This is a genomic window from Lacrimispora algidixylanolytica (genome assembly GCF_003609635.1).
GTDB classification, from domain to species: domain Bacteria; phylum Bacillota; class Clostridia; order Lachnospirales; family Lachnospiraceae; genus Lacrimispora; species Lacrimispora algidixylanolytica.
This window is the reverse complement of sequence record NZ_MCIA01000008.1, coordinates 1-172,079: the sequence shown is the minus strand read 5'-3', so window position 1 is coordinate 172,079 and position 172,079 is coordinate 1. Positions and strand designations below refer to the sequence as shown.

The window sequence follows — 172,079 nt, the reverse complement described above, 5'->3', positions numbered from 1 at the left end:
TTGGCCCCATGGTCAAGCGGTTAAGACATCGCCCTTTCACGGCGGTAACACGAGTTCGAATCTCGTTGGGGTCATTGAAATGCCGATGTGGCTCAATTGGCAGAGCAGCTGATTTGTAATCAGCAGGTTATCGGTTCGAGTCCGATCATCGGCTTTTGTTTAACTAAATATATATATCAGATTATTATGTTTAGGACCTTTAGCTCAGTTGGTTAGAGCAACCGGCTCATAACCGGTCGGTCCCGGGTTCGAGTCCCCGAAGGTCCACTAACACTGAACTAAGTATTTGATAATCTGGCCTGGTGGCTCAGTTGGTTAGAGCGCCGCCCTGTCACGGCGGAGGTCGTGGGTTCGAGTCCCATCCGGGTCGTTCTGTATGCAGATACAGAGTTTGTAATTCAGCGGGTAGACGTATTGTTTACTAAATTGTTTATGGGATCTTAGCTCAGCTGGGAGAGCATCTGCCTTACAAGCAGAGGGTCATAGGTTCGAGCCCTATAGGTCCCATTTCCATGAGAAATCATGAGAATGCCGGCGTGGCGGAACTGGCAGACGCACAGGACTTAAAATCCTGCGGGCTTAATCGCCCGTACCGGTTCGATTCCGGTCGCCGGCATTTGCCTAATAAGGCAACTAAGTGAATATGTGTGTGTAGCTCAGCTGGATAGAGCACTTGGCTACGGACCAAGGGGTCGGGAGTTCGAATCTTCTCACGCACGTACAAGCACCTTTGGTTACAAGGGTCAACAAAAGAGAGACGTTCTTTAAAGAATGTCTCTCTTTTGCATTGGTTCTTAGTGATTCCTGAATTGTAAAGGCATATAAGGATAACAATAAAGATAATCACGTTATTTTTTTTATGGTTATAATGAGGCCTATGAATGGCTTAAAGGATATAGAATTAAGTAATATATGTCTAAGTGAAATGTAATTGATACTTTATAAGACTAGATATGCAAGTTAAAGTATTCATAACAACGGGTTAGCATTTTAGACAAGTTATAGCAGTGGACAATGCGTACTTGTAAAGAATTGCGGGAGTTGATAACATATTCTGGATATATTTAATGAAATCATTAATTCACATAGAAGGCATCCTGTACAGGGTGTTTTTTTTGTGTTATACTTGCCGTAATTTGACAAAGGACTTATTCCTTTAATTTGAACCATAGAATCTGCGCTTATAGAAATAGAGAAGATTTTAAGATTCCAACGATTGCTAGTCTCTTCTGTTGTACCTAAACTGATTAAAAAGTGAATTAAGTCCATTAATAATTGAATTTAAAACGAATGATAAGGGAGAACCGTTATGATTAACAATTGTGCGGAACTAATTGAGAAAAAATATCTGGATAGGGCCGGAAACCTTGGCGTTGCACTATTATGTGATGGGGTGAAAAAGAGTGGTTTAGATATTCCTAACTGTGGTTGTATGGATGCTGGGATTATGCCAGTGGATCGGGGGATGACTATGGTTGGTACCGCCTTGACGGTGGAGACTAGGGAGGGTGATAACTTTCCAATTCATTTGGCTAGCTACAGTACTCCTTCTGAGGGATATATTATGGTGATTGATGGCAAAGGATATTCTCATAAGGCATATTTCGGCGATCTTATTATGGGGGCATGCCAGGCGGTGGGCTTTCAGGGAATGGTGATAGATGGATACACTAGAGATAGAGATGGAAATATTGAGCTTGGCTTTCCTGTGTACAGCAGGGGATTTATGCCAAATGGGCCTATTAAAAAGGAAGAGGGAAATGTAAATACAGAAATTACCTGCGGCGGTATCAGAGTTTGTCCGGGTGATCTGGTGGTAGGTGACTCTGATGGAGTGTGTGTGATTCCATGCGCTTATATTGAACAAATACTTGATATGGCTGAAGAAAAGATGGCTTATGAGTTGGAGAGAAGACGTACGATTGATGCTTATAAAAAGGCGAAACAAAATGGTACGGAACTACCACAGTTAGCACCTCAGTGGGTTCTTGATATGATTGGTAAGAATATAGTTTGATCTGTAAGAATTTTGATTCATAGGAATCAAGCTTTACAAATAAATAAAACAGGTGTATAGTAGCAATTGCAAGAGGATGCGCTGGTAGCTCAGCTGGATAGAGCGTCTGGCTACGGACCAGAAGGCCGCGAGTTCAAATCTTGTCCGGCGCATGGAAAAGAACAGTTTGATTAATTATGAAAACTGTTCTTTTTTTGTGGGTATTTTTATTCATTGATTTCAATTCTATTACGTAAACTTATACTAAGAGTAGGTTAATATGAAAAAATACTTGATAAATCAAGTAAAAACAATATTTTTTAATCAGATGATGCACTTGCGATAAAAACTACTTGATTTTTTTGTTAATTTTATTATACTAAAAATAAGAGTAAGTTAATTTAAATTCAGACGCGACGAGGTAGCTGCAGACAATTGGTCCAGTGCCTCTTTTTTTATATCAGATGGTCTTACATCCATAGTGGAGGGATTTTATGGGGATGCAAATTGAAATAATAAAACGGTTAGAGCCACTCCCGGGAAAAATAAGCTTTTATTTTGAGAATCTTGATACAGGGGAATCAATTGGTTATAGAGAGCATGAGACTATGATGGCGGCTAGTGTGATCAAGTTGTTTGTTATGGTTTCTGTTTTTGAAGGAGTGGAACGAAACTCATTTCCTTTGGATAAGATGTTTGAAATAAAGAGAGAGGAATGTGTGCCATCCTGTGGAGCACTTACCTATCTTCATGAACAAATTCAGGTGACGCTTATGGATTTAGTGACATTGATGATTATCTTTAGTGATAATACGGCTACTAATGTTTTGATTGATTTTATAGGGTTTGATGTAATTAACCGTACAATCGTTGAGTTAGGATTTGAAAGAACAGTACTTAATCGGAAAATGTTTGATTTAGTGAGTTCTAAGTTGGGAATACAGAATTATATTACGGCGGGCGAGATAGGTAAGTTGCTGAAAATGATGTTTGAAGGTACTTTAGTCAGCAGGCGTGCCAGTGATACCATGTTATCCATTATGAAAAATCAGCAGCTTGCAGGTAAGATACCGTTTTACTTAAAAGCGGTTTCCGAAAGACTAGAAATTGCCCATAAGACAGGGGAAGATATAGGCATTAGCCATGATGTGGGTATTATTTATGGAAAAGTTCCTTTTATCGTATGTTTCTGCGGTAATGAGACGGATACTCCCCGTTTAGAAAGACTAATGGCTGATATTTCTTTGGAGCTTTATCAGGTGCTTAATAAATAGGTAAGAGTATTAAAATATGAATCAAGTAATGATAAAAATATGATAAATAAAGGATAAAAGGATGACATGTAAAGGATAAAAGGATGATATGTAAAGGATAAAAAATGATAAGTAAAGGATAAAAACATGATGTGTAAAGGATAAAAACATGATGTGTAAAGGATAAAAAGATGATAAGTAAATAGTAAAAATGTGATAAGTAAATGGTAAAAATGTGATAAGTAAATGGTAAAAATGTGATAAGTAAATGGTAAAAATGTGATAAGTAAAGGATAAAAATATGATAAGAAAATAATAAAAAAACGCCCAATTACTTTAAGAATACTCGAAAATATGCTTAGTATGTTGGAGAATATAATAGTAAATAGCCAAGTGATTTTGCTGGTAGATAGAAAAAAGGATTGGTTAGATATTGAAAATCAACCTGAAATACAGAGGATTACCTGGTTGATGAATCTGTTTCAGGGTGAATATATATTAGAAGACAAGGAGGTTAAGGAATGAAGAAAAAGGGAATGTTGGCAGCCGCCTTAGGTACCGTTCTTGCAGTTTCCATAGTATTTAGTGGATGCAGCTCAAAGCAGACAGTGAAAGAGGGGGCAGGAAAGGAAGAAAGCGGGTCTAAAGGGGGAGCGAGCAAAGATGGAGCGGTGTATACAAAATTATATGGGGCGGAAGCATCGACTTTGAATTATCTTGTCTCGTCCTCGGAAGGCGACTACAAGATTGGGGCAAATTGTATTGATACTCTTGTGGAATATGACAGCAAGGGGCAGATTAAACCAGGGCTTGCTACACAATGGAGCTTTGACGATGCTTCCCTTACCTGGACCTTTAAGCTTCGGGAAGCCAAGTGGGTGGACCATACGGGAGCTGAGGTGGGAGAGGTCACAGCGCAGGATTTTGTGGATGCCATGAAGTATCAATTGTCTCCGGAAAATGAGAGTGCAAACGTGCAGAACCTGTTCGGTATTATCGCTAGTGCAGAGAATTATTACAATGGTCAAGTCTACAAAGGGGGACCAGATAAGGAAGGAAACGTGTGGGAGACAGTGGATTTCTCTACGGTTGGGGTTAAGGCAGTGGATTCCCATACACTTACCTATACTCTTGATAAGGAGGTTCCTTACTTCCTATCTTCTCTTGCTTACATTGTTTATATGCCCGCCTATGGGCCACAGCTTGAATCATTGGGGAAGGAATTTGGCACTGGGGCAGATAAAATGTATTACAATGGCGCTTATTATTTGGAGGAATATTCACCTCAGGAAAAACATGTGTTGAAAAAGAATCCATTAAATTATGATGCGGATTCTGTTTACATAGACGAGATTCAGGAGATTTATAATGCAGAATATAATACCATCGGGCCGGAAATGGTAAAGCGTGGAGAGATTGATTACGCAGAGATTTCAGCCGATATTCTTGATGATTGGTTAAAGGGTGAGGATACAAAGAATCTGGTCAGCAGGGAAAGGCCTAAAACCAGTTATTCCTATTTTTATTGCTTTAATTTTAATCCCCAGTTTGATGCTCAGTATGAGCCAGACAATTGGAGAAAGGCAGTGAATAATGAAAACTTTAGAAAGACATTGTTTTACGGTCTGAATAAAGCAAAGGAAGTAGCGGTAATTGAGCCTTCAAATCCAGATGATTTTGTGATTCGTTCTATTACTCCTCCTGACTTTACCTTTAATGCGGAAGGTGTGGATTATACCACGGTTGGAAGTATGAAGACTCTTGAACCGACGTTTGATGAGGCGAAGGCAAGAGGGTATAAGGATCTGGCAATGAAAGAGCTTTCGGCTTTGGGAGTAACGTTCCCAGTTAAAGTTTTAATGCCTTATAATCCCTCTGAAATTAACTGGGATAAAGAGTGCCAGGTAGTGAAGCAACAGATGGAAGTTCTTCTTGGAACTGATTTTATTGATGTTGTGGTGGAGGCTGGCCCTGCAGATGGATTTTTAACAGAAGTGCGAAGAGGCGGGAAGTTTGCTCTCATGAAATGCAACTGGGGAGCTGATTATGCAGATCCGGAAACCTGGACAGATCCATTTTACCAGTCAAAAGGAGATGGGGGCTATGATCTTGGATACAAATATGGGAATATCGCAAAGACCATAGAAGAAGGGACCCCTTCTGCAGAGGCTGCGAAGGAGTATTTTGATCTTGTAGATGTGGCAAAGGGAATGAAGGTAGATATCAATGCCAGGTATGAGGCATTTGCCAAAGCAGAAGCAAGTCTTATCAACCATGCATTTGTCCTGCCTTATAGTATCTCAGTTAGCAAATATGTGGCAACGAAACTGAATGTGTTTGACGGGCAGTATGCACCTTTTGGGGTGTCAAATTTAAGGTATAAAGGTCAGCACCTGTTGGATCAATACGTTTCTATGGAGGAATATAAGTCAAACAAACAGAAAAATCTGAAATAAAGGGAAAATTCATACGCCGGATCAAAGCATGGTTTGATCCGGCGGAAAAATACCGTCTAAGATAGAGGTAGAATTACTTACGTCTTTTTTAGAGAGTATTTTTATTTTGGAGGACAAAGGAGACTGAAAACTGATGGTAAAATATTTAGCAAAACGAATTGCACGTTCCTTTCTTACCCTAGCGGTAATACTAACGGTGGTGTTCTGCCTGCTTCGTTTTATGCCGATTGAGGGATATTTTCAGAACTTTGATAAGATGACACCTCAACAGATTCAAGTAGGGCTTAAGGAGATGGGGCTGACAGATCCTCTCCCGGCACAGATTCTTCGCTTTTTTAATGATCTGCTTCATGGTGATCTTGGAGTGTCAAGGATTTACCGGACTAATGTATCAGTTTCTCGGATTTTGGCGGATAAGGTACCTGTCTCCATTAAGTTGGGATTGTGGTCGATGGTTCTCTCTCTTGTGATAGGACTTCCATTGGGGGCCGTGATGGCGAGATATCAGTACCGGTGGCCTGACCGGCTTGGAACATTATTTATTGTATGTATTCAGGCGGTACCGGCTGCGGTTTATTATCTCTACCTTCAGCTTTATGGAAGCAGTCTTTTAGATGTTGGCTTGTTGTTTAAGATGGAGGATCCTAAGTACTGGTTACTTCCGGTATTTTCCATGTCTCTTGGAAATGTTGCATTTTATGGTATGTGGTTGAGGCGTTATATGGTGGATGAAAGCAACAGAGATTATGTGAAGCTTGCAAAGGCAAAGGGGTTGTCTGAGGGTGAGATAATGTTTAAACATATTTTCCGAAATGCTTTTGTTCCTTTGGTTCAGTACATACCTACGGCATTTTTAAATACGGTAATCGGGTCCATTTACATAGAATCCTTATATAGCATTCCTGGAATGGGGGGATTGCTTGTGATGGTAATTAAAAAACATGACAATGCGATGGTTCAGGGTATTGTGCTTTTATATGCTTGCGTTGGAGTTTTAGGGCTATTATTTGGGGATATACTCATGGTCATGCTGGATCCTAGAATCAGCCTTGGAAGGAAAGAGGGTGATAGATGATGAAGCAATTTTCTTATCGCCATGCAAAGGAATCCCAGCTTATGGATCACATGAAAGAATCAGATCTGTTCACGTTTGCTGAATTTAAGGAAGAGGAAGCTGAGAGAACTGGATACAGCAATTATTCCTATTGGAAGAGTACGATTCAGGCTTTTTTTAAGAACCGGGGAGCAGTGGTTCTTTTGGTATTTTTGATCCTTTTGCTTATCTTTACTTTTATTCAGCCTTATTTGCCAGGGCAGTATGATCCCAACAAGATATTAAATGATGCCAATGGGATGCATTACCGTAATGTGCCGCCTGGGAAGGTGTTTCTCTTGGGTACCAATTCCATTGGTCAAGATCTCTGGGCCAGAATTTGGGCAGGTACCAGGACTTCCCTTCTTATCGGGATTTTGGTGACGATTGCAGAAGCGATTATTGGAATCTCAGTAGGTGTGATCTGGGGATATGTTAGAAAGGTGGATTTTATCCTTACAGAAATTTATAATATTATTGATAACATACCAAATACCATTATACTCATCTTGATTTCCTATATCTTAAAGCCCAGCGTTCAAACCCTTGTCTTTGCTATGTGCCTGACGGGGTGGATTCAGATGGCGAGGTTTATAAGAAATCAGATCCTGATTATAAGAGACAGGGATTATAACGTTGCCAGTCGCTGTTTGGGGACGCCAACGGGGCGGATTATCGTTAAGAACCTGCTGCCCTATTTGGTATCCGTAATTATGCTTCGCATGGCCCTCACCATTCCTGCTGCCATTGGAAATGAGGTATTTATCACATACATTGGTTTGGGGCTTCCTGTAGATATTCCAAGCCTTGGTAATCTTATTAATGAAGGTCGGGTGTTGATTACCAGTGCGGCACTTCGTTATCAGCTTATTTATCCGACGATCATTCTTTCCTTTGTCACTATTTCGTTTTACATCATCGGCAATGCTTTTTCTGATGCGGCTGATCCGAAAAATCACGTATAAGGAGGTATGAGATGGAGCGTGAAATGATTTTAGAGGTTGTTGACCTGGATATTTGCTTTCAGTTAAGGGGAAAGGTGCTTCATGCGATTCGAGATGTTTCCATGGAGTTATATCAGGGGGAGATCCTCGCGATTGTAGGGGAATCGGGGAGCGGGAAATCTGTATTTACCAAGTCCTTTATGGGACTCCTTGATAAAAATGGGTATGTGGCAGGAGGAAGTATTGTTTACTTCGGCGGGGAAGAGGAAAGAGAAGTGAATCTAACCGCCATTAGCAGGGAACGTGACTGGAGGAGGATCAGAGGGCATGAGATCGCTATGATTATGCAGGACCCTATGACTAGTTTAAATCCTCTTAAGACCATTGGTAGCCAGATTATGGAGGCGGTTCTTCTTCATCAGAAGGTAGGGCGTATGGAGGCCATTAAAAGGACTCTTAAGCATTTGGAAGATGTGGGGATCCAGGAGCCGGAAAAAAGGTTTGAACAGTATCCTCATGAATTCTCCGGAGGGATGCGACAGAGAGTGGTCATTGCTATTGCCATTGCTTGTAATCCTAAAATTCTTGTCTGTGATGAGCCTACTACTGCACTTGATGTGACAATTCAGGCCCAGATCCTTGATCTGTTAAAGGAGCTGCGCCATAAATACAATCTTTCCGTGATTTTAATTACTCATGATCTAGGAGTGGTTGCAAATATGGCCGACCGGGTGGCGGTCATGTATGCAGGGGATATTGTGGAAATCGGTACCAGTGAGGAGATTTTTTATGATCCAAAGCATCCTTATACCTGGGCTCTTTTGTCTTCTCTGCCTCAAGCAGGACAAAAGGGAAGTGATCTTTTTTCCATTCCTGGAACGCCTCCCAGCCTTTATGTGGATATAAAGGGAGATGCATTTGCAAATAGAAATCCCCAAGCATTAAAAATTGACTTTGTAAAACGGCCTCCTTATTTTCAAGTATCGCCCACTCATAAGGCAAAAACCTGGTTGTTGGATAAACGGGCGCCAAAGGTAACTTTGCCTCCCATTGTTGAGAAAATCAGAAAGGGAGGTCTGTTCTGATGAAACGAGAAGTATTATTGGATGTAAAGGGTTTAAATGTGACCTTTGGGGAGCACCGGAAACAATATAATGCAGTTAAAAATGTGAATTTTAAGATTTATAAGGGAGAGACCTTTGGGCTAGTGGGGGAATCTGGTTCTGGGAAGACCACCATAGGTCGGGCAATCATGCGAATCGTAAAAAGTTCAGACGGTGACATTCTTTATAAAGGAGAAAAGATTAACGGGACCATTTCTCAGGAATTGGACCAGAGGGTGATGAGGGAGATTCAGATGATTTTCCAGGATCCCTTAGCTTCCCTAAATGAAAGGGCTAAGGTTGATTATATTGTCAGCGAGGGGCTTTTGAACCTGGAGCATGGAATTGGTGAAAGGGAACGGAAAAAACAGGTGGAACAGGCGTTGATGGATGTAGGACTTTTACCAGAATTTGCTTCTCGCTTTCCCCATGAATTTTCAGGGGGTCAGAGACAGAGGATCGGTATTGCCAGAGCATTAATTATGAAACCGGATTTTATTGTTGCAGATGAACCTATTTCAGCTTTGGATGTCTCCATAAGGGCCCAAATTTTAAACCTTCTTCGGGATATGCAAAAGAAACGGCAGATCACCTATCTTTTTATTGCCCATGATTTATCTGTCATGCGGTTTATTGCCGACCGGATTGCAGTGATTCGTAAAGGAGAGATTGTTGAGATGGCTGAAACCGAGGATTTGGTGGCTCATGCCATGCATCCTTATACAAGGGCGCTTTTATCGGCCATTCCCATGCCGGATCCAAGAAGGGAAAAGGAGAAAAAGCTTTTTATCTACGACCCGGCGATTCATGACTATTCAGAGGATAAACCAACCTGGCAGGAAGTCCGTCCTGGTCATTTTGTGCTTGCAAACCAGAGGGAGGCAGGGGAATATAAGAGAATGTACGAGGGATAGCAAAAAGAAACTCTTAGGAGGTTAATCATGAAGCAATATGGATTGGCTTTGATGCCAGTGGTTACCATATGGGATAAGCCGGAGGAATCAAAGAAGAACAAGGTAAAAGAAACGGTATCGGCTATTGGAGATGAGCTTCTTTACGGAATGGGGGTAAGGATTACTGGGGAACCAGTGGAGGGATTTTATCCGGTTGTCACCTTTTATAATTACCCGGGTTTTGTAAGACAGGAGGATTTATTGCTCCTTACTTTGGAACAAATGAAGGCCTATGAAGATAGTGAGCTTATGGTGGTAAATGGGAGGTATGTAGACATCCTTTCTTTACCCAGGGTTCAGGGAGTACGGCTGATCAGCCTTCCAAAAGGGACTCTTATTAAGGTATTGGAACCGGAAACAGAAAAAGATGGTTGGACTATGGTAGAGCTTCTTACTGGAGAGAGCGGATACATAAGAAGTCAGTATTTAAGGGAGAAAGAGTTTTCTCAGTCTTTTCTGTGGACGGAGATCCTGCCTCAGATAGATATTGTGGATGAGTTGGCATTTCGGCAAGGTGTTATGGAAACTGCTTTGGAATATATGGGAACCCAGTACCGATGGGGAGGAAGATCTACCAATGGGATTGATTGCTCTGGACTCACCTCAGAAAGCTATCTATTAAATGGAATCTTAATTTACCGAGATGCTAAGATTGAAGAGGGGTTTCCGGTTCATCAAATTCCAACGGAAAGCATGCTCCCCGGGGATTTGATGTATTTTCCGGGACATATTGCCATGTATCTTGGAGATGGTGCTTATATTCAATCCACGGCAAAGATAGGAAACAGTGGCGTGGTAATCAACAGCTTAGATCCTGCTTCTCCGTATTACAGAGCGGATTTGGCGGAAAGCTGGTATGCGTCAGGAAGCATATTCTAGCGAGGGGATAAAGACGGAGGATACTATGGATAGAAGACTTACATTGGAGAAACGGATTGAAGCGGAGATTAAAAGCTACGATGGAATCATGGGAATTTATTTGGATGATCTTCATGGAACAACCATAGAGATTAAGGCAGAGGAAACCTTTGAAACGGCCAGTGCCATTAAGACACTTATTTTGGCATGTCTGTTTGAGGAAGTAGAAAAGGGAACTGTTAGCCTTGAAGATATGATTGAGTATAAGAAAGAGCACTCAGTGGACGGAAGTGGCGTTCTTTTGGCATTAGAGCCAGGGGCCAGATTGCGGGTTAAGGATGCGGCAACCTTTATGATAATTGTTAGTGATAATATTGCCACCAATATGCTGATTGATTATCTGGGTCTTGCCACCATCAACCGCTGTATCAAGGGTCTTGGCTGTATGGATACGGTACTTCATAACCCCATTCATTTTGATCAGTATGACAGGCTGGGAACCAGTACCCCCAGAGATTATGCCAGTATATTTATTCGATTGACGAAGGGGGAACTGATCAGTCCTAAGGCGGACCAAATGATGCTTGAGATACTGAAAAAGCAACACTACAATAGCATGATAACTAAGGATTTTCCTCCCTATTTTATGGATAGTGATAATACGGAAGATATCCTTTTCACCGTTGCCTCTAAAAGCGGAAGCATGGATGGGTGCAGAAATGATGGAGGCATTGTATTCACCCCTTATGGGCCTTATGTGATTGTTATGTTTCATAAGGAGTTTTCCGATGCCATGTATTATCCGGCCCACCCTGCCACGTTGTTTGGGGCGAGAGTAAGCCGGATGATCTTAGATCAATACTTGGCCCTGGAGGGTAGATTTTATCCTGCCCTAAAGGGATAGAAGTTCATTTAGGTCTGAGATGGTGTGAGTGGCTTTCGCAGCGGTGATGGCTCCTTTTGGATCGTAAAAGCAAGAGTCTATCCCCGAATTAATAGCACCCTGAATGTCTGAGGTCAGACTGTCTCCAACCATTACGGTCTTTCCCAGGTCAAAGTCTTTGATGTGATCAAAACAGTAATCAAAGAAATTTCTATCTGGCTTTTCAAACCCTATTTTTTCGGATACAAACATCTCTTCAAAATAATCGTAAAGGCCAGCAGTCTTTAATCGCTTGACTTGGGTTTCGTATACTCCGTTTGAGGCGGAGTATATTTTTTTGTTAGCTTCTTTTAAGTTGATCAGGGTTTCCTTTGCGTTCGGCATCATATCAGCTCCATCGCTTAAGTAGCTTTGATATCTTCGTTCTGCCTCTTCTGCATCATAAGAAAGATTTAAGGAACCGAAAAACTCGATAAAACGTCCTGTCCGGACGGTATCTTTATCTACCTTTCCCTGCTCAAGAAGGGCCCAGAAATTCTTGTTGATCTTTTTATATTGAGTGAATAACTCCTCCTCATAAGAGATCTCGTAGGAGTTAAGAAGAGTACGAAAACTCTTTATTTCAGTGGCATCAAAGTCAAGTAATGTATTGTCAATGTCAAGTAAGTATATCTGGTACATAGGGTCATTCCTCCAGGCTGAAAATTTTAGTATAGTAATTATAGCATACTCCTAACAAAGGAGACAATAAAAGTATGCTGATAACGGTTCCTTCCCTGACTTCCAGGGGAGATTTCATAAGGAAGGTAAGGAGCAATGCAACAGCTAAAAATATCACGTCACAGCTCATGCGGATTTTGCTGAAATTCATATGGTATTTTTCGCTGATGGTAAGACATAGGCTTTCCAGCGGAAATTTAATAATTCCAATTGCCAGCACCCCTCCCAGGCTGATAGAAGCAAAAATCAGTCCCGTAAAATAGAGTATGATTCTTTGGTAGTAATGGTTAGGGGTCCAGAAAGATAATGTTTGATACAGAAAGAAATTAATGATGTAGCCGTTTAGTATGGTAGCCAGAATTTGAATAGCATCAGACTGATTTAACTTCGTTCGCCTTAAAAGCAGATAAAAAAGAAAGAACAGTGAATTGATCACATTTAAGATGGTTCCCACTTTCATTTCAATGCCATAGGAGAGTGTGACCGCAAGAGCGTTAAGTACGCTTTGACCGATGGATGCTTTTAATTGTAGTGATACTCCAAAACCGAATAAAATAAAGAAAAAAATGGATATGATTGCTCGTGTGCTATTTTTTTTGTACATTGTTTTCACCTCGGGTTTATGATACCATATGACTGTAAGCTTGAATATGAGAAATATCACATTGAGGATAAAAATATGATTGAAGATGGCAACAACGGATTTCCGGAGCGGTTAGGGGCCCTGGGAGTGGAACGGCGATTTTTAAAAGGAGACCATATCTTTCGTGTTGGTGAGGCCATTGGAAATTGTTATCTTATTCTAAAGGGTACGGTGAAAATTTATATCGATCACGAAAATGGAAGAAGGTCTATTCTTGATTTTGCCAGCGGCGGGAGTTGGCTGGGAGAATTGTCTCTGTTTTGTGAGGAGGATTATATTAAAGAAAATCAGGCGGTAGAAGAGACCGTCTGCCTGGAGTTTAACCTGCGGGAATTGAGAAGAATTTGCAAAGAGGAGGCTGAGGTTTCCTTTTATTTTGCTTCCTATATATCTAAAAAATTGATGGCAAGAAGTGGTCGCATGAGTGAGTATCTAAACTATTCATTAGAAAAGAGACTGGCAGCGTTTATCCTAGAGCATCAGCAGGGCGGCAAATACAATTTGTCCCATACAGATGTATCGGAGTATTTAAATGTCAGCTACCGCCATGTGCTGTATGTCATGAAGAAGTTTTGTAATGAGGGGCTGATCGCCAAAGAAAAAGGATATAGTATCGTGAATGAGAAACGGTTAAAAGAGATCTCTGATAGCGGCGTTTCATGACGCTTCTCCTGATATAATAGGGATAAAATTAGTAATTGCTTAGGCAGTTCTGATTTTATCCCTATTTTTTATATCATTAATCCATCGTATGGCAATCGCCTATGAGCAATTTACGGACGAGTTGCTTTCTATTGTTCTGAAAAATGAATGTTTCCGGAAGAACTTCTTTTCTTGATCTGAGTCTGTATGTGAATGGTATAAAAAGGAGATTCTGGGGCTTCAATTCTGGATAGTAGCTGATTTGCTGCAATCTCCCCCATTTCCTTATTGGGAATATGGACAGTGGTCAAATGTGGTTCTATAATTTTTGATTCTGGTGAATCATCAAATCCCACAATAAGAATATCTTCCGGTACCGAAAGACCCAGACGTTTAATTGCCCTAATGGCATTGATTGCCTGATAGTCATTGGAGCAGATAAAAGCCTGAGGAAGCTGTTGTAAATCTTTCATTCGTATGCTGAGCCAATTGCTGTCGCTGTAGGGAGCGGAATCCTTATCTAGAATACAAAATTCTTCGCCGTAGGAAAGATCATAATCGATCAAAGCGTTTCTATATCCCAGCCAACGTTCGTGAAAAGAAAGACAATGATTTTTATCTCCTAAAAACCCTATTTTTTTATAGTTGTTATCAATCAATGTTTTGGTTATAGAATAAACACTATTGTAGCTTTCCATTAATAAAATATCCGCCTTCAGAGGGGATTTTGGATTCATGACACAGGTATCAACAAAAAGTGTGGGGAGCCCTAAATTGCATATGAGCTGGTTATAACTTTCGGAAAACATTTCCATGCAGATTAAACCGCTTGTTGTATTTGGACTAAAGTTAATTGGAAAATTCATGGCTGCGATATCATCTTCCCGTACCATGTACATAGCCAGTCGATAACCTGATTTACTGATTACGGCTTCAAAGGTTGATAATAGATGAAAACCAAAATGGGAAGGGCTGGGCATATTGCAGGTTAATAGTGCAATCTCTTTCGATATTGGTATTTGGTCGTTAAGTGGCTTGGAATCCATATAAGCATATTGCCTATAACCAAGTTCTATCGCTTTATTTAAAATTCTATCTTTTGTTTCGTCAGAAATGGAACCGGTTCCGTTAAAAGCTTTTGAAACAGTATTTCTGGATAACCCTAATTGATCTGCAATATCTTGCGCAGTAACTCTGGATTTCATAAGAGGCCTCCTATTATTAATTATTATAGCGGATTTACATATAACCATTTAGCGATAACAGAAAGTAGTCATGTTTACATTTATAATACATTATTTACATAATAGTGTCAAATGTAAACTTTAAAAATGAAAAAACTTGAGATTTATATTGAATCGCCCTTTTTAAGTGTCAAATGTAAAAAAATAAGACAAAAACATTGTGCATTTGAAATAAATAAAACAAAACAATATTGACAAATTACAAGTAGGGTGGTAATATGTGAACATAAAAGCTACTTTGATTCGAAAAAATATAGTATTTATGCACAAGTTGTACTATGGAAAAATAATCGTGTGTGCAAATGTAAAATGGGAGGGTTAAAATGAAAGGTACTGCAAGTGAAGTTATAAATAAAAATAATTCCTACAGCAGGAAAAACAAATGGAAATATATTCAAAAAAATTGGCAGCTATATATAATCTTCATGCTTCCGGCATTTTTGCTGACTGTAATATTTAAATATCTTCCTATGGGGGGAGTTCTGCTTGCTTTCAAGGATTACAGTGCAATGAAGGGAATTATCGGAAGCGACTGGGTGGGGTTTAAATACTTTCAAAGATTTTTATCTTCTCCCGATTTTATGAGCTATTTACTAAACACATTGAAGGTCAGTTTGTATGGTCTGGCATGGGGGTTTCCTGTCCCTATTATTCTGGCATTATTACTTAACAGAATCAAGCGAACAGGAATGAAAAAAAAGATACAACTTATTGTATATGCTCCAAACTTTATTTCGGTCATCGTTCTATGCGGTATGGTACGTATCTTTCTATCACCGATAGGGCCACTTAATAACCTGTTAGGAACATCGTACAACTTCATGACAATGCCAAGCGCTTTTCGAATCATATACATAACCAGCGGAATATGGCAGGGGGCAGGCTGGGCGTCCATTATGTATACAGCAGCTTTGGCCAATGCAAGTAAGGAACTTACGGAGGCAGCAGTTATTGACGGTGCTAATGTATTCCAACAGATTAGAAATGTAGACCTGCCAGCGATTAAATCAATTATTGCGATTCAGTTTATATTACAGGCAGGTAATGCTATGAGCGTTGGGTTTGAAAAGGCATTTGCGTTGCAGACAGATATGAATATTGGGGCATCAGAAATTCTGGCAACCTATGTCTATAAGTTAGGACTTTTAAATGGAGATTACGGCTTCTCTACGGCAGTCGGATTGTTCAATTCAGTAATTAATATTATTCTATTGATCTTTGTAAACAAAGTGGTGGCTAAATTAAATGACGGACAGGGACTATAGAGGGGAGGAGGAGTTATGAAGATAAGAAAATTTAATAAGTTAGCCTTTTCAGATAGAACATTACTGGGAATTGGCTATATTTTACTGGCAATTTTTGTGGGGATCATTGTTGTCCCGTTGCTCTATGTGGTGGTGGCATCCTTTATGGATCCGACGGTATTGCAGAATGAAGGGATTCGTTTTGACTTTAGTACTTGGACACTGACTGCATATAAAAGAGTTATGACGAACAAAATGATTTGGGTTGGTTTTATCAATTCGACTATTTATTCGTTGGCTTATACCATTATTTCAGTACTTGTCACGATCATGGCTGCTTATCCCATGTCAAAAAAAGACTTTGTGGGAAAAGGGTTCTTTAATAGTATATTTATCATTACGATGTTTTTTGGCGGTGGCTTGATTCCTACATATTTAGTGATTGGTAACCTGCAATTAATTAATACACCATTGGCAGTCATTTTACCGGGGGCTTTCAGTGTCTGGAACATGATTCTGGCAAGAACTTATTATCAGTCCATTCCGGAAGAATTACGAGAAGCCTCCAGTGTGGATGGCGCTTCGGAGCTAGTCCATTTCATTAAAGTGCTGTTACCGGTTTGCAAACCGATTGTTGCGGTTCTGGCACTATATCAGTTTGTTGGAATGTGGAACAGTTATTTTGATGCAATGATTTACTTAAATGATTCTGGACTACAGCCATTACAATTGGTGCTTCGTTCGATTTTGATTCAGAATACGCCAGAAACAGGCATGATAGCAGACATTCAGAGCACAGCTGAGTTGGCTAAATTAGCCGAATTATTAAAATATTCAACAATTGTGGTATCCAGTTTGCCGCTTTTGATCATGTACCCTTTCTTCCAAAAATATTTTGACAGCGGAATTATGATTGGGTCAGTAAAAGGTTGAGATTAAATTTATATACAACAAAAAAGGAGAGAAAGCATGAAAAAGAGAATGAAAAAATCATTGTCAGTCTTATTAGCATCATTTATGGTGTTGTCTGCAGTAGCTTGCGGGAGTAAGGGTGACGGAGCAGCAGAAGCGGTGGGAAAGGGCTCAGATGGAAACCCGGTAGACATCACATTCCCGCTGAAAGAAACAGCTACATTATCGTTCATAACCAATGCATCAGCAAATTCTACGCAGAATCCGAATGATAGAGTTATTTTCCAAAGACTGGAAGAGAAAACCAATGTACATATTGACTGGACCTGTTTTGTAGAAGATCAGTTCAGTGACAAGAAAAATTTAGCATTGGCGCAGGCTAAGAGTCTTCCGGACGGACTATTTAATGCGGGCATGAGCGACTATGATTTACTTCGCTATGCAAAACAAAATGTAATTATTCCAGTGGAAGAGTTAATTGACAACAATATGCCAAATTTAAAAGCTATCCTCAATGAGAATCCGGAGTATCGTTCCATGATAACAGCAACTGATGGGCATGTCTATGCATTCCCTTGGATTGAGCAGTTGGGTTCTGATAAAGAAGCGATACAGACAATAGGAGATATGCCATTTATTAATAAGACTTGGTTAGATGAACTTGGATTAAAAGTTCCTACTACCACGGCTGAATTGGAAGAAGTTTTGATTGCCTTCAAGGAAAAGGATCCGGCAGGAAATGGTAATACCATTCCGATGTCCTTTATTATTAATGGTGGAAATGAAGATGTAAGCTTTTTAATGGGAGCTTTTGGAAAAGGATTTGGTGATGTTCCCGATCATATTGCAGTAACAAATGATAAAAAAGTACTTTACACAGCGACTCAGGATGGATATAAAGATGCAATTAACTGGTTGCATGAATTGCAAACAAAGGGAGTGATTGATCCGGAGGTATTTACACAAGACTGGTCCACTTTTGTAGCGAAAGGAAAAGCAGGACGATACGGATTGTTTTTTTCATGGGATAGCGCTAATATCGCGGCAAATGTGGATGATTATATTCCGTTGCCAGCATTGGCAGGTCCTACAGGTACGGTAAGTGTTCCAAGGCAAAGTAGCAGTGCAACAAGTGGTTTTGACAGGGGAAGAAGTGTGCTGACAAGTAACTGCAAAAATCCGGCTTTGGCAGCGGCATGGATTGATCAGATGTATGAACCATTACAATCCATACAGAACAATTGGGGTACTTACGGAGAAAAAGATAAGTTTAATATCTTTGAAATGACAGACAGCGGTATGCTGCAGCATATGGATCTTGGAAGTGAATCACCGGTTGAAGTGAGGCAGGCACAAAATGTTGCGGGACCTTTGGCAATTCTGAACAGTTACTATGGAACTTATGTAACTTCCCCGGCTGATGCACAATACAGATTAGACTGGATTAAAGATATTTATACCAAAGATATGATTGAAAAATATGTATATCCGAATGTATTCATGAGTCAGGAAGATACAGATACGGTTACACAATATACAACAGATCTTGATAAATATGTAAATCAAAAAAAAGCAGAGTGGATTTTAAACGGCGGTGTTAACGAAGAATGGGATGCGTATTTAGAAAAGCTGGAAGGCTATGGTATATCAAAGTATCTTCAATTGAAACAAACATATTTAGATAAATATTTAGCTGAGTAAATAGAGTAAGGTGTTGTTGATTTCAATAACAACACCTTTTTAAAAGGAGAGGGAAATTATGGTATGAGAAAACTGTTTCTTTGTATAATTGTGGTGTGTCTAACCGTATGGTGGTGTGGGGGAAATTTAGATATAAATACAGAAAAAGAGAAGCAAATAACAGTGGACAAAAGAATGGTAAATTTGAGTGGAATATCGAAAGTAGAAAATAAGGAAAAAGAGTATAAGTTGTTTGTGAAATCTAATAATGCGTGGGTGGGTGATATCATGCCGTTGAATGACGGTGAAAAACTCCAGTTGTATTACCTGTATGATACCGATAATAACGGAGTTGGATATCATCCTATCCATAAGTTTTCTACAAGGAATTTATATGGATATGAGGATGACGGAGTGGTTATTCCGTTTGGAAGTGATTTGAAAGATTTAGATCTGGCGGTGGGTACAGGAAGCTTTATTTTAGCAGATGGAGTATACCATTGTTTCTATACCGGACATAACGACATAAACCCTTCTGTGAATAAAGATAAAGAATGTATCATGCATGCAGTAAGTAAAGATAATGTGACCTGGGAAAAGATACAGGAAGATACCTTTTGGGCTCCTGGGGGCTATAGCGGTAATGATTTTAGGGATCCTTTCGTGTTTTTCAATGATGAAAAACAGTGTTATCAAATGTTAGTGTCTGCAAGAAAAGAAGGAGAAGAAGGAGGGAGTATCCTTTCTTACACTTCGAAAGATTTATCGACATGGTCATTGGAAGGGACATTCTATGAGCAGAAAGAATTGTATTTCCTTGAATGTCCGGATCTTTTTAAAATGGGAAAGTACTATTATCTGTTTTATAGCTGGAATAACGTTTCCTATTATCAAATGAGTGAAAGTATGGAGGGACCATGGATAAAACCTGAATATCCGGTTCTGGACGGAAATGCATATTATGCTGCAAAAACAGTGGAGTATGAGGGAAAACGGTATCTGTTTGGTTTTATTGACCGGAAAAAGTATCAAGATGATTTGGAAGACTACAGTTGGGCCGGAAACTTATGTGCCTATGAGTTGGAACAAAACGAAGACGGTACGCTAAAGGCTAAGATACCTCACCAATTTGAGGAAGAGTACTTTAATAAAGAAGTAGAGCTTCCATACGAAGCGTTTTATGGTAAGGCTTGGAATGAAAATAATTCCCTTATTCTGAAAGGAAAAACGGATCAAATAGCAGGAGTAAGTTTTGGGGATTTACCATCAACGATGCTATTGAGGTGTAAGGTTGCTTTTGAAGATGCTTCTGAAAAAGGTGGGGGATTTTATTTTGGCAATACAGGAAACTTTAAAGAGGCGTATGCCATATTATTAGATACACAATTAGGGAAAATTCACTATGATAAAAAATCTGTAGCGGATGAGGTTAGCGCGGGACCAATTACATACTCGGATTTTAAATTTCAATCCGGAAAAAAATATGATTTAAAAGTAGTGGTGGAAAATGAAATTATTGTAATTTATCTCGATAATACTAAGGTATTAAGCAATCGTATTTATCGTGCAGTTGATAATGGGTGGGGTATTTTTGGAATGAGTGATGTTAGATTTTCAGATATTCAAATGTTTTATGCTAATTAAAAAATCACCCGGTATGTCTGAAAGGTTGAAAGAAATATGAAGAAAAAGGAATTGCAAGAAAGACCGTATGATGTTATTGCCTTGGGAGAATTGTTAATTGATTTTACCGTATATGGAAAAAGTAAGCAAGGAAATTCTCTTTTTGAAGCCAATCCAGGAGGGGCACCCTGTAATGTACTGGCAATACTCACAAAACTTGGAAGAAAAACCGCATTTATTGGAAAAGTTGGAAATGATGCCTTCGGGCACATGCTAAAAGAGAGGGTTTCAAGTCTGGGAATTGATACACAGGCTCTTGTGATGGATGAGGAAATCCCTACTACATTAGCGTTTGTCCAAAACAAGCAAAATGGAGAAAGAGACTTTTCCTTCTACCGAAAACCTGGAGCAGATATGATGCTTAGAGAAAATGAGATTGAGGAAGAGATCTTTGCAAAGACGAAGATATTTCATTTTGGTACGTTATCGATGACGGCTGAAGGGGTAAGAAAATCCACTCAAAAAGCAATAGAAACAGCGTCAGAGAGTGGTTGTATCCTTACTTTTGATCCCAACTTAAGATTGCCTTTATGGGCTGATGAAAAAATGGCGAAAGAGGCCATTCACTATGGGCTGTCAAAATGTGATGTCTTAAAAATATCCGATAACGAGATCCAGTTTTTATTTGATACAAGTGACATTGAGGAAGGGATTAAAAGGATTCAAACGCAATATCCAGGTATTAGGCTGATTCTGGCTACAATGGGCATGGAAGGAAGCTATGCATATTATAAGAAACAGTGTATCTTTCAAAAAGCTTTTATTCAAAGTAATACCATTGATTGCACGGGAGCGGGTGACACCTTTAACGGAATTGCAATTCACTATATCTTGGAATATGGCTTAGATCATTTTAATGAAGTAAAATTACAGGAATTATTATGCCATGCAGGTGCAGGTGCGGCTATTATTACAACGAGACCGGGGGCTTTGTGTGTGATGCCGGATAAAGACGAAATAGATGAACTCTTGGAAAAATACAAAAATAATACTGATAAATATTACGAGGAGGAAAGAGATCGTGGAAGTAAATAAAGAAAAGTTAGAAAAGGCCAGAGAATATGAACAGATAATGGGTAGGGAGATTCCACAGGAGCAAAGACCTTCTTTTCATGTAAGTGCTCCGGTTGGCTGGATTAATGACCCCAATGGATTTTCTGTTTATAAGGGGGAGTATCATCTGTTTTATCAATACAATCCCTATGAGACAAGAAACGGACTAATGCACTGGGGACACAGTAAATCCAAAGATTTGATAAAATGGGAGCAATTACAGACGGCATTAGCTCCTGATAGGGAATATGATGCCCAAGGCTGTTTCTCAGGCAGTGCTTTGGAATATGAAGAAAAGCATGTGCTCATGTACACGGGAGTGCAGGAAAAAAAGAGAGAAGACGGTTCTTCCGCTATTTTTCAGACACAGTGTATCGCGGTTGGCGATGGAAAAGATTATGAAAAACTGGAAAACAATCCGGTCATTACGCATGAACAACTTCCAAAAGGCAGCAGTTTAACTGATTTTAGAGATCCGAAGATATGGAAGGAACAAGATAGCTTTTATGCAGCGGTTGGAAGCAGGAGTGCAGATGGTAGCGGACAAATAGTATTGTTTCGGTCTGAGAATCTGACAGATTGGAACTATATTACCGTCCTGGACAGCTGTAAAAATGAGTATGGTAAAATGTGGGAATGCCCAGATTTTTTTGCCTTAGATGGAAAACAGGTACTTTTGATTTCGCCTCAAGATATGATTGCTAAGGGATTGGAGTTTCATAATGGAAATGGAACTGCATACTTCATTGGTAATTATGAGAAAGACAGACATTCATTTACAAGAGAATCTGTTGGTACCATAGATTACGGCCTTGACTTTTATGCACCTCAGACATTGGAAACAAAGGATGGAAGAAGGATCATGATTGGGTGGATGCAATCATGGGAAAATCATTTGGTACCCGATGATTTTTTGTGGTCAGGAATGATGACGATTCCAAGAGAATTAAATATCAGGGGTGGGAAACTAATTCAAAATCCGGTTAGGGAGCTAGCGCAGTATTATAAACAAACAGTAACTTTTCATGATTTAAAAATTCATGGTGATATGACCTTGGAGAAAGTGTCAGGGCGCTGTATCGACCTGACAGTGGAAATTAACGCAGGAAATTTCAAGGTGTTCTCAATAGCTTTTGCAAAAAATAAAGAATTTCAGACCATGATAGAGTATGATGCAGAGGAAAACAAAGTAAGTATAAATAGAGAATACTCAGGTATAAGGAAAGATATGATACATAAAAGAAGCATGTATGTTGCAGATAGAAAACATAAAATAAAGGTTAGGCTTCTTTTGGATAAATTTTCAGTGGAATTATTTGTAAATGACGGGGAGCAAGCTATGTCTGCTCTTATTTATACACCGTTGGATGCAAAAGGCATCTCATTCTATACAGAAGGAGAAGCTGACATTAATATAGTAAAATACGACATTGGTTAATAGATGCATAGATATAGACGTAATAGCAGTTCTGAATCAAGTTAAAGCCACTACTATGCGTTATAAAAAAGCATTATCGTAGTGGTTGTTTGTTATAGTTCGATAAACAAATAGTTCCAAAGGCAAACCCATTGAAAGGCGTGGGCGCAAAGCTGAGGATCTAAGGCGCTTATGCGCTATGATAGTCTGTTTACCAAAAACCGTACAGGGGGCTGTTGCACTAAGTAATTAGTGCGCAGCTCCTTTTTCATATGAAAAAATGCTTCTATAAACAAAGAAATGCAGGTGTTCAGTCATTTGACGGGAGGAAAAATTATGTTATAATAAGATGTTTGAAGTGCATTCATTTTTTATAAATGAAAATAGAAGGTTCTCTATTATATTTTGGATAGATGGATCAAACATATAGATTAAGGTTGTGATAGCAGGTATGGAATCAGATAGCATTACGTTTCGAGATGGAAGCATTTGTAATTATAAAATCATCACGTCCAAACGTCGTACCATGGCAGTTCAGGTGACGAAGGAGGGAGAAGTGATCGTAAGGCTTCCCTACCAAGTCTCTGCGGCAGCAGGACATCGTCTGATTGTGGAGAATAAGGACTGGCTTTACAAGCAATTGTGGAAAATACATAAAAAGCAGGAAGAAAGACAGGAATTTCAGTGGATAGATGGAGCGTCTGTCCTGCTTTTTGGGAACAATGTGGTTTTTAATGTTTCCGTAGAACCATATAAGAAAAGTTATATCGTTCGGGAGACGGCAGCAGGAATTTTAGTAACGGGTCCTTCTCACGAAGGCAAGGAATTGGAATATCAGCTAAAAGTCAAGGAAGTTATGAAGCTTTGGTACCGGAAAAAGGTAAAAGGATACTTAGAAAAAAAGACCGCACAGTGGGCGATGCTTATGAAGGTCACTTTTGAGCGGATTTCCATAAGGGATCAAGCAACTCGGTGGGGGAGCTGCAGCGGAAAGGGAAATATAAACTTTAACTGGCGACTTGTACTTCTTCCAGAGGCCCTTGCGGACTATGTGGTGGTTCATGAGCTGGCTCATCGGCTCCATATGAACCATTCCAGGCAGTTCTGGAGCGTAGTGGCCCAGGTACTTCCAGATTACATGGAAAGACGGAAAGAGTTAAAATACTGGGGAGAAAAGCTAGACGGGATTTACTAAGTTCTAGCGTAAGCGACGAAAAAGAGAAAGAAAAGCCGGTTTTATTTGGCTGACAGGGAGAATTAAAAACATGGCAGCAGAAAAATGGATGCTACAAACAAAACGGGCAGATTTTGAGGAGTTGGCAAAGTATCATGGGATTTCTCCGGTTACGGCGAGAATCATACGAAACCGGGATGTGGTTGGAATGGAATCCATGGATAAATATCTAAACGGCGGATTAAAGGATCTGTACAGTCCCTATTTTTTAAAAGACATGAAACTTACAGTTACGATATTAATGGAAAAGATCCGCGAGAAAAAGAGAATTAGAATCGTAGGAGATTACGATATTGATGGAGTCTGTTCTACTTATCTTTTATACCGTGCACTCAACGAGATTGGAGCTTATGCAGATTATGAGATTCCGGACCGGATTAAAGATGGATACGGGATTAATGAATCTATTATCCGCCAGGCGGCTAAAGACGGGATTGATACCATCTTAACCTGTGACAATGGAATTGCAGCGACAACTCAGATAGCCCTTGCAAAGGAACTGGGTTTAACGGTGCTTATTACGGATCATCATGATATCAGGAAGGAAGATGGAGTGGAAGTCCTTCCTCCAGCAGATGCCATCATCAATCCCAAGCAGATGGACTGTTCCTACCCATACCCTGAGATCTGCGGCGGACTGGTGGCTTATAAGCTGGTACAGGCTCTTTATGAAGCTTATTCCATACCACAGGAGAAATGGCTGGAGATGATAGAGTTCGCAGCCATAGCTACGGTTGGAGATGTGATGAAGCTTCAAGATGAGAACCGCATCATCGTAAAGGTAGGCTTAAAGAGAATGGGGCAGACAAAAAGTCTTGGTCTTAAAAAGCTGATTGAAAAGAATAATCTGGATCCGGATGCGATTACAGGCTATCAAATTGGCTTTGTCATCGGACCTTGTTTAAATGCAGGAGGGCGTCTTCATACGGCAAAACTTGCCCTATCTCTGCTCCTAAGTGAAAGTGAAGAAGAAGCGGACCGTATGGCCCAGGAATTAAAGGATCTAAACGATCAGAGAAAGACCATGACAAAACAGGGAACGGAAAAAGCCATAGAGCAGGTAGAATCTTTACACCAAAATGACAAAGTGCTGGTGGTATATCTGCCTGACTGTCATGAGTCGTTAGCAGGTATTATAGCAGGAAGACTGCGTGAGCAATACCAAAAGCCCTCCTTTGTTTTAACCGATGGAGAGGAAGGGGTAAAGGGATCTGGTCGCTCCATCGAAGCGTATCATATGTTTGATGCATTGGTAGAAGTAAAGGATCTTTTAGTAAAATTTGGAGGGCACCCAATGGCAGCGGGACTTTCCCTTGAAAGAGAGAACGTAGAACCGCTTCGCAACCGTTTAAATGAACTTGCAAAGCTTGGGGAAGATGATTTCGTTCGTAAAATATGGATTGATGTCCCCATGCCTCTTGATTACATAGATGAACCTTTAATAGAAGAGCTGGATCTTTTAGAACCTTTTGGACAAGGAAATGAAAAGCCCTTGTTTGCCCAAAAGGGATTGTCTATTCGAAGTGTCAGAGTTCTTGGAAAGAACAGAAACGTGGTAAAGTTTTCTCTTGCCTCTGGTCAGGGAATGCCAATGGACGCGCTGCTTTTTGCCAATGGAGATTCTTTTCTTGAGGAACTTTTGGACAGTCGTAAGTTGGATGTGATTTATTATCCCACGGTGAATGAGTACAATGGAAATAAATCGTTGCAGATCGTTATAAAAAATTACAAGATTTTGAAGGAATCATAGAAAGTCTTGACATAATAGGGAAGTAGCTATATAATCGACCAAAATACAAAAGTGGCACTTTTTAAAGGAATGTGAGGGAATGGATATGGTAAATGAAGTAATGAAGTTTATTACCGGCTATGATAGAGAAGTTGGTGAAGCCATTGAGAAGGAATGCGCACGTCAGAGAAGAAATTTAGAGCTGATCGCATCGGAGAATATTGTTTCAGAACCAGTTATGATGGCAATGGGCTCCGTTCTTACCAATAAATATGCCGAGGGTTACCCTGGAAAACGCTATTATGGCGGTTGCGAAGAAGTGGATGTCGTTGAGACTATTGCCATAGAGCGCGCCAAAGAGCTGTTTGGGTGTGACTATGCCAATGTTCAGCCTCACTCTGGTGCACAAGCTAATATGGCAGTATTCCTTGCCATGCTTCAGCATGGAGATACGGTTCTTGGTATGAACTTAAACCATGGTGGACATTTAACTCACGGAAGCCCTGTGAACTTCTCCGGTCTCTATTTTAATATTGTTCCTTATGGCGTTGATGATAATGGATTTCTAGATTATGATGAGATGGAGCGTCTTGCCATTGAGAATAAACCAAAATTAATCGTAGCTGGCGCAAGTGCTTATGCAAGAGTCATTGATTTTAAAAGATTTCGTGAGGTAGCAGATAAGGTTGGTGCTTATTTAATGGTTGATATGGCTCATATTGCTGGTCTTGTAGCAGCAGGTCTTCACCCAAGTCCAATTCCTTATGCAGATGTAGTGACCACTACGACTCATAAGACACTTCGTGGACCAAGAGGCGGACTGATTTTAGCCAATCAGGAAGCTGCAGATAAATTTAATTTTAACAAGGCCATATTCCCAGGAATTCAGGGTGGACCACTGGAGCACGTGATTGCAGGTAAGGCAGTTTGCTTTGGAGAAGCTTTAAAACCTGAGTTTACCACGTACCAGGAGCAGGTAGTAAAGAATGCAAAAGCGCTGGCAGCCGCTCTTATGAAACAAGGTTTTCACATTCTTACCGAAGGAACAGACAACCATCTTATGCTGATCGACTTAAGAGGCATGGAAGTGACCGGTAAAGAGCTTCAGAATCGCTGTGATGAGGTTTACCTCACCTTAAATAAAAACTCCATACCAAACGATCCCAAAAGTCCATTTGTTACATCTGGTGTAAGAATCGGAACTCCAGCGGTTACTTCAAGAGGTCTTAAGGAAGAGGACATGGAAAAGATTGCAGAATGCATCTGGCTGGTTGCTACGGATTTTGAGAATCAAGCAGATTATATCAGAGGCGAAGTAACAAAGATCTGTGACAAGTATCCTCTTTACGAATCATAAATTAGAAATATTATTAGCTGCAGGGAAATCTCCTGCAGCTTTTTATGTAATAGGAAATCGAGTACTAATGCATAAAAAGCTCTACCGAGCTGGCTTCACATGGCACGCATAAGAAAAATCGCCACTCTTGTGGCAGAGAGTCTGCTCTAGAGTACGGCAAGTCATAACTTTTTCATAAAAAACTGCGCAGTGACTTCTGCGCAGTTTTTGGGAGGAAATTAAATCTGGATTTTATGCCTGGTTTTTGAAAGATTCACAATCGGTGCATTCTTTCTTGGTTGGATTCTGTTCGTGAGTACCTACCTGGATTTTTTCCAGAGTACAGTAATCCTCACTTTTTGCGTGATAGGTGCAGTTGTCGATGGTACATGCGATACATTCGTTTTTTCCGCCTACTAACATAGATAAACCCTCCTTCATTGACTGTTACTTCTATTATTGTAGACCGAAAGACGAAATTTATTATGCCAAATTTTTCTTTATAAATAAGCTTTTTTTAAGCGCTCATATTCCTGATTTGTAAGTGTGAGCACGGTTCCGTGCTTAAAACCGTAGGGAAAGAAAAAAGATTCATCACTTCTAATAAAACGTCCAGTATGTATATCATCAGAAACAAATGGAATGTATCCCTGTTTTTCCTTAACGGTTCCATAAAAATCCAAAAGCAGGCACCAGCGTCCGTCTTCCATACGAAATGCAGTAGGGGCTTCGTACTGGCCCTGTTCCAGCTTTTTCATCTCCTCGGAAAACGCTTTAATGGGAGTAAAGGGACCTGTCACAGAATCTGATTGCAGCAACATAATAGTTTCCGGGTTTGCTTCGCTTTTAACAAAAAGATAATAACGGCCATTTTCCTGATACATGGCAGAATCGATGATTCCGATTTCATCCCTCTCGAAAAGAACAAAAGGTGGGGTAAAATGCTCAAAGTCTCTAGTTCTTGTGCCATATATTTTCTTAGGTCCGTAATGATTGGAAGAATGGGAGGAGGACCAATGAATGATATATTCTCCAGTTTTCTCATCCCTTATGATATCAGGTGCCCAAACGCAACCAAAGGATTCATCAACAAATGAAATTGCCTGAGGTTTAGACCAGTGGATTAGATCGGCTGACTGCCAGAGTATGAGTGATTTACTTCCGTTTTTGCCGACCTCGTCCCAACTTCCTTTATACTTTGTTTTGAAATTTCTGGCAAGACTTAAATCCGTGGCCAGAATGCAGTAAGTCCCATCTTCTTTTCGTAAGATGGTAAAGTCCCTGACACCTTGCTCACCAATGGCGCTAGTGAGAATTGGCGCTCCTCCATTTGTCTCTTCCCAGTGAAAGCCGTCTTGGCTTAACCCAAAGTAAACCTGTTCTCCGTCTGGGGTTTCTTTTTCCTTAAAATGAACAAACAAATATGCCTGATACATAAGGGGATCCATCCTTTTCCTTTTATTTCTATCTTATCACTTGTAAAATGGCCATGCAAGTGGTTGGATTTAGAAAGGAACAGATAATTAACGCAAAAAAAACAGCAGCCCCGGAGAGTGCCGAGGGCTGCTGTTAGTGAATTACTTTAATTTGTCGTAACCGGATTCTTTGATCGTTCCGTCACTGTTGGTCTTGTAGTACTTGCCATCGCCATCCTGAACGTTTGACTTATTCTTAGCAAGCTTTCCGCTTGTACCAACTAAGTACTCTTTGCTGTTGAATTCAATGACTTTGTACTTATCATCTTTATCAGCCTTTAACATACGGCCCTGGATGTAGATACTGTCATCGTTGATGCCGTTGTAGCCAGCACCCTTGTTGCTTCCGGATTTACGGAAGTTGTAAGTGTACTTCTCGCCATCGATATCAATGGTAGTCTTACCAGTAGTCATAGCACCTTCTTTTGGAGAGGTACCGAAGTAGTAAACTTCGCCTTCATCGCCTACTGCTGGGAAATCTGCTTCTGTTTCGATCTCATCATAAGAAGTGATCTTTTTGCTAGAATCAAAGGTAAGCTTGTAAAGTCCGTCAAGCATTTCTCCCTTTTCATTGAATGCATATCTTAAGCCATTGATGGTCTTGATCTGGCTAGCTACTAAATCACCACTAGTGTTTGAGTAGAACCAGTACTCATCGCCATTATCATGTGCTTCTGCGTCAATCGTTTCACTAGGAACTGTTTTGAACCAGCCCTTAGCAAGCCATGACTGCTCTGGAAGGTTGTAATACTGATTTGCATTGGTTGCAGTTGCAGAAGTTGCCTTCTCATACCACTCAGATTCTGCAGCACCGAATTCATTGAAACGGTATTTACGTCCGTTGATGGTCTTAGAAGTATCTTTCATCTTCTTACCATTTGCTCCGAAGTAGAACCAGTATTTTCCGTCAAAGTTCTCTTTTGAGTTGTCATTATCATCAACATCGATAGATTTCCATGCATTGCTTGTCTTTGCGCCGTCGTTATTAGCTCCTAAGAAATAGGTTCCTTCTTTCCAAGCGTCATCGCCGGTAACACGTGCTGCATCTTCGTTTACCCAGCCAAAAAGCATTCTGCCGTCATTATCGAATGCGTAGTCACGAACTTCGCCATTAGCGATCTTTACAGACTTAAAGTTTGTCTTACCGGAATTGGTTGCTTTATAAGCTTTACCGTTGCTTCCAAAGTAATACCAGTATGAGCTCTGTCCATCTTCGTCATCATCATCATCATCGGAAGGAAGTTCACGCCACTCGTTGGTTACCATTGCACCATTAGAGTTTACATAGTAGTAGTTGCCATCAGACTCTACGAGCTGATTGTCAACCATCTGGCCGTCATCATCAAGGTAGAACCAGCTATCTCCTGATTTCTTCCAGCTATCAGATGCACGGTCTCCATCATTGTTGTAAAAAACCCAAGAATTGTTTTCCTCGACCCAACCCTGTGCTGCGAAAGATGTCATTGAGGCACCTATGGTAAAAAGCGCAGCCGCGCAGGGTACAATCCATTTCAGTTTCTGTTTTTTCATATTCAATCTCCTTTCAAACTCCTATTGTTCTCCAGCGTCGTTCGCTGATAGTGTGACTTTAAACCATGGAGTAGGTCCAAGGTCAAGCCAAGTAAAAAAGGCGTAAGAATGCGTAAGAAATGCGCAAAAAATTAATAATTTTGTAACATTTCCGTATTATGGTAATGGAGAAAATTAAGAGTTATGAAGAAATGCCCATTTTATCGTAAAATCTAGGGTCATAGAGGCTTTCTTGAGAGAAAGAGATTGGAAAATAAAAGAAAAAAAGACAGGTAATTCTGCCTTTCTTAGTATTTATATTACCACAAAATTAACTTTTTTTCAAGACTTGTAATTTACCCGGAGTAGGCGTAAACTTTGAATTTATAAGTAGGAGAGGAGATTTTTATGGGTGAGGAGCAATGGTTTCAGGTAAGTAATAGTAGTAGTCAAGTAGCTGTTTTGAAGGCAGCTAATGAGTATACGGCTAAATTCGGGCTGGTTTTAAGTGATGAGGAGACATCTTTGTTATTAAATGAAAGAAGAGATGTCCTAAAAAAAGAGCAGAGAGTTGAATTTGGAGAGGGGATTCTACCTAAATTAATAATTGCTTTTTGTGATTCCCCTTATATTCACCAAGACAATTACGTAGAGACTCTGGGAAGACTGCAGGAAATATTTTATTTCTATAAAAATGAATCCCTAGATGAATATACAGATGATGAGTTGGTGGATGCCATGAAGGAGTTATTTGACGGGCCATGCCAGGGGTCTTTGGATTATCTGGAGGATACAGGTCTTCAAAGGCTTGCAAAAAGAGCTAGGTATGGCCTATGTATGGATGAGGATGAGGAAGAGGAGGAGGAAGATGAATTTTAAAACGGAGGATTTATTGCCCCTGGTGGGGGAACTAGCAGCAAAATATACCTCCAAGGAAAGCACCTCCATTACCTATGAAAAGGCCAGACAGCTTATGGAAGCAGTCTTATATTGTATTCGTGAGTATGAGGATCAGGATCTGGAGGGAGGGGGACTAATAACCAGAGGGGATCTCACAGATGCAAAAAATGCATACAATATGGGATATGAGATGGTGGTTCAAAAGACAAAGGACACCAAAATACAGTACAATGAAATGATGGAAGAATTTCATTCCTATGGAAACCGTTGTTATTATGAAACCTTTGTAAAAGGAATACCAGGATTTTTTCTTTACTATGACTTTCGTTTTCAGCCCCAGAACCATATCCTCACCCTGGATTATCCAGTTCTTTTTCCAATGGGAAACTTGTGCGGAATCAATGCCATACAGATTTATGTAGATTGCGTATATTTAGAACAACTGTTTTTACGGAAGCTTCCAGAGGAATATATCAGGCATGTGCTAACTGCTTATTCTGGGGACTGTGATGAGCTTATCATCAATGTGGCGGCAATAACAGTAAGAAATATATTAGGGGGCTGGATTGCAGGAAAAGAAATCAATACCAGAGGATATACTAAGAAAGAGCAGGAACGAGTAAAAGAGTATGTGTATAGGAATAGCAGAGAGGTTATAGAAGTGGCATTAAAAGAAGGAATTTTTAAGCTTATGGATGTTCTATTTGCTGGGAATGAAGAGTTGGGAAATTATCTTATGTCTGATATGCATGATTTTAGCTTTGAGCTTAAGAATGCAGTGGAGAACGGCTGTTTAGAATCTGTTCTGGCTATTACATGAAAGACGGGGAGAGATGAACCTCTCTGCATTTGTGCTATTTTATTAGAAGTTAAATTCTTCTTCCCAGGAAAAGTCTCCGAAGGGTCCATGCTATTTTGCTAATGATAACACCAATCAGGTGCTCTGGGATGTTCAACACGGTCAAAACTTGGGTATATGACTTCTCTCTTACAAGGAAACATTATTAATAGAAGAAATCACAAAAAACTTGTTCTTTCCTCCAGTCACCAAAAACAAATAATTCAGGAAAGAAACAATATTAAAAACGGTAGATAAAACATGGGATATTCCCAGTTCTACCTACCGTTTTCTATTGTTACATATAATTTACTGCCCTTTTGAAAGATTTTTCTGAGCGGTAGCAAGCATTAGCTTAATACGGTTTAACTGGTTTACTTCACTAGCACCAGGGTCATAGTCAACGGCTATGATATTAGAATCTGGATACTCTTTACGAAGCTCCTTGATGACACCTTTTCCCACAATGTGGTTTGGAAGGCAGCCAAATGGCTGGGTACATACAATGTTGTTGGTTCCAGTGTGAATCAGTTCTAGCATCTCGCCGGTAAGGAACCAGCCTTCCCCTGTCTGGTTGCCAATGGAAACAAATTCCTTGGCCATATCTGCAAGGTTACCGATATGAGAAGGAGCTGTGAAATGGCTGCTCTTTTCCAGTTCTTTTTTCGCAGTTCTGCGGAAGAACTCCAACAGGGAGATTCCCATATTAGATAAGATTGCCGTTGTCTTTTTGCCGCCCAGTTTCTCGGCCTTAAAGTTATTGTTATAGAAGCAGTATAAAAGGAAATCCATTAAATCAGGCATAACTGCCTCGGCACCTTCTGCCTCCAAAAGATCTACAATGTTGTTGTTTGCAAGAGGAGAAAACTTGACTAGAATCTCTCCTACGACGCCGACCTTAGGTTTTGTGATTGCATCACGTTCCAGAGAATCAAAGTCTCTGATGATTCCCCTAATGTTACGGGAGAATGTTATCATGTCTGCAGATTTCTTAGACAGAGCCTGGATACAACGCTGTTTCCACCGATCATGAAGGGCATTGGCAGAGCCGGGCACCTTCTCATAAGGTCTGGTTGCATATACCACTCTCATAAATACGTCGCCGTAAACAACTGCCTGCATGGCTTTTGTCAGCATAGGCAGTGAAATCTGAAAGCCTGGATTCGTTTCCATGTTATTGGCATTAACCGAGATAACAGGGATCTGACCCATATCAGAACGTTCTAAGGCTCTTCTTATAAAACCAATATAGTTGGAAGCACGACATCCGCCTCCGGTCTGGCTCATGAAAATTGCAGTCCGGTTTAGATCGTATCTTCCAGATAGAAGTGCATCCATAATTTGGCCAACTACAATAAGAGAAGGATAGCAGGCATCGTTGTTTACATATTTCAGCCCAGTATCAACTGCGGTTCGGTTATGGTTTTGAAGTACTTCGATCTTGTAACCAAAGGCACGGATAGCAGGCTCAATCAGGTCAAAGTGGATCGGTGACATCTGAGGGCAGAGTATGGTGTAATCCTGCTTCATCTCTTTGGTAAAGGTCACTCGGTTATAGGCACTTGATACCACATTTTGTTCATAATGCCCCTTATCACGTACTTTTAAGGCTGCGATTAAGGATCGGATACGGATTCTAGCAGCACCTAAGTTGTTCACTTCATCGATCTTTAAAGTCGTATAAATCTTTCCAGATCCGGTAAGGATATCATTAACCTGGTCTGCCGTTACGGCATCTAAGCCGCATCCAAAGGAGGTAAGCTGAATTAAATCCAGATTCCGCTCTCTTTTTACTAGACTGGCAGCCTGATAGAGTCTGGTGTGGTACATCCATTGATCTGTTACAATCATGGGGCGTTCAATTTCTGCCAGATGGGAAACAGAATCTTCCGTTAAAACTGCAAAACCATAGGAGGTAATGAGTTCTGGTATTCCATGATTGATCTCTGGATCCACGTGGTAGGGACGACCTGCCAAAACGATTCCGTGGCGGTCATTTTCCTTCAACCACAAAATGGTTTCTTCTCCCATTCGTTCCATATCTGCACGAGAAGCCATGAGTTCATCCCAAGCGGCATGTGCAGCGTCCTTGATTTCGGATACTGGGATATTAAACTCGTTTTTCATTACTTCAACCAGACGTGATGTTAATATCTCTTCGTTGGTAAAAGCCATAAATGGATTTAAAAATCTTATATTTTCCGTATGAATTGCTTCTACGTTATTCTTTATATTTTCCGCATAGGAAGTGACAATCGGACAGTTAAAATGGTTTCCTGCATCGGGAGATTCGTTTCTCTCATATGGGATACAGGGGTAGAAAATAGTTTTAATTCCTTCTCGAATCAACCATTCTACATGACCGTGTGCAAGCTTTGCCGGATAACATTCGGACTCACTTGGTATGGATTCAATCCCCATCTCATAAATACTTTTGGTGGATTGAGGGGAGATTACGGTGCGGAATTTTAATTCCCGGAAGAAAACTGCCCAGTAGGGGTAATTCTCATACAGGTTTAAAACTCGGGGGATGCCGATGGTTCCGCGCTCCGCCTGGTCCTCAGTCAGAGGATCATAATCAAACATACGCTGGTTCTTGTATTCAAAAAGGTTTGGAACATCAGTATTTGTTTTTTCTTTTCCAAGTCCTCGTTCGCATCGGTTACCAGAGATAAACTTACGTGCTCCGTCAAAACGGTTTACCGTAAGAACACAGTTGTTGGTGCACTTTCTGCATCTGGCCATGGAAGTCTCATAATGAAGATTCAGGATATCGTCAAGGCTTAACATCGTAGTTTTCCCGGATTCCTCATAACGCTCTCTTGCAATCAGAGCCGCACCAAAGGCACCCATGATTCCTGCTATATCAGGACGTACAGGCTGGCAGCCAGAAATCTTTTCAAAGCTGCGGAGAACGGCATTGTTATAAAAGGTACCGCCCTGAACCACCACATGCTGCCCTAAGTCAGACGGAGAGGTGATTTTAATTACTTTAAATAATGCATTCTTAATAACGGAATAGGCAAGGCCGGCAGAAATGTCGGAAACCTCAGCCCCTTCCTTCTGGGCCTGCTTTACATTGGAGTTCATAAATACGGTACATCTGGTTCCAAGATCCGTAGGATTCTTTGCAAATAGAGCTTCCGTAGCAAAATCTTGTACCTTGTAATTTAAGGAACTGGCGAAGGTCTCAATAAAGGAACCGCACCCGGCGGAACAAGCTTCGTTTAACTGAACGCTGTCTACGGTGTTATTCTTGATACGGATACACTTCATATCCTGACCGCCGATGTCCAAAATACAGTCCACCTCTGGCTCAAAAAAGGCTGCCGCATAATAGTGGGCAATGGTTTCAACTTCCCCTTCGTCAAGAAGGAAAGCTGCTTTAAGCAGAGCTTCACCATATCCAGTGGAACAGGACCATACGATCTCGCTGTTACTGGTAAGTTGCTCTTTAATCTCTTTGATTGCCTTAACGGCGGTAGCAAGCGGACTTCCGTTGTTGCTGCTGTAAAAGCTGTATAAAAGGGTACCGTCTTCGCCTACCACTGCCACTTTGGTGGTAGTAGATCCAGCGTCAATTCCTAAAAAGCACTTTCCGTGATAAGAGGAGAGTTCCCCTTTTTTAACGGAGTTGTTGCTGTGCCTAGCCATGAAGGAATCATAATCTTCCTGGCTGTCAAATAGAGGTGCCATACGCTTAACTTCGAATTCCATGCGAATTCCATTAGACAGTCTTTGAATCATTTCCTCTAGAGAAACTGAGGAATCAGAACTTTCATTGGCATTCATGGCCGCACCGATGGCTGCAAAAAGATGAGAATGTTCCGGTGCAATGATTTCATCATCGGATAAATTCAAGGTGCGAATAAATGCTTTCTTTAGTTCTGGTAGGAAATGCAAAGGGCCTCCAAGGAATGCAACGTGACCTCTAATTGGCTTTCCGCAAGCCAGCCCACTGATGGTCTGGTTTACAACAGCCTGGAAAATAGAAGCCGCAAGATCTTCCCTGGTAGCCCCTTCATTAATAAGTGGTTGAATATCCGTCTTTGCAAATACGCCACACCGGGCTGCAATGGGATAAATAGCTTTATAATTGGCTGCGTATTCATTCAGTCCAGAAGCATCAGTCTGTAAAAGAGATGCCATCTGGTCGATAAAGGACCCGGTTCCACCTGCGCAGATACCGTTCATACGCTGGTCAATGCCACCGGTAAAGTAAATAATTTTTGCATCTTCTCCACCAAGTTCGATTGCCACGTCTGTATGTGGGGCATAATCCTGAAGAGAGGTAGCGACTGCTACGACCTCCTGAACAAAGGTGACCTTTAAATGTTTCGATAAAGTCAAACCGCCGGAACCTGTAATGCCCGGTCGTAAGTCCATTGGACCAAGTTTATCAAAGGCCTTCTTAAGCAAACCAGACAGTGCTTCCTGAATGTTTGCAAGATGACGTTCATAATCAGAGAATATAAGTTCATTCTTCTCGTTTAATATCGCTATTTTTACAGTTGTGGAACCGATATCAATTCCTAATGTGTTGTATGTAATCATATGTGCGGGGGTATCCCCTGCCTCCTTTTGTGTAAAAGTAAGTTGCTGGCTCACCGAACATCAGTTTAACATAAAATAAGAAATAATACAATTGTCATAACATGCTAAATTAATGTTAAAACTAGCAAAATTTGTTTAAGATCACAAAAAACGGTTTCATTTCGTTTGACAAAAATCAATCGGGATTCTATAATGTATAAGTCAAAGTCTGCCATAGGATTCATAATATTTTTTCAATGGAAGGGGGAAACGCTATGATACAGATATATAAGACTGAGGACGGATTGATTCAACAAAAGGATGTACTTTCTCCAGGATCCTGGATAGCGCTTACTAACCCCACCGCGACCGAGATTTTGGAAATCGCTAATACCTACAAGATCGACCCGGACGATTTAAGAGCCCCACTTGATGAGGAAGAGCGTTCCCGAATTCAGACAGAGGATCATTATACCTTGATTCTTGTGGATGTACCTGCCATTGAGGAACGAAACGACAAAGACTGGTATGTGACGATACCTATGGGTATCATCACTACGGATGATGCGATTATTACGGTGTGTCTGGAAGATACTACGGTTCTAAATGCGTTTATGGATGGCCGGGTCAGGGATTTCCATACGTATATGAAAACACGTTTTATTTTGCAGATTCTTTATAAGAACGCATCGCTTTATCTGCAATATTTAAGAATCATCGATAAAAAGAGCGGAGTGATAGAAGAAAAGCTTCACAAGTCCACCAAGAACCGGGAGCTGATTGAGCTTTTGGAACTGGAAAAGAGTCTTGTGTACTTTACAACATCACTAAGATCTAATGAGATGGTGCTTGAGAAACTCATGCGCAATGAAAAAATCAAAAAGTATCCGGAAGACACGGAGCTTTTGGAGGATGTCATTGTCGAGAACAAGCAGGCCATCGAGATGGCTAATATCTACAGCGGCATTTTAAGTGGCACCATGGATGCATTTGCCTCTGTAATTTCCAATAACTTAAATATTGTAATGAAGTTTCTGGCTACCATTACTATTGTTATGTCCATACCCACCATGGTGGCAAGCTTTTATGGAATGAATGTAAATGCAAATGGAATGCCATTTGCAAGCAATCCCCACGGATTTATCATAGTATTAGGATTTACCTTGGTTTTGACACTGATTGTAGCGTGGATTTTTTCAAAAAAAGATCTCTTTTAGTTTTCAAGTAAAGGAAGAAGGCATGAAATTTTTCTACAATATGGAACGCAAATTTAAAAAATTTGCTATTTCCAATCTTATGTACTATATTATTGGGATGTATGGTGTTGGGCTTCTTATGGAGCTTATGGCACCGGGTTTTTACTGGCAGTATCTCTCTCTTGATGCATCAAAGATTTTAAGCGGGCAGGTATGGAGAGTCGTTACATTTATGATATACCCCCCTGGAAGTACTAATATTTTCTTTAGTCTGATCAGTATGTATCTCTATTATATGCTTGGTCAGAACTTGGAAAGAATCTGGGGCGCATTTCGTTTTAACGTTTATTTCTTTATGGGAGTCATCGGACATGTGGCAGCAGCCCTTGTTGTATATATTTTTATGGGAAAGACGGTTTACCTGACAACAGAATTTTTAAACTATTCCCTGTTTTTTGCTTTTGCTGCAACATTTCCGGATCTGGAATTCCTTTTGTTTTTTGTGATTCCGATGAAAGCCAAATGGCTTGCTATCTTTAACGGGTTATATTTCCTTTATGGATTTATCACCGGTAACATGGCTACCAGAGTCACAATATTTATGTCTTTATTTAACTTTATCCTCTTTTTCATTTTAACCCGGAATACAAGCCGGTTTAATCCGAAGGAGATCAAAAGAAAACATAATTTTCAAAAACAGATGAAAATTATGCCTCAGGGGGGGACACACCACAAGTGTGCCGTTTGCGAACGGACCGAAAAAGATTCTCCTAACCTGGAATTCCGTTATTGTTCAAAATGTGAGGGCAGTTTTGAATACTGTTCCGAGCATTTGTATACACACAAACACGTTACGTCGGATCACCCCACGATCGACAATACGACCCACTAGTTACGGAGGATAATAATGAAGAGAACTAAGATTATTTGCACAATGGGACCTAATACGAATGACCGCGAATTGATGAAAGCACTGGCTTTACATGGAATGGATGTTGCCAGATTTAACTTTTCTCATGGTGACTATGAAGAGCAGAAGGCACGCCTTGATATGCTAAAGGGAGTTCGTGAAGAATTGGATCTGCCAATCGCAGCACTTCTTGATACAAAAGGACCGGAGATCCGCACCGGTGTTTTAGAAGATGGCAAGAAGGTTACATTAAAGGAAGGTGATACCTATACTTTAACAACTGCAGATATTGTCGGTGATGCTACCAGAGGTCATATTACTTACGATGGCCTTGCAAAAGACGTTACTACTGGAAACCGCATACTTATAGATGATGGTCTGATTGAAATGGAAGTTCTGGAAGTTAAGGGCAAAGAAATCATTTGCAACATCATAAATGGTGGAGAGCTGGGAGAAAGAAAGGGTGTTAACGTACCTAACGTTAAAATCAAACTTCCAGCACTGACAGAGAAAGATAAGCAGGATATCCAGTTTGGTATTGAACAGGGATTTGATTTTATTGCGGCTTCTTTTGTACGTACGGCTGGTGCAATCAAAGAGATTAAAGAAATCCTTGCATCTAACGGCTCTAATATGGCTGTTATTGCTAAGATTGAGAATGCAGAAGGAATTGAGAACCTGGATGAGATCATTGAAGCAAGTGATGGCATCATGGTTGCCCGTGGAGATATGGGTGTTGAGATTCCTGCTCAGGAAGTACCATTTGTTCAGAAGAAAATCATTGATAAGTGTAATGTAGCTTGTAAGCCGGTTATTACTGCTACCCAGATGTTAGATTCTATGATCCGCAATCCTCGTCCAACTAGGGCTGAGGTGACTGACGTAGCAAACGCAGTTTATGATGGAACCGATGCAGTTATGCTATCCGGTGAAACTGCAATGGGCAAATATCCAATTGAGGCTCTTACCATGATGGCTTCTATCGTAGAAGAGACAGAGAAACATCTCGATTACAATGCATTCCGTCAGCGTAGAGTATCTGCTGCCAATGAACACAACGTATCCAATGCTGTTTGTTATTCTTCTGTAGCAACTGCTAGTGATTTAGAGGCAAAGGCTATCGTAGCACCAAGTATCAGCGGTTTTACCGCAAAACTGTTATCCAAATGGAGACCAGAATGCCAGATCATCGGTTTGTCCCCAAGCTCTTCTGCACTTCGTCAGATGCAGCTTTACTGGGGTGTTTTGCCACTTCACGCAAAGCGTGCGGAATCCACTGACGTTTTAATTTACTCTTCCATGGAACTTTTAAAGGAAAAAGGAATTGTAGAGGTGAACGACACTGTGGTAGTTACTGCAGGAGTTGTAAATCCAATTAGAAAGCATGAAGCAGCGGCTCATACCAATATCATGCGTGTAGTAAATGTAAACTAATTAATAATTTTTTTTGAATAAATATACAAAAAAAAGTGTGGACAAAAGAGTCTATCCCCGGTACAATGTAGCTTACTAGCAGGCATGCCGGAGACGGGCTCTTTCTGCATAGTTTAACTTAAGAGAGGAGAGGAAAGCTTTGGAAAAAACACCATTTGTTACCAAGGAAGTATTATTAGAAATTGTGAAAGAATATCCAACACCCTTTCATATTTATGATGAAAAGGGAATCAGGGAGAATGCAGAAAAATTGAAACAGGCATTTTCCTGGAATAAAGGTTACCGGGAGTATTTTGCAGTCAAGGCTACGCCGAATCCCTTTATCCTTAACATTTTAAAGGATTATGGTTGCGGAGCTGACTGTTCATCCATGACAGAACTTATGATGTCTGATGCCATTGGTTATTCCGGCTCTGATATCATGTTTTCATCCAATGACACTCCTGCAGAGGAATTTCAATTAGCAGATCAGTTGGGTGGAATTATAAATCTTGATGATATTACCCACATTGAATTTCTGGAAAAAGCCACTGGCCATATTCCTGAGACCATAAGCTGTCGCTATAATCCAGGTGGAATATTTAAAATCAGCAATGATATTATGGATAATCCAGGAGATTCCAAATATGGAATGACCACAGAGCAGCTTTTTGAAGCATTTAAGATATTAAAGAGCAAGGGCGCTAAGAAATTTGGTATCCATGCATTTCTTGCCAGCAATACAGTGACCAATGAATACTATCCTCTGCTCGCAAAGGTATTGTTTGAACTTGCAGTGAAGTTAAAAGAGGAGACGGGTGCTGAAATTACCTTTATCAATCTGTCTGGCGGAATCGGAATTCCATATCGTCCAGGACAGGAGTCCAATGATATCATGGCCATTGGAGAAGGTGTAAGAAAAGTCTATGAAGAGATTTTAGTACCAAATGATATGGGAGATGTAGCGATCTATACCGAGCTTGGACGTTTTATGTTAGGGCCTTACGGCGGATTGGTGACAGAAGCCATTCATGAAAAACACACCCACAAAGAATATATTGGAGTGGATGCCTGTGCAGTCAACCTGATGCGTCCTGCCATGTATGGAGCTTATCATCACATTACGGTTATGGGAAAAGAACAGGAAGCATGCAGTCATAAGTACGATGTGGTTGGATCTCTTTGTGAGAACAACGACAAATTTGCAATCGACCGTATGATGCCGGAAATATCCAAAGGAGATCTGCTGTTCATCCATGATACGGGTGCTCACGGGTATGCCATGGGTTATAATTACAACGGAAAGTTAAGATCTGCAGAGTTGCTTTTAAAAGAGAATGGGGAAGTTGAATTAATCCGCAGAGCTGAGACTCCAAAAGATTACTTTGCTACCTTTGATTTCTGTGATATTTTAAAAAATACAAAGTACGATATATAATTTCACCTTTTTAATTCAATATTTGAACAGAAAAAACCCTGTGCCGTAAGACACAGGGTTTTTTCTTAGGATTTTCGGATTTCAAAAAGGGTAAAAGGATATTTCTATACATTGTGCATTTCTTATGTCATTAGTATAACACACCCCCTCGGTAAAAGTTTGTATATTGTTTGAATAGATTATGAAGATTTTCTTAATATCATTTTCATAAGATGAGGCAGAAAAGAAAATTTTACCCCCGAAATGAAACCATGCAAGTCACTGCGGAATATCCTAATAAAAAAGGAATCAGGTAGTGGACTGTGAATCATGTAAGAGATGCAATACACTGTGACATGGCTTACCGCATGGGTCTAACTGGGCGGGGAGTAGGAGTTGCAGTGCTTGATACGGGAATTTATCTTCATGAGGACTTCGAACATAGAGTAGTGGATTTCGTGGATATTGTTCACCGCAGACGGGATGCTTATGACGACAATGGTCATGGAACGCATATAGCTGGAATTATTGGAGGGAGCGGCAGTGCTTCCGATGGAAAATATATGGGAATCGCACCAGAGTGTCACATCATTATGCTTAAGGTTTTGGATAAAAAGGGGAACGGTTATGCTTCTGATGTGCTGGCAGGGTTAAAATGGGTCCGCGATAACCGAGAACGATATGGAATTCGTATCGTAAATATTTCCGTAGGTTCCTTTTCGAGAAAAGGTATGACGGAAAATTCAGTTCTTGTACGTGGAGTCAATGCGGCCTGGGATGACGGGCTGGTGGTTTGTGTGGCAGCAGGAAATATGGGGCCGGGAACTAATACGATTACAACTCCCGGAATTAGCCGTAAGGTCATTACAGTCGGTTGTTCTGACGACTATAAAGAAGTAAATGTAATGGGAAATCGCATGATTGATTATTCAGGTAGAGGGCCTACGGGCGCCTGCATCTGCAAGCCGGAAATTATCGCTCCCGGCGCTGGAATTATGAGCTGCTCCAATGAAGAGGGACAGTACCAAAGTAAGAGCGGTACGTCCATGTCGACGCCGTTAGTTTCAGGTGCGATCGCGCTGCTCTTGCAAAAATATCCTTATATGAACAATCGGGATGTGAAATTGATGCTTCGTGAAAGAGCCGTGGATTTAGGACTCCCAATTAACCAGCAGGGCTGGGGACTTCTTGATGTAGAGCGTCTTTTGCTTTAAATTTTTCCCATTAGGTTTTTGCAATCCGGGTCTGTTTCGGCATGCAGACCCGGATGATATAAATCTTGCAGTCAGGACATGCCTGTGATATAGTATACCTTACATTCAAAAGGTATCTTGCCTTTTATGAAACGTTTCTCTGGCAGTTCGCCAGGATTTCCATTATATGTAAAAATCATAGCCGGACAGGTAGGGAGTGTGATGCTTATTGAACGTAATTGCATAAATTTCTGGTTGACATTTGTAGTGAATTATACTATTATTATGAATAGAAGAAGAACATTTGTTCGTGTTGGAGGATAAGATGAATAAAGATGATAAAATGAAAGCGCTAGATGCCGCACTTACACAGATAGAGAAAGCCTATGGAAAAGGTTCTATTATGAAGCTTGGTGACAGCGGAACCAATATGAATGTAGAGACCATTCCTACAGGTTCCCTTAGTCTTGATATTGCTTTAGGGTTAGGCGGAATTCCAAGAGGTAGAGTGATAGAGATTTTTGGACCAGAATCAAGTGGTAAGACTACAGTCGCACTTCACATGATTGCAGAAGTTCAAAAGCGTGGTGGAATCGCAGGATTTATTGATGCGGAACACGCCCTTGACCCTGTTTATGCGAAGAAAATTGGAGTCGATATCGACAACCTATACATATCTCAGCCAGACAACGGAGAACAAGCGTTGGAGATTACAGAGACCATGGTTCGTTCCGGAGCGGTAGACATCGTGGTTGTGGATTCCGTTGCAGCGCTGGTCCCAAAAGCAGAGATCGAGGGAGAAATGGGAGATTCCCACATTGGCCTTCAGGCGAGACTGATGTCTCAGGCTCTTAGAAAGTTGACTGCAGTCATCAGCAAATCCAATTGTATTGTTCTTTTCATCAATCAGCTTCGTGAGAAGGTTGGAGTCATGTTTGGTAGTCCTGAGACCACCACAGGCGGACGTGCCCTTAAGTTTTATGCTTCTGTTCGTTTGGATATCCGTAAGATTGAGACTCTGAAACAGGGTGGCGATGTAGTTGGTAACCGAGCTAGAATTAAAGTAGTTAAGAATAAGATCGCACCTCCATTTAAGGAAGCAGAGTTTGATATCATGTTTGGAAGAGGTATTTCCAGAGAAGGTGATATTTTGGATCTCGCCGTGAAAGAGAACATCGTAGAAAAGAGCGGAGCCTGGTTTGCTTATAACAACGCAAAGATTGGTCAGGGCCGTGAGAATTCAAAGATCTATCTTCAGGACAATCCGGAGATCTGCCTGGAAATTGAAAATAAGGTACGTGCTAATTACGGTCTGATCACAGAAGGCGGAGCGGCAGCGGCCCCTGGAGCAGATGTAGTAAGCGCAAAGGAAAGCAAACGGATTAAAGCGGAAGATAGTAAAAATGCTTCCTCAAAGGAATAGAGCTTTATACGCCTGATAGGCGGTAATAGAATAACAGAGAGAATAAGGGGCATTATGATTGTAATGGAGATTGTGCCCGTCGATAAGCGCAGGAGTAAAGTCATTCTAGATGAAGACTTTACTCTTGTTCTTTATAGAGGGGAAATAAAAAGATTTGGTATCGAAGAAGGAGAGGAACTTTCGGAGGATACGTATCAGGAGATTCTTAAGGATGTTTTGCTAAAGAGAGCCAGAGAGCGGGTTCTATATCTTTTAAAAGCTTCGGATAAGACGGAGCAGGAATTGGTGAGAAAGCTAAAGGAGGGGGGATACCCTCAGGAAGCCATCGATTATGCTATTTTATTTGTGAAGGAGCATCGCTTTATAAACGATGAAAATTACGGAAAAAGGTATGTAGAATACAATTCCACAAGAAAAAGTGAAAGACAGATCCAGTACGAGCTCCAGAAAAAAGGCTTAGATAAAGAGATGATACGGGATATTTTATTGGAACAACCTGTGGACGAAGAAGCACAGATACAGGCATATATCAGAAAGAAGCGAATTGTGCCGGAAGAATTGGACCAAAAAGGGCGTGCAAAAGTCATATCATCCCTGGCCAGAAAAGGATTTTCCTATGAAGCGGTAACCCGTGCTTTGGGATGTATTTATTCCGATAATTGACAATAAGGAAAATGTGTATAAGTATACCGGAAACGAGGGTTAAATACTTGACATAATGTATAAAACAGTTTAAAATTGAAGTGTTGTATTGTTGTACAATGAAAATCTAATAAGGAGGTGCTCCTGTGTCAGTATCAGTATTCACAACTGTATTGGTTGTAATTTTGGCATCAATAGTAGTAGCTTTTATTGCCTGGTCTGCTGCGATCTCATATCGAAAAAATACCTATGAAAGCAAGATGGGTTCAGCAGAAGAAAAATCTCGGGAAATAATAGATGAAGCATTAAAGACCGCTGAGACAAAGAAGCGTGAAGCTCTCCTTGAGGCAAAAGAAGAGTCATTAAAGACTAAGAATGAACTGGAAAAAGAAACCAGGGAACGAAGAGCTGAGCTTCAACGTTATGAAAGACGAGTATTAAGCAAGGAAGAAAACTTGGACAAGAAGTCTGAGACTATGGAAAAACGAGAAGCAGGTCTTGCTGCTCGAGAGGACGGGTTAAATAAAAGAAATGCCGAAGTTGAATCACTGTATGAAAAAGGCATTCAGGAACTGGAAAAAATTTCCGGACTTACCTCCGAACAGGCAAAAGAGTATCTTTTAAAATCTGTTGAAGATGATGTAAAACATGACACTGCGAAATTAATTAAGGAACTTGATAACAAAGCAAAAGAAGAAGCCGATAAAAAGGCAAAGGAATACGTGGTTACAGCCATTCAAAGATGTGCTGCGGATCATGTAGCAGAAACGACAGTTTCTGTTGTACAGCTTCCTAACGATGAGATGAAAGGCAGGATCATTGGTAGAGAAGGCCGTAACATTCGTACGTTAGAGACCCTTACAGGCGTAGAACTCATTATTGATGATACCCCTGAGGCAGTTGTATTGTCCGGATTTGATCCGGTTCGTAGAGAAGTGGCAAGAATTGCATTGGAACGCCTCATTGTGGATGGAAGAATTCACCCAGCCAGAATTGAGGAGATGGTAGAAAAGGCACAGAAAGAAGTAGAAACCAATATGCGTGAAGAAGGAGAGACCGCCGCTCTTGAAGTGGGAATTCATGGTCTTCATCCGGAACTCATCAGACTGCTTGGCAAGCTGAAATACAGGACAAGCTATGGACAAAATGCATTAAAGCATTCCATGGAAGTTGCCCAGTTATCCGGTTTATTAGCCGGAGAGATCGGTTTGGATATTCGTATGGCCAAGCGTGCTGGTTTATTACATGACATCGGTAAAGCCGTTGACCATGAGATGGAAGGATCCCATATTCAGTTAGGCGTAGAGCTTTGTAGAAAGTATAAAGAACCTGCGATCGTACTGAACACGGTGGAATCTCATCATGGTGACGTTGAACCACAGAGCCTTATTGCCTGTATTTGCCAGGCAGCAGACACAATTTCTGCGGCAAGACCTGGAGCCAGAAGAGAGACTCTGGAGACATATACAAACAGATTAAAACAGTTAGAAGATATTACCAATTCCTTTAAGGGAGTGGACAAGTCCTTCGCCATTCAGGCAGGACGTGAAGTTCGGATTATGGTAGTTCCCGATCAGATCAACGATGACGATATGGTATTATTGGCTCGTGATATTTCTAAGAAGATTGAAGAATCCTTGGAATATCCGGGACAGATTAAAGTCAATGTGATCAGAGAGTCCAGAGTAACAGATTACGCAAAATAAAAATGGTGCCCTAAAACCGTATAATATTCTATGTGCGGTTTTAGGGCATTTTTAATGTCGGAGGGCAAATGCTTGAAACAAAGATTGAAAACATTGCTGTGCTGTCTTTTGATCAGCCAGTTATTTCTTATAACGGTATACGCAAAACCGGACTGGCCCTCAGATACTGACATCCAGGCAGAATCCGGTATTGTGATTGATGCAGATTCGGGAGCAGTGATATTTGGGAAAAATATGCATGGACAATATCCACCTGCTAGTATTACGAAGATATTGACCGCACTAATCGTGCTGGAGCGGGCCAAACCTGATGATATGGTTACCTTTTCCAAAGATTCTGTATTAAACGTGGAAGCGGGAAGCGGGAACAAGTTAAATGTAACGGATGGAGATAAACTTTCTGTGGAGGATTGCCTTTATTCTCTTATCCTTCACTCATGCAATCAGGCAGCCAATGCCCTCGCGGAGCATGTGGCAGGAAGCAGAGAAGATTTTGTGAAGCTGATGAATCAAAAGCTGGAGGAGCTTGGATGCACAGAGAGCCATTTTGAGAATCCTTCTGGACTGAATGGAGATACTCAGTATGTATCTGCCTATGATATGGCACTGATCGCCAAAGCTGCATACAACAATAAGAAGCTTGTGGAGATCGGTTCTGCTTTAAGCCATAAGATTCCTCCTACCGTCAATAACCCAGAAGGACTTACCATATATAATGAACACCGTCTGCTGAAAACAAGTGAATCCTCAAGTGAGTTTTATTTTCCAGCGGCGGTAGCAGGGAAAACCGGTTACTTAATTAAGGCAGGCAATACACTGGTAACTTATGCAGAACAGGATGGAAGAAGGCTTATTTCTGTTATCTTAAAGGGAAGCCCAAGGCAGTATTTTGTGGACGGAAAAAATCTGTTGCAGTTTGGGTACGACCGTTTTGAGAATTTCAAAATAGATGGAAATGAGACCTCCTATATTCAAGGGGAAGAGCCGGTTGTAGTTGGAGAGAAGAATTTTCAGCCATCAGAGTTGGAACTAGAGCAAGGTCAGATCATCACCCTTCCAAAAGATGCTAAGTTTTCTGATGCAAGCAAGACTCTCGTAACGGAGCTACCGAAAGGCAGTCCAAAGGGAGCCGTAGCGCTGATTCGATATACTTATAATGATAGAAACGTGGGTCAGGCTTACTTAATAGCCCAAAACGGCACTCCGGAATCCGACCAGGCAGCTGGTGAAGGTACGAAAGAGGCAGTTACTACCGAAGGAAGCAAGGAACTACCCGCTTCTGGTGTCAAGATGTCAGGCGGTAAGGGCGTGGGGATTTTAGTAGCCGTGATTGCTGCCATTTTGTTAGTAGCTGGAGCTGGTATTGGATTTGTTGTATTTAAAAGAAAAAAGGAATTTAGGGAAAGCGAGATTCGCAGAGAAGAGCGGAGACGTCGTTTGAGAGAAGATGGCGATGGAGAAGCCTTTGAACGTATGTTAAAGGATCGCCGTAATACAAAAGGTAAAAAGTAAACAATAAGATAACGAACAATGAAAAAGACCAGCTGGGGTAGCTGGTCTTTTTTCGGAGAAGGTATTTCGTTTCTTATGGGGTGTAGCAAAAACTATATAATGTATTGGGGGGGGTTACAAATATAATATAACCGAAATGTGAGAAAAAGTGTCAACAAAAATTCATAAATAATAAAAAATAAATTGTGTAATATGTCTATGACTTTGTGAATTTGCCTAGTAAACCCGAACTATATGATCTGTATTTGCTGTATTTGTGATTATTTAATGGATTATACCCGAAAGATTCTGGCATATGTTATATTGATAAAAAATTAACTAATTAAACTTCCCTAAAGTAGCGTTCTGCTGTTTTATTCTCCCTTAGTGATTTTAACCTTTCCCGTGGTAAGACATGCAGGATGCACATGACGCTTAAGAGGAAGATGTCACTAAAGTGACAGCGCGTCAGCGCCAGAGTCTGACAAGTCAGACTCTCTCTTGTAATATAGATAATAAAGGAATCGTTAAGTTTCTTGTAAAAAGTGCTAAATATGATAGAATAATGAAAAACAACTTGTGCAATGGTGCGTACAAGTTATAAATTGGTAGTAAGAGGATATCTTATCCATCTTATGGAAAGAGCAGGAGGTATAACGTATGAGATCTTTTGTGCATATCTCAGAACGATTACCGTAAAGCATTTGGCGAATAATAAATAGAAGCAATTACAGAAAGGTTGGAGGAACAAAATGGCATACAGCAAAGTTAAGATGGTAGTTGATAAGGAATTTCGTATTGCGGAGATTGATGAAAGAATTTACGGGTCATTTATTGAGCATCTTGGCCGTGCCGTTTATGACGGTATTTATTCCCCAGAGCATGAGACCGCCGATGAGCACGGCTTTCGTGGAGACGTAAAGGATTTGATCAGGGAGCTGAATGTTCCGATTATCCGGTATCCAGGCGGTAATTTCGTATCAAGCTTTAACTGGGAAGACAGTGTGGGACCATTAAATGAGCGCCCAAGACGTCTGGAACTTGCATGGAAGAGCATTGAGGAAAATAAAGTGGGCCTGAATGAATTCACCAAATGGACCAGAGATGTAGGCTCTGATGTTATGATGGCGGTGAACCTGGGAACCAGAGGGATTGCAGATGCCTGCAATATCTTAGAATATTGCAACCACAAAGGCAACACCAAATACAGTGATTTAAGAATCAGTCATGGATACAAAGAGCCTCATAATATTAAGACTTGGTGTCTAGGCAATGAAATGGACGGCCCATGGCAGCTTGGACATAAAACCATGGAAGAGTATGGACGTCTGGCTGAGGAAACGGCAAGGGCTATGAAACTTATCGACCCTACCATTGAACTGGTATCTTGCGGAAGTTCTAGTTTAACCATGCCTACATTCCCTGATTGGGAGGCTGTGACGCTTCAGCATACATACGATCACGTGGATTACGTTTCTATGCACCAGTACTATGGAAATCAAAAGGGCGATACCGAAGATTTCCTTGCATGTTCTGATGATATGGATGAGTTTATCCGTACGGTAATCGCTACTTGTGATTATGTTAAAGCGAAAAAGAGAAGCAAAAAAGAAATTAAGATCAGCTTTGATGAATGGAACGTTTGGTATCATTCCAATGCGGCTGATAACGATATTACAGAAAATCACCCTTGGCAGATCGCTCCACCTATGCTAGAGGATATCTATACCTTTGAAGATGCTCTGTTAGTAGGTCTTATGTTAATTACCATGTTAAAACATGCGGATCGTGTGAAGATGGCTTGTCTGGCTCAACTTGTCAATGTCATCGCACCAATTATGACGGAAGCTGGCGGCGGAGCTGCATGGAAGCAGACCATATTCTATCCATTTATGCACGCTTCCAAATACGGCAGAGGAACTGCACTTCTTCCTGTTATCAGCACCCCTAAGTTTGATACCGCTACCCATGCGAATGTAACAGCTGTTGAGGCAGTTCCTGTCTACAATGAGGAAAAGGGAGAGGTTACTATTTTTGCAGTCAATCGAAGCATTAAGGAAGATGCTGAGATGACCATTGATATGAGAAGCTTTGAAGGTTATCAGGTTCTTGAGCATACGGTTTTAGAATGTGATGATCTTCAGGCAGTGAATGGGCCATTCAACCAGAAGGTGGCTCCAAAGGAGACCAGCCAGTCTGTAATTGATGGTGGAATTGTAACCAGTAAACTAAACAAAGCTTCCTGGAACGTAATCCGTCTTGGAAAGTAAATAATAAGGGGGTAATCTTATGGTAAGTAAAGAATATAAATTCTGGTTTGCAACCGGTTCCCAGGACCTCTATGGGGAAGAGTGTCTGAGCAATGTAGCAAGGCATTCAGCCATTATAACGGAGCGGCTCAATGCCTGTGGGCTTTTACCATTTCAAGTGGTACTAAAACCGGTTCTTATTGACAATGCATCCATACGGTCTTTGTTTCATCAGGCAAATGACGATGAGACCTGCGCTGGAGTCATCACTTGGATGCACACCTTTTCTCCCGCAAAATCCTGGATTTTAGGATTGCAGGAATATAGAAAGCCGCTGCTTCATTTACATACCCAGTTCAATCAGGAGATTCCTTATGACTCCATTGACATGGATTTCATGAACGAAAATCAATCTGCCCATGGTGATCGGGAATTTGGTCATATGGTAACAAGAATGGGAATGGCAAGAAAGGTGATTGCAGGATTTTGGGATGATGAAAGTGTTCAGAATCGAATCGGAGACTGGATGCGTACGGCTGTAGGAGTCATGGAAAGCAGCCATGTCCGTGTGGTCCGTTTTGCAGATAACATGAGAAATGTAGCCGTAACCGAAGGAGATAAGGTAGAAGCCCAGTTAAAGTTTGGTTGGGAGATTGATGCTTATCCTGTTAATGAGATTACAGATTATGTAAAAGATGTAAAAGAGGGTGAGATATCTTCTCTGGTAGAGGAATACTACAGCCGATATGAAATCGTAACAGAAGGAAGAGATCCAGAGGAATTTAAGGCACACGTAGCAGCTCAGGCAAGGATTGAGCTGGGATTTGAGCAGTTCTTAAAGGAAAAGGATTATCAGGCCATTGTCACTCATTTTGGAGATCTTGGTACCTTACAGCAGCTTCCTGGTCTTGCCATTCAGCGTTTGATGGAGAAGGGGTATGGCTTTGGTGGGGAAGGAGATTGGAAGACGGCTGCCATGGTTCGCCTAATGAAGATCATGACCTCTGGGATACCAAATGCAAAGGGAACTTCTTTTATGGAGGATTATACTTATAATCTAGTTCCAGGAAAGGAAGGCATTCTTCAGGCCCACATGTTAGAGGTATGCCCAAGCATTGCAGAGGGGAAGGTTTCAATCAGGGTTAATCCATTGTCTATGGGTAATAGAGAAGATCCTGCACGCCTTGTATTTACGGCGAAAGAGGGGAAAGGCATTGCGACTTCTCTCATTGATCTAGGGAACCGGTTCCGTCTCATTATCAATACTGTAAACTGTAAGAAGATAGAAAAGCCTATGCCAAAGCTTCCAGTAGCCACTGCGTTTTGGACTCCAGAGCCAAATCTCATCACTGGGGCTGAAAGCTGGATTCTGGCTGGAGGTGCGCATCATACGGCATTTTCCTATGATTTAACAGCAGAGCAGATGGGTGACTGGGCGGAAGCCATGGGAATTGAAGCAATCTATATTGATGAGAAGACCACCATACGTGATTTGAAGAACGAATTGAAGTGGAATTCGGTTGTGTACCGCTAAGAACATAATGGGGTCCGCCTCCTAATGGAGCGGGCCCATTTTAAAAGGAGGGGTCCAAATGATAGGAAAAGAAATCGCAGCAGTAATCAGGGAAGGTAAGACAGCCCTTGGAATTGAACTTGGTTCTACAAGAATTAAGGCAGTACTCGTGGATGAAGACCACAACCCAATTGCCTCTGGCAGTCATGATTGGGAAAACAAGTATGAGAATGGGATCTGGACATATTCCATCCCCGATATCTGGAAAGGTGTCCAGGACAGCTATCAGAAAATGGCAGAGGAAGTGAAGGAAACTTATGGAGAAACACTGACCACCATTGGAGCCATCTGTTTTTCTGCCATGATGCATGGATATATGGCTTTTGACAAGGAAGGGGAGATCCTGGTTCCTTTCCGGACGTGGAGAAATACCATGACAGAAGAGGCATCTAATGTGCTAACCGACTTATTTTCCTATCATATTCCCCAGAGATGGAGCATCGCCCATCTGTATCAGGCCATCTTAAACAAAGAGGAGCACGTCTCTTCCATTGATTACCTCATCACCCTGGAGGGGTATGTCCACTGGAAGCTTACAGGAAAGAGAGTTCTTGGAATTGGAGACTGTGCAGGCATGTTTCCTATTGACAGCAGCACAAAGGACTATTATGAGAACATGGTGGATCAGTTTGATTCCCTGATTGATACAGAACATCTTCCCTGGAAGTTAAAAGATATTATGCCTAAGGTATTAACTGCTGGAGAAGAGGCTGGTTCATTGACCTTAGAGGGCGCCGCCCTTCTTGATGTCAGTGGGAATTTAAAGGCTGGGATTCCTCTATGTCCGCCAGAAGGAGATGCAGGAACCGGTATGACAGCAACCAACAGCGTAGCAAGAAGAACTGGTAATGTTTCTGCTGGTACCAGTGTATTTGCCATGGTAGTTCTTGAAAAGGAGCTGTCTAAAGTGTATGAGGAAATCGATATGGTCACCACTCCAGCAGGCGATTCTGTGGCAATGGTCCATTGTAACAACTGTACTTCTGATTTAAATGCCTGGGTATCTCTGTTTGAAGAGTTTGCCGATGCCATGGGAATGAAGACGGATAAGAACACCTTGTTTTCTACCCTTTATCAAAAGGCTTTGGAGGGAGATAAAGATGGAGGCAATTTATTGTCTTACGGTTACCTCTCTGGGGAACATATCACCCATTTTGAAGAAGGAAGACCTTTGTTTGTCCGCACACCGGAGAGTCGTTTTAACCTAGCCAACTTTATGAGGGTTCATCTCTATACTGCTTTAGGAGCCTTAAAGGTAGGGATGGAAATTCTTTATAAAGAAGATGTAAAGCTTGATGTGTTATTAGGCCATGGAGGACTCTTTAAGACGAAAGGGGTAGGTCAAAGCATTATGGCGGCAGCTATGAATGTTCCTGTTTCTGTTATGGAAACTGCAGGAGAAGGCGGCGCCTGGGGAGCTGCACTTTTGGCCTCCTATCTAATTCGAAAAGAAGAAGGGGAATCCTTAGACCATTACCTGGCTCAAAAGGTATTTCATGGAGAAGCTGGTACTGTGGTAAAGCCGGATCCAGAAGATGAGGCGGGATTTACCGTATATATGGAGCGATATAAAAAGGGACTTTCCATAGAACGGGCTGCACTGGATTATTTTAAATAATACTACATTTGGAAAGGCGGAGAGAACATGCTGGAAGAATTGAAACGCTCGGTATACGAAGCAAATATGGAGTTGCCAAGAAAAGGACTTATTACATATACCTGGGGAAATGTCAGTGGAATTGACCGGGAGAAGGGACTTTTTGTCATCAAACCAAGTGGTGTGGATTATGACATCCTAAAGCCAGAAGATATGGTAGTCATGGATCTGCTTGGAAATAAGGTGGAAGGAGACTTAAACCCTTCCTCCGATACGGCCACTCATCTGGAACTTTATAAGGTTTTTTTAACGGTAGGAGGAATCGTCCATACCCATTCCCCAATGGCGACCTCCTGGGCACAGGCAGGCAGAGGGATTCCTTGCTATGGGACCACTCATGCCGATTATTTCTACGGAGAGATTCCATGTGCCAGAAATCTGACAGAGGAAGAGATTGAAGAGGGGTATGAAAAGAACACCGGACTAGTGATTATAGAAACCCTTCAGGGAAGAAATCCCATGCACGTTCCTGGGATCCTTTGTAAAAACCACGGCCCCTTTACTTGGGGAACCGATGCGGACAATGCAGTTCATAATGCGGTGGTATTAGAAGAGATTGCAAAAATGAATCTCATGACCGAATTGTTGAACCCTTCCATAATACCTGCACCTCAGTGCATGCAGGATAAGCATTTTATGCGCAAACATGGCCCCAATGCGTATTACGGGCAAAAAAAATCGTAAGGAGTTTTCTATGGCAGAGGACAGCGGAAAGACAAAATATTATGTATTGATGGAAGAATTAAAGCAGGATATCGTATCCGGGAAAAGAAAACCAGGAGATCGTCTGCCGTCTGAAAATGAATTATCCGCCTCCTGTCACGTAAGCCGCCACACGGTCAGAAAAGCACTCTCTATTCTGGAACAGGAAGGATTTATCGAAGCGGTACATGGGCGGGGAACCTTTGTCTCCAGAAAAGCTGGAGGGAAGAGGGGGTCTGGCAATATAGCAGTCATTACTACCTATTTATCGGACTATATTTTCCCCAGGTTGATTCAGGGCATCGACAGCGTGCTTACGGCTGGCGGATATAGCATCATTCTTAAGAATACTGGAAACAGCAGGCTAAAGGAGAGCAAAAGCCTGGAAGAAATACTGGAAAAGGATATTGACGGCCTCATCATTGAGCCCAGCAAAAGTGAGATCATGTGCGGGCACAAGGGGCTTTATGACAAGCTTGATTTCTATAAGATTCCTTATGTATTCATTCAGGGATATTATTCTCAGATGAAGAAGAAACCGCATATTCTCATGGATGACTGTATGGGAGGATATCTGGTGACCAAATATTTAAGAGAATTGGGGCATAAGCATATTCTTGGTATCTTCAAAGCTGATGACATTCAGGGAATCGACAGGCATAAAGGGTATGTAAAGGCCCTGCAGGAATCTGGATTATCTTATGATCCTGACATGGTGATCTGGTTTCATACGGAAGACCGTACGGTCAAACCTTCGGAGATCTTAAAATATCTGCTGGAAGAGGGAAAAGAGATTGACGGGATTGTCTGCTATAACGATCAGATTGCTCTGGAGATTATAAAGACCCTTGAAAAAAATGGGCTCTCAGTACCTGGTGACATATCAGTTACGGGATACGACAACTCTTTTATTGCGGAAAATGGAATGGTAAAGCTGACCACCATCGCTCACCCCCAGGAACGACTGGGGGCTATGGCGGCGGAGCTTTTATTGGAGAAAATTGACGGCATACCAGATGAGGAAAGCCGGGTAGAACGGATACTAAAGCCAGAGCTTGTAATTCGTGAATCTTGTAGGGACCGAAGAGAATAAGGTCAATGGGTGCGCAGTTTTCCCATGTAAAGAACACAGCCTAAGATCAGTGTTCCGGATAAAAGAAATAACATCTGCATCCCTCCCATTGGAAAGCCAAATACATGGATGGAGGGGAGAACTTTTAAGAGGAAAGCGCCTAGTAAGGTTGCAAGGAATCCGCTAAGTCCGGCATAAGAAGAATTGGCACTGACATATGGCACTCGCTTATCGGTAGGGGCATAGTGATATTGCAGATGAAAGACGGAGATGGCAATTCCGCCCCAGGCAATGCCTGAGAGTGCCTGCATTGGAGGCTGGAGGATATAGCAGGTCTCCGGTGTCATAAACAACCAACCAGCGTGAATCAGCCCTAAGAGCCCCATAGAGGTCCTTGTAACAAATAACCATGAGGTAGCATCTGCAAGTTTCCCCCAAAGCCATGAGGCAATAATTCGTAGCGTGGAAGAAATAAGCCCCAGGAAGGTAATATAAGTATAGTCAAGCTTTAATCCTGTTACCATGTAAACGCTGAAAAAGGGGCCTGCCACCTGCAAAGCCACATTCCAGAACATGTAGGAGAACATGACTTTTCTGTATTCTTTATCCAGTAGAGGAGAAAGAATGGAATCCTTAAGCTTCTGGACATGGGGGACACTCTCGGGTTCCTTGATTGAGGAAAGGCACCAAAAATCCATGCATGCCAGGATAAACACGACACAACCGACCACTAAAAATCCCTGCTGTTCCATATCTGCATTTCGAAACCAGTCCATGACCCGGCCCATAATCAGGCTGATGGCAGTGGACATGCCAAAGGCAAAAGAATCTTTCTTTCCAAGATATTTACCTCGAATGGATGACGGGACCAGTTGAAGAATCCAGTTTCCAATTCCGGTACCAATAAATGCACCGAAAAAATGAGCGGTACCATAGATCACAATAAGAGCGAGCAAGCGAAAAGCCGGATTCTCTATAATGAGTGGAACAAAAAACACGGATGCAAGTAAAAGCCGGTGAATCAAGGAAAAGGCTGTGAGAATGGCCTTTTTTCTGCGCATACTTTCTAACAGGACGGCGGAGAACATCTGCAGCAGGCATAACAAAAGAGGCAGCGAACCGATAATTCCATTGATAGAGTCTGTAGCTCCTAATGAGTTTGCATATCCGGAGAGAAATGCACCAGTAGTCAAGGTGACGATGCCGTTGGCACAACAGCCTTCTGCAATAAAAAATCTTCTGCTTCTTAAATAGTCTGAATCTGTCATAGGTGCATCCTGAGATTGGTTGTGGAAAATCTCTTCTTTAAGTTGAAACATGAAGTTCATGATATTTAGACGGCAAATCTGCCGCAATCCCCTTTTCATTTTGTGAATTTTCTGCTATTCTTGGGTAAAAAGAAGAAGTAGTAATGTATAACTACCGTCTTTTTGCCTTTCTTAATATTGCCAGTAGAATGGAAAGGATACAAGAGGAAAAAGAAGCGAAAAACTGGAGAATTCCGACTCAGGGGTGACAGGGGGAAGTTATGGAACATTTTTTACAGCTAAAAGCGGTACTTCCGGTTAAGGCGCTTAATGCAGGATACTTGGTGACGGGTGGCAAGGGGTGCCACGCGGACCGGGTCATGGATTCTTTTGAAATTATTTATGTAAATTCAGGGGTTTTGGGGATAGCAGAAGAAGAAATAACTTATAATGTGGAGGAAGGGGAGGCTCTTATCTTGTTTCCGGGAAGGCATCATTGGGGAACTAGGGAGTTTGATGAGGATCTTACCTTTTATTGGCTTCATTTTCATCTGGAAGAGGAAGCGGTTAGAACGGGACAAGACGTGATGTCTTTGCCTCAGTTAATACGGGTCAGAAAGCCGGAGCAGTTTGAAGACTTGTTCCGTCGGTTCATCAAACGACAGAATGTATGCCAGGATGATAAAAGGATATTAAATCTGGTGCTTTTAGAGCTTCTTTGTGAGCTCAGCGATTCCCTTTCTCCTATGGAAGTCAATGGGCAGAAGGTTCTTCTTGCAAACCAGGCAGGACAGTATATTAGGAATCATTTAGAAAAGCCTCTATCTTCCTCCATACTAGCAGAAAAGCTGGATTGCAGCCCGGACTATCTGGGGCGGGTCTACAACGCCGTGTATGGAAAGACACTTACGGAAGGGATTCATGAAGCAAGACTGAATAAAGTTTGCCGAATGCTGGTGGAGTCTAGTTTGACAGGAAATGAGATTGCTTATCAGTGTGGATATCAGGATGTGGATTATTTCCGCAGAATATTTAAAAAGTACATGGGTATTACACCAAAGGAATACCGCCAGACCTATAGCCTGGTGGGAAAGAAATAAGAAAGCGGCAGATGAGGAAACTCATCTTGCCGCTTTTCTATATTCTGCCGGACAAAGGCCGGTTTGTTTTTTGAAGATACGGCTGAAATAGAGGGGATTTTCATACCCAATGATGGTGCCGACTTCCCCTACGGTATAATCTGTGCTTTCTAAGAGCTCTTTTGCTTTATTAATACGTATGGAGGTAATGTATTTGCCTGGGGGCATACCGGCATATTGTTTAAAGCTTCTGATAAACCAGCAGGTGCTCATGTGAAGCTTTTTGGCATATTCCTCCACTTGTATGTCTTTGGTGAAATTCTCGTGAAAATAGTGGATTGCCTGCTCCATTTCCTCTTTGATCTCTGTTTTTTTGTAACCCCCTTCTTCCTTTAACCGTTTGAGAGTAAGAAAAAGCTGTTTTATATACAGGGAGGATAATTCTTCGGAACAAGGCCTTGGAAGCTGGAGTTCTTTGATGATGGATAGGAAGAGGTCCTGATATTTGGCAGAGATTCCTGTGTATAGAATCGGGTCTTTTAAGAAACCTGCTTCCCTGATTAGGCCGGCTGCCTCCTTGCCAGTGAAATGGAGCCAGTATACTTCGGGTTTGTCTTCTAGATAATAAGCATATTGCTGGAAATCATGGGGGCGGTAGATGACCATGTTTCCGGCTGAAGCCTCTTGGATTTCAGTGTTTATGTGAAAAATAGCTTTTCCGGATGCAATATATAATATCTGATAGTCCGGGCGACCAAGCGGACGCGTGGTGGACATGACGGGGAGAGTGAGGAGACGATATACTCCACAGCAATTGGCCCTTAGGGAAATGTTGTAATTTTCCAGTTGGTCGTCGGTTAGATCCATATAGCCGGTGTTTGCGTACATATCCAGGAACTCCTTTTGAATTTTTACTATATTGTATCATTTTGTGTATGTTTTGTCGAACAGAATAAGCCTCGTTAATTATGGGGTATCTATTTTTTTATTTCTCAAAATCAGTTATTACTATTAACTTTTAATACAAAAATACGTCCTCATATGAGGACGTATCGACAATGATATAAATATTTGAGGATTATTCTTTTCTGACAAGCATGAAAAGAAAAATCCGTTTGAAGCCGTTCGGAATTGGTATCGCCGTTCGGTTTTAATTATATTATTTTATGTATACTATTTAATTAAGATTTGCGATAGCGTAGTCTGCTTCCTCTTGCGAGAATTTTTCACCATACTCAGAAGTGAGCTGGTCATGAATGGCAGTAGGTGACATACTCATAGATCCCTGATAGGTTTTAGCCTTTTTTAATGCATTGTCGTTCCAATCAGCTTCGATGTGATCAATGGCGTATTGTGCCTCTTCCGGTGTAAATTTTTCGCCATTTTCTGATACCAATTGATCGTATATTCCCTTTTTTGACATGGACATTGTTTGGCTGTAGGTTTCTGCTTTATTCAGAGCATTTTTATTATAATCAATTTCAGAATGATCAACTGCGTACTGAGCAGCTTCAATAGAAAATTTTTCACCGTATTCTGATATCAATTGATTATAAATTCCACCCTTAGACATATGCATTACATCACCGTAGGTTTTAGCTTTTTTCAACGCTGATTTGTATTCTGAAGGTATAGAAGTATTCTCTGAGCTAACTTCTAAAGAGGTCGGCTCAGTATTCCCATTTGCATTGTCTGTTGCAATGGTCTTTATTGCAGCTTCTGTTTGAGGGCTAGTCTTATGGCCAGAGCCCTTTCCCATCGCTGAACTGATTATGCCGATAGCAATAAATGCCAATACGGCGATTAAGCATCCTTTACCTTTCTGGCTTTTTCGACAATTAGGACAGACCTTTGCGTCAAATGGAATTTCTGTCTTGCAGTGTTTGCAAATCTTTGTTGTTGGTTTTTCTTTCCCCATACTCATATTCCTCATTTCATTTGTACTTTATTAAAAAGCCATTGGCTATTTTAATCATTCATCAAAAAAAGCATCATCATAATCCTTCATTTCTTTGGTGACGTTTAGATCAGTGCGTTCATGAGAGGCACGTGGGATAAGATGTGGCTTTTTCAATAAGGTCTGTTCTTTTTCTGAAGGGTGTGGCTCAGTTTTCAACTTTATTATCCGTTTCTCTTGCTTTGCTATTTCTTGTACACGGGTGGTCTCTCTATCTAATAGATAAGATACTGTTTCCTGTCCGAAAGAGTCCAGAGAGCGGTATTTTTTAATATGCTCTATCTCAGATGGATTTATAGTAAAGTCGGTACCAAGTATATTTAGTCCAAAGGTCTCTACGGGTGTTATTTGTGTAAGGTCTTCCTCATCCCAACTCATAAGATAAGGGACTGTTGTACTTAAAGCGTTTGCAAATTCTACTACCTTACTCTGGACAATATCATTCGTACCATTTTCTATTTTGGCGATAGTGGATTTGTTTTTGTATCCAAGTGCTATTGCCAATTCTTCCTGTGTCATGCCTATAGCTTCTCTTTTTTCTTTTATCCTCTTTCCAATATTCGCCATCATAGTTCCTCGATTCCTATATGATAGATTAAATATAACACATAGTTTATTTAAAATCAATAATTCCAGTGGAAATCAAAATAAAGTTGACTTTAAATCACCCAAGTGATATATTGTGATTAGATGATTTAAAATCACCAATTAAACAGATTAAGTTCATAGGGCGGAAACCACCACCAATAAAAACGGTAGCTAGACAGTGTAACAAAAAGAAGGAGGAATGAATCATGAGTGAACAAGTAAAAAAGTCATACGCCTTGTATGACAGAGGTTATTACATGGGAGAATATAGCGCTCAAGAAGCGTCAGCACTATTAAAGATTCCCAGCGCGACAATCTCATCATATGGGAATTCGGGGGCTAAGATACTTGGCAGATTTACGGTTGAGGTTGTTGAACCTTCTGCCGGGCGAGATTTACTAGCTGAGGAGTGGGATAAGGTAAGAATCGAAATTTTGACGACAGGGAGGTGTAAACATGGAGCAGGCAGCGGTAGAACAATTAGTAAAAACAGCAGCTTTGGAAGCAGTTCAGCTATTTGAAAAGTCCCAGAAAAAGAGTAATAAGACAAAGGCTCATCATAATGCAAAGAAGTTAATAGAGAATTATAACCGGATACGTGAGAGCATCAGGGGGGACGTATCTGAAATAACCGGTATGAATCATAATGGGTTAGAAGAATCTCTAGAGGAGGATATTTACTTAAATAGTGTTTTGAGAAATAAGCTCCGAAGCAGTGTTACAATTGCGCATATTGATAAGTGTCTAAGACTTTTGGAAGAGGAACAGTCCAGAAAAAATGCGCCAGAAAAGTATAAAGCTTTCAAGTTATTTTATCTCGACGGCGTGACTCAAGAGGAGATTGCAGAAATGTTATGTAGTACAGATAGAACTGTACGACGATGGGTTTCAGAAGTAACTGATATCTTAAGTGTTTATTTGTTTGGAACGGATGCAATTATTTTGGATTAGGTATTGCCAGACCTCATCCAAATCGTGTCCTGTTAAAGTCACTATAGCAGATTTATAATTTTATTATTCCAACTAAGATAAATTTGGAAAACAAACAGAGGAGGAAGTAAGTATGTGAAGAAGGCGGCAGTAGAGCAGTATGAATTTGTAAAAAGTCAGGAGTTTAATAAACGGATAGAGGAGAATATTAAATGACATTTACAATTGAAAAATTAATAGGCTCCATAATAGGAGTTTTAAAAGAACAATATCCGGATATTCAGGTATACAGTAATTTAAGTCATCAGTCACCAGAGATTCCGTGCTTCTTTCTATCACTTATGCCAGTTGAGACGGAAAATCGGATAGGACGTCGTCTTATGAGAAAAATCAGTATTGATGTGGTTTTTATGGGGGAAAGAGGCAATCAGGATGAATCTAGTCAGCTAACGTCTATTGCAGATAGGCTGGATCTATCACTGGAATACATTCCTTATGAAACTGGTAAGCTACGGACTTATAACCGGGAATGGAAGATTGATAATGAAGAGCTACATTATCAGTTTACGGTGAAAGTAACCATGTCTTATCCGGACGACACACCATTGATCGAATCTTTGGAGACTTATAAAGGGGGTGTAAATCAGTATGGCAACAAATAAAAAGATGGCAGTTAAGTACAAAACAGCTTCTCTTATTCATAGCAAGGGATTTGAAAAATACCAGCAGGATTTTGCCAGGGTATTGCTACCAGAAGAGGAGTATACCGTTGAAGAAGCAAAAGAAATTTTAGATAAATATTTTGAAAAGAAGAAGGAGGGTAAATAGATGGCCGGAGGAAATTGGACTAGTCAAAATAAAAAACAGCCTGGTGTTTACATAAATGTAAAATCAAGCATGGAGCAGGCAGCTAGTGTGGGAGATAGAGGTATCGTTGCAATATGTGAACCGTTGTCATGGGGACCAGAGGATGAAATTATGACCATTCATACAGGCGACGATTTCACACCATTTATTGGATATGATCTCATGAATAAAAAGGCGTTATTTTTAAGGGAGATCTTGAAAGGAACAGATCATACAAAAGGGCCTGTTAAGGTTTTACTGTATCGACCCAGCACTACCGGCGCGACAAAGGCATACGCTGCTCTTGAACCGCTTACCGTTACAGCAAAATACAACGGAACAAGGGGAAATGATATATCGATTTCTGTTATTGCTGATCCGGACGATGAGGGAAGCTTCACAGTACAGACCGTTGTTGATGGGATGATTAAACACACTCAGACCGGAAAGGTTGTTGCAGATCTAAAGGGAAATGATTGGGTTGTATTTTCAGGAACGGGAAAATTAGTAGCTAGTGCAGGAATCCCTCTTACAGGAGGTTCCGATGGTATTGTAAGCAGCGCTGCTCATTCCGCCTTTCTTAAAGCATTAGAACCACATAGTTTTAACATTGTGATATATGATGGCTCTGATAGAATCGTACAGGCTGCCTATGTGGCTTTCATCAAACGAATGAGAGATAATCTGGGAAAAAAATGTCAAGCTGTTATGGCTGGCGCCGAGAGCAATTCAGATGCAGTTATCTCAGTTAAAAATGGTGTAGTGCTGTCTGATGAGACTACACTTACTCCTGAGCAGACAACTTGGTGGGTTGGAGGCTCTGAGGCGGGTGCAAAATATAGTGAATCTCTGGTATATGCACAGTATCCAGACGCTGTAAATGTATCACCTCGCCTAAATGCATCAGAAATTGATGATGCTTTAAGCAAAGGTCAAATTGTATTTTTTGAAGAGTTTGGCAGCGTAAAAATCGTTTCCGACAATAATACATTGACTACCTATACACCAGATAAGGGTGAGGCGTTTTCTCTGAATCAGGTTATCCGTACTTTGGACACTGTAGCAAGCGATATTTATGTAAATTTTTCCAAGAATTATATTGGTAAAATTCAGAATAATGCTCCAGGTAGAGATTTGCTTAAGGCTTGGATTGTAGGATATTTAAATGAAATCCAGGCAAATGGTGGAATTCAGAATTTTGTTGCAGATGATGTGGTTGTGGAAGCAGGAGAGGCAATTAATTCCGTTGTAATTACGCTTGCAATTCAACCGGTGGCTGCTGTTGAAAAAATCTATATCACAGCAACCCTAACAGATTAATAAGGAGGTAGAGTATGTCATTTTTATTAGAGCGTGATGCCTTAAATGGTAAAGCTGGTAGAGCTTTTGCAGTAATAGATGGTCGTAATGTAGAGATGTTTGGCCTGAAGAAATTCCAGGCTGATGCAGAATTTCAGGAATCTGATTTTAAGGTGGTAGGAACTAATCTTGTCCAGAAAAAAACTTCTGGAGTTTCCTTAACAGGATCAGCCACCGTTTATTACGGAACGCCGGAATTTCTAAATATGTTAAAGACTTATTTGAAATCAGGAAAGTTGCCCTATTTCACATTTCAAATCACCAATGAAGACGAGGGGAGTACCATTGGATCCCAGACGGTAGCTTTATATAACGTAAAACTGCAGAAGCTTCCAATTGCCATCTTGGATGCGGATACAGAATTTTTAACTATGGATATTACATTCAGTTTCACAAATGTTGAGATCCTTAACGCATTTACAGCCCCCACACAGTTGGGAGAATAGGAGAAATTATGAGTGCATTAAAAGCATTTTTGCAGCCAGTGATGGCAGGTGTGACCAAAGAGGTTATTGTATCCAATCGTTTTAAAGATGAGGAAGGGAAAGCGGTGCCTTTTGTAATTAAAGCAATCACTCAGAAAGATAATGAGAAGCTGGCACGTATGAGCAGAAAAAACGTAAGTGTCAATGGTTCCCCTGTAGAGAAGCTTGACAACCTCCTGTATACAAAGAGACTGGTTCTTGCATGTGTTCAGGAACCTGATTTTAGCAATCAGGAAATGTGTAAATATTACGGGACAGAGGATCCTCTTGATGTGCCTTCTCAGATGCTGAGTATCGGAGAGTATAACCGTCTGTCAGAAGCAATTCTGGAATTAAACGGGATGAAGGATGCGGAAGATAAGCTGGAAGAAGCAAAAAACTCTTAAACGGGGGAGACATGGACGTGCAGCTGGCATACTACATGTTAGTCAATCACGGTCGCTTCCCCGGGGAGGTCGCAGATCTTCCAGAAAAAGAGAAGATACTAATGTATCAGATGGCAGTCAAAGAAATCAAGAGCCGGCCCCAAAAGTAAGGAGGAACTATGGGAGAGATAAAAGAAACCTTAGTATTAAGTGACCAATTTAGCGAGTCTTTTTCCAAGTTCCTTGAGCTTGGGAATGCCGCAGTTAATGAGATGAAGCGCATTGATCATGCAGTCGTAAAAACAGAGATGACCATGCGCCGATCCATTGGAGGAGCAACTGGTGCAGTTATTGCAAATATGAGGCAAATTGGAGAAACTTCCAACAAGTTTCTTGATCTGGGTAACTCTGCGGTAAAGCAAATGAAGCGGATTGATCAAACCATGACCAAAACAGAAATGACCATGCGCAAATCGATTGGAGGAGCAACTGGTGCGGTTATTGGAAATATGAGAGAAATTGGACAAGCTTCCAACAAAATCTCATCTACTGGATTTGATCGTATGGAAGCACAGTTGATTAAAATTGCAAATAATTCCTCAAAAGCAGCAACCGCCCAGGACAAACATAATAACAAGGTGAAAGAAACCAGTAATTCAGCAGTAGGCCTCCTATCAACCTTAAAAAAAGTGGTGTCTGTAGCTTCTAACTTTAAGATGGGAAAGGAACTATTTAGCTTATCGGATCAAATGACACGGTCCACCGCCCGATTAAGTGTTATGAATCAAGGGTTTAAGCCCCCTTCAATGGATGCAGGGGGTCAAGGTAATGATAATACAAATAGCAGTTTACAGGAAACAGAGCAGCTACAGGAGAAAATCTACCGGTCTGCACAAAGGTCTAGAACCAGTTATCTTGATACGGCTGATGTTGTAGCCAAGCTGGGCCAAAGTGCGGGAAATGCTTTTTCAGGAAGTGACGAAGTGGTTGCTGTTGCTGAAAACTTAAGTAAACAGTTTAAAATAGCGGGTGCCAGCCAGGAGGAAATTGGTTCAGCAACCGAACAGCTTGGCCAGGCTTTGGCATCAGGTGCTTTAAGTGGAGAAGAATTAAACACTGTTTTTAAAGGTGCGCCTAATGCGATACAGGCGATTGCAGATTATCTTGGTAAGCCCGTAGACGAAATCAGTGGACTGGCGGATAAAGGTGTTATTACAGCTGACGTTATAAAAAATGCCTTGTTAAATGCTACAGATCAAATTAATGAACAGTTTAAAAATATGCCAATGACCTGGTCTGACTCCTGGAATTTGATTAAGAATGCGGGAATTCATTCTTTAGACGGTGTCTTGGATAAAATGAGTGAGTTCCTAAACAGTGATACTGGTCAGACGGTGATAGAGGGAATTATAGGAGCCGTTGAAATTCTTGGTGATGTTGCTTCTGGTGCTGTAGATGTATTAATTGCCGGAGCCAGTGCGATAGTAGAAAATTGGGACTATATATATCCTATATTAATGGGGGTAGGCTTAGCATTTGCTTTAGCAGGAACATTCGGATTAGTATCTGGCTTATTAGCTGCAGCCGGCTGGCTTACGGCAGCGATGCCATTTATCCTCATAGGACTGCTGATAGGAGCAGCAATGATAGGTATTATGCAAGCTGGTCTTACGTTTGAGCAGATAGGAGAGAAAGTAGGTAATGTGTTCGGATTCATTTATGCGGTTGGTTATAATATGTTTGCAGACCTGTGGAATTTGATTGCAATCTTTGCAGAATTTTTTGCCAATGTAATGAATGATCCAGCTTCTGCTATTGCTCATCTCTTGTTTGGGTTATTTGATAATATATTAAGTCAGATAGAAACCGTGGCAAATGCGATTGATGCTATATTTAAAACAAATATGTCTGATGCAGTATCTGGTTTTAGGAAAGATTTAAGCGCATGGGTAGATGATGAATTTGGGGAACAAGCGGTAACCATTGAACGAATGACTAAGCTAGATACCGGTGAAAGCGTTAAAAAGGGCGGTGAGATAGGTGGATCTCTTGGGTATAAAATGGATAATATGAATTTTAGCCTTGGTAGTCTTACAGATAAACTGACCTCAGGAAGTGGTATAGGCGGAGGTGTCGGTGGGGGCGCAGCAGTAGGTGATATTGGAAGTGTTGGAAAAGTTGGTAAGGTAGATAAAATTGAGCAGGACGTCAATATATCTGATGAAAATATTAAACTCCTTAGAGATCTGTCAGAGCGTCAATACGTAGCCTTAGTAAACCTTACAGTTCCTCAAACCAATGCAACGGTAAATCAAAACAATTACGGCGGAGGCGGCTCTGATCTTGACTCTATGGTTAATGTATTAAACAATGTGCTCGGTATCCAGCATGCATCAAGCAGCAATGTTGTTACAGGATAGGAGGTATCATGCGAAATAAGTATAAATTTTTTGCAGATATCGGTGGTGATACAATTGAATTTCCAGTTAACCCGAAAGAATATACAATATCTTACCCATCTGATCATAAAACCTATGATATTTTAGACGTTGGGGAAATTGTTGTTCCCAGGCTGCCCTCCTTAATGGAGGTGTCCTGGGAATCTTATTTCCCAGGGGATAGTGATGATCCACTGATGTGCGGGCATGACTGGATGGAACCAGGTGATCTGGTGGAGGCAATCCTTGATGCCCGGGATAACAAGGAAGTATGTGATATTGTAATCAGCCGATATGATGCAAGGGGAAGCCGCATGTACGATACAAATATCAGTGCGGTAATTGACAGTTTTGAAACAACAGAAAAAGGCGGAGAAGCTGGAGATATCTATTATAAAATTAAGTTTAAAGAATATCGGAACTATGCGCCAATCAGGATCATACTTCCTCCGGCGGAACTACCGGCAGATGGAACCACTCAATCAGAAGATCAAGAACGTGCTACATCTGCTGTCCCTGAACTTAGAGTAGGCGCTTCCGTCATTGCAAATGGTACCTATTTTAGCAGCAGTTATGGAGATAAGCCAACTGGAACCGCCAACAATTTGGCGACTACCGTTTCAAGAATCGTTCCGGATGCTTCCAGGGCCTATCCCATATTAATAGGCGGCAATCGTGGCTGGGTGAAAGCAGATCAATTGCAGGTGACAGGATGAGCTACAAACTATTAATTTATAATGAAGAATCTTATTCCTTGTACGATTATGCTCCCATCACACAGAAAGTTACTTATACCACAAATAGAGGCGGAAGTGCAGGTAAGCTTACATTTACATTTCTTCAGGATAAACCAATTAATCTGACAGAGGGTGCAAAAGTACTATTTTACGTTGATGGAAAAGAAATATTTCTGGGTTTTGTTTTTATTATAGAACAGAATCGTTCCGGTGAGGTTTCCGTAACTGCATATGACCAGCTTCGGTACCTAAAAGCCAAATCCAGTTATAGCTTTAATAATATAAAGCTGGGAGAGATAATAAGTCAGATTGCAGGCGATATGCAGCTTCAAGTAGGGGAAATAGAAGATACCGGGCAAGTGATACCCTATCTGACAAAGGAAAATACAGAGTGTTTGGATATTATTGAGTATGGTCTCATGGTAACCCAGAACAGCACTGGTAAGACATTTGTTTTCTTTGATGATTTTGGAAAGCTGACTTTAAAAGAGGCTAACAATATGATGTCAGACATATTGATTGGCAATGGCAGTATCATTACGGATTATACCTATAAATCTGATATAGACTCAGATACTTATAATCAGGTAAAGCTGGTCCGGTCCAATAAAGAAACTGGTCTGGGAGATACCTATATATTTAATGACCATACCACAATCAAAAAATGGGGCCTCCTGCAGAAGTATGACAAAGTAGATGATAATCTTAACGAAGCACAAATTAATGAGCAGGGAAATATTATGATGGCGTATTATGACCGGGTGCTAAAAACAATATCCGTTAGTGGTTTAGGGGGAGTGCCAGGGCTGAAAGCAGGAGCCATGGCAAAGTTTAAAATAAAGGAAATCCCAGAGCTAGCCAATGGTTATTATTTGCTCCTGGATAAAGTGAGTCATTCTTTTTCAGATGGAGAGCATACCATGAGCGTCGATGCAAAAATCATCAATAAGGAGGGGCAATGGAACTCATAGAAAGACTTAAGTATATTATTAACGATACCGTAAGAGCCATGGATCTTTTGGATACTGGTTATGCGACTGTAGTTTCAGTGGTTCCTTTAACCTTAAAGGTCCAAGCAACTCAGTTAATTGTAACAGAGCCTGTTGCTGTCCTGACTGATCATGTAAAGTACCGGGACATTTCTATTCAAGGGGAAAAGGTAGTCATAAATCCAGGTGTTAAGCCAGGAGATAAGGTTCTGGTATTAAAAGCAAATGCGGGTCAGAATTATATTGTGATGTCGAAAGTGTAGGTGATACGATGGCAACATTACCAAATTCCGCAAATACAGTTATTTATGAAAAAGAGAACAGGGAATACCCTACGGAAACTTATTTGGTGGACAAAAGTACCGGTACGATTAAAAAAGTAGGCGGTGGACTGGAAGCCATGAAACAGGCAATAGAAATTATACTGGAAACAGAACGATACCAGAACCAGATCTATACATCAAATTTTGGCAGGGAATTAAAAAAGCTAATTGGAAAACCTCCTGAATATGTAACGAGTATGTTAAAAAGACGGATTCAAGAGGCATTTTCTTCTGATAAGCGAATCCTTTCGGTGAATGACTTCTTATTTGATGCCTCAGATCTAGGAACACTTAGATGCACTTTTAAGGTTAAGACTGTATATGGAACAATCCCCGGGGAGGTGGAGATTTGATTGATTTTAGTAAGAAGACTTATGCGAATATACTATCGGAACAGTTAAAGCGAGTTCCTGATACGATAGATAAAAGAGAAGGGTCAATGATCCAGACTGCCCTAGGGCCAGAAAGCTGGTATCTGGAAGGTTTGTATCTGGATTTGGATCGGGTGCAAAAGAATGCCTATGCGGAAACGGCTGGAGGAAATTGGCTTGATATGCTGGTGGCGGAACGAGGCATTGAAAGGAAATTGGCTACAAGGGCAGTGAAAAAAGGTAACTTTAATATTCAAGTGCCAATAGGCTCCCGATTTTCAGCAATTACTGGAAGCGGATATTTGACCTATCGGGTAATCGAATTTATTGATCATGTGGAAGCAGATTACAGTTATAAAATGGAGTGTGAATTAGCAGGTGAGATAGGCAACAATTATTCAGGCCAATTGGTTGCGATTGATTATGTGACAGGTCTTTCATCTGCGCAGCTTACTGAACTTCTTTCAGGTGGTACAGAGAAAGAAACAGATTCTTCCCTGCGAGAACGCTACCTTGCCACGTTTGACGTTCCAACGTTTGGGGGAAATATTGCTTCTTACCGGAATTCTATTCTTGCGATAGAGGGGGTAGGAGCGGTTCAGATATATCCGGCTTGGAATGGGGGCGGGAGTGTGTTGTGCAGTATTCTTAATGGAAATTATAAGCCGGCTGACGGTACTCTTATTAACCGGGTGCAAACTGCAATCTGTCCCAAAGAAGGTGAAGAATCAGAACCATCACCCAATGGATATGGACTTGCTCCCATCGGAGCCGCCGTCACAATTGACACTGGCGAAGAATTGAAGCTTGATATTTCTCTCTCTGTACAATTTTTATCCAGTATTCAGAATGGAGAAATCGTCTATAAAAACCAGATTCAGGAGAAAATAGAAGATTACTTGGAATCGGTTCGGAAATCCTGGGGAACCATTCTGAAAAGCCAGAAAATAGAATATGCAGTTGTCGTATATGCATCCAGAATTATTTACGCGATTCTTACCATTCCTGAAATTGTCAATGTTACTGATGTAATTATAAATGGACACGCATCAGATGTTGTATGTGTAGAAACTTCTGTCATGCAGCAGGTGCCGGTTTTAGGGGTGGTGACTATAAATGGCGGTTGACTTAAAGATGATGCTTCCAGAGTGGTTTAAGGATATTTTGGAATTTAATCAGCTTTTGGAGACGGAAGAAATAGATCTGGAAGCAGTGGAAGAAAGCCTTAAATCTATTAGAGATAACTGTTATATTCAGACCGCTGATGAAACTACGATTCTTCTTTTGGAGAAACGTTTTGGTATCCCATATCAGGGAGAGACATTAGATTTTAGAAGAAGCAGGGTTTTACAAAGATATAATACGGTAGTTCCTTTTACAATCGGCTTTCTTAAAAATCGTCTGTCCGATCTTTATGGAGCAAATGGCTATATTCTATCAGTTAATACCAAAACTTGCCTACTGACCATTAAGGTTACATCTGATCGGTACGGTGCTTTAAATCTCCTATATGATCTTTTATGGGATGTGATACCGGCCCATATTCAGATTATAGCAAGTCAGGAAGTGGAAAAGGATGTAAAAGGTAGCTATTACATAGGAACCACGGTAAGCAGTACAAAGATAACCACAATATAAGGAGATAAAATGGGACAGTATAGCAAAGCAATTATAACGGTAGCAGGCCAAAGTCTGATTGCCAGAGCGATTGCAGGAGAGGTTCAATTAAACATAACAAAAGCAAAGACCTCAGATTATAAATATCCTGACGACACAGATTATAAGGTTCTGACTGATATGGAGGGGATTAAGCAGGTTTTAGATTCTCCTGAAACAAAAGTCTTAAGTAATGATTTGATACAGACAAGGGTGCTTTTTAGTAATGAAGAGATAAAAGCTACATACTACATACAAAATATTGGGTTATATGCAATGGACGGAATCAAAGAAGTTCTTTTCTGCATTGTGACTGCAGCCATACCGGATGAGATGCCTCAATATAATGGGGTGGCGGCTACTTCATATATTTATAATATTCAGAATGTTGTTCAAGATGCAGAAACAATAAATATTACAGTAAGTACGGCAGGAAATGCCACCATTCAGGACGTTATGGAAAGGGTGGATGCTACTGGCGGGGATATTTCTGAAACCGTCATAGAAACCCTAGAACCCATTGATACAAAATACCCGGTACCGAGTGCTGGTGAGTCAACAAAGGTTTTCTTGGGGAAGGTTACGAAGTACATAGAGGATACAAAGCCACTTGATGCAGATATTATTATTTATGTTTCCTCAGCGGGCAGTGATACTTCTGGGACAGGTGAACATAGTGCTCCATTTAAAACAATTACTTATGCGCTTAGCAAGGTTCCTAAAGTTCTTAACGGTAATTTAGTAACAATAAATTTAGCAGACGGTGTGTATGATGAACAAGTTTTTGTTTACGGGTTTACATCGGGAGCACTTAAAATTCAATCTACCACACCTGATAGCATTAATGCAAATTGTGTCATACAATCAATACTTGTTCAGTACTGTTATGCATTTGTTGATATTCGTGGAGTGGTTATGAGTGAACCGGAAACCGCAAATGCTATCGGCATCGAAGCTTCAAGCAATGTGTCAGTATCATTTGTACGTAGCGTCAGCGTTAACAGCAGCCGGTCTTGCATAGTGTGTTCAAAGAGTGCTGTTGCTGTATTTACTTGTGAATTATCAAATCACAAGTATGCAATATACGCCAATGATAGCAAAGTTAGATCAAGGAATAACACGGGCACTGGTAATAGTGTAGCACTTGCAAGTACAGGAGGGGCAGTATTTACTCAAGAGGGAATACAACCTATTGGTAACGTACCTCATGACGTTTATGAAGGGAGTATAATAGTATCTCCATACGGTGCAAGAATTGGAACACTTTCATCAGACATAACACTGTACGTTGCAACAACAGGATCTGACACTACAGGAGATGGGGCAAGTGAAAACCCGTTTAAAACTATTCAGTATACAATTAACATCTTGCCAAAGGATTTGGGTGGGCACACTGTAACCATTAATATTGCAGATGGTTCCTACAGCGAAAGAATAGTGATTAGTGGATTTTATGCTGGTCGTATTAAATTAACAGGTTCTAAGCCATGTGAGGTATCATCTGTATGTAATATACCGGATATTACAATAATTGACAACTCTACACTCGTTGATATACGTGGAATTAATTTTACCACAACTACAGCTAACGGAATATTTGCAGTAGTGAGTAGCCTCGTAATAGTAGCTTACTGTCGGTGTGCATTAACCGCCTCAACTTGGTCAGGCTTTACATTTGATCAGACTAGGTTTGAGATAACAGATTGTCTAGTAGCGAATAAAGGTATAGCGCTCATGGCTCATGGTGCTGATGGTAATTCAAGGTTCTGGAATGCTTTATCTATTAATAACTCAGTTGGAATTCATGCTGAATATGGAGCAATTATTAGAAAAGAGGGCACTCAACCTCAAGCGACTATTTTAGAACGTTGTTATAGCGCAGGCTCTATCATTAATGTAAATGGCACACAGATATCTGATATAATATCTTCTGGATTATCTTGTACTTGGGGCAATGTTTATGGTGGATACATTAGGCATGGTAACTTGAATGGAACTGCAATGGTCACCGTAGAGTTGTCCGTAGCAATTACATCACCACTCACTGCTGGAACTGTTTATTATATCACAGGATTCCCAGGAGGGATTCGTGATATACCATGTAATATGAATGTACCACGGTATGTTGACAGTCTATATATGAGGTATGATGGTGTTATATATTTCAGACCAAATACAACAGTTGGAGCGAATCAGACTATTGTATTTGGGTGTACATATCTAACAAATTCATAAAAAGGAGTAAATTACATAAAAAATGAATCAATTAAGGTGGGAAATACTACCTATAACATAGCAAACGGCAGTTGCAGCCTAAACGATTTAAGCGGGTATACTGCCAAAGTTGCAATCATCATCGGATCAAATGATTTACAGGTCATGCACAAAAACCTTACTGAAAACTCCACCGTCATTAAATATGATGCCGATGGTGTGGAGCAATGGTCACAAAATAATTTAATCTATACCAGAAAAATGTCCTTAAATTCTTTCTTCCCCATTGGTATTGAGCAGGTGGAAGAAACGGTTGAAGAGGGCAAATCCAAGTACACAAACAAGGAGATCATGGGCTAGGTTGTTATCGTAGAGTACAAGGCTCCCAGTCTTCAGGAAGAGGTAAAGTCACAAAGGGAACAGATCATTGAATTAAATGCGCAGGTTGCTTATTTGCAGATGATATCGTGCGTAGAAATGGAGGTAGGTCATGAGTAAGAATTATGATAAGGTTAAAAGCTTCTATGCTGCGAAGTTATGGTCCTTAACCGCAGTAGATAAATGGATCACAGCAGATAAGTTTCAGGAAATAACCGGGGAAAAGTATGTAAAAAAGTAGGGTAAAATGATATGGATAAAACTTTAGAATCGGTTGCTTTAGGGGTATTCTTAAAAATATAACCTTGTGCGGTCTACCTGTAAAACGTTTGTGGGAAACGGTGAAAATTTCTCACACAGTACAAGGACGAGTTGCCGGACAATACTTAATCTGTTGCGACTACGCAACTCACGGGCCTGGGATTATCCTGGGGCTTTTTAATTAAGGGTAGTGGACCTGTAAAACTCGCAAAGCATCCGGAAAATGAAAAAACCAACTATTAGCTACGCATCTAATTATACGCTAATAGTTGGTTCCTCATTATAATATTAAAACATATTTCATTTACAGTGCCCAAACAAACATTATTTATCTTTTTTCTTCATCGAATCAATCAAGTCATTTGCCTTCTCAGCAATATTTTCCTTAATATCCTCACCGATATGAGCCGTTTTTTCCTTAGCCTCTTCCACTTTCTCTCTGGCATCGCCGGTAAGTTTTTGCAATTTACCATCCAGCTCCATCTGTTCAGACTCTACAGATTTTCCAATAGTTTCTTTCACACTACCTACCGCTTTATCTATTTTACTTTTAATTGAATTATTCATTCGTAACGCCTCCTTAGTTAAGTGAATCTATCCTCAAGTTTACAAATCTTCAAATAAATATGTTTAAAACAAAATGACTTTATATCTACATATTTTGTCATTTTGTTTTTTCAAAGTGGATCAATAGAACATTGTTTTTTATTTGCGAACTTTATTAACAATCCACAATAAAATCAATGAACCTATAAAGGCAACCAAAAGACTCCAAAGATTAAATCCCGTAATGCCAGTCCCACCTAGTAAATTCATTACGAATCCGCCGATAAGACCACCAATAACACCTACACATATATTTGCGAATGCACCCATCTTTCCATCATTTCCAGTAACCATACTTGCAAGCCAACCGGCTAAAGCACCTATAATAATCCAACCAATAATTCCCATAATTCACCTCATTCTTCCAGTAATTAACTAAATTATAACACGTAAAACCATATAATGTCAATAAATTTAATAAAAATAGTAAAATAATCTGTATTATATAATACAAATTAAATTCTAAATTGATAAGTAACATTAATTGTATTATTCCCCCGACCTCTTAAAAAATACTCTGAATTTCTAGTCAAGAATAATTTAAAAAGCAGGTAATCCAGCATTTCAGCGCCAACTTAATGCCTGGAACAGATTATATTATTTTTAGACTGCGTTTAAGTAGTAATATCTGGTGAAAGTATAAGTCCCCAAAACCTAAGTTTTAAGCCAAAGACTTCGATTTTATAAAAATATCTAAGAGCGGTAGTATCATTTCGAGCATATCTTGCCTATTCGTAGGACATCTTAATTTATGAACCATTCACAACTAGTCTTTACGTCCCATATACTATTCTATAATTATAAAAAATGAGGTGCTTAATATGAGTTGTTCTTGGGGTAGTAGAAATAATTGCGGATGCAATTCAAATAATAATTGTAATAACAATTGTAACAGCAATGATAATAGATGCAATAATGATCCTTGTGCAGAGGAAAAAAGAAGATGTTATTGTGAAGGTTTTCGCGATGGCTGTAACAGTGCTAATAGCCATCGGCATCATGACGATAATTGTGGCTGTTAGTTAGAAAATTAGGCGGGTATCCGGTTTTCCGGGCCCGCCTTTTTACATATAGTAGATCATATCATTATCTGACTGCATTTAAGCAATGACAGTTAGAAATATAAGAGATTTTAAAATTACAATTCCAAGCAAAAGGCTAAGTGATTTTGGGTATAAATTATCATAACTGTATCGTTTTGTGCATGTTTTGTCTAATTGGTGATATGGATTTTCAACTGATTCATTTTATAATTAAAGTTAGAAAGATGAGGAGGTAGAAACCATGATCGTACCCAAACACTATGAAAATCTGCATCTGCTACATGAAAATACCATGCCAAACAGAGCTTACTATATCCCGGCTTCCAAGGCGAGTTTTGATTTAACAGAGCAAAGAACGAATTCTGACCGGTTCCAACTTTTAAACGGAACCTGGAAATTTAAATACTTTGACAGTATTTACGATGTAAAAGAAGACTTTTTCCTAGAAGATTATAATACAGAAAGTTTTGGAGAGATCCCAGTTCCTGGCTGTTTCCAAAATTATGGCTATGATAAGCAACAGTATACAAACACCAGATACCCATTTCCCATGGACCCTCCCTTTGTTCCAGCAGAAAATCCATGCGGGGCTTACGTTCACCACTTTATGTATGAAAGAGATGAGAACGCTCCAAAGGCATTTTTAAACTTTGAAGGAGTGGATTCCTGTTTCTATGTATGGTTAAATGGCAGTTATGTAGGATACAGCCAGGTTTCCCATGGGACCAGTGAATTTGATGTGACAGGGTTAATTAGAGATGGAGACAATACCATTTCTGTTCTTGTTTTAAAATGGTGTGACGGAAGCTACCTTGAAGATCAGGATAAATTCCGCATGACAGGAATTTTTAGAGATGTATATTTATTAAAGCGTCCAGAGGAAGGGATTTTTGATTATTTCTTAAAGACAACCTACAAAAAAGGCAAAGCCTTTGTTCATGGGGAAGTAACATTTACGGGAAATGAGGTTCCAGTAAAAATCACGGTTCTTGATGGCAGCGGCAATGTAACTTCTGGAATGGAAGGCTATCTGCCAGGTGGCAAAATAGATATGACCATTGAAAACCCAACCCTTTGGAATGCAGAAACCCCCTATCTTTACACCGTAATCTTAGAAACCCAGAATGAAGTAATCGTTGACCGGCTAGGAATCAGAGAAATATCCATTCAAAATGGTGTTATCTATCTAAATGGACAAAAGATTAAATTTCATGGAGTAAATCGCCATGACAGCGACCCAGAGACAGGTTTTGTCATTAGCATTTCCCAGATGAAAAAGGATATGAAACTGATGAAGGAGCATAATGTCAATGCCATCCGCACCAGCCATTATCCCAACGCCCCACAATTTTATCAGCTTTGTGATGAATACGGGTTTTATGTTATTGATGAGGCGGACAATGAAAGCCATGGCACTGCCTATGTATATATGAAAAACCGTGCAACTGAAGTGTGGAGAGACCGCTGGAACCGTGCCATTGCAGACAATCCAGAGTTCACGGAAGCAACCGTGGACCGCGCCAAACTATTAGTGGAGCGAGATAAAAATCGAGCTTCTGTTGTCATCTGGTCTATGGGAAATGAATGCGCCTATGGCTGCACCTTTGAGGCTGCCCTGAAATGGACCAAGGAATTTGATCCAACTAGACTCACCCAATATGAGGGAGCCCGTTACCGGGTCCTTAGCAAAGAATATGATTTTTCCAATCTGGATTTGTACAGCCGCATGTATCCAAGTTTGGAAGAAATTCATGAATACACAGAAAGAAATACAGGGAAACCATTTATTCTGTGTGAATACAGCCATGCCATGGGCAATGGACCGGGAGATCTAGAAGATTATTTTAAGGTATTTCAACAGCATGATGAAGTGTGTGGTGGATTTGTATGGGAATGGTGTGACCATGCCATTTACCAGGGTAAAAATACAGATGGAAAGCCGATGTATCTCTATGGAGGCGACCATGGGGAATATCCCCATGACGGCAATTTCTGTATGGATGGCTTGGTATATCCCGATCGTAGGCCACACACAGGGCTTAAGGAGTTTAAGAATGTATACCGCCCCTTAAGGCTAGTATCCTTTGACCAGAAAACAAAGGAAATGATACTTCACAATTATATGGATTTCTTAACGTCGGAGGATTATGTCTGCCTTTCCTACGAAGTGACATGTGATGGAGTGATAATAGATACTGGAGTTCTTTTAGAGGGGGCAGTGGAGAATATTCTTCCTCACGAAGAAGGAAAGGCGGTCATTCCCGTTTCGGTACCAGAAACAGGCGTTTGTTATTTGAAACTAAACTACCTGCTAAAGAATAAATCTCCATTCTTAGAGGCTGGAAGCGTACTGGGCTTTGATGAAATCCTTCTGGAAAATAAAGATGGAAGAAACCAGACGGCAGCAGGGATTTTAAGCAATCAGATGACAGAAAAAGTTTCAACAGAAGTCTTTGAGATTCATGAAGATGACCGTTACCTGACAGTAAGAACAGCAGATTTTTCCTATACCTACAATAAGTTTACTGGCTGTTTTAAACATATGTTCTTTGAAAATGGAAGTCTGCTAGATCACCCTATGGAAATAAATATCTGGAGAGCACCTACAGATAATGACAGCGACATCAAGAAAGCATGGCTGGAGGCACATTATCATAAGGCAATATCAAGAGCTTATGAAACCATGGTAGAGGTGAATGAAGACCGGGTGGAAATTAAAACAGTTATGTCCGTTACCGCAGCCCCGGTTCAGAGAATGTTAAACATCAATGCATTGTGGACCATCTGGCAAAATGGTGCAGTGGATGCAAAGCTGGAGGTAAAAAAGGACGGAGAATTCCCTGAACTTCCTAGATTCGGACTTCGACTTTTCCTCCCAAATGAGATGGATCAGGTGACTTACTTTGGTATGGGTCCATTTGAGAATTATTCTGATAAAAAGAGAGCCAGCTATCACGGACTGTTTCAGGTCCATGTAAAAGAGATGCACGAGGATTATTTGCGGCCACAGGAAAATGGAAGCAGAGGGGATTGTGATTTTGTTACTGTAGAAGGAAGCAGGAATCGGCTGTCAGTGGCATCTCAAAAGTCGTTTTCCTTTAATGCCTCCATTTATACACAGGAAGAATTGACACAAAAGGCGCATAACTTTGAACTGGTTCCCGCAGGCAGTACGGTTCTTTGCCTGGATTATCGTCAGAACGGCATTGGTTCCGAAAGCTGCGGACCGGATTTAAGAAAAGAGTATATGTTTGAGGAAGAAGAATTCACATTTGAAGTAAGACTGCTTCCAGGAAGAAATTAATATCTAACAATAACAACTAATAAAAATAGCAATGAATCTTTTATAAACTAGATTCATTGCTATTTTTTTATCCTTTTAGATAACTTAGGCCAAATATTTTGTTAAAAGTAAAAAGGTATTTAGAATACCATCTTTATGACTTCTTTCGTATCCATGGGTTGCATAAACTCCTGGTCCAATCAGACCGTGTCTCACTTCATGGCCGGCTGTCAATGCAGAATCAACATCAGAAGCATAATGTGGATAAATGTCAACGGCATAGTCAATATGACCATGTTCAGCGGCTTCAATCAATCCGCTAACTACATCGTAATGATATGGACCTACACTGTCCTTGGCACAGATAGACACCTGATACTCCGTGCAGGTTAATCCGTCACCGACACAACCTAAATCTACGGATATTACTTCTGTGACATCTGTTGGTATGGAGCCAGATCCACCATGTCCAACTTCTTCAAATACGGTGAAATACTGATATACTTTTCGAGGAAGTTTAATATTTTCTTCTTTTACGTACTTGGCAAAACCAAGTAAGATCCCCACACTAACTTTGTCATCTAAAAATCTGCTTTTTAAATAGCCGCTTTCTGTTAATACCGTACGTGGATCAAAACAGACAATGTCACCAACACGTATATGAAGGGAAAGAACGTCTTCTTTGGAATTTACTTTTTCATCAATTACCACTTCCATTGTATCAAATTCCCGCGCGGTGGATCTGTAATTTTTATTTACGTGTACGGAAGCGTTTTTCATTTGCATAGTTCCGCTGTAGATCTTGCCAGAACGAGTGTATATCTTGCAGTTTTCACTCTCTGTATTATTTGGCTCAAGTCCTCCAAGAGGAGTTAATATAAGTCGTCCTGTTTCTGTAATCTGAGACACCATTCCACCTAACGTATCAACATGAGCTTCTAAACATAAAGCATCATTGGAATTTTCATCGCTACCTATTTCACAAAGGATTCCACCTTTTATGGTTTGTTTTGGAGAATATCCGAGGCTTCTATATTCTTCCATAACATATTCTGTTACATTTTTTGTGAATCCGGTTGGGCTATCTATGGAAAGGATTTTTTGTGTCTGATCTAATATATAATCTAAGTAAGCTAATTGATTCAATTTTATTCTCTCCTTTTTCTCAATGAAACAACTATAACATAGTTTTAGATTCTTATAAATAATTTGATGAAAAATGATGGTGTTACGATGTTTCCTGATACTTCAGAATTTAGTTCTTCAACCATTTTCAAGAGAATTTCAATTTGTTTTTTAGTTTACGGTAAATTACAACATAGTAGAAATGGTTTGAGAAAAGAAGGATATCTTGATATGACATTATGAAGTGTCCCCAATAAAATAGATAAATAAATGGCTCTATACTGAGTGTTAGAAGTATGCTTTTTAAGCACCCCCCAACATTTTGTATAGAGCCTAAAAAATCTAACTTAAAAAGGTCAATTCAGAAATAGCCATTCTTGATATCCTTTTATGTAATGTTACTAAATAGGAGCCCAAGCGCTATATCGTTTTATAAATCAAGTCTGAAAATCAGAACAGAAAATCAGGACTCTTTATACCCATGCCAGATAGGACCATTTCCTTTCCCGAGTTCCAGTCCTGCCATTAAGGCGCCGTTGATATATTCCTTGGCAGATAGAATACTTTCTTCCAAGCTATTTCTCTTTGCAAGACCACAGGCAATGGCGGATGATAATGTGCAGCCAGTTCCGTGGTTATTTTGCGTTTGGATCCGATCTCCATAGAACCATTGTATAGATCCATTGTGACATAAGACATCACTGGCATGAGAATCGCTGTGACCTCCTTTTAATAGAAAGGAAGTCTTATATTTGTCCCATAGTTTGGTTACTGCCTCTTCCATATCTTTATTGGAGAGCAAAGGGGTTTTTGTGGATAAGAGTGCCTGTGCCTCTGGTATATTGGGGGTAACCAGGGTGGCTAGAGGGAAAAGCATCTCCGTTAAATTTTTAATCCCCACTTTTTCAAATAGTGTGCCTCCGCTGGTGGAGATCATAACAGGATCTAAAACAACTGGAATCGAAGGAAATTTAGAAAGTCGACTTGCAATCACTTCAATGGAGGAAGGAGAGCCTGCCATACCGATTTTGATCGCCTGTGGAGGAATGTCAGACAGCACAGCATCAAGCTGATTGGTAAGCATAGGAATGCTTACATCTTCCACCAGATAGACCCTTGTAGTATTTTGGGCCGTCAGTGCAGTGATGACACTGGAGCCATAAAGTGAAAAGGCAGCAATGGTTTTTAAATCAGCCTGAATTCCAGCACCTCCGCTGGGGTCAGAACCTGCAATGGTTAACACAGAGGGTAGGGAGAAACTCATAAGGTCACCACCTTCCTTACTTCATCTTTTAAGGAGCGAACTGCCCTTGGGATATCCATTTCTCCAAAGATACCAGAAACTACGGAAATACCGGCAATACCAGTTCCCAGTAGTTTGGTTACATTACTAAGCGTAATACCTCCTATAGCAGTAACCGGAATAGGAACACAAGCGCAGATCGCCGATAGCTGTTCCATGGTAATTGGAAGGGCATCTGCTTTTGTGGGGCTTGGAAATACGGCTCCTGATCCAATGTAGTTGGCTCCGTCTTGAAAGGCTTTCTTTGCCTGTTCTGGATTTTTAGCCGTCACTCCTAATATTCGGTCTGGCCCAATCAGTTTGCGAACTTCATAGGCAGTTAGATCATCCTGTCCTACATGAATGCCGTCAGCTTCACATTGAAGTGCAATATCCACATCGTCGTTAATAATTAAGGGAATGCCGTAACGCTTAGTCAGCATTCGTACAGCTTTTGCCTCTTTTAGGAATTCCTCTTTCTCCATATTCTTTTCCCGAAGCTGTAACAGTGTAATTCCGGAACGAAGTGCTTCTTCAATTTGTTCCAGTAAATGTTTCTCACCAGTATAGGACTGATCTGTTACGGCGTAAAGAAGAAGCATATCTTTATGGAAGTTCAATTTTAAGTCCTCCTTTTTGCTCGAATTGGGAAGAGAGGTTGATTTCGTCCATGAAAAAACGGTGAAAGCTTCCAGTCCCTCCTTTGCACTCCTTTGTTTTAATGGCAGCCCGCTCTCCGCATAAGCCATAGAGAGCAGTGGCAATGGTAACAGACTCAAAGATAGGATCAGAAGCGGCTGCATAAGCGGCCAGAACTCCGTCTAACATACAGCCGCTGCCAGTGATTCCTAACATCTCTTGGCAGCCATTTTTCACTAGATAAATGCGTTCCTTGTCAGCAATAATGTCCGTTGCTCCCGTCATAACAACCACAGCCTTCGTAATACTGCTTAGGAGTACAGCAGCTTCCATAAAGGCAGAGATATTATCCTCTGTCATCCGATCCTCATCTGAGGCGTCCACGCCCCGTGGGAGATGGAAAAGCTTTTCCGTGTTGGCTTTTGATAATTCACTGTATAGGGTGTTAATTTCAGATGTATTTCCCCGGATTATGGTCATGTTCACCTTTTTTAAAACTTCCAGAATTAGTTCTGTTCGAAATGGAGTACTTCCAATTCCCACTGGATCAAGGATAACGGGAATGCCAAGACGGTTTGCTTCCATTCCGGCTTTGGTCATTACTTCCAGAGTCGTTTGTTTTGGTGTACCAATATTTAATAAAAGACAGTCAGATAACCTAGTCATCTCTTTGACTTCCGCAGGGTGGTCTGCCATAATGGGTGATCCTCCGCAGGCAAGAATTACATTGGCTAAATCGGTTGCAGTAACATAATTTGTGATGCAGTGGATTAAGGGCTTCTTTTCCCGGACAAGTCGGGGCAGGGATTTCGCTTTTTCTAAGTTTATTTCCATATCCTTTTCCTTTCTATTCATTCATAAGCCGGTGAAGATAAGAAACTAGGCCAAGACGACGGAGAACCTCAAATAAAGCCGCTGCCATAAGGGTGCCACAGACCGTACTTAAGAGAAATGGAACCACAAAAAAGAAAACTGCAACATCTTTCCCCATAAAAAATACTGCCAACGGATAGGAGAGGAGTGCTCCAAGGATACCGGTTCCCGTTATCTCTCCAAGGCAGGAAAGGAGCAGCTTTCCCGTCTTTTGAAAAAGATAAGCAGAGAGAAAGGCACCTATCATACTGCCTGGAAATGCCAGCAGGCTACCCGTACCCATTAGGTTACGAATGAATGACGTACAAAAGGCCGTTAAGACTCCATAAACTGGGCCCAGGAATATACCAGCTAATACATTTACCAGATGTTGTATGGGAAAACATCTAGATGCTCCAATGGGGATGGAAAAGCCGGATAAAGATACGGTAAGGGCAACTAGCATACCGCTAAGTGCCAATTTTTTTATTCTAGATTTTTGAGTGATGTACGCGCTTTTATGTAGAGTTGCCTGTGTGTCATGATTCATGAAAATACCTCCATTTTCAATTGTATATAAAATTCATCATTCATCAAAAATAGTGATCTTTTCTCCGTCCATAATCCGGTTCATATTTTTCATGGCACAGAAATTACCACACATGGAGCAGGTATCCTCTTTTTCTGGTTTAGAACTTTCCCGGTAGCGTCTTGCTTTTTCTGGATCAATGGAAAGGCGGAACATGGTCTCCCAGTCCAGACGTTTCCTGGCATCGCTCATCTGATGATCCCATTCTTTGGCGCCCTTGATTCCTTTGGCAATGTCAGCGGCATGGGCGGCGATCCGGGCAGAAATAATCCCTTCTTTCACATCTTCTGCATTGGGCAGTCTCAGATGTTCTGCTGGAGTGACATAGCATAAAAAGGCAGCACCGGCAGCAGCGGCAATGGCTCCTCCAATGGCAGAAGTAATATGATCATAACCAGGTGCAATGTCAGTTACAAGGGGACCAAGGACATAAAAAGGCGCTCCCTTACAGATTGTCTCTTGAATCTTCATATTGGCAGCGATCTGATCCAAGGGCATATGTCCTGGTCCTTCGATGATGACCTGAACATTTTTCTCCCAGGCTCTTCGTGTCAGTTCTCCAAGTGTGACCAGCTCCTCAATTTGAGAAATGTCAGAAGCGTCCTCAATGCACCCGGGACGACAGGCATCCCCAAGACTTAAAGTGACGTCATACTCCTCACAGATTTCTAAAATACGGTCATAATGTTCATAGAAAGGATTCTCTTCACCGGTCATTTCCATCCAGGCAAAGATGATGGAGCCACCTCTGGATACGATGTTGGTTAGTCGCTTGGAATCTTTAAACCGGTGTGCGGTCTGCTTGTTAATGCCTACATGTATGGTCATGAAATCAACCCCATCTTTTGCGTGCATCTCCACAATGTCAATCCACTCTTTTGCGGTAATGTCACCAAGGGCTTTATGATAATAAACAACGGCGTCATAGATGGGAACGGTACCTATGATAGCAGGACATTCCGTGGTTAATTTTCTCCGAAATTTTCTGGTGTCACCAAAGGAACTTAAGTCCATAATGGATTCTGCTCCCATAGAAACGGCATCCTGAACCTTTTCAAGCTCCAGGTCTAAATCATTTAAATCTCTGGATGTTCCAAGATTTACGTTAATCTTAGTTTTTAGCATAGATCCGATTCCGTTTGGATTTAAGCAGGTGTGAAGTTTGTTCGCCGGTATGGCTACTTTTCCTTCTGCCACCAGGGTTATAAGCTTGTCTGGTTCCCACTGCTCTTTTTCTGCAATTGTCAGTAATTCTTTCGTCTGAATCCCTTTTCTTGCGGCATCCATCTGTGTCGTGTAACTCATTTGTAATCCTCCTTTTTATTGACGGAGGGAAGTTCGAGAACTTGTGCAAATAAAAAGAGCCCATACCAACAGGCACAGGCTCAGAGAATAAATTCGTCTCGTATAAATCCCTACGTTGGCATTATCCAAATCAGGTTATAAAGGTCGAAGTTTGATGACTTCCTCTCAGCCCGCTTACGAGCTCCCTCTTGTGGCATTAGTGTATCACCGGGTCAAATCATTGTCAAGATGTAATTAGGGATCAGGATATGGCAGCTTTCATCTCTCTAACATAGGAGCAGATGGGTTCCACGCAGTCAGTTCCATATTTGGCAGCAAGCTTTACAATGGCACTGCCTACGATCACACCATCTGCATATTGGCTCATTTCCTTTGCCTGCTCCGGTGTGGAAATTCCAAATCCAATGGCGCAAGGAATGTCCTTTGTTTCTTTTACCAGGGAGATCATATTTCCAATGTTGGTGTTGATTTTAGTTCTAACTCCAGTTACTCCCATAGAGGAAACGCAGTAAACAAAACCTTCCGCCTCCGCTGCAATGGTTTTGATTCTTTCCTTGGAAGTAGGCGCAATCAGAGAGATGAGATCAATGCCGTACTTACTGCAATAGGGTTTTAATTCTTCTTTTTCTTCATAGGGCAAATCAGGTACAATGAGGGCATCCACTCCGCACTCTGCCGCATTTTTTATGAACCGTTCACTGCCATAAACGAATACTGGGTTTAAGTAAGTCATGAAAGCCAGAGGGACGCCTGTTTTCATGCGGATTCTTTTCACAGATTCAAAGATTTTATCTGTGGTGGTTCCGGCTGAGAGTGCACGCATATCTGCCTCTTGAATTACGATGCCTTCTGCCACTGGGTCGGAAAATGGAATTCCTATTTCAATCAAATCCGCGCCAGCTTCTGCCATGGCGGGAATCAATATTTCTGTTATAGAAAGGTCCGGATCTCCTGCCGTGATAAATGGGATAAATGCTTTTCCTTTTGAAAATACTTCTGCGATTCTACTCATAGATTTGTACCCCCTTATAACGGGCTATAGCAGCAACATCTTTATCGCCACGCCCAGATAAATTAATGACTATAACTTCATCCTTTCCCATGGAAGGCGCAATTTTCCTAGCGTGAGCAATTGCGTGAGAGCTTTCAATGGCAGGAATAATCCCTTCTATCCGGGATAAATATTCAAATGCTTCTACCGCCTCCAAATCCGTTACAGCCACATATTGTGCACGTCCGGAATCATGGAGGTTAGCGTGCTCCGGTCCAATACCAGGATAATCAAGACCTGCGGAAATGGAGTAAACGGGAGCAATCTGTCCGTATTCATCCTGGCAGAAGTAGGATTTCATGCCGTGAAAGATACCAAGCGTACCTTTTGAAATGGTAGCCGCATGTTGATCGGTATCAATGCCGTGTCCAGCCGCTTCACAGCCAATCATCTTGACTGAAGGTTCTTCTAAAAATTCATAGAAAAGTCCCATGGCATTGCTGCCACCGCCCACACAGGCGATTAAAAGGTCTGGGAGCTTGCCTTCTGCTTTTAGGATCTGAGAGCGAACTTCCTTGCCAATGATGCTTTGAAAGTCCCTGACAATGGTAGGAAAAGGGTGAGGGCCCATGACAGAACCAAGGACATAGTGAGTATCCTCTACTCGGTTGGTCCACTCCCTCATGGTTTCGTTGACGGCATCTTTTAAGGTTTTCGTTCCGCTTGTTACCGGGTGGACTTTAGCCCCTAAAAGCTCCATTCGAAATACATTCAAAGCCTGGCGCTCTGTGTCCTCTTCTCCCATGTATATCTCACATTCTAATCCCATAAGGGCTGCTGCGGTAGCGGTTGCCACTCCATGCTGACCTGCGCCAGTTTCTGCAATCACCCTTGTCTTTCCCATCTTTTTGGCAAGAAGAACCTGCCCTAAGGCATTGTTGATTTTGTGGGAGCCGGTGTGATTTAGGTCTTCCCGTTTTAAGTATATTTTTGCTCCACCAAGGTCCTTTGTCATTTTCTCCGCATAATATAGCAGAGAGGGACGTCCGGTATAAGTTTCGTGAAGGGTCTGTAGCTCTTTGAGAAATTCTTCGTCATGACTGTATTTTTCATAAGCTTCTAAAAGTTCTTCTACTGCATTCATCAGCGTTTCTGGGACAAATTGTCCGCCGTGCTGTCCAAATCTTCCTTTTGACATTTTCATTCACTCCTTAATATTTGTATGATTTCTTTTAGTTTCTCCGGGTCTTTTCTGCCCTCTGACTCAAGACTGCTGCTTAGATCAAGACAAAAAGCATCCGTAGCTGCTGCTTTTAAAATGTTCTCAGCTCCAATTCCACCTGCCAGGAACCAGGGCTTTTTTATGACGGGAATGGAAGACCAGTCAAAGCTTTTTCCGCTTCCTCCGTATACATCTTTTGAATAGGTATCAAAGAGCACATAATCCGAAGGAAAACTTTCTGCTTTCCACATATCGTCTTCAGACCGGACTCTTATGGCTTTTATAATGGGCACCGGACTCTCCATTTGTTCTTTTAAAGAAGTGGCATAGTCCCGATCCTCATCTCCATGAAGCTGTACCATTCCAATGGTCCCGTCCTTTATGAGAGCTAAGATATCCTTTATGGGACTATTTACAAAAACACCGACAGACGGGATTCCCGGCAGTAAAACTTCTCTTAGCTGCCTTGCTTTATAGGGGGTGAGCTGTCTTTTTCCAGGGGCAAATACAAAGCCTGCATAATCTGGTTTCCAGAGATTGACCGCTTCTATGTCCTCGGCCCTGGTGAGACCGCATATTTTAATCCGTTTATTCCTTTCATTCACCTGCAAGCCTCCTTAAAATGGTGGATCAGCGCCTGCTTGTTGAACGCGCGCATTAGGCTTTCCCCTAAGAGGATTCCATTGACACCTGCCTGGGCCAGAGTTCGAACTTGTGATTGGGTACTGATTCCGCTTTCCGCTACAAAAAGTACTTCCTCAGGCACCATAGCTCTCAATCTTAAAGAGGTTTCAAAGTCTACCTGAAATGTATTTAAGTTCCGATTGTTCACACCAATGATTCTGGCACCAGCTGATAATGCGGAATGGACCTCTTCTTCATTATGAGTCTCCACCAGTGAACTTAATTGAAGGCTGTCACAGATTTTTATATATTCCTTTAACTCATCCGTGGAGAGGAGAGCGCAGATGAGAAGAACGGCTGAGGCACCAATCACCTTTGCTTCATAGATCTGGTAAGGGTCAACGGTAAAATCTTTTCTTAAAAGGGGAAGGGATACGGTCTTTTGTATGTCGCTTAAGTACGCATTGCTCCCCATAAAATATTCCGGTTCCGTAAGAACTGAGATGGCATCAGCCCCTGCAATTTCATACTCCCTGGCAATCTCAAGGTAGGGGAAATTAGGTGCAATCAGACCCTTAGAGGGGGAAGCACGTTTCACCTCGCAGATAAAGGAGATACCGGGAGCTTTCAGCTTTTTTTCCAGTGGAAAAATTTTGGTTTCTTCCTGAGAGGCCAAACATGCTGCCTCTGCCTGTTTTTTGATTTCCTCAAGGGAAATGATCTCTTTTGCTGCCTCCGCTCTTTTTTTAGAGGCAGCAGCCAAAGTATCTAATATCATACCAACACCTCCGTAGTGGCACTTACAAACTGATTTAGCTTCTCCAGTGCCTTTCCAGAATTAATCAGGTCCTCCGCTATTTTGATGCACTGGGAAATAGTACAGTCATCAATGCCAAGATACAGGCTTAAAGCTGAATTTAAGACGACGATATCACGCTTAGGACCTTTTATGGCTCCGCTTAATAAATCCCTGGTGATCTGGGCATTCTCCTCAGGGGTTCCACCCAGGAGGTCAGACAATGAGGAACGGCTTAAGCCAAACTCTTCTGGAGTGATATCGTAAGGAATCAGTTCCCCAAACCGGATTTCGCAAACATGGGTAATACCCGTGACCGTGGCTTCATCAAGGCCATCATCGCCACATACCACAAGCCCGCGCTTGACTCCAAGGTTACTTAAGACTTTTGCCAGCGGCTCTACCAGCTTCCGGTCATAGACTCCTAAAAGCTGCATGGTGGCTCCTGCCGGGTTGGAGAGAGGGCCAAGGATATTAAAGATGGTACGGACACCAAGCTCTTTTCTCACCGGGCCGGCGTATTTCATGGAAGAGTGATAAGCCTGAGCAAAGAGAAAGCACATGCCGGTACTTTTAAGAATCTCTCCTGACTGCTCCGCCGTAAGGTTTAAATGAACGCCCAGACATTCTAACACGTCTGCGGCACCACTTTTGCTAGATACGCTGCGGTTTCCATGCTTTGCCACTGGAACACCGCCTGCGGCCACTACAAAGGCGCTGGTGGTGGATATATTAAAGGTTCCCACTTCGTCTCCTCCGGTGCCTACGATATCAATAACTGGAAAATCAGGTTCCAGACGGAGCGCCTTTTCCCTCATAACGGTGGCACAGGCTGTGATCTCGTCAATGGTTTCTCCTTTCATCCGAAGTCCTGTGAGAAATGCTGCCATTTGTGCTGGCGTGGTCTCTCCGCTCATGATTTCGTTCATAACTTCCCTTGCGGCTTCAAAGCTTAAATCCTGCCCTTCGATTACATCGTGGATTGCCTGTTGGATCATTTCGTTTGCCTCCTTTTAATCATGAATGGTTATGGATAGGAAATTTTTAAGTATAGATTCTCCGTTTGGAGTCAGTATGGATTCTGGGTGGAACTGCAAGCCGTAAACCGCGTAGTTTTTATGTTTCACCGCCATAATTTCTCCCATATCGTCGGTGCCAATGGTTTTAAGGCAAGAAGGAAGGGTTTCCTTTCTGGCAATGAGAGAGTGGTATCTGGCAGCAGGAATCTTATTCTCTAAACCCTGAAACAAAGGGTCAGAGGAATCGATTGAGAGGATGCTCTGCTTTCCATGCATCAGTTTTTTCGCTCGGGTAATCTCTGCACCAAAGACTTCACAAATTCCCTGATGTCCAAGACATACTCCAAGAATGGGAACTGTCTCAGCCAGGCTCCTTACTACGTCTTCACAAACACCCGCATCTTTTGGGTAACCAGGGCCGGGTGAGAGAACGATGTGGCTTGGTGATAAATCCTTTATTTCTGCTACTGTCAATTCGTCGTTTCGGATTACCTTGATATCCGGATTTAATCCACCAATCATTTGAACCAGGTTGTAGGTAAAGCTATCGTAATTATCAATAAATAGTATCATAGATCATTTACCTCCCCGGCTCTCATGAGAGCGCTTATAACCGCTTTTGCTTTGTGCTCCGATTCTTCGTATTCCAGCGTTGGTATGCTGTCGGCAACGATTCCGCCTCCTGCCTGGACGGAGACAATCCCGTTTTTCCTCACCGCCATTCGTATGGCAATGCAAGTATCCATGTTTCCGGTGAAATCCACATATCCCAAAGCACCGCCGTAGATTCCTCTAGGTTCTGTCTCCAGTTCCTCAATGATCTGGCAGGCCCTAATCTTTGGAGCACCGGAGAGCGTGCCCGCAGGAAGGACGGATTCAATGGCAGAAAAGGCGTCGCAGTCCTTTTTAATATTTGATTCCACCTGGGAGCAGATATGCATAATGCGGGAGTAGCGGTGGATCATCTGATATCCGGTCACTTCCACGGAGGAAAACTCTGAGATTTTCCCAAGGTCATTCCTTCCAAGGTCTACTAACATGTTGTGCTCAGCCAATTCTTTTTCATCGGCAAGAAGTTCTTTTTCCAGTGTCAGATCCTCGGCAGGATCCTTTCCTCTTGGTCTGGAACCTGCCACCGGGAAGGTAGTAAGCCTTTGATCCTTTAACCGAACCAGGGTTTCTGGTGAGGTACTCATGATTTCCATGTCCCCGGTGCTTAGATAAACCATATAAGGAGACGGATTGGTGGTTCTTAAAATCCGGTATGCATTTAACAGACTATCCGGGTATTGGCTTTCAAACCTTCTAGATAAAACGGCCTGGAAGATGTCGCCGTTTACAATATATTCCTTTGCCTGATCTACCATATGGCAGTAATCTTCTTTGGTCACATTGCAGTGAAAGGAAGGAGTATTTAAAACCGTGGATTTTTCTAAGGGTGCCATATCCCCAATCATTTGGGCAATGCTCTCTAACTTTGTACACGCCTTTCCGTAATTTTCCATTACCTGATCTGTTTTCATATTGACCACAATGCTGATTTTCTGAGTCAGATGATCATAGGCAATGACCGTGTCAAAAAGCATTAAGTCAAAATCATTGCAGTCCCCTTTTTTTATGGAGAGAACCGGCTCCGCATACCCAATCATACTGTAAGAGAAGTATCCCACAAATCCACCGGTAAAAGGTGGAAGACCAGGAATCTTAGGGGATTTGTATTCTTTCAAAATCTCCCTTAAGACATCATAAGGCTGTTTGGTCTTTATAACCTTGTCGTGGATAGTAGCCTCTTCCTGCCGGTAGGAATGGATAGAAACCTCCTCATTTTTACAGGAAACGCTCATGACGGGATCATATCCCAGAAAGGAGTATCGGCCCCAGGTCTCACCGCCCTCAATGCTTTCCAGCAGATAATATCGGCTGCTTAAGGCTGCGATTTTACGCAGCAGGGTAATTGGAGTAACGATGTCTGCAAATATTTCCCTGCAGACCGGGATTACGGGATAGGAGGCAGCCAGTGCCCCGATTTCCTTGCAGTCCGGTGTAAGATTCATAATGATTAACTCCTTTCTGTTTTTATGAGGTTGAAAATAAAATAAAAAAAGCTCCCGTCCCTCCTTCCATACGAATATGGAAAAGAGGGACGGAAGCTATAATTACGGTTCCGTGGTACCACCCTGATTGAAGAAGTTAGACTTCTCCCACTTTAAACACACGAACATGTGTCTCCCCTTGATAACGGATAGGAAACCCGTTGGCATCTACTCCCAGAATCTGGTTTCAAGCCACCCTCGCAGGTCCATTCAGATCAAACATCAACGCTTCCTCTCACCAACCGGAAGCTCTCTGTGCATGATGAAAAAATCTTACTTACTCCTGCTCATCAGTTTATCACTTTGCTTTGCTACAGTATATGAGATGAAATGTAAAATGTCAACACTTATTTTTTAAATTATCTGGGACATTGACATTTGGAAAAAGGATGAGTAGAATGGTGCTAATTGAATGCAAAATTGAAACAAAAAAGAGGAGGAATATCCTATGGCTAAAATCGGGATCATTGGAATCGGAAATATGGGCTATGCCATACTAAAAGGCTTGCTGGCCGTATATTCAAAAGAAGAAATTATCTTTACTGATGTGAACCTGGATCGGTGCAAAGAGATAACAAAGGATCTGGGAGTTGCCCATACAGAAACTAACATGCAGCTCTCTGGTCAGGCGAAATATATCGTACTGGCTGTTAAACCTCAGTACTTTAATCCTGTTCTTGCAGATATCCGTCACAGCGTCACGGAAAAAAATGTCATCATATCCATTGCTCCGGGAATTACCACGACCCAGTTAAAAGAAAAGCTTGGAGATGAAAAAAGAGTGGTCCGTGCCATGCCAAACACTCCCGCACTCTTAGGAGAAGGAATGACAGGCGTCTGCTATGAGGAAAAGGCATTTGACGAGGAAGAGAAAAAATCCATTGAAGATATCTTTGGCTCCCTGGGTAGAATGAGAATTGTGGAAGAGCGACTAATGAATGCTGTGGTATGTGTCAGCGGAAGTTCTCCCGCTTATGTGTATATGTTTATTGAAGCCTTAGCTGATAGTGCGGTAAAGTACGGACTGCCAAGAGATGCTGCCTATGAGATGGCTGCCCAGGCAGTCCTTGGAAGCGCAAAGATGGTTTTAGAAACAGGGGAGCATCCGGGAGCATTAAAGGACAAAGTCTGCTCTCCAGGAGGGACTACCATTGCTGCGGTATCTGCTTTAGAAGAGTCAGGATTTCGCAGTGCTGTTATAAAAGCAGCTGATGCCTGCTATAAAAAATGTACCGAAATTTAAGTGAGAAATCGGAGGAATCTAAATGAAACAGCCACCAGTTGTGCGTTTGGACAGAACTTTTAAATATCAGGGGAGTATCCTAACGATGTATCAGGATACCATTCTTGCAAACGGCCATGAAGCACATTGGGATTTCATTCACCACATTGGAGCTGCTGCCGTGGTTCCAGTCACCCGGGAAGGCAAAATCTTAATGGTACGCCAGTACAGAAACGCCTTAGATCGCTATACACTAGAGGTTCCCGCTGGAGCCCTGGATGCTCCTGATGAACCAAAGATCGACTGTGCCCATAGGGAACTGGAAGAGGAGACCGGATTTAAGACAGAGAAAGAGAAACTTGAATATCTAATCAGCGTCAACACCACCGTGGCATTTTGTGACGAGGCCATTGACATCTTTGTTGCAAGAGACTTAGTCCCATCCAAGCAAAATCTGGATGAAGAAGAGTGTATCGATGTGGAGGAGTGGACCGTAAAAGATCTAGAGGAAAAGATCTTTCAAGGCGAGATTACAGATGGAAAGACCATAGCTGCTATTTTAGCCTATGCAAGAAAATACGATATAAAATAAGAACTGAATAAATAACCCTCTGCAGGCATAAATTGTGACAAGACCTGTAGGGGGATTTTTTATGGCTAGTTTACTCGATACGTTAAGAATCCGTTTTGGCAGAAGAACGGAACATAATTATATGAAGGTTTATCGTAGCACAAGGGCATGGGATATCTACCTGATCTGCTTTTTCATTGGACTGACTGCTGGAACGGTTATGGCTAATTTTTGGTACTCATCCTTTTCAGATGAAGCAGTATATTATCTAGGCCTCCTAAACCGGAATGTTGATCTGGGAAAAGGGGAACGCATGCAGCTTTTCGGACAGGTTCTAAGTCAGAGGCTCATGGAGGTGTGGATCATCTGGCTTATTGGCATGACCGCTTACGCGTTGCCATTGTTTTGTGTCTTTATGTCTATGGCAGGATTTTCCATGGGATTTGTGCTTGCTGTTATAACCGTTCAAAAAGGACTTATGGGACTTCCCGTTTTCGTTATGACAGTGATGCCACAATGCCTATTCTACCTTCCAGTTTTTGGGATTTTATTGCTACTTGGGATACAAAAGGAACGGAGATTTCGAATTCCTGCATTTATCTTACTCCTGCTCCTGACTGCCGCCGGAAGCGGTCTGGAAGCATGGATAAACCCATTTTTCCTAAAGTCTGTCCTTTAAATGGCAAAAATAAATGAGAAAATAACACTGGTAATATTACCATATCTTGCGAACTAATACATTAGATGACCAATATCTTGTATGTATTATGTAAATTTACTTTGCAGCGAGGGTGATGTGGGAAAAATGTGTTTGATTTTATCGAAAATAGTCTATATAATAAGAGACAGAAGCCTTATTTTAAGGCATTTTTTAAACCGAACGGTTAGGGGATATAGAAATGGTAGTTGAGATTAATCACTTTATTATTTATTTAAGAGAGATAAAAAAAACATCAAAGAACACAGAGGTTTCATACCAGAGGGATTTGATGCAGTTGGCTTCCTTTTTGGGACAGCAGGGAATTGTAGAGGTCGGGAAGGTCACAAAGACTAGCCTAAACTCTTATATTCTGTACCTGGAAAAAGCGGGGAGGGCGACCACTACCATTTCTAGAACACTGGCATCCATGAAGGCATTCTTTCATTATGAATGCACTCAGGGCAATATCGGCAAAGATCCGGCAGAACTGATTAAGGCGCCAAAGGTAGAAAAGAAGGAACCAATCATATTGACTGTGGACGAAGTAAATTGCCTTTTAAGTCAGCCTGATGGGGAGACTCCAAAGGAATTTAGAGACAGGGCTATGCTGGAGCTTCTTTATGCCACAGGCATCCGAGTATCCGAATTAATTAATTTGAAAAAATCCGATGTGAATCTTACAGTAGGTTATATTACCTGTAAGGACGAGCATAAGGAGCGCATGATTCCTTTTGGTAAGGTGTCAAAACTGGCCCTTTCTGCTTATATGGAACGGGGAAGAGAACATCTTTTAAAGGAACAGGACTGTGAATGTCTCTTTACCAATTGTAACGGAAGACCGATGAGCCGTCAGGGATTTTGGAAGATTGTTAAGTTTTACGGAGATAAGGCAGGGATTAAAGCTGATATCACGCCTCATTCTTTAAGACATTCCTTTGCAGCCCATCTTTTGCGCAATGGAGCGGACATTCATGTAGTACAAGCTATGCTTGGACATTCCGATATGGCTACTACTCAGATGTATATGAATTATGCTCAAAAGGAAGCCGTTCGTCGTGTTTATACAGGAGTACATCCCAGAGGTTAAGGCTTTATGGAACAATGACATGCCTTCCGCCATATATTGCGGGAGGCATTCCTTTTTGTGAAAATTACAAAATGGTAAAAACAATATTTGCCTGAAAACAAGGTTTGCGCTATAATAGGTAAGGTTGTGCTGTAACACTTATGAAAACAATAACAATATGAGGTATAGGAAATGAAAAAATTAGAAGATTATGTCACAAGTATACCAAATTTCCCAGAAGAGGGAATTGTATTCCGTGACGTGACTACCATACTGGAAGATCCAGATGGGCTCTGTCTGGCTGTTGATGGCGTTCGCAAGATGCTTGAAGGAGTGGAATACGATTCAGTTATCGGACCAGAGTCAAGAGGCTTTATCTTTGGAGTTCCAGTTGCTTATGCAGAGCGAAAAGGCTTTATTCCAGTACGTAAAAAAGGAAAACTTCCAAGAGAAGTTCTTTCCATGGATTATGAGTTAGAATACGGCACTGCAACCATTGAACTTCACAAAGAATCCATTAAGCCAGGCCAGAAGATTGTTATCATTGATGATCTTATCGCGACTGGCGGAACCATCGAAGCGATTATAAAGCTGGTGGAACAGTTGGGCGGAGAAGTAGTAAAGATCTGCTTTATCATGGAACTTGCTGGATTACAGGGAAGAGAAAAGCTGAAAGGCTATGATGTAGAATCTCTGATTATCTATGAAGGTAAATAAATAAAAAGACCAGGGGATTCCCAAGTGCAGAGTGTGAAAACACCTGATTTGGGAATCCCCTGGTCGCTTTTTATATCGATATATTTTTATCAAAATTTATTTTTTTCGATACATTTTATGGGAGTCTTGATTTTATGATTTTTACTATGCTATGATAGGAACTAAAACATATGATGACCATATTGCAGCAGTCTCATTCACACAGTTAGAGAAAGGAAAATTACAATGGCCGTACATGTTATTGATGAAGCAAATAGATGTTTAAACTGCAAAAAGCCTTTGTGCCGTCAGGGCTGTCCCATTAATACTCCAATTCCTCAGATGATTCAGGCTTTTAAGGGGGGAGATCTCAATGCGGCAGGAGAGATGTTGTTTGAAAACAATTCTCTGTCTCTTGTTTGTTCTTTGGTTTGCAACCATGAAAAGCAGTGCGAGGGTCACTGCATTCTTGGAAAAAAAGGACAATCAGTCCACATAAGCAGCATTGAAAATTATATATCCGATACTATTTTTGATAAATTAAAAATTGAATGCAAGCCGAAAAACGGGAAAAAGGTTGCTGTCATCGGCGCCGGTCCGGCTGGAATTACCATTTCCATCCTTTTGACGAAGGAAGGTTATAGCGTTACCATTTTCGATGCAAAGGATAAGGTCGGAGGAGTTCTTCAGTACGGAATTCCAGAGTTTAGACTTCCAAAATCCATTCTGGAACGTTACAAAAAGAAGCTTGTAGGAATCGGAGTTAAGATTCGTCCAAACACTGCCATTGGAACTGCCTTAGAGATTAAGGATTTAGTAAGAGATGGCTATCAAAGTATCTTTATTGGAACCGGAGTATGGAGACCTAAAACTCTTGGCGTTAAAGGAGAATCTCTTGGTAATGTACACTATGCCATTGATTATCTGGCAAATCCAGATGCTTATGATCTGGGAGAAAGCGTAGCGGTTATTGGTATGGGTAACTCAGCCATGGATGTGGCCAGAACCGTAATTCGTCACGGGGCAAGAAAGGTAACTCTTTACGCAAGAGGTCTACACAGCAATGCAAGTGATCATGAAACTGCTTATGCAAAGATTGACGGTGCCAACTTCCAGTATGGAAAACAGATTTATGAGATCACAGACGATGGCCCGGTATTTGAAACGGTACTCTATGATGAGGAAGGCAAGCAGATTGGCATGGAGGAAGAACGGGAGCAGGTTTATGCGGATTCCACCATCATCTCCATTAGCCAGGGACCAAAAAGCAAGCTCATAAGCACCACAGAAGGCTTAAAGGCCAGTGAAAACGGTCTTCTTGTGACCGATGAAGAGGGACGTACTACAATTCCAGGTGTTTTTGCTTCTGGTGATGTAGTTATGGGGGCTAGAACGGTAGTTGAGGCTGTGGCATATTCAAAGAGAGTAGCTCAGGCTATGGATGAATATATGAAATCAAAAGATGAGCAGTAGACATGAATTATAATAGTTTGATTAATCTTCAAGGAATGTTATTCCTTCTCGTGGCAGCAGGCATAATCCTTCGAAAAAAAGGGATTCTTCACGAGGAGGCGAAGGCAGTCTTAACGGATCTTGTGATTTATTTTATCCTGCCTTGTAATATTATTAGCTCTTTTTTGATTGAGTTTAATAGAAAAGTATTCATGGAGTTTGCCATCATACTTGTGATCGCTTCCTTGATTCAGGTTGTATGCCTGATTCTTGCAAATACTCTCTACAAAAAAGAACCAGATAGCAGGAAAAAAGTACTGCAATACGGCACGGTCTGTTCCAATGCCGGATTTATGGGTAATCCCATTGCCGAAGGTGTTTATGGAGCGCAGGGACTCATGTTTGCCTCCATATTCCTTATCCCACAAAGAATCGTCATGTGGTCGGCGGGAGTCTCATATTTTACGGAAAGTCCGGATCGGAAGACGGTTGTAAAAAAGGTTTTGACGCACCCTTGTATTATAGCAGTTTATATTGGTGTGTTTTTCCTGGTCACTCAGTTAAAGATGCCGGAGTTTTTAGAAAACACCATTAGAGGGGTGGGAGGTTGTACCACCACAGTATCCATGGTGTTAATCGGTACCATATTGGCTGAAGTGAAGCTTAAGAGTATGCTGGACTGGGGAATTGTGAAATATACGGTAATCCGGTTATTCCTGATTCCCTTTATGGTATTTATCGCCTGCCGCATCTTTTCTGTGGACCCAATGCTATCAGGAGTGTCTATTCTTTTAGCTGGAATGCCAGCAGGAAGTACAACCGCCATACTGGCTGCAAAATATAACGGAGATTATATTTTTGCCACCAAGTGTGTGGTAGTGACAACACTGTTATCCTTGGTCACCATACCTTTGTGGTGTATATTTCTTTAAATGGCAGGCGGCTAAAACCGTCTGCCATTTTGAATCATCAATAAAACTAATTGTTGCATGCCCAGGAATATGATAGAATATTTGCATTGAAGAAAGGAGGGATCGTTATGAAACGACTGGAAACTGATCTCCATCTGCATTTGGACGGCTCCTTATCAACTGATGTGGTAAGGCTGCTTGCAGCTGAAATCGGCTATGATTTTGAAGGAAAGAGTGTAAAGGAAAGTATCTCCGTAGGAGACGATTGCAAAAGCTTGGTGGAATATTTAAAGTGCTTTGATCTTCCGGCACAGCTTTTACAGACAGAAGATGCACTGGAGTTGGCATCAAAGGACCTTGTAATACGCCTGGCGGAGCAAGGACTGATCTATACAGAGATAAGGTTTGCGCCCCAGCTTCACATGAGAAAAGGACTTACGAAGGAAAAGGTGGTTCAGTCTGTTATTCGTGGAGTGGAGAAGGGAACAAAGGAAGCACCATCTATTCAGGCAGGTATTCTGCTTTGTTCTATGGTGAATGGTTCTGATAAGGAAAATGAGGAAACCTTTGATCTTGCAGGTGGCTATTTAAATAAGGGAGTGGCAGGAGTTGATATTGCAGGACCGGAAGGAATGGTGCCTATGGCACATTTTGAACCTCTCTTTAAAAAGGCTTATCAAATGGACATCCCCTTTACCATTCATGCAGGAGAATGCGGAGATTGCGAGAATATAATCAAAGCGGTGGCCTACGGTGCCAAACGAATTGGACACGGTTGTGCTGCGATACAATCTGAAACATGTATGGACCTTTTAAAAAGGGAAAAGATTATATTAGAGATGTGTGTGATCAGCAATCTTCAGACGAAGGCAGTCCCTTCCATTAAAGAACACCCTCTTAAGGCATTTTATGACAGAGGAATCCGTGTGACCTATAATACGGATAACACGACTGTTTCTGACACAAGCCTTTTAAAGGAAGCAGAAATAATAAAAGAGCATATGGGATTTACAGAGTCGGATTTAAGGCAGATGAACCGGTATGCGCTGGAAGGTGCTTTTCTAAAACAGGAAGAGAAAGAAAAAATAATTGCATTTTTCGACAATAATAATTATAATGAATGATAACTACGTTTAAAAAACAATAAATACTGGAATGCTAGAAAAAGGTGACGGCATATGGCGGATTATCCAATGATGGAAAATAATAATAAGGCAGCTTTGGAGATGGCAAAGCGGGAGAAGCAGGGACTTGATACGGAATTGGAGGCCCCTGCGGATTTTACGAGCCCTGAGGTGCTTTATGAAGAGCTGGTGAAAAGCATCAGACGATACCATCCTTCCGATGATATAACCATGATTAAAAAGGCATATCAGATCGCTCACGATGCCCATAAAGACCAAAAGCGAAAATCGGGTGAACCCTATATCATTCACCCTCTTTGTGTTGCAATCATTCTGGCAGATCTGGAGATGGATAAAGAGACCATCGCAGCCGGAATTCTTCATGATGTGGTAGAGGACACGGTTATGTCCTTAGATGAACTGAAGTCAGAGTTTGGCGAAGAAGTCGCCCTCTTGGTAGATGGTGTAACGAAACTGACTCAGATATCCTGGTCTATGGATAAGATGGAGTTGCAGGCAGAGAATCTTAGAAAGATGTTCTTAGCCATGGCAAAAGACATCCGAGTAATTATTATCAAACTTTCTGACCGTCTTCATAACATGCGGACCCTTCAGTACATGAAACCGGAAAAGCAAAAGGATAAAGCCAGGGAAACCATGGAAATTTATGCTCCGATTGCCCACCGTCTTGGTATTTCAAAGATAAAGATTGAGCTTGACGATCTGTCCCTCAAATACCTTCATCCAGATACTTACTATGAACTGGCAGAGAAAATATCTCTAAAAAAGGAAACCAGGGAATACTTTGTAAAGAGTATTGTAGATGAGGTTGAGGAACATCTACTTACTTCTGGGATCGAAGGCAAAGTGGACGGCCGCGTCAAGCATTTTTTCAGCATCTATAAAAAGATGGTGAATCAAAATAAAACTCTGGATCAGATTTATGATCTGTTTGCAGTAAGAATTATCGTGGAGAGCGTAAAGGACTGCTATGCAGCACTAGGCGTCATTCATGAGCTTTATAAGCCGATTCCTGGTCGTTTTAAAGATTATATTGCAATGCCAAAACCAAATATGTACCAATCCCTTCACACGACACTGATTGGTAATAACGGTCAGCCCTTTGAGATTCAGATTCGTACCTATGAGATGCACCGCACAGCAGAGTACGGTATTGCTGCACACTGGAAGTATAAGGAAAGCGGAAGCGGACAGGTGGCTGCGGCCAAAGAGGAAGAGAAGTTAAGCTGGCTACGTCAGATTCTGGAATGGCAAAAGGACATGTCCGATAACATGGAGTTCTTAAACATGGTAAAGGGTGACCTTGACTTATTCTCTGATAGCGTTTACTGCTTTACACCTTCTGGCGATGTAAAGAACTTACCAAGCGGCTCAACTCCAATTGACTTTGCATACTCCATCCATAGTGCTGTTGGTAATAAGATGGTTGGTTCCCGTGTTAACGGAAAGCTGGTCAACATCGAATATGTAATTCAAAACGGAGACCAGGTAGAGATCATCACCTCCCAAAACAGCAGGGGTCCAAGCAGGGACTGGCTGAATATCGTAAAAAGTACTCAGGCTAAGAATAAGATCAACCAGTGGTTTAAGACTGAGCTTAAGGAAGACAACATCCTCCGCGGTAAGGAGATGGTGGATAAATACTGCAAGACAAAGGGAATTGTTTATTCCGATATCAACAAGCCAGAGTATCAGGATAAAGTCATGAAGCGTTATGCTTTCCGTGATTGGGAATCCGTGATTGCTTCCATTGGACATGGCGGCTTAAAAGAAGGCCAGGTCATCAATAAGATGATTGATGAGCGGGAGAAGAAGCTTAAGAAGAGTGTTACCGACAAGACGATTTTAAATGACATTGAAGATATGAGCAACAAACTGCCGGTTAAGAGACGTAGTGGCAGTGGAATCGTAGTAAAGGGCATTCATGATCTGGCGGTTCGTTTCTCCAAATGCTGCAGTCCGGTACCTGGAGATGAGATTATGGGCTTTGTTACAAGAGGAAGAGGAATTTCCATTCACAGAACCGACTGTGTGAATGTATTAAATCTGCCGGAAGATGAAAGAAACCGTCTCATTGATGCCGAATGGCAAGATCAGGAGGGAGAAGCGACAAAAGAGCGTTACTCCTCTGAGATTAAGATATTTGCCAACAATCGTATTGGTATGTTTGTAGATATCTCTAAGGTATTTACGGAACGTCAGATCGATATTACCTCCATGAATTCCAGAACCAATAAGCAAGGTAAAGCTACGATTACCATGACCTTTGACATTCATGGTGTAGAGGAACTTGGAAAACTAGTAGATAAGCTGAGACAAATTGAAGGAGTAATAGACATTGAGAGGACTGCGGGATAGCGCAGTTTTCTCTTTTTAAGCCGATGTTTCACGATCGAAAGGAGAATCCCTATGATTCAAGGTATTCATTACAATCCATTTACGATCAGACAGGCGACGGTATGTCCGCTGCCAGTTCCAGGAACAGATTTGCAGTTTCCTCTGCTCCAGTTAGATATAGACAGTTACATTGTAGGTGCTGAGATTCAATCCGGAATTAATTTTAATTATGCGGAAGGTGTACATTGTATCCAGATTGGAAAGTACTCCGCTCTTGCAGAGAAGATTACGTTTCTGATTAATTTAAACCATGATTATAAATCCGTTTTTCAGGGAAGTCCGTCTTTTATCTCAGAAACCAGACCCAGCAAGCTGAAACGAAAGGGAAGTGTACTCATTCAAAACGATGTATGGGTCGGTCACGGCGTTACCTTACTTAGTGGTATCACCATTCATAACGGTGCGATTATCGGTGCGGAAAGTGTAGTGACAAAGGACGTTCCCTCCTACGCCATTGTGGCGGGGAATCCGGCTAAGATTATTGGATACCGGTTTCCAGAGGAACAGCGAGCGGCCTTAAATGAAATTGCCTGGTGGAATTGGGATTTGACAAAACTTTTGGAGCGGAAAGAGGAATTGTTTCAGCCCGTAGAACTTTTTATAGAGAAATTCCAAAAAGAGGCAAGAGAGGCCTGGGATCAGGTAGTACCTGCATATGAGAAAGATACAAGGAAAAACCTTCTTCTTATCATGGATGCCAAGGAACCCTTCCCAGTTTGGCAAAAGGTAGTAAAAGAGTATATCGCACTAAAAGAAACCGGTTATCATTCAAGGTTGATTCTGTATCTTTCTTCCTTGTCGGTGGAACAAGGGCACAAAGAGATGTTACTTGATATGTTAAAGGATTATAAAGGTTTGGGAGATGACATCATAATCGTGGACTCCATTCCATCGGAGGATGTAAGGAGCCTGTTTGCATCTGCGGATTACTTTATCACTACAAGACAGGAAAAGAATCTGCTTTGGACGGAATATGCAGACCATTATGGCGCAAAGCTTTTATATGGCACAGACATTCCGGTATTTTCCTTATAAAATAAATACATACAGACAAGATTAGTAAGGAGAGAGAACATGAGTGATTTTAGAATAAAGACATATCCAGTAGGACAGATTGGCACAAACTGCTATATTTTATACCGAGAGTCACTTCAAGAGGCGATAATTGTAGATCCTGGTGCACAGGGTGGTTATCTTGTAGAAAAGTGCAAGGAGCTTGGTGTAATGCCAAAAGCAATTTTTCTGACTCATGGACATTTTGACCATATTCTTGGCGTGGATGAGGTAAAGCGTTGGTATCCGGATATAAAAATCTACGCAGGCGAACATGAGAAGATGACGTTGATGGATCCGTCCATTAACTTATCTGGTGGATTTGGAGGAGGGTATACCCTTTTACCTGATGTATTTTTAAAAGATGGGGAGAGTATAACCCTATCTGGAATTACCTTTCAGGTGATTCATACACCAGGTCACACAAGAGGTTCTATCTGTTTCTTTATCGCGGATGAAGAGGTTCTTATAAGCGGAGATACTCTGTTTTTAGAATCCCTTGGCAGAACGGATTTTCCCATGGGAGATCAGTCCCTTATAATCAGATCCATTAGAGAAAAGCTGTTTGTACTACCAGAAGATACGCTTGTTTATCCTGGGCATGGAGATAAGACCACCATCGGCCATGAATTGGTTTACAATCCAGTGGCATTATACAGAGAATAGGAAAAAATATGATAGGATTATTTTTAGATGACCAGTCTTTTGAGCAGGATATCAGGGAATTAATAATGGCCTTTTATCCAGGGGAGAGCTTTTCCCACCAGGAGACGACAGAGGAAGATTACCGACTTGTGGTCCGAAGCAAGACGGAAGAGAATAGCTTTTTACTTAACATCAGGGATATGGAAAGCGGTGAGGAATTAACAGACTCCGTTGAAGTCCATTTCCCTGATCGGTTTGAGACGAAGAACCGGATCAAACGCATGCTTTATAAGATGTCAATGGAACATACAAAAGCAACCCTTCCCTGGGGAACCTTAACGGGTATTCGGCCAACCAAGATTGCAATGACAGAGCTTTTGGCGGGACGTTCTAAGGACGAAGTCAGTGCCTATATGAAGAAAGCTTACTTAGCAAGTGATGCCAAAATCAATTTAAGTGTTGAGATTGCAAGCAGGGAGATCAGCCTTCTTTCAGAGATTGACTTTGAACGTGGTTACAGTCTCTATATTGGAATTCCTTTTTGTCCAACCACCTGTCTTTACTGTTCATTTACGTCTTATCCCATTTCCCAGTGGGAAAAACGTATGGATCTGTATTTAGATGCGTTGTTTCGGGAAATGGAATATACTTCCAAACGGATGAAAGGGAGAACCCTGGATACTGTATACATCGGAGGCGGAACTCCTACCTCTCTATCCGCACACCATCTGGATGTGCTGATTCAAAGACTGTATGATACCTTTGATTTTAGTACGGTAAAAGAATTTACCGTAGAGGCAGGAAGGCCCGACAGCATCACAGAGGACAAGCTAAAGATATTAAAATCTCATGGAGTGACTAGAATCTCTATTAATCCTCAGACCATGAAGCAGGAGACGCTTGCTATCATTGGCAGAAGGCATACGGTGGACATGGTTAAGGAACAGTTTTCCCTTGCTAGGTCACTGGGATTTGATAACATTAACATGGATCTCATCATCGGTTTGCCGGAAGAAGACATAGAAGATGTGAGAAATACCATGGAAGAGATAAAGGCACTATCCCCGGACAGCATCACCGTTCATTCCTTGGCAATCAAGCGTGCGGCTCGTCTTAACATGTTTAAGGACAAGTACGGTGATTTGAAAATGGTAAACACCCAGGAGATGATTGATCTAACTGCAGAGTATGCAAGGAAGATGGGTCAAGAGCCATATTACTTATATCGTCAGAAAAACATGGCGGGGAATTTTGAAAATGTAGGATACTCTCTACCTGGGAAGGCATGCATCTACAACATTCTGATTATGGAAGAAAAGCAGACCATAATCGCTCTTGGAGCCGGAACTAGCACTAAGGTGGTATTTCACAAAGAAAACCGCCTGGAACGTGTGGAAAATGTCAAAGACGTGGACCTGTATATCAATCGAATCGACGAAATGATAGAAAGAAAAGAAAAAATGCTTGCAAATTTAGAAATGTAATTTAAAATAAAAGCAGGAATCATCATTAAATTAAGAAAAACGGAGTGAATGAGATGGCATTGAAAAAGAAACCGGTTACCGGAATGAAGGATATTCTGCCCGCAGAAATGCAGGTGCGTGAATACGTAACGAACCAGATACGTGAAACTTACGGTGGCTTTGGCTTTCATTCCATTGAAACTCCCTGCGTGGAGCATATAGAAAATCTGTCCAGCAAACAGGGCGGTGACAATGAAAAGTTGATTTTTAAGATTATGAAGCGTGGAGAAAAGTTAAATATAGAGGAAGCCAAAGAAGAAATTGATTTGACTGACAGCGGACTTCGTTATGATTTAACCGTTCCTTTATGTAGATATTATTCCAATCATGCCGCTTCTTTGCCCTCTCCATTTAAATCCCTTCAGATGGGAAGTGTTTGGAGAGCAGACCGCCCTCAAAGAGGACGATTCAGACAGTTCGTTCAGTGTGATATCGATATCCTTGGAGACGGCAGCAGGCTGGCAGAAATCGATTTGATTTTGGCTACCACCACACTCTTAGGAAAGATCGGCTTTAAAGGATATACGGTTAGAATCAATGACAGAAACATCTTAAAAGGAATGGCGGCTTTTTGCGGCTTTTCTGAGGATTCTTATGACCAGGTATTTATTATACTGGATAAGATGGACAAGATCGGCATGGATGGCGTGGAAAAAGAACTGATTGAAGCTGGCTATGAGGAAGATAAAGTTAAGAAATACTTATCCCTCTTTGAGTCAACTACTCCGGATGCTTCTGGGGTTAGAAGCCTTGGTGAAACCTTAAAAGGCTCTTTGGAAGATGATCAGGCAGAGAACCTGGCTGCGATCATTGACAGTGTGACTGGAATTGCGACCAGTCAGTTTTCCATTCAGTTTGATCCCACGTTAGTAAGAGGAATGTCTTACTATACTGGAACCATATTTGAGATTCAGGTAGAGGGTTTCCCAGGATCAGTGGGTGGCGGCGGACGCTACGATAAGATGATTGGGAAATTTACCGGAATGGATACTCCAGCATGTGGTTTTTCCATTGGTTTTGAACGTATCGTCACCATTTTAATGGAGGAAGGCTTTACCGTTCCAGGCAGTCAGGAAAAGACAGCATTTCTGTTGGAAAAGGGTGTCAGTGATGAATTGACCAATCAGGTTATGAAGGAAGCCATGGAAGAACGGGCGAAGGGCGTGACTGTATTAGTCTCTCAGATGAACAAGAATAAAAAATTCCAGAAGGATGGTCTTTTAAAAGAAGGCTATACCCAGTTTAAAGAATTTTATAAAGATAATATGAAATAAATTTATTCAGGAGGAAATTATGGCAGAGTCAATGTTGGGATTAAAAAGATCCCATAGATGTACAGAGGTTACCACAGCAGATGCGGGCAAAGAAGTGACTGTTATGGGTTGGGTTCAGAAAAGCAGAAATAAGGGAGGGATCATCTTTGTAGATTTAAGAGATCGTTCCGGACTTTTGCAGATCATTTTTGAAGAAAGCGAATGCGGAGCAGAAAGCTTTTCAAAAGCGGAGCGATTAAGAAGTGAATTTGTTGTTGCAATTACCGGCGTGGTTGAAAGCCGGGCTGGCGGTGTTAATGAAAATCTGGCCACTGGTGCCATTGAAGTGCGCGCAAGGGACTTGCGAATCCTCTCTGAATCCGAGACTCCGCCATTCCCTATTGAAGAGAATAGCAAGACTAAAGAAGAATTGAGATTAAAATATCGTTATTTGGATCTTAGAAGACCAGACATTCAAAAAAATATGATGATCAGAAGCCAGGTGGCGACTCTTGCAAGAGCATTTCTTGCAGAAGAGGGATTTTTAGAGATCGAGACACCTACCATGATTAAAAGTACACCCGAAGGCGCCAGAGATTATTTGGTACCAAGCCGTGTTCACCCTGGTTCTTTTTATGCACTTCCTCAATCTCCCCAGTTGTATAAGCAGCTTTTGATGTGCTCTGGTTATGACCGTTACTTCCAGCTAGCTAGATGTTACCGTGATGAAGATCTAAGAGCAGACAGACAGCCAGAATTTACCCAGATCGATATGGAGCTCTCCTTTGTTGATGTTGATGATGTATTAAATGTCAATGAAAGACTGCTGAAAAAGATATTTAAGGAAATCTGCAATTGCGACCTTCCTCTTCCAATTGAACGATTGACCTGGAGAGAAGCTATGGACCGTTTTGGTTCCGACAAGCCAGACATGCGTTTTGGAATGGAGCTGAATGATGTATCTGAATTAGTTAAGGATACTGAATTTGTTGTATTTAAGGGTGCGTTAGAAATGGGCGGATCAGTACGTGCAATCAATGCCGAAGGTCAGGGAGCTATGCCTCGTAAGAAAATTGATGCCCTCGTAGAATATGCCAAAGGCTTTGGAGCCAAAGGACTTGCTTATCTGGCAATCAATGAAGATGGAACCTATAAATGTTCCTTTTCTAAATTTATGACAGAGGAAGAACTTCATATCCTGGCAGAAGCATTGGGCGGAAAACCAGGAGATCTTCTCTTATTTGCAGCGGACAAAGACAAAGTTGTGTTTGACGTGTTAGGAAACTTAAGACTTGAACTAGCAAGACAGCTTGATCTCCTGAAAAAGAATGAGTTTAAGTTCTTATGGGTAACGGAATTCCCACTCTTAGAGTATTCTGAGGAACAAGGTCGTTACACTGCTATGCATCACCCATTTACCATGCCAATGGATGAGGATTGGGCGATGATCGACACCAATCCAGGTGCCGTTCGTGCAAAGGCATACGACATTGTATTAAATGGTACTGAGATTGGTGGCGGTTCTGTCCGTATCCATCAAGGTGATATCCAGTCTAAGATGCTTGAGATTCTTGGCTTTAGTAAAGAGCAGGCGCAGGAGCAGTTTGGCTTTTTGTTAGATGCTTTTAAATTTGGAGTTCCTCCTCACGCAGGTTTGGCTTACGGGCTGGATCGTGTGATTATGTTAATTGTTGGGGCGGACAGCATTCGTGATGTCATTGCGTTCCCGAAGGTGAAGGATGCTTCTTGCCTTATGTCAGAGGCACCAGCTCCAGTAGATTCAAAACAGCTTGAAGAATTGAGAATTGGAATTAGTAAAGATAGTGAATAAGAAATAGACAAAAAGTGTTCTCTGCGGAACCAATTTAAAGCGCAGAGAACACTTTTTTTACTTGAAATAATAGGCTTAGAAATAAAAATATTTGGACGATCAGAAAAAAGAAAAATTTGAAGAAAATTATATCTTATCTTTACATGAATCTGGTATAATAAGGGAAAATAAGCGTTCCCAAAGGAGGATTTAAGCAATGAAAGGAAGTATAAGAAAAAGGTTTCTGTCACTTTGTATGGCACTTCTCATGGTTCTTTCCCTTACTACTGGTATATCCATCACTTCATGGGCTGCGGACAAGGATATTGTGGTTCTCTACACCAACGATGTCCACTGCGGAGTTGATGAAAACATTGGTTATGCAGGACTTGCTCTCTATAAAAAAGAGATGTTAGCCCAAACCCCTTATGTGACGCTGGTAGACGGGGGAGATGCCATTCAAGGTGCACCAATTGGCACACTCTCAGACGGGGGTTATATAATTGACATTATGAATAAAGTCGGTTATGATTTCGCCGTCCCAGGTAACCATGAATTTGATTATGGAATGCCCCGTTTTTTAGAGCTGGCAGGAAAGTTAAACTGCGGCTACTACTCCAGCAATTTTATGGATCTTCGGACAGGTTCTGCTGTATTTGCCCCTTATAAAATGTTTACCTATGGCGATACAAAGGTTGCATTTGTAGGAGCGACTACACCGGAAAGCTTTACTAAGTCCACTCCAACCTATTTCCAGGATGGAAACGGAACCTACATCTATGGTTTTTGCGAAGATGAAAGTGGCAAAAAATTATACACCCAAATTCAGACTTCCGTCGATCAGGCAAAAGCAGAAGGCGCAGAAATCGTTGTATTAGTTGGTCACCTTGGAGAGAACGGAACCACCGATCAGTGGACCTCTGATCGTGTCATTAAAAACACCACAGGTATTAACGCAGTCATCGATGGTCATTCTCATGAAGTATACAATAAGTACGTGAAGAACAAAGACGGTAAAGATGTACTTCTTAACCAGACAGGAACCAAGCTTAAAAATATTGGTAAGCTTACGATTAAGACTGATGGGACCATAACTGGTGAGATGGTCACTAAGGTTCCAGAAGGAGTTGTAGCAAGCACTTATACCGTTAAAAAGGGAGATACCTTAAGCCGAATCGCAAAGAAGGAATTAGGCTCTTATCATCGTTACCGTGAAATCTATGATTCCAACCGAAGTGCTATCAAGGACCCTAATGTTTTAACCGTAGGCTCCCAGCTTGTAATCCCGGCAAAGAGTTCCGTAACAGCCGATGGCAAAGCCATTGATTACGATACCGATCGTTACATAAAAGCAATTCAATCCCAATACAACGAAACTCTAAAAACTGTCATCGGACACACCGATACAGAATTGACCGTTAACGATCCAGCAACAGGAAATCGTGCGGTCAGAAGTGGAGAAACCAATCTTGGAGATCTTTGTGCGGATTCATACCGTTTCGTTCTCGGAGCTGACATCGGCCTGTCTAATGGAGGCGGAGTCAGAGCTAACATAAAGGCCGGTAATATCACATACAATGACACCCTTACTGTGTTCCCCTTTGGAAATATGGGGTGTGTAGCAGAAGTGAAAGGACAGCAGATTAAAGATGCCCTTGAAATGGCTTCAAAGAACTATCCAAAGGAAAGTGGTGGCTTCCTTCAGGTATCCGGACTCACATATACCATCGATTCAAAGGTTTCCACCAATGTCCAGGTAGATGAAAAAGGAAACTTTATTAAGGTGAATGGAGCTTATCGGGTTTCTGATATTAAGGTAGGCGGTACCACACTTGATATAAATAAAACCTATACCGTAGCTTCTCATAATTACATGCTAAAATCAGGCGGTGATGGTTTGACCATGTTTAAGGGCAGTAAAATTATTCGGGATGAAGTAATCACTGATGTTGATTTATTATCTTCCTATATCCGCAATCAGCTAGGTGGCAATGTAGGGAATGATTACGCAAATCCTCTCGGTCAGGGAAGAATTTCCATAAAGTAAACAACTATAAAAGCTTGTTCTGGTCTGACTGGAGCAGGCTTTTATCGTTGTTTCTTTCTATGGGGGATGATACACTGGTAAGCAGATTGTAAATGTTAGGAGATAAAATTATGCTTTTAGAACACCCGAAATCCCGTTTTGAGGAAATATACAAAGTCTATGAAGAAGCTTTTCCAGCCATTGAGCGTCGCACTAGGAAAGGACAAGAAGAAGTGTTTGATAGTCCTGTCTACCAGGTTCGAATCGTAGAAGAACAAGGAGAGGTTTTGGCCTTTTTAGGATATTGGGAACTCCCTAGTTGTGTATTTTTAGAACATCTAGCGACTTTAGAAAAATCAAGAGGAAAAGGACTTGGTAAGCAGCTTGTAGAGGAGGTTTTAAAAGAAACTGCAAAACCTGTGTTTCTTGAAATAGAACCAGTAACGAAAGACGATCCCATAACAGAGCGCAGGGCTGGCTTCTACCAAAGACTTGGGTTTCATTTAAATCCTTTTTACTACCAACAGATGCCTCTTAAGCCAGAAGACAACCCTCTTAGACTCATGATCATGAGCTATGGAACACCTTTTACGAAGGAAAAGTTTTTCCCATATAAGAAAGAAATCTATCATATCGTCTACGGAGTAGAAGCAAGTCTTTGATTTGTGCCCGCTCACGGTACAAGTCCGAACCGCATATATTGAATTTAGCAAATAAAATGGGGTAGGAATCCGGTTATCTGGAGGAAATTAGATACGTATAATAGAACGTAGGTATAGATCCCCAGAAGGAGTTGGTAAAGTGAATCAGTATAAGATATGCGTTTACGCCATTAGTAAAAATGAGGAACAGTTTGTGGACCGCTGGATGGATGCGGTATCGGAAGCAGATGAGGTAATTGTAACCGATACTGGATCAACAGATCACACCGTGGAAAAGCTTCGAAAAAGAGGAGCAGTCGTTTACGAGGAAAGCATTTCTCCCTGGCGTTTTGATACCGCCCGCAACGTGGCAATGAGTCATATTCCGGAAGATGCAGATATCTGCGTTTCCAATGACCTTGATGAGGTATTTGAGCCAGGTTGGAGAAAGAAACTAGAGGATCAGTGGAAGCCCGGTCAGACCAGGGCACGTTATTTGTTTACATTTAGCTGTAATCCTGATGGAACTCCAAAGAAACAGTTTCCTATGGAGAAGATTCATTCAAGAAAGGAATACCAATGGATTCATCCCGTACATGAGATTTTGGAATACAGCGGGAAATTGCCGGAAAATTCAGGCTGGGTCAGCGGGATGATATTAAACCATTACCCAGATGAATCCAAGGCCAGAAGTCAATATCTCCCTCTTCTTGAATTATCTGTGGAGGAAAATCCAACCGATGACAGAGCCACGTTTTGGCTGGGCAGAGAGTATGTATATCATGGAGATTATGACAAAGCAATCAGTATGCTAAAACGTCATCTTTCCCTTCCAACTGCAAGGTGGCTAGAGGAACGAAGCGCTTCCATGCGATTTATTTCCCATAGCTATGAAGAACTTGGCAATAAAAGAGAGGCAAGATCCTGGCTCTTAAGATCCCTTGCGGAATGTCCTGATGTAAGAGAACCGTATCTAGCGCTGGCAAAAGCCGGTTACTTGGAAGCAGACTGGCCTCTTTGCTTTGCCATGGCGGAAAAAGGTCTTACGGTTACAGAAAGTACCGGAAGCTATTTGGTAGATCCGGCCAGTTGGGGATACGCTTTTTATGATTATTGCGCCATCAGTGGATATCGTATGGGCATGTTTGAGAGCGCAAGAGAGTATGCCATAAAAGCTCTGGAGATGGACCCTGAAAATCTACGACTTAAGAGCAATCTTGCTTTGATAGAAGATAGATGTCAAAGGAAAACCAATGAGGAGGTATCTTCATGAGCAAATTAAAGGTATGTGTCTACGCCATTTGTAAAAATGAAGTTGATTTCGTAGATCAATGGATGGATTCTATGAATGAGGCAGATCTCATTGTTGTTACGGATACAGGGTCAGATGACGGTACGGTGGAGAAGCTAAGGGAAAGAGGAGCAGTTGTTTATGTAGATATTGTAAAGCCATGGAGATTTGATGTAGCCAGAAACTTATCCCTGGAACATGTTCCAGATGATGTGGATGTTTGTGTCTGCACAGATTTAGATGAGCTCTTTGAACCAGGCTGGAGGAAAAAGCTGGAAGAGGCATGGCTAAATCATAAGCCCATTCACCAAGGTCCCATATCAAAAACTGGTCGATATCTGTATAACTGGAGTCTTAAGGCAGATGGAACACCGGATATCCAGTTTTACTATTTCAAAGTGCATGGGCGCAAAGGATTTCGCTGGAAATGCCCCATTCATGAATTTGTTCAATACGTCAGCGATTTGCCACTTGAAACCGTATACATTGAAGGCATGGTTTTAAACCATCATCCAGATCCCACCAAATCACGAGGATCTTATTTACCCCTGTTAGAACTGGCGGTGGAAGAGGATCCAATAGATGAGCGGATGCGCTACTATCTTGGCAGAGAATATATGTATAAAGGTGAATGGCAAAAGAGCATTGACACTTTAAATGCTTATCTGAATTTGCCAAACGCAAACTGGCCAGACGAACGATGTGCCGCTATGCGGTGGATTGCGAAATCCTATTATCGCCTTGAAAAGATAAAGGAAGCATATAGCTGGTATTTCCGCGCAATTGCAGAGGTGTCCACCATCAGAGATCCATACGTGGAATTCTCCAGAATGTGTTACGAACTAAAAGATTGGACCATGAGCTATTATACGGCAAAAGAAGCGTTGAAAATAAAAGAAAAATCAAAAACTTTTGTAAATATGGGCTACTCCTGGGATCATACCCCAGATGATTTATGCTCCATCGCGGCATACCGTATGGGAATGCTTGATGAATCAGAGGAACACGCAATAAAAGCCCTAGAGCATTCTCCTGAGGATCCCCGTTTAAAAAGCAATTTGAATTTAGTCCTTGCGACTAAAAAAAGTGCATCATAGTGATTAGAATATACACCTTGAACCCATAGTAACCTGGGGTTCAAGGTGTTTTCTTTGAAAAAGACTATTTTTAAAGATACTATATGCCATTCGCTTCATGAAACTCAAAAAAAGGTTACCCCGTTTATAGTTATAAAATCCCATAAAAGCACAATTTTTGTTATATTTTAGTGACTAAATATTATTTGTCTGAAATCTATAAGTTTAGGTGATAAATATAAAAAAACAACAAATATTTAAGGGAAAATCTTAATTATTTTACAAGTATAGTAATTACAAGTATTTCAAAAGACAAAGATCGACAAAAAGAGAAGAAGTCACACACTATTTCCTCAAACACGCATTGCGATAATGATGCAACGGAGTTATTATATTTGAATATTATCAAGTCTATGTAATAACGGAGGAAAGCATAATGGAGAGGCAGAAGAAATACAAATTGCAGGTCAGGGGAAAACTGATTTTATTCGTCAGTGCATTGATGTTTACCACGATTTTTGTATTAACCACAATTTTTTACATCGGCTTGGACCGAGCATACCAGAACTGGATTCAGTTAAGTTATGATAGTTACGATCAAAATATCAAAACAGCAGTAGAAAATTTAGTGAGTGTCCTAAGTGACAATTATAAGCGCTATGAAAGTGGGGAAATCACGGAGCAGCAGGCTCGTAAGAATGCTGAGAGCATTGTTCGCAATGCCCGGTATGGAGGAGGCAGTGGCTATTTCTGGGCAGATACCTCAGATGGAATTTGCGCGGTACATATGAATTCTGAATATGAAGGAAAAGCACGGTACGATGAACAGGATAAATTGGGCAATTATTACGTGCGCAGTTTTATAGAAAATGGTGTTAAAGCAGGCGGCGGATTTACGGATTTTTATTTTACCAAACCTGGTCAGGATGGAGTCTTTGCAAAAAGAGCCTATACCCTTAGATTTGAACCTTATGACTGGAATATCAGCACTGGAAATTACATTGACGACATAGATCAGGCGGTGGCAAATCAACAAAGAGAGAAGATAATGGAAATCGTCTTTCTTCTTCTAGTATCAATTGGAATTTCTGTAGTAGGTCTATTTATTTTAACCGGCCGTTTGAGTAAGATTACAGCACCACTAAGTCCCATTGCCAAACGCCTTAAACTTTTGGCAGAAGGAGATGTACATACACCTCCAGTGAACGTTATTAAAACTAACGATGAGATGGAGGTACTTTCCAGAGCTACAGACGAACTGATATTTGAAATGGCAGAAGTTGTGAAAGACATTGCCGGACACATGGAGCACATGTCGCAGGGAGATATGACTCACCCTGTGGAGAAGAGATATGCAGGTGATTTTGCACCGATCCATGAGTCCCTCATTCTTATTTATCAGCAGCTAAACCAGACCTTAAAAATCATACGACAGTCTGCCGATCAAGTAAATGCTGGATCCACTCAGGTGGCATCAGCTGCCCAGGCGCTGGCAGCAGGAGCTACGGAGCAGGCTGGAACCATAGAAGAACTTTCCTCAGCCATTACAGAGGTCTCCGCTCAGGTGGAACAGAGTACAACTCATATTGAAGAAGCAGCAGGATACGTGGAACAAACCGTAAGCCGGGTGGAAGAAAGCAATGCCAAAATGAAACAGATGTTAAAAGCAATGGCTGAGATTAAAACCACCTCAGACGAAATTGGAAAAATCACAAAGGATGTTGATGGGATTGCGTCTCAAACAAATCTTCTGGCTTTAAATGCAGCAGTTGAGGCAGCCAGGGCGGGAGATGCTGGCAAGGGGTTTGCAGTGGTGGCTGAGGAAGTAAGAAGCCTGGCAGCAAAAGCAGCTCAGGCGGCTAAGCGTACCTCACTCCTGGTTGAGAATGCGACCCGAGCTGTGGAAGATGGTCTTACCACTGCAAAGGAAAATGCAGATATTTTATCAGATGTATCTGGTCATGCAAAGCACGTAAAAGCAATTATGGAAACCGTAGAACAGGCTTCCAGGGAACAGACAGAAGCGATGGCAGAAGTCACCTATGGAATTGGTCAAATATCTGCAGTGGTACAAAGTAATGCCGCCACGGCAGAACAAAGTTCCGCTTCCAGTGAAGAGTTATCTGCTCAGGCAAATCTGCTGCGTGATGAGGTAGCAAAATTTCATATTCTTAAATAATTGAATGAATAACCTTGTCGTATGATAGGATATATTGTGGCTTTTTCACAATAAAGTTAAGTACATATTGAATTAAAAACCTGCTTGTGATACCATGAGAGTGGTCAGTTATTTCTAAATACAACAAGGAGGGTTTTAATAAATGGATATCCGTTACTCAGCAAATCAAAAGGATTTCAAACGATACACAACAGAAGAAACAAGAAATGAATTTTTAATAGAAAATTTATACGTTGCCAATGAAGTGGTTGCTGTATATTCACACGTAGATCGTATGGTTACATTAGGTTGTATGCCAACAACAGAAACAGTTTCTATTGACAAGGGGATTGATGTTTGGAAAAACTTCGGTACAAGCTATTTCCTTGAGAGACGTGAAATCGGTATTTTCAATATCGGCGGAGCAGGAACCATTGTTGCAGATGGGGAAGAGTTCAAGATGGGCTACAAAGATTGTTTGTACATTACAAAGGGAACAAAAAAAGTTACTTTCTCTAGTGCAGATGCATCAAACCCAGCTAAGTTCTATATGGTAAGTGCACCAGCTCATAAATCATGTAAGACAACCTTTATCCCAATCGAAAAAGCAGCGAAAAAGCCTCTTGGTGCAATGGAGACTGCCAACAAACGTGTGATTAACCAATTTATTCACCCAGATGTACTGGAGACCTGTCAACTTTCTATGGGTATGACTATTTTAGATTCAGGAAGCGTATGGAACACCATGCCATCTCATACACATGAGAGACGTATGGAAATCTATATGTATTTCGAAATTCCTGAGAATAATGTAGTGTTCCACATGATGGGAGAAGCCAATGAAACAAGACATATTGTGATGCAGAATGAACAGGCTGTGATCAGCCCATCTTGGAGCATTCATTCCGGCGCAGGTACTAGCAACTATACCTTCATTTGGGCAATGGGTGGAGAGAATCAGGCATTTGACGATATGGATAACATTCCTACAACTGAATTAAGATAATAAGGATAGATCAAAAAGCAGATGCAGCCATTTTTAGCATCTGCTTTTTTACTGCCCAAATCAGGAATATGACCCGTAGATTGAGGGAATTATCCTATAGACAGTTATTTCAACTCCAATCATGTGAAATCTCTGTGAAAATGTAGAAATATCTCGTTTCATTTGATACAATATGACTCATAAATAGATGAAAAAGTGTCTGATTTCAGGAGGTTACAATGGAACAGTTGAAAATATTAGTGGTTGATGATGAATCCAGAATGAGAAAACTGGTAAAGGATTTTTTAAGCGTTAAGGGATTTACCGTAGTAGAGGCATCCAATGGTGAGGAGGCAGTAGACGTATTTTTTGAACAAAAAGATATTGTACTAATCATCCTTGATGTCATGATGCCAAAGATGGACGGTTGGGAGACCCTTAAAACCATCCGTAAATATTCTCAAGTTCCCATCATCATGCTAACAGCCAGAGGAGAAGAGCGGGATGAACTGCAGGGCTTTGACCTTGGTGTGGATGAATATATCTCAAAGCCATTTAGCCCAAAGATTTTAGTTGCCAGAGTAGAGGCGATATTAAGAAGAAGCAATTCAGTGCCTGCTGATGAGATGGAGATTGGTGGAATTTGCATTGACAAGGCGGCTCATCAGGTGTCCATTGATGGGAAAAACATTGAACTAAGTTTTAAGGAATTTGAATTACTTGCTTATTTCCTTGAAAACCAGGGAATCGCTCTTTCCAGGGAAAAAATATTAAATAATGTATGGAATTACGATTATTTTGGAGATGCCAGAACCATAGATACTCATGTGAAAAAGTTACGTAGCAAGATGGGCGAAAAAGGTGACTATATTAAAACCATATGGGGAATGGGATATAAATTTGAGGTGAGTCAATGAAACATTCCATAAAAGCACGGTACGCCATAATTTTTGTAGGTTTAATGGCGTTTGTGTTTATCTCAACCTGGTGTGTGAACAGTTGGTTTTTGGAACGGTTTTATACCAGTGATAAGGTGCGTATTTTACAAAGCGCCTATACCGAGATCGATCAAGTGGTGGCTCAGGCCAATGAGAGCGGAAAAGGCATCATTGAGTATTATAAAGAATCCTATGATGTAGATTTTAAAAATGAAGGCCCTGTCCAGAGGATGTTTCGAATCATGGGAGAAAAATACAATCTGATGATGGTCCTAATTGACAGCACCACGGACGAAGCACTTATGTCAACCAATGGTGACCGCCAGTTTTTAAAAAATAGGGTGGAGGATTATATCTTTGGAAAGGATATGCCTCATGCCAGTATATTAAAGAGATATGATAATTACGTGATCCAAAAGACATATGATTCAAGATCAGACTCCTATTATCTGGAAAGCTGGGGATATTTTTCAGACAATAAGACTATTTTCCTTATATCAATCCCTCTTGCCAGCATTCGGGAAAGTGTATCTCTTTCCAATCGTTTTCTTGCCTACGTAGGTGGTGTGGCTCTTTTCTTAGGAAGTATTGTCATATTCTTTACGACTAAGAGAGTCACCTCCCCAATCTTGTCTTTATCCGTTTTATCAGAGAAGATGTCAAATCTTGATTTTGATGCCAAGTATACGGGAAAAGAAGAGGATGAGATTGGTATCTTAGGAAACAGTATGAATAAGCTTTCTGACCGGCTAAAGGATACCATTGGAGAGCTTCGAGAGGCCAATGAAGAGCTGCAAAAGGATATAGAAGAAAAGGTAAAGATTGACGATATGCGTAAGGATTTTATTGCCAATGTATCTCATGAACTGAAAACTCCCATTGCTCTCATTCAGGGATATGCAGAGGGTCTTATGGAGGGAATGGCAGAAGATCCGGAAAGCCGTGATTATTACTGCGAAGTCATTGTGGATGAAGCGAATAAGATGAATAAGATGGTGCGGCAGCTTTTAAATCTTACCGCGATTGAGTTTGGAAACGATATGCTTCAACTGGACCGATTTGATGTAACCGAATTGATTCGTGGAGTGATTAGTTCTGCTGGGATCTTAATACAGCACAAAGATATTTCCGTGAAGTTTGAAGATCAGGGCCCTATTTATGTCCACGCAGATGAGTTTAAGATTGAAGAAGTCATAACCAATTATTTGAACAATGCCTTAAATCATGTGGGAGGAGATCGGAAGATAGTCATTACCGCAGAGGATAATGGGGAAGAAGCACTTATTACGGTGTTTAACACTGGCCTGAACATACCAGAAGAAGATCTCTCTAAGCTTTGGACTAAATTTTTTAAGGTTGATAAAGCTCATACCAGAGAATATGGAGGCAGCGGCATCGGCCTGTCCATTGTCAAGGCAATCATGGATTCCCATAAGAAATCATGTGGAGTGCGTAATGTGGCAGAAGGCGTTGAGTTTTGGTTTACCTTGAATAGCCATAGAGAAAGTTGATTTCATCTGACCTCTTATAAAGTAATTAGTCAATCCGATATATAATAGGAAAGCATAGGATGCGATTCACCTAAATATGTGCATCATGAAAGGAGAAAACAGTATGGACGTTGCTGCATTTAGCATGGATATGAGTATGGCAAAGCTACAACAAAATGTAGGTCTAAGCATAGCAAAGAAAGCGATGAATCAGGAGGAACAGCAGGCAGCCGGACTTCTTGACATGGTAAGCCGGTCAAATCCCGGTCAGATCCCTCATAGCGGAGTTGGACAAAATATAGATACAAGAGCATAGTAACTAAGAACTCCCTGTTGAGGCGGATTACATATCTGACCTTAACAGGGAGTTTTTAAGTTATTTCGGTTTCGTTGCAAGAATCAGATACCGGTTTAGATGTTCGGATCTATTGAACTTTAATTCAGCAGGCAAAATAGGCTCTAGAATTCCATTCCCATTTGGAATTAATCCCTGCTCTCTTAAGATTTTCACTGGTTCTTCGATGGGGATTAGCGTGATGGAATGCGCTCCATTTAATAATCTTTCTTCCTCTAACTCTTTTTTTAGAACATGTGAATAAGGATTTCTCAGATAAAAGGATATGACGCCTCCGGCATCTAAGCGTGATGCGCATTCCTTTAAGAGTTCCGAATAGTCCGGGTAAAGAGATAATTCCTTACCAATGCAGATATATTGAAAGCTTCCTTCCGGGAGGGAACGGTATATACTATATGGGGAATCTGCAATGGAAACCTCACCCTTTAATGGCTTTAAGTCATCTGCTAGTTTAGGATCGCTTATGGCAAAGGAAAAAGATACTTTCTTACCCAGTCTCCTTAAGCCAGTCATGAGTTGTATTACATCTGCTCCATAACCAGAATCAATCCCAAGTATGGGCGTGTTCTCTGGTAAATCTTTAAATGTGGTTTCCAGATGAGTGAGAAGGTAAGGATCGTAGCAGAAGTTATTGCCCCAAGGATCAACGCCATGTTTTTCTATAAACAAGCTTCTTCCGTTTTGTAATGTCCGATATTTCAATTGATCTTCTTTTCCTGAAACGCTTCCGAAATGGTAACACCATGTGTCTTTACATAATACCTGCTTGTAACCAGCCCTTCTTGCCCTGAGACAGAAATCATCATCCCAAAATTCCATCGTATAAAAATACCGGTCTGCAAATCCAATGGTATTTACCTTCTTAATATCATAAAGGGCAATCACAGGCATAAGCCGGCATCGTTCTTCCCATAAATAAGGACATTTGACGTTATGGGCCTTCGCTACCTCTTCCGCATTTTCTGGCGTGAATTCATCAATCATTCCCTGGAGGTTGCTGGTGTTTGGAGTACTTGGAGATACGGAGATGATATCTGGATCAGATTGGATGCAGGTAAGGAGGTTATCCAGCCAATTGCTTGTTAATATGGTATCGTTGTTGACGAAGGCGGCATATTTTCCTTCACACACCCGGTACATAAGTGAAAAAATCATAGCTTTTACGTTGTGCTTTAATGTCAGCACTTTACGGATGCCAAGCTCCTTAAAGTATTCCTCTGTGCCATCTGAGGAACCATCATTTAGAAGAATCAGTTCGTAGGAATAGCTGGTAAGATCTGTATTTCTAAAAAGGCTTTCAAGACACTTCTTTGTATATTCCAGTTTGTTATAAACTGGAATAAATATGGAAACCAGATAGTTCTCCCCTCTGTTTTCATAAGTATTTTTATGGTTTTCTATGAATTCGCAGTCATAGTAATGCTTCATTTTTATTTTGTCAGGATAAATAGTAAGCCAGAAATAGGTATCTTCTTTCCATTCCTTTAGAAATGGAATTAATTGAAATTCTGTAAGATCCTCTGCTTCTTTTAAACGGCCATCTTCTATCAATTCCAACAGTTTGTCAACGGTCCATTTCGTATTTTCATACATCGCCAGATAGGACACGGGAATATGAGCGATTTTTTGGTCTTGACAAAGAGGCTTTAATCTTATTAGAGCAATGGAAATGATTTTTAAATGACTTCTGCTGTAGTCAAGCTTCTCATTCCTTATGGAAGATGGCAGTTGACTGGCAATGGAGATAAGAAATTCCTGAAGCCTGACGGCCTCCGTATACGGTGTTTCAGGATTTTCTTTGTAAATGTCATCTGTGGTCAAAGCTTCTATATTCATTATGACTTCCTCTTTCATTATAAAATATCAACAGAGCTAAGCTTTTAATCAGAAGGTTTTGGTAATTTGACTCTATATTTGACGAATCGCTTAGATGCGAATGATTATAAATCTTATGATTTTGTTTATCGTTCTATTATATGAAAGGAATGCACATTTCTTGAATCCATATTATTTCGAACAAAGGGACGTTCGATGATAAGTCATTTGTTATTTTTATGGTACTTTTTAGTGGTCTATTCTTTATTTAACATATTTTCCTGTATGATAAGTATTAAGATATTGATAAAATGACAAAAATCGACTAAAGTTGCTTATTTTTTTCACTTTGGTTTCGATATAAATATAGAAATGATAATAAAAAGATAAAATATAACCAAATCATGGAGCCAGATATTACGGGTAGATTAAAATAAATGCCCATTAAGAGTGAAACAGCCTGGTGAAATGATATAGAATTTCAGTGTAAATTTTTGTTGTTCCATGAACATTTTCATAGTCTGGACAATGGAATAAGATAAAATATTGAACTATCATATTCCATACATAAGCTTTTGTATGTACGCATGCTTGTTTGGAGAACCATGAATTTGTTAGATAAGATATAAGAAATTTATAGGTCGAACCCTTTTTCTTCTGTCAGTATGGGGTAAGTGTTTTTGGGAGGATGAGGTTTCGGCAGTTTCTGGGGTGGTTTTGAAAGCGGCTTTCAAGTGAGGGGGGAGAGGCTTGTACAGAATATTGGCAATTGATGACACTTCTTTTTTTCTAAGAGTATTAGAAGATATACTCTCTGAATATTTCGAGGTGTTTACTACTGTTTCAGGAGAGATTGCGTTCCGTTATATGGAACAGTTAAAACCGGATCTGATTCTTTTAGACCTTGCAATGCCTAAGGTAGATGGTTGGCAAACCATGAGACAATTAAAAATGAGACCGGATTGTTCTGACATACCAATTATTTTCATAACATCACAAACAGATAAGGCGATAGAGGCAGAATGCTTAAAACAGGGAGCATATGATTTTATTACAAAACCAGTTTCAAAAGAGGTTCTTTTAAGCCGTGTCAAAAAAGCTTTGGAAGTAAAACGTTATAGCGAAGAGCTTAAGATAAAGCTGGAGCAAAAGACGAAGGAGCTGGAGGAGGTTTCCCTTGCCTCAATAAGTGCAATGACAGCCTTAATTGATGCGAGAGATTCTTACACAAAAGGACATTCCAAGCGAGTGGCCAGATATTCCGTATTAATAGCAGAGAATATGAACTGGTCCAAGGAGGAGATTAGGCGCTTATACGACATTGCAATGCTCCATGATGTTGGAAAGGTGGGGGTGCCCGATAAGATCCTATTAAAGACAACGCCGCTAACACCCTTAGAAATGGCAGTTATGAAAAGCCATACCGTAATGGGGGCGGAAATCCTAAAAGACATCACGACATTTCGAGATTTGGAACTAGGAGCAAGATACCACCATGAACGCTTTGACGGAAAAGGCTATCCTGATGGGCTCTTTGGTACCGAGATCCCCCTGCTTGCGAGAATCATTTGTGTGGCAGATTCCTTTGATGCCATGAGCAGCAACCGATGTTACAGGCCGAGGCTTAATCCTGCACAAATTCGTAAGGAATTGTTAAGAGGTAGTGGAAAACAGTTTGATCCAGAGGTGGTTTGGGCCTTCTTAAAAACTTGGGAAGTACTTCCTCTTATAAGGAAGGAAATGCAGCGGCAGGTCTGATTCTATCTATGAAAAATCAAATTATACAAAATGCCGGATAGAGAGCATAATTATAACCAGTTTTTGGATATTGGCTTAATAGAACTTTCTTGACAATATATGTAATAAAATGTAAAATAAAGTAAGTTTAAAATTACAAAAATAATATAATTTTGGAATTGCTTGTCGAAATTTAACTACATTTAGATGTTTAAAACCCTATTACGTATGAAAAACATTTTACTGAAAGAAGTGAAAGTGAGGAACAGATCCGATGAATTTAATATTTGGAAACAATATTTCCATGGCGGAGAAGACTCTGGATTATCTGTGGTCGAAACAGAAAGTTACTCTTAACAACATTGCCAATGGAGATACCCCGGGATATAAAGCCCAGTATGTAACGTTTGAGGATGAATTACGCAAACGTCTTATGGCAGGAAAAAAAGGCACATCCCAGGACATAAGTAATATCATTGGAAATTCCAGGCATTTCATAAGGAATACGGATAATGAATCGGCAAGAATGGATGGGAACAATGTTAATATGGATGTGGAGAACGTGGAATTAGCAAGAACAACGTTGCAGTACCAATATGAACTTAATGCTTTAAACAGCGAGATAAGCAGACTACGTACGATAATTAAAGGTTAAACCAGGAGGTACATAACATGGAACAGATGTTCATAACACCCATTATTCCCTTGAATTCCATTGGAAATATAGGAAGTGACAAGAAGATAGCATCCGGTAATGCTGGAAATTCAGCCTTTCAGGATGTTTTTAGAGAAGCCATTCAGAATGTAAAAGAGACAGACAAGAATCTGACAACCCAGGAATACTTATTGTCCACAGGCCAGATTAATGACGCACACACCGTGCCAGCAGCAGCAGCAAAAGCCCAGTTATCGATAGAACTTTTAACGGCACTTCGTAGTAAGGCATTGGAGTCTTATAACGAAATGATGAGGATTAGTATTTAAGATGGATAACGGGGCGGACAGAGTCGATGGAAAAAATTAAGGAATTTTTGAATGGTCTTAGCGGTAAGACGAAGAAGATTATTATAGCTGGAATTGTGGGTGTTTTAGTAGTTGCAGGAGCGGTGGTCCTGGCATTATCCATGCGACAGAAGCCTTTTGAGGTAATGTTTACAGGCGTTGGCAGCGAGGAAGCAAAGCAGATCATAGGAAAGCTACAGGAAGATGGCGTTTCCTATCAGTATGAAGGTGGAGACATTCTGGTACCGGTAGAGCAGATGGATACGACCAGAGCAAAGCTAGTTTCAGAAGGATATCCCAAAAGCGGTTTTACATACGATGTTTTTAAGAATAATGTTAACTTAATGACGACTGATTCAGACCGGAAGACTTTTAAGCTTTATGATCTGGAGACCAGAATTGGTTCCACGATCCAGCTCTTTGATGGTGTAAAAGAAGCATATGTTACGATAGCCCTGGGAGAAACTTCCAAGTATGCGCTGTCTGAGGATAGTGCAAAGGAAGCGAGTGCTCAGGCTGTTATCGTGATGAAAGATGGAGGAGCACCTACAGAGGAACAGGCTAAGTCTGTTCAAAGACTTATATCCAGAAGTATTCCTGGTATGGTCATTGACAACGTTTCTGTTTTTGACGGCAATGGTAGAGAAATTACTGTAGACTCTAAAGAGGATGATCTTAACACTGGTAAAGCAAACGAAGAGATTGCAAAAGTGATTGAAGATCAGATTTCAGCTAAGGTTATTAATGTTTTAGGACCCGTATATGGCAACGGAAACGTAAAGGTTTCTGCAAAATGTACGGTCAATATGGATAAATTGATTCGCGAGAGCATTGTTTATAATACTCCAGATAAGATTGATCAGAAGGACAAAACTGGTATTATTTCAGAAGAGACCATTAATAAGGAGTTTTCTGGTGATAAGCAAACTGCCTCCGGTGTTGCTGGATCAGAAGCAAATGCTGATATTCCAGAATATAATGCAGCAGGTACTGGAACCGGTGCTGAGGGCTCTTATGCTTCCAATGGTCTTAGCAGAAAGTACCTTATTAACCAGATTAAGGAGCAGGGACAGATCAATCCCGGAAGTCTTGAGAATCTTACGGTTTCCGTTGTTGTGAACGGGGCTGATTTTGGTACGCTCACTGTGGACGATATTCGCAACCTGGCTGGTAATGCGGCAGGCATTACCCAGGCAGAACGGGCAGAGAAGATTACTGCAGTAGCAGCACCGTTTTATACTGTTGATGTGCCAAAGCAGCCGGAAGACACAGCTGAGGCAGGGGCAAAGGGTATGATTATTAATCAGTGGGTACTAATTGCGGCAGCGGTCGGAGTCGTATTACTTCTATTAATCGTTATATTGGCGATTAGAAGTGCAAACAAAAAGAAAGCCATGCTCGCCGATACGGAGGATAGTCAAGAAGATGTTCCTATCGTTCGAGAGATTCCAGAGGTTATGGAAGAAGAGGTTGTGGAAGAAATTGAACCGGTTGAACCTGAGATTTTCGTTCCGGAGGTGGATCGAGGTGCAGAGCTGCGTGAGAGTATTCGTGATTTTGCAGATCAGAATCCTGAGATTTCAGCTCAGTTACTGAAAGCGTGGTTGAACGGAGGGGAGAACAATGACAACTAGTCTAAGACCAGAACAAAAAGCGGCAACTGTTATTGTTTCGCTCGGAGTAGACAAAGCGTCTAAAGTTTATAAATATCTTTCCGAAGAGGAAATTGAAAAACTCACAGTGGAAGTGGCAAAGCTAGGGCACGTAGAAGCCAAAGCCACAGAAGAGATACTGGATGATTTTTATAAGACCTGTTTAACACAGAAGGTCGTAACCGATGGCGGTCTTGAATACGCTAGGACAGTTTTAGAAAAAGCATTTGGCGAGAGCACTGCGAATAATCTTCTTCAGAAGGTGACACAGTCGTTAAAATCCAGATCCTTTGGATTTATTAGAAAGAGTGATTCAAAAAACTTATTTTCTATTTTACAGCATGAGAGACCGCAGACCATTGCTCTGGTTCTCTCTTATACTACAGAAGATATGACGGCGGAACTGATTTCTGAGCTGCCTCCTGAAAAAAGATTTAAAGTGGTAGAAGCCATTGCAAGAATGGAAAGTGCATCTCCAGATGGCATTAAGATCGTGGAAGATGAGATTAAAAGAAAGTTCTCAGGCATCATCACCACCGATTACACAACTGTGGGCGGTATCGATTACATTGCAAACGTAATGAACCGTATGGATCGAGGAAACGAGAAACTTATCTTCGAGGAATTGGGGAAAAAGGATGCAGATCTGGCAGACACAATCCGCAAAAAGATGTTCGTGTTCGAGGATATTGTTACCATGGACAATCGTTCCATTCAGCGTTTCATTCGCGAGTGCGATATGAAGGATATGGTTTATGCTCTTAAAGGAACCAATGAGCAGATTTCTGAGGCAATCTTTGCTAATATGTCCAGCCGTATGAGAGAGAGTATTATTTCTGATATGGAAGTTACCGTTAATGTTCGTGTGAAGGATGTACAGGAAGCTCAGCAGAGAATCGTTGCGACCATCAGACGTCTGGAGGAAGAAGGCGAGCTGATCATTAGCAAGGGTGGAAAGGATGATATCATTGCCTAATATTATGAAAGGAACACGTACAGGTGATCGTGTTCTGGAATACGCATTTGACAGAACGTTTGATGATATCATTGAGATTTCTAAGCAACAGGAACAATTGGAAGAATTGGTAACTGAGGCGTTTGTAGATCAGGTGACAGATAAGCTGAAAGAAGAAGCGGAATCGATCTACAAACAGGCTTCGGATGCATATAAAGAAGCAACAAAACGGTCAGAAGAGATACTTTTACAGGCAGAGGAAGAGGCTAGAAGGCTTCAAGAGGAAGCACGAGAAAACGGCTACTTAAACGGTTACGAGGCGGGATTGCTTGACGGAACCAACAAAGCTTATGAGGATCATAAGACAGAGTTAGACCTGCAGATGGAAGAATTTAAGACTACTGTCAGGCTGACCATAGAAAGTATCACTCGGGAAAAGGACAAACTTCTTGAAAAATACATGGACGACCTAAAGAAAATCACTTTGACCATAGCGGAAAAGGTAATTCAAACCAGCTTAAAATCAAGCGGTGAGATCATAAAACGAATGATTGTAGGAGCGGCAGGAAAGCTGAAAAAGACCCAATGGGTAAAAATCTATGTATCACAAAAGGATGCAGGGATGATGATGCAGGGAGATGTGGGACTGTTAAACGAATTGTCCCATATTTCAGGTAATATTAAAATCATCTCCATGGATCATGCAGAAGATGGCAGTTGTATCATTGAGCTTCCAGAAGAAATTATTGATGTTAGCGTCAATACTCAGATTGAAAATATCAAAGGAATACTCAATAATGCCAGACTGTAGCAGGAGGAACTCCCATGTTTAAGGAACTTTCTGATCTTATAATGAAGACAGAGACAATTGATCACATTGGTAAAATTGAAAATATTGTTGGAATGTCCATGGAAGCATCGGGCGGTAAAGCCAGTATCGGTGACATTGCTTATATCTACAATGAGGACAAGCAGGAACAGATACCGGTAGAAGTAGTAGGATTTAAGGATGATAAGATACAGCTTATGGCCTATGAAAATATGAATGGCATTGCTGCAGGCAGTTTTGTAAGGAATACGAAGCGCCGATTAAAAATACCCGTAGGCGATTTTTTAAGAGGTCGTATCATTGATGCAAAGGGAGAACCCATGGATGGGAAAGGCCCTTTTGAATCACCCAAGTTTTACTATGTTGAGAATCCATACATCAATCCCATGACACGTCCTCCTATTTCTGAAAAGCTGGAATTTGGAGTTAAAGCCATTGATGGAATGAATACCATAGGAAAAGGACAGCGTATTGGTATTTTTGCAGGTAGTGGTGTTGGTAAGAGTACTTTGCTTGGAATGATAGCCAGGAATGTCAAAGCAGATATTAATGTTGTGGCACTGGTTGGAGAGCGAGGCAGAGAGGTCCGTGAGTTCATTGAAAAGGATCTTGGACCGGAAGGAATGGAGCGATCTGTTTTGGTGGTTGCTACTTCGGATCAGCCAGCCATGTTGCGTATGAAATGCCCTCTGGTAGCGACTACCATAGCGGAATATTTTAAAAACCAAGGCTTGAATGTATTGCTCATGATGGATTCCCTCACCCGATTTGCTATGGCTCAACGTGAAATCGGACTTGCCATCGGCGAACCTCCTGTGGCCCGTGGATATACGCCTTCTATATATGCTGAGTTCCCTAAACTTCTAGAACGTAGCGGGAATTTTGAAGAAGGCTCTATTACAGGTATCTATACGGTGTTGGTAGAAGGTGATGATACGAATGAACCAATTGCAGATACGGTTCGAGGTATTGTAGATGGGCATATTGTACTTAGCAGAAAATTGGCCAATGCAAACCACTTTCCAGCTATTGATGTAAGCGCAAGTATCTCAAGGTTGATGAACAATGTTGTATCAGAGGAACATCGTTTGTTGGCCTCTCGGGTCAGAGATATTTTGAGTATTTATGAGAAAAACGAGGATCTTATTTCCATTGGCGCCTATAAAAGCGGTACCAATCCAAAACTAGATTTTGCAATTGCTAAAATTGATAAGATAAATGAATTCCTTTGTCAGGGAATACAGGAAAACAACAGCTATGAAGAGATCCTGGATAAGATGAAAGAAATTTTAGGGTAAGGTTGAGAAAGCGAGCTGCAAATGAAAAAATTCAGTTTTCCTTTAGACACAGTTTTAAATTATAAAGATCAGATTTTAGATAATCTAAAAAGCGAACATGCCCTTATCCTCACTCAGGTATCCAAGCAAGAGCAAAAGATTTTTTCTTTGTCAGAACAAAGAGGAACTGCCTGCACCCGGTTTCGGGAAGAGACTCACTGTGGTATGTCAGTAAGCGCCATGCGTGAATATGAGTCATATATTACTTACATGCAGCAGAGAATTCTTTTTGAAGAAGGAACTTTAAAAAAGCTGAAGAAAAAAGAAGAACATAAGCGCGATGAAGTAGTAGAAGCCAAAAAAGAAAAGTCTTCTATTGAAAAGTTAAAGGAAAAAAAGCTTACTCAGTATAATAAAGAAGTCCTTCGTAGCGAAGAGTTGTTCATTGAAGAATTTGTATCAAACACCATGTCAGTACGCAACAGTAGGTAGTCCTGTCAGAGATAACTCTGTCAGTTACCATAGAAAATAATGCCAATAGGCAGATAAGAAAGGAGGAGAAGAGATGAATGTTAATACAAGTTATGTAGACCTGATTGACAAGCCGAAGTCAGAGTCCTCTAAAAAAGAGGGAAAGACAGAGGAGGGGATTGCTGGTTTTAAGAATCTGTTGAAGGACAAGACCCAGAAGAAAAGTACAGGTTCCGAAAACCCCAAAACAGAAGCAAAGAATAACGGGGAAGACGCAGGAGTTCAATACATAGGCAACAATCCTTCTGATAATAAAGTTGTTGAAAATGATGTTCCTGTTCAAGAGCAAAAGCTGCCGGAAGAATTTTTACAGAGTATTCTATCACCTGGAATCTTTCAGGGAAATAAAAACTCTCTTGAGCTATCTGGAAAAATCAACCCAACTCAGCTTTTAAAATCACTTAACCCAGACAAGCAAACAGAAGAAATTAAGGGTCCAGGTGTGGTAGCAAAGGGATTTGAAAATTTGATTTTAGATGAATCAAAGAAGCAAACTAGCGTGGTTTTACCAAAAGGTCCCGGCTTAGCGCTGATGGGAAAGAAGCCAGAACTTACTGAAACTAATGCTTCAGAGAAGAGCCAGGTGGTATTGGAAGGTCCAGGTGTTGTAAAAAAAGAGACATTAACCGGACCGGGATTTGCCGAGGCTATTAAGGAATCGGTTGGACCAGCATTTATAAAAAATGAAAAGACCGAAGCAAAAGAAGTAAAAGAAGTTAAAGAAGAAGACGGAATTACTTTAAAGGCCTTTGAAAATCTTAACAGTCGGAATCCGGAACCAGTTCATGCAATACACGGACAAGAGGAAAAAACCGTAACCATGCCTGTGAATGAAAACAATCCGGAAGAATTGGAAGACAGATTATCTAAGCAAATCCTAAGCCAGATTAAAACTGGAAAAGACAGCATGGAGCTTCAGCTGGAACCACACAATTTAGGTAAGATCCTGCTTAAGGTTTCTTATGAAAACAATCAGGTGCACGTATCCATCGTTTGTTCCGAGAGTAAGACGTTAAAGCTTATTTCTCAGTCAGCAACTGAAATAGGAAACATACTGGAAGCCAATGTGGAACGTCCATTCCAGGTAGTTGTGGATAAGGCGGACGTGGATTATTTGAATAACCGCAATCAGGATCAGCAAGGTGGCGGACAGGAACAACAGCGTCAGCAGCAAAATCAGAAGCAATCTGATGATGGTGGTGATGATTTTGCCCAAAAGCTGAGACTGGGAATGTTTGGTTCCTACAGCGGAGAATTCAAAGAGGCAGAATAGGGATAAGGAGATGAAACAATGGCAGTGGATCCAATAAATACTGCGGCAGCAGCGAAAACGAACCAGGTAACAGGGGAAACGACAGCCAAAAAAAACAGTGATCTAAGCACAGAAAGCTTTTTTAAACTTTTGGCAGCTCAGCTTCAGAACCAGGATATGTCAAACCCCATGGACAACTCAGAGATGATGACCCAGATGACCCAGATTGCCATGATGCAGGCGATGCAAAATTTCTCAACTGCAATGGATGATTCGGCTAAAGTAAACACAATTAATTATGGTACTTCCATGATGGGTAAGAAGGTGGCTATTGCTTATACGGATAAAAATGGGAATCTGGTAAATAAAGAAGGACTTGTAGATAGGGTAGATATTTATAATGGTACTCCTAAGCTATATCTGAGTGGTGATTCGACAAATAGTTATGCTGTTTCAAGTATTATGTCCGTTTATAATAATGCATCTACAGCAATGGATGACTTTTCAAAAATAAACACCATTAATTATGGAACTTCTATGGTTGGGAAAAAAGTAATGGTGACTGGTAAAGACGCGAATGGAATTGCGGTGAAAAAAGAAGGAACAGTAGCTAAGATAGAGATCCATGATGGTATTCCAAAGTTATACTTGGAGGGAGATACAACCAATAGCTATGCTGTTTCCGATATTGTCACTGTTTATGATACGAGCACTGATACAGAAACAACTGATAATAAGGCCAAAGATTAGACAGGTGATGCTACATGATTGAAAAAATAAACCAATATGAGGACGTCAGGCAGCTGAAGCTTCGCAGTTCTACAGCAATGTCAGGTTGTGGCAGTAGCTTTGGTGATATACTTCAGGAACGCATTAATAAAAGCGGTGATCTTCATTTTTCCCGTCATGCGGCAGAACGGGTGAATGAAAGAGGGATTGAGATGTCTGATGCATTTTTAAATGACTTAAAGTCCGCAGTTGAAAAAGCCCGGTTAAAAGGTGCCAAGGATGTAGTGATTATAAGTGAGCGGGGAGCTTTTATTGTGAATGTCCCCAATAACACGGTTGTAACTACGATGTCTGGCAATGAAATGAAAGAAAATATATTTACTAAGATCGACAGTGCCGTTTTGCTATAGCCGGACCGTTAAGGGGGCTTATCCTTTATGTCTGATTGACATAAGGAGAACGGTGATGTAAAGAAAGGAAAAAGCATATGGTTAAATCAATGTTCGCTGGTGTTGCAGGACTTAAGGCACATCAGTCAAAGATGGACGTTATCGGTAATAATATTGCGAATGTTAATACGTGGGGGTTTAAATCTGCGAGCATGTCCTTTAAAGATGCCATGTATCAGTCCACTTCCTCAGGTTCCTCAGGTAATACAAAGAACGGAGGATATGGTGCGGTAAATGCAAACCAGGTTGGATATGGTGTAACAACAGGTTCTATTGCTTATGATTTTGGTACAGGTGGTATGTCACCGTCCTCAAACGGATTGGACTGTATGGTTGATGGAACTGGTTTTTTCCTGGTTGGACCGATGTTGAATGCTGGAGATATTCCTCTTGATACAGAAGATGCGGTTAAATCTAGTGGATTGTATCTTTCCAGAGTCGGTAAATTTAAAGTCGATCCAAACGGTTATTTGGTTGATGATGGCGGTAATTATGTATACGGATTCGAAAACAAAGCCTATGTTGGTGATCCAGATTATAAGAAAGGGTCATTGAAGCCTTTAAAACTACCTACCAAAGCAGATATGGAGGCAGTTACGAAAGGTAAAAGCAGTACTGCACTTGCAAATGCGAAAACGGCATTAGATAAAGCTCAAGCAGCTGTAAATACCGCCGTTCTTGCGGCAGGTACGGCAAGACAGGAATATTTTGAAGCAAAAACACTTTATGATGCAGCTTACAAAGCGAATGATATTGGAACGCTCAATACCGATTTAAATACTCTAAAAGCAACCATGGATAGCTTATATTCAGAGTATAAAAATGATACTACCGGGGATCCACTCGGAACTAAACTAAAAGCTTATTCTGAAGCCAAATTAAAATATGATCAAAAGAATTTTGAATTACTCAGGGCAAAGTCTAAAGTGAATTTAGAGAAGCCTCTCAACGGATCTTATACAACTGAAGGCGCATTAGATACTGTTATTAACAAATATGCTTCAGACTACAATGCTCTTCAAGCTGGAGATCCAACTAACACTACAGCGTATGCTGCTTTAAAGGCTGCTTTAGCGACTTCAACTGTGGAATTGGAAAAAGCGCAAACATATCTTTCTGGTACAGAAGCAAATTCATTGCAGGGAATTTTGACAACGAAAGAATTAAATGTTGCTGACAAGGATTCTAAATTAACCGCAGCACAAGAGGCCTTAAAATCAGCAGATAGCACATACAAAACTGCTCTGGAAGCTAATTCAAAGAGTCAGGGAACGTCTACCTCTGATACAGATGGTGTAGCTGAATTTTCAAACTATAAAATACAACAAGATGGAACCATTGTTGGAACAACAAGCGATAATGCTACAGTTGTCATTGGAAAGATAGCATTAGGTAGCGTACCGAATACCGGAGGTCTTGAAAAAGACAGTGGATATTACTACACCATCGGCGCCAGTGCTGGCAATGTAAGCGTATATGAAGCTGGTGGTTCTCAAGGAAGAATCCTTGGAAACTACCTAGAAATGGCAAAAGTAGACCTTTCCACTGAAATGACAGATATGATCACCACCCAAAGAGGATTCCAGGCGAACTCAAAAATCATCACGGTAACAGACCAAATGTTAGAAGAACTGGTGAATCTGAAGCGATAATTTTTCATAATATGGAGAGGCATACAATGCCTCTCCTGACAAAAGGGGAGGGGACCACGCTGTGATTCATTTGACAAGACTAAATGGGGAAGAGTTTGTAATCAACTGTATGCAGATTGAACGGATTGAATCCATACCAGAATCCAATGTGATACTGGTGAACGGAAAGCATTACGTTGTACAGGAAAGTGTGGATGAGATCATTGCACGGACAGTAGAATTTAATGCAAGAATCTGTGCAAGCGCACGGAAGATGGAAGACTGATCTAGGATTGAATGAAAATGGGAGGGTATTCATGGATGTATCTTTGATCATAGGGTGGATACTGGGCGCTGTCTTGATCGTTATAGGAATTGGGGCAGATAAAGTAGGTAATTTTATTGATATACCCAGTGTTATCATTGTTATCGGAGGGACTGCAGCTGCGCTCATTGCCAGTTATCCATTTAGAATGTTGGCCCAGATTCCTAAGCATGTTGGTATCATGTTTGGATCTCAGAAATACAATCATGGCGAGGTTATCTATAAATTTGCAGACATGGCCCAGACTGCCAGAAAAAGAGGACTTCTTATTTTAGAAGAACAGGCGGGTTCCATACTTGATCCATTTTTAAAGCAAAGTGTTATGCTCATTGTAGATGCAGTGGATGCTGAGCGGATCAGGGAGATATTGGAAGGGGAAGTGAATGCATTGATTGATCGTCACGAACAGCAGATCAGTATTTATGAGAGATGTACCTCACTTGCACCTGCTTTTGGTCTGGTGGGAACTCTTGTGGGACTGGTGAATATGCTGAAGGGACTTAATGTAGAGCAAGGCGCAGGCGGTATTGGAGCAGATATGTCCACAGCACTGTTAGCTACGTTCTATGGATGTATTCTGGCTCATTTGATATTTGCACCAATGGCCAAAAAACTTCGAATCCGCAATGAGGAAGAAGTTCTTTATAAACAGATTATAATAGAAGGTGTATTGTCGATACAAGCAGGAGATAATCCGAAATTTCTGGTGGAAAAGCTTTTCTCTTATTTATCACAGAACCAGCAGAAAAAATATATGAGAAATGGAAGTACCGGGGCAGACGACACAGGTGCTGTTTCATAAGACCGGTTCCAGCTACAAGGAAAAAAACAGGTGGTTATATGATAAAAAAGGACAGGAAACAAGAAGAGCCTGGAGGATGGCTGGATACATATGGCGTTATTGTTACTCTGCTTTTATGTTTTTTTATCCTTTTGTATTCTGTTTCTTACATTGACCAGAATAAATGGAAGATACTTGTGGAGGGGGTAAACTCTAGCGTGACTGAAAAGGAGGGCCAGCAAGTTCCTCCAGTGAATGGAACGCAAGGAGAACCCGTTTCTGATTCTGCTATTGATGCCGGCACTATTACAGATTTTGGCCAGCTTGATCATGTGTTAACGCAGGTGATTGAAGAACGGAGTCTACAGGACTCTGTAAAGATTACTTCAGGAGATGACTTCACTTTTATAACATTTCATGATAAAGTGTTTTTTGATGGTGACAGCTCCATTCTTCGCCAGGAAGGCAAAGAACTGCTGGATCAATTTGCTGGGGTATTATCCAGAGCGGACAGTACCATTAAAGGAATACAGGTTTTGGGGCACACTTCCCAGGTTAATCCTGAAAGGCCTAATAATATTCGCAATGACAGGATGCTTTCTGCCCAGCGTTCCGCGGAAGTGGTCATCTATCTACAAAGCAGGAATGCTGTTTCTCCAGAAAAACTGGTGAGTATAAGTTTTGGTCAGTACCGTCCTATCGCACCACTTGGCACGGAAAATGGGGGAGAGATAAATCGTCGTGTAGAGATCCTGATCACCCAAAGCAACAAGGTGGAGAAATCCCTGGAGGAATACTATCGCCAGGTATATCATCAGAATCAGCAAGAAACGGACAATAAATAAAAAGCGGGAGTGAAACAGATGGCTGAAGTATTATCCCAAAGTCAAATTGATGCACTGCTCAATTCCCTTCAGGGAAGCGATGAGACTATCGATGAGATTGATAAAAAAGCAAGTGACGCAAAATATAGGAAGTATGATTTTTACAGTCCTAAAAAGTTTACAAAAGACAAACTGAAAATATTAAAGAGTATCTTTGACAATTATTCCAGAATGGCTGGTTCTCAGATTAACGGGTTATTCCGTACATCGAGTGAATTGTCAGTTATTACGGTGGAAGAGCAGCGGTATTATGAATTTGCGAATGCTTTGAATGATAATGATATACTTACCATTGTTAATGTAACGGTGCCAAATATTTCCCAGAGTCCGCCTCTTTTAATCAATGCCAGCATGAGCTTGATGCTAAGCCTTATTGACCGTATGCTTGGAGGTGTAGGGGAAGAAGCTGATATCGATGAATATTATACATATACAGAGATCGAAATGGCCCTCTACCGAAAGGTGATTCAGTATTTAATTGGAGCACTCAAGGATTCCTGGTCCAGTTATATCAACCTTAATTTCAAATTGGACAGGCTAGAGGAAAACCCTGGAATGTTTCAGGAGATTGGTGTTGATGAAACCATTGTTATTGTGGTGATTGATGTGGATTTAAAAGAATGTACTGGAAGGCTGAATGTCTGCATACCAGGAACATTGCTTTTGAATATATTCGAAATCATGGAAAAGAAAAAACATAATGCACTGGGAGATGAGCTTAGGAGTCAGGATAACAGAAATGATATCTTTAGCTCCATTAAGAGTTCTGATTTATTGGTTCAGGCAAAAGTCGGCGATGCAGTAATCACTCTTGATGATATTTATAATCTTCATGTGGGCGATGTCATTAATCTGAATACGCCAAAAGAATCGGATATTCAGCTTTATGTAGAAAGTCAGCCATGGTTTAAAGGCCAGCTGGGAGTCCATAAGCGGAATGTCGCAGTACAGATTGATGATCTGATTGAAAAAGGAAATTACCAGACCGGTGAAAACTGAGTCAGGGATTATATAAAGTAACATAGGATAACAAAGGAGATGTTGAAAATGGCAAAAATATTATTAGTAGATGATGCAGCTTTTATGAGAATGATGATTAAGGACACGTTATCTAAGAACGGATATACGGATTTATATGAGGCTTCTGATGGAGTTCAGGCAGTACAAATGTTTTCAGAGATTAATCCTGATCTTGTTATTATGGATATCACCATGCCAAATATGGATGGACTTGAGGCATTAAAGGCAATTAGAGCAAAAGCACCAGATGCGGCTATTGTTATGTGTTCCGCTATGGGACAGGAAAGTATGGTTATTGAGGCGATTAAATCTGGTGCAAAAGATTTCATTGTAAAACCTTTCAAGCCAGATCGTATCCTTAAGACAGTAACTGGCATTATCGGCTAAAGCTGATATTTGAGGAGGGTACATATGTCATTTTTGAGTTCAATGAACATCAGTGCGTCAGCAATGACTGCGCAGCGTCTTCGCCTTGATGTCGCATCTGAAAATATTGCGAATATTGATACAACTAGAACAGAAGCTGGCGGTCCTTATCGAAGAAAAATGGTAGTACTTGAAGCCAAAAACGAAAACAGTTTTAGAAAAGTCCTTATGAATGCGGCGGGTAAAAGCTGGCAGCAGAGTACAGGGGGGGTCAGAGTCTCACAGATTGTGCAAGACACTAGTCCTCTAAAGCCAGTATATAACCCGGAACATCCAGATGCGGATGAAAACGGCTATGTGCAGATGCCCAATGTAGATTTGATCAAAGAAACGGTGGACAGTATGTCTGCAACTAGATCTTATGAGGCCAATATTACAGCATTTAACGCCATAAAGATGATGGCTTCCAAGGCGTTGGATATCGGGAAATAAGGCAAAATATGGCATAGAGGGCTAAATGAGTATAAAGGGAGAAAAGTTGTATGGATTCGAAGAATTTTAGCGCATTTGAGATTGATGCCATAGGCGAAATACTAAACATAAGCCTGGGTGCCTCAGCCACTGCAGTATCTACCATGCTCAATGCCAGAGTTGACATTACGACACCAGTGGTCAGGGTATTAGCAAGGGATGAATTTGAGATTTCAAACCTAGAGCCTGCCGTAGGCGTAGAGATTACATATACTGCAGGATTAAGCGGAAGTAATATCATGCTATTGAAAAAGCATGACGTAAAGATTATTGTTGATATGATGATGGGAATGACAACCCCAGAGGAAGATTTTGAATTAAATGAGCTGAACATCAGCGCGATCTGCGAAGTCATGAATCAGATGATGGGAGCATCAGCAACAGCACTCTCTGAGTTTTTATCAAAAGCAGTTAATATTTCGACTCCCAGTTCATTTGAAATTGGGGACCTTAATGATTTTAAGAAGAAATATTACGACAAAAATGAGGTCATGGTCGTCGTCGGCTTTACATTAAAGATCGCAGATCAGATGGAAAGTGAATTTATAAATGTGATGCCTCCAAGCCTTGCGAAGGAATTGGTGGGTGGATTTTTCACTCCAGATAGTCAGGAATCACAGCCGGAACCAGTAAAAGAGCCGGAAAAACCAGCGGCAGGATCCGGAGGAGGCGTTCTCTCTCAGGCGGATATTGAAAAGCTTTTGTCAGGCGGTACAACTCCAGAACCAAAGGTAGAGCCACAGCCAGTGGAAAAACCGCAGCCGGTTCAGGAATCGTCAGGCGGAGTTTTATCTCAGGCAGAAATTGAAAAACTTCTGGCTGGCACTCAAAATACTGAGCCCCCTAAAGTGGAACAGCCTTTAACAGCAGTACCTACAGCAGGAGGGCAGATGTCAGGAGCAGATCAAACAAACATGCAGAATCTGATGAACCAGTTACAGATGCAGCAGCAGATGATGAACCAGATGCAGCAGATGATTTCACAACTACAGGGTGGAGCGCAGGATGTAACAAAGGAGATTCAAGATCCTAAAACAATCAATGTGAAACCAATTCCTCAGAAGAATTTAAAAGATAGCGTTGGTAATTACGAAGAGCAGGAAGAAAACAGAGAGTTAATCATGGGAGTTCCTCTGGAGGTTTCCGTAGAAATTGGAAGAACCAGAAAACTTGTGAAGGATATACTTGAGTTTACGAAAGGCTCCCTGGTCGTTCTTGATAAATTAGCAGGTGATCAGGTAGATTTATATGTAAACGGTCGCTGTATCGCAAAAGGTGATGTCGTAGTTATAGATGATAATTTTGGTATCCGAATTACAGAGATTGTAAAAGGAAATATCCAGTAGAGAGGGAGTGACAGTCGTTGAACAGTGTTATAAGTCTGGTATCAGTATTAATTATCACGATTTTAATTTTGTACCTAAGCTATGTATTTACAAAAAGTCTTGGTAAGGGCATCGGGTTAAAACGTGGGGGTACACATATGCAGATGCTAGACAGACTTCCGCTGGGTCAAGATAAGGCGGTTGCTATTGTTCGATTAGGCAGTCATTATTATTTTATCGGCATCGCGGCTTCTCAGATTACCCTTCTTGCTGAAATACCAGAAGATGATATTGATGCAGAAGGGTACGAATCCTCACCGTTTCCGGGCGCTGAGGGGTATCTGGATTTTAAAAAAATTCTTAAGAAATATACAGATAGACACAGGAAAGATGAGTAGGGAGGAACAGAATGAATACAGATGCCTTGGTTAATATCAATGGGGGAAGAATGCCAACCCTTGAAATTTTTCTCATTCTAACCATCATCTCGTTGATGCCTTCTATTTTAGTGATGATGACATCCTTTACAAGGATTGTCATTATCTTGTCTTTTACAAGGAATGCTCTTGGAATCCAGCAAACACCACCTAATATGGTTTTGGTAGGAATTGCATTGTTTTTAACTTTGTTTATCATGGATCCAGTCATAAAAGATATCAACACAAATGCTTATCAGCCTTATATAAAGGAAGAGATAAAACAAGATGAGGCTTTGAAACGGGCAGAGGTTCCGATGAAACGTTTTATGCTAAAACAGACGGAAACAGAAACTCTAAATGTCTTTAGTGATCTCGCTAAGATAGATAAGCCAGAGAAGTTAGAAGACCTTCCAATGACGGTAGTCATTCCTTCGTTTATGACCTCTGAGCTAAAGAGATCGTTTACTGCAGGATTTATGATTTTCCTGCCGTTTATGCTAGTGGATATTATTGTATCCAGTACGCTTATGTCCATGGGTATGGTAATGCTACCTCCGGCAATGATCTCACTTCCTTTCAAACTTCTATTATTTGTGACGATTAATGGATGGGAGCTGTTGTTTACAAACCTGGTTAAAAGCTTTCATTACTGACAGGAGGTATTATTATGACAGAAGTTGCACTTAGCAGTTTGATGTATGAGATGTTTGGGGCAGCGGTAAAGCTTGCTGGTCCCGTATTAGTTGTAAGTATGATAATTGGTATTATAATCTCCATCTTACAGGCGGCAACCCAGATCCATGAGCAGACCATAACTTTTGTGCCAAAGCTACTTGTCATAGGGTTGATGCTACTGATTATGGGAAGCAATATGATGGACATGCTTAGTGATTTTACGATAAAAATTTTTAATACCATGCTGGGATAGGGAAAAGCAAAGAAAGGAAGAATTCAATGCCGCAGATAGAACAGATTACGCTGTTTTCCCTGATTCTTATGAGAATGTCAGGATTTATTCTGCTGAACCCTATTTTAGGAAGAAAGAATATACCGGTGCAGGTGAAGGCTGGAATGGTGATGGTGTTCACGCTTCTTATTTACTCCTTTTCTTCTACACAAGTACCGGAACCGGTCAATTCTATTGAGTATGCAGTTATTCTCATGAAAGAATTTGCTATGGGATATGCAGTTGGGTTTGTGATTGATTTGTTTTTTTTGGTCATCACGTTTGCAGGTTCCGTGATAGACTATCAGATGGGGTTATCAATGGCTACAATTTTTGATCCTCAAAGCAATGCGCAAATTGCATTAAGCGGTAGTCTATATCATACTTATTTCATGTTGCTGTTTTTCGCAGTTGATGGTCATCTGGCACTTTTTAAGCTTTTGATTACATCGGCTGAATTTGTCCCATATGGGCAGGTGGTTTTTGGTCCGCAAGTAGCTTGGGCGATGACAGAGGTATTTGTTCAATGTATGGTTATGGCTGTTAGGTTTGCATTTCCAATTGTCGCAATTGAATTTTTAGTAGAAATCGCGGTTGGAATCTTAATGAAAATCATACCGCAGATAAACATATTTGTTGTCAATATACAGGCAAAGCTCATTGTTGGCTTATTGATGCTTATCTTCTTGTTTTCCCCTATGTCAGAGTATTTGAGTGATATTATAAGTCAGATGCTTTTAACCGTACAGCATATAATAAAGCTTTTATAAGAGCAAAGGATGTGAGAAACGAAACATGGCAGATAGTTCAAAGACCGAAAAAGCCACCCCGAAAAAGCGGCGGGACGAACGGAAAAAGGGACATGTTGCAGTCAGTAAAGATGTAGTAATGATATGTTCTCTACTTGGAACGTTTTTGATGTTAAAGATGCTGTTTCCTCTCATGTACCGTACGATGCGGGATTTCATGATTAAATACATTAGTCTGGCACCTATGGCAGAAACATTGTCTGATCATGCGAAAAGGGCATACCTAGATATGGCTACAGCCGTATTAAAAGGAGCAGTACCCATTGTTGTTGTTTCCATGTTGCTAGCTATTTTTGGCACAGGATTGCAGACTAAATTTATATTTACAAAGAAGAATATGGTGCCTCAGTTTAACAGACTAAATCCTTTAAAAGGCATCAAGAACATGTTCTCATTAAAAAGCTTGATCGAGTTACTAAAGAATATAATTAAAATTACAATTTTAATTATTATTTTGTATCAGATTATTATGGGCGAATTACGTGGAGTTGCTAGAACCATTGATATGGATTTCCTGGATTCAGCAGTTTTTGTACTTAATTCCGTAATGAGTATGGTTTTTAAAGTTACCATTGTATTTTTAGCAATTGCAGCATTTGACTATTTTTATCAATGGTGGGATTATGAGCGCCAGATTAAGATGTCAAAACAAGATTTAAAAGAAGAATTTAAACAGACAGAGGGAAATCCTGAAATTAAGGGACGAATTCGGAACTTACAACGAGAAAGAGCCAGGTCCCGTATGATGCAGGCAGTACCCACTGCAGACGTAATTATCCGTAACCCCACCCACTTTGCAGTAGCCCTGCGCTATGATTTGGAAAAGGACAGTGCTCCTATGCTGGTCGCAAAAGGGCAAGACGAGCTAGCTCTTAGAATCGTGGCAGTCGGTGAAGAGAACGGAGTATACGTATTAGAAAACAAACCTTTGGCAAGAGGTATTTTTGCCAGCACACAGGTTGGGGCGGAGATTCCTCCGGAGTATTATGGTATGGTTGCAGAGATTCTGGTTTATGTATACCGTATGAATAACAAAATCATCGAATAGAAAAAGCAGCAGAGATACTTGAAAGAAATGGTGTAAAAGAATGAAGAACTTACTGAAGAATTCCGTAGTGGTATTTGTCATTATAATTGTACTTCTGTTGATCATTCCATTGCCTCCCTTCTTTATGGATGTAATGATTATCATAAATATAACCCTGTCCATGATTATCTTGCTGATAAGCATGAACATTAGAGAGCCATTGGAATTTTCCATATTCCCATCTCTGCTCTTGATTACCACCCTTTTACGGCTGGGTTTAAACGTGTCTTCCACACGTAATATTTTGTCGCACCAGGGAGCCTCAGGCCAGGTAATCAAAGCGTTTGGTGATTTCGTTTTACAGGGAAATATTGTAGTTGGTTTTATCATATTCATTATTATTGTCTTGATGAACTTTCTTGTTATTACCAAAGGTACAGAGCGAGTATCAGAAGTAGCAGCCAGATTTACCTTGGATGCTATGCCTGGTAAGCAGATGGCCATTGATGCAGATTTAAGTTCTGGTTTAATTAATGAGCAGGAAGCAAAGACGAGACGATATAAGATACAAAAGGAAGCCGATTTTTACGGAGCCATGGATGGTGCTACCAAGTTTGTTAAGGGAGACGCCATTATGTCCCTTATCATCGCAGCGGTTAACTTCATTGGTGGTGCAGTAATAGGTATGGTTCAGGCTACTATGCCATTTTCCGAGGTTATGACGGTATACAGCATCGCTACAGTCGGTGATGGACTGGTCAGTCAAATTCCTTCTCTTTTAATTGCTACAGCGACCGGTATGATTGTAACCAGAGCGGTATCAGAAGGCAGCTTAAACGAAGATGTATCTGCACAATTCCTAGCTCAGCCCAAAGCGATTATGCTGACTGGAGCTGTTATGGTAGTGCTTATGTTAGTTCCAGGTATGCCTAAAATTCAGTTGGCAGTTATGGCGGTGGTACTTGTTGCTTCCGGTTTCCATCTGGAGAGAAAAGTAAAACAGTCAGCAGTTAGGGAAGAGATGTTAGAAGCAGCACATGCTGTGGAAGAGGCATCTCAGGCACCTTCTGATGAGGAATCTTATTATCGAGATGTAAATAATGTATATTCTTTAATAAATGTTGAACCGATAGAGATGGAATTTGGTTACAGTCTCATTCCACTGATTGATGAGAGCAGTGGTGGAAAGATGATTAACCGTATCGTCATTTTCCGAAGGCAATATGCCCAGGATATGGGATTTGTAATACCATCGGTCAGGCTTAGAGATAGTTCCAGCTTAAATACCAATCAGTATGTGATTAAAATCAGAGGTGAGGAAGTTACTAAGGGAGAGATCTTGGTGGATTATTATCTGGCCCTGGAGCCTCCGACGCTTTCTGGAGAGGTAGATGGAATTGAAACTGTAGAGCCAGCGTACGGAATCCCTAGTAAGTGGATTCGACCTGAGAATAAAGAGATGGCAGAGATTTACGGATATACGGTTATTGATCCACTTTCTGTTATGCTCACTCATCTGTCTGAAACCATCAAGCAGCATGCTTATGAAATGCTTGGAAGGCAGGAGGTAATGCAGTTACTTGAGAATGTGAAAAAGCATTCTGCAGAACTGGTGGATGAATTGATCCCCAGCCAATTTACATATGGAAATCTTCAAAAGATCCTTAATAATCTCTTAAAAGAGGGCGTACCGATTAAGGATATGGAGACAATTCTGGATACAATCGTAGATTCGATTCCTGTTACCAGGGATATTGATGTCATAACTGAAAATATTAGAATCGCCTTAAAGAGAACTATTACAAGAATGTTCTGTGACGGAGGACAGATGAAGGTTCTAACCCTGGATGCAGATCTGGAGAAAAATATTATCAGCAGTATGGCAAAGGGCGAACAAGGAGTATATCTTGCCCTCAGCCCCGATGTGATGCAATCGGTAATCGGACAAATGGGGGAACACATTAAAAAGTTCAGTGATTTAAATCAGAAGCCGGTAGTATTAACAAGCCAGGTTGTCAGGCTGTATTTTTATCGCTTGATCGAGCAGTTCTATCCCAATGTATATGTCCTTTCGTTTAATGAGATTGCAAATAATATTCAGATTCAGGCAGTCGGAAATATTACCGTTTGACAGAATCTTATGTCAGAAAGGCAGTGTTAGTCGGAATGGAACAGGATTTTAGTCAATTTACCAATGAAGAGTTACTAGTTAAATATAAGCGGAATAAGGATATTAAGATCAAGCATGAGCTGGTACTGCGTTATATGTATATGGTCAAGAGTATATCCATTCAAATGCGTGACGTATACCTAAGCTTTGCTCAGGTGGAAGACATCGTGAACGAAGGGGTCCTTACAATCATGAGTGGGTTGGAAAAGTTTGATCCAGATATGAATGTTAAGTTTGAGACATATATTTCAAAACGGATACGCGGTATGATTATTGATATGGCAAGAAAACAGGACTGGATACCAAGAAGTGTAAGAAAGAACGCCAAAGATTTAGACAGTGCATCTATGGAATTATGTAACCGTCTAGGGCGATTTCCAACACCCAAGGAAACTGCAGATCACATGAATATTAGCCTGGATAAATATCAGGAAGCTTTAGGTAAGACAAATATTTACAGTGTGCTTTCTTTGGATATGGTTTTGGAGGCCGGAAGTGAGAATAAAAAGGTTGTTCAGCTTCCCTCTATTAATGAAAATGATCAACCAGAAGATCATTATCTCCAGGAAGAATTTAAGCAGGTTCTTGTCACTGCTATAAATAATTTAAAAGAAAATGAGCAAAAGGTTATTTCTTTGTATTATATGGACGAATTAAATATGAAGGAGATTGCTCAGGTTATGAGTGTTAGTGAGCCCAGAATCTCCCAGATTCATTCAAACGCCATACAAAAGCTAAGGCTTAATTTGACCAATTTTATAAATGGGAAATAAGGAAGGGGATAAAATATGTTTCACGGGTTTTATAATCTGGCGTCTGGCATGCTATATCAGAACCGGAACTTGAATACAATCAGTAATAACATGACAAACGTGAGTACCCCAGGATATAAGTCTGATCGTCTAGTCAGCACTACATTTAAAGATGAAATGCTCTATCGCAATGGAAATCGTAATAAAAGTAATCCGACACAGATTGGTTCAGTATCCATGATTCGTTCTGTAGGCGTTACAAAAACCAGCTATAATCAGGGAAATGTGGAAGAGACCGGAAACAATTTGGATTTTGCACTGACACAACCTGGCTTTTTTGCTGTTCAAGATAAGGACGGAAACCGTCTTTATACGAGGAACGGCTCTTTTGGTGTTGATCAGGAGGGATATTTAAGTTTATCCTCTCAAGGGAGAGTCCTTGGAGAAGATGGTAATCCCATTGAGATGACCACGGATCGAATCACAGTTGACAAATCTGGTAATATATATGAACTGCCATTAAAGGGAGTAGGAGGCGATGAGGAAGGAACAGAATCCGAAGAAGAAGAGCCAGTACTACTTGGAAAAATAGGCGTTTTTAATTTTAATGATTATACTCAGCTTGTAAAAGGAAATAATGGGACCTTTAAAGCGACAGAAGATGGCACTGTAGTGAATGGCGGAATCCAGTGGAAATCCATTGAGCGGTCTAACATTGATCCAATGGAAGAGATGACAGCTATGATGACTAGCCAAAGAGCATCTCAAAGTGCGGCTCAGGTACTTAAAATGTATGATCAGCTTATGGGAAAAATCGTAAGTGATATAGGCAGAGTTTAAGGGAGGGTTATTGAATGAATCAATCTTTTTACATAGGAGCGTTGGGCGCATTAAATCAGCAGACTAAGATGAACATTGTGTCCAACAATATTGCAAATGTCAACACCGTGGGTTATAAATCTCAAAACGGTGTATTTTCTGATTTAGTATATGAAAATGTTAGAAATACTAAGGGAGAAAATGCAGCTAAGTCAGGAAGCGGTACAATCGTTGATAGTGTAAAAACCAATATGGGTGCGATGCCATATAATGAAACGGGACTTGAACATGATTATGCCATTCCTGGGGAAGGGTTTTTTATGTTAAAAGATCCTGTAACAGGAGAGGTTACCTATACCAGAGATGGACGTTTTCAGCTTGCTAAAACAGAAGATAAATTCTATCTTGTTAACACAGAAGGAAAACGAGTTATGAATATGGATAAGGTAGAAGTATCCTATGATGTGAAGCCAGCTTCCTATCCTGAAAACAAGGAAGACGAAGAGGTAGAAGATAAAGAAGAATTGAATGAGGGAGAGCATGACCCAAAAGCAATTGGAGTATATACATTTAACAGAATGGATGGACTTCAAGATGTAGGCGGGAACGGTTACGTGGCTTCAGCAAAAAATGGTGAGCCCATTCTTCTTGAAAAAGCAAAAGTTGTAAAAGGCGCTCTGGAGAATTCCGGCACGGATCTTGCCACTGAGATGACAAGATTAATGGAGGCGCAAAGAGCCTATTCCTATGCACTTAAGATGGTACAGACTTCAGATGAAGTAGAAACCACAATTAATTCGCTACGGTAAAGATCGTAGGCGTTAAGGAAAGAGGGCGATGAAATGAAAATTAGACGTTATGATGAAATGAATGGATTAGGCCTTGATTTAATTCGTGAGATCGGCAGTATAGGCACCGGAAATTCAGCAACTGCATTATCTTCTATGCTTGGAAAATCGGTACGTATGACGGTTCCGGATGTCCAGATCCTTGGTTATAATGAAGCCATTCAATTCCTCGGTGATCCAGAAGAGATCGTAGCTGCAGTTCTGGTAAAAATGACAGGTGAAATAAATGGACTGATGCTATTTATTTTGAAGCTGGATTTTATCAATGAAGTGCTTAGCAGCGTTATGCATAAAGAAATTGAAGACTACTATCAGTTAAACGTGCTGGAAACATCCGCTCTTGAGGAAATTGGAAATATAATAATCTCATCTTATGTAAATGCAATGTCCACATTAAGTGAGGTAACAATAAATTTGTCCGTTCCAGACATCGCTGTTAACATGCTGGGAGGAATTTTAAGTGTACCGATGGTAGAGTTTGGTTATCAAACTGATAAAATGATGATGATTAGCGGCCAGTTTGTTATTGGCGGAAAAGTACTTCACAGCGACCTTCTCATGATGCCAGATATTGAATCACTGAATTTTTTGATGGAGAAACTGGGGATTACGAATGGATAAACAAATTACTGTAGGGATCGCAGATATGAAGTTCGCCAGGCAAGAGGGAACTCTTATCACATATGCACTTGGTTCCTGTATTGGAATCAGCTTATACGATCCCATGATTAAACTAGGAGCGCTGGTACACATCATGCTCCCAGAAGTGTACGGAACTGGTGATGGTAATGCTTTTAAGTATGCGGATACCGCTCTTACAGAAACCTTTCGAAAGATAGAAATTATGGGAGCGAGAAAACCACGTCTGGTTGCCAAGATAGCTGGAGGAGCCAAGATGTTTGAGCTGCAGGGAAACAGTACTCTGGGTAATATTGGTGCCAGGAATATAGTCAGTGTAAAACAGATATTAAAAAATTCAGGTGTACGGCTTGCTGCGGAGGATGTTGGAGAGAATTATGCCCGCACAATGTCAGTTGATATCACTACTGGGGCGGTGAAAATCCGCACCTACGGGAGAGCGGAAATTGTTTTGTAATCATTATGAACCAGCAGAAAAATGTCGATAAACAGGTAAGCAGGTGTTTTTGCTGGATTATATTGGGATAAAGGAGAATGAGTATGGCAGAAACAGAAATTTTGTTAGAATCAGGGACGAATGAAATTGAAATAATGGAATTTACCATATATGGTGAATTGTATGGAATCAATGTTGCCAAAGTACGTGAGATTATGATGTCGGAGAAGGTAAAACCGATTCCGCATTCCCATCCTTCAGTAGAAGGTATTTTTAAACCAAGGGATCTCTTACTTACGGTCATTGATCTTCCCCACTATCTGACAGGAAGTGTTTCTGAGAAGCAGCCTAAGGATTTATTTATTGTTACCAACTTCAACAAAATTCACATTGCATTCCGTGTACATAGCGTAGTTGGTATCAGTCGTATTTCATGGGAGAGCATTCAGAAGCCAGACGACACCATCAGCAGGGGTGAAGAGGGTGTAGCAACTGGTATCGCTCAGTGTGGAGACAATCTGGTCACTATACTGGACTTTGAGAAAATTGTAGCTGAAATTGCACCTGAGACAGGAATTCAATTAGACGAGATTAATAAGCTTGGTAAGAGAACAGAAGTTAATTATCCTATTTTAATCGCAGAGGATTCCATTCTTTTAACAAAGATGATTGAAGCAGCCCTTAAAAGAGCTGGTTATGAAAACTTGATGTTCAAGAACAACGGACAGGAAGCTTGGGATTATCTGGAAAGAATTAAGGATGATTCTGATTTGAAGGAAAAAGTTAATCTGATTATCACAGATATTGAGATGCCAGTAATGGATGGACACCGCTTAACAAAGCTGGTTAAGTCGGACCCTAAATTGAAAGAGATCCCACTGGTTATTTTTTCATCTATGATTAATCAGGAATTAATGATAAAAGGAAAGCAATTAGGAGCTGATGAACAGCTGAGCAAACCTGAGATAGCACATCTGGTTGAGGTAATTGATCATCTGATCCAGAAGGGGGTAAAGAATGGATAGATATGTCACCCGACAGCCCATTAAGGCTTTGAAGGAGGACAGGATTGTCGGATATGAAGTTTTATTTCAGAAGGACTATAATTCCATTTACAGCAATTCCGATGTTGCAGTAGCGGACACTATTTCGGATTTTCTCATGCAGAACTCTGATAGTCTTGCAGATGATAAACTTACATTTGTTACTTTTACACCGGCTTTACTGTTTCGTAATACACCGAAGATTTTTGCTAAAGAGAAGATGGTGATACAGATTGAAGATCATGTCATGATTCACCCTCTGGCGCCTACGATTATTCGTAAATATAGGGCAGAAGGATATGAATTTGCCATCAATGATTTTCAGTTTTCTCCTAGTTATTTCTCCATGTTGGATTTTGCTACTTACATAAAAATTGATATCGGAAATAAACGTGATCCCAAAGAGAAAATTTCGCTGGTTAATTTAGTTAATACCATGAAAGGTCTAGACAAAAAGTGCATTGCAACTGGCGTTAAAGATAAAGAGGATTATGCTCTGGCTCTGGAGATCAATGCGGATTTTGTAGAAGGAAGTTATGTTGCGGAGGCTTTGGCTAAGAAAGTAAACCGTATGGAGTTTTTGCAAGGAAACTTCTTTCAACTAGTTGTCGAAGTATCAAAGGATGAGCCTGATATCGAGCAGATTGAACAGATTATAAGTAGGGATGCAGCACTTAGTTATGCACTGCTTAAAATTGTAAATTCCGCACATTTTGCATTGCGTCGGAGAGTATCTTCCATTCGACAGGCGCTAGTCACTATGGGAATCAGTCAATTAAAGCAGTGGGTCTATCTTTTGAGTTTTAATAATGATTCTCACCATGATGAAGCCTTAGAGGCTGTTATGAAACTCTCGTTTTTAAGAGCAAATTTTGCTATGGCTCTCTCTGATCATGTACAGGATTTCCCAATTATCCGGTCAGAGGCATATATGATGGGAATGTTCTCAACCCTTCAATATTTAATTAATGCACCATTAGTTGAAATTCTGTCAGAAATACCAGTTGCCGAAGAAATCAAAGTTGCATTGATTGACAAAGAAGGAATCTGTGGAACTTTATATAAACTCATTCTTAGCTATGAAAATGCAGAGTGGAAGAACGTAAAGTTAATGTCTGATGAATTAGGCCTTCCTTCCGGATTTCTTGCGCAGGCCTATATGGATTGCGTCGAAACCGTGAACGGTATATGGAACAGCCTTACCATTAGTGCAGAGCAGGAGCCAGACCTAACAGAAGAAAGAAAAACCCACGCCTAATGGTGTGGGTTTTGTTTTACCGTAAAGCAGGCTTTTGTTAATTCTACAAATACCTGCTGAGAAAATCGGTTGACATAAAAATTTAATAACGGAGAAGCAGATGGTGGTTCCACCACAACATACTTTGGCGGAAGATTAGTCAAGGTCAGTGCCGTAATGTCAGCGATGCAATGTCCGCAGCAACAAGCATCTAATTTAGCGGCATATTCATGTACTTTATTTTGAACTACGTGTTCCATCACGTTTAAATATTTAAATGTTGGTTTTTCAAGCTCAGGAGATAAAGTTTCTTCCTTTACGTCCGAAGTTTTTGCTTCTGGTGCTGGATTTGTCTTAGGATCTTTAAAATCTGTCTCGATAACGTTCACCTCAGTAGCGGTTAAAACAACAGGAGATTCCTCCTTTTCTTCAGAGGGAGATTCTAAAGTGCTAAAATTATCCTCTGAGTGATTCAAACCATCTGAATTGTTCTTGGTTTCTGAATTATCTACCAAATTCAAGTCGTTTTCAACTTCTGGCTGGATTATTTCTTCTTTAGATATAGCTTCCTCAGCTAATGTTTCATCATTTGTTGCTTTATCGCCTAATGCTTCACCAACAAAAGTTTCATCGTCCATCGCTTTATCGTTTAACACTTCACCGACAAAAGTTTCATCATCCATTGCTTTATCATTTAGTGTTTCACCAGCAAAAGTTTCATCATCTATTGCTTTATCGTTTACTGTTTCATCATTTATTGCTTCTTCAGTCATCGTCTTATCAGAAAAACCATTCTCAGAAACTAATTCAGAGGCATCATCAAGCTCCACCTTTTCCTTGACCGCTTCCACTATACCTTCCTCATCCTCTAATTGCTGCCTAATCATTTCAGAGACAGGATCAGGAGCGGATGAAGACATATCAATAATGGATATGGGAGAGGGCGTTAATGGTCCCTCTTGTGTCTGAATGGAAGCTTTGTGGGCTAATACGGTAAGCTCTTTTATGGTTTCGGAGGAATCTGTATTTAGGCTTGCGGCCTGGTTCTCCTTTGCGGCTTCTGATTTGGAAGTTTCCGGCTCATCACCTGCCAAGAGATTCATAACATGAGCTGTCTTACTGCTTTTTCTGGCCATGGTCTCATACCCCTATCATGTATATATTAATTTTTACGCTGGTTGATCAGTTCTAGAACTTCATCTACTAAAGCTTTGTAATCCAATGCTGGATTAGAGCGAGGAGCATAGTCTAGAAGGCTTTCGCCTTGAGCAGGGGCCTCAGCCACACTAACACTGGAGCGGATTTGAGTGCCAAATACAATTGTGCCGATTTGAGCAGCAATGTTTTCTGCCATCTCTTTTACTTCCCTAGAAAGTAGAGTCCTGGAATTGTATTTATTAAGCAGTATCCCAAGAACATAAAGATTCGGATTAACAGAGGTACGTACCGTATTAATGGTATCTTTAATTTGAGATACACCAAGCAGACTAAGAATCTCCGGAACCATAGGGATTACCAGATAATCAGCTGCAGCATATGCATTTACAGTAAGAATATTAAGAGCAGGAGGAGTATCGATAATGATATAATCATAGTAACCTGCTACGGTAGATAAGATATCCTTCAACATGCTTTCTCGCTGCTTTCCGGTAAATTCTCGCTCGGCTCCGCTTAAAAGAATGTTGGACGAAATAACATCACAATATTTAGCTGGGCGAATGGCCTCCTGCAGGGTAGCAGTTCCTTTAAAAACTTCATATATGGTAGCGCAGGATTCAATTTCAAGACCAAGGCTAAAACCCAGGTTACCCTGTGGATCTAAATCAACTGCTAAGACTCTTTTTTTCTTCATGGCCAAACCGCAGGCAAGAGAGCAGGAAGTCGTTGTTTTACCTACGCCGCCCTTTTGATTTGTAATGGTAATTACCGTTGACAAGTTCTATTCCTCCAATCGTAATTTAAGATAATACTATTATCTTTAGTATACAATATGTCGATAAATAAGTATAGCAAAAACAAGAAAAAAACCGATTTTTGGCGAAAATTGGATATGGATATAAGAAAGGAGTTTATCTATGGCATCAGTATCAACTACTAACAAAATCAACTCTGCATCGACGGTACGTGGATATGGCGGACTTGTCAGTGGACTGGACAGAGACTCTCTCATTGAAGGAATGACAGCTTCTACGAGAGCTAAAATTGCGAAGCAAAACAAAAGTAGACAAACCACGCTTTGGAAGCAGGAAGCGTATCAGTCAGTTAGTTCTAAGCTGGTAGAATTCTCAAAGAAGTATATGTCCTATACTACCCCAGCAACCAACCTTGCCAGTGCAAGCTTATGGGCGAGCAGCAGCATTACGACAAACGGTGCTAACAGCAAATACGTGAGCGTTACAGGAAGTTCCTCTATTTCGAATTCTCTTTCCATAGTTGGAGTAAAAGAGATGGCGCAAGATGCATACAAAGTATCCAAGAATGTGGTTAGTGACTCCACGCTTAATAGTGGAACCGTTGATTTCGGTATGAAAGATGTCAGCAATTTAGAAGGTGAATATCTCACCTTTAAGTATGGAAGCAAAACTTATAATGTAACGATGCAGACTGGAAAAGCTAGTGATGGAACTCCATACGATTATTCCACTGCAGAAAAGTCTGCGGAGTCTATAAATAAATCTTTAGAACAGGTTTCTATTGGTAATGGAAAGACTCTCGCCAGTGTAATCAAAGTTTCTACATACGATTCAGGTGGTGTCTCAAAGTTGGATATAAGATCAGAAAATACTGCGGGCAATACTGTTTTACTTGAGAGTGGGAGTGGTTCTGCACTAAAGGCGCTTGGTTTTAATGATATTAGTAAAGTCTCCGAGACTGATCGGACAATTAGTGGTACTGGATTCTCAAGTACGGTCAAGGGGTATACACAGGAACTTACTACCTCTAAAACTTTTCTGGAAAGAACCGAAGGCAAAAACATTAGCTTTACCTATAATGGTGTTACAAAATCCATAAAATTTGGTGATAAAACAAATATTACTGATTTAGCAAAAGATCTGAAAGATAAATTAGCAAAGCAATTTGGTGATGGTAGAATTGATGTCCAAGCAGATGGTGATAAACTGGTTTTTAAAACTAAGATTGCTGGAACTGTAAATGATGATAAGACCTCTGTTCTTTCTATTACATCAGCAGATAAGGGAATTCTGGGAATAAATGGAGAATTAGGTATCAAAGCAGGCGAATCTAATCGCTTGAATTTAGAGTCTTCTGTTGCAGAGTCGGGCTTAGAAAGTATGAAGGCGATTAAAAGTAAATCGGGATATTCAGAAGATAACTCAATAAATTTAATAATCAATGGTGTTTCTATAACTGGATTAACATATAAGAACTCCATGAAAGAGATTATGGATAAGATTAATTCTTCCGATGCTGGTGTAAAAGTCAGTTATTTGTCAAGTTCTGATAAGTTTACGTTCCAGTCCACTGTAGCTGGTGCTTCTGGTAAAGTTGAATTAAATGAGGATGCAGTGGCACTTTTTAGCGATAATATTACAGGATTTGATGAAGAAGTAGGCAAAGATGCTGTAATCGCAGTAAAGTATGGTAACGGAGCAACTCAGGAGCTGGTACGCGGCAGCAATTCCTTCAATCTTGAGGGACTTAATGTTACTGTTAGTGGAACATTCGGATATACGAATAATGTAATAGATGATAAAGCAGATCCAGTAACATTAACTGCAAAAACTAATGGTGACAAGATTGTGTCTACAATTACAGACATGATCAAAGATTATAATGAAATTATTCAATTAGTTAGCGATCAGTCAAGCAAAAAGCCTAATCGTGACTATTCTCCTTTGACTGATGAGCAAAAAGAGAGTATGTCTGAAGATCAGATTAAAAAGTGGGAAGATAAAGCTAAAGTAGGAGTACTATTTAATGACACTGAGCTTCGTTCATTATCAGATAGCCTCCGGTTTGTATTTGACGCTGGTTCAGACGAGAAGGCTATGTTAAGTTCTTTTGGTATTACTACAAGCAGTGATTATACTGAAAAGGGTAAGCTGGTATTTGATGAGACGAAATTCCGTGCAGCTCTTGAGACGAATGCAGAAGATATAAAGAAGTTATTCACAAAGAAAGCGGATACTTCCACAGGTGAAAAGGATGGATTTATGGCTAAACTTACTTCTATAACGAATAAGTTTGCTAATACTTCGGGAACAGTAAAAGGTATTCTTATTGAAAAAGCCGGTTCTGTTTATGCACCAACCAGTGTTACAGCAAATAGCTTACAGAAGTCAATTGACAGTATTGATGTTTACATTAAAAAACTTCAATCTCAGTTAAAGACGGAAACGGATCGGTATGTAAAGCAATTCACGAATTTGGAAAATGTTATTGCTCAAATGAACTCCCAGAGTAGTACCTTAAGTTCATTCGGCAGTTAGAAATGGCGGTGTAGACAATGAATATGAATGGATATCAGCAATACAAAGAACAGTCAGTCAATACGATGACACCAGGAGAGATGCTCAATCTTTTATTTGACGAACTGTTAAAACGTTTGACAAGAGCGGATCTCGCTTTAGAAAAAAAGGATTATGAATCTTTTGAACAATCCATTCAGCGGTCAATTGATATTATAACTTATCTAAAAAACACTTTGAATTTTAATTATGAAATCAGTATAGAACTGAAACGGCTTTATGATTTTTTCCTCTATGAATTTAGTAGAATTAAAGCAGGAAGAAATCGCCAGGTTATTATAGAAGTACGTCCTTTAATTGTTGATTTACGGGATACATTTAAAGAAGCCCAGGGATTAAGTAGTTAAAATAAGGCTGGAGAGGTTTTCCTCTCCAGCCATTTATAAATAATTCAAGTGTTAGGAGGTTATTATGGAAGACGAAATGTTGATGGAAATATTAAAAGAGATGCAGAAGAAATATCAGTGTTTTAATGAAATAGAACGTATTACCAAAGATATTGGTGATGCACTGTCTAGAAATGATCGGGCATTGGTTCAAATATTATTAGGAATGAGGCAGGAAGAGATAGATCAAGCAGAGATGAGTGAAAGAAATATTCACCTACTCTTGTCTTTTATTACAACAGATGAAGCTACTCAAGCCATGAATTGGATTAAGGGAAATAAGGAAAACATACCAGAGAATCCAATAATTAAGAAACTAGTAGAAAAAGGAACCAGCATTCAAATGCTGGTGCAGCGGACCATTGAACTGGACCGCCATATTAGCATGCGATTAGCCGGAAAAGATTCTTTTTATCAAACATTACCGTGAAGAATCGGGCAATTGGATTGCCCACAAAGGGCCACCATTTGAGGCTCGTCTGTTTAACTCCTTTAAAATGATTTCAGGATCCCAGTCAATAGATGTGTTCTCATAGCTGTTTGGATCCGCAATCCGCACTTTTCCTTCTTCAGTCATACGGGTAATAATAAGGAAATGACCTCGTTGTGTGAAGTGTCCTTTGCCAACTAGCGCAATGACCAAGCGGTTTGAATTAAGAGCCTGCTGAATTCCATTTACAGAGTAGTCCCTGATTGGAACGGCCTCAATTCCAAAAGCAGAGGAGGCATGTTGGATCAGACAATGATAAGAACCGTCTTCTGGGGCCCAGCATCTGTTCGAGGCAGCCCAGTTTGCAGCATCAGCAGGCAGTACCTGGTTTCCAGTCAGACTGGTAATCACCATAGCCATAATAGTTGGGCCGCAGCCATAGATGGATAAAGGATCTTTCCCACCCCAGAGATAATTCCCCCACCTGGAATCACCTTGATTATAATACGTAAGAGGTCCAGCTACGCTGTCTAGCATTACATCATATCTTCCTTCCTGAGGGATTTCCGCCTCTGCATAACTATCACTTACAGATACCTGCGATAAAGAAATAAGCCTATTGGATTCTACGTTTTGATTGTTAGCGGTAAATGTAGTTGTTAAAGGGACAGTAGCTAAGAACAGTGTTTTAAATATGATATTATAAAATCCATTCACTGAATTCACCTTTTCTATAGAAATTTATATTTATGTATACAATATCTATCGTACAATTGGCATCTAAAGTTAAGATATTTATATAAAAACCGATATATAAGTGTAGGATGTAACCTTCTTTTGCTTCATTCAGCTATTTAATATAAAAATACAGAGGAATTCATCCGACAATGTTTTGTGATCATGAATATAATATTGTAGTTACATTGATATATGATTTGCTGTAAGCGTTTGTACCTTCGGCATATAAGGATGGAAGTGTGTAATGAGAAAAGGATACGAAGAACGGTATTTAATAATGATTCTATCTTCCGTTATGAACCAGAAGACAACTCCTGAACCAATGCGCCAGCTGGATTGGGAAAAGATGTTTCGCCTTGCGGATTTTCATCACGTTGCTCATGTTGTTCATTACGGAATTCTGGGTTTAAATGAGATAATACCTCAATCGATTCGAAGACGTTTCTTCGAGAAATATCTTGAGGCAGTCTATCGAACGGATCGATTAAGAAAGGCAGAAAAACAGCTGAGATCTTTAATGGAAAAAGAGAAGATAAACTGCTTTTTTGTAGATTATGCTGAGAATGTGAAAAGCTACCCCATTGAAGAAATGTGTTGCCAGGAGTATATAGAAATTGGCTCTGATAAAAAAGGCACGGGACTGATTGCGAATAAACTACGCATTAGAGATTTTGTAGAGAAGCCTTTAGAAGATGAGGGTTTTTTATATTATCGGATACCTGGTATCAAAGTGTTTTTTTATAATTATAATATTTTTTTGAGCAGGCCTATGCGTAAGTTTTATAAGAATCTCTTAGGCACCATACCTAGAAAAGAGGGGTTTAAGCATGTTAGAGAGATGGGGCCTAACGACCAGTATCTCTTTTATATGTGTAGACTGACTGATAGCTATGCAAAAGGTGAGATCAGCTTAAATCAAATGATTAATTTCTGGTTTTTTTATAAACGTTATGCAGAAGAATTTTCATGGAAGTATATATATGATCGATTAAAAAAATTAAAAATAGAAGCTTTCGCAGAAAAAATGGAATACCTAGTACTACGCTGGTTTGGTACAGGGGCCGGAGTTGGTGCAGAGTTTGCAGAGGTCTATGATGCAATGGAATCGTATATCCTGTCTAAAGGGGAGGAAGGAAGAGAAATCAGTTCTCAGTACCTACCTTTAATAAAAACGGTAGCGGACTGCTATGCACGCAATCGAAGAGCAGAAGAATTCAAGAGATTACTGGAATGGGCATTTCCTGACAGAGGTTATATGGAGACGATCTATCCAGAGCTTGAAAAGGCCAGTGCATTATTGCCCCTATTCTGGATGTTTCGATTAGGACGATATGGACTACGAATATGCTATCATAAATTATGGGAAACGTATCTATTAAAACCAATTAGCAATTTGCAACAACGTTTTAGCCAGCTACCAATTATTAAAGATATCATAATCAAATTGGCGGCATCTCAAGAGGAAGATGAAAACATAGAAACATCTGAAGCGGAAGAAACTGACATAGGAGATAGTGAACAGGATAAAGATGATGATAAAGAAACAGCGGAAATACTGAAATGATTTCAGTTATCTCCGCTGTCTTTTTTTATTTGTAATAATTCATTTATTTTAGAAATAGATCCTGGACTCAGAGAGATAGATGCAGCTTCTTTATTAGCAGAAGCTGCTTCAATCAATTCTGACCTTAATATAGATACATCCCTAGGAGCCTCAATTGCAAGCTTTACCCAGTCATTTCCGACATCTAAAACAGTAACGCAGATATTTTCGCCAATTGTAAGTTCCTGACCTTTTTTTCTTTGAAGAATAAGCATATTATTTCTCCTTTTTTATAAAATCTTTCACTGGATGGCGAAATTTATAAAGTACATTATCCAGAATGATCTGTCGAGCTTCCCTAGTATCTGTATTTACTACAATCGGGCATTTTAAGTTCACTGTGCTATCTTCCATGGAATCATGTATGATGCAAATTACATAATAAGAGATGTTGTCATCGTTGTAGGAGGCATCTAAAAGCTTCCGATCCTCATCGGATAATATCGGCATATATTCGGTATATAATTGGAATGGATTCATGAGAATAAAAGAGATGGAACTATCTTCTACAGATTGAAGTGAGATAAGAGCATCACTGTTATTCTCAAAAGCCAATGGGATATAATTTTTTAAATCAGCGAAACCAAATAGTCCATCAGGAAAATGAATGAATTCTTTGTCTGAACTAGAAATGGTACCAAAATACTGTGTTTTGATTTCCATAGAAACCTCCGGAATTAAATTATGCAAGTACATCTACGGGAGAGTGATTAAAATAATCTGCTGCACTAGGTGGAACATACATGGGACCGCCAATATACTCTATTTGTACATCAGGCATTTGTGTAATTGAAATTGACACATCTCCAGGGATAAACTCAAAATCACCATTGGCAACTCTAAAGTCAAAATTTAGTTTGTCCATCTGGTACTGCATCGTCAGATCAGGATTAGACCATTCTATCTCCGGACCAGTTGTAGGCAGAAACGTTAAGCCAAAATCTCCGGTAGGTACTTGAGCACGCTGTTGGTTGATAATATCAAGGGGATTTGAAATATTTGGGTCTAATAACATAGCGCCCTCCTCTGCATAGGTTGCGGTAGCTTCTTGAGCGGCAGATTTGCCCTCCTGGGCAGATCTGCGTACGCTTTCCATCGTTGTTGGACAGACGGAATTACGTGCGTCAAAAGTATCTATACGCACTTTAATTGGGCGGCTTTCCATTTCAAAGCCGCCTTTTTGTCTTGAAGACACCATTTCGGTCTTTGAATTTGAATATTCTAATCGGGCTTTCGTAATCATAAGTTCATATTTAATAGGTACAGTCGTTATTCTTAATAAAGGTTCCACAATAATACCCCCCAATCAAAGTTATTTCATGAAATCAATAAACGAGGCTGACAAGATAGAAGTACCAACTTTTAAAGCTGCATTATATGCATACTGATTCCATGAATAATCAGTAAGAGCCTTAGCCAAATCGATTCCTTCAACGTTTTGCATCTGTTCCTGAAGAGAAATATCTGTATTCTCTAAACGATCCTTCGTCGTTGTGAGGAATTCTGATTTAACTCCTAATTCGGTGACCTGGTTTAGAATGCCGGTGCTCACTTTGTCGAACTTAGATGCCAATTTTTGATATTGCTGGGCATCAAAGGTCTCTGCACTCAATAGATCAGCCATCTGCCCAGTCAGAACTATTACATTATTACTCATTTCGTCATCATCTTTCCCGTAACCAACTGCATTAATGCCAGGAAGAGACATATTGAATGCGCTAGAGGGAACAACCTTATTATTTTCATCAAGTGATAGTCCTAATCCTAAATCAACATAGAGTTTTTCGTTGGAAAGTCTATCTAGTTCCTTGTAATCTTCTGACCCCTTAGCGGCATCAACATTAATATTTCGATAAGTCAGGGTTCCGTCTTCGGATAAAACAAAAGGAGGATTTTTCCCATCAGAACCTGCAAATAAAAAAGTATCTTCATAAGTTGAATTCAGACTCAATACCATTGACTTTTGAAATTCCTTTAAGGCTGAAGAATACCCCTGTCTGGTTTCAAATGTTTGGTTCGTTCCACTCATTGCTTGGATACCGTAATCCTTGCCAACGGTTTTTAGCATATCATTAATCTGCCTCATAGCATCTTCTTGTCCATCCTGCCTGGACTGAACATCATTTAGCATACTTAAATTATCCTGATTTTTGTAATATTTACGGTGAAGCTGGGAAGCTCTCGCCGCAGCACCTGGATTTTCAGCTACAGAATTAAAGCTACGCTGAGTCATTACCTTGGTCCTTGAACTATTTAATGTATTAATTGTGGTAGAAAGATTGTTTTTATAATTTCTTAAAATTGCACTTGTCGTAATTCTCATTACTGTTCCTCCTATCGGCCAACCATGCCAGTACTATTGATTAATGTATCTAATGCCTGGTCAAGGGTAGTCATTAGACGAGCCGCCGCTGAAAAAGATCTTTGAAATTGCATTAAGTTGATACCTTCTTCATCAAGAGAAACACCTGAAACTGCATCTTTATTGTTAGATGTTTCGCTTAATACAGAAATATGATTATTTAATATAGCTGTATTTGATGAACTATCGATACCCTGCATATTCTCCATATTAGAATAGCATTGTGAAAAACTACCATTATAGAAGGAGGTAGATCCACTTTTGGGATTTCCAGCATAATCAGTATAATTGTATTCATATGTGAATTCACGGCTATCTGTAAGTGCCTTAATCATGAGAGTAATATTATCACTGGCAGTTGTTCCTGCTTTCGGATCATGAGAGGCGATAATATGTATGCTGCTATTCATCCAGTCGTCTGATATTTTTATATTGCTTGCTGTAAAGATACTGCTCCCATCAGAAGTTTTAAATAAATCATAGTTTTTGATATTTAATGGATTCGCAGAATAAGTTAAGTTATCGATATCCTTGCTTGCGGTTGCTCTAATACTGTTCTCACCTATGGATTGACCTGTTGCCAACGGTGCGGTGCTTGACCAAGTGAGTTTTTTATCCTTATATTCCCAAGCTCCAGCCATAGAAATGCCTTTAACATCAAAAGTAGTATTTGGTATTTTACTTGCTAGATTCTTTAGACTATCCTCCATGGTATTACCAAGAGCAATCGTACCGCCACTTCCATCTCCAAAAGTGTAGCTTTGACCATTAATATTTACTATTTCATGATTTAAAAAATTACCTTTAGCATTTTCAAAATTATAGGAATATTCTACCTTTTTAGCACCGTCTCCAACCATTTCTGTTGGAGCTCCTTTTGAAGGTGCATTGGTAATTCCTGTATAAGGAACCGTATTTATATTCAATTTATTAAACGTCTTCGCAAAGGACTGAACAAAGGAATCAAATGATTTCTCATAGTAACCAATCCCCCTATAATCAGAGGAAGGATTATCTAATTCCCCCGATTTATTGAGCATATCCAGCGTACCTTTCAGTGTGCCTTCTCTCAATTTATCGGTAATGTCCGTTTTTAATGCAGAAACATCAGCATATGCGGGGAAATCAGATGCTGGTATTAAGTTAATCTTAACAGTTCCATCTTCAACCTTAATAGATAAAGAAGCAAAATTTTCTCCATGATCTCCTGCTGTTAGATTATATGTAGTTCCGTTCGTACCATTTAATTTCACAACCGGATAATTATATTTTGCTCCGTCTGCTATATTTACCTCTTTATACGATACGCTAATAGGGACATAGCCAGCCAGTTCATCAAGCTTTGTGTTTCTCTGATCCATCATCTCAAGTGCAGGATTACCAAGCATCTGGCTTTTATAGATCGCATCATTTAATTCACCAATGTCAGATAACAAGCTGTTTACTTTAGGTAAGGTTGTTTTTTCCAAGCCACTTATCGTTTCATCGCGTGTGCTCTTTAAATCTGCATTTTTCTGATGAATATAATTCATTAAAACTTGACAACGAGAGCGTACGATACTGTCAAATTCACTGCTGTTTGCATTGGCTGATAGCTTGTCTAAAGAGCTACTTAATTCACTAAGGGCTGTTTTTAAAGCGTCCTTGTCTGTCTCATCAAACACATCACCAAGCTGATCCAAAACTTCCTGACGAGCATCTGCAGTACCAACTTTTGCAACCTGGTTTCTGTATTGTACGTCTAGGAATGGATCACGGATCTGTGAGACACTGGTTGTTTCTACACCATATCCAATTTTTGAGCTTGGATTACTGCTGTATACATCTCCACCTCTTAAGTTCAGGCTGACTAAATCAACCTGTTGCTTTGTGTATCCGACCGTATTAATGTTAGCAATATTTTGACCGGTAACGTCAAGTGATCTCTGGCTGGCAGCCATGGCCAGGCGGGCAGTGGTAAATCCAGCAAAGGTTGATCGAGTCATAATTGTCCCCCCCATTGTTTTTTATCTTTTTTGGTTCCATCTTGGGAATTGTTAATAGCTGTATTAATTTTATGCAGATTAATCTCAATCATTGTGCGGGCACTATCGTTAATTTCCTGGAAAAGCCGCACATGGTCAGAAAGGGTATTAAACATGCCTTTTAACATAATATGTTCTTCTCCGGAAATCTTTGAGAGTATTACCTGAAAGGTATCACCTTCAAATCCTAGTTTCTCCTGACAGAGTTCGCGTTTCCGCTCAAGGCCTCTTAACTTTAAGATAGCTGCTTGTTCTTTATTCATACAATCTTCTACATAAGTAATGCGATTTTTTTTAACGGCTTCCAGTTTGGTCTGTTCAATCTGTATTAGTTCCTGGAATAACTCAGTCAAATCCTCGATTACGGTAATAAATTCATTCATTCTAGTTGGGCTCCTTTGTATAGAAGAATCTTCTCGGCTATCTTATTAGCATTTACCTGATAAGTACCATCTTCAATTCTCTGTTTTAAAAGATCCAGTTTTTCCTCTGAAGTTGGCTGCTTGATCTCTTTTACCATGAGGTTCTTCAAAGTAGATGCAAACTTTGAATCTATTTCTTCCGGCGACGCAGAACGGATTGTAATTTCATCATATTTGTTTTTTGAGGATTCCGAAGCATTGACCACGGATGTATCCTGATTTTGTCGTGTCATGGGTGTATTATATAGCGTACTATAATAGTTCGGTGAAATACGCATTTAACGACTCCTTTCTAAGAGCTTATATACCAAAGGTTCTATTTATATTATCGTCATAAGTAAAAAAATATTAACTTTCGATTCAGTAATTTCTTATTTAAAGAGAATATAAATGCTTCAGTAGAACATTTGATATATTAGCGCAGGAAGTTTGAGTCACAACAGCACCTATGTTATAAGCAACCATAGGCATTCCGTATACAACGCAGCTTTCGGCATCTTGCCCGATTGTAAAGGCACCCTTTTTTTTCATGCTGAGAAGTCCATCAGCGCCATCCCTCCCCATTCCAGTCATAATGATACCTACAGAGTTTGGACCGGCTGTATCTGCAATGGATTGGAAGAGAACGTCTACAGAAGGGCGGTGGCCGCTTACCTTTTCACCAGAATAGCAATTTACACTATAGCGGCTACCAATTTTAACTACTTTCATTTGCAAGTCACCAGGGGCAATAAGAACCTGACCTCGCTCGATCGCATCACCACTTTGAGCCTCTTTTACATTCATTTGACACAATCGGTTTAAGCGATCTGCGTACATTTTAGTAAATCCTTCTGGCATATGTTGGGTCACTAGAATTCCTGGAGTGTCTGGAGGGAGATTTTTTAAGACCTGAAGTGTTGCCTCAGTTCCTCCAGTTGAAGCTCCGATTGCTATGACCGTATTGTAAGCATTTAAAGAAAATAGCTTTCCGTTATTTGATGAATTCTTAGAGACCATAGGAGAGGCCTGGGGCACTTTGATTTTGGCCCTAGAAGCAATGAATATTTTACTTATTAAGGTATTCAAAAACGTACTAGAGGAGTTGCCTGAGGACATATCTGGTTTTCTGACAAAATCCACAGCACCAGCGGAAAGTGCCTCAAATACATTTAGATTCAAGGAGGATACTAATATTACTGGTACCGTATATATAGGTAATAGTTTTTTTACAAAATCAATACCGCTTAACCGGGGCATCTCCACATCAACCGTAACAACGTCAGGTTTTAGAAGTGGTATTTTACGCTCCGCATCAAATGCGTCAACGGCATAGCCAATAACTTCAATATTTGGATTTTGGGATAAATTATCAATCAACACCTTGCGGAAAAGCAAGGAGTCATCTACGATAAGAACTCTGATTTTTTCGTTCATATTTTACTCCATTCTTGGCACTGATATAAGCATAGCCAGGCTGATGTAAGTTTTACATTTTCTGCTATTTGGTTATAAATCTGTGTAATATAAAATCCATTTACCGTTACATAGCAGCAGTAAATAGATTTTATATTAAACAGATTATTCTTTTCGATAGGTTGCTGGCATTATATACTTAAACGGAGTTTTTTCTTTATTAATGGTTTCCGAATGACCTATTAGTAAGTAGCCCCCTGGTGCTGATGCATCGTAAAAGCGCTGAATCAAACCATCTTTTGTATTTTGATCAAAATAAATCATTACATTCCTGCAGAAAATAACATCAAATTTCAAGCGGAACCGTATGGGATCCATTAAGTTAAATGTCTGGAAGATAACATTGGATTTAATGGCTGGTGCCACGGAATAAATACCTGGTTCTGCTGTTTTAACGAAATACTTTGATTTCCACGCTGGGGATAGATTCTTTAAAGACTCTTCATCATAAACCGCCTGCTTTGCTGCGTTTAAAGCATTCTGTGATATATCGGTGGCTAGAACTCTGGTATCCCAGAGGGCGGCTTGCGCCCCCAGAGATTCTTTTAATATCATTGATATTGTATAAGGTTCTTCACCAGAAGAGCAGCCAGCACTCCATATGCTTAAAACTTTATTCTTTTTTGTACTTAATAGATAAGGAAGAATGGTTTCACGGAAAAAATTAAAATGAGCTTCCTCCCTCATAAAGTAAGTATAATTTGTTGTAAGCTTATTCAGCATTACTTCCAGATCAGCTGGATTTTTTGATGAGGTAACGTGGTCTATGTATTCTGTAAAAGAAGAATAACCCAAAGTAATGATTGTATTTGACAAACGTCCCATAATCAGCTGCATCTTTTTTGACAAGTCAATTCCATAATTCTTTTTCACGAACTGAACCAGTCGTGTGAAGTCTTGCTGTGAAAGTGTTAACATAGAAAGGCCATCCTTTATGAGTTATTAACTAAGGTTTCACAATCCATAAGCAGAACAACTTTGTTGTCCGGCATGGAAATCATACCACTTACCAACTCTTCCCGGTTGTTCGCCGGAATAGAAGAGATCTGGGAATAATCAATATCTAAAACCTGTTCAACTGCATCTACAATGATTCCGATAAAGACAGAATCCACATTTAAGACAATGACACAAGTAGTATTGGTATATTCAATCGCAGATTTTCCAAGTCTTAAACGAATATCAATAATAGGAACGATTTGGCCCCTTAAGTTGATAATTCCTTTTACATAATTGGGCATCATTGGCATGGTAGTAATGGCATGATTAGTGATAATCTCTATAATATAGTTGGTGCTTACTCCAAAAATCAAGTTATCTGTGCGGAAGGTAAGGTAGCGTTCCGTAGCTTCAGATCCGGAAGAAGCAAGACCTCTTGGTGCTGCATGGCTTGAACCGGTCATAGTAGTTTGCGTATTTTCTGCTGACATTTGTATTCCTCCAATTCCAATTAGTATTGATTGTGTGCCGCAGCATACAGATTTAAAACGTCTAAAATGATGCTGATATTGCCGTCACCAAGTATGGTGCAGCCGCAGATTCCGGAATTTTTAATGTTGAAGCTGTTTAAATAAACTGGAAGCGGTTTTACAACAACCTGCTGTTCACCAAGCAGATCATCAACAAAGAGGCAATAAGACTTGTCACCGGATTCAACCCAAACCAGTATACCGTCTTCAATATTGGTTATCTTCGAATCAATATTGTAGAGAGTATGTATACGAATAATAGGATAGAACTGATTCATGCACTTGATGATTTCGTTGCCCTCAGTATCGTAAATAACATCTTCGCTCTTAACCTTAAAGGACTGACGGATGTTTGCAATAGGAATCGTAAATACAGATTTGCCGACTGCGATTTCCATACCATCGACTATTGCCATAGTAAGAGGAATCTTTAATGTGGTACACATTCCCTTACCTAATTCACTGGTTACAGTAACGGTACCCCCAACAGCTTCTACATTCTTCTTTACAACATCCATACCAACACCACGGCCGGAATATTCCGTTACCACTTCGTTGGTAGAGAATCCAGGTGCAAGAAGAAGAGCCAAAATTTCTTTCTGGGTATATTCATTTTCCGGTTTGGTGAGAATTCCATTTTTCTTTGCTTTTGCTAATACACCAGCAGGATCTACACCATGGCCGTCATCTTTGATTGCAATAATAACTTCATTCGTTGTATGGGTGGCAGAAAGTGTTATCTCTCCCTGAGGATTCTTTCCGGCAGCAATACGTTCCTGAACAGAATCTTCAATTCCATGGTCCATGGAATTACGAACGATATGCATAATAGGATCACCAATGCTATCAACAATGGATTTGTCAACTTCTGTATTCTCGCCAACAATGGTAAGTCTAACGTCCTTTTGCAGCTTTTGTTTCATATCTCTGACAATTCGGTTCATTTTCTGGAACACACCGGATACTGGCACCATGCGCAGGGACATAACGATGTCTTGAAGATCATCCGTCAATTTGCGTAGCTGTCTGGTTGCTTTTAAAAAGCTATCCATGTTTTTTAAGTTTTGAATGTCAGGAGAGGAGGTTACCATAGATTCTGTAATAACGATTTCTCCAACAATTGCAACAAGATTATCAAGCTTAGCCAGATTTACACTGATTAAATTCTGCTTATTTGGTGTCTGGTGGCCAGTGCTAGCTGCAGGAGTGCTTGTAACCGCATTTTCATGCACAGGAGCTGTTGGAGTCTTAATCTCATCCGCTGTAGCATTTTTAACACGTACATTTTCAATTAATTCATAAGATTGAATATTGTTTAAATTACTTACCTGGGAGATGGCAGATTCTGCATCTTTACTGGATTCAAATGTTAAATAGAATCCCTTTTCAATAATAGTAGCGCAGGTCTTGCTATTCGTCTCTATATCAGCTGGATAATGATTGAATTCCAAACCGGATTCTTTCAATGCACTTATAAGCATGAAAGCTCTTAAGTTCTCCATTCCACACCCTTCATCAAAAAAGAGGCGAAGGAAAAAGGAAGCATTATCATCAGGACATTCTGCCAATTCCATTCGGATTTTATCTAAATCAGCGGTCTGTGTGGCTGGTGCAGATACCTTTTTTGGTTGTTCTGACTTTTTCGGCTCAGATGATTTGGCAATTGTTGCCTCTGTGTTCTTCGGAGTTTCTTCCTCACTGATTATTTTCAGGAAGCTATTAATTTCCTGGGTCAGATTGTCGACATTATCACTAAGTGGTTCATTGTTTTCTACCTTTGAAACCTCTGCTCTAAGCATATCGGTTGAGCGGAACATTAAATTAAAAAGGGTGCCTTTGTGGGTAATGTTAAGGGAGTCCAAACCATTCTGACGAATATAGAAGAATAAATCTTCAATGTGATGGGCGATCTGCATTAGGGAAGAAAACTCCATCATCGCAGAGGAACCCTTGATGGTATGCATGACACGAAAGATTTCATTTACATCGTCCACCGTTAAATCTCCTGCTTTTTCGGCTTCTATCAGGAGTTCATCCAATTGCTCCAGTAGAGAATTGGTTTCAAAGAGATACATATCAAGCATATTATCCATGCCGTTATCCATAATATTTACACCGCCTTGTCTAATTAGTATATATCTATTTATCGGTATGGATAGTTAAAAAATAATAGCAATTAGTAGAACGTTTGGAAAAAAATAAATGATTTACCACATAAATGGAGGCTACTATGGCAGATGTTTTAAAAGTAACAACCCCGCTTTCCGGTTATGATAATTCAACAATCAAGAACAATCCTCAGGCCGGCCAAGGCGCCCAGATTCAGAACCCGGTTGATCCAACTCGAGTAACACGTGGAGACAACCGTACCAATTCCGGAGGAAATGGAGAGCAGCAGCTAGCATTTCAATACAAATCCAACTTTGGCGCTTTTCTTAATATGGTTAAAAATGTTCCTGACCTATCAAAGATTTTCGCCGATATATTTTTCCAAGGTGATGAGATGCTCACCGGAGGCGTCATGGGGCAGGAAGCAGCAGAGAAGATTGCTGCATTTTTTAAGGCCACTCAGATGAATGAAGAAGACATTTTACCATTTTTAAAAGAACAGGCAGAATCCAATGTCAAATTCAGTGGCGGATTATTTGATCAGATGCGAATGGTAATGGCAGACACTAATTCTGTTGATTTAAAGGCAGATGTGCTTAACTTTATTAAGAAATTTAATGACATGTCATCTGGAAAGCATATTCTAGGAGATATATTTCGTACATTAAGAGAAATGGAGAGTTTTGTATATAAGCAGACAAGAGAACAAATCCAGGAGATGTTAAAAGAATTGGATATGTCTGCACAGGAAGGAAACACTTCTGAAAACAGCGCTTTGCTGAAAAATAAGATTATTCCGTTCCTCGCTCGTTATATATCAGCAAACCATGATATGGGTACAGTAAGAGATAAGATTTCACTACTGACTGTATTGATATCCAGATATGAAAATGGAAACAAAGGCGAAGTCTTACAGGCATTTCAAAGACTGACTGGATACCAAGGATTTCGTAAGTATTTTGGTGAAATGACATTGAATCAGTTCAGCCAATTATTAGATCAGGTAGACATGGATCAGGCCGCCGGCAAAAACGAGTGGTCCGACAAATTCCTGGATTTTCTACGGACAGGAGTGAATGGAGGAACTGGTCTTGAAAACAGACAGACATTCTTAAACATGATGAACTCCATGATATTGAACGAAAGTGTTTATATGCCACTTTTGCATCTGGCCTTTCCGATCAATATAAATGGGAAGAAACTCTTCACTGAAATGTGGATTGATCCGGATGAACATGGAAGTACCACACAAGCAGGGATAAAGCGAGTTTCCAGAATCTTTGTAAAATTTGATATCCAAGGATTGGGACAGTTTAAACTGTTGCTTGTTTATGGTGAAGATGCATCGTCCCTACAGCTATATTATCCCGAAGGAATGCAAAAATCAGAAGGTTCCATTCAAAAGGGGATCAAGGCTATTTTTGAGCAGCATCGTTTGAGGATTGATAATTTGCATCTCCAGGCAGGTGGAGGCCCTTCTTCTCCTTTGGAGGTATTTCCTAAAATACAGGAAAGGAAAAATTCAGTCGATGTCAGAATTTAAAAATACGTTGAACAAAAAAGCAGTAGCAATCAAATATGACGAAAACAAGAATGCAGCGCCTGTCATCGTGGCTTCCGGAATGGGATATATGGCGGAAAAGATTATTGAGACAGCCAATGAAAGCGGTGTTCCGGTATACGAAGACAATTCACTTGCATCAATTCTTACTCAGCTTGAACTTGGGGCTCAGGTTCCGGAAGAACTTTACCATGCAATTGTAGATATTTATCTCTATTTTTTAGAGTATGTACCAGACATCAAGGAAAAGTTTTTGACAGAAAACTCCGATGATTCAAATTCAAAAGATCTTGAGTCACCTGGAACGGAGGAGTAAAACTATGTTTATGGAATGTAAAAAGGCCTGCATTTATACGTTCGCCGGTTCATTGCTTGCGGAAGTAGAAGTATTAGATGGAAATAAGGAAGCCATTGAGTTAATCATCAAAGAAGAGGATATTTGGAATATCAGTGGCGAAACAATGATTGAATTTTATGATGGCAAACAAGGCCTTGTTACCTGCAAATGTCGAATATCAGGAATGACGAAGCTGGTGGATCAAACTGCCTACCGTGCTACTTGCAAGGTAGTGAAAATGGTCAGTGAAAATGAGAGACGCCAGGCATTAAAAGTCAGAATAGAACAACCTGTAACTATTGAAACTACAGAAGATAGTGGCCTAATTATGCATATCCATGCAGAAATCAAAGATATCAGTCTAGGTGGCGTAGGGTTTGAATCAAAGGAAAGTTTAAATGAAGATCAGTCTTTTTCCTTTTTGATTAACACCAGCTATGGATTACTGCGCCTGAAAGGTAGTGTTCTTTGGAAGAAAGAATTTACAGATGATAAGGAGGAATTATGCTACCGTTATGGTGCCCAATTCTTAGAAATGACCCCTCATCAGGAATCAATGATTAAAAAATTCACTCTTTCCGAACGGCTGAAAAAACAGTAATATCCGTTGATGGCTTATGTTTCATACTCAACCTGACGATAAAAAATATATACTGTAAATTATTTGTTTTAGCTTAGAAAAGGAGTGATTGAATGAAAAAGCGAACGCGAACAACGGCCATGGTGATACTAACGGCCTTTTGTTTGTGCTTGATCCCAGAGAAATCTATGGCGACAGACGCCATTAATTCGGTCAGCATTAAAGTAGGACTTAATATTGAGGCGGGAGACCGTTTGCCGGATATACAGATTGATAAAACAAGTGCAGACTGTTATGTGACGGCAGGAGGTAAGGAGTATAAGGTGACGGAGGCAACGTGGGTAACGTCTACCACGAAAGACATGACGATTGGGGAAGAGCCCAAGATGAATGTAACAATTACTCCTTCCAGTGAATCAGATGCCTACTTTAAATCATCTTACGAAGCTTCTAAGATAAAAGTCAACGGTGGCTCCTATGTCAGTGCAAAGCGTCAGGGCAGTGATTTAATTGTTACACTGCGGGCTAAGGCAGTCAAGGGGCTTTATGCAGAACCTGATGATGTTGGTTGGAAGGACACAAGACTTGGCTTAGCTGTATGGTCGAAGGGAGATAATACTTCCGGTGCCTATGAAATATGGCTTTATAAGGGAAAGAAAATCGTCTTTAAAAAGGAGCAGGTCACAGCAACCACATATAATTTTTATCCTTACATGACAGAAGAAGGCACCTATTCCTTTAAAATTCGTTCAATTCCATTTAAACAAGAAGAGTTAAAGAACGGTAAAAAGAGTAACTGGGTAGAATCAGATGAACTATTAATCAGAGACCGTGATATATCAGACGGAACGGGAAAAGAGGCAGATCGTAAAACAGATACCACCAGTAGTACTCAACCCCCAAGTGGCTGGGAAAAACAGTCGGGTGTCTGGCTTTACCGCCATAAGGATGGAACCATTCAGACGGATACTTGGATGGCGCTTGATAATGTATGGTACCGGTTTGACCAGAATGGAAAGATGCTAACCGGTTGGTTTATCTTAGATTCAGATATATATTATTTGGATGCCAATGGAGCCATGTTGACAGGTTGGCAAAAAATCAAAGACATCTGGTACTATTTCTACCCTGATAATGGACATGAAGGTCCTCAGGGGGCAGCTGCCACCAACTGGCAGGTAATAGATGGTTATACTTATTTCTTCAGTAACCAAGGGGCCATGCAAAAGGGCTGGATCAATCAGGCCGGAAGATGGTATTATTTAAATGCCATTCCTGCTAATCTTGAAGGTGTCATGATCAAAGGCCTATTTATCCGTAATGAAAAAACTTATTTCACAGGAGAAGATGGAGTGATGGCTACTGGCTGGCAGCAGGTAGATGGATATTGGCGTTATTTCCATGAAGATGGAAGCATGGCAGTCAAAACCACAATTGATGGATATCCAATCAATGAAGATGGAGTGTGGGATCGATGATAAGAAAAAACAGTATCACGAAGAATTTCATATTATTAGCTGTTTTGGCGATAATGATGGCATTTCTGCCCCCTCTAACGGTTCCTGCGGCTGAATCAATTGTAATTAGAAGCTTAAATTTAACGTTTAAAAGTCAAACCGGGGATCAGGAAATATTAATGCCTGAGTTAACAACTACAACCTCAGGAGTAACCATTCAGGATACCCTTTGGAAGAGAGATATTAGTAAATGGAAAGCTGCTTCTAATGAAAGAGTCAGTGTTATTTTCACTTCTGATAATATGATCTTTGCTGAATCCTACAACCGCACTGAGTGCAAGGTGACTGGAGCCAAATTTGTTTCAGCTAAGGCTCTCGACAATAACACCCTGGAGGTCAAAGTTGATTATATCCCAGTCGTGAAGCTAGGGAAGACATCCCAAGCCGGCTGGAGTGATAGTAAAATGACAAAAGCTGTATGGAAAAAGGTGGAATTTGCCACAGGCTATCAGGTAGCTCTATATGCAGATGATAAATTAAAAAAACGAATTTCGGTTTCGACTAATATGGTAGATCTTTCTGATTTAATGGACAAGGATGCAATTTATTATTATGAAGTGCGTGCGATTGGCTTTACCGCTGAAGATCGGAAATACCTGAAAGAGGGAGATTATGTAACCTCAGACGAAAGCACTCTAAGCTATGACGGAGACACCTCCGGAGCATGGAAAGGTAATACATACAAACAGGAAGATGGAGGTGTTCCAAGAAACAGCTGGAAGCAAATCTTAAATGACTGGTATTATTTCGATGGCAACGGTATCCGTCAGACCGGTTGGTTACAGTCCGGTCAAAGGTGGTATTACCTAAATCCGACAGATGGTAAATTAATGACTGGCTGGCAGCAGCTTAATGGAAAATGGTATTATTTAAATACTCAAGGCGGAGAGATGATGACTGGCTGGATAGAAAGTAAACCAAAAGTCTGGTATTATTTAAATCCCGATGGAAGTATGGCAAGCAACACCAAGGTAGGGGAATACTGGGTGGATGCTTCTGGAAAATGGATTTCATAAATGCCTTAATAAGGCGGGAGGAATGAATTTTGGCAACAATAGACCAGTTAAAAATGTCTGCACTTGCGGGAACAACTTCAGTGCGGACACAAAACACAGCATCCACATCCGGTAATGAGTTTAAAAAAGTATTAAAGTCAATTGCAAATGTTCCAGAGAATTTGGAAGGAATCTTTACTGAGGCTGCAAACAAATATGGAATATCAGAAAAACTCCTTAAGGCAGTTGCGAAGGTGGAATCTAATTTCAATGCCTCAGCAACTTCAAAAAAAGGAGCCGCAGGTATCATGCAGTTGATGCCCGCCACAGCAAAGTCTCTTGGTGTAATGAACCCATATGATGCCAGAAGCAATATTATGGGAGGCGCCAAATATCTTAAGGAGCATTTGGAGCGATTCGACGGAAATATAGACCTTACTCTTGCTGCTTACAATGCCGGAGGCAACAATGTAAAGAAGTACGGAGGAATCCCGCCTTTTAAAGAAACACAGGAATATGTAAAAAAGGTAAAGAATTATATGGGTAGCCCTGAATCCACTAAGACTGGATCCTTATATTTCTCCAGTAATTCAAAGACTTCCAATAATGATATGACTACGGCAGCTTCCAATTATAGTTCTTATTCACCTCAAGGTATGTCTGGAATCAATGAGTTATATCAAACACTCACTTCATTGTCCGGACAATCATCAGAAACAGATGGAAATTCGCTGTCAGCAAATAAGACAAACTATCTATATTTAATAGAACTAATGAAGATGCGCATGCAGATGTCCTCTTATAGTCTAGGGAGTCAGGATAATACTACGAACTCTACGAACTCAACTAATGGAATAATATAATTATACTAAAAGCACTGGAATGGGAATGAGCATACCAGTGCTTTTTACATTGCATTTAGTTGTATCAATCATGTAGGCCACTATTTTAGAAAATCTAATTTCTTCATTTCTTCATTACTTTATTTATTATCCCTATCCCCACTGAAACATATTCTTAGGTCATGTATTCTTATCTCATTCAAAATGTATATTTGAATAGGAAAAATAAATAAGATAATTACTGTTACCATAACCCTGATCTTTAGGTTAACCTGATATAAGTGATTATTAGTTTATATAGCTCTCTTAATGATTCGGAAGTTAAAACGCATGAGTTAGAATTAGGGTTGATTAATTGGATCATAACTGTTTTGTTATAAATTGATAAAGGACTTATTTAAAAGTATTAACATTATAATAGTAAGAGTATTGTCAAACCGTATAATACAGTT

161 protein-coding genes, 8 tRNA genes, 2 riboswitches and 1 other annotated feature are annotated in these 172,079 nt (G+C 40.6%); of the genes, 128 read left to right on the top strand and 41 right to left on the bottom strand.

Features of this window, described 5'->3' with window-relative positions; all coding sequences use genetic code 11:
* Positions 1 to 2 precede the first annotated feature (2 nt).
* The 17 genes from BET01_RS07315 to BET01_RS07235 all read left to right on the top strand — a co-directional run bounded on the left by BET01_RS07315 (position 3) and on the right by BET01_RS07235 (position 11,560).
* Positions 3 to 74, top strand: a tRNA-Glu gene (locus tag BET01_RS07315).
* 7 nt (positions 75 to 81) lie between these two features.
* A tRNA-Thr gene (locus BET01_RS07310) sits at positions 82 to 154 on the top strand.
* Positions 155 to 193: 39 nt separating this feature from the next.
* Positions 194 to 267 (top strand) — tRNA-Ile (locus tag BET01_RS07305).
* 29 nt (positions 268 to 296) lie between these two features.
* Positions 297 to 370: transfer RNA gene (locus tag BET01_RS07300), tRNA-Asp, on the top strand.
* A gap of 64 nt (positions 371 to 434) precedes the next feature.
* Positions 435 to 507 (top strand) — tRNA-Val (locus tag BET01_RS07295).
* 23 nt (positions 508 to 530) lie between these two features.
* A tRNA-Leu gene (locus BET01_RS07290) sits at positions 531 to 616 on the top strand.
* A gap of 29 nt (positions 617 to 645) precedes the next feature.
* Positions 646 to 719: transfer RNA gene (locus tag BET01_RS07285), tRNA-Arg, on the top strand.
* A gap of 590 nt (positions 720 to 1,309) precedes the next feature.
* Positions 1,310 to 2,017 carry an RraA family protein gene (locus tag BET01_RS07280; protein ID WP_120196146.1) on the top strand — a complete coding sequence of 236 codons (708 nt, stop codon included), beginning with the start codon at positions 1,310 to 1,312 and terminating at the stop codon, positions 2,015 to 2,017.
* Positions 2,018 to 2,095: 78 nt separating this feature from the next.
* Positions 2,096 to 2,169 (top strand) — tRNA-Arg (locus BET01_RS07275).
* 321 nt (positions 2,170 to 2,490) lie between these two features.
* Positions 2,491 to 3,270 (top strand): serine hydrolase, encoded by a 780-nt coding sequence (locus tag BET01_RS07270; protein WP_243117148.1) that lies wholly within the window; start codon positions 2,491 to 2,493, stop codon positions 3,268 to 3,270.
* Positions 3,271 to 3,770: 500 nt separating this feature from the next.
* On the top strand, positions 3,771 to 5,705 hold the full coding sequence (locus BET01_RS07265) for a peptide ABC transporter substrate-binding protein (RefSeq protein ID WP_120196145.1): 1,935 nt from the start codon (positions 3,771 to 3,773) through the stop codon (positions 5,703 to 5,705).
* 133 nt (positions 5,706 to 5,838) lie between these two features.
* Positions 5,839 to 6,780, top strand: coding sequence for an ABC transporter permease (locus tag BET01_RS07260; RefSeq protein WP_120196144.1), 942 nt, complete (start codon positions 5,839 to 5,841; stop codon positions 6,778 to 6,780).
* Positions 6,777 to 7,763 (top strand): ABC transporter permease, encoded by a 987-nt coding sequence (locus tag BET01_RS07255; protein WP_120196143.1) that lies wholly within the window; start codon positions 6,777 to 6,779, stop codon positions 7,761 to 7,763. Before BET01_RS07260 ends, BET01_RS07255 begins: the two co-directional genes overlap by 4 nt.
* Positions 7,764 to 7,774: 11 nt before the next feature.
* Positions 7,775 to 8,827, top strand: coding sequence for an ABC transporter ATP-binding protein (locus BET01_RS07250; RefSeq protein WP_120196142.1), 1,053 nt, complete (start codon positions 7,775 to 7,777; stop codon positions 8,825 to 8,827).
* Entirely contained in the window at positions 8,827 to 9,759 is a 933-nt protein-coding gene (locus BET01_RS07245) for an ATP-binding cassette domain-containing protein (protein WP_120196141.1), read from the top strand. The genes BET01_RS07250 and BET01_RS07245 overlap by 1 nt, the downstream gene beginning before the upstream one ends.
* Before the next feature lie 27 nt (positions 9,760 to 9,786).
* Complete coding sequence (locus tag BET01_RS07240) at positions 9,787 to 10,677, top strand: C40 family peptidase (RefSeq protein ID WP_120196140.1); 891 nt, start codon at positions 9,787 to 9,789, stop codon at positions 10,675 to 10,677.
* Positions 10,678 to 10,702: 25 nt separating this feature from the next.
* Positions 10,703 to 11,560 (top strand): serine hydrolase, encoded by an 858-nt coding sequence (locus BET01_RS07235; protein ID WP_120196156.1) that lies wholly within the window; start codon positions 10,703 to 10,705, stop codon positions 11,558 to 11,560.
* On the opposite strand, the gene BET01_RS07230 is transcribed toward BET01_RS07235, so the two are convergent.
* Positions 11,549 to 12,220, bottom strand: coding sequence for a YjjG family noncanonical pyrimidine nucleotidase (locus tag BET01_RS07230; RefSeq protein WP_120196139.1), 672 nt, complete (start codon positions 12,218 to 12,220; stop codon positions 11,549 to 11,551). The two genes, BET01_RS07235 and BET01_RS07230, sit on opposite strands and share 12 nt — an antisense overlap.
* A gap of 4 nt (positions 12,221 to 12,224) precedes the next feature.
* Positions 12,225 to 12,863: a hypothetical protein gene (locus BET01_RS07225; RefSeq protein WP_120196138.1), complete on the bottom strand. Its 639-nt coding sequence runs from the start codon at positions 12,861 to 12,863 to the stop codon at positions 12,225 to 12,227.
* Between the two features lie 75 nt (positions 12,864 to 12,938).
* Here BET01_RS07225 and BET01_RS07220 point away from each other — a divergent pair, with 75 nt between their 5' ends.
* Positions 12,939 to 13,565 carry a cyclic nucleotide-binding domain-containing protein gene (locus BET01_RS07220; protein WP_120196137.1) on the top strand — a complete coding sequence of 209 codons (627 nt, stop codon included), beginning with the start codon at positions 12,939 to 12,941 and terminating at the stop codon, positions 13,563 to 13,565.
* Positions 13,566 to 13,693: 128 nt separating this feature from the next.
* On the opposite strand, the gene BET01_RS07215 is transcribed toward BET01_RS07220, so the two are convergent.
* Complete coding sequence (locus BET01_RS07215) at positions 13,694 to 14,749, bottom strand: LacI family DNA-binding transcriptional regulator (RefSeq protein ID WP_243117147.1); 1,056 nt, start codon at positions 14,747 to 14,749, stop codon at positions 13,694 to 13,696.
* A gap of 362 nt (positions 14,750 to 15,111) precedes the next feature.
* Between BET01_RS07215 and BET01_RS07210 the strand changes: the two genes are divergently transcribed.
* From BET01_RS07210 to glyA, 9 genes are all read left to right on the top strand, one after another.
* Entirely contained in the window at positions 15,112 to 16,053 is a 942-nt protein-coding gene (locus BET01_RS07210) for an ABC transporter permease (RefSeq protein WP_120196135.1), read from the top strand.
* A gap of 15 nt (positions 16,054 to 16,068) precedes the next feature.
* Positions 16,069 to 16,965, top strand: coding sequence for a carbohydrate ABC transporter permease (locus BET01_RS07205; protein WP_120196134.1), 897 nt, complete (start codon positions 16,069 to 16,071; stop codon positions 16,963 to 16,965).
* A gap of 36 nt (positions 16,966 to 17,001) precedes the next feature.
* The gene (locus BET01_RS07200) at positions 17,002 to 18,645 is read left to right on the top strand and encodes a type 2 periplasmic-binding domain-containing protein (protein ID WP_120196133.1); all 1,644 of its coding nucleotides are present in this window, start codon (positions 17,002 to 17,004) and stop codon (positions 18,643 to 18,645) included.
* A gap of 63 nt (positions 18,646 to 18,708) precedes the next feature.
* Positions 18,709 to 20,268, top strand: a complete 1,560-nt coding sequence (locus BET01_RS07195) for a glycoside hydrolase family protein (protein WP_120196132.1) — start codon at positions 18,709 to 18,711, stop codon at positions 20,266 to 20,268.
* A gap of 36 nt (positions 20,269 to 20,304) precedes the next feature.
* Positions 20,305 to 21,342, top strand: coding sequence for a carbohydrate kinase family protein (locus BET01_RS07190; protein WP_120196131.1), 1,038 nt, complete (start codon positions 20,305 to 20,307; stop codon positions 21,340 to 21,342).
* Positions 21,329 to 22,798: a glycoside hydrolase family 32 protein gene (locus tag BET01_RS07185; protein ID WP_330512531.1), complete on the top strand. Its 1,470-nt coding sequence runs from the start codon at positions 21,329 to 21,331 to the stop codon at positions 22,796 to 22,798. The genes BET01_RS07190 and BET01_RS07185 overlap by 14 nt, the downstream gene beginning before the upstream one ends.
* A 111-nt stretch (positions 22,799 to 22,909) precedes the next feature.
* Positions 22,910 to 22,996: riboswitch (cyclic di-GMP riboswitch) on the top strand.
* 232 nt (positions 22,997 to 23,228) lie between these two features.
* Positions 23,229 to 23,972 carry a M48 family metallopeptidase gene (locus BET01_RS07180; RefSeq protein ID WP_243117146.1) on the top strand — a complete coding sequence of 248 codons (744 nt, stop codon included), beginning with the start codon at positions 23,229 to 23,231 and terminating at the stop codon, positions 23,970 to 23,972.
* Between the two features lie 70 nt (positions 23,973 to 24,042).
* Positions 24,043 to 25,761 carry a single-stranded-DNA-specific exonuclease RecJ gene (gene recJ / locus BET01_RS07175; protein ID WP_120196129.1) on the top strand — a complete coding sequence of 573 codons (1,719 nt, stop codon included), beginning with the start codon at positions 24,043 to 24,045 and terminating at the stop codon, positions 25,759 to 25,761.
* A gap of 85 nt (positions 25,762 to 25,846) precedes the next feature.
* Positions 25,847 to 27,097: a serine hydroxymethyltransferase gene (glyA, locus tag BET01_RS07170; RefSeq protein ID WP_120196154.1), complete on the top strand. Its 1,251-nt coding sequence runs from the start codon at positions 25,847 to 25,849 to the stop codon at positions 27,095 to 27,097.
* Between the two features lie 231 nt (positions 27,098 to 27,328).
* Here the strand turns inward: glyA and BET01_RS07165 are convergent, their stop codons facing one another.
* The 3 genes from BET01_RS07165 to BET01_RS07155 form a co-directional block, all read right to left on the bottom strand.
* Positions 27,329 to 27,499: a DUF1540 domain-containing protein gene (locus tag BET01_RS07165; RefSeq protein ID WP_120196128.1), complete on the bottom strand. Its 171-nt coding sequence runs from the start codon at positions 27,497 to 27,499 to the stop codon at positions 27,329 to 27,331.
* A 77-nt stretch (positions 27,500 to 27,576) separates the two neighbouring features.
* A complete protein-coding gene (locus BET01_RS07160) occupies positions 27,577 to 28,512 on the bottom strand; it encodes a glycoside hydrolase family 43 protein (RefSeq protein WP_120196127.1) in 936 nt (311 codons plus the stop codon).
* Between the two features lie 141 nt (positions 28,513 to 28,653).
* A complete protein-coding gene (locus BET01_RS07155) occupies positions 28,654 to 30,081 on the bottom strand; it encodes a cell wall-binding protein (RefSeq protein WP_120196126.1) in 1,428 nt (475 codons plus the stop codon).
* A 387-nt stretch (positions 30,082 to 30,468) separates the two neighbouring features.
* Between BET01_RS07155 and BET01_RS07150 the strand changes: the two genes are divergently transcribed.
* Positions 30,469 to 30,939: a DUF6323 family protein gene (locus BET01_RS07150; RefSeq protein ID WP_120196125.1), complete on the top strand. Its 471-nt coding sequence runs from the start codon at positions 30,469 to 30,471 to the stop codon at positions 30,937 to 30,939.
* Entirely contained in the window at positions 30,929 to 31,780 is an 852-nt protein-coding gene (locus tag BET01_RS07145; protein WP_120196124.1) for a DUF6179 domain-containing protein, read from the top strand. The genes BET01_RS07150 and BET01_RS07145 overlap by 11 nt, the downstream gene beginning before the upstream one ends.
* A gap of 327 nt (positions 31,781 to 32,107) precedes the next feature.
* On the opposite strand, the gene BET01_RS07140 is transcribed toward BET01_RS07145, so the two are convergent.
* Positions 32,108 to 36,352, bottom strand: a complete 4,245-nt coding sequence (locus BET01_RS07140) for a 2-hydroxyacyl-CoA dehydratase (protein WP_120196123.1) — start codon at positions 36,350 to 36,352, stop codon at positions 32,108 to 32,110.
* Between the two features lie 254 nt (positions 36,353 to 36,606).
* Between BET01_RS07140 and BET01_RS07135 the strand changes: the two genes are divergently transcribed.
* From BET01_RS07135 to BET01_RS07070, 14 genes are all read left to right on the top strand, one after another.
* The gene (locus BET01_RS07135) at positions 36,607 to 37,548 is read left to right on the top strand and encodes a magnesium transporter CorA family protein (protein WP_120196122.1); all 942 of its coding nucleotides are present in this window, start codon (positions 36,607 to 36,609) and stop codon (positions 37,546 to 37,548) included.
* A gap of 22 nt (positions 37,549 to 37,570) precedes the next feature.
* Positions 37,571 to 38,419 (top strand): rhomboid family protein, encoded by an 849-nt coding sequence (locus BET01_RS07130; RefSeq protein ID WP_120196121.1) that lies wholly within the window; start codon positions 37,571 to 37,573, stop codon positions 38,417 to 38,419.
* A 15-nt stretch (positions 38,420 to 38,434) separates the two neighbouring features.
* Positions 38,435 to 39,871 (top strand): pyruvate kinase, encoded by a 1,437-nt coding sequence (gene pyk / locus BET01_RS07125; RefSeq protein ID WP_120196120.1) that lies wholly within the window; start codon positions 38,435 to 38,437, stop codon positions 39,869 to 39,871.
* A 139-nt stretch (positions 39,872 to 40,010) separates the two neighbouring features.
* The gene (locus BET01_RS07120; RefSeq protein WP_120196119.1) at positions 40,011 to 41,288 is read left to right on the top strand and encodes a diaminopimelate decarboxylase; all 1,278 of its coding nucleotides are present in this window, start codon (positions 40,011 to 40,013) and stop codon (positions 41,286 to 41,288) included.
* A gap of 347 nt (positions 41,289 to 41,635) precedes the next feature.
* The gene (locus BET01_RS07115) at positions 41,636 to 42,481 is read left to right on the top strand and encodes a S8 family peptidase (protein ID WP_408610153.1); all 846 of its coding nucleotides are present in this window, start codon (positions 41,636 to 41,638) and stop codon (positions 42,479 to 42,481) included.
* A gap of 304 nt (positions 42,482 to 42,785) precedes the next feature.
* A complete protein-coding gene (gene recA / locus BET01_RS07110; protein ID WP_120196117.1) occupies positions 42,786 to 43,883 on the top strand; it encodes a recombinase RecA in 1,098 nt (365 codons plus the stop codon).
* 54 nt (positions 43,884 to 43,937) lie between these two features.
* Entirely contained in the window at positions 43,938 to 44,546 is a 609-nt protein-coding gene (locus BET01_RS07105) for a regulatory protein RecX (protein ID WP_120196116.1), read from the top strand.
* 125 nt (positions 44,547 to 44,671) lie between these two features.
* On the top strand, positions 44,672 to 46,231 hold the full coding sequence (gene rny / locus BET01_RS07100) for a ribonuclease Y (protein WP_120196115.1): 1,560 nt from the start codon (positions 44,672 to 44,674) through the stop codon (positions 46,229 to 46,231).
* 72 nt (positions 46,232 to 46,303) lie between these two features.
* Positions 46,304 to 47,743, top strand: coding sequence for a D-alanyl-D-alanine carboxypeptidase family protein (locus tag BET01_RS07095; protein ID WP_120196114.1), 1,440 nt, complete (start codon positions 46,304 to 46,306; stop codon positions 47,741 to 47,743).
* Between the two features lie 731 nt (positions 47,744 to 48,474).
* A complete protein-coding gene (gene arfA / locus BET01_RS07090) occupies positions 48,475 to 49,992 on the top strand; it encodes an arabinosylfuranosidase ArfA (protein ID WP_120196113.1) in 1,518 nt (505 codons plus the stop codon).
* A gap of 19 nt (positions 49,993 to 50,011) precedes the next feature.
* Entirely contained in the window at positions 50,012 to 51,505 is a 1,494-nt protein-coding gene (gene araA, locus BET01_RS07085; RefSeq protein ID WP_120196112.1) for an L-arabinose isomerase, read from the top strand.
* A gap of 58 nt (positions 51,506 to 51,563) precedes the next feature.
* Entirely contained in the window at positions 51,564 to 53,162 is a 1,599-nt protein-coding gene (locus tag BET01_RS07080; RefSeq protein ID WP_120196111.1) for a xylulokinase, read from the top strand.
* A gap of 27 nt (positions 53,163 to 53,189) precedes the next feature.
* Complete coding sequence (locus tag BET01_RS07075; protein WP_120196110.1) at positions 53,190 to 53,885, top strand: L-ribulose-5-phosphate 4-epimerase; 696 nt, start codon at positions 53,190 to 53,192, stop codon at positions 53,883 to 53,885.
* 10 nt (positions 53,886 to 53,895) lie between these two features.
* Positions 53,896 to 54,996: a GntR family transcriptional regulator gene (locus BET01_RS07070; protein WP_120196109.1), complete on the top strand. Its 1,101-nt coding sequence runs from the start codon at positions 53,896 to 53,898 to the stop codon at positions 54,994 to 54,996.
* A gap of 2 nt (positions 54,997 to 54,998) precedes the next feature.
* Here the strand turns inward: BET01_RS07070 and BET01_RS07065 are convergent, their stop codons facing one another.
* Positions 54,999 to 56,243, bottom strand: a complete 1,245-nt coding sequence (locus BET01_RS07065) for an MFS transporter (protein ID WP_243117145.1) — start codon at positions 56,241 to 56,243, stop codon at positions 54,999 to 55,001.
* Positions 56,244 to 56,503: 260 nt separating this feature from the next.
* Between BET01_RS07065 and BET01_RS07060 the strand changes: the two genes are divergently transcribed.
* Positions 56,504 to 57,322, top strand: coding sequence for a helix-turn-helix domain-containing protein (locus tag BET01_RS07060; protein WP_120196107.1), 819 nt, complete (start codon positions 56,504 to 56,506; stop codon positions 57,320 to 57,322).
* 21 nt (positions 57,323 to 57,343) lie between these two features.
* Here BET01_RS07060 and BET01_RS07055 read toward each other — a convergent pair whose 3' ends face one another.
* From BET01_RS07055 to BET01_RS07045, 3 genes are all read right to left on the bottom strand, one after another.
* The gene (locus tag BET01_RS07055) at positions 57,344 to 58,189 is read right to left on the bottom strand and encodes a helix-turn-helix domain-containing protein (RefSeq protein ID WP_120196106.1); all 846 of its coding nucleotides are present in this window, start codon (positions 58,187 to 58,189) and stop codon (positions 57,344 to 57,346) included.
* A gap of 289 nt (positions 58,190 to 58,478) precedes the next feature.
* Entirely contained in the window at positions 58,479 to 59,219 is a 741-nt protein-coding gene (locus tag BET01_RS07050; protein WP_120196105.1) for an Ltp family lipoprotein, read from the bottom strand.
* A 54-nt stretch (positions 59,220 to 59,273) separates the two neighbouring features.
* Positions 59,274 to 59,828: a helix-turn-helix domain-containing protein gene (locus BET01_RS07045; protein ID WP_243117144.1), complete on the bottom strand. Its 555-nt coding sequence runs from the start codon at positions 59,826 to 59,828 to the stop codon at positions 59,274 to 59,276.
* A 224-nt stretch (positions 59,829 to 60,052) separates the two neighbouring features.
* Here BET01_RS07045 and BET01_RS07040 point away from each other — a divergent pair, with 224 nt between their 5' ends.
* The 18 genes from BET01_RS07040 (at position 60,053) to BET01_RS06960 (ending at position 73,178) form a co-directional block, all read left to right on the top strand.
* Positions 60,053 to 60,367 (top strand): hypothetical protein, encoded by a 315-nt coding sequence (locus BET01_RS07040; RefSeq protein ID WP_120196104.1) that lies wholly within the window; start codon positions 60,053 to 60,055, stop codon positions 60,365 to 60,367.
* Positions 60,303 to 60,797 (top strand): terminase gpP N-terminus-related DNA-binding protein, encoded by a 495-nt coding sequence (locus tag BET01_RS07035; RefSeq protein WP_120196103.1) that lies wholly within the window; start codon positions 60,303 to 60,305, stop codon positions 60,795 to 60,797. The genes BET01_RS07040 and BET01_RS07035 overlap by 65 nt, the downstream gene beginning before the upstream one ends.
* 191 nt (positions 60,798 to 60,988) lie before the next feature.
* Positions 60,989 to 61,438, top strand: a complete 450-nt coding sequence (locus BET01_RS07030; RefSeq protein ID WP_120196102.1) for a phage tail terminator family protein — start codon at positions 60,989 to 60,991, stop codon at positions 61,436 to 61,438.
* The gene (locus tag BET01_RS07025; protein ID WP_120196101.1) at positions 61,425 to 61,604 is read left to right on the top strand and encodes a hypothetical protein; all 180 of its coding nucleotides are present in this window, start codon (positions 61,425 to 61,427) and stop codon (positions 61,602 to 61,604) included. The genes BET01_RS07030 and BET01_RS07025 overlap by 14 nt, the downstream gene beginning before the upstream one ends.
* Positions 61,605 to 62,942 (top strand): phage tail sheath family protein, encoded by a 1,338-nt coding sequence (locus BET01_RS07020; protein ID WP_120196100.1) that lies wholly within the window; start codon positions 61,605 to 61,607, stop codon positions 62,940 to 62,942.
* Positions 62,943 to 62,956: 14 nt separating this feature from the next.
* On the top strand, positions 62,957 to 63,427 hold the full coding sequence (locus BET01_RS07015) for a phage tail tube protein (protein ID WP_120196099.1): 471 nt from the start codon (positions 62,957 to 62,959) through the stop codon (positions 63,425 to 63,427).
* 8 nt (positions 63,428 to 63,435) lie between these two features.
* Positions 63,436 to 63,852 (top strand): phage tail assembly chaperone, encoded by a 417-nt coding sequence (locus BET01_RS07010; RefSeq protein WP_120196098.1) that lies wholly within the window; start codon positions 63,436 to 63,438, stop codon positions 63,850 to 63,852.
* 11 nt (positions 63,853 to 63,863) lie between these two features.
* Entirely contained in the window at positions 63,864 to 64,001 is a 138-nt protein-coding gene (locus BET01_RS21525; RefSeq protein WP_158585000.1) for a hypothetical protein, read from the top strand.
* Between the two features lie 9 nt (positions 64,002 to 64,010).
* On the top strand, positions 64,011 to 66,251 hold the full coding sequence (locus BET01_RS07005; RefSeq protein WP_120196097.1) for a tape measure protein: 2,241 nt from the start codon (positions 64,011 to 64,013) through the stop codon (positions 66,249 to 66,251).
* 8 nt (positions 66,252 to 66,259) lie between these two features.
* Entirely contained in the window at positions 66,260 to 66,985 is a 726-nt protein-coding gene (locus BET01_RS07000; RefSeq protein WP_120196096.1) for a hypothetical protein, read from the top strand.
* The gene (locus tag BET01_RS06995; RefSeq protein ID WP_120196095.1) at positions 66,982 to 67,977 is read left to right on the top strand and encodes an XkdQ/YqbQ family protein; all 996 of its coding nucleotides are present in this window, start codon (positions 66,982 to 66,984) and stop codon (positions 67,975 to 67,977) included. Before BET01_RS07000 ends, BET01_RS06995 begins: the two co-directional genes overlap by 4 nt.
* Complete coding sequence (locus tag BET01_RS06990; protein WP_120196094.1) at positions 67,965 to 68,258, top strand: DUF2577 family protein; 294 nt, start codon at positions 67,965 to 67,967, stop codon at positions 68,256 to 68,258. Before BET01_RS06995 ends, BET01_RS06990 begins: the two co-directional genes overlap by 13 nt.
* Before the next feature lie 8 nt (positions 68,259 to 68,266).
* Positions 68,267 to 68,671, top strand: coding sequence for a DUF2634 domain-containing protein (locus BET01_RS06985; RefSeq protein ID WP_120196093.1), 405 nt, complete (start codon positions 68,267 to 68,269; stop codon positions 68,669 to 68,671).
* Positions 68,668 to 69,816: a baseplate J/gp47 family protein gene (locus BET01_RS06980; RefSeq protein WP_120196092.1), complete on the top strand. Its 1,149-nt coding sequence runs from the start codon at positions 68,668 to 68,670 to the stop codon at positions 69,814 to 69,816. The genes BET01_RS06985 and BET01_RS06980 overlap by 4 nt, the downstream gene beginning before the upstream one ends.
* The gene (locus BET01_RS06975) at positions 69,806 to 70,327 is read left to right on the top strand and encodes a putative phage tail protein (protein WP_120196091.1); all 522 of its coding nucleotides are present in this window, start codon (positions 69,806 to 69,808) and stop codon (positions 70,325 to 70,327) included. Before BET01_RS06980 ends, BET01_RS06975 begins: the two co-directional genes overlap by 11 nt.
* 9 nt (positions 70,328 to 70,336) lie before the next feature.
* The gene (locus BET01_RS06970) at positions 70,337 to 72,580 is read left to right on the top strand and encodes a hypothetical protein (protein ID WP_120196090.1); all 2,244 of its coding nucleotides are present in this window, start codon (positions 70,337 to 70,339) and stop codon (positions 72,578 to 72,580) included.
* Between the two features lie 36 nt (positions 72,581 to 72,616).
* A complete protein-coding gene (locus tag BET01_RS06965) occupies positions 72,617 to 72,919 on the top strand; it encodes a hypothetical protein (RefSeq protein ID WP_120196089.1) in 303 nt (100 codons plus the stop codon).
* A gap of 130 nt (positions 72,920 to 73,049) precedes the next feature.
* On the top strand, positions 73,050 to 73,178 hold the full coding sequence (locus tag BET01_RS06960; RefSeq protein ID WP_120196088.1) for an XkdX family protein: 129 nt from the start codon (positions 73,050 to 73,052) through the stop codon (positions 73,176 to 73,178).
* Between the two features lie 344 nt (positions 73,179 to 73,522).
* Here the strand turns inward: BET01_RS06960 and BET01_RS06950 are convergent, their stop codons facing one another.
* Both BET01_RS06950 and BET01_RS06945 read right to left on the bottom strand, forming a co-directional pair.
* Positions 73,523 to 73,765, bottom strand: a complete 243-nt coding sequence (locus BET01_RS06950) for a CsbD family protein (RefSeq protein ID WP_120196087.1) — start codon at positions 73,763 to 73,765, stop codon at positions 73,523 to 73,525.
* A 138-nt stretch (positions 73,766 to 73,903) separates the two neighbouring features.
* Complete coding sequence (locus BET01_RS06945) at positions 73,904 to 74,152, bottom strand: GlsB/YeaQ/YmgE family stress response membrane protein (protein ID WP_120196086.1); 249 nt, start codon at positions 74,150 to 74,152, stop codon at positions 73,904 to 73,906.
* 936 nt (positions 74,153 to 75,088) lie between these two features.
* Here BET01_RS06945 and BET01_RS06940 point away from each other — a divergent pair.
* Positions 75,089 to 78,151 (top strand): glycoside hydrolase family 2 TIM barrel-domain containing protein, encoded by a 3,063-nt coding sequence (locus BET01_RS06940; RefSeq protein WP_120196085.1) that lies wholly within the window; start codon positions 75,089 to 75,091, stop codon positions 78,149 to 78,151.
* An 84-nt stretch (positions 78,152 to 78,235) separates the two neighbouring features.
* Here the strand turns inward: BET01_RS06940 and BET01_RS06935 are convergent, their stop codons facing one another.
* The 13 genes from BET01_RS06935 to BET01_RS06875 all read right to left on the bottom strand — a co-directional run bounded on the left by BET01_RS06935 (position 78,236) and on the right by BET01_RS06875 (position 90,628).
* A complete protein-coding gene (locus BET01_RS06935; RefSeq protein ID WP_243117143.1) occupies positions 78,236 to 79,276 on the bottom strand; it encodes a M42 family metallopeptidase in 1,041 nt (346 codons plus the stop codon).
* A gap of 442 nt (positions 79,277 to 79,718) precedes the next feature.
* A complete protein-coding gene (gene thiD, locus BET01_RS06930; RefSeq protein WP_120196084.1) occupies positions 79,719 to 80,519 on the bottom strand; it encodes a bifunctional hydroxymethylpyrimidine kinase/phosphomethylpyrimidine kinase in 801 nt (266 codons plus the stop codon).
* A complete protein-coding gene (thiE, locus tag BET01_RS06925; RefSeq protein ID WP_207667581.1) occupies positions 80,516 to 81,157 on the bottom strand; it encodes a thiamine phosphate synthase in 642 nt (213 codons plus the stop codon). The genes thiD and thiE overlap by 4 nt, the downstream gene beginning before the upstream one ends.
* Positions 81,144 to 82,010, bottom strand: a complete 867-nt coding sequence (gene thiM / locus BET01_RS06920; RefSeq protein WP_158584999.1) for a hydroxyethylthiazole kinase — start codon at positions 82,008 to 82,010, stop codon at positions 81,144 to 81,146. Before thiM ends, thiE begins: the two co-directional genes overlap by 14 nt.
* Before the next feature lie 13 nt (positions 82,011 to 82,023).
* Positions 82,024 to 82,578: an energy coupling factor transporter S component ThiW gene (gene thiW, locus BET01_RS06915; RefSeq protein WP_120196082.1), complete on the bottom strand. Its 555-nt coding sequence runs from the start codon at positions 82,576 to 82,578 to the stop codon at positions 82,024 to 82,026.
* A gap of 36 nt (positions 82,579 to 82,614) precedes the next feature.
* A complete protein-coding gene (gene thiC, locus BET01_RS06910) occupies positions 82,615 to 83,922 on the bottom strand; it encodes a phosphomethylpyrimidine synthase ThiC (RefSeq protein WP_120196081.1) in 1,308 nt (435 codons plus the stop codon).
* Positions 83,923 to 84,011: 89 nt separating this feature from the next.
* A riboswitch (TPP riboswitch) is annotated at positions 84,012 to 84,120 on the bottom strand.
* 43 nt (positions 84,121 to 84,163) lie between these two features.
* On the bottom strand, positions 84,164 to 84,934 hold the full coding sequence (trpA, locus tag BET01_RS06905; protein ID WP_120196080.1) for a tryptophan synthase subunit alpha: 771 nt from the start codon (positions 84,932 to 84,934) through the stop codon (positions 84,164 to 84,166).
* On the bottom strand, positions 84,927 to 86,111 hold the full coding sequence (gene trpB / locus BET01_RS06900) for a tryptophan synthase subunit beta (protein WP_120196079.1): 1,185 nt from the start codon (positions 86,109 to 86,111) through the stop codon (positions 84,927 to 84,929). The genes trpA and trpB overlap by 8 nt, the downstream gene beginning before the upstream one ends.
* A gap of 2 nt (positions 86,112 to 86,113) precedes the next feature.
* Positions 86,114 to 86,740: a phosphoribosylanthranilate isomerase gene (locus tag BET01_RS06895; protein WP_120196078.1), complete on the bottom strand. Its 627-nt coding sequence runs from the start codon at positions 86,738 to 86,740 to the stop codon at positions 86,114 to 86,116.
* The gene (trpC, locus tag BET01_RS06890; protein ID WP_120196077.1) at positions 86,737 to 87,537 is read right to left on the bottom strand and encodes an indole-3-glycerol phosphate synthase TrpC; all 801 of its coding nucleotides are present in this window, start codon (positions 87,535 to 87,537) and stop codon (positions 86,737 to 86,739) included. The genes BET01_RS06895 and trpC overlap by 4 nt, the downstream gene beginning before the upstream one ends.
* The gene (trpD, locus tag BET01_RS06885; protein ID WP_120196076.1) at positions 87,534 to 88,553 is read right to left on the bottom strand and encodes an anthranilate phosphoribosyltransferase; all 1,020 of its coding nucleotides are present in this window, start codon (positions 88,551 to 88,553) and stop codon (positions 87,534 to 87,536) included. The genes trpC and trpD overlap by 4 nt, the downstream gene beginning before the upstream one ends.
* A gap of 15 nt (positions 88,554 to 88,568) precedes the next feature.
* The gene (locus tag BET01_RS06880) at positions 88,569 to 89,147 is read right to left on the bottom strand and encodes an anthranilate synthase component II (RefSeq protein WP_120196075.1); all 579 of its coding nucleotides are present in this window, start codon (positions 89,145 to 89,147) and stop codon (positions 88,569 to 88,571) included.
* Positions 89,144 to 90,628, bottom strand: a complete 1,485-nt coding sequence (locus BET01_RS06875) for an anthranilate synthase component I family protein (protein WP_120196074.1) — start codon at positions 90,626 to 90,628, stop codon at positions 89,144 to 89,146. The genes BET01_RS06880 and BET01_RS06875 overlap by 4 nt, the downstream gene beginning before the upstream one ends.
* 82 nt (positions 90,629 to 90,710) lie before the next feature.
* Positions 90,711 to 90,967 (bottom strand) — a binding site (T-box leader).
* A gap of 148 nt (positions 90,968 to 91,115) precedes the next feature.
* Here BET01_RS06875 and proC point away from each other — a divergent pair.
* The 23 genes from proC to BET01_RS06760 all read left to right on the top strand — a co-directional run bounded on the left by proC (position 91,116) and on the right by BET01_RS06760 (position 118,032).
* Complete coding sequence (proC, locus tag BET01_RS06870) at positions 91,116 to 91,910, top strand: pyrroline-5-carboxylate reductase (protein ID WP_120196073.1); 795 nt, start codon at positions 91,116 to 91,118, stop codon at positions 91,908 to 91,910.
* Between the two features lie 22 nt (positions 91,911 to 91,932).
* The gene (locus BET01_RS06865) at positions 91,933 to 92,481 is read left to right on the top strand and encodes an NUDIX hydrolase (protein WP_120196072.1); all 549 of its coding nucleotides are present in this window, start codon (positions 91,933 to 91,935) and stop codon (positions 92,479 to 92,481) included.
* A gap of 61 nt (positions 92,482 to 92,542) precedes the next feature.
* Positions 92,543 to 93,139, top strand: coding sequence for a stage II sporulation protein M (locus BET01_RS06860; RefSeq protein WP_120196071.1), 597 nt, complete (start codon positions 92,543 to 92,545; stop codon positions 93,137 to 93,139).
* 220 nt (positions 93,140 to 93,359) lie between these two features.
* A complete protein-coding gene (locus BET01_RS06855; RefSeq protein WP_120196070.1) occupies positions 93,360 to 94,247 on the top strand; it encodes a site-specific tyrosine recombinase in 888 nt (295 codons plus the stop codon).
* 171 nt (positions 94,248 to 94,418) lie between these two features.
* The gene (locus tag BET01_RS06850) at positions 94,419 to 94,943 is read left to right on the top strand and encodes an adenine phosphoribosyltransferase (protein WP_120196069.1); all 525 of its coding nucleotides are present in this window, start codon (positions 94,419 to 94,421) and stop codon (positions 94,941 to 94,943) included.
* Positions 94,944 to 95,168: 225 nt separating this feature from the next.
* Entirely contained in the window at positions 95,169 to 96,395 is a 1,227-nt protein-coding gene (locus BET01_RS06845; RefSeq protein ID WP_120196068.1) for an NAD(P)-dependent oxidoreductase, read from the top strand.
* Positions 96,396 to 96,397: 2 nt separating this feature from the next.
* Complete coding sequence (locus BET01_RS06840) at positions 96,398 to 97,306, top strand: AEC family transporter (protein WP_120196067.1); 909 nt, start codon at positions 96,398 to 96,400, stop codon at positions 97,304 to 97,306.
* Positions 97,307 to 97,413: 107 nt separating this feature from the next.
* Positions 97,414 to 98,409, top strand: a complete 996-nt coding sequence (add, locus tag BET01_RS06835; RefSeq protein ID WP_120196066.1) for an adenosine deaminase — start codon at positions 97,414 to 97,416, stop codon at positions 98,407 to 98,409.
* Positions 98,410 to 98,511: 102 nt separating this feature from the next.
* On the top strand, positions 98,512 to 100,788 hold the full coding sequence (locus BET01_RS06830; RefSeq protein WP_120196150.1) for a RelA/SpoT family protein: 2,277 nt from the start codon (positions 98,512 to 98,514) through the stop codon (positions 100,786 to 100,788).
* Positions 100,789 to 100,839: 51 nt separating this feature from the next.
* Positions 100,840 to 101,862, top strand: a complete 1,023-nt coding sequence (locus BET01_RS06825) for a CatB-related O-acetyltransferase (protein WP_120196065.1) — start codon at positions 100,840 to 100,842, stop codon at positions 101,860 to 101,862.
* A gap of 39 nt (positions 101,863 to 101,901) precedes the next feature.
* Positions 101,902 to 102,546, top strand: coding sequence for an MBL fold metallo-hydrolase (locus BET01_RS06820; protein WP_120196064.1), 645 nt, complete (start codon positions 101,902 to 101,904; stop codon positions 102,544 to 102,546).
* Between the two features lie 8 nt (positions 102,547 to 102,554).
* Positions 102,555 to 104,009 (top strand): coproporphyrinogen dehydrogenase HemZ, encoded by a 1,455-nt coding sequence (gene hemZ, locus BET01_RS06815; protein ID WP_120196063.1) that lies wholly within the window; start codon positions 102,555 to 102,557, stop codon positions 104,007 to 104,009.
* A 53-nt stretch (positions 104,010 to 104,062) separates the two neighbouring features.
* Positions 104,063 to 105,322: a histidine--tRNA ligase gene (hisS, locus tag BET01_RS06810; protein WP_120196062.1), complete on the top strand. Its 1,260-nt coding sequence runs from the start codon at positions 104,063 to 104,065 to the stop codon at positions 105,320 to 105,322.
* A 19-nt stretch (positions 105,323 to 105,341) separates the two neighbouring features.
* Positions 105,342 to 107,132 carry an aspartate--tRNA ligase gene (aspS, locus tag BET01_RS06805; protein WP_120196061.1) on the top strand — a complete coding sequence of 597 codons (1,791 nt, stop codon included), beginning with the start codon at positions 105,342 to 105,344 and terminating at the stop codon, positions 107,130 to 107,132.
* Positions 107,133 to 107,328: 196 nt separating this feature from the next.
* Positions 107,329 to 109,158: a bifunctional metallophosphatase/5'-nucleotidase gene (locus BET01_RS06800; RefSeq protein WP_120196060.1), complete on the top strand. Its 1,830-nt coding sequence runs from the start codon at positions 107,329 to 107,331 to the stop codon at positions 109,156 to 109,158.
* A 110-nt stretch (positions 109,159 to 109,268) separates the two neighbouring features.
* Complete coding sequence (locus BET01_RS06795; RefSeq protein ID WP_120196059.1) at positions 109,269 to 109,799, top strand: GNAT family N-acetyltransferase; 531 nt, start codon at positions 109,269 to 109,271, stop codon at positions 109,797 to 109,799.
* 139 nt (positions 109,800 to 109,938) lie between these two features.
* Positions 109,939 to 111,051, top strand: coding sequence for a tetratricopeptide repeat-containing glycosyltransferase (locus tag BET01_RS06790; RefSeq protein WP_120196058.1), 1,113 nt, complete (start codon positions 109,939 to 109,941; stop codon positions 111,049 to 111,051).
* Positions 111,048 to 112,166, top strand: a complete 1,119-nt coding sequence (locus BET01_RS06785) for a tetratricopeptide repeat-containing glycosyltransferase (protein WP_120196057.1) — start codon at positions 111,048 to 111,050, stop codon at positions 112,164 to 112,166. Before BET01_RS06790 ends, BET01_RS06785 begins: the two co-directional genes overlap by 4 nt.
* A gap of 415 nt (positions 112,167 to 112,581) precedes the next feature.
* On the top strand, positions 112,582 to 114,324 hold the full coding sequence (locus BET01_RS06780; protein ID WP_120196056.1) for a methyl-accepting chemotaxis protein: 1,743 nt from the start codon (positions 112,582 to 112,584) through the stop codon (positions 114,322 to 114,324).
* A gap of 142 nt (positions 114,325 to 114,466) precedes the next feature.
* Complete coding sequence (kduI, locus tag BET01_RS06775) at positions 114,467 to 115,309, top strand: 5-dehydro-4-deoxy-D-glucuronate isomerase (protein WP_120196055.1); 843 nt, start codon at positions 114,467 to 114,469, stop codon at positions 115,307 to 115,309.
* Positions 115,310 to 115,527: 218 nt separating this feature from the next.
* Complete coding sequence (locus BET01_RS06770; protein WP_120196054.1) at positions 115,528 to 116,205, top strand: response regulator transcription factor; 678 nt, start codon at positions 115,528 to 115,530, stop codon at positions 116,203 to 116,205.
* Positions 116,202 to 117,737, top strand: coding sequence for a sensor histidine kinase (locus tag BET01_RS06765; RefSeq protein WP_120196053.1), 1,536 nt, complete (start codon positions 116,202 to 116,204; stop codon positions 117,735 to 117,737). Before BET01_RS06770 ends, BET01_RS06765 begins: the two co-directional genes overlap by 4 nt.
* 103 nt (positions 117,738 to 117,840) lie before the next feature.
* Positions 117,841 to 118,032 carry a YjfB family protein gene (locus BET01_RS06760; protein WP_158584998.1) on the top strand — a complete coding sequence of 64 codons (192 nt, stop codon included), beginning with the start codon at positions 117,841 to 117,843 and terminating at the stop codon, positions 118,030 to 118,032.
* A gap of 60 nt (positions 118,033 to 118,092) precedes the next feature.
* Here the strand turns inward: BET01_RS06760 and BET01_RS06755 are convergent, their stop codons facing one another.
* On the bottom strand, positions 118,093 to 119,907 hold the full coding sequence (locus BET01_RS06755; protein ID WP_158584997.1) for a glycosyltransferase family 2 protein: 1,815 nt from the start codon (positions 119,905 to 119,907) through the stop codon (positions 118,093 to 118,095).
* A gap of 729 nt (positions 119,908 to 120,636) precedes the next feature.
* On the opposite strand from BET01_RS06755, the gene BET01_RS06750 reads away from it, so the two are divergent.
* The 32 genes from BET01_RS06750 (at position 120,637) to BET01_RS06595 (ending at position 148,328) form a co-directional block, all read left to right on the top strand.
* Entirely contained in the window at positions 120,637 to 121,644 is a 1,008-nt protein-coding gene (locus BET01_RS06750; protein ID WP_120196050.1) for an HD-GYP domain-containing protein, read from the top strand.
* Positions 121,645 to 121,897: 253 nt separating this feature from the next.
* Positions 121,898 to 122,278, top strand: coding sequence for a flagellar basal body rod protein FlgB (flgB, locus tag BET01_RS06745; RefSeq protein WP_120196049.1), 381 nt, complete (start codon positions 121,898 to 121,900; stop codon positions 122,276 to 122,278).
* 17 nt (positions 122,279 to 122,295) lie between these two features.
* A complete protein-coding gene (locus BET01_RS06740) occupies positions 122,296 to 122,607 on the top strand; it encodes a flagellar hook-basal body complex protein FliE (protein ID WP_120196048.1) in 312 nt (103 codons plus the stop codon).
* A gap of 26 nt (positions 122,608 to 122,633) precedes the next feature.
* Positions 122,634 to 124,259 carry a flagellar basal-body MS-ring/collar protein FliF gene (gene fliF, locus BET01_RS06735; RefSeq protein ID WP_120196047.1) on the top strand — a complete coding sequence of 542 codons (1,626 nt, stop codon included), beginning with the start codon at positions 122,634 to 122,636 and terminating at the stop codon, positions 124,257 to 124,259.
* A complete protein-coding gene (gene fliG / locus BET01_RS06730; RefSeq protein WP_120196046.1) occupies positions 124,249 to 125,253 on the top strand; it encodes a flagellar motor switch protein FliG in 1,005 nt (334 codons plus the stop codon). The genes fliF and fliG overlap by 11 nt, the downstream gene beginning before the upstream one ends.
* Complete coding sequence (locus BET01_RS06725) at positions 125,237 to 126,043, top strand: FliH/SctL family protein (RefSeq protein WP_120196045.1); 807 nt, start codon at positions 125,237 to 125,239, stop codon at positions 126,041 to 126,043. Before fliG ends, BET01_RS06725 begins: the two co-directional genes overlap by 17 nt.
* Positions 126,044 to 126,057: 14 nt before the next feature.
* Complete coding sequence (gene fliI / locus BET01_RS06720) at positions 126,058 to 127,359, top strand: flagellar protein export ATPase FliI (RefSeq protein WP_120196044.1); 1,302 nt, start codon at positions 126,058 to 126,060, stop codon at positions 127,357 to 127,359.
* Between the two features lie 21 nt (positions 127,360 to 127,380).
* Positions 127,381 to 127,830, top strand: coding sequence for a flagellar export protein FliJ (gene fliJ / locus BET01_RS06715; RefSeq protein WP_120196043.1), 450 nt, complete (start codon positions 127,381 to 127,383; stop codon positions 127,828 to 127,830).
* 73 nt (positions 127,831 to 127,903) lie between these two features.
* Complete coding sequence (locus BET01_RS06710) at positions 127,904 to 129,142, top strand: flagellar hook-length control protein FliK (protein ID WP_120196042.1); 1,239 nt, start codon at positions 127,904 to 127,906, stop codon at positions 129,140 to 129,142.
* A gap of 18 nt (positions 129,143 to 129,160) precedes the next feature.
* A complete protein-coding gene (locus tag BET01_RS06705; protein WP_120196041.1) occupies positions 129,161 to 129,871 on the top strand; it encodes a flagellar hook assembly protein FlgD in 711 nt (236 codons plus the stop codon).
* Positions 129,872 to 129,885: 14 nt separating this feature from the next.
* The gene (locus BET01_RS06700) at positions 129,886 to 130,260 is read left to right on the top strand and encodes a TIGR02530 family flagellar biosynthesis protein (protein ID WP_120196040.1); all 375 of its coding nucleotides are present in this window, start codon (positions 129,886 to 129,888) and stop codon (positions 130,258 to 130,260) included.
* Between the two features lie 77 nt (positions 130,261 to 130,337).
* Positions 130,338 to 131,951, top strand: coding sequence for a flagellar hook-basal body complex protein (locus BET01_RS06695; protein ID WP_120196039.1), 1,614 nt, complete (start codon positions 130,338 to 130,340; stop codon positions 131,949 to 131,951).
* Between the two features lie 61 nt (positions 131,952 to 132,012).
* Positions 132,013 to 132,216 carry a flagellar FlbD family protein gene (locus tag BET01_RS06690; protein WP_120196038.1) on the top strand — a complete coding sequence of 68 codons (204 nt, stop codon included), beginning with the start codon at positions 132,013 to 132,015 and terminating at the stop codon, positions 132,214 to 132,216.
* A 31-nt stretch (positions 132,217 to 132,247) separates the two neighbouring features.
* A complete protein-coding gene (locus BET01_RS06685; RefSeq protein ID WP_120196037.1) occupies positions 132,248 to 133,057 on the top strand; it encodes a motility protein A in 810 nt (269 codons plus the stop codon).
* 38 nt (positions 133,058 to 133,095) lie between these two features.
* Positions 133,096 to 133,881 carry an OmpA/MotB family protein gene (locus BET01_RS06680; RefSeq protein WP_120196036.1) on the top strand — a complete coding sequence of 262 codons (786 nt, stop codon included), beginning with the start codon at positions 133,096 to 133,098 and terminating at the stop codon, positions 133,879 to 133,881.
* A gap of 18 nt (positions 133,882 to 133,899) precedes the next feature.
* On the top strand, positions 133,900 to 134,919 hold the full coding sequence (locus BET01_RS06675) for a flagellar motor switch protein FliM (RefSeq protein ID WP_120196035.1): 1,020 nt from the start codon (positions 133,900 to 133,902) through the stop codon (positions 134,917 to 134,919).
* A gap of 48 nt (positions 134,920 to 134,967) precedes the next feature.
* A complete protein-coding gene (locus BET01_RS06670) occupies positions 134,968 to 135,327 on the top strand; it encodes a response regulator (protein ID WP_120196034.1) in 360 nt (119 codons plus the stop codon).
* A 24-nt stretch (positions 135,328 to 135,351) separates the two neighbouring features.
* The gene (gene flgC, locus BET01_RS06665) at positions 135,352 to 135,798 is read left to right on the top strand and encodes a flagellar basal body rod protein FlgC (RefSeq protein WP_120196033.1); all 447 of its coding nucleotides are present in this window, start codon (positions 135,352 to 135,354) and stop codon (positions 135,796 to 135,798) included.
* Between the two features lie 50 nt (positions 135,799 to 135,848).
* Positions 135,849 to 137,183 carry a flagellar motor switch protein FliN gene (gene fliN, locus BET01_RS06660; RefSeq protein WP_120196032.1) on the top strand — a complete coding sequence of 445 codons (1,335 nt, stop codon included), beginning with the start codon at positions 135,849 to 135,851 and terminating at the stop codon, positions 137,181 to 137,183.
* A 17-nt stretch (positions 137,184 to 137,200) separates the two neighbouring features.
* Positions 137,201 to 137,560 carry a flagellar biosynthetic protein FliO gene (locus tag BET01_RS06655; protein WP_147422798.1) on the top strand — a complete coding sequence of 120 codons (360 nt, stop codon included), beginning with the start codon at positions 137,201 to 137,203 and terminating at the stop codon, positions 137,558 to 137,560.
* An 11-nt stretch (positions 137,561 to 137,571) separates the two neighbouring features.
* Complete coding sequence (fliP, locus tag BET01_RS06650; RefSeq protein ID WP_120196030.1) at positions 137,572 to 138,234, top strand: flagellar type III secretion system pore protein FliP; 663 nt, start codon at positions 137,572 to 137,574, stop codon at positions 138,232 to 138,234.
* A gap of 14 nt (positions 138,235 to 138,248) precedes the next feature.
* Positions 138,249 to 138,509 (top strand): flagellar biosynthetic protein FliQ, encoded by a 261-nt coding sequence (locus tag BET01_RS06645; protein WP_120196029.1) that lies wholly within the window; start codon positions 138,249 to 138,251, stop codon positions 138,507 to 138,509.
* 26 nt (positions 138,510 to 138,535) lie between these two features.
* Entirely contained in the window at positions 138,536 to 139,297 is a 762-nt protein-coding gene (fliR, locus tag BET01_RS06640) for a flagellar biosynthetic protein FliR (protein WP_120196028.1), read from the top strand.
* 25 nt (positions 139,298 to 139,322) lie between these two features.
* Positions 139,323 to 140,384 (top strand): flagellar biosynthesis protein FlhB, encoded by a 1,062-nt coding sequence (flhB, locus tag BET01_RS06635; RefSeq protein ID WP_120196027.1) that lies wholly within the window; start codon positions 139,323 to 139,325, stop codon positions 140,382 to 140,384.
* A gap of 40 nt (positions 140,385 to 140,424) precedes the next feature.
* Complete coding sequence (gene flhA, locus BET01_RS06630) at positions 140,425 to 142,494, top strand: flagellar biosynthesis protein FlhA (protein ID WP_120196026.1); 2,070 nt, start codon at positions 140,425 to 140,427, stop codon at positions 142,492 to 142,494.
* A complete protein-coding gene (locus tag BET01_RS06625; RefSeq protein WP_243117142.1) occupies positions 142,491 to 143,306 on the top strand; it encodes a sigma-70 family RNA polymerase sigma factor in 816 nt (271 codons plus the stop codon). The genes flhA and BET01_RS06625 overlap by 4 nt, the downstream gene beginning before the upstream one ends.
* A gap of 15 nt (positions 143,307 to 143,321) precedes the next feature.
* Positions 143,322 to 144,125: a flagellar hook-basal body protein gene (locus tag BET01_RS06620; protein WP_120196025.1), complete on the top strand. Its 804-nt coding sequence runs from the start codon at positions 143,322 to 143,324 to the stop codon at positions 144,123 to 144,125.
* A 14-nt stretch (positions 144,126 to 144,139) separates the two neighbouring features.
* Positions 144,140 to 144,913 carry a flagellar hook-basal body protein gene (locus BET01_RS06615; protein WP_120196024.1) on the top strand — a complete coding sequence of 258 codons (774 nt, stop codon included), beginning with the start codon at positions 144,140 to 144,142 and terminating at the stop codon, positions 144,911 to 144,913.
* A gap of 33 nt (positions 144,914 to 144,946) precedes the next feature.
* Positions 144,947 to 145,573 carry a chemotaxis protein CheC gene (locus BET01_RS06610; RefSeq protein WP_120196023.1) on the top strand — a complete coding sequence of 209 codons (627 nt, stop codon included), beginning with the start codon at positions 144,947 to 144,949 and terminating at the stop codon, positions 145,571 to 145,573.
* Positions 145,566 to 146,048, top strand: coding sequence for a chemotaxis protein CheD (locus BET01_RS06605; protein ID WP_120196022.1), 483 nt, complete (start codon positions 145,566 to 145,568; stop codon positions 146,046 to 146,048). The genes BET01_RS06610 and BET01_RS06605 overlap by 8 nt, the downstream gene beginning before the upstream one ends.
* Before the next feature lie 83 nt (positions 146,049 to 146,131).
* Positions 146,132 to 147,052, top strand: a complete 921-nt coding sequence (locus BET01_RS06600) for a chemotaxis protein (RefSeq protein ID WP_120196021.1) — start codon at positions 146,132 to 146,134, stop codon at positions 147,050 to 147,052.
* Positions 147,045 to 148,328, top strand: coding sequence for an EAL and HDOD domain-containing protein (locus tag BET01_RS06595; RefSeq protein ID WP_120196020.1), 1,284 nt, complete (start codon positions 147,045 to 147,047; stop codon positions 148,326 to 148,328). The genes BET01_RS06600 and BET01_RS06595 overlap by 8 nt, the downstream gene beginning before the upstream one ends.
* On the opposite strand, the gene BET01_RS06590 is transcribed toward BET01_RS06595, so the two are convergent.
* Together BET01_RS06590 and BET01_RS06585 are read right to left on the bottom strand one after the other, a co-directional pair.
* On the bottom strand, positions 148,325 to 149,443 hold the full coding sequence (locus BET01_RS06590) for a late competence development ComFB family protein (RefSeq protein WP_120196019.1): 1,119 nt from the start codon (positions 149,441 to 149,443) through the stop codon (positions 148,325 to 148,327). The two genes, BET01_RS06595 and BET01_RS06590, sit on opposite strands and share 4 nt — an antisense overlap.
* 26 nt (positions 149,444 to 149,469) lie before the next feature.
* A complete protein-coding gene (locus tag BET01_RS06585) occupies positions 149,470 to 150,243 on the bottom strand; it encodes a ParA family protein (protein WP_120196018.1) in 774 nt (257 codons plus the stop codon).
* A 139-nt stretch (positions 150,244 to 150,382) separates the two neighbouring features.
* Between BET01_RS06585 and fliD the strand changes: the two genes are divergently transcribed.
* The 3 genes from fliD (at position 150,383) to BET01_RS06570 (ending at position 153,613) form a co-directional block, all read left to right on the top strand.
* Positions 150,383 to 152,758: a flagellar filament capping protein FliD gene (gene fliD, locus BET01_RS06580; protein ID WP_120196017.1), complete on the top strand. Its 2,376-nt coding sequence runs from the start codon at positions 150,383 to 150,385 to the stop codon at positions 152,756 to 152,758.
* A 17-nt stretch (positions 152,759 to 152,775) separates the two neighbouring features.
* Positions 152,776 to 153,144 (top strand): flagellar export chaperone FliS, encoded by a 369-nt coding sequence (gene fliS, locus BET01_RS06575; RefSeq protein WP_120196016.1) that lies wholly within the window; start codon positions 152,776 to 152,778, stop codon positions 153,142 to 153,144.
* A 64-nt stretch (positions 153,145 to 153,208) separates the two neighbouring features.
* Positions 153,209 to 153,613 (top strand): hypothetical protein, encoded by a 405-nt coding sequence (locus BET01_RS06570; protein ID WP_120196015.1) that lies wholly within the window; start codon positions 153,209 to 153,211, stop codon positions 153,611 to 153,613.
* Here BET01_RS06570 and BET01_RS06565 read toward each other — a convergent pair.
* Entirely contained in the window at positions 153,605 to 154,330 is a 726-nt protein-coding gene (locus tag BET01_RS06565) for a C39 family peptidase (RefSeq protein ID WP_120196014.1), read from the bottom strand. The genes BET01_RS06570 and BET01_RS06565 overlap by 9 nt on opposite strands.
* A 265-nt stretch (positions 154,331 to 154,595) precedes the next feature.
* Here BET01_RS06565 and BET01_RS06560 point away from each other — a divergent pair, with 265 nt between their 5' ends.
* Positions 154,596 to 155,915 carry a nucleotidyltransferase family protein gene (locus BET01_RS06560; protein ID WP_120196013.1) on the top strand — a complete coding sequence of 440 codons (1,320 nt, stop codon included), beginning with the start codon at positions 154,596 to 154,598 and terminating at the stop codon, positions 155,913 to 155,915.
* Between the two features lie 2 nt (positions 155,916 to 155,917).
* Here the strand turns inward: BET01_RS06560 and BET01_RS06555 are convergent, their stop codons facing one another.
* From BET01_RS06555 to BET01_RS06505, 11 genes are all read right to left on the bottom strand, one after another.
* Positions 155,918 to 156,169, bottom strand: coding sequence for a carbon storage regulator (locus BET01_RS06555; protein ID WP_120196012.1), 252 nt, complete (start codon positions 156,167 to 156,169; stop codon positions 155,918 to 155,920).
* 1 nt (position 156,170) lies between these two features.
* On the bottom strand, positions 156,171 to 156,617 hold the full coding sequence (fliW, locus tag BET01_RS06550; RefSeq protein WP_120196011.1) for a flagellar assembly protein FliW: 447 nt from the start codon (positions 156,615 to 156,617) through the stop codon (positions 156,171 to 156,173).
* A gap of 19 nt (positions 156,618 to 156,636) precedes the next feature.
* Positions 156,637 to 157,245, bottom strand: coding sequence for a DUF6470 family protein (locus BET01_RS06545; protein ID WP_120196010.1), 609 nt, complete (start codon positions 157,243 to 157,245; stop codon positions 156,637 to 156,639).
* 21 nt (positions 157,246 to 157,266) lie between these two features.
* Positions 157,267 to 158,277, bottom strand: a complete 1,011-nt coding sequence (locus BET01_RS06540; protein WP_120196009.1) for a hypothetical protein — start codon at positions 158,275 to 158,277, stop codon at positions 157,267 to 157,269.
* Between the two features lie 11 nt (positions 158,278 to 158,288).
* Positions 158,289 to 160,301 (bottom strand): flagellar hook-associated protein FlgK, encoded by a 2,013-nt coding sequence (locus BET01_RS06535; protein WP_158585001.1) that lies wholly within the window; start codon positions 160,299 to 160,301, stop codon positions 158,289 to 158,291.
* Positions 160,298 to 160,723 carry a flagellar export chaperone FlgN gene (gene flgN / locus BET01_RS06530; RefSeq protein ID WP_120196007.1) on the bottom strand — a complete coding sequence of 142 codons (426 nt, stop codon included), beginning with the start codon at positions 160,721 to 160,723 and terminating at the stop codon, positions 160,298 to 160,300. Before flgN ends, BET01_RS06535 begins: the two co-directional genes overlap by 4 nt.
* Entirely contained in the window at positions 160,720 to 161,040 is a 321-nt protein-coding gene (locus BET01_RS06525) for a flagellar biosynthesis anti-sigma factor FlgM (RefSeq protein WP_120196006.1), read from the bottom strand. The genes flgN and BET01_RS06525 overlap by 4 nt, the downstream gene beginning before the upstream one ends.
* Before the next feature lie 97 nt (positions 161,041 to 161,137).
* Positions 161,138 to 162,178 (bottom strand): protein-glutamate methylesterase/protein-glutamine glutaminase, encoded by a 1,041-nt coding sequence (locus tag BET01_RS06520; RefSeq protein WP_120196005.1) that lies wholly within the window; start codon positions 162,176 to 162,178, stop codon positions 161,138 to 161,140.
* 144 nt (positions 162,179 to 162,322) lie between these two features.
* The gene (locus BET01_RS06515; RefSeq protein ID WP_120196004.1) at positions 162,323 to 163,135 is read right to left on the bottom strand and encodes a CheR family methyltransferase; all 813 of its coding nucleotides are present in this window, start codon (positions 163,133 to 163,135) and stop codon (positions 162,323 to 162,325) included.
* Between the two features lie 14 nt (positions 163,136 to 163,149).
* Positions 163,150 to 163,647 carry a chemotaxis protein CheW gene (locus BET01_RS06510; RefSeq protein WP_120196003.1) on the bottom strand — a complete coding sequence of 166 codons (498 nt, stop codon included), beginning with the start codon at positions 163,645 to 163,647 and terminating at the stop codon, positions 163,150 to 163,152.
* 20 nt (positions 163,648 to 163,667) lie between these two features.
* Entirely contained in the window at positions 163,668 to 165,791 is a 2,124-nt protein-coding gene (locus BET01_RS06505) for a chemotaxis protein CheA (protein ID WP_207667580.1), read from the bottom strand.
* Positions 165,792 to 165,916: 125 nt separating this feature from the next.
* On the opposite strand from BET01_RS06505, the gene BET01_RS06500 reads away from it, so the two are divergent.
* The 6 genes from BET01_RS06500 (at position 165,917) to BET01_RS06475 (ending at position 171,648) form a co-directional block, all read left to right on the top strand.
* Complete coding sequence (locus tag BET01_RS06500) at positions 165,917 to 167,338, top strand: hypothetical protein (protein ID WP_120196002.1); 1,422 nt, start codon at positions 165,917 to 165,919, stop codon at positions 167,336 to 167,338.
* Positions 167,325 to 167,672 carry an EscU/YscU/HrcU family type III secretion system export apparatus switch protein gene (locus BET01_RS06495; RefSeq protein ID WP_120196001.1) on the top strand — a complete coding sequence of 116 codons (348 nt, stop codon included), beginning with the start codon at positions 167,325 to 167,327 and terminating at the stop codon, positions 167,670 to 167,672. The genes BET01_RS06500 and BET01_RS06495 overlap by 14 nt, the downstream gene beginning before the upstream one ends.
* Before the next feature lie 4 nt (positions 167,673 to 167,676).
* The gene (locus BET01_RS06490) at positions 167,677 to 168,294 is read left to right on the top strand and encodes a PilZ domain-containing protein (protein ID WP_158584996.1); all 618 of its coding nucleotides are present in this window, start codon (positions 167,677 to 167,679) and stop codon (positions 168,292 to 168,294) included.
* A 92-nt stretch (positions 168,295 to 168,386) separates the two neighbouring features.
* Positions 168,387 to 169,751 carry an N-acetylmuramoyl-L-alanine amidase family protein gene (locus BET01_RS06485; RefSeq protein WP_120195999.1) on the top strand — a complete coding sequence of 455 codons (1,365 nt, stop codon included), beginning with the start codon at positions 168,387 to 168,389 and terminating at the stop codon, positions 169,749 to 169,751.
* Positions 169,748 to 170,806, top strand: coding sequence for an N-acetylmuramoyl-L-alanine amidase family protein (locus BET01_RS06480; protein WP_120195998.1), 1,059 nt, complete (start codon positions 169,748 to 169,750; stop codon positions 170,804 to 170,806). The genes BET01_RS06485 and BET01_RS06480 overlap by 4 nt, the downstream gene beginning before the upstream one ends.
* Positions 170,807 to 170,835: 29 nt before the next feature.
* Positions 170,836 to 171,648 carry a lytic transglycosylase domain-containing protein gene (locus BET01_RS06475; RefSeq protein ID WP_243117141.1) on the top strand — a complete coding sequence of 271 codons (813 nt, stop codon included), beginning with the start codon at positions 170,836 to 170,838 and terminating at the stop codon, positions 171,646 to 171,648.
* The last annotated feature ends 431 nt before the right edge of the window (positions 171,649 to 172,079 follow it).

What these genes read in the sequence shown, in the direction of transcription:
- BET01_RS06505 (WP_207667580.1), bottom strand. Translation starts at nt 165,791, where the DNA reads ATGGATAACGGCATGGATAATATGCTTGATATGTATCTCTTTGAAACC.
- BET01_RS07265 (WP_120196145.1), top strand. Translation starts at nt 3,771, where the DNA reads ATGAAGAAAAAGGGAATGTTGGCAGCCGCCTTAGGTACCGTTCTTGCA.
- trpD (WP_120196076.1), bottom strand. Translation starts at nt 88,553, where the DNA reads ATGATCCAACAGGCAATCCACGATGTAATCGAAGGGCAGGATTTAAGC.
- BET01_RS06800 (WP_120196060.1), top strand. Translation starts at nt 107,329, where the DNA reads ATGAAAGGAAGTATAAGAAAAAGGTTTCTGTCACTTTGTATGGCACTT.
- BET01_RS06560 (WP_120196013.1), top strand. Translation starts at nt 154,596, where the DNA reads ATGAGAAAAGGATACGAAGAACGGTATTTAATAATGATTCTATCTTCC.
- BET01_RS06610 (WP_120196023.1), top strand. Translation starts at nt 144,947, where the DNA reads ATGAAAATTAGACGTTATGATGAAATGAATGGATTAGGCCTTGATTTA.
- BET01_RS06760 (WP_158584998.1), top strand. Translation starts at nt 117,841, where the DNA reads ATGGACGTTGCTGCATTTAGCATGGATATGAGTATGGCAAAGCTACAA.
- BET01_RS07005 (WP_120196097.1), top strand. Translation starts at nt 64,011, where the DNA reads ATGGGAGAGATAAAAGAAACCTTAGTATTAAGTGACCAATTTAGCGAG.
- thiC (WP_120196081.1), bottom strand. Translation starts at nt 83,922, where the DNA reads ATGAGTTACACGACACAGATGGATGCCGCAAGAAAAGGGATTCAGACG.
- BET01_RS06960 (WP_120196088.1), top strand. Translation starts at nt 73,050, where the DNA reads ATGAGTAAGAATTATGATAAGGTTAAAAGCTTCTATGCTGCGAAGTTA.
- trpB (WP_120196079.1), bottom strand. Translation starts at nt 86,111, where the DNA reads ATGTCAAAAGGAAGATTTGGACAGCACGGCGGACAATTTGTCCCAGAA.
- BET01_RS07195 (WP_120196132.1), top strand. Translation starts at nt 18,709, where the DNA reads ATGAGAAAACTGTTTCTTTGTATAATTGTGGTGTGTCTAACCGTATGG.
- BET01_RS07020 (WP_120196100.1), top strand. Translation starts at nt 61,605, where the DNA reads ATGGCCGGAGGAAATTGGACTAGTCAAAATAAAAAACAGCCTGGTGTT.
- hisS (WP_120196062.1), top strand. Translation starts at nt 104,063, where the DNA reads ATGGCATTGAAAAAGAAACCGGTTACCGGAATGAAGGATATTCTGCCC.
- BET01_RS06595 (WP_120196020.1), top strand. Translation starts at nt 147,045, where the DNA reads ATGGATAGATATGTCACCCGACAGCCCATTAAGGCTTTGAAGGAGGAC.
- fliD (WP_120196017.1), top strand. Translation starts at nt 150,383, where the DNA reads ATGGCATCAGTATCAACTACTAACAAAATCAACTCTGCATCGACGGTA.
- BET01_RS06825 (WP_120196065.1), top strand. Translation starts at nt 100,840, where the DNA reads ATGATTCAAGGTATTCATTACAATCCATTTACGATCAGACAGGCGACG.
- fliN (WP_120196032.1), top strand. Translation starts at nt 135,849, where the DNA reads ATGGATTCGAAGAATTTTAGCGCATTTGAGATTGATGCCATAGGCGAA.
- BET01_RS06555 (WP_120196012.1), bottom strand. Translation starts at nt 156,169, where the DNA reads ATGCTTATTCTTCAAAGAAAAAAAGGTCAGGAACTTACAATTGGCGAA.
- BET01_RS07255 (WP_120196143.1), top strand. Translation starts at nt 6,777, where the DNA reads ATGATGAAGCAATTTTCTTATCGCCATGCAAAGGAATCCCAGCTTATG.
- BET01_RS06830 (WP_120196150.1), top strand. Translation starts at nt 98,512, where the DNA reads ATGGCAAAGCGGGAGAAGCAGGGACTTGATACGGAATTGGAGGCCCCT.
- BET01_RS07245 (WP_120196141.1), top strand. Translation starts at nt 8,827, where the DNA reads ATGAAACGAGAAGTATTATTGGATGTAAAGGGTTTAAATGTGACCTTT.
- BET01_RS07180 (WP_243117146.1), top strand. Translation starts at nt 23,229, where the DNA reads ATGGAATCAGATAGCATTACGTTTCGAGATGGAAGCATTTGTAATTAT.
- BET01_RS06840 (WP_120196067.1), top strand. Translation starts at nt 96,398, where the DNA reads ATGAATTATAATAGTTTGATTAATCTTCAAGGAATGTTATTCCTTCTC.
- fliS (WP_120196016.1), top strand. Translation starts at nt 152,776, where the DNA reads ATGAATATGAATGGATATCAGCAATACAAAGAACAGTCAGTCAATACG.
- BET01_RS07230 (WP_120196139.1), bottom strand. Translation starts at nt 12,220, where the DNA reads ATGTACCAGATATACTTACTTGACATTGACAATACATTACTTGACTTT.
- BET01_RS06875 (WP_120196074.1), bottom strand. Translation starts at nt 90,628, where the DNA reads ATGAATCTTACACCGGACTGCAAGGAAATCGGGGCACTGGCTGCCTCC.
- BET01_RS06510 (WP_120196003.1), bottom strand. Translation starts at nt 163,647, where the DNA reads ATGTCAGCAGAAAATACGCAAACTACTATGACCGGTTCAAGCCATGCA.
- BET01_RS07260 (WP_120196144.1), top strand. Translation starts at nt 5,839, where the DNA reads ATGGTAAAATATTTAGCAAAACGAATTGCACGTTCCTTTCTTACCCTA.
- BET01_RS06615 (WP_120196024.1), top strand. Translation starts at nt 144,140, where the DNA reads ATGAATCAATCTTTTTACATAGGAGCGTTGGGCGCATTAAATCAGCAG.
- BET01_RS07030 (WP_120196102.1), top strand. Translation starts at nt 60,989, where the DNA reads ATGACATTTACAATTGAAAAATTAATAGGCTCCATAATAGGAGTTTTA.
- fliF (WP_120196047.1), top strand. Translation starts at nt 122,634, where the DNA reads ATGGAAAAAATTAAGGAATTTTTGAATGGTCTTAGCGGTAAGACGAAG.
- BET01_RS07060 (WP_120196107.1), top strand. Translation starts at nt 56,504, where the DNA reads ATGGAACATTTTTTACAGCTAAAAGCGGTACTTCCGGTTAAGGCGCTT.
- arfA (WP_120196113.1), top strand. Translation starts at nt 48,475, where the DNA reads ATGGCATACAGCAAAGTTAAGATGGTAGTTGATAAGGAATTTCGTATT.
- add (WP_120196066.1), top strand. Translation starts at nt 97,414, where the DNA reads ATGAAACGACTGGAAACTGATCTCCATCTGCATTTGGACGGCTCCTTA.
- BET01_RS07010 (WP_120196098.1), top strand. Translation starts at nt 63,436, where the DNA reads ATGAGTGCATTAAAAGCATTTTTGCAGCCAGTGATGGCAGGTGTGACC.
- BET01_RS07190 (WP_120196131.1), top strand. Translation starts at nt 20,305, where the DNA reads ATGAAGAAAAAGGAATTGCAAGAAAGACCGTATGATGTTATTGCCTTG.
- kduI (WP_120196055.1), top strand. Translation starts at nt 114,467, where the DNA reads ATGGATATCCGTTACTCAGCAAATCAAAAGGATTTCAAACGATACACA.
- BET01_RS21525 (WP_158585000.1), top strand. Translation starts at nt 63,864, where the DNA reads ATGGACGTGCAGCTGGCATACTACATGTTAGTCAATCACGGTCGCTTC.
- BET01_RS06940 (WP_120196085.1), top strand. Translation starts at nt 75,089, where the DNA reads ATGATCGTACCCAAACACTATGAAAATCTGCATCTGCTACATGAAAAT.
- BET01_RS06620 (WP_120196025.1), top strand. Translation starts at nt 143,322, where the DNA reads ATGTTTCACGGGTTTTATAATCTGGCGTCTGGCATGCTATATCAGAAC.
- BET01_RS06850 (WP_120196069.1), top strand. Translation starts at nt 94,419, where the DNA reads ATGAAAAAATTAGAAGATTATGTCACAAGTATACCAAATTTCCCAGAA.
- BET01_RS06705 (WP_120196041.1), top strand. Translation starts at nt 129,161, where the DNA reads ATGGCAGTGGATCCAATAAATACTGCGGCAGCAGCGAAAACGAACCAG.
- recA (WP_120196117.1), top strand. Translation starts at nt 42,786, where the DNA reads ATGAATAAAGATGATAAAATGAAAGCGCTAGATGCCGCACTTACACAG.
- BET01_RS07240 (WP_120196140.1), top strand. Translation starts at nt 9,787, where the DNA reads ATGAAGCAATATGGATTGGCTTTGATGCCAGTGGTTACCATATGGGAT.
- BET01_RS06755 (WP_158584997.1), bottom strand. Translation starts at nt 119,907, where the DNA reads ATGAATATAGAAGCTTTGACCACAGATGACATTTACAAAGAAAATCCT.
- BET01_RS06845 (WP_120196068.1), top strand. Translation starts at nt 95,169, where the DNA reads ATGGCCGTACATGTTATTGATGAAGCAAATAGATGTTTAAACTGCAAA.
- BET01_RS07250 (WP_120196142.1), top strand. Translation starts at nt 7,775, where the DNA reads ATGGAGCGTGAAATGATTTTAGAGGTTGTTGACCTGGATATTTGCTTT.
- BET01_RS06500 (WP_120196002.1), top strand. Translation starts at nt 165,917, where the DNA reads ATGGCAGATGTTTTAAAAGTAACAACCCCGCTTTCCGGTTATGATAAT.
- BET01_RS07040 (WP_120196104.1), top strand. Translation starts at nt 60,053, where the DNA reads ATGAGTGAACAAGTAAAAAAGTCATACGCCTTGTATGACAGAGGTTAT.
- BET01_RS07130 (WP_120196121.1), top strand. Translation starts at nt 37,571, where the DNA reads ATGAAATTTTTCTACAATATGGAACGCAAATTTAAAAAATTTGCTATT.
- BET01_RS07075 (WP_120196110.1), top strand. Translation starts at nt 53,190, where the DNA reads ATGCTGGAAGAATTGAAACGCTCGGTATACGAAGCAAATATGGAGTTG.
- araA (WP_120196112.1), top strand. Translation starts at nt 50,012, where the DNA reads ATGGTAAGTAAAGAATATAAATTCTGGTTTGCAACCGGTTCCCAGGAC.
- BET01_RS07280 (WP_120196146.1), top strand. Translation starts at nt 1,310, where the DNA reads ATGATTAACAATTGTGCGGAACTAATTGAGAAAAAATATCTGGATAGG.
- fliP (WP_120196030.1), top strand. Translation starts at nt 137,572, where the DNA reads ATGAATACAGATGCCTTGGTTAATATCAATGGGGGAAGAATGCCAACC.
- BET01_RS07070 (WP_120196109.1), top strand. Translation starts at nt 53,896, where the DNA reads ATGGCAGAGGACAGCGGAAAGACAAAATATTATGTATTGATGGAAGAA.
- BET01_RS06765 (WP_120196053.1), top strand. Translation starts at nt 116,202, where the DNA reads ATGAAACATTCCATAAAAGCACGGTACGCCATAATTTTTGTAGGTTTA.
- BET01_RS06645 (WP_120196029.1), top strand. Translation starts at nt 138,249, where the DNA reads ATGACAGAAGTTGCACTTAGCAGTTTGATGTATGAGATGTTTGGGGCA.
- fliR (WP_120196028.1), top strand. Translation starts at nt 138,536, where the DNA reads ATGCCGCAGATAGAACAGATTACGCTGTTTTCCCTGATTCTTATGAGA.
- flhB (WP_120196027.1), top strand. Translation starts at nt 139,323, where the DNA reads ATGGCAGATAGTTCAAAGACCGAAAAAGCCACCCCGAAAAAGCGGCGG.
- BET01_RS06880 (WP_120196075.1), bottom strand. Translation starts at nt 89,147, where the DNA reads ATGATACTATTTATTGATAATTACGATAGCTTTACCTACAACCTGGTT.
- BET01_RS07025 (WP_120196101.1), top strand. Translation starts at nt 61,425, where the DNA reads ATGGCAACAAATAAAAAGATGGCAGTTAAGTACAAAACAGCTTCTCTT.
- BET01_RS07220 (WP_120196137.1), top strand. Translation starts at nt 12,939, where the DNA reads ATGATTGAAGATGGCAACAACGGATTTCCGGAGCGGTTAGGGGCCCTG.
- BET01_RS06780 (WP_120196056.1), top strand. Translation starts at nt 112,582, where the DNA reads ATGGAGAGGCAGAAGAAATACAAATTGCAGGTCAGGGGAAAACTGATT.
- BET01_RS07210 (WP_120196135.1), top strand. Translation starts at nt 15,112, where the DNA reads ATGAAAGGTACTGCAAGTGAAGTTATAAATAAAAATAATTCCTACAGC.
- BET01_RS07035 (WP_120196103.1), top strand. Translation starts at nt 60,303, where the DNA reads ATGGAGCAGGCAGCGGTAGAACAATTAGTAAAAACAGCAGCTTTGGAA.
- glyA (WP_120196154.1), top strand. Translation starts at nt 25,847, where the DNA reads ATGGTAAATGAAGTAATGAAGTTTATTACCGGCTATGATAGAGAAGTT.
- BET01_RS06700 (WP_120196040.1), top strand. Translation starts at nt 129,886, where the DNA reads ATGATTGAAAAAATAAACCAATATGAGGACGTCAGGCAGCTGAAGCTT.
- BET01_RS06865 (WP_120196072.1), top strand. Translation starts at nt 91,933, where the DNA reads ATGAAACAGCCACCAGTTGTGCGTTTGGACAGAACTTTTAAATATCAG.
- thiM (WP_158584999.1), bottom strand. Translation starts at nt 82,010, where the DNA reads ATGGAAATAAACTTAGAAAAAGCGAAATCCCTGCCCCGACTTGTCCGG.
- BET01_RS06485 (WP_120195999.1), top strand. Translation starts at nt 168,387, where the DNA reads ATGAAAAAGCGAACGCGAACAACGGCCATGGTGATACTAACGGCCTTT.
- pyk (WP_120196120.1), top strand. Translation starts at nt 38,435, where the DNA reads ATGAAGAGAACTAAGATTATTTGCACAATGGGACCTAATACGAATGAC.
- aspS (WP_120196061.1), top strand. Translation starts at nt 105,342, where the DNA reads ATGGCAGAGTCAATGTTGGGATTAAAAAGATCCCATAGATGTACAGAG.
- BET01_RS07155 (WP_120196126.1), bottom strand. Translation starts at nt 30,081, where the DNA reads ATGAAAAAACAGAAACTGAAATGGATTGTACCCTGCGCGGCTGCGCTT.
- BET01_RS06795 (WP_120196059.1), top strand. Translation starts at nt 109,269, where the DNA reads ATGCTTTTAGAACACCCGAAATCCCGTTTTGAGGAAATATACAAAGTC.
- BET01_RS07165 (WP_120196128.1), bottom strand. Translation starts at nt 27,499, where the DNA reads ATGTTAGTAGGCGGAAAAAACGAATGTATCGCATGTACCATCGACAAC.
- BET01_RS07065 (WP_243117145.1), bottom strand. Translation starts at nt 56,243, where the DNA reads ATGACAGATTCAGACTATTTAAGAAGCAGAAGATTTTTTATTGCAGAA.
- hemZ (WP_120196063.1), top strand. Translation starts at nt 102,555, where the DNA reads ATGATAGGATTATTTTTAGATGACCAGTCTTTTGAGCAGGATATCAGG.
- fliG (WP_120196046.1), top strand. Translation starts at nt 124,249, where the DNA reads ATGACAACTAGTCTAAGACCAGAACAAAAAGCGGCAACTGTTATTGTT.
- BET01_RS06975 (WP_120196091.1), top strand. Translation starts at nt 69,806, where the DNA reads ATGGCGGTTGACTTAAAGATGATGCTTCCAGAGTGGTTTAAGGATATT.
- BET01_RS06540 (WP_120196009.1), bottom strand. Translation starts at nt 158,277, where the DNA reads ATGAGAATTACGACAAGTGCAATTTTAAGAAATTATAAAAACAATCTT.
- BET01_RS06710 (WP_120196042.1), top strand. Translation starts at nt 127,904, where the DNA reads ATGAATGTTAATACAAGTTATGTAGACCTGATTGACAAGCCGAAGTCA.
- BET01_RS07140 (WP_120196123.1), bottom strand. Translation starts at nt 36,352, where the DNA reads ATGATTACATACAACACATTAGGAATTGATATCGGTTCCACAACTGTA.
- BET01_RS07215 (WP_243117147.1), bottom strand. Translation starts at nt 14,749, where the DNA reads ATGAAATCCAGAGTTACTGCGCAAGATATTGCAGATCAATTAGGGTTA.
- BET01_RS06740 (WP_120196048.1), top strand. Translation starts at nt 122,296, where the DNA reads ATGGAACAGATGTTCATAACACCCATTATTCCCTTGAATTCCATTGGA.
- BET01_RS06855 (WP_120196070.1), top strand. Translation starts at nt 93,360, where the DNA reads ATGGTAGTTGAGATTAATCACTTTATTATTTATTTAAGAGAGATAAAA.
- BET01_RS06670 (WP_120196034.1), top strand. Translation starts at nt 134,968, where the DNA reads ATGGCAAAAATATTATTAGTAGATGATGCAGCTTTTATGAGAATGATG.
- BET01_RS06590 (WP_120196019.1), bottom strand. Translation starts at nt 149,443, where the DNA reads ATGGCCAGAAAAAGCAGTAAGACAGCTCATGTTATGAATCTCTTGGCA.
- BET01_RS07115 (WP_408610153.1), top strand. Translation starts at nt 41,636, where the DNA reads ATGGGTCTAACTGGGCGGGGAGTAGGAGTTGCAGTGCTTGATACGGGA.
- BET01_RS06995 (WP_120196095.1), top strand. Translation starts at nt 66,982, where the DNA reads ATGAGCTACAAACTATTAATTTATAATGAAGAATCTTATTCCTTGTAC.
- BET01_RS06680 (WP_120196036.1), top strand. Translation starts at nt 133,096, where the DNA reads ATGATAAAAAAGGACAGGAAACAAGAAGAGCCTGGAGGATGGCTGGAT.
- fliI (WP_120196044.1), top strand. Translation starts at nt 126,058, where the DNA reads ATGTTTAAGGAACTTTCTGATCTTATAATGAAGACAGAGACAATTGAT.
- BET01_RS07205 (WP_120196134.1), top strand. Translation starts at nt 16,069, where the DNA reads ATGAAGATAAGAAAATTTAATAAGTTAGCCTTTTCAGATAGAACATTA.
- BET01_RS06480 (WP_120195998.1), top strand. Translation starts at nt 169,748, where the DNA reads ATGATAAGAAAAAACAGTATCACGAAGAATTTCATATTATTAGCTGTT.
- BET01_RS06970 (WP_120196090.1), top strand. Translation starts at nt 70,337, where the DNA reads ATGGGACAGTATAGCAAAGCAATTATAACGGTAGCAGGCCAAAGTCTG.
- BET01_RS06820 (WP_120196064.1), top strand. Translation starts at nt 101,902, where the DNA reads ATGAGTGATTTTAGAATAAAGACATATCCAGTAGGACAGATTGGCACA.
- BET01_RS06950 (WP_120196087.1), bottom strand. Translation starts at nt 73,765, where the DNA reads ATGAATAATTCAATTAAAAGTAAAATAGATAAAGCGGTAGGTAGTGTG.
- BET01_RS07055 (WP_120196106.1), bottom strand. Translation starts at nt 58,189, where the DNA reads ATGTACGCAAACACCGGCTATATGGATCTAACCGACGACCAACTGGAA.
- BET01_RS06860 (WP_120196071.1), top strand. Translation starts at nt 92,543, where the DNA reads ATGGCTAGTTTACTCGATACGTTAAGAATCCGTTTTGGCAGAAGAACG.
- BET01_RS06685 (WP_120196037.1), top strand. Translation starts at nt 132,248, where the DNA reads ATGGATGTATCTTTGATCATAGGGTGGATACTGGGCGCTGTCTTGATC.
- recJ (WP_120196129.1), top strand. Translation starts at nt 24,043, where the DNA reads ATGGCAGCAGAAAAATGGATGCTACAAACAAAACGGGCAGATTTTGAG.
- BET01_RS06695 (WP_120196039.1), top strand. Translation starts at nt 130,338, where the DNA reads ATGGTTAAATCAATGTTCGCTGGTGTTGCAGGACTTAAGGCACATCAG.
- BET01_RS06520 (WP_120196005.1), bottom strand. Translation starts at nt 162,178, where the DNA reads ATGAACGAAAAAATCAGAGTTCTTATCGTAGATGACTCCTTGCTTTTC.
- BET01_RS06570 (WP_120196015.1), top strand. Translation starts at nt 153,209, where the DNA reads ATGGAAGACGAAATGTTGATGGAAATATTAAAAGAGATGCAGAAGAAA.
- BET01_RS07015 (WP_120196099.1), top strand. Translation starts at nt 62,957, where the DNA reads ATGTCATTTTTATTAGAGCGTGATGCCTTAAATGGTAAAGCTGGTAGA.
- BET01_RS07135 (WP_120196122.1), top strand. Translation starts at nt 36,607, where the DNA reads ATGATACAGATATATAAGACTGAGGACGGATTGATTCAACAAAAGGAT.
- flgN (WP_120196007.1), bottom strand. Translation starts at nt 160,723, where the DNA reads ATGAATGAATTTATTACCGTAATCGAGGATTTGACTGAGTTATTCCAG.
- BET01_RS06985 (WP_120196093.1), top strand. Translation starts at nt 68,267, where the DNA reads ATGGCAACATTACCAAATTCCGCAAATACAGTTATTTATGAAAAAGAG.
- BET01_RS07270 (WP_243117148.1), top strand. Translation starts at nt 2,491, where the DNA reads ATGGGGATGCAAATTGAAATAATAAAACGGTTAGAGCCACTCCCGGGA.
- BET01_RS07145 (WP_120196124.1), top strand. Translation starts at nt 30,929, where the DNA reads ATGAATTTTAAAACGGAGGATTTATTGCCCCTGGTGGGGGAACTAGCA.
- fliJ (WP_120196043.1), top strand. Translation starts at nt 127,381, where the DNA reads ATGAAAAAATTCAGTTTTCCTTTAGACACAGTTTTAAATTATAAAGAT.
- BET01_RS06770 (WP_120196054.1), top strand. Translation starts at nt 115,528, where the DNA reads ATGGAACAGTTGAAAATATTAGTGGTTGATGATGAATCCAGAATGAGA.
- BET01_RS06675 (WP_120196035.1), top strand. Translation starts at nt 133,900, where the DNA reads ATGGCTGAAGTATTATCCCAAAGTCAAATTGATGCACTGCTCAATTCC.
- fliW (WP_120196011.1), bottom strand. Translation starts at nt 156,617, where the DNA reads ATGGAAATCAAAACACAGTATTTTGGTACCATTTCTAGTTCAGACAAA.
- trpA (WP_120196080.1), bottom strand. Translation starts at nt 84,934, where the DNA reads ATGAGTAGAATCGCAGAAGTATTTTCAAAAGGAAAAGCATTTATCCCA.
- BET01_RS06605 (WP_120196022.1), top strand. Translation starts at nt 145,566, where the DNA reads ATGGATAAACAAATTACTGTAGGGATCGCAGATATGAAGTTCGCCAGG.
- flgC (WP_120196033.1), top strand. Translation starts at nt 135,352, where the DNA reads ATGTCATTTTTGAGTTCAATGAACATCAGTGCGTCAGCAATGACTGCG.
- BET01_RS06945 (WP_120196086.1), bottom strand. Translation starts at nt 74,152, where the DNA reads ATGGGAATTATTGGTTGGATTATTATAGGTGCTTTAGCCGGTTGGCTT.
- trpC (WP_120196077.1), bottom strand. Translation starts at nt 87,537, where the DNA reads ATGATATTAGATACTTTGGCTGCTGCCTCTAAAAAAAGAGCGGAGGCA.
- BET01_RS06990 (WP_120196094.1), top strand. Translation starts at nt 67,965, where the DNA reads ATGGAACTCATAGAAAGACTTAAGTATATTATTAACGATACCGTAAGA.
- thiW (WP_120196082.1), bottom strand. Translation starts at nt 82,578, where the DNA reads ATGAATCATGACACACAGGCAACTCTACATAAAAGCGCGTACATCACT.
- BET01_RS07160 (WP_120196127.1), bottom strand. Translation starts at nt 28,512, where the DNA reads ATGTATCAGGCATATTTGTTTGTTCATTTTAAGGAAAAAGAAACCCCA.
- BET01_RS06785 (WP_120196057.1), top strand. Translation starts at nt 111,048, where the DNA reads ATGAGCAAATTAAAGGTATGTGTCTACGCCATTTGTAAAAATGAAGTT.
- BET01_RS07235 (WP_120196156.1), top strand. Translation starts at nt 10,703, where the DNA reads ATGGATAGAAGACTTACATTGGAGAAACGGATTGAAGCGGAGATTAAA.
- BET01_RS06490 (WP_158584996.1), top strand. Translation starts at nt 167,677, where the DNA reads ATGTTTATGGAATGTAAAAAGGCCTGCATTTATACGTTCGCCGGTTCA.
- BET01_RS06525 (WP_120196006.1), bottom strand. Translation starts at nt 161,040, where the DNA reads ATGCGTATTTCACCGAACTATTATAGTACGCTATATAATACACCCATG.
- proC (WP_120196073.1), top strand. Translation starts at nt 91,116, where the DNA reads ATGGCTAAAATCGGGATCATTGGAATCGGAAATATGGGCTATGCCATA.
- BET01_RS07105 (WP_120196116.1), top strand. Translation starts at nt 43,938, where the DNA reads ATGATTGTAATGGAGATTGTGCCCGTCGATAAGCGCAGGAGTAAAGTC.
- BET01_RS07045 (WP_243117144.1), bottom strand. Translation starts at nt 59,828, where the DNA reads ATGATGGCGAATATTGGAAAGAGGATAAAAGAAAAAAGAGAAGCTATA.
- BET01_RS07050 (WP_120196105.1), bottom strand. Translation starts at nt 59,219, where the DNA reads ATGGGGAAAGAAAAACCAACAACAAAGATTTGCAAACACTGCAAGACA.
- BET01_RS07080 (WP_120196111.1), top strand. Translation starts at nt 51,564, where the DNA reads ATGATAGGAAAAGAAATCGCAGCAGTAATCAGGGAAGGTAAGACAGCC.
- thiD (WP_120196084.1), bottom strand. Translation starts at nt 80,519, where the DNA reads ATGAGTTTCTCCCTACCCTCTGTGTTAACCATTGCAGGTTCTGACCCC.
- BET01_RS06515 (WP_120196004.1), bottom strand. Translation starts at nt 163,135, where the DNA reads ATGTTAACACTTTCACAGCAAGACTTCACACGACTGGTTCAGTTCGTG.
- BET01_RS06725 (WP_120196045.1), top strand. Translation starts at nt 125,237, where the DNA reads ATGATATCATTGCCTAATATTATGAAAGGAACACGTACAGGTGATCGT.
- BET01_RS07150 (WP_120196125.1), top strand. Translation starts at nt 30,469, where the DNA reads ATGGGTGAGGAGCAATGGTTTCAGGTAAGTAATAGTAGTAGTCAAGTA.
- BET01_RS07000 (WP_120196096.1), top strand. Translation starts at nt 66,260, where the DNA reads ATGCGAAATAAGTATAAATTTTTTGCAGATATCGGTGGTGATACAATT.
- BET01_RS07225 (WP_120196138.1), bottom strand. Translation starts at nt 12,863, where the DNA reads ATGTACAAAAAAAATAGCACACGAGCAATCATATCCATTTTTTTCTTT.
- BET01_RS07200 (WP_120196133.1), top strand. Translation starts at nt 17,002, where the DNA reads ATGAAAAAGAGAATGAAAAAATCATTGTCAGTCTTATTAGCATCATTT.
- flhA (WP_120196026.1), top strand. Translation starts at nt 140,425, where the DNA reads ATGAAGAACTTACTGAAGAATTCCGTAGTGGTATTTGTCATTATAATT.
- flgB (WP_120196049.1), top strand. Translation starts at nt 121,898, where the DNA reads ATGAATTTAATATTTGGAAACAATATTTCCATGGCGGAGAAGACTCTG.
- BET01_RS06535 (WP_158585001.1), bottom strand. Translation starts at nt 160,301, where the DNA reads ATGACTCGATCAACCTTTGCTGGATTTACCACTGCCCGCCTGGCCATG.
- BET01_RS06600 (WP_120196021.1), top strand. Translation starts at nt 146,132, where the DNA reads ATGGCAGAAACAGAAATTTTGTTAGAATCAGGGACGAATGAAATTGAA.
- BET01_RS06495 (WP_120196001.1), top strand. Translation starts at nt 167,325, where the DNA reads ATGTCAGAATTTAAAAATACGTTGAACAAAAAAGCAGTAGCAATCAAA.